General features: G+C 65.9%; 232 protein-coding genes and 1 pseudogene (2 of these 233 only partly in view). 108 read left to right on the top strand and 125 right to left on the bottom strand.

All coding sequences use genetic code 11. From position 1 onward, the window contains the following. Positions 1-245: the 3' portion of a GNAT family N-acetyltransferase gene (locus BHK69_RS27235; RefSeq protein WP_069692846.1), read on the top strand. It extends 370 nt beyond the left edge of the window; 245 of the gene's 615 nt are visible here — the last part of the coding sequence; its start codon lies beyond the left edge, outside the window; its stop codon occupies positions 243-245. Positions 246-428: 183 nt separating this feature from the next. Here BHK69_RS27235 and fliJ read toward each other — a convergent pair whose 3' ends face one another. Then, the gene (gene fliJ / locus BHK69_RS27230; protein WP_069692845.1) at positions 429-839 is read right to left on the bottom strand and encodes a flagellar export protein FliJ; all 411 of its coding nucleotides are present in this window, start codon (positions 837-839) and stop codon (positions 429-431) included. A 238-nt stretch (positions 840-1,077) separates the two neighbouring features. On the opposite strand from fliJ, the gene BHK69_RS27225 reads away from it, so the two are divergent. Next, positions 1,078-2,298 (top strand): MFS transporter, encoded by a 1,221-nt coding sequence (locus BHK69_RS27225; RefSeq protein WP_069692844.1) that lies wholly within the window; start codon positions 1,078-1,080, stop codon positions 2,296-2,298. Between the two features lie 16 nt (positions 2,299-2,314). Here BHK69_RS27225 and BHK69_RS27220 read toward each other — a convergent pair whose 3' ends face one another. Then, the gene (locus BHK69_RS27220; RefSeq protein ID WP_069692843.1) at positions 2,315-2,668 is read right to left on the bottom strand and encodes a DUF1304 domain-containing protein; all 354 of its coding nucleotides are present in this window, start codon (positions 2,666-2,668) and stop codon (positions 2,315-2,317) included. Positions 2,669-2,811: 143 nt separating this feature from the next. Next, complete coding sequence (gene fliI / locus BHK69_RS27215; protein WP_069692842.1) at positions 2,812-4,152, bottom strand: flagellar protein export ATPase FliI; 1,341 nt, start codon at positions 4,150-4,152, stop codon at positions 2,812-2,814. A gap of 342 nt (positions 4,153-4,494) precedes the next feature. Here fliI and ctrA point away from each other — a divergent pair, with 342 nt between their 5' ends. Then, positions 4,495-5,196: a response regulator transcription factor CtrA gene (gene ctrA, locus BHK69_RS27210; protein ID WP_069692841.1), complete on the top strand. Its 702-nt coding sequence runs from the start codon at positions 4,495-4,497 to the stop codon at positions 5,194-5,196. Positions 5,197-5,380: 184 nt separating this feature from the next. Here the strand turns inward: ctrA and BHK69_RS27205 are convergent, their stop codons facing one another. The 6 genes from BHK69_RS27205 to chpT form a co-directional block, all read right to left on the bottom strand. After that, positions 5,381-6,271 (bottom strand): CheR family methyltransferase, encoded by an 891-nt coding sequence (locus BHK69_RS27205; RefSeq protein WP_069692840.1) that lies wholly within the window; start codon positions 6,269-6,271, stop codon positions 5,381-5,383. Then, positions 6,268-7,380 carry a chemotaxis-specific protein-glutamate methyltransferase CheB gene (gene cheB / locus BHK69_RS27200; RefSeq protein WP_069692839.1) on the bottom strand — a complete coding sequence of 371 codons (1,113 nt, stop codon included), beginning with the start codon at positions 7,378-7,380 and terminating at the stop codon, positions 6,268-6,270. The genes BHK69_RS27205 and cheB overlap by 4 nt, the downstream gene beginning before the upstream one ends. Positions 7,381-7,456: 76 nt before the next feature. Beyond that, on the bottom strand, positions 7,457-7,822 hold the full coding sequence (locus tag BHK69_RS27195; protein WP_043237911.1) for a response regulator: 366 nt from the start codon (positions 7,820-7,822) through the stop codon (positions 7,457-7,459). Positions 7,823-7,853: 31 nt separating this feature from the next. Next, on the bottom strand, positions 7,854-8,369 hold the full coding sequence (locus tag BHK69_RS27190; protein WP_069692838.1) for a chemotaxis protein CheW: 516 nt from the start codon (positions 8,367-8,369) through the stop codon (positions 7,854-7,856). Then, entirely contained in the window at positions 8,366-10,987 is a 2,622-nt protein-coding gene (locus BHK69_RS27185) for a hybrid sensor histidine kinase/response regulator (RefSeq protein ID WP_069694001.1), read from the bottom strand. Before BHK69_RS27185 ends, BHK69_RS27190 begins: the two co-directional genes overlap by 4 nt. 98 nt (positions 10,988-11,085) lie before the next feature. Then, on the bottom strand, positions 11,086-11,727 hold the full coding sequence (chpT, locus tag BHK69_RS27180) for a histidine phosphotransferase ChpT (protein WP_069692837.1): 642 nt from the start codon (positions 11,725-11,727) through the stop codon (positions 11,086-11,088). Positions 11,728-11,857: 130 nt separating this feature from the next. Here chpT and BHK69_RS27175 point away from each other — a divergent pair, with 130 nt between their 5' ends. Further along, positions 11,858-12,709: a 3'(2'),5'-bisphosphate nucleotidase CysQ family protein gene (locus BHK69_RS27175; protein ID WP_069692836.1), complete on the top strand. Its 852-nt coding sequence runs from the start codon at positions 11,858-11,860 to the stop codon at positions 12,707-12,709. On the opposite strand, the gene BHK69_RS27170 is transcribed toward BHK69_RS27175, so the two are convergent. Next, complete coding sequence (locus BHK69_RS27170; protein ID WP_148663607.1) at positions 12,688-13,290, bottom strand: YHS domain-containing (seleno)protein; 603 nt, start codon at positions 13,288-13,290, stop codon at positions 12,688-12,690. The genes BHK69_RS27175 and BHK69_RS27170 overlap by 22 nt on opposite strands. Positions 13,291-13,568: 278 nt before the next feature. Between BHK69_RS27170 and BHK69_RS27165 the strand changes: the two genes are divergently transcribed. From BHK69_RS27165 to BHK69_RS27150, 4 genes are all read left to right on the top strand, one after another. Next, on the top strand, positions 13,569-14,159 hold the full coding sequence (locus BHK69_RS27165) for a DUF1134 domain-containing protein (protein ID WP_199578991.1): 591 nt from the start codon (positions 13,569-13,571) through the stop codon (positions 14,157-14,159). Positions 14,160-14,258: 99 nt separating this feature from the next. Then, positions 14,259-15,515, top strand: a complete 1,257-nt coding sequence (locus BHK69_RS27160; RefSeq protein ID WP_069692834.1) for a coiled-coil domain-containing protein — start codon at positions 14,259-14,261, stop codon at positions 15,513-15,515. Positions 15,516-15,660: 145 nt separating this feature from the next. Continuing rightward, positions 15,661-16,605 carry a sugar kinase gene (locus BHK69_RS27155; RefSeq protein WP_244548340.1) on the top strand — a complete coding sequence of 315 codons (945 nt, stop codon included), beginning with the start codon at positions 15,661-15,663 and terminating at the stop codon, positions 16,603-16,605. Beyond that, positions 16,605-17,465, top strand: a complete 861-nt coding sequence (locus tag BHK69_RS27150; protein ID WP_069692832.1) for a TIGR01459 family HAD-type hydrolase — start codon at positions 16,605-16,607, stop codon at positions 17,463-17,465. The genes BHK69_RS27155 and BHK69_RS27150 overlap by 1 nt, the downstream gene beginning before the upstream one ends. A 15-nt stretch (positions 17,466-17,480) precedes the next feature. On the opposite strand, the gene BHK69_RS27145 is transcribed toward BHK69_RS27150, so the two are convergent. After that, positions 17,481-19,016: an MFS transporter gene (locus tag BHK69_RS27145; RefSeq protein ID WP_069692831.1), complete on the bottom strand. Its 1,536-nt coding sequence runs from the start codon at positions 19,014-19,016 to the stop codon at positions 17,481-17,483. A gap of 140 nt (positions 19,017-19,156) precedes the next feature. After that, the gene (locus tag BHK69_RS27140; protein WP_244548338.1) at positions 19,157-20,149 is read right to left on the bottom strand and encodes an aminotransferase class IV family protein; all 993 of its coding nucleotides are present in this window, start codon (positions 20,147-20,149) and stop codon (positions 19,157-19,159) included. A 29-nt stretch (positions 20,150-20,178) separates the two neighbouring features. Here BHK69_RS27140 and BHK69_RS27135 point away from each other — a divergent pair, with 29 nt between their 5' ends. Continuing rightward, entirely contained in the window at positions 20,179-21,048 is an 870-nt protein-coding gene (locus BHK69_RS27135; RefSeq protein ID WP_342029739.1) for a LysR substrate-binding domain-containing protein, read from the top strand. Here the strand turns inward: BHK69_RS27135 and BHK69_RS27130 are convergent. Next, on the bottom strand, positions 21,037-23,403 hold the full coding sequence (locus BHK69_RS27130) for a glycosyltransferase family protein (RefSeq protein WP_069692828.1): 2,367 nt from the start codon (positions 23,401-23,403) through the stop codon (positions 21,037-21,039). The genes BHK69_RS27135 and BHK69_RS27130 overlap by 12 nt on opposite strands. Positions 23,404-23,434: 31 nt before the next feature. Beyond that, positions 23,435-24,562 carry a GTP cyclohydrolase II RibA gene (gene ribA, locus BHK69_RS27125; RefSeq protein WP_069692827.1) on the bottom strand — a complete coding sequence of 376 codons (1,128 nt, stop codon included), beginning with the start codon at positions 24,560-24,562 and terminating at the stop codon, positions 23,435-23,437. A gap of 269 nt (positions 24,563-24,831) precedes the next feature. On the opposite strand from ribA, the gene BHK69_RS27120 reads away from it, so the two are divergent. Then, a complete protein-coding gene (locus tag BHK69_RS27120) occupies positions 24,832-25,416 on the top strand; it encodes a cytochrome b (protein ID WP_069692826.1) in 585 nt (194 codons plus the stop codon). Positions 25,417-25,469: 53 nt separating this feature from the next. On the opposite strand, the gene BHK69_RS27115 is transcribed toward BHK69_RS27120, so the two are convergent. The 4 genes from BHK69_RS27115 to BHK69_RS27100 all read right to left on the bottom strand — a co-directional run bounded on the left by BHK69_RS27115 (position 25,470) and on the right by BHK69_RS27100 (position 28,838). After that, positions 25,470-26,312, bottom strand: a complete 843-nt coding sequence (locus BHK69_RS27115) for a class I SAM-dependent methyltransferase (protein WP_069692825.1) — start codon at positions 26,310-26,312, stop codon at positions 25,470-25,472. Then, a complete protein-coding gene (locus tag BHK69_RS27110; RefSeq protein ID WP_069692824.1) occupies positions 26,312-27,361 on the bottom strand; it encodes a glycosyltransferase family 4 protein in 1,050 nt (349 codons plus the stop codon). The genes BHK69_RS27115 and BHK69_RS27110 overlap by 1 nt, the downstream gene beginning before the upstream one ends. Beyond that, positions 27,358-27,759, bottom strand: a complete 402-nt coding sequence (locus tag BHK69_RS27105; protein WP_069692823.1) for a 6-pyruvoyl trahydropterin synthase family protein — start codon at positions 27,757-27,759, stop codon at positions 27,358-27,360. The genes BHK69_RS27110 and BHK69_RS27105 overlap by 4 nt, the downstream gene beginning before the upstream one ends. 71 nt (positions 27,760-27,830) lie before the next feature. Then, complete coding sequence (locus BHK69_RS27100; protein WP_069693999.1) at positions 27,831-28,838, bottom strand: zinc-dependent alcohol dehydrogenase; 1,008 nt, start codon at positions 28,836-28,838, stop codon at positions 27,831-27,833. An 89-nt stretch (positions 28,839-28,927) separates the two neighbouring features. On the opposite strand from BHK69_RS27100, the gene mdoH reads away from it, so the two are divergent. The 7 genes from mdoH (at position 28,928) to BHK69_RS27065 (ending at position 36,395) form a co-directional block, all read left to right on the top strand. Next, complete coding sequence (gene mdoH / locus BHK69_RS27095; protein ID WP_148663606.1) at positions 28,928-30,763, top strand: glucans biosynthesis glucosyltransferase MdoH; 1,836 nt, start codon at positions 28,928-28,930, stop codon at positions 30,761-30,763. Further along, positions 30,760-31,518: an FkbM family methyltransferase gene (locus BHK69_RS27090; RefSeq protein WP_069692821.1), complete on the top strand. Its 759-nt coding sequence runs from the start codon at positions 30,760-30,762 to the stop codon at positions 31,516-31,518. The genes mdoH and BHK69_RS27090 overlap by 4 nt, the downstream gene beginning before the upstream one ends. 8 nt (positions 31,519-31,526) lie before the next feature. Further along, positions 31,527-32,510: a hypothetical protein gene (locus BHK69_RS27085; RefSeq protein WP_244548337.1), complete on the top strand. Its 984-nt coding sequence runs from the start codon at positions 31,527-31,529 to the stop codon at positions 32,508-32,510. 174 nt (positions 32,511-32,684) lie between these two features. Beyond that, positions 32,685-33,437 carry a sulfite exporter TauE/SafE family protein gene (locus BHK69_RS27080; protein ID WP_069692819.1) on the top strand — a complete coding sequence of 251 codons (753 nt, stop codon included), beginning with the start codon at positions 32,685-32,687 and terminating at the stop codon, positions 33,435-33,437. Between the two features lie 97 nt (positions 33,438-33,534). Further along, positions 33,535-34,314 (top strand): 2-oxo-tetronate isomerase, encoded by a 780-nt coding sequence (gene otnI, locus BHK69_RS27075; protein WP_069692818.1) that lies wholly within the window; start codon positions 33,535-33,537, stop codon positions 34,312-34,314. Further along, positions 34,311-35,312 (top strand): glucokinase, encoded by a 1,002-nt coding sequence (locus BHK69_RS27070; protein WP_069692817.1) that lies wholly within the window; start codon positions 34,311-34,313, stop codon positions 35,310-35,312. The genes otnI and BHK69_RS27070 overlap by 4 nt, the downstream gene beginning before the upstream one ends. A gap of 36 nt (positions 35,313-35,348) precedes the next feature. Then, positions 35,349-36,395 (top strand): acyltransferase family protein, encoded by a 1,047-nt coding sequence (locus BHK69_RS27065; protein ID WP_244548336.1) that lies wholly within the window; start codon positions 35,349-35,351, stop codon positions 36,393-36,395. A 157-nt stretch (positions 36,396-36,552) separates the two neighbouring features. On the opposite strand, the gene BHK69_RS27060 is transcribed toward BHK69_RS27065, so the two are convergent. Continuing rightward, positions 36,553-36,912 carry a hypothetical protein gene (locus BHK69_RS27060; protein WP_244548335.1) on the bottom strand — a complete coding sequence of 120 codons (360 nt, stop codon included), beginning with the start codon at positions 36,910-36,912 and terminating at the stop codon, positions 36,553-36,555. Between the two features lie 141 nt (positions 36,913-37,053). Here BHK69_RS27060 and BHK69_RS27055 point away from each other — a divergent pair, with 141 nt between their 5' ends. Then, on the top strand, positions 37,054-38,865 hold the full coding sequence (locus BHK69_RS27055; RefSeq protein ID WP_069692815.1) for an ABC-F family ATP-binding cassette domain-containing protein: 1,812 nt from the start codon (positions 37,054-37,056) through the stop codon (positions 38,863-38,865). A gap of 98 nt (positions 38,866-38,963) precedes the next feature. Here BHK69_RS27055 and BHK69_RS27050 read toward each other — a convergent pair whose 3' ends face one another. Next, on the bottom strand, positions 38,964-39,917 hold the full coding sequence (locus BHK69_RS27050; protein WP_069690222.1) for an IS110 family RNA-guided transposase: 954 nt from the start codon (positions 39,915-39,917) through the stop codon (positions 38,964-38,966). 322 nt (positions 39,918-40,239) lie between these two features. Here BHK69_RS27050 and BHK69_RS27045 point away from each other — a divergent pair, with 322 nt between their 5' ends. After that, positions 40,240-41,370 carry an IS481 family transposase gene (locus BHK69_RS27045; protein ID WP_199578988.1) on the top strand — a complete coding sequence of 377 codons (1,131 nt, stop codon included), beginning with the start codon at positions 40,240-40,242 and terminating at the stop codon, positions 41,368-41,370. Positions 41,371-41,428: 58 nt separating this feature from the next. Here BHK69_RS27045 and BHK69_RS27040 read toward each other — a convergent pair whose 3' ends face one another. Further along, entirely contained in the window at positions 41,429-42,376 is a 948-nt protein-coding gene (locus BHK69_RS27040; RefSeq protein ID WP_069690130.1) for an IS110 family RNA-guided transposase, read from the bottom strand. 469 nt (positions 42,377-42,845) lie between these two features. On the opposite strand from BHK69_RS27040, the gene BHK69_RS27035 reads away from it, so the two are divergent. Beyond that, positions 42,846-43,592 carry an SDR family oxidoreductase gene (locus BHK69_RS27035; RefSeq protein WP_069692814.1) on the top strand — a complete coding sequence of 249 codons (747 nt, stop codon included), beginning with the start codon at positions 42,846-42,848 and terminating at the stop codon, positions 43,590-43,592. A gap of 217 nt (positions 43,593-43,809) precedes the next feature. Here the strand turns inward: BHK69_RS27035 and BHK69_RS27030 are convergent, their stop codons facing one another. After that, positions 43,810-44,703, bottom strand: coding sequence for a metallophosphoesterase family protein (locus tag BHK69_RS27030; protein ID WP_069692813.1), 894 nt, complete (start codon positions 44,701-44,703; stop codon positions 43,810-43,812). 338 nt (positions 44,704-45,041) lie between these two features. Here BHK69_RS27030 and BHK69_RS27025 point away from each other — a divergent pair, with 338 nt between their 5' ends. Continuing rightward, the gene (locus BHK69_RS27025; protein WP_069692812.1) at positions 45,042-45,554 is read left to right on the top strand and encodes an NUDIX domain-containing protein; all 513 of its coding nucleotides are present in this window, start codon (positions 45,042-45,044) and stop codon (positions 45,552-45,554) included. A 197-nt stretch (positions 45,555-45,751) separates the two neighbouring features. Further along, a complete protein-coding gene (locus BHK69_RS27020; RefSeq protein WP_069692811.1) occupies positions 45,752-46,261 on the top strand; it encodes a GNAT family N-acetyltransferase in 510 nt (169 codons plus the stop codon). Between the two features lie 114 nt (positions 46,262-46,375). Here BHK69_RS27020 and BHK69_RS27015 read toward each other — a convergent pair whose 3' ends face one another. The 4 genes from BHK69_RS27015 to BHK69_RS27000 are packed head-to-tail and all read right to left on the bottom strand — an operon-like array spanning position 46,376 to position 53,268. After that, positions 46,376-48,475 carry a hypothetical protein gene (locus BHK69_RS27015; RefSeq protein WP_069692810.1) on the bottom strand — a complete coding sequence of 700 codons (2,100 nt, stop codon included), beginning with the start codon at positions 48,473-48,475 and terminating at the stop codon, positions 46,376-46,378. 3 nt (positions 48,476-48,478) lie between these two features. Beyond that, positions 48,479-51,298 (bottom strand): DUF4159 domain-containing protein, encoded by a 2,820-nt coding sequence (locus BHK69_RS27010; RefSeq protein WP_069692809.1) that lies wholly within the window; start codon positions 51,296-51,298, stop codon positions 48,479-48,481. Positions 51,299-51,316: 18 nt separating this feature from the next. After that, positions 51,317-52,231, bottom strand: a complete 915-nt coding sequence (locus BHK69_RS27005; RefSeq protein WP_069692808.1) for a DUF58 domain-containing protein — start codon at positions 52,229-52,231, stop codon at positions 51,317-51,319. A 14-nt stretch (positions 52,232-52,245) separates the two neighbouring features. Beyond that, entirely contained in the window at positions 52,246-53,268 is a 1,023-nt protein-coding gene (locus BHK69_RS27000; protein ID WP_069692807.1) for an AAA family ATPase, read from the bottom strand. Positions 53,269-53,503: 235 nt separating this feature from the next. On the opposite strand from BHK69_RS27000, the gene BHK69_RS26995 reads away from it, so the two are divergent. From BHK69_RS26995 to BHK69_RS26980, 4 genes are read left to right on the top strand one after another with little or no spacing between them, the layout of a single operon-like run. Next, the gene (locus BHK69_RS26995) at positions 53,504-54,094 is read left to right on the top strand and encodes a DUF1285 domain-containing protein (protein WP_083269913.1); all 591 of its coding nucleotides are present in this window, start codon (positions 53,504-53,506) and stop codon (positions 54,092-54,094) included. Next, positions 54,091-54,735 carry a CoA pyrophosphatase gene (locus BHK69_RS26990; RefSeq protein WP_069692805.1) on the top strand — a complete coding sequence of 215 codons (645 nt, stop codon included), beginning with the start codon at positions 54,091-54,093 and terminating at the stop codon, positions 54,733-54,735. Before BHK69_RS26995 ends, BHK69_RS26990 begins: the two co-directional genes overlap by 4 nt. Before the next feature lie 21 nt (positions 54,736-54,756). Then, positions 54,757-55,014 (top strand): DUF6111 family protein, encoded by a 258-nt coding sequence (locus BHK69_RS26985; RefSeq protein ID WP_069692804.1) that lies wholly within the window; start codon positions 54,757-54,759, stop codon positions 55,012-55,014. Next, positions 55,011-56,264 (top strand): CCA tRNA nucleotidyltransferase, encoded by a 1,254-nt coding sequence (locus tag BHK69_RS26980; RefSeq protein ID WP_069692803.1) that lies wholly within the window; start codon positions 55,011-55,013, stop codon positions 56,262-56,264. Before BHK69_RS26985 ends, BHK69_RS26980 begins: the two co-directional genes overlap by 4 nt. Before the next feature lie 6 nt (positions 56,265-56,270). Here BHK69_RS26980 and hemF read toward each other — a convergent pair whose 3' ends face one another. After that, a complete protein-coding gene (hemF, locus tag BHK69_RS26975; protein WP_425285581.1) occupies positions 56,271-57,140 on the bottom strand; it encodes an oxygen-dependent coproporphyrinogen oxidase in 870 nt (289 codons plus the stop codon). A gap of 135 nt (positions 57,141-57,275) precedes the next feature. Further along, on the bottom strand, positions 57,276-57,806 hold the full coding sequence (locus BHK69_RS26970; RefSeq protein WP_083269709.1) for a tRNA (cytidine(34)-2'-O)-methyltransferase: 531 nt from the start codon (positions 57,804-57,806) through the stop codon (positions 57,276-57,278). 231 nt (positions 57,807-58,037) lie between these two features. Between BHK69_RS26970 and BHK69_RS26965 the strand changes: the two are divergent. The 9 genes and pseudogenes from BHK69_RS26965 to BHK69_RS26925 form a co-directional block, all read left to right on the top strand. Further along, positions 58,038-58,238: pseudogene (locus tag BHK69_RS26965) on the top strand (helix-turn-helix domain-containing protein); the annotation flags it as partial. A 290-nt stretch (positions 58,239-58,528) separates the two neighbouring features. Further along, positions 58,529-60,394, top strand: a complete 1,866-nt coding sequence (locus tag BHK69_RS26960) for an ABC transporter ATP-binding protein (RefSeq protein WP_069692800.1) — start codon at positions 58,529-58,531, stop codon at positions 60,392-60,394. Between the two features lie 188 nt (positions 60,395-60,582). Continuing rightward, on the top strand, positions 60,583-61,134 hold the full coding sequence (gene petA, locus BHK69_RS26955) for a ubiquinol-cytochrome c reductase iron-sulfur subunit (protein WP_069692799.1): 552 nt from the start codon (positions 60,583-60,585) through the stop codon (positions 61,132-61,134). A 56-nt stretch (positions 61,135-61,190) separates the two neighbouring features. Then, positions 61,191-62,474: a cytochrome b gene (locus tag BHK69_RS26950; RefSeq protein WP_069692798.1), complete on the top strand. Its 1,284-nt coding sequence runs from the start codon at positions 61,191-61,193 to the stop codon at positions 62,472-62,474. Between the two features lie 12 nt (positions 62,475-62,486). Continuing rightward, positions 62,487-63,362 carry a cytochrome c1 gene (locus tag BHK69_RS26945; protein WP_244548334.1) on the top strand — a complete coding sequence of 292 codons (876 nt, stop codon included), beginning with the start codon at positions 62,487-62,489 and terminating at the stop codon, positions 63,360-63,362. Positions 63,363-63,568: 206 nt separating this feature from the next. Beyond that, a complete protein-coding gene (locus BHK69_RS26940; RefSeq protein WP_069692796.1) occupies positions 63,569-64,447 on the top strand; it encodes an S-methyl-5'-thioadenosine phosphorylase in 879 nt (292 codons plus the stop codon). A gap of 74 nt (positions 64,448-64,521) precedes the next feature. Continuing rightward, entirely contained in the window at positions 64,522-65,049 is a 528-nt protein-coding gene (locus tag BHK69_RS26935) for an adenine phosphoribosyltransferase (RefSeq protein ID WP_069692795.1), read from the top strand. Positions 65,050-65,167: 118 nt separating this feature from the next. After that, on the top strand, positions 65,168-66,274 hold the full coding sequence (gene mtnA / locus BHK69_RS26930) for an S-methyl-5-thioribose-1-phosphate isomerase (RefSeq protein ID WP_069692794.1): 1,107 nt from the start codon (positions 65,168-65,170) through the stop codon (positions 66,272-66,274). Beyond that, a complete protein-coding gene (locus BHK69_RS26925; protein WP_069692793.1) occupies positions 66,271-66,915 on the top strand; it encodes a class II aldolase/adducin family protein in 645 nt (214 codons plus the stop codon). Before mtnA ends, BHK69_RS26925 begins: the two co-directional genes overlap by 4 nt. A gap of 6 nt (positions 66,916-66,921) precedes the next feature. Here BHK69_RS26925 and BHK69_RS26920 read toward each other — a convergent pair whose 3' ends face one another. The 5 genes from BHK69_RS26920 to BHK69_RS26905 form a co-directional block, all read right to left on the bottom strand. Continuing rightward, positions 66,922-67,935, bottom strand: a complete 1,014-nt coding sequence (locus BHK69_RS26920; protein WP_069692792.1) for a MaoC family dehydratase — start codon at positions 67,933-67,935, stop codon at positions 66,922-66,924. Between the two features lie 118 nt (positions 67,936-68,053). Further along, positions 68,054-68,227 carry a hypothetical protein gene (locus BHK69_RS32780; protein WP_158516289.1) on the bottom strand — a complete coding sequence of 58 codons (174 nt, stop codon included), beginning with the start codon at positions 68,225-68,227 and terminating at the stop codon, positions 68,054-68,056. 123 nt (positions 68,228-68,350) lie between these two features. Then, entirely contained in the window at positions 68,351-69,448 is a 1,098-nt protein-coding gene (gene ychF / locus BHK69_RS26915; RefSeq protein ID WP_069692791.1) for a redox-regulated ATPase YchF, read from the bottom strand. A 5-nt stretch (positions 69,449-69,453) separates the two neighbouring features. Beyond that, positions 69,454-69,903 (bottom strand): PIN domain-containing protein, encoded by a 450-nt coding sequence (locus BHK69_RS26910; RefSeq protein WP_069692790.1) that lies wholly within the window; start codon positions 69,901-69,903, stop codon positions 69,454-69,456. Then, complete coding sequence (locus BHK69_RS26905; protein ID WP_069692789.1) at positions 69,893-70,129, bottom strand: YlcI/YnfO family protein; 237 nt, start codon at positions 70,127-70,129, stop codon at positions 69,893-69,895. The genes BHK69_RS26910 and BHK69_RS26905 overlap by 11 nt, the downstream gene beginning before the upstream one ends. A gap of 146 nt (positions 70,130-70,275) precedes the next feature. Here BHK69_RS26905 and BHK69_RS26900 point away from each other — a divergent pair, with 146 nt between their 5' ends. After that, positions 70,276-70,872, top strand: coding sequence for a hypothetical protein (locus BHK69_RS26900; protein WP_148663605.1), 597 nt, complete (start codon positions 70,276-70,278; stop codon positions 70,870-70,872). Positions 70,873-70,897: 25 nt separating this feature from the next. Here BHK69_RS26900 and pth read toward each other — a convergent pair whose 3' ends face one another. The 7 genes from pth to BHK69_RS26865 all read right to left on the bottom strand — a co-directional run bounded on the left by pth (position 70,898) and on the right by BHK69_RS26865 (position 77,445). Next, positions 70,898-71,512: an aminoacyl-tRNA hydrolase gene (pth, locus tag BHK69_RS26895; protein ID WP_069692788.1), complete on the bottom strand. Its 615-nt coding sequence runs from the start codon at positions 71,510-71,512 to the stop codon at positions 70,898-70,900. Positions 71,513-71,592: 80 nt separating this feature from the next. Then, the gene (locus BHK69_RS26890; protein ID WP_069692787.1) at positions 71,593-72,225 is read right to left on the bottom strand and encodes a 50S ribosomal protein L25/general stress protein Ctc; all 633 of its coding nucleotides are present in this window, start codon (positions 72,223-72,225) and stop codon (positions 71,593-71,595) included. A 150-nt stretch (positions 72,226-72,375) separates the two neighbouring features. Then, a complete protein-coding gene (locus BHK69_RS26885) occupies positions 72,376-74,241 on the bottom strand; it encodes a putative bifunctional diguanylate cyclase/phosphodiesterase (RefSeq protein WP_244548333.1) in 1,866 nt (621 codons plus the stop codon). Between the two features lie 97 nt (positions 74,242-74,338). Then, positions 74,339-74,902: a VUT family protein gene (locus BHK69_RS26880; protein WP_069692786.1), complete on the bottom strand. Its 564-nt coding sequence runs from the start codon at positions 74,900-74,902 to the stop codon at positions 74,339-74,341. 7 nt (positions 74,903-74,909) lie between these two features. Then, positions 74,910-75,656, bottom strand: coding sequence for a 7-cyano-7-deazaguanine synthase QueC (gene queC, locus BHK69_RS26875; RefSeq protein ID WP_069692785.1), 747 nt, complete (start codon positions 75,654-75,656; stop codon positions 74,910-74,912). Positions 75,657-75,672: 16 nt separating this feature from the next. Further along, positions 75,673-76,617: a ribose-phosphate pyrophosphokinase gene (locus tag BHK69_RS26870; protein ID WP_069692784.1), complete on the bottom strand. Its 945-nt coding sequence runs from the start codon at positions 76,615-76,617 to the stop codon at positions 75,673-75,675. A 267-nt stretch (positions 76,618-76,884) separates the two neighbouring features. Continuing rightward, on the bottom strand, positions 76,885-77,445 hold the full coding sequence (locus tag BHK69_RS26865; protein ID WP_069692783.1) for a hypothetical protein: 561 nt from the start codon (positions 77,443-77,445) through the stop codon (positions 76,885-76,887). 337 nt (positions 77,446-77,782) lie between these two features. On the opposite strand from BHK69_RS26865, the gene BHK69_RS26860 reads away from it, so the two are divergent. The 7 genes from BHK69_RS26860 (at position 77,783) to BHK69_RS26830 (ending at position 83,811) form a co-directional block, all read left to right on the top strand. Beyond that, positions 77,783-78,052: an accessory factor UbiK family protein gene (locus BHK69_RS26860; protein WP_069692782.1), complete on the top strand. Its 270-nt coding sequence runs from the start codon at positions 77,783-77,785 to the stop codon at positions 78,050-78,052. 387 nt (positions 78,053-78,439) lie between these two features. Beyond that, positions 78,440-78,946 carry a type III secretion system chaperone family protein gene (locus BHK69_RS26855; RefSeq protein WP_069692781.1) on the top strand — a complete coding sequence of 169 codons (507 nt, stop codon included), beginning with the start codon at positions 78,440-78,442 and terminating at the stop codon, positions 78,944-78,946. A gap of 244 nt (positions 78,947-79,190) precedes the next feature. Further along, the gene (proC, locus tag BHK69_RS26850) at positions 79,191-80,012 is read left to right on the top strand and encodes a pyrroline-5-carboxylate reductase (RefSeq protein WP_069692780.1); all 822 of its coding nucleotides are present in this window, start codon (positions 79,191-79,193) and stop codon (positions 80,010-80,012) included. Between the two features lie 66 nt (positions 80,013-80,078). Continuing rightward, positions 80,079-80,822 carry a TetR family transcriptional regulator gene (locus tag BHK69_RS26845; RefSeq protein WP_069692779.1) on the top strand — a complete coding sequence of 248 codons (744 nt, stop codon included), beginning with the start codon at positions 80,079-80,081 and terminating at the stop codon, positions 80,820-80,822. A 104-nt stretch (positions 80,823-80,926) separates the two neighbouring features. Then, complete coding sequence (locus tag BHK69_RS26840) at positions 80,927-82,891, top strand: methyl-accepting chemotaxis protein (protein ID WP_158516288.1); 1,965 nt, start codon at positions 80,927-80,929, stop codon at positions 82,889-82,891. A 2-nt stretch (positions 82,892-82,893) separates the two neighbouring features. Continuing rightward, the gene (locus BHK69_RS26835; RefSeq protein ID WP_069693994.1) at positions 82,894-83,247 is read left to right on the top strand and encodes a tRNA-binding protein; all 354 of its coding nucleotides are present in this window, start codon (positions 82,894-82,896) and stop codon (positions 83,245-83,247) included. A gap of 30 nt (positions 83,248-83,277) precedes the next feature. Next, complete coding sequence (locus BHK69_RS26830; RefSeq protein WP_069692778.1) at positions 83,278-83,811, top strand: GNAT family N-acetyltransferase; 534 nt, start codon at positions 83,278-83,280, stop codon at positions 83,809-83,811. 213 nt (positions 83,812-84,024) lie between these two features. Here the strand turns inward: BHK69_RS26830 and BHK69_RS26825 are convergent, their stop codons facing one another. Both BHK69_RS26825 and BHK69_RS26820 read right to left on the bottom strand, forming a co-directional pair. Then, entirely contained in the window at positions 84,025-84,936 is a 912-nt protein-coding gene (locus BHK69_RS26825) for a pyridoxamine 5'-phosphate oxidase family protein (protein ID WP_069692777.1), read from the bottom strand. 5 nt (positions 84,937-84,941) lie between these two features. Beyond that, complete coding sequence (locus tag BHK69_RS26820; protein ID WP_069692776.1) at positions 84,942-85,565, bottom strand: glutathione S-transferase; 624 nt, start codon at positions 85,563-85,565, stop codon at positions 84,942-84,944. A gap of 117 nt (positions 85,566-85,682) precedes the next feature. Here BHK69_RS26820 and BHK69_RS26815 point away from each other — a divergent pair, with 117 nt between their 5' ends. Beyond that, positions 85,683-86,591 (top strand): LysR family transcriptional regulator, encoded by a 909-nt coding sequence (locus BHK69_RS26815; protein WP_069692775.1) that lies wholly within the window; start codon positions 85,683-85,685, stop codon positions 86,589-86,591. A 21-nt stretch (positions 86,592-86,612) separates the two neighbouring features. On the opposite strand, the gene BHK69_RS26810 is transcribed toward BHK69_RS26815, so the two are convergent. Together BHK69_RS26810 and BHK69_RS26805 are read right to left on the bottom strand one after the other, a co-directional pair. Continuing rightward, on the bottom strand, positions 86,613-87,287 hold the full coding sequence (locus BHK69_RS26810; RefSeq protein WP_158516287.1) for an alpha/beta hydrolase: 675 nt from the start codon (positions 87,285-87,287) through the stop codon (positions 86,613-86,615). Positions 87,288-87,432: 145 nt separating this feature from the next. Next, positions 87,433-88,356, bottom strand: a complete 924-nt coding sequence (locus BHK69_RS26805; RefSeq protein WP_069692773.1) for a transcriptional regulator GcvA — start codon at positions 88,354-88,356, stop codon at positions 87,433-87,435. A 104-nt stretch (positions 88,357-88,460) separates the two neighbouring features. On the opposite strand from BHK69_RS26805, the gene BHK69_RS26800 reads away from it, so the two are divergent. Beyond that, positions 88,461-88,685, top strand: a complete 225-nt coding sequence (locus BHK69_RS26800; RefSeq protein ID WP_069692772.1) for a DUF1127 domain-containing protein — start codon at positions 88,461-88,463, stop codon at positions 88,683-88,685. Between the two features lie 377 nt (positions 88,686-89,062). Next, positions 89,063-89,794, top strand: coding sequence for a hypothetical protein (locus tag BHK69_RS32395; protein WP_158516286.1), 732 nt, complete (start codon positions 89,063-89,065; stop codon positions 89,792-89,794). Positions 89,795-89,982: 188 nt separating this feature from the next. Here the strand turns inward: BHK69_RS32395 and BHK69_RS26795 are convergent, their stop codons facing one another. The 3 genes from BHK69_RS26795 to BHK69_RS26785 form a co-directional block, all read right to left on the bottom strand. Then, positions 89,983-91,317, bottom strand: coding sequence for an ATP-binding protein (locus BHK69_RS26795; RefSeq protein ID WP_083269912.1), 1,335 nt, complete (start codon positions 91,315-91,317; stop codon positions 89,983-89,985). A gap of 119 nt (positions 91,318-91,436) precedes the next feature. Next, positions 91,437-92,165 carry a response regulator gene (locus tag BHK69_RS26790; protein WP_069692771.1) on the bottom strand — a complete coding sequence of 243 codons (729 nt, stop codon included), beginning with the start codon at positions 92,163-92,165 and terminating at the stop codon, positions 91,437-91,439. Between the two features lie 120 nt (positions 92,166-92,285). After that, positions 92,286-92,804, bottom strand: a complete 519-nt coding sequence (locus BHK69_RS26785; RefSeq protein ID WP_069692770.1) for a MarR family winged helix-turn-helix transcriptional regulator — start codon at positions 92,802-92,804, stop codon at positions 92,286-92,288. Positions 92,805-92,994: 190 nt separating this feature from the next. On the opposite strand from BHK69_RS26785, the gene BHK69_RS26780 reads away from it, so the two are divergent. Next, positions 92,995-93,882: a branched-chain amino acid aminotransferase gene (locus BHK69_RS26780; protein WP_069692769.1), complete on the top strand. Its 888-nt coding sequence runs from the start codon at positions 92,995-92,997 to the stop codon at positions 93,880-93,882. Positions 93,883-94,074: 192 nt separating this feature from the next. Here the strand turns inward: BHK69_RS26780 and BHK69_RS26775 are convergent, their stop codons facing one another. The 6 genes from BHK69_RS26775 to uvrC form a co-directional block, all read right to left on the bottom strand. Continuing rightward, positions 94,075-95,169, bottom strand: coding sequence for a DUF1176 domain-containing protein (locus BHK69_RS26775; RefSeq protein WP_069692768.1), 1,095 nt, complete (start codon positions 95,167-95,169; stop codon positions 94,075-94,077). Continuing rightward, positions 95,166-96,236 (bottom strand): DUF1176 domain-containing protein, encoded by a 1,071-nt coding sequence (locus BHK69_RS26770; RefSeq protein WP_069692767.1) that lies wholly within the window; start codon positions 96,234-96,236, stop codon positions 95,166-95,168. The genes BHK69_RS26775 and BHK69_RS26770 overlap by 4 nt, the downstream gene beginning before the upstream one ends. 4 nt (positions 96,237-96,240) lie before the next feature. Then, positions 96,241-96,696 (bottom strand): molybdenum cofactor biosynthesis protein MoaE, encoded by a 456-nt coding sequence (locus tag BHK69_RS26765; protein WP_069692766.1) that lies wholly within the window; start codon positions 96,694-96,696, stop codon positions 96,241-96,243. Between the two features lie 119 nt (positions 96,697-96,815). After that, on the bottom strand, positions 96,816-97,067 hold the full coding sequence (gene moaD, locus BHK69_RS26760; protein WP_069693992.1) for a molybdopterin converting factor subunit 1: 252 nt from the start codon (positions 97,065-97,067) through the stop codon (positions 96,816-96,818). A gap of 26 nt (positions 97,068-97,093) precedes the next feature. Next, positions 97,094-97,711 carry a CDP-diacylglycerol--glycerol-3-phosphate 3-phosphatidyltransferase gene (gene pgsA / locus BHK69_RS26755; protein WP_069692765.1) on the bottom strand — a complete coding sequence of 206 codons (618 nt, stop codon included), beginning with the start codon at positions 97,709-97,711 and terminating at the stop codon, positions 97,094-97,096. 60 nt (positions 97,712-97,771) lie between these two features. Continuing rightward, positions 97,772-99,859 carry an excinuclease ABC subunit UvrC gene (gene uvrC, locus BHK69_RS26750; RefSeq protein WP_083269911.1) on the bottom strand — a complete coding sequence of 696 codons (2,088 nt, stop codon included), beginning with the start codon at positions 99,857-99,859 and terminating at the stop codon, positions 97,772-97,774. Positions 99,860-100,096: 237 nt separating this feature from the next. Here uvrC and BHK69_RS26745 point away from each other — a divergent pair, with 237 nt between their 5' ends. Continuing rightward, complete coding sequence (locus BHK69_RS26745; RefSeq protein ID WP_069692763.1) at positions 100,097-100,426, top strand: hypothetical protein; 330 nt, start codon at positions 100,097-100,099, stop codon at positions 100,424-100,426. Positions 100,427-100,514: 88 nt separating this feature from the next. On the opposite strand, the gene BHK69_RS26740 is transcribed toward BHK69_RS26745, so the two are convergent. Continuing rightward, positions 100,515-100,907, bottom strand: a complete 393-nt coding sequence (locus BHK69_RS26740) for a RidA family protein (protein WP_069692762.1) — start codon at positions 100,905-100,907, stop codon at positions 100,515-100,517. A gap of 143 nt (positions 100,908-101,050) precedes the next feature. Here BHK69_RS26740 and curA point away from each other — a divergent pair, with 143 nt between their 5' ends. Next, positions 101,051-102,073, top strand: a complete 1,023-nt coding sequence (gene curA / locus BHK69_RS26735; protein ID WP_069692761.1) for an NADPH-dependent curcumin/dihydrocurcumin reductase — start codon at positions 101,051-101,053, stop codon at positions 102,071-102,073. Positions 102,074-102,226: 153 nt separating this feature from the next. Here the strand turns inward: curA and BHK69_RS26730 are convergent, their stop codons facing one another. Then, positions 102,227-102,580, bottom strand: a complete 354-nt coding sequence (locus tag BHK69_RS26730; RefSeq protein WP_069692760.1) for a cupin domain-containing protein — start codon at positions 102,578-102,580, stop codon at positions 102,227-102,229. A 114-nt stretch (positions 102,581-102,694) separates the two neighbouring features. Here BHK69_RS26730 and BHK69_RS26725 point away from each other — a divergent pair, with 114 nt between their 5' ends. From BHK69_RS26725 to BHK69_RS26700, 6 genes are all read left to right on the top strand, one after another. Continuing rightward, positions 102,695-103,231, top strand: a complete 537-nt coding sequence (locus BHK69_RS26725) for a MarR family transcriptional regulator (RefSeq protein WP_148663603.1) — start codon at positions 102,695-102,697, stop codon at positions 103,229-103,231. A gap of 81 nt (positions 103,232-103,312) precedes the next feature. Beyond that, complete coding sequence (lgt, locus tag BHK69_RS26720; protein WP_148663602.1) at positions 103,313-104,176, top strand: prolipoprotein diacylglyceryl transferase; 864 nt, start codon at positions 103,313-103,315, stop codon at positions 104,174-104,176. After that, positions 104,173-105,264 (top strand): class I SAM-dependent methyltransferase, encoded by a 1,092-nt coding sequence (locus BHK69_RS26715; protein WP_069692757.1) that lies wholly within the window; start codon positions 104,173-104,175, stop codon positions 105,262-105,264. Before lgt ends, BHK69_RS26715 begins: the two co-directional genes overlap by 4 nt. 160 nt (positions 105,265-105,424) lie before the next feature. Then, positions 105,425-106,189 carry a peptidoglycan editing factor PgeF gene (gene pgeF, locus BHK69_RS26710; RefSeq protein WP_069692756.1) on the top strand — a complete coding sequence of 255 codons (765 nt, stop codon included), beginning with the start codon at positions 105,425-105,427 and terminating at the stop codon, positions 106,187-106,189. 102 nt (positions 106,190-106,291) lie between these two features. After that, complete coding sequence (locus tag BHK69_RS26705; RefSeq protein ID WP_069692755.1) at positions 106,292-106,576, top strand: hypothetical protein; 285 nt, start codon at positions 106,292-106,294, stop codon at positions 106,574-106,576. Positions 106,577-106,747: 171 nt separating this feature from the next. Continuing rightward, complete coding sequence (locus BHK69_RS26700) at positions 106,748-107,377, top strand: 2-hydroxychromene-2-carboxylate isomerase (RefSeq protein ID WP_069692754.1); 630 nt, start codon at positions 106,748-106,750, stop codon at positions 107,375-107,377. Positions 107,378-107,442: 65 nt separating this feature from the next. On the opposite strand, the gene BHK69_RS26695 is transcribed toward BHK69_RS26700, so the two are convergent. Together BHK69_RS26695 and BHK69_RS26690 are read right to left on the bottom strand one after the other, a co-directional pair. Next, a complete protein-coding gene (locus BHK69_RS26695; RefSeq protein ID WP_148663601.1) occupies positions 107,443-108,189 on the bottom strand; it encodes an SDR family oxidoreductase in 747 nt (248 codons plus the stop codon). Then, entirely contained in the window at positions 108,182-108,979 is a 798-nt protein-coding gene (locus BHK69_RS26690; RefSeq protein WP_069692752.1) for a glycosyltransferase family 2 protein, read from the bottom strand. Before BHK69_RS26690 ends, BHK69_RS26695 begins: the two co-directional genes overlap by 8 nt. Before the next feature lie 374 nt (positions 108,980-109,353). Between BHK69_RS26690 and BHK69_RS26685 the strand changes: the two genes are divergently transcribed. Then, positions 109,354-110,028, top strand: a complete 675-nt coding sequence (locus BHK69_RS26685) for an outer membrane protein (RefSeq protein ID WP_069692751.1) — start codon at positions 109,354-109,356, stop codon at positions 110,026-110,028. A gap of 209 nt (positions 110,029-110,237) precedes the next feature. On the opposite strand, the gene BHK69_RS26680 is transcribed toward BHK69_RS26685, so the two are convergent. From BHK69_RS26680 to BHK69_RS26665, 4 genes are read right to left on the bottom strand one after another with little or no spacing between them, the layout of a single operon-like run. Beyond that, on the bottom strand, positions 110,238-110,843 hold the full coding sequence (locus BHK69_RS26680; RefSeq protein WP_069692750.1) for a glutathione S-transferase: 606 nt from the start codon (positions 110,841-110,843) through the stop codon (positions 110,238-110,240). A 44-nt stretch (positions 110,844-110,887) separates the two neighbouring features. After that, on the bottom strand, positions 110,888-111,739 hold the full coding sequence (locus BHK69_RS26675; RefSeq protein WP_069692749.1) for a 23S rRNA (adenine(2030)-N(6))-methyltransferase RlmJ: 852 nt from the start codon (positions 111,737-111,739) through the stop codon (positions 110,888-110,890). A 31-nt stretch (positions 111,740-111,770) separates the two neighbouring features. Continuing rightward, positions 111,771-112,442, bottom strand: a complete 672-nt coding sequence (locus BHK69_RS26670; RefSeq protein WP_083269704.1) for a ribonuclease T2 family protein — start codon at positions 112,440-112,442, stop codon at positions 111,771-111,773. Positions 112,443-112,459: 17 nt separating this feature from the next. Then, entirely contained in the window at positions 112,460-112,921 is a 462-nt protein-coding gene (locus BHK69_RS26665; RefSeq protein WP_069692748.1) for a hypothetical protein, read from the bottom strand. A gap of 178 nt (positions 112,922-113,099) precedes the next feature. On the opposite strand from BHK69_RS26665, the gene BHK69_RS26660 reads away from it, so the two are divergent. Next, positions 113,100-113,735, top strand: a complete 636-nt coding sequence (locus BHK69_RS26660; RefSeq protein WP_069692747.1) for a pyridoxamine 5'-phosphate oxidase family protein — start codon at positions 113,100-113,102, stop codon at positions 113,733-113,735. A gap of 14 nt (positions 113,736-113,749) precedes the next feature. Here the strand turns inward: BHK69_RS26660 and gbd are convergent, their stop codons facing one another. Further along, positions 113,750-114,880: a 4-hydroxybutyrate dehydrogenase gene (gene gbd, locus BHK69_RS26655; RefSeq protein WP_069692746.1), complete on the bottom strand. Its 1,131-nt coding sequence runs from the start codon at positions 114,878-114,880 to the stop codon at positions 113,750-113,752. Positions 114,881-114,920: 40 nt separating this feature from the next. Further along, positions 114,921-115,808: a DMT family transporter gene (locus tag BHK69_RS26650; RefSeq protein WP_069692745.1), complete on the bottom strand. Its 888-nt coding sequence runs from the start codon at positions 115,806-115,808 to the stop codon at positions 114,921-114,923. 146 nt (positions 115,809-115,954) lie between these two features. On the opposite strand from BHK69_RS26650, the gene BHK69_RS26645 reads away from it, so the two are divergent. Both BHK69_RS26645 and BHK69_RS26640 read left to right on the top strand, forming a co-directional pair. Further along, on the top strand, positions 115,955-116,293 hold the full coding sequence (locus tag BHK69_RS26645; RefSeq protein ID WP_069693990.1) for an ArsR/SmtB family transcription factor: 339 nt from the start codon (positions 115,955-115,957) through the stop codon (positions 116,291-116,293). Beyond that, positions 116,274-116,828, top strand: coding sequence for an SRPBCC family protein (locus BHK69_RS26640; RefSeq protein WP_069692744.1), 555 nt, complete (start codon positions 116,274-116,276; stop codon positions 116,826-116,828). Before BHK69_RS26645 ends, BHK69_RS26640 begins: the two co-directional genes overlap by 20 nt. Before the next feature lie 452 nt (positions 116,829-117,280). Here BHK69_RS26640 and BHK69_RS26635 read toward each other — a convergent pair whose 3' ends face one another. The 4 genes from BHK69_RS26635 to BHK69_RS26620 form a co-directional block, all read right to left on the bottom strand. Further along, positions 117,281-117,811, bottom strand: a complete 531-nt coding sequence (locus BHK69_RS26635) for a winged helix DNA-binding protein (RefSeq protein WP_069693989.1) — start codon at positions 117,809-117,811, stop codon at positions 117,281-117,283. 97 nt (positions 117,812-117,908) lie between these two features. Then, positions 117,909-118,904 carry a TRAP transporter substrate-binding protein gene (locus tag BHK69_RS26630; RefSeq protein WP_069692743.1) on the bottom strand — a complete coding sequence of 332 codons (996 nt, stop codon included), beginning with the start codon at positions 118,902-118,904 and terminating at the stop codon, positions 117,909-117,911. A gap of 35 nt (positions 118,905-118,939) precedes the next feature. After that, positions 118,940-120,250, bottom strand: a complete 1,311-nt coding sequence (locus tag BHK69_RS26625) for a TRAP transporter large permease (RefSeq protein ID WP_069692742.1) — start codon at positions 120,248-120,250, stop codon at positions 118,940-118,942. Between the two features lie 4 nt (positions 120,251-120,254). Beyond that, positions 120,255-120,803, bottom strand: coding sequence for a TRAP transporter small permease (locus tag BHK69_RS26620; protein ID WP_069692741.1), 549 nt, complete (start codon positions 120,801-120,803; stop codon positions 120,255-120,257). A gap of 248 nt (positions 120,804-121,051) precedes the next feature. Here BHK69_RS26620 and BHK69_RS26615 point away from each other — a divergent pair, with 248 nt between their 5' ends. Next, positions 121,052-124,651: a hydantoinase B/oxoprolinase family protein gene (locus BHK69_RS26615; protein ID WP_069692740.1), complete on the top strand. Its 3,600-nt coding sequence runs from the start codon at positions 121,052-121,054 to the stop codon at positions 124,649-124,651. 13 nt (positions 124,652-124,664) lie between these two features. On the opposite strand, the gene BHK69_RS26610 is transcribed toward BHK69_RS26615, so the two are convergent. Then, on the bottom strand, positions 124,665-125,459 hold the full coding sequence (locus BHK69_RS26610; protein ID WP_069692739.1) for a class I SAM-dependent methyltransferase: 795 nt from the start codon (positions 125,457-125,459) through the stop codon (positions 124,665-124,667). A 114-nt stretch (positions 125,460-125,573) separates the two neighbouring features. On the opposite strand from BHK69_RS26610, the gene BHK69_RS26605 reads away from it, so the two are divergent. Further along, complete coding sequence (locus tag BHK69_RS26605; protein WP_069692738.1) at positions 125,574-126,269, top strand: SDR family oxidoreductase; 696 nt, start codon at positions 125,574-125,576, stop codon at positions 126,267-126,269. A 19-nt stretch (positions 126,270-126,288) separates the two neighbouring features. On the opposite strand, the gene BHK69_RS26600 is transcribed toward BHK69_RS26605, so the two are convergent. Beyond that, positions 126,289-126,906, bottom strand: coding sequence for a LysE family translocator (locus tag BHK69_RS26600; protein WP_069692737.1), 618 nt, complete (start codon positions 126,904-126,906; stop codon positions 126,289-126,291). A 91-nt stretch (positions 126,907-126,997) separates the two neighbouring features. On the opposite strand from BHK69_RS26600, the gene BHK69_RS26595 reads away from it, so the two are divergent. Continuing rightward, complete coding sequence (locus tag BHK69_RS26595; protein WP_069692736.1) at positions 126,998-127,582, top strand: GNAT family N-acetyltransferase; 585 nt, start codon at positions 126,998-127,000, stop codon at positions 127,580-127,582. Between the two features lie 7 nt (positions 127,583-127,589). Here the strand turns inward: BHK69_RS26595 and BHK69_RS26590 are convergent, their stop codons facing one another. Next, entirely contained in the window at positions 127,590-128,450 is an 861-nt protein-coding gene (locus tag BHK69_RS26590; RefSeq protein WP_069692735.1) for an alpha/beta fold hydrolase, read from the bottom strand. A gap of 214 nt (positions 128,451-128,664) precedes the next feature. Between BHK69_RS26590 and dapB the strand changes: the two genes are divergently transcribed. The 4 genes from dapB to BHK69_RS26570 all read left to right on the top strand — a co-directional run bounded on the left by dapB (position 128,665) and on the right by BHK69_RS26570 (position 132,697). Next, positions 128,665-129,468, top strand: coding sequence for a 4-hydroxy-tetrahydrodipicolinate reductase (gene dapB, locus BHK69_RS26585; protein WP_069692734.1), 804 nt, complete (start codon positions 128,665-128,667; stop codon positions 129,466-129,468). A gap of 161 nt (positions 129,469-129,629) precedes the next feature. Further along, positions 129,630-131,291, top strand: a complete 1,662-nt coding sequence (locus BHK69_RS32775) for a methyl-accepting chemotaxis protein (RefSeq protein WP_158516285.1) — start codon at positions 129,630-129,632, stop codon at positions 131,289-131,291. Positions 131,292-131,363: 72 nt separating this feature from the next. After that, on the top strand, positions 131,364-132,455 hold the full coding sequence (locus BHK69_RS26575; RefSeq protein ID WP_069692732.1) for an ATP-dependent DNA helicase: 1,092 nt from the start codon (positions 131,364-131,366) through the stop codon (positions 132,453-132,455). Between the two features lie 29 nt (positions 132,456-132,484). Then, positions 132,485-132,697 (top strand): hypothetical protein, encoded by a 213-nt coding sequence (locus BHK69_RS26570; protein ID WP_069692731.1) that lies wholly within the window; start codon positions 132,485-132,487, stop codon positions 132,695-132,697. A 102-nt stretch (positions 132,698-132,799) separates the two neighbouring features. Here the strand turns inward: BHK69_RS26570 and BHK69_RS26565 are convergent, their stop codons facing one another. After that, a complete protein-coding gene (locus tag BHK69_RS26565) occupies positions 132,800-133,567 on the bottom strand; it encodes an anti-sigma factor (protein WP_069692730.1) in 768 nt (255 codons plus the stop codon). Continuing rightward, a complete protein-coding gene (locus tag BHK69_RS26560; RefSeq protein WP_069692729.1) occupies positions 133,564-134,127 on the bottom strand; it encodes a sigma-70 family RNA polymerase sigma factor in 564 nt (187 codons plus the stop codon). The genes BHK69_RS26565 and BHK69_RS26560 overlap by 4 nt, the downstream gene beginning before the upstream one ends. A gap of 68 nt (positions 134,128-134,195) precedes the next feature. Here BHK69_RS26560 and BHK69_RS26555 point away from each other — a divergent pair, with 68 nt between their 5' ends. The 3 genes from BHK69_RS26555 (at position 134,196) to BHK69_RS26545 (ending at position 138,089) form a co-directional block, all read left to right on the top strand. After that, entirely contained in the window at positions 134,196-135,131 is a 936-nt protein-coding gene (locus BHK69_RS26555) for a DUF4394 domain-containing protein (protein ID WP_244548330.1), read from the top strand. Positions 135,132-135,339: 208 nt separating this feature from the next. Then, positions 135,340-136,836 carry a DUF1800 domain-containing protein gene (locus tag BHK69_RS26550; protein ID WP_069692727.1) on the top strand — a complete coding sequence of 499 codons (1,497 nt, stop codon included), beginning with the start codon at positions 135,340-135,342 and terminating at the stop codon, positions 136,834-136,836. Between the two features lie 5 nt (positions 136,837-136,841). Beyond that, positions 136,842-138,089 (top strand): DUF1501 domain-containing protein, encoded by a 1,248-nt coding sequence (locus tag BHK69_RS26545; protein WP_069692726.1) that lies wholly within the window; start codon positions 136,842-136,844, stop codon positions 138,087-138,089. 224 nt (positions 138,090-138,313) lie between these two features. On the opposite strand, the gene leuD is transcribed toward BHK69_RS26545, so the two are convergent. From leuD to BHK69_RS32770, 8 genes are all read right to left on the bottom strand, one after another. Then, positions 138,314-138,916 carry a 3-isopropylmalate dehydratase small subunit gene (gene leuD, locus BHK69_RS26540; protein WP_069692725.1) on the bottom strand — a complete coding sequence of 201 codons (603 nt, stop codon included), beginning with the start codon at positions 138,914-138,916 and terminating at the stop codon, positions 138,314-138,316. A 248-nt stretch (positions 138,917-139,164) separates the two neighbouring features. After that, positions 139,165-139,641, bottom strand: a complete 477-nt coding sequence (locus BHK69_RS26535; protein WP_069692724.1) for a DUF6644 family protein — start codon at positions 139,639-139,641, stop codon at positions 139,165-139,167. Positions 139,642-139,647: 6 nt separating this feature from the next. After that, on the bottom strand, positions 139,648-139,992 hold the full coding sequence (locus tag BHK69_RS26530) for a DUF6152 family protein (RefSeq protein WP_069692723.1): 345 nt from the start codon (positions 139,990-139,992) through the stop codon (positions 139,648-139,650). A 150-nt stretch (positions 139,993-140,142) separates the two neighbouring features. Beyond that, the gene (locus BHK69_RS26525) at positions 140,143-140,775 is read right to left on the bottom strand and encodes a LysE family translocator (protein WP_069692722.1); all 633 of its coding nucleotides are present in this window, start codon (positions 140,773-140,775) and stop codon (positions 140,143-140,145) included. A 3-nt stretch (positions 140,776-140,778) separates the two neighbouring features. Further along, entirely contained in the window at positions 140,779-141,252 is a 474-nt protein-coding gene (locus BHK69_RS26520) for a metallopeptidase family protein (protein ID WP_083269701.1), read from the bottom strand. Beyond that, a complete protein-coding gene (locus BHK69_RS26515) occupies positions 141,252-141,497 on the bottom strand; it encodes a hypothetical protein (protein WP_069692721.1) in 246 nt (81 codons plus the stop codon). The genes BHK69_RS26520 and BHK69_RS26515 overlap by 1 nt, the downstream gene beginning before the upstream one ends. A 22-nt stretch (positions 141,498-141,519) precedes the next feature. Next, the gene (leuC, locus tag BHK69_RS26510; RefSeq protein WP_069692720.1) at positions 141,520-142,938 is read right to left on the bottom strand and encodes a 3-isopropylmalate dehydratase large subunit; all 1,419 of its coding nucleotides are present in this window, start codon (positions 142,936-142,938) and stop codon (positions 141,520-141,522) included. 139 nt (positions 142,939-143,077) lie between these two features. Next, on the bottom strand, positions 143,078-143,254 hold the full coding sequence (locus BHK69_RS32770; RefSeq protein ID WP_158516284.1) for a hypothetical protein: 177 nt from the start codon (positions 143,252-143,254) through the stop codon (positions 143,078-143,080). A 173-nt stretch (positions 143,255-143,427) separates the two neighbouring features. On the opposite strand from BHK69_RS32770, the gene BHK69_RS26505 reads away from it, so the two are divergent. Beyond that, positions 143,428-143,826, top strand: coding sequence for a hypothetical protein (locus BHK69_RS26505; RefSeq protein WP_148663599.1), 399 nt, complete (start codon positions 143,428-143,430; stop codon positions 143,824-143,826). A gap of 215 nt (positions 143,827-144,041) precedes the next feature. Here the strand turns inward: BHK69_RS26505 and rplS are convergent, their stop codons facing one another. Then, a complete protein-coding gene (gene rplS / locus BHK69_RS26500) occupies positions 144,042-144,437 on the bottom strand; it encodes a 50S ribosomal protein L19 (RefSeq protein WP_069692718.1) in 396 nt (131 codons plus the stop codon). A gap of 234 nt (positions 144,438-144,671) precedes the next feature. Between rplS and BHK69_RS26495 the strand changes: the two genes are divergently transcribed. From BHK69_RS26495 to BHK69_RS26470, 6 genes are all read left to right on the top strand, one after another. Continuing rightward, a complete protein-coding gene (locus BHK69_RS26495; RefSeq protein ID WP_069692717.1) occupies positions 144,672-145,460 on the top strand; it encodes an SDR family NAD(P)-dependent oxidoreductase in 789 nt (262 codons plus the stop codon). Between the two features lie 498 nt (positions 145,461-145,958). Next, on the top strand, positions 145,959-148,037 hold the full coding sequence (locus tag BHK69_RS26490) for an elongation factor G (protein ID WP_069692716.1): 2,079 nt from the start codon (positions 145,959-145,961) through the stop codon (positions 148,035-148,037). A gap of 160 nt (positions 148,038-148,197) precedes the next feature. Then, positions 148,198-149,913, top strand: a complete 1,716-nt coding sequence (locus tag BHK69_RS26485) for an AMP-binding protein (RefSeq protein ID WP_425285535.1) — start codon at positions 148,198-148,200, stop codon at positions 149,911-149,913. Positions 149,914-150,022: 109 nt separating this feature from the next. Then, complete coding sequence (locus tag BHK69_RS26480; protein WP_069692714.1) at positions 150,023-151,129, top strand: sulfite oxidase; 1,107 nt, start codon at positions 150,023-150,025, stop codon at positions 151,127-151,129. 88 nt (positions 151,130-151,217) lie between these two features. Continuing rightward, entirely contained in the window at positions 151,218-151,454 is a 237-nt protein-coding gene (locus BHK69_RS26475; RefSeq protein WP_069692713.1) for a type II toxin-antitoxin system Phd/YefM family antitoxin, read from the top strand. Next, positions 151,454-151,840 (top strand): type II toxin-antitoxin system VapC family toxin, encoded by a 387-nt coding sequence (locus tag BHK69_RS26470; protein ID WP_069692712.1) that lies wholly within the window; start codon positions 151,454-151,456, stop codon positions 151,838-151,840. The genes BHK69_RS26475 and BHK69_RS26470 overlap by 1 nt, the downstream gene beginning before the upstream one ends. Positions 151,841-151,851: 11 nt before the next feature. On the opposite strand, the gene mtaB is transcribed toward BHK69_RS26470, so the two are convergent. Both mtaB and dapF read right to left on the bottom strand, forming a co-directional pair. Beyond that, complete coding sequence (gene mtaB, locus BHK69_RS26465) at positions 151,852-153,126, bottom strand: tRNA (N(6)-L-threonylcarbamoyladenosine(37)-C(2))-methylthiotransferase MtaB (RefSeq protein WP_069692711.1); 1,275 nt, start codon at positions 153,124-153,126, stop codon at positions 151,852-151,854. After that, a complete protein-coding gene (gene dapF, locus BHK69_RS26460; protein WP_069692710.1) occupies positions 153,126-154,010 on the bottom strand; it encodes a diaminopimelate epimerase in 885 nt (294 codons plus the stop codon). Before dapF ends, mtaB begins: the two co-directional genes overlap by 1 nt. 141 nt (positions 154,011-154,151) lie before the next feature. Between dapF and BHK69_RS26455 the strand changes: the two genes are divergently transcribed. Next, positions 154,152-155,015: a GyrI-like domain-containing protein gene (locus BHK69_RS26455; protein ID WP_148663598.1), complete on the top strand. Its 864-nt coding sequence runs from the start codon at positions 154,152-154,154 to the stop codon at positions 155,013-155,015. A 205-nt stretch (positions 155,016-155,220) separates the two neighbouring features. On the opposite strand, the gene BHK69_RS26450 is transcribed toward BHK69_RS26455, so the two are convergent. From BHK69_RS26450 to BHK69_RS26430, 5 genes are all read right to left on the bottom strand, one after another. Next, positions 155,221-156,279 (bottom strand): MBL fold metallo-hydrolase, encoded by a 1,059-nt coding sequence (locus BHK69_RS26450; RefSeq protein ID WP_069692709.1) that lies wholly within the window; start codon positions 156,277-156,279, stop codon positions 155,221-155,223. 90 nt (positions 156,280-156,369) lie between these two features. After that, positions 156,370-156,987, bottom strand: a complete 618-nt coding sequence (locus BHK69_RS26445; protein WP_425285534.1) for a class I SAM-dependent methyltransferase — start codon at positions 156,985-156,987, stop codon at positions 156,370-156,372. 10 nt (positions 156,988-156,997) lie between these two features. After that, entirely contained in the window at positions 156,998-157,624 is a 627-nt protein-coding gene (locus BHK69_RS26440; protein ID WP_069692708.1) for a LysE family translocator, read from the bottom strand. Positions 157,625-157,686: 62 nt separating this feature from the next. Further along, positions 157,687-158,253 (bottom strand): CAP domain-containing protein, encoded by a 567-nt coding sequence (locus BHK69_RS26435; RefSeq protein ID WP_069692707.1) that lies wholly within the window; start codon positions 158,251-158,253, stop codon positions 157,687-157,689. 69 nt (positions 158,254-158,322) lie between these two features. Then, positions 158,323-158,754 (bottom strand): hypothetical protein, encoded by a 432-nt coding sequence (locus tag BHK69_RS26430; RefSeq protein WP_069692706.1) that lies wholly within the window; start codon positions 158,752-158,754, stop codon positions 158,323-158,325. 424 nt (positions 158,755-159,178) lie between these two features. On the opposite strand from BHK69_RS26430, the gene ffh reads away from it, so the two are divergent. The 6 genes from ffh (at position 159,179) to trmD (ending at position 163,606) form a co-directional block, all read left to right on the top strand. After that, the gene (gene ffh, locus BHK69_RS26425; protein ID WP_069692705.1) at positions 159,179-160,780 is read left to right on the top strand and encodes a signal recognition particle protein; all 1,602 of its coding nucleotides are present in this window, start codon (positions 159,179-159,181) and stop codon (positions 160,778-160,780) included. Further along, the gene (locus tag BHK69_RS26420) at positions 160,777-161,040 is read left to right on the top strand and encodes a hypothetical protein (protein ID WP_069692704.1); all 264 of its coding nucleotides are present in this window, start codon (positions 160,777-160,779) and stop codon (positions 161,038-161,040) included. Before ffh ends, BHK69_RS26420 begins: the two co-directional genes overlap by 4 nt. Before the next feature lie 43 nt (positions 161,041-161,083). Continuing rightward, positions 161,084-161,443 (top strand): 30S ribosomal protein S16, encoded by a 360-nt coding sequence (rpsP, locus tag BHK69_RS26415; RefSeq protein ID WP_069692703.1) that lies wholly within the window; start codon positions 161,084-161,086, stop codon positions 161,441-161,443. A gap of 150 nt (positions 161,444-161,593) precedes the next feature. After that, on the top strand, positions 161,594-162,118 hold the full coding sequence (rimM, locus tag BHK69_RS26410; protein WP_069692702.1) for a ribosome maturation factor RimM: 525 nt from the start codon (positions 161,594-161,596) through the stop codon (positions 162,116-162,118). Continuing rightward, on the top strand, positions 162,108-162,779 hold the full coding sequence (locus BHK69_RS26405; protein ID WP_069692701.1) for an HAD family hydrolase: 672 nt from the start codon (positions 162,108-162,110) through the stop codon (positions 162,777-162,779). The genes rimM and BHK69_RS26405 overlap by 11 nt, the downstream gene beginning before the upstream one ends. A 140-nt stretch (positions 162,780-162,919) precedes the next feature. Beyond that, entirely contained in the window at positions 162,920-163,606 is a 687-nt protein-coding gene (gene trmD, locus BHK69_RS26400) for a tRNA (guanosine(37)-N1)-methyltransferase TrmD (protein WP_069692700.1), read from the top strand. A gap of 81 nt (positions 163,607-163,687) precedes the next feature. Here the strand turns inward: trmD and BHK69_RS32765 are convergent, their stop codons facing one another. Both BHK69_RS32765 and BHK69_RS32760 read right to left on the bottom strand, forming a co-directional pair. Continuing rightward, positions 163,688-163,864 carry a hypothetical protein gene (locus BHK69_RS32765; RefSeq protein WP_158516283.1) on the bottom strand — a complete coding sequence of 59 codons (177 nt, stop codon included), beginning with the start codon at positions 163,862-163,864 and terminating at the stop codon, positions 163,688-163,690. A gap of 13 nt (positions 163,865-163,877) precedes the next feature. Then, positions 163,878-164,042, bottom strand: coding sequence for a hypothetical protein (locus BHK69_RS32760; protein ID WP_158516282.1), 165 nt, complete (start codon positions 164,040-164,042; stop codon positions 163,878-163,880). Positions 164,043-164,171: 129 nt separating this feature from the next. On the opposite strand from BHK69_RS32760, the gene BHK69_RS26390 reads away from it, so the two are divergent. Next, on the top strand, positions 164,172-165,011 hold the full coding sequence (locus BHK69_RS26390; protein ID WP_069692698.1) for a DUF6502 family protein: 840 nt from the start codon (positions 164,172-164,174) through the stop codon (positions 165,009-165,011). Then, positions 165,008-166,177 (top strand): hypothetical protein, encoded by a 1,170-nt coding sequence (locus tag BHK69_RS32980; RefSeq protein WP_069692697.1) that lies wholly within the window; start codon positions 165,008-165,010, stop codon positions 166,175-166,177. Before BHK69_RS26390 ends, BHK69_RS32980 begins: the two co-directional genes overlap by 4 nt. 48 nt (positions 166,178-166,225) lie before the next feature. Here the strand turns inward: BHK69_RS32980 and BHK69_RS26380 are convergent, their stop codons facing one another. The 3 genes from BHK69_RS26380 to BHK69_RS26370 all read right to left on the bottom strand — a co-directional run bounded on the left by BHK69_RS26380 (position 166,226) and on the right by BHK69_RS26370 (position 169,110). Next, positions 166,226-167,353 carry a PQQ-dependent sugar dehydrogenase gene (locus BHK69_RS26380; RefSeq protein WP_069693985.1) on the bottom strand — a complete coding sequence of 376 codons (1,128 nt, stop codon included), beginning with the start codon at positions 167,351-167,353 and terminating at the stop codon, positions 166,226-166,228. A 99-nt stretch (positions 167,354-167,452) separates the two neighbouring features. Next, positions 167,453-168,442 (bottom strand): Bug family tripartite tricarboxylate transporter substrate binding protein, encoded by a 990-nt coding sequence (locus BHK69_RS26375; protein ID WP_083269698.1) that lies wholly within the window; start codon positions 168,440-168,442, stop codon positions 167,453-167,455. 164 nt (positions 168,443-168,606) lie between these two features. Then, positions 168,607-169,110, bottom strand: a complete 504-nt coding sequence (locus BHK69_RS26370) for a YaiI/YqxD family protein (RefSeq protein ID WP_425285533.1) — start codon at positions 169,108-169,110, stop codon at positions 168,607-168,609. Positions 169,111-169,257: 147 nt separating this feature from the next. Here BHK69_RS26370 and BHK69_RS26365 point away from each other — a divergent pair, with 147 nt between their 5' ends. Next, positions 169,258-169,617, top strand: a complete 360-nt coding sequence (locus BHK69_RS26365) for a DMT family protein (protein WP_069692696.1) — start codon at positions 169,258-169,260, stop codon at positions 169,615-169,617. Continuing rightward, entirely contained in the window at positions 169,614-170,375 is a 762-nt protein-coding gene (locus BHK69_RS26360; protein WP_069692695.1) for a class I SAM-dependent methyltransferase, read from the top strand. The genes BHK69_RS26365 and BHK69_RS26360 overlap by 4 nt, the downstream gene beginning before the upstream one ends. A gap of 137 nt (positions 170,376-170,512) precedes the next feature. Here the strand turns inward: BHK69_RS26360 and BHK69_RS26355 are convergent, their stop codons facing one another. Beyond that, positions 170,513-170,959, bottom strand: coding sequence for a rhodanese-like domain-containing protein (locus BHK69_RS26355; RefSeq protein WP_069692694.1), 447 nt, complete (start codon positions 170,957-170,959; stop codon positions 170,513-170,515). Positions 170,960-170,964: 5 nt separating this feature from the next. After that, positions 170,965-172,167, bottom strand: a complete 1,203-nt coding sequence (locus tag BHK69_RS26350) for a pyridoxal phosphate-dependent aminotransferase (protein ID WP_069692693.1) — start codon at positions 172,165-172,167, stop codon at positions 170,965-170,967. Between the two features lie 164 nt (positions 172,168-172,331). Between BHK69_RS26350 and BHK69_RS26345 the strand changes: the two genes are divergently transcribed. Continuing rightward, positions 172,332-173,282, top strand: coding sequence for a hypothetical protein (locus tag BHK69_RS26345; RefSeq protein ID WP_069692692.1), 951 nt, complete (start codon positions 172,332-172,334; stop codon positions 173,280-173,282). Positions 173,283-173,374: 92 nt separating this feature from the next. Then, positions 173,375-174,193, top strand: a complete 819-nt coding sequence (locus BHK69_RS26340) for a transglutaminase-like domain-containing protein (protein ID WP_069692691.1) — start codon at positions 173,375-173,377, stop codon at positions 174,191-174,193. Positions 174,194-174,208: 15 nt separating this feature from the next. Here BHK69_RS26340 and BHK69_RS26335 read toward each other — a convergent pair whose 3' ends face one another. The 4 genes from BHK69_RS26335 to BHK69_RS26325 form a co-directional block, all read right to left on the bottom strand. Then, complete coding sequence (locus BHK69_RS26335) at positions 174,209-174,421, bottom strand: hypothetical protein (RefSeq protein ID WP_069692690.1); 213 nt, start codon at positions 174,419-174,421, stop codon at positions 174,209-174,211. After that, positions 174,418-174,549, bottom strand: a complete 132-nt coding sequence (locus BHK69_RS33470; RefSeq protein WP_280142022.1) for a hypothetical protein — start codon at positions 174,547-174,549, stop codon at positions 174,418-174,420. The genes BHK69_RS26335 and BHK69_RS33470 overlap by 4 nt, the downstream gene beginning before the upstream one ends. A gap of 517 nt (positions 174,550-175,066) precedes the next feature. Then, positions 175,067-175,300 (bottom strand): hypothetical protein, encoded by a 234-nt coding sequence (locus BHK69_RS26330; protein WP_069692689.1) that lies wholly within the window; start codon positions 175,298-175,300, stop codon positions 175,067-175,069. Positions 175,301-175,310: 10 nt separating this feature from the next. Then, positions 175,311-175,496, bottom strand: a complete 186-nt coding sequence (locus BHK69_RS26325) for a hypothetical protein (protein ID WP_148663597.1) — start codon at positions 175,494-175,496, stop codon at positions 175,311-175,313. Positions 175,497-175,948: 452 nt separating this feature from the next. On the opposite strand from BHK69_RS26325, the gene BHK69_RS26320 reads away from it, so the two are divergent. The 3 genes from BHK69_RS26320 (at position 175,949) to BHK69_RS26310 (ending at position 179,413) form a co-directional block, all read left to right on the top strand. Continuing rightward, positions 175,949-177,127, top strand: coding sequence for a lytic murein transglycosylase (locus tag BHK69_RS26320; protein ID WP_069693982.1), 1,179 nt, complete (start codon positions 175,949-175,951; stop codon positions 177,125-177,127). A gap of 190 nt (positions 177,128-177,317) precedes the next feature. Then, the gene (locus tag BHK69_RS26315; protein WP_069693981.1) at positions 177,318-177,701 is read left to right on the top strand and encodes a RidA family protein; all 384 of its coding nucleotides are present in this window, start codon (positions 177,318-177,320) and stop codon (positions 177,699-177,701) included. A 122-nt stretch (positions 177,702-177,823) separates the two neighbouring features. Continuing rightward, a complete protein-coding gene (locus BHK69_RS26310) occupies positions 177,824-179,413 on the top strand; it encodes an ABC transporter substrate-binding protein (protein ID WP_069692687.1) in 1,590 nt (529 codons plus the stop codon). A 64-nt stretch (positions 179,414-179,477) separates the two neighbouring features. Here the strand turns inward: BHK69_RS26310 and BHK69_RS26305 are convergent, their stop codons facing one another. Then, the gene (locus BHK69_RS26305) at positions 179,478-180,269 is read right to left on the bottom strand and encodes an ADYC domain-containing protein (protein WP_069692686.1); all 792 of its coding nucleotides are present in this window, start codon (positions 180,267-180,269) and stop codon (positions 179,478-179,480) included. Positions 180,270-180,360: 91 nt separating this feature from the next. After that, entirely contained in the window at positions 180,361-180,624 is a 264-nt protein-coding gene (locus tag BHK69_RS26300) for a hypothetical protein (protein ID WP_069692685.1), read from the bottom strand. A gap of 158 nt (positions 180,625-180,782) precedes the next feature. On the opposite strand from BHK69_RS26300, the gene BHK69_RS26295 reads away from it, so the two are divergent. From BHK69_RS26295 to BHK69_RS26280, 4 genes are all read left to right on the top strand, one after another. After that, on the top strand, positions 180,783-182,357 hold the full coding sequence (locus BHK69_RS26295; RefSeq protein ID WP_069692684.1) for a winged helix-turn-helix domain-containing tetratricopeptide repeat protein: 1,575 nt from the start codon (positions 180,783-180,785) through the stop codon (positions 182,355-182,357). Between the two features lie 76 nt (positions 182,358-182,433). Then, on the top strand, positions 182,434-183,543 hold the full coding sequence (leuB, locus tag BHK69_RS26290; RefSeq protein ID WP_069692683.1) for a 3-isopropylmalate dehydrogenase: 1,110 nt from the start codon (positions 182,434-182,436) through the stop codon (positions 183,541-183,543). Between the two features lie 141 nt (positions 183,544-183,684). Further along, complete coding sequence (msrP, locus tag BHK69_RS26285; protein WP_069692682.1) at positions 183,685-184,641, top strand: protein-methionine-sulfoxide reductase catalytic subunit MsrP; 957 nt, start codon at positions 183,685-183,687, stop codon at positions 184,639-184,641. 320 nt (positions 184,642-184,961) lie between these two features. Beyond that, positions 184,962-185,525, top strand: coding sequence for a methylated-DNA--[protein]-cysteine S-methyltransferase (locus tag BHK69_RS26280; RefSeq protein ID WP_069692681.1), 564 nt, complete (start codon positions 184,962-184,964; stop codon positions 185,523-185,525). A 602-nt stretch (positions 185,526-186,127) separates the two neighbouring features. On the opposite strand, the gene BHK69_RS26275 is transcribed toward BHK69_RS26280, so the two are convergent. The 3 genes from BHK69_RS26275 to BHK69_RS26265 form a co-directional block, all read right to left on the bottom strand. Continuing rightward, positions 186,128-187,018 carry a LysR family transcriptional regulator gene (locus tag BHK69_RS26275; protein WP_069692680.1) on the bottom strand — a complete coding sequence of 297 codons (891 nt, stop codon included), beginning with the start codon at positions 187,016-187,018 and terminating at the stop codon, positions 186,128-186,130. A 142-nt stretch (positions 187,019-187,160) separates the two neighbouring features. Continuing rightward, on the bottom strand, positions 187,161-188,126 hold the full coding sequence (gene trxB, locus BHK69_RS26270) for a thioredoxin-disulfide reductase (protein WP_069693980.1): 966 nt from the start codon (positions 188,124-188,126) through the stop codon (positions 187,161-187,163). A gap of 87 nt (positions 188,127-188,213) precedes the next feature. Continuing rightward, positions 188,214-189,203 carry a mitochondrial fission ELM1 family protein gene (locus tag BHK69_RS26265; RefSeq protein WP_069692679.1) on the bottom strand — a complete coding sequence of 330 codons (990 nt, stop codon included), beginning with the start codon at positions 189,201-189,203 and terminating at the stop codon, positions 188,214-188,216. 141 nt (positions 189,204-189,344) lie between these two features. Between BHK69_RS26265 and BHK69_RS26260 the strand changes: the two genes are divergently transcribed. Continuing rightward, entirely contained in the window at positions 189,345-189,809 is a 465-nt protein-coding gene (locus BHK69_RS26260) for an Lrp/AsnC family transcriptional regulator (protein ID WP_069693979.1), read from the top strand. Between the two features lie 13 nt (positions 189,810-189,822). Further along, positions 189,823-190,272, top strand: a complete 450-nt coding sequence (locus tag BHK69_RS26255; protein ID WP_069692678.1) for a GNAT family N-acetyltransferase — start codon at positions 189,823-189,825, stop codon at positions 190,270-190,272. A gap of 98 nt (positions 190,273-190,370) precedes the next feature. Here BHK69_RS26255 and BHK69_RS26250 read toward each other — a convergent pair whose 3' ends face one another. The 5 genes from BHK69_RS26250 to BHK69_RS26230 all read right to left on the bottom strand — a co-directional run bounded on the left by BHK69_RS26250 (position 190,371) and on the right by BHK69_RS26230 (position 197,034). Beyond that, entirely contained in the window at positions 190,371-190,850 is a 480-nt protein-coding gene (locus tag BHK69_RS26250; protein WP_069692677.1) for a hypothetical protein, read from the bottom strand. A gap of 159 nt (positions 190,851-191,009) precedes the next feature. Then, positions 191,010-191,525 (bottom strand): hypothetical protein, encoded by a 516-nt coding sequence (locus BHK69_RS26245; protein WP_069692676.1) that lies wholly within the window; start codon positions 191,523-191,525, stop codon positions 191,010-191,012. A 193-nt stretch (positions 191,526-191,718) separates the two neighbouring features. After that, positions 191,719-192,195, bottom strand: coding sequence for a transcription elongation factor GreA (gene greA / locus BHK69_RS26240; protein WP_069692675.1), 477 nt, complete (start codon positions 192,193-192,195; stop codon positions 191,719-191,721). A gap of 115 nt (positions 192,196-192,310) precedes the next feature. After that, the gene (carB, locus tag BHK69_RS26235) at positions 192,311-195,673 is read right to left on the bottom strand and encodes a carbamoyl-phosphate synthase large subunit (protein ID WP_069692674.1); all 3,363 of its coding nucleotides are present in this window, start codon (positions 195,671-195,673) and stop codon (positions 192,311-192,313) included. Between the two features lie 143 nt (positions 195,674-195,816). After that, positions 195,817-197,034 carry an MFS transporter gene (locus BHK69_RS26230; RefSeq protein WP_069692673.1) on the bottom strand — a complete coding sequence of 406 codons (1,218 nt, stop codon included), beginning with the start codon at positions 197,032-197,034 and terminating at the stop codon, positions 195,817-195,819. 91 nt (positions 197,035-197,125) lie between these two features. Between BHK69_RS26230 and BHK69_RS26225 the strand changes: the two genes are divergently transcribed. The 3 genes from BHK69_RS26225 to BHK69_RS26215 all read left to right on the top strand — a co-directional run bounded on the left by BHK69_RS26225 (position 197,126) and on the right by BHK69_RS26215 (position 199,341). Next, positions 197,126-197,530 carry an ArsR/SmtB family transcription factor gene (locus BHK69_RS26225; protein WP_244548329.1) on the top strand — a complete coding sequence of 135 codons (405 nt, stop codon included), beginning with the start codon at positions 197,126-197,128 and terminating at the stop codon, positions 197,528-197,530. A gap of 157 nt (positions 197,531-197,687) precedes the next feature. Beyond that, positions 197,688-198,749: a class I SAM-dependent methyltransferase gene (locus BHK69_RS26220; protein ID WP_069692672.1), complete on the top strand. Its 1,062-nt coding sequence runs from the start codon at positions 197,688-197,690 to the stop codon at positions 198,747-198,749. A gap of 169 nt (positions 198,750-198,918) precedes the next feature. Next, on the top strand, positions 198,919-199,341 hold the full coding sequence (locus BHK69_RS26215) for a GtrA family protein (protein WP_069692671.1): 423 nt from the start codon (positions 198,919-198,921) through the stop codon (positions 199,339-199,341). 143 nt (positions 199,342-199,484) lie between these two features. Here the strand turns inward: BHK69_RS26215 and BHK69_RS26210 are convergent, their stop codons facing one another. From BHK69_RS26210 to BHK69_RS26195, 4 genes are all read right to left on the bottom strand, one after another. After that, positions 199,485-200,180 carry an aspartate/glutamate racemase family protein gene (locus tag BHK69_RS26210; RefSeq protein ID WP_069692670.1) on the bottom strand — a complete coding sequence of 232 codons (696 nt, stop codon included), beginning with the start codon at positions 200,178-200,180 and terminating at the stop codon, positions 199,485-199,487. Between the two features lie 160 nt (positions 200,181-200,340). Further along, entirely contained in the window at positions 200,341-200,997 is a 657-nt protein-coding gene (locus BHK69_RS26205) for a DsbA family protein (protein WP_069692669.1), read from the bottom strand. A gap of 101 nt (positions 200,998-201,098) precedes the next feature. Next, positions 201,099-201,791 (bottom strand): class I SAM-dependent methyltransferase, encoded by a 693-nt coding sequence (locus tag BHK69_RS26200; RefSeq protein WP_069692668.1) that lies wholly within the window; start codon positions 201,789-201,791, stop codon positions 201,099-201,101. 135 nt (positions 201,792-201,926) lie between these two features. Next, positions 201,927-202,289 carry a PilZ domain-containing protein gene (locus BHK69_RS26195; RefSeq protein ID WP_069692667.1) on the bottom strand — a complete coding sequence of 121 codons (363 nt, stop codon included), beginning with the start codon at positions 202,287-202,289 and terminating at the stop codon, positions 201,927-201,929. Between the two features lie 153 nt (positions 202,290-202,442). On the opposite strand from BHK69_RS26195, the gene BHK69_RS26190 reads away from it, so the two are divergent. Both BHK69_RS26190 and BHK69_RS26185 read left to right on the top strand, forming a co-directional pair. Continuing rightward, entirely contained in the window at positions 202,443-203,699 is a 1,257-nt protein-coding gene (locus BHK69_RS26190) for an SAM-dependent methyltransferase (RefSeq protein WP_069693977.1), read from the top strand. 8 nt (positions 203,700-203,707) lie between these two features. Beyond that, positions 203,708-203,968 (top strand): hypothetical protein, encoded by a 261-nt coding sequence (locus BHK69_RS26185; protein ID WP_069692666.1) that lies wholly within the window; start codon positions 203,708-203,710, stop codon positions 203,966-203,968. Positions 203,969-203,988: 20 nt separating this feature from the next. Here BHK69_RS26185 and BHK69_RS26180 read toward each other — a convergent pair whose 3' ends face one another. Then, entirely contained in the window at positions 203,989-204,222 is a 234-nt protein-coding gene (locus tag BHK69_RS26180) for a GNAT family N-acetyltransferase (protein WP_069692665.1), read from the bottom strand. A gap of 323 nt (positions 204,223-204,545) precedes the next feature. Here BHK69_RS26180 and BHK69_RS26175 point away from each other — a divergent pair, with 323 nt between their 5' ends. After that, positions 204,546-205,103, top strand: coding sequence for a hypothetical protein (locus tag BHK69_RS26175; RefSeq protein ID WP_069692664.1), 558 nt, complete (start codon positions 204,546-204,548; stop codon positions 205,101-205,103). A gap of 316 nt (positions 205,104-205,419) precedes the next feature. Then, positions 205,420-206,700, top strand: coding sequence for a PI-PLC domain-containing protein (locus BHK69_RS26170; protein ID WP_148663595.1), 1,281 nt, complete (start codon positions 205,420-205,422; stop codon positions 206,698-206,700). 371 nt (positions 206,701-207,071) lie between these two features. Here BHK69_RS26170 and BHK69_RS26165 read toward each other — a convergent pair whose 3' ends face one another. The 3 genes from BHK69_RS26165 to BHK69_RS26155 are packed head-to-tail and all read right to left on the bottom strand — an operon-like array spanning position 207,072 to position 209,106. Then, positions 207,072-207,611 carry a GNAT family N-acetyltransferase gene (locus BHK69_RS26165; RefSeq protein WP_069692662.1) on the bottom strand — a complete coding sequence of 180 codons (540 nt, stop codon included), beginning with the start codon at positions 207,609-207,611 and terminating at the stop codon, positions 207,072-207,074. Beyond that, positions 207,604-208,158 (bottom strand): DUF1697 domain-containing protein, encoded by a 555-nt coding sequence (locus tag BHK69_RS26160; RefSeq protein ID WP_069692661.1) that lies wholly within the window; start codon positions 208,156-208,158, stop codon positions 207,604-207,606. Before BHK69_RS26160 ends, BHK69_RS26165 begins: the two co-directional genes overlap by 8 nt. 45 nt (positions 208,159-208,203) lie before the next feature. Continuing rightward, complete coding sequence (locus BHK69_RS26155; protein ID WP_069692660.1) at positions 208,204-209,106, bottom strand: DMT family transporter; 903 nt, start codon at positions 209,104-209,106, stop codon at positions 208,204-208,206. Positions 209,107-209,196: 90 nt separating this feature from the next. On the opposite strand from BHK69_RS26155, the gene BHK69_RS26150 reads away from it, so the two are divergent. Beyond that, complete coding sequence (locus BHK69_RS26150) at positions 209,197-210,129, top strand: LysR substrate-binding domain-containing protein (protein WP_069692659.1); 933 nt, start codon at positions 209,197-209,199, stop codon at positions 210,127-210,129. A 187-nt stretch (positions 210,130-210,316) separates the two neighbouring features. Here BHK69_RS26150 and BHK69_RS26145 read toward each other — a convergent pair whose 3' ends face one another. From BHK69_RS26145 to BHK69_RS26120, 6 genes are all read right to left on the bottom strand, one after another. Further along, entirely contained in the window at positions 210,317-210,697 is a 381-nt protein-coding gene (locus BHK69_RS26145; RefSeq protein ID WP_069692658.1) for a response regulator, read from the bottom strand. 6 nt (positions 210,698-210,703) lie between these two features. After that, the gene (locus BHK69_RS26140; RefSeq protein WP_069692657.1) at positions 210,704-211,720 is read right to left on the bottom strand and encodes a sensor histidine kinase; all 1,017 of its coding nucleotides are present in this window, start codon (positions 211,718-211,720) and stop codon (positions 210,704-210,706) included. A 26-nt stretch (positions 211,721-211,746) separates the two neighbouring features. Next, positions 211,747-213,186, bottom strand: a complete 1,440-nt coding sequence (locus BHK69_RS26135; protein WP_069692656.1) for an ATPase domain-containing protein — start codon at positions 213,184-213,186, stop codon at positions 211,747-211,749. A 365-nt stretch (positions 213,187-213,551) separates the two neighbouring features. After that, positions 213,552-215,150, bottom strand: coding sequence for a methionine--tRNA ligase (locus tag BHK69_RS26130; RefSeq protein ID WP_069692655.1), 1,599 nt, complete (start codon positions 215,148-215,150; stop codon positions 213,552-213,554). Between the two features lie 186 nt (positions 215,151-215,336). Next, the gene (locus BHK69_RS26125; protein ID WP_069692654.1) at positions 215,337-216,170 is read right to left on the bottom strand and encodes a prephenate dehydrogenase; all 834 of its coding nucleotides are present in this window, start codon (positions 216,168-216,170) and stop codon (positions 215,337-215,339) included. A gap of 196 nt (positions 216,171-216,366) precedes the next feature. After that, positions 216,367-217,059, bottom strand: coding sequence for a GntR family transcriptional regulator (locus BHK69_RS26120; protein ID WP_083269694.1), 693 nt, complete (start codon positions 217,057-217,059; stop codon positions 216,367-216,369). 252 nt (positions 217,060-217,311) lie between these two features. Between BHK69_RS26120 and BHK69_RS26115 the strand changes: the two genes are divergently transcribed. Next, positions 217,312-218,145: a transporter substrate-binding domain-containing protein gene (locus BHK69_RS26115; protein ID WP_069692653.1), complete on the top strand. Its 834-nt coding sequence runs from the start codon at positions 217,312-217,314 to the stop codon at positions 218,143-218,145. Positions 218,146-218,332: 187 nt separating this feature from the next. Further along, positions 218,333-218,770, top strand: a complete 438-nt coding sequence (locus BHK69_RS26110) for a type II 3-dehydroquinate dehydratase (RefSeq protein ID WP_069692652.1) — start codon at positions 218,333-218,335, stop codon at positions 218,768-218,770. Between the two features lie 121 nt (positions 218,771-218,891). Here the strand turns inward: BHK69_RS26110 and BHK69_RS26105 are convergent, their stop codons facing one another. Together BHK69_RS26105 and carA are read right to left on the bottom strand one after the other, a co-directional pair. After that, positions 218,892-219,230, bottom strand: a complete 339-nt coding sequence (locus tag BHK69_RS26105; RefSeq protein ID WP_069693975.1) for an NIPSNAP family protein — start codon at positions 219,228-219,230, stop codon at positions 218,892-218,894. A 160-nt stretch (positions 219,231-219,390) separates the two neighbouring features. Continuing rightward, positions 219,391-219,624: the 3' end of a glutamine-hydrolyzing carbamoyl-phosphate synthase small subunit gene (carA, locus tag BHK69_RS26100; RefSeq protein ID WP_069692651.1), read on the bottom strand. 975 nt of this gene lie beyond the right edge of the window; only the last 234 of its 1,209 coding nucleotides appear in the window; its start codon lies beyond the right edge, outside the window — the gene reads right to left on this strand; it ends in the stop codon at positions 219,391-219,393.

Raw genomic sequence — 219,624 nt, 5'->3', positions numbered from 1 at the left:
ATGAGAGCGTGATCGGGCGCGGCGCGGGGCGCTGGCTGATGAACCGTGCCCTCGCCAAGGCCTGGGCAAAGCCGATCGGCCGTTTCTGGGTGCACACCTGCACGCTGGACCATCAGGGCGCGCCGGAGTTCTATCAGCGCTCCGGCTTCACCGTGTTCAAGCGCAGCGTCGAGGTCGATGACGATCCGCGGCTGCACGGCCATATGCGGCGCGATAGCGTGCCGCATCATCCGGTCATCGCCTGAAACGAACGAAGCCCTCATTCCGCCGAGAGCGAGCCATGCTCACCTCTCGCCGGAATGAGGGCTGATCGTTGCGGGCTTCGCTGAGAGCGTTTTCAAGCGAAGTGGATATCGGTTCGCGTGAAGAAAACGCCTTGAACAAAGATCTAGAGCCATTGAACGATCCAATCGGATCGGAAATTTGCTCTAGGCGCCGGCGCGGGCGCGCAGTCCAATCGAGTCCATCATCGCCTGGTCGCGGGCCGCTTCGGCGGCGCGCTCGGTGGCGCGTTCACGGTCATCGAGGATCTCGACCTTCTTCATGTCCTCGAAGGCTTCCTGCAATTCGGCCTTGGCCTCGTCGAGCTGGCCCTTCAGGTTGTCGGCCGACTGACGCAGGTTGTCGCGGCGGCCGAGAGCCGCTTTGGCATAGGTCGGGTAGGCGAAATGCGCCGGATCGGAAATTCCGGCCCGGGCTTCTTCGCTCTGGATCTCGCGATCCAGATCGGTCGCCATCCGATGAAACTCGGCGATCATCATCTCAATCTGGCTAACCCGGCGGCGCTTTTCGTCCACCTGGAAGCGTTTGAGACGCAAAAGGGTCTCTCGCGACTTCATGTTGTGTCCAACTCCTGATTACGCTTGGTCGCGCGCCGACCCCTCGACACGCAACCGGAACTCCATCCGCGAGACAAAAAGCACAATGGGGCAAGGAGGTTGACCGTTCCTTACCGAAATAGGTTGCTTTGCGTGCATGTTGAGACCGCGTCGCGGCCTCTGCCCCTCCTGACATGCTTCAGCTAAGGCTTCGGCAACAGAGTGGGGCGCTGCTCCCGCCATCGACGGAAACGCCTTCTTGCCCGCCCCTTTCCTACCTGCCGCCTCGCGCCTGTCCAGGCATGGACCGCTGCTCTGCGGCCTGGCGCTGACCCGCATCATCGGCTGGGGCTCGACCTATTACGCGCCGTCCGTGCTGGCGGGCTATCTCGATCGCGAAATGGGGCTCGGGCCCGAGCTCGTCTTCAGCGGCATCACCATCCTGCTGCTCACCGGAGCATTTGCGGCGCCGGCCTTGGGCAAGCATCTCGACGTACATGGCACGCGCCGCTCGATGTGCGTCGGCGCGGTGATCTGCGGGCTCGGCCTGGCGACGCTCGCCCTGGCGCAGGGGCCGATCAGTTATCTCGCGAGCTGGTTCGTCATCGGCATCGGCCATGCGATGACGCTGGCCAATGTCGGCAACGTCACCGTGGCCCAGATCATGGGCGAGCGCACGCGCCGGGCACTCGGTCTGATAATGCTGGTGACGGGGTTCTCCTCGAGCGTGTTCTGGCCGCTCGCCGCCTTCCTGTCGCAAGCCTATGGCTGGCGCGTCGCCTGGCTGATCTTCGCGGCAATGCAGATCGTCATCGTGCTGCCGATCCATTTCGCCATCCCGGCCTATCATCGCTCGCCGGCCGTGGAGGTGGCGGCTGAACCGGCGAAGTCGGCCGATGAGGGCAGCGCTCCCCATGCGCAGCGCCGGGGCATCTTCTGGTTGCTCGCCTTGATCTTTTCCGCCAGCGGGCTCGTCTCCTGGGGCTTGCCCCTGAATCTCATCGCCCTGCTGCAAAGCTCGGGCCTGAGCCAGGCGAGCGCGGTCGGCATCGCCTCCTTGGGTGGTCCGGCGACGCTTTTGGCGCGCTTGGTCGATGCGGTCGCGGGCGAGCGTTTTCCGGTCGAGCGCGTGGCGTTGGGCGGGCTCGCGCTGGGGCCGCTCGCCTGCCTGATCATGGTGTTCGCGCCGGGCTCAGTGATGACCGCCGTTAGCTTCGTCATCTGCTTCAGCGCCGCGATGGGGGTGATCTCCGTCGCACGCGCCACGCTGCCGCTGGCGCTGTTCGGCCGCCAGGGTTTCGGGGCGATGCTGGGCAAGCTCGCGGTGCCGCAGAACATCGCCTTCGCCGTGGCGCCCCTGCTGTTTGCGGTGATGATCGAGAGCATGGGTAACCGCGCCACGCTGGTCGCCTCGGCGGCAATCCAGCTCGTCGGCTTCCTGGCGATGCTGCGGCTGGTGCGCCTTTTGAGAGGCGCCTAGAACTGCTGAGTGTGCTTCAGATCCTGATCAGCAGCGCCAGCAGGGCCAAGGCGGCGGGGGCGGCCTGGATGTAGAGGATCTTGCGGCTCGCCGTCGCCGCGCCATAGAGGCCCGCGACGATCACGCAGGCGAGGAAGAAGGTTTTGATCGCGAAACCAGCTTCGCCGAGCCACAGACCCCAGACCAGCCCTGCGACCAGGAAACCATTGTAGAGGCCCTGATTCGCCGCGAGCGTCTTGCTCTGGGCCGAGAACTCTGCGGTCGTGCCGAACGCCTTGCGGCCGCGCGGGGTGTCCCACCACAGCATTTCGAGCATGACGATATAGGCATGGATCAGCGCGACGACGCAGATCAAGGTGGTCGCTATCATCGGGCTGGCTCCAGTCATGGCAGATAGGCAGCAGTGAACGTCCATTCGCGTGGATTCAGCAAGCGGCCGGCGGAATCCCTCCCCAGACGCCGCTGCCCCGAAAGCTGCGTGCGCTCGTCGCAGGCACGGTCGTCACGCGCGCCTCAGCCGTTCATGATCGCCGACAGCATGGCGTAGCATTCGGGCAGGGAGGTCGCTTCGTCCTTGGCCTGCTTGAGGAAGCCTTCCAGCGCCGGGTTGAGGCGGATCGCCTCGTCGACTTCGGCCGATGCGCCCTGGCGATAGGCGCCGAGCCGAATCAGCTCCTCCATGTCGGCATAGGTCGCGAGCGTCGCGCGCGCTTTCTGCACCACCGGATAGAAAGCCGGGTCGCAGGAGCGTGGCATGGTGCGCGAGACCGATTTCAGGATGTTGATCGCCGGATAGCGCCCGCGCTCGGCGATCGAGCGCTCCATCACGATATGGCCGTCGAGGATGCCGCGCACCGCGTCCGCCACCGGCTCGTCATGGTCGCCGCCATCGACGAGCACGGTGAACAGGCCGGTGATGGCGCCGTCCCCGATGCCCGGCCCGGCGCGCTCGAGCAGGCGCGGCAGTTCGGCGAAGACGGTCGGCGTATAGCCCTTGGTCGTGGGCGGTTCTCCCGCGGCGAGGCCGATCTCGCGCATCGCCATGGCGAAGCGCGTGACCGAATCCATCAGGCACATCACCTGCTTGCCCTGGTCGCGGAAATACTCGGCGAGCGTCAGCGTCGTCATGGCCGCCTGCTTGCGCATCAGGGCGGGCTCGTCCGAGGTCGCGACGACCACGACCGAGCGCGCGAGACCGGAGGGGCCGAGATCGTCCTGCAGGAACTCCTGCACTTCGCGGCCGCGCTCGCCGACGAGGCCGATGATGTTGACGTCGGCCCGAGCGTAGCGCGCCAGCATCGAGAGCAGCACCGACTTGCCGACGCCCGAGCCGGCGAAGATGCCCATGCGCTGGCCGAGGCAGCAGGTCAGGAAGGCGTTGAGCGCGCGCACGCCGAGATCGAGCGGCTTGCCGACGCGACGCCTGGAATGAGCGGGCGGCGGATCGTTGCGGAAGGTGCAGAGCGTTTCGCCCTCGGGCAAGGGCGGGCCGCCATCGACGGGGCGGCCGAGCGCGTCGACGACGCGACCGAGCCAGGCGGAGGTCGGTCTGATGCCGGGCTGGGCCTTGTCGACATAGGCGGGGCAGCCGCGGCGCACGCCGTCGAGCCCGCCATAGGGCATCACCAGTGCCTTTTCTCCGGAGAAGCCGATGACCTCGCAGGGCACGCGGATGCCCGGCGCTATCTCGATCTGGACGCGGCCGCCCAGGCTCATCGCGCCGATCGGCCCCGAAATTTCGACGAGCAGTCCCCGGACCGCTGTGACACGGCCGTAGACCGTGACGCTGTCGAGGCCGCCGATGGCGGCAGCGAGGTTGGAAAGTCGGTCGGGGCCGCGCGAAGCGTTGTTCATAACTGCTTCCGTCAACCTTTCATTTACCTGTGTGATTAACACTGTGTTTCGAGGCTGCGGCGTTTCGCAGGGCCTTTCAGCCCTGTTCCACGACGCTGGTCTCCGCGAAAGGCGATTTCGCGGGTGAAGGCTCCACGATCCGTGTCAAATTCGACTCACCTCGACAAGGATCGTTCACTTTCTCCCAAGAAGCGCTTGCGCTCGGGAATCACGGTTTGTTAACCATTTCTCCGTAGCGTGTCGCGTGGCGTTTCATCGGGCAAGCACGTCATCGTCCTGAGCCGCGGGGGCCCGGATGAGAAGAACGATCAGCTTGCCTGCGGGCGGAATTGGGGACGTGACATGCGGGTTCTGCTGATCGAGGACGATAGCGCAACCGCTCAAAGCATCGAGCTGATGCTCAAATCGGAGAGCTTCAACGTCTACACCACCGATCTGGGTGAGGAAGGCGTCGATCTCGGCAAGCTCTACGACTACGACATCATCCTGCTCGACCTGAACCTGCCCGACATGTCGGGATACGAGGTTCTACGCTCTCTGCGTGTCGCCAAGGTGAAGACGCCCATCCTGATTCTGTCCGGCCTCGCCGGCATCGAGGATAAGGTGAAGGGTCTCGGCTTCGGCGCCGACGACTATCTGACCAAGCCCTTCCACAAGGACGAGCTCGTCGCGCGGATTCACGCGATCGTGCGCCGCTCGAAGGGCCATGCCCAGTCGGTCATCACGACGGGCGACCTCGTGGTCAATCTCGACACCAAGACCGTGGAAGTCGACGCCGCGCGCGTCCACCTCACCGGCAAGGAATACCAGATGCTGGAGCTGCTCTCGCTCCGCAAGGGCACGACGCTGACCAAGGAGATGTTCCTGAACCATCTCTATGGCGGTATGGACGAGCCCGAACTCAAGATCATCGACGTGTTTATCTGCAAGCTGCGCAAGAAGCTCGCCAATGCGTCGGATGGCAAGAACTACATCGAGACCGTCTGGGGCCGCGGCTATGTGCTGCGCGAGCCGATGGACGTCGAGGAACGCATCCCGGCCTGAGATGCGATGGCCCGTTCCGCTCGTCATCGGGCGGTCATGAACGGATGCCAAAACGCCCTTGGCCTGATCGTCGGATGTACACGACAGGTCGACGGGGACCCCGCCGAGAGGCGGGGTTTTTGTTTGGGCGAACCCCTGGTTTTAGTTGGGGACTGCGCGGCCCGACTCTCCGACGAGAGAGGCCTCAACCGCGGACGCTGCGCAGCGTTGGCGTCCTCGCCCGGTCGAAGGGCAGGCCGAGGCCGGCGCTTTGCCCATTGCTCGAGCGGCTTTCGCGATAAAGACCGCGATGGCTCTTGTCGGGCACGATGGTCGTAGTGATGCCGATGACGGTTTCGGCGGCGCCGAGCACGAAGACGCCGTCCGCCGTCAGGCGCTGGGCAAGCGCTGCCATGACCTTGGCCTTGGTCGGTACGTCGAAATAGATCAGCACGTTGCGGCAGAAGATGATGTCGAACTGCCCGAAATGGCTGTTCGGCAGCAGCAGATTATGGGGTTTCAACTCGACCATGGCACGGATGCGCTCGGAGACCTGCCATTTGTCGCCATCCTGCCGGAAATGCCGCAGCAGCATCTGGATCGGCAGGCCGCGTTGCACTTCGAACTGGCTATAGATGCCGGCCCGCGCCTTCTCCAGCACCTCCGAGGAGATGTCGGTACCGAGAATCTCGACCTTCCAGCCAACGAGCCGGGTGGCCATCTCGTCGAGGATCATGGCGAGCGAATAGGCCTCCTGGCCGGTCGAGACCGCCGCGCACCAGATGCGCAGCGTTCGGCTGGCCGCGTTGGCGGTGAGCTTTTCCGGCAGGATCACGTCACGGAACAGGTCGAACGGTGTCCGGTCGCGAAAGAACAGCGTCTCGTTGGTCGTCATCGCTTCGATGACGGCGTTCTCGAGCAAGAGATCGGTACCCGGGCGCAGCGCCTGCACGAGCGTGCTCAACCCATCGATGCTGCGGCGGCGGCAGAGCATGCCGAGGCGGCTTTCGGCGAGATAGCGCTTGTCCTGACTCAATGAGAGGCCGGAACGCAGATGCAGCAGGGCGCGCAGGAAGTCGAAATCCGCCTCGGTCATGAGGGTTTGCCCCCACGCAGCAGGTCGCGGATCGCGCTGCCGATACCGTCGAGCGGGATCACGGCGCTGGCATGCCGCGCCCGCACCACGGAGCCTGGCATGCCCCAGATCGTGCTCGACAATTCGTCCTGGGCGATGACGGCAGCGCCGGCCCGTCGCAGCGCGCCGGCGCCTTCCGTTCCGTCGCTGCCCATGCCGGTGAGCACGAGGCCGAGCGCTGCGGAGCCGAGATGGCGGGCGCCCTCGGTGAAGAGAACATCCACGGCGGGCCGGCAGAAGCGCACCGGTGGCGCGTCGCTGATGCTGGCGACGAGATGGCCGAGCTTGCGGTCGATGCCGAGATGCCGGCCTCCGGGGGCGACATAGATCGTGCCACGCGAGAGGCGCTCGCCGTCATAGGGTTCGCGCGCCGGTATGCCGATCTGCGCGCTGACCTGCTCAGCGAAGGAGGCGGTGAAGAGCGGCGGCATGTGCTGGACGATCAGGGTCGTCAGGTCATTCAGCGCATCGCCGATATCGGCGAGCACCTTGGCGACGGCGCGGGGGCCTCCGGTGGAAGCGCCGATCATCAGATAGCGCGGCATCACCGAGACGAGATTGCGCAGGTTCACCGGCCCGGCCGGAGTGAAATCGAGGTCGATCTCCGGCGGCAGCGCTCCCGCGCGGGCCGGGGACTGCGCGATGTTGCTGAGTTTGAGCAGGAATTCACTACGGAAATCGAGCGACAGCGTCATGCCGCCACGGCTGTCCGGCTTGGAGAGCACATCCATCGCGCCTTTGGTCATGCATTCCAGCGCGATGCGGGCGTTGCGCTCGGTCAACGTGGTGGCGAGCAATACGCCGGTATGGGGACTCTCCTTCAGGATCTGGGGCAGGGCCTCTGCTCCCCCGAGGCCGGGCATATTGAGGTCGAGCACCATCACGTCCGGATGGAAGCGCCCGGCATGGGCCACCGCCGTTTCGCCGTCGCCAGCGACCGCGACGACATGGAACTGCCCGCTCTCGCCGAGCCAGCGCGCGAAGAGACCGCGCACGACGACGGAATCGTCGGCGATCACGACCGTCTTGGGTCGCTGCGCCGCTGCGCTTCCTGGTGAGAGGCTCGTCATGTGTCGCGCCTCCGGCGGACTTGTCACAGGTCGTAGCGGCACCAGGCAGCGGCGAGGGAACTCACCGCGCTATGGCTCACAGCAGGCCCACCTGATGGAATTTCGAAGCGACGATTTCCTTGTCGAAGGGCTTCATGATGTATTCGTCGGCGCCGGCATGCATGGCCCGCGCAATATGGGCGATGTCGTTCTCGGTGGTGCAGAACACGACCTTGGGCCGCTTGCCACCCGGCATCTGCCGTAGCGTGCGCAGAAAATCGTAGCCGTCCATGATCGGCATATTCCAGTCGAGCAGGACGGCGTCCGGCATCTCGCCCTTGCAGGCGTCGATGGCGCGCGCGCCATCCTCGGCCTCGGCGATGCGGAACTGCAGGCCTTCCAGAATGCGGCGGGCGACTTTGCGGATCACGGCGGAGTCATCGACGACAAGACAATACTTCATGGTTTTTCTCCAAAAATCGTAGGGCGACGCCTCAGGCGGCCACCGGCAAATCAAGCTTCAGGACGGCATCGACATCGAGGACGACGAGAAGGCGCTCGTCGAGACGATGCACGCCGGCCGCAAGTGCGGCCCAACTGGCATCGAGATGCACGGGAACAGGTTCGAAGGTCGAATGGTCCAAGCGCATCACCTCTCCGACCGCATCGACGATCAGCGCATAGGCCTCGCCGCCAAGGTCGATGCCGACCGCGACGAGTTCGCAGGCCTCGTCATGGCGGGGGGTGGCTGCGACCGGGTGGCCGAGACGCTGGCGCAGGCAAATGGCGGTGACGACACGCCCGCGCAGGTTCAGCAGACCGACGATCTCGGAGGGCGCGCGCGGGACGGTCGTGATCTGGTTGGCGATGAAGACGTCGTGGACGCGTCCGATCGGCAGCCCGAGCAGCTGCTCGCCGACGGTGACAGTGACATAGTCCAGCGATTCGCCGAAAGCCGCAGCCGCCGAGACGGCGCCGGGTGCGGGTGCATTGGCGTCGTGCTTGCTCATGCGGCCTGCCTCATGCCGGATTTGCGTTCCGCCAGCTCGCTCAGCAAGGCGCGGCGATCGAATTTGGCGATGACCTCGTCGAGCCGCACCTGCGCCGCGCGCATGTGCAATTCCGGGGTGGCGAGCGAGGTCAGGCCGAGAATCCGGAGGCGGCCGCCGCTTTCGGAGGCGCGCAGCGCCGCGGCGAAGGCGTAGGCGGCGTCCGGGGTGCGGTCGAGGTCGATCAGCACGCAGGTCATCGCCTCGTGCGCGGCCAGCCGCGTCGCAGTCTCGAAATCGGAGGCGAAGGCGATCTGCCGTCCCGAGGCTTTCAACACGGGGCTCAGCATCTCGCGCAGGAAGTCGGAGGGTTCGACCAGCAGGATCCGTGCGGCATCGATCGGCTGCGCGTCTGAGCGTCGGCCGCTCAGCCAGCCCGGGTCGTCCTTCGGCAGGTAGTGGGCGAGGTCGAGGATGTCGGTGGCGCGGCCGCGAATGATGGCCGAGCCGATCACGCCGCGGTCGATCATCGAGGCGATCTCGACATCGAGCACCTCATCGACGATGTCGACGATCGCATCGACCGCGAGCCCCAGGATCAGTTCTCCCTCGGAGATGATGACGAGCGGCTGCAGTCCCTCCGCGCGGATCGCGGCCTCGCCGACCGGAATGATCGGCATCAGCCGGTTGCGGTAATGCAGGAGGACACGGCCGCCGCTATGCTGGAATTCGCCGGCATCGACCTCCTCGAGCCGGGTCACCAGCGAGAGCGGCACCGCCTTGACGCCTTCGAGCCCGGCGCGGAACACCAGCATCGTCGTCTTCTCGGCGGTGGGCGACTGGGCTTGCGCCGGCGCCTCGACACGCAGCGCATCGACGGTCGCGGCCGCGCCGACGAGTCGGGCGATGCCGTTGGGATCGACGATCAGCACCACGGCGCCATCGCCAAGGATCGTGTTCCCGGAGAACAGCGGGATATGCCGCAGTTTCGTCGACATCGGTTTGACGACGATTTCCTCGGTGTGGAAGACACCGTCGACCAGGATCCCGAACTGGCGCTCGCCGATCTGCGTCACCACGATGAAGCCGTCATCGGTCTGCGCGCCGGCTGCCCCCATCAGGGCGGACAGGGCGATGATCGGCAGCAGGCGGTCGCGCAGGCGCAGCACCGGCGCGCCGTTGATCTGCTCGACGCGATGGTCCGCGCCCGCCTTCACCCGGACGAGCTCGCGCACCACGATCTGCGGAATGGCGAAGCGCTGCTTGCCGGCCACGACGATGAGGGCGGAGACGATCGCCAGCGTCAGCGGGATCTTGATGGTGATGGTGGTGCCGATGCCGGGCGTGCTGGCGACGTCGATGATGCCGCCGATGGCGTCGACATTGACCTTGACGACATCCATGCCGACGCCGCGGCCCGAGACCGCCGTCACGCTTTCCGCCGTCGAGAAGCCGGGGTGGAAGATGAAGCGGCTGATCTGCGCGTCGCTCATGCGCTCGATCTCGGCCTCCTGGGCGAGGCCTTGCTGCAGGGCCTTGCGCCGGATGCGCGCGATGTCGAGGCCGCGTCCGTCATCGGAGATCGCGATCGTCACCGAGCCGCCCTCGTGATAGGCGGCGAGACGGATGGTGCCGTGCTCGGGCTTGCCCGCCGCGAGCCGCTCTTCCCGCGCTTCGATGGCATGGTCGGCGCAGTTGCGGACCATATGGGTGAGCGGATCCTTGATCAGGTCGAGGATCTGGCGGTCGAGCTCGGTATCGGTGCCCTCCATCACCAGTTCGATGCGCTTGCCAAGTTCAGCGCCGAGATCGCGCACGATGCGCGGCAACTTCGACCAGGCGTTGCCGATCGGCTGCATGCGCGTCTTCATGACGCCGTCCTGCAGCTCCGCCGTGATCAGCGAGAGCCGCTGCAGCGGTGCCTTGAGGCCGACATCCTCCTGCTTGCGGGATATCTCCAGAAGCTGGTTGCGGGTCAAGACGAGCTCCGACACCATCGTCATCAGATGCTCGATGGTGTCGACATTGACGCGCAGCGTCGCGGAGCCGCCGGGGCGGCTCTCGCGCGGCGCGCGCTCGTCCGCCGTCTTCGCCGCAGCCGGCACTTCGATGCGTCCGTTCGGGCCGCGCTCCGGCCCTGGCGCACTACGGAAGACGAGATCGAGCTCGTCCTCGCTCATAGGCGAGCCATGGCGGGTGAGATAAGCGGCGACGGGGTCACTTGGTTCGCCGCTCTCCGGCGGCAGATGCGACAATTCGGCTTTCGCCTGGTCGGCCAGGGCCAATAATTCCGTGATCAGCACCTCGTCATTGCCGACGGGCTCCTGGCCCTTCTCGGCGAGCTCGGCGAGAATCTCCTTGATGCAGTCGATGGTTTCGAGAATGGCGGTGACGGCGATCGCGCTGACGGTGGCCCCATCCCGGAACTGGCCGATCACCGACTCGGCCGCATGGGTCAGCGCTTCCAGCCGGGGCAGGCCGATGAAGCCGCAAGTGCCTTTCACCGTATGCACCAGGCGGAAGATGTTCCGCAGGATCTCGCGGTTGTTCGGCTCCTGCTCGAAGCGTACGAGTTCCCGATCGACCGTGTCGATGTTCTCGCCGGTCTCGCTCAGGAACTCTTGCAGCAGATCATCCATGCCGAAGACCATCACCCACGCAACAATACCGGGCGATCTAAGCAGGAGAAGGGTTTATGATCTGTTTCGATCGAACCCGCAGCGCAATGATTCGGCGCTCAATCGGCCTTTTGTGCGGTGATGCTGACCGTGTCGCCTTCGATGGCGAAACTGATCGCCATGCCGGCGGCGCGGGCGACCATGCCGGTGTAGAGCGGCTGGACGGCATGGGCGTCGATCGTGCCGGTCTCGGAATGGCCCGCGATCAAATCCTCGACATGGTTGGGAATGCGCGCATGCGAGCCCGTGGCGGTGATGACGAAGCGGCCCTGCTCGCCCTCGATCGTGGCGCGGGAGACCAGTTTGCCGCCGCGCGGCACCGCATGGGTCGCCAGAATGAGCAGATTGAGGAGCAGCTTGACCTGGTTCTTCGGCAGCAAGGCGCGTGGCGCCTCCCAGTCGAGCGAGAGCTTGTCATCGTTGAGGAAGCCGTTGGCGACATTGCCGGCGTCGCCGAGGTCGATCATCGCGCCGGCGGAACCGGCCGCTCCGAAGGCGAGGCGGGCGAATTGCAAGCGCGCCGAGGCGCTGCGGGCACTCTTCTTGATCAGGTCCAGCGCGAAATCACGCATGGAGGGATCGTCCTCCTCCAGAACCTCCAGCGCGTTGACAATGGCGCCGACCGGGCTGATCACGTCATGGCAGACGCGGCTGCAGAGGAGCGCGGCTAGGTCTAGCGGCTCGAGCGAGATGGCGGTCATGGCTTGGGGTCCTGCGATCGACGGTGCGGAGCGCGCGGTGTAAAGCGGCGCCATTCATACAAAGATATGGTGCCATCTTGGTTTGCATGTGGTTAACCCTGATTTTCTTGTCGAAGGGGCGCTCGGGACGATGATCGGCCAGGACGACCCCCGTCTTTGCGACTGCAACGATCTGGCGCGCCGGCTCGCGGAAGCCGCGCGCCTGAGCGCGGCGGTACTGCTGACGATGCGCATGGCGCGCGACGTCAAGGTCAAGGCCGACGGGTCGCCGGTCTGTTCGGCCGATCTCGCGGCCGATCATACCGCCAAGGGCGCGCTTGCGCGCCTGCTGCCCGGCTTCCCGGTGATCAGCGAGGAAAGCGCCGACGCCGTCGCGCCCGCTCCGATCTTCATCCTGCTCGATCCGCTGGACGGCACGCGCGAGTTCCTGGCCAATGGCGACAGCTATTGCGTGGCGATCGCGATCATCCGCGACGGCCGGCCGATCGCTGGCGCGATCGCAGCCCCGCAGCTCGGGCGGCTCTGGTTCGCCGGCGAGGGCGCCTTCGCGCAGCGTCTGGCATCGGATGGGGCGGCGCTGGGTGAGCCCGAGCGCATCCATGTCCGGTCGCTTCCGCCCGATGGGCCGGTCACCCTGGTCAGCCGCTTCCATGGCGACGAGCTCAGCGACAAGGTCGCGGTGGCTATGGGATCGCGCGCCACGACGCCGATGTCGTCGGCGGTCAAGTTCGGGCTCATCGCCTCGGGCGAGGCCGATCTGCATGTGCGCGCCGGCCAGACGATGGAATGGGACATTGCGGCCGGAGACGCGATCCTGAAGGCCGCGGGCGGCAGCGTGCTGATGCTGGACGGGGACTTGCCGCGCTATGGCGCGAGCGAGCGCCAGTTTCGCAACCCGCCCTTCGTGGCGGCCAGCAGTGAAGCGCTCGCACGCCGCGCGGCCGCGGCGGCGGAGGACGCTCAGCGCGCGATGGTCCCGTAGACATCCTTCCACTGCGCTTCGGCGAGCTGGAACAGCGCGGCGTTGCTGATGAAGCGCCGGCGGTTCTCGGCCGTACGGAACAAGTAGAGCCGCGAATCGATCACGGCGAACAGGTGCGGATCGCTCTCGACCGCCCGGCCATCGGCGACGCCCGTGGCGTCAAACCCGGCAAAGGCTGGCTCATAGACGTCAGGCGCGTCGCGGAACGCCGCACGGTTGGCGGCGGAGGCAAAGCGCCAGACCGCGCCGCCATGGCTGAGTTCGTAGTCCTGACGACCCGGCGTCGCGCGTCCCAGCAGCTGATAGGCGACGGGGTCATAGCCGTGGAGCGCGAAGCCGGAGGGCGTGTCGCGCTGCATCATCTCGCCCAGGCGCGGCAGCTGGGGCAGGCCCGAGGGCAGGCCGGGCATGACCGAATCCGAGGAGGCCAGGTTTTGCGCGGAGGAAAGGTTTTGCGCGGAGGAAAGGCTTGGCGCGGAGGAGGCGAGCGGCTGCGTGGCCATGACCGGCTGGATCGCGATGGCGAGCGCTAGCACGCCGACCGCAATCGAGATCCAGCGCTGCCATGTTGCGGCCTTCATCGCGTCAAATCCTTTGGATGTCAGTTCTTCGGTGAGCCGTAGCGCGCCGGAATCTTCACGGGTTGGATACACTTGCAAGGTATCAAACCCGTTACCGAAATGGTGCGTATTTGCGCGGTGTCATGCTTCGCGTTCGAAAACCGCGCGTTTCCGCGTGGTTCAGAGCTCCCCTCCGACAGGGGGATCGGCACGGATCTGCAGTGGACTGCACTGCTGGCTCCACGGTCTTCCGGTCGGTTTGAATTCACGAACTGGCGCCCAGCCCGGAGATGAACTCGATGATAAAGACACGCCGCAGCTTCGTCGCTGGAGGGCTCGCGCTTGCGAGCGCCGGCTTGGCGATGCAGTCCGCCCCCGCCCTCGCTCAGCAGAACTACAGCCAGAGCCGGTCGTTCTCGCAAAACGAGCTCGTCGGCTCCGGCCATCAATTCTTCGGAAACGTCTCGCGCGGCCTTGCCTTGACGATCGAAGAGGCTGTGCGGCGCTGGGGCGAGCCCAATGGCTATGTGCTGGGCCAGGAGGCCTCCGGCGCCTTCGTCGGCGGGCTGCGTTATGGCGAGGGTACGCTGTTCACCCGCAATGCCGGCGACCGCAAGGTGTTCTGGCAAGGGCCGTCCGTCGGCTTCGATTTCGGCGGTGAGGGCGCCCGCACGATGATGCTGGTCTATAACCTGCCGGCGGTCGAGGCGCTCTACCAGCGTTTCGTCGGCGTCGACGGCTCGGCCTATTTCATCGGCGGCTTCGGCTTTACCGCCATGGCGGCCGAGAATGTGACGCTGGTGCCGATCCGCACCGGCATCGGTTGGCGCCTGGGCGTCAATCTCGGCTATCTGAAGTTCACGCCTCAGGCGACCTGGAACCCCTTCTGAGAGCGTCTGCTGAGAGGGCTCTGCCGAAGCGCTGGTCATGATGCGGCCGGCGTGGCAGTTTCACGTGTCTGATCATGTCCAGATGCGGAGCGGCAAGTCTTGATCGAAGCCGTCATGCTCGTGATGCTCGGCTTTCTGTCGGCGACGCTGTTGGCGTTGGCGGCGGTCCCGGCCTTGGCGCGCCGCGCCGACAGGCTGGCGCGCAAGCGGGCCGAGGCGGCGTTCCCCCTGTCGCTTGCCGAGATCGCCGCTGACCGCGACCATTTGCGGGCGGAACTCGCCTTGCGCGCGCGGGGGCTGGAGCAACAGGCCGAGCGTGGCTTTGCCGCCAAGGCGGCGGCAATGCAGGATATCGGCCGGCGCGACATGACGATCGGTCAGCTCGAACGTGATCTGCGCGCCGGTAGGGCGCGGATTGCCGATCTCGACGCGGACCTGACCGCGACGCGCGGCAAGCTCGCTGAGACGCAAGGCCGGCTCGCCGTCGAGACCGCGAGCCATGCGGAGACGGGCAAGCTGCTGGACAAGCGCATCGCGGACCTCGCCGCCCTCGAGCGCAGCCTCACTGAGGCGCGCATGGCGCTGACCGGCACGAGCGCCGATCTATCTGCGCGCGGCGCGGAGCTCGACCAGGAGCGCGCGACCTTGGGCCGGGTTCAGGCACTGCTGGGCGAGCGTGATGCGGAGCTCGCCGCGCTGCGGGGAGAGAGCGACGTGCTGCAAGCCTCGCAGCTCGAGCATCGGACGCAGATGCTGGTGCTGGAAGGCCGGTCTGCCGACCTGTCAGGCCGTCTTGCGGCTGCCGAGCAGGGGCTCGTTGTGGCCAAGATCGCGCTCTCGGCGATGACGATTGATCGCGACAGCGAAAGGCTGCGCGCCGACACTCTGTCTGCGCGCGCGGCTCAAGCTGAAGCCGGGCTGGCGGCGGCGGATGCTGCGAGCGCTGCGGCCACAGTCGAGACCCGCCGCATCCAGGGCTTGCTGAAGCAGGAGACCGAGGCGCTCGCTTTGCAGATGCAGGCGCGCCTGGCGGCCGAGCAGGTCGCCGAGGAGCTGAAAGCCACGAGGCTCGGAGCCGACCATAAGCTCAGGCAGGAAAACGAGGCCATGCGCGGGCATTTGCGCGAGCGTGAGCAGCGCTTGGAGACGCTGCATGCCGAAATACAGACCTTGCAGGGCGCGCTGATGCAGGCGCGGACCGAACGAGGCGTCCCGAAGCGCGAGGACGCGAAACCGGCGGTGCCGGCCTCATCCGTCGCTGTGCCCGCCGGCGGTACGACCACGCTCCGGCGCGACATCATGAAGGTCACTAGGCGCCTGAAGGCCAGGCGGGCGAAGCAGGAAGCCGCCGAATAGATCAGGCGACGGGCCCGGCGTCGCTTCGTAAGGCCTGGCTCGATAAGGCCTGCTTTCGAAAACCCGTTTCCACTTTTCCGCATCCTGCTCTAGGAAAGCGCGCTTGCGCATCCCTGCGAGACCCCTGTCCGAGATGGTTTCTGCCGTGACCGAACCCAAGATCGATCTGCTTTGTATCGGCGAACCGCTGGGCGAGTTCAACGCGACGCGCGGCGATGCCGGCTCCTTCCAGTTCGGCCATGGCGGTGACACCTCCAACTGCGCCGTCGCCGCGGCTCGCCAGGGCGCCTCGGTCGCCTATGCGGGCGCGCTGGGTGATGACAGCGCCGGCCGCTCCCTGCGTGGGCTGTGGCAGCGCGAGAGCGTCGATGATCGCCATGTTTCGACGCATCCAAGTGCGCCGACCGGGCTCTATTTTGTCGATCATGGGCCGAGCGGCCATGTCTTCTCCTATCTGCGGGCGGGCTCCGCCGCGAGCCTCTACGGGCCGCGCGATCTGCCGCGCGAGCTGATCCGCTCCGCGCGCATCATCCAGGCCTCGGGTATCAGTCAGGCGATTTCGGCGAGCGCCTGCGATGCGGTGTTCGAAGCCTTCGCGACCGCGCGCGAGGCCGGCGTGCTGACCGCCTACGACACCAATCTGCGCCTCAAGCTCTGGCCGCTGACGCGGGCGCGAGCGATCATCCACGCCGCCTGCGCGATGTCGGACATCGTGCTGCCGGGGCTGGACGATGCGACCCAGCTCACCGGCCTGAATTCTCCCGACGCCATCGTCGATTTCTATCTCGGCCTCGGTGCGCGGGTGGTGGCATTGACGCTCGGCCATGAGGGCTCGCTGGTGGCGACGCCTGTCCGGCGCGAGCGTCTGGTGCCGATCAAGGTCGAGGCCATCGATGCGACCGGAGCGGGCGACTGCTATGACGGTGCGTTCCTGTCGGAATATATCCGCACCGGCGACGCCTTCGCGGCCGGGGTTTACGCCAATGTCGCCGCCGCGCTCTCGACGCAGGGCTATGGTGCGGTCGCGCCGCTGCCCCGCCGCGCCGATGTCGAGGCGCGGATGGCGCTCGAGGCAAGGGCTGGGCGGTGATGAGCGTTCCGGTTCTGACCGAGGCGGGCGCGCTGCTTGCCCGCTACGATGTGCTGATCAGCGATGTCTGGGGCGTGGTTCATGACGGCGTCTGGGCGCTGCAACCGGCCTGCGACGCCTTGACCCGCTTCCGCGAGGCGGGCGGGGCGGTGGTGCTGCTCTCGAACGCGCCGGGCCCCTCGCAACAGGTCGCCGGCGTGCTCGACAAGAAGCGTGTGCCGCGCCAGGCTTGGGACCGGCTGGTGACCTCCGGCGACGTGACGAAGGCGCTGATCGCTGGGAGCCATCACCATAAGGTGTTTCATATCGGCTGGCATGACGACCGCTCGATTTTCGAAGGCGCCGACATCGTCCTGGTCGGGGAGGAGGAAGCCGATCTCGTCGTCGCCACCGAGCTCAATGATTACCGTACCGAGACGCCGGAGCAGTACCGCCCGCAGCTCGCGCGCTTTGCCGCGCGCGGCGTGCCCTTCATCTGCGGCAATCCCGATCTCGTCGTCCATGTCGGGGAGGATCTCCTGCCCTGCGCCGGGGCGCTGGCTGCGATCTATGAGGAGCTCGGCGGCCAGGTTGCCTGGGCCGGCAAGCCGCACCGGCCGGCCTATGACCTCGCGCTGGAGGCCGCCCGTGCAGCGCGCGGCGGTCGTACGGTTGACCCCGCCAAGGTGCTCGTCATCGGCGATGCGGTTCGCACCGACCTCGCCGGCGCGCGAATGATGGGCTTCGACAGCCTGTTCATCGCCGGCGGCATCCATCGCGAGGAGACGATGAGCGGTGGCGTCGTCAATCCGGCCGGGCTTGCCAAGGTGCTCGCCGGGTTGCCGATCCAGCCAAAGGCGGCGATGGGCGCGCTGGGGTGAACCTGCCCCCTGCCTCTAATGCGGCTCGCCCGGGCGGGCGTCTCGCAGCACCGTCAGCGTGACGGCGATGCAGAACAGCATGCCAGCGACCGACAGGATGGCCGATGCGTGGAAGCCCGCCATGAAGGCAGCGCTCGCCTGCGCCAGAATCGGCCCCGCTTGATCCGGGGTGAGTTTGGCCGCGAGCGCGAGCGCCCCGCCCAGCGTCGCCCGCGCCGGGGCGAGTGCGTCCGCGCTGATGCCGGGCACCACGATATCCGTCATGCGGCTGCGATAGAGTGCCGCGCCAAGGCTGCCGAGCACGGCGATGCCGAGCGCGCCGCCGAGTTCCGCGCTGGTCTCCGACATGGCGGAGGCGGCGCCCGTCCGTTCCGGGGGCGCCGACCCGACGACGATTCCGGTCGTCAGGGTGATCACCGGCGTGAAGCCGACCGAGAAGACCACCGAGGCCGCAACGATCTGGACGAGATCCGGCGCGAAGACGAGCCAGATGAAGCCGAGCGCGGAGACCGCCAGGCCGCTCGCCATCAACGTGGCGGGCTTGCTGCGGGCGGCGAGCGCGGGCGTCACGAAGGAGGCGAGCGTGAAGGCGATGGCCGAGGGCAGCGACCAGAAGCCGGCCTGCAGCGGCGTCAGGCCGGCGACGAGCTGGAAATACTGCGCCAGGAAGATAAAGCTGCCGAACATGAACAGGATGCTGGCGAGGTTGATCGCCAGCGCAGCCCTGAAGGCGGGGATGCGGAACATGGCGAGGTCGACCATCGGGTCGGCCAGTTTCGCCTGCCGCCGCAGGAAGACCAAGGCGAGGCTGAGCCCCGCCAGGATCGCCACCGCGGCCAGCGGCCCGAAGCCAGCTTCAGCCCAGTGCTTGATGCCGTAGATTAGCCCGAGCACCGCGGCCAGCGAGAGCAGAGCGCTGAGGAGATCGATGCGTCCAGCATTCGGCGCCCGGTATTCCGGCAGCAGGATGGGGCCGATGACCAGCAGCAGGAGCATCGGCGGCACGGCGATGAGGAACACCGAGCCCCACCAGAGATACTCGATCAGCAAACCGCCGACGACCGGGCCGATGATGGCCCCGGCGGAGAAGCTCGCGATCCACATCGATATCGCGAAGGTGCGCTCTTTCTCATCGTCGAACATCACGGCGATGAGCGAGAGCGTGGAGGGGGCGAGCGTCGCACCGGCGATGCCGAGAACGGCGCGCATCGTGATCAGCATCTCGACGCTGTTCGAGAACGCGGCGACGGTCGATGCCAGGCCGAAGAACGCCGCGCCGAGCGTCAGCAGCCGGCGCCGACCGATTCGGTCCCCGAGTGTGCCCATGGTCATCAGGAACCCCGCGACCATGAAGCCGTAAATATCGATGATCCGGAGGAGTTGGCTCGCGCTGGGCTTCAGCTCGCGTGTCAGCGTCGGCACGGCGAGGTTCAGCACCGTCAGATCCATCGAGTAGATCATGCAGGGCAGGGCGATCGCGAGCAGGCCAAGCCATTCGCGGCGCGTCGCCTTTCTGCCGCCTTGCGACGGGACGGGAGCCGAAGTCATCATTCTCTCGCAGCGGTTCTTTCCGGGGCGCGCCTCTTGCCACGAGAGTGCGGCCGAAGCTGGCAGGAGACGGTGTATCAGCTCGTCCCTGTGACGAGACAGCCAGCGCGTCTTCGAGCAGGCCTGAACGCGAAGCGCAATCGTCATAGTGAGGCGAGCGGTTCCGCCTGATAGGCCCGGTGCAGCAGATCCCGGAAGGACGGCGCCTCGGGCAAGGGCATGGAGTCGATCCGGCTGACCGCCACGCCTGGCGTCCATGAGTTCATGACCACGGCCCCGGCCAGCGCCGGCAGGTCGGCGAGCGTGATCGCCTGGACGCGCTGGGCAATGCCGAGGCGCTCCAATTGCCGGCGGAGGATACCCATGGTGACGCCGCCCAGCATTTTGGCCTTGGGCCAGACCACCGTGGCGCCGTCCCAGAAGGCCAGGTTCCAGATCGTTGCCTCGCTCAATCGACCCTGACCGTCAATGAAAGCGGCGTCGTCGAAACCCTGTCCGACGGCCTGGCGGAGGTAATAGGTCTTAGCGATCTCGCCGACATGCTTGATCTCAGGAAGAATCCGCTCGTGCTCGATGGTTGCCAGAGCCAGAGGTCCCATGGGGCCGGAGGCGGGCGGTCCCGTGCGGACGAGTATCTGGGGTTCGACATCGGCTCCGGACACCCTGAACTCACCCACAGGCGAGTAGATCGTGGCGGTCAAAGAGAGATCGTCCGGACCGCCCTCCAATGCCGCGCGCAGATAGGATCGCACTCGGTCCTCGGGCAAGGCCCGGCCGAACAGCTTCACTGAGGCAAAATGCAGCCGCTCCAGATGCAGGTCGAGGCCCCGGATCCGGCCCCCGCGTATCTGGGCGGCGGTGAAATGGGCGTAACCCGCAAAGGCGAGCGGGGCGAGCTCCTGGGCGGTCGCTGCCTGGCCGTTGCGTTGAACGACGAAAGAGGTTGCTCTGGTCGACATTGTTTCACTCCGATGATCCGGGCTGGGAGATGGCGGGAGCCCTGTCCCGGCAAGGCTGATCGTCAAGCTGCGCTTACATGGCTTGTTGAACGGAGCTTTAGAAACGAGTAATTCTAGAAAGATCATCAAATTTGGCTTGAAGATCGATGCCTCACGCACTGCCAGGAACACGAGCACTCAGGACCTTCGAGGCGGCGGGGCGGCATTTGAGTTTCACCCGCGCGGCCGAGGAGGTCGGGCTGACGCCGGCGGCGGTCAGCTATCAGATCAAGGAGATCGAGGATCAGTTCGGCCTCGTGCTGTTCAATCGCACCAGCCGCAGCATCCGCTTGACCCCGGCCGGCGCTGTGCTGTTCGAGGCGGCGACTGACGCGCTCGACATATTGCAGCGCGCCGCCGGCCGAGCCCGAAGACTGGCGCGAGGACCGGCGCATCTGCGCCTGTCGCTGGGCGCGCGCTTTGCCACGAACTGGCTATTGCCCCGACTTTCGCGCTTCAGGACCGCGAATCCGGGCCTCGAGCTGACCTTCGACATTACGGATGAGGTGCGGGACTTCGAGACTGACGATGTCGATGTTGCGATCCGTTTCGGCGCCGGGGCCTATCCGCGCCTGCGATCGGAGCGGCTGTTCGATACGCTCGTCGTGCCGATCTGCAGTCCAAGGCTGCTCGAAGCCGGCCCCAGACCGGAGACACCGCGAGATCTGCTCCAGCACACGCTCTTCCATGCGGATAGGACGAGCGAAGGCATCGCCTGGCCGAACTGGCGCCTATGGATGGCGGCCGCCGGCATCGAGGATTTCGACGACAGCCGCTGCGTCGCCTTCTCCGATACGAGCCATGTCGTCCAGGCGGTCATCGATGGCGGCGGTATCGGCCTTGCCGATCTGGCGATGATCGACAGCGACCTCGCCCAGGGCCGATTGGTGAGGCTGTTCGACATCGGCCTCGGCGTTACACAGGATTACACCTATCATCTGATCTATCCGGAGAGCCGCAGCGAGGACCCTCGTATTCTCGCTTTACGCGACTGGATGCTCGGCGAGGCCGGGCCGCCCATCTCTTCAGCCTTGTAGCTTTGTCCGCTCCGCGCGGAGCCGCTTGCCGATATCCTCGAACAGGCCTTCGAACGGCCTGAACACGAAGCGCAGGGTCGAACGGCCGGGCGGCACCGCGACGGCGCGGAACAGGACATTGGCGCGCAGCAATTCGGCTGGCTTACCGTCGATCTCGATCTGCCACCAATGATGCCAGACATCGTTGAGCACGACGAAGCCGCCGCGCGGCGCATCGACCCTCAGCGACACCTCGGTGGTGCCGTAATCGGTGATGATGACCGAGCCGGGCTGGGCCGGGCCGGTCGGGACCGGCGGCGGGGTGCGGTCGAGCAGCACGGTCGTCTTCGGGTCGAAGCCCTGCGGCCATTGCCCGCTTGCCAGGATCGCGTCGAAATCGACCTTCTGCGCCTGGGTGACGAGCAGCACGCGCGGCAGCGCGCGCGGGTTCTCATAGATATAGGCGTCCTTGGTGCGGGCGATCTGGGTGAGGTCGCCGGGCTTCAGGCGCTTGTCGATCTGCTCGACGGGCACGCCGGTCGCGATGAAGCGCAGGCCCAGCATGTCGGCAAGCAGCGAGCGATAGCCCGGCATCAGCGGGGAGAATTGGCGCTGCTCGGGCAGGGCGACGTGGTCCTCGGCCCCTGTCGCCTTGCTGTAGAGGCCAAGCCTGAGCGGATTGTAGCCCAGCGTGTTGTCGAGTTCGTGCACGAGGCTGGCATTGGGCCAGTGGAAGCCGATGCCGGCGAGTTCGATGCGGTCGCGCCGATCGGGCGCGGCGGTGCGGGCGGTCTCGCGCTTGAGCAGGGCGATCGTCTCGTTCTTGCTGTCGGCGCGCAGCACCTCATAGCTCTGCGAGGGCAGGGCGGTCGATTCGCTGGGGCCGTTATTGACGGAGAGGTCGACGGTCAGCGTCGCTGCGAGCACGATCGCCGCCGCCAGCCCCGAGCCACGCAGGCTCAAGCCGCGCGCCGCGACGAGCGCGCCCAGGCTGAGCACGGCGCAGAGCAGCGCGATCAGCAGCGGCATGGCCGCAATGGGCAGCCGGCCGACCGTCCAGGCAAGCCAGACCGCGAGGCCGAGCGCGCCAAGGAAGATCGCGGCCTCGATGGCATAGTGCCAGGGCCGGGCGCGCGGCGTAGTGTCGGTCATGACGAGATGAGTGAGGTAGCCGCCGAGCAGCGCGAGAAGCGCGCCGAGGATGAACAGAGCATCGGCCGGGCGCCTGTAGAAATCGACACCCGGCAGTTCGAACAGCAGGCGGAAGCCTGGCGTGTAACGGCCGAGCGCATAGATCAGCACGATCGCGGCGGCTGCACTCAGCGCGATGATTTCGCGCCGCAGCAGCGCCCCGCGCACGATCCCGACGGTGAGGATCAGCAGCATCGGCAGGAGGCCGAGATAGAGCTGGCTCATATTGCGTGCGAGATAGAGATCGAGCGGCCCGAAGCGCGCCTCGAAGGCCGGGCTCGGCGCGCCCCAGAAATTCTCCAGCGGGCCGGCCGCGCCGTAGAGATTGGCGAAAAGGGCGGTGAGCAGTGCGGCTGGATGCAGAGAGCCCTTGCCCGCTCCGACCAGGTCGATCTCGGGTCGGTTGGATTCCTGGGCGAAGAAGGCGGTGAGCAGGATCGGTACGGTCGCGACCAGGGCGGCGCCGAGGACGCCGGCCATGAGCGGCCACAGGCTCGCGCGCAGCGCCCGCCAGGGATGGCGCGCCATGGCGATCGCGGCGACGACGAGCCCGACCAGCACATAGACGCCGATCAGCGCGACCTGATCGCGCCCCAGCACCATGAAGCCGGCCATGACGCCCGCCGCGAAGCCGTAAAGCGCTGAGCCGCGTTCCAGTGCGCGCGCGACCAGCAGCAGCGTGATCGCGAAATAGCCGAGGCTCAGCACCTGCCCGACATGCTGGATGCGCCAGGCTGCCGAGGCGCCGAAGGCAAAGGCGAGCGCGGCGACGACCGCGCCCGCCGGATGCCAGTCGCGGTCCCGGAACAGCAGGATGATGGCGAAGGCGCCGGCCAGCAGCGTGCCGAGCACGGCGCCGTCGCTCCAGCGGAAATCGGGCGTCGGGTTCAGCGCCGCGATCAGGGCGAAGGAGGGCGAGAAGATCAGCGATTGCGGATCGGCGACCTGCGGCGAGCCGGAAAAGACATAGGGCGTCCAGAACGGCGAGAGCCCCTTGTGCCAGGCGCTCGCCAGGAACTGAAGCTGCGGATGGAAATGCGCCTTGGCGTCCCAGGGTATCGTGACGGCGCCGGAGAGCCATGGCCAGGACAAGGCGAACCAGGCCAGCGCCACGATGCAAAACACGCTGGCGAGCGGCCAGCGTGCGCGAGGAAGCGAGGCGTGGTCGAGCGCGGGCTCGGACATCGGTCGACTCTGCCCGGAGTTGCGCCCGCGATCAATCCTTCGGCGCGGCCCGCGCCATCAGCGCGTCCATGTCGATGATGTGGCCGGCACGATCGCGCTTGGAGGCGAGATAGCGAACATTGTGGATATTGGGGCGGCCGAGCACACGCTGGGTCGCTGCGACCACAAGCCCCGCCGCCTTGATGGCGCCGACCTTGAGCGGGTTGTTGGTCAGGGCGGTGACCCGGGTCACGCCGAGCTGCTTCAGCATCGTCGCCGCGAAATCGTAATGGCGCTGGTCGAGGTCGAAGCCGAGGACCTCGTCGGCGTCATAGGTGTCCCAGCCCTGGCTCTGCAGCTTGTAGGCGCGCATCTTGTTGGAGATGCCGTTCCCACGGCCCTCCTGGTCGAGATAGAGCAGGATGCCGCCATCGTTCTGCGCCATCCACTGGACGGTTTCGCGGAGCTGGTCGCCGCAATCGCATTTCAGCGAGCCGAACAAGTCGCCGGTCAGGCAGGCCGAATGCAGCCGCACAGGGACCGCTTCGGACAGGTCGGGCTTGCCGACGATGATCGCGACCTGGTCGCGCAGGCCTTCGCCACCGCGGAACACGACGAATTCGGTTTCGGGTGCGCCCTCCAGCGGCACGGGCGCGCGGCCGACGATGGTCAGCGAGGCAGCCTGCGCCGCGCGATAGGCGTTCACGGCCTCGATCGAAACCTCGATCAACGGCTCGCCCGAAACGGCCTCGGCGCTGACCGGCACGAGGATGACGGCCGGCAGCACAAGCGCCAGCCGGGCGAGCTCGAGCGCGACATTGTCGACATCGGACGCGGGAGCGACGGGCGCATCGACCTTGCCGTCGGTCTTGAGGGCGAGCGTCTCGATGCGGCTCAGATCGATCCGGGGTATCGCGAGCACGCCGGTTTCACTACGGCCTTTCGCCCCCAGGCGGCGTAGCCGCGCGGCGCTCAGGACGAGATGGGCATGGCCCTTCGCAAGCTCGTCGAGGCGCTGGACCAGCACGGCGTCGGCAAGTTCGGCGGAGAGGGCCAAGGCCAGGCGCTCGCCGGCGCGCAGCAGCACGGGGCGGCCGGCGCGGAATTCCGAGATCGCGCGGTCGACGGCCACCAGGCTCGTCTCATGCGGGCGTCCGAAGAGCGTACGCGACTTGGGCATCGGGATTGTATCCGTCAGATTGCGCCGGTGGTCGGCAGTGGAGTGTAGCTTCTACGGTCGAAAGGTCGATATGGATGCGACCGCATGGCCGTATCGCCAAACGTGCCGGCCGCGATGGGGTTCCCGCCGCCGGAATTGTCTCCTCGCCCGACCCCGCAGCCACCCAATCCCATGACGTTGGCCATGACGTCGCCAATGACGTTGCGTATAGGGTTGCGACGTTGAACATGAGATGAATGCGAAGGCATCGACCCGGCCTGGAGAGTTGCATGACGCAAGATCACGACCCGTTCGCGACCAGGGCTGCGCCACCGCCCACATATAGTGCAGCCGCGCGCCATTTCCATTGGGCTACGGCCGCGGCCGTGCTGGTCATGCTGCCGCTCGGTTTCGCCATGACCTATCGCGGCAATACGCTGGATATCTGGGACGGGCTGACCGATACCCTGTTCAGCGCGCATAAGCTGATCGGCTTCCTGCTGATCTGGCTCGTTGCCGGGCGGCTTGCCTACCGGCTGCTGCGTGGCGCTCCGCCTGACGAGCCCAGTCTGCTCTGGTGGCAGAAGGCGGCTTCGCATCTGGTGCACTGGCTGCTTTATGGGCTGCTGCTGATCGTACCGCTGCTCGGCTGGACCGGCGTCTCGCTCTATCCGTCGCTGACGCTCTTCGGCCTGTTCGACCTGCCGCGACTGGCGGCGCCCAACCAGCCGCTGGCGGAGCAGGTGCTGAGCATCCATGGCAAACTCGCCATCCTGACGGCGTTGCTCGTCGGTGCGCATATCGCGGCGGCGCTCTACCACCATCTGATCCGCAAGGACGGGGTCCTGCGCCGGATGCTGCCTGGGTTGCGGTAGAGCCATCGGCCCGAAAAGTGGAATCCGGTTTTCGGAAGAAGCCGTAGCAGGTTTCAGACGGGCCGCGCCCAGAGATCGTAGTGCCCGATCAGGCCGGAAGCCGCCTCCGTCGCGCGGGCGCCGAGCCAGTCCGCGACCGCGTCGGCCTCGACATGGCCGGTCTCCAGAACGGCATCGGCGATGCCTCGCGTCAGGGCCTTGGCAAGGTCGCGCTGCCCCACATCGATGGTCCAGGCGCTGTCGCCGGTTGAGACCGCGAAGCCCGATTTGCGAAAGGCTTCCGCCATGATCTCCGTGGCGTCAGGGCCGGCCGCCGGGCCGAAACCCTTGTCGGAGTGCTGGTGATGCGTGAAGGCGGCGAGCATCCTGGCGTCGGCCTCGTGGGGCGGCTGCCATTTCTCGCGCCCGTCATAGGTCAGCACGGTGTAGAGCGGCAGGCGCTGGCTCGCGAGCGCGGCGACGAAGCGCTCGATCCAGCGTTTCGAGGTCAAGTCGAACAGGGCGGCGGCGGTGACGAGATCGGGCTGCCAGCCGAGAACCCATTCCAGGTCCTTCATCAGGTCGGCCTGGCGGAAATCGACCGTGATCGACTTGCCGTCCTTGGCGAGGACGAGCTCCTCGCCTTGTTCGCGCGCCTCATCGGCCCAGAGGCGGAGCGTTTCACGCGCGGCGTCGAGCAGACGCTGGTCGAAATCCACCAGCGTCCAGTGTTGACGCCCGGGCAAGGCGGAGAAGGCGCCGCGCAGATTGGAGCCGGCGCCGCAGCCGAGATCGACGATCGAAATCGAGGTCTTGGGCGTAAAATACGCGCCGACGGCCGCGAGCAGCTCCGGATTGCGCGCCGCATGGTCGGCGGGCTCGCGCAACGCCAGCCATTCGGGGGAGAAACCGCCCATCACATCACCTTCCGGCAGGTTTGCGCGACGATCGTCGCGGTGTCGCGCCAGCGCGGCAAATCACCCGCCGCGGCCCAGGCCGCATTCGCCATGCCTTCGCGAAGCGCGCGGTCGTCGATGAGCTTGCCTAGCATCTCAGCGAAGGCAGCGATATCGCCGGGCGGAACCTTGAGCGCGGCAGCATTCGGCGCGGTCTCGGCGGCTGCCCCGCCTGTCGTGCACAGGATCGGCAGCGCGCGCGCCAGCGCCTCGGTCAGCACCATGCCGTAGCCCTCGAACAGGGACGGCATGACGAAAAGGTCAGCTTTATCATAGGCCTCGGCCAGGATATTTTCGCTCACGGCTCCGGCCAGCAAGATTTGCCCCTCAAGTCCGGCCGCTTCGATCTGGGCTTGGAGTGCGCGGGTCGTATCGGGGGCGCGGTCCGACGCGCCGATGATCGTCAGCCGCCAGTTCCGGTCCTTGAGGCTGGCCAGGGCGGAGATGAGCACGTCGTAGCCCTTGCGCGGGACGAGCGAGCCGACGGCGAGCAGGGCAAGCGGGCTGCCGCCGGAGCTGCCGCGCGCGCGGGACGCGCGATCGACGCCGGGGAGCGCGACAGTGATCCTGTCCTCGGCGAGGCCGAAATCCGCGACCAGGATGCGTTTCGTTGTCGGGCTGGTTGCTATGACGGCGCTGGCGTGACGCAAGGCGGCCGCTTCGCGCGCCAGCAGCGCGCGCGCCCGCTCCGGACTGAGCCCGGTCTCCAGCCCGAGCGGGTGATGGACGAGCGCGACGACGCGGCCGGCGAGGCCCGCCGCGATGCTTTCGGGGAAGGCGCCATAGGCCAGGCCGTCTATCAGCAGGGCAACATCGAAGGGCTGCGACAGGATCAACCGCCCGGTCTCGGCGAGGTCGCCAGGCGTCGGGTCCGGAAAGGAGGAGGGGAGAGCGAGGTGGCGCGCTGCGATGCCCATTTCGCGCCATTCGGCGAGCAGCCGGCGATCATAGCCATAGCCGCCGGTCGGCAGGTCGATGTCGCCGGGGACGGCGAGGACGATGCCGCTCACGCGAGCATGCCCTCATAGCTCGCTCGCGCCAGATCGGTCTCGTGCAGCGTCACCTTGATGCGGGAAAGACCGGCGCCGTCCTCGCCGAGCGCGCCGGATGCGGCTGCCTGCGCCATCGCGTCGAAGATGTGCTTGCAGAGGAATTCGGTCGTGGTCAGCACGCCTGCGAATTGCGGCAGCGCGTCGAGGTTCTGGTAGTTCAGCGGCTTCAGCGTCCTGTTCAGCACTTCGAGCGCGGCTCCGATGTCGACGACGACATTGTGCCGCGTCAGTCTCTCGCGGAAGAAGGCGACATCCACGATGAAGGTCGCGCCGTGCATGTTTCGGGCCGGGCCGAAGAACGGATCGGGCAGCGAATGGCCGATCATGATGCGGTCGCGGACTTCGACGGAAAACATGGGTGCGGCTCCTGCAGGCCGGCGACTAGACCGGATGACGGGCCTGTCTTGGCCAAAGCCGTAGCGTCAGGTCAATAGCGCAGTACGGCAGTCAGCCCCGGCCAATCCGAGGCAAGGACGCCTGGAAGCAGCGCCGGGGCATCCGCGAAAGCGATCTCCTGCGTGATCAGCGCATCCAAGCGATCGTCAGCGAGAAGCGCTATCGCAGCCTGGCTGCGGCGCGCATAACTCCAGCGGGGACGGCGCGAAGGCGCGACCTGTCCGACCTGCGACGAGATCAATTGCAGGCGTTTGGAATGAAATGCGCCGCCCAGCGAAACGGGGACGGCGCCCTCGCCATACCAGCTCAATTCGACGATGCGGGCCTCGAAGCCGGCGGCATTGATCGCAGTCGCCAGCCCCGCGCCCGAGCCGCTGGCATGAAAGACGAGATCGGCGTCGACAGGCGCATCCGCTGGAAGCGCAAAGCCGAAGCCGAGGGTGGCGGCAAGCGCGGCGCGGCCGGCATCGATATCGACCAGCGTCACCTGTGCGCCCGGCAGCCGGGCCGCCAGCCATGCGACGAGGAGGCCGAGTACGCCGCCGCCGACCACGACGATCCTGTCACCGGGGCCGGAGCCCGCATCCCAATGTGCGTTGAGCGCGGTTTCCATATTGGCCGTCAGCACGGCCCGGCGCGCCGGCACATTCTCGGGCACGATCGTCAGTCGGTCGCTGGGCGCGGTGAAATGGTCCTGATGCGGATGCAGGCAGAAGACGGTCTTGCCTTGCATGCGGGGCGGGCCTGCATCCACCTGGCCCACTGCGCAGTAGCCGTACTTCACCGGAAAGGGGAATTCCCCATCCTGGAAGGGGGCACGCATGCGCTCATATTCGCAGGCCGGCACACGGCCCTCGAGGACAAGACGCTCCGTGCCGCGACTGATGCCGCTCCAGAGCATACGGATGCGACAATCTTGCGGGCCGGCCTCGGGAAAAGCGCTGGCGTTCAGGGCGCATTCACGCGGCGAAATATACCAGAGAGCGGTCGCCTTCGCGCTTGCGCTCGCTACGGTTGCCGGCTTTAGCTCCTTCGCCATATCGAGCCGATCCCTGTTCCCGACCAAGCCTTTACCGCAAGCCTTTACCGACTGCAGGCCTTTCGACTGATATCATGACAGAGACCGCCATGAACCAGCGTCCCGCTCCGACCACGTTCCAGTCGGCGGCGCAAGAGGTCGAAAGCCTGCGGGGCCTGACGCCGGCGGGCGTGCAGGCGACAGCGACGCTGAGCGCACGGCGCTGGCTCGTGCTGGCGCTGAACCTCGTCACGCTCGGCGCATTGCTGCTGGGGCTCGGGCGTGTGCTCGGGGCCGGCGGCTGGACGGTGACGGATGTGGTCATCCTCATTGCCTTCCTGTTCGGCGCGCCCTGGACGGTGCTCGGTTTCTGGAACGCGCTGATCGGCCTCTGGCTGCTGCACGGCGCCGATGACGGGCTCGACCAGGTCGCGCCCTTCGCCGCTGACGGCGAGGCCGCGACGCCAATCGCGATCCGCACCGCCATCCTGATGACCTTGCGCAACGAGGATCCCGAACGCGCCTTCCGCCGGCTGCGCGTGGTCAAGGACAGCGTCGAGGCGACGGGCGAAGGCCCCTGGTTCGATTATTTCGTTCTGTCGGATACGAGCGATGCCGCTGTCGCGGCGGCGGAAGACCGGCTTGCGGCGCAATGGGCGAACGAGATCGGCGCGACCTCGCGCCTCACCTATCGCCGCCGCACCGACAATGCCGGCTTCAAGGCCGGCAATGTCAGGGATTTCTGCGAGCGCTGGGGTGATCGCTACGAGGTCATGCTGCCGCTCGACGCCGACAGCGTCATGTCCGGCGATGCGATCGTGAAGCTGGCGCGGATGATGCAGGCGCATCCGAAGCTCGGCATCCTGCAAAGCCTGGTCGTGGGCATGCCGAGCCGGTCTGCCTTCGCCCGCATCTTCCAGTTCGGCATGCGCCAGGGCATGCGGCCTTACACCATGGGCTCGGCCTGGTGGGTCGGCGATTGCGGTCCGTTCTGGGGCCATAACGCCATGGTGCGGATCGCTCCCTTCCGCGATGAATGCCATCTGCCGGTCCTGCCCGGCGAAGGGCCGCTCAGTGGGGCGGTGATGAGCCATGATCAGGTCGAGGCGACGCTGATGCGCCGCGCCGGCTACGAGGTTCGCGTCTTGCCGCAGGAGATGGGAAGCTGGGAGGAAAACCCGCCGACCATGCTCGAATTCGCCAAGCGCGACCTGCGCTGGTGCCTCGGCAATCTGCAATATCTCAAATTGCTCGACCTGCCCGGCTTGAAGCCGATGAGCCGCTTCCAGCTGGTCTGGGCGATCCTGATGTTCCTGGGGTTACCGGCCTGGACGCTGATGATCGCGCTCCTGCCGGTGAAGGCCATCGAGGATGCCGGCATTGCGGGCTATCCCTCGGGCCTGGCCGCCTCCCTCTATGTGCTGTTTTTCGCGATGTATCTCTCGCCGAAGCTCGCAGGCTTCATCGACATCCTGCTGACCAGGGGCGGCACCCGGCGCTATGGCGGCACCGGGCGCTTCATCGCCTCGGCGCTGATCGAGATCATCTTCGCCTTCCTGCAAGGCGCGGTCTCGACCTTCCGGACGACGCTGTTCATGGTCGGGCTCGCCTTCGGGCGCGCCAGGATCGGCTGGAACGGCCAATCGCGCGATGCGCATGCCTTGTCCTTCGCCACGGCCTTCGCCGGCCTGTGGCCGCATCTGCTGTTTGGCCTCTACATCTTCGGCGCGCTGATGCTGCTCTCGCCGACCGTGTTGCTCTGGTCGCTGCCGCTGACCGCGGGCTATGTGCTGGCGATCCCCTTCGCCATGCTGACGGCCTTGCCCGCACTAGGAAGATGGTTCGCGCAGAGCGGGCTTTGCGGGATCCCCGAGGATTTCGACCCGCCGGTTGAGCTCTTGGCGATCGCGAATCGTCCGGCGATCGCGAATGAGGCGTCGCGATGAGCGCAGCTGCCTATCCCAAGGGCATGGCCAAGGCGGTTTCGCGCTCCTTGCGGGTCTATCACGGTGATCCTGTGCGCAATGCCGCGATGGACGCGCTTTATGCGCGCTTCCTCAAACCAGGCGATCTCGCCTTCGATATCGGCGCGCATGTCGGGGACCGGGTCTCCTCGTTTCGCCGGCTGGGCGCGCGTGTCGTGGCGCTGGAGCCGCAGCCGGGACCGGCGCGCGCGATCCGCCTGATCCATGGCCGCGACCCGCTGGTGACGTTGATCGAGGCCGCCTGCGGCGATAATGAAGGGGTGGTGACGCTGCAGATCAACAGCGCCAATCCAACGGTCTCGACAGCCTCGCCGGCTTTCGTCGGCGCGGCGCAAGGGGCCGGTGGCTGGGAGGGGCAGGTCTGGGACCATGAGATCGTGGTCCCCTGCACGACGCTCGACAAGCTGATCTGGCGCCATGGCCTGCCGGCGCTGATCAAGATCGATGTCGAGGGCTTCGAGGCGCATGTGCTGGCAGGCCTGACCAAGGCCGTACCGGTGATCTCCTTCGAGTTCACGACGATCCAGCGCGACGTCGCGGAGGCTTGCCTCGCACTGCTGGATACGCTTGGACCTTATCGTTTCAATGTCGCGCTCGGCGAAAGCCAGAGCTTCGAACTCGCCGAGCCAGCGAGCGCGGAGGCGATTGGCGGCTTCCTGCGCGACCTGCCTCATTCCGCCAATTCCGGCGATGTCTACGCCATGCTGACGAGTTGATATCGATGATGACCTCTCTCTCCCGCCTGCGCTCCGTGATCCTGCCGCTCGCCTTGGCTTGCGCTGCTTGTCCGGCTCTTGCTGCCGGCGATGTCGCCGTCGAGGTCAAGAACGAGTCCGAGCCGGTGCTTTGCGCCGAGAAGGACAATGTCACCATCAAGGCGATCTCGCCCGAGGTGCGGCGCTTCCAGATCGAGGCGGCGCATCCCGCCTATAACGCAGGTCTCTTGCGGGATAACTGGGATGCGGACTGGACCGATTGCGAGATGAAGGGCGATCCCTCCTTCGCAGCCCCAGTGCCGCCCCAGCGTGTCACCTTCTACGAGAGCATCGACTATTGGCTCGTCGGCTATACCTTCCCGACCTTCTGGCGGCCGGCCGACACCACCTTCCGGGTCGGCGACAGGGTCGAAAAGGGCCTGCATCTCGTCCAGCTCTGGAAGCTCGGCAAGGATCGCTCGCATGAATTGCTCGTGGTCTATCCGCAGGATGGCTATTGGCGCGCCAGGCCGATGCCGCCGCAGCAGCTTGCGTCTTCAGCCTATGGCTCGTCCTTCCTGTTCGGGCCGATCGAGACCGATGGCCGCCCGGTCGTGAACATCAAGGAGATCGAGTTCGATCCCAAGACGACCACCTTCAAGCTGAGCTTCAAGGACGGCTCGTCGGGCAGCTTGAAGCTCGACAGCGTCGATGAGAACCGCATGGTGCTGGACGCGGTGCTCGACAAGCCGGTGACCGGCGGCAAGGGTTTCGTGGCGCTGCGCTCGATGTATGTCACCGAGTTCAACAATGATGTCGCCCGCATCGCGGTGCGCGAGCCCGGCGCCAAGGGCTGGCGCGAGGAGCCGCTGATGCCGTTCACGGGCGGCAAGGCGACCGATATCTGGATGGGCCGCACCACGCATTCGCGCCACAACACCTCCTCGCCCGACATGGTCTTCCGCAATTTCTCGAAGGACCCGAACCCGCCGGCAAAGCCGGAGAAGAAATAGCCATCTCGCAGCATAGAAGGCATCGGATGGCGGGCTAGAGCAGGATGCGAAAAAGTGGGAATCGGTTTTTCGCGATCGATCCTGCTCTAACTCTTGGGTGAGAGACGGATTCAGATTTCAAATCGGTTCACTTTGTGACCCGATTTGAAATCATCCGGCTCTAGGGGCTCATCCATGGACACGACCATCCTGAGCCTCGCGCTCGGCGCGGCGGTTGCCGGCTTCGTGCAGGGTCTCTCGGGCTTCGCCTTCGGGCTCGTCGCCATGTCCTTCTGGGCCTGGACGCTCGAGCCGAGGCTGGCGGCCGTGATGGCGGTGTTCGGCGCGCTGACGGGGCAGATCATCTCCGCTTTCTCCCTGCGGCGCGGCTTTGATCTGGCGCGGCTCTGGCCCTTTCTGCTCGGCGGCTTCGCCGGTATTCCGCTCGGCGTCGCGTTGTTGCCGCTCCTCGATGCGACGCTGTTCAAGGCCGCGCTCGGCTGCCTGCTGGCGATCTGGTGCCCGATCATGCTGTTCGCGCCGCGTCTCCCGGCGATCCGTGCCGGCGGGCGTCTGGCCGATGGCGTTGTCGGCCTCACCGGCGGCATCATGGGTGGGTTCGGCGGCTTTACAGGCGTGATCCCGACGCTGTGGTGCACCTTGCGCCGCATGGACAAGGACGCGCAGCGCTCGATCATCCAGAACTTCAATCTGGCGACGCTCGCCGTCACCATGCTGAGCTATGTCGTGGCCGGGAATGTCACGCGCGCGATGCTGCCTTTCTTCGCCGTCGTCGCGCCGGCCATGCTGATCCCCTCGCTGATCGGCGGCCGTCTCTATATCGGTATCAGCGAGGCCGCCTTTCGCCGGATCGTGCTCGCTTTGCTGACATTGTCGGGGGTGGCGCTGCTCGCCTCATCGTTGCCGCGTTTGCTGGGCAGCGGATGACATCGCAGCCGGAACGTCCTGCCCCTGCGAACGTTACCGATGACGTGGTCGCCCGATCGGGTTAGCCTACCGCTTCATTCCGACTGAAGAGACCGACATGCCGCGTTTTGCCGCCAATCTCTCGATGATGTTCACCGAATGGGATTTTCTCGACCGCTTCAAGGCTGCGGCCGATGCCGGTTTCGAGGCGGTTGAGTTCCTGTTTCCCTATGAGCACGCGGCCGAGAAGGTCGGACTCGCGCTCGCCGGCGCCGGGGTCGAGCAGGCGCTGTTCAACCTGCCGCCGGGCGATTGGGCCAAGGGAGAGCGCGGCATGGCGGCGATCCCCGGCCGCGAGGACGAGTTCAAGGCAGGGATCGAGACCGCCCTGGCTTATGTGCATGAGACCGGCGTCAAGCGCCTGCACATGATGGCGGGCCATGCCGACCCGCAGGATCCCGCTGCGCAGAAAGCCTATCGAGCATCGCTCGCCTACGCCGCCGACAGGCTGGCCGAGCACGACATCGACCTGCTGCTGGAGCCGATCAACGGCAAGGATATGCCCAGCTATTTCCTCAACGATTTTGATCAGGCAGCGGCTTACGTCCGCGAATCCGGCCGCCTGAATGTCAGGCTGCAGTTCGACATGTATCATTGCGAGCTGATCCATGGCGACGTCTCGGGCAAGTTGAAGGCGCTCTACCCGCTCGTCGGCCATGTCCAGATCGCGCGTGCCAATGGCCGCCACGAGCCCGACGCTTCGGGGCCGGACTATCCGCGCCTCTTCGCGGAGCTGGACGGGCTCGGCTATGAGGGCTTCGTCGGCTGCGAGTACCGGCCGGCGGCCGGCACGCTCGAAGGGCTCGGCTGGTTCTCCGATTTCAGGAAGCCGGCGTGACCTCGCCTTTCGTCCATCCGGTTCTGGTCGCCGATATCGGCGGCACGAATTGCCGGCTTTCGCTCGTATCTCGGGCAGGGGCGCCGCATGAGCCCCTGGCGCGGATCAGCACCGGCGGCCACCCGACGCCGGAGGCGGCGCTGGAGGCTGTGCTGTCGACGCTCACGCAGCGGCCGCGCAGCGCCATCCTTGCCGTGGCGGGTCCTTTGGACGGGCGCGAGGCGCAGCTCACCAATGCCAATTGGCATTTCGACGGACCGCAGCTCGCCAAGGCGCTCGGGCTCGAACAAGGCCTGCTGGTCAATGATTTCGAGGCGCTGGCGGCTTCGCTCTCCGTGTTGCGCGAGGCGGATTTGACGACGCTGGTTCCGGGCCAGCCGGAGCCCGAAGGGCTTCGCCTCGTGCTCGGGCCTGGCACTGGCTTCGGCGCCGCCGCGCTCCTGATGCGGGGCGAGCGCGGCGTCCTGGTGCCGACCGAGGCCGGTCATATCGGCATCGGCCCGGAAGACCCGACCGAGTACAAGATCTGGCCGGCGCTTGCCGCCGAGCAGCCGCGCGTCACGGTCGAGGGGCTGCTCAGCGGCGACGGGCTGGTGCGTTTCCACCGCGCGGTGGCGAAGCAATCGGGCATGCTGGAGGCCGATGTCAGCGCCGCCGACGTGACGACGCTGGCGCTCGACGGCGACCCCGCCGCGCTGATGGCGGTGATCTGCTTCTGGCGATTGCTGGCGCGGGTCGCAGGTGATCTCGCGCTCGCCTTCAAGGCGACGGGGGGCGTCTATATCGCGGGCGGCATCGTGCCGCGGCTCCTGCCGCTCGCCGACCCGGCGACGATCCAGGCCGTGTTCCATGGCAAGCCGCCGATGGAGGATCTGGCGAAGCGCTTCGCTTTGCATGTGATCACGACACATGATGCCGCCGAGCAGGGGCTGGCCGCCATTGCGGCTGCGCCGGCGCGGTTCGGGCTGGACGACCCTGCGCGGCTATGGTTTGCGTGAGCGCGTCGGTTTCGCACGTCTGAGGCTTTTTCCGGTTTGTTCCAGCTCTACGGCATCCAGGCCCTGCGCGCGGCTGCGGCCTTCATGGTCGCCGTGCACCATGTCCAGTATGACGCGATTGCGCTGGCCGCTCGGAGCGGGGCAAGCTTCTCACCTTCGCTGCTGCTGCCATGGATGGCGGGCGTCGACATCTTCTTCGTCGTTTCCGGCTTCATCATGGTGCATGCCTCCGCCGATCTCTTCGGCCGTGCGGATGGTGCGAGGCTCTTCCTGCAGCGCCGGCTCGCGCGCATCGTGCCGCTCTACTGGGCTGCGACGACGCTGTTCCTGCTCGTCGGACTGGTCCTGCCGGGCGCCCTGAATTCGGGCGCGCCAGATCTGGCGCAGATCGCCGGCTCCTATCTGTTCTGGCCCACGGTTTCGACGATAGGGCTTGTCCAACCGGTCTATTCGCTGGGCTGGACGCTGAACTACGAGATGCTGTTCTACGCGCTCTTCACCCTGGGGCTGCTGCTGCCGCGCGCCTGGACGCTTCCAGCCATCATCTTGGCCCTGGCGGGCTTGGTCGCGGGCGAGACCCTGGCCGGGCCGCTTGCGGTGCCGCTGCGCTTCTGGGGCCAGCCGATCGTGCTCGAATTCGTGGCCGGGATGGGGATCGCCCTGCTGTGGCGGCGGGGCTTTCGACTAGGGCTCGCCTCCCGTGTCGTGGTCGCGGCGCTTGGCGTGGCGCTGCTCCTGGTCGCGGCCCAGGTGCCGGGCAGCGATGCGCCCTGGGCGGCTCTCGCATGGCGAGGCTCGGCTGCCGCCCTGCTGGTGCTGGCGGCGGCATGCGGCAAGCGGCGGGAGGCGCCCTCAACGCCGGTTCGCTGGCTGGCGCTGGTCGGCGACGCTTCCTATGCGCTTTATCTGGTGCACCCCTTCGTCATTCGGGGCCTGCGTGAGCTGTTCCAGCGCCTAGGTATCGGATCGCCGCTCCTCTTCATCATCTTGGCTCTGTCTGGCGCAATCGTTGCGGCGCTGCTGGTCCACCGCGCCTTCGAGAAGCCGGCGACACGCTTCATGCGGCGAAAGCTCGGCGCCTAAAAACTTAGAGCATTGCTCCTGCGAAAAGCCGGTTCCCAGTTTTCGGGCCGATGCTCTGGAGTCTTTCCGCGTTTCTTCGAACCGCGGAAAGACTCCAGCTCCTTGATTTTTTGCATTTTCTTCACGCGAACCGGAGTCCACTTCGCTCGAAAATGCTCTATTTCAAGCGCATCCCCTTCAGCGACTGGCCGACGACGCCTCCGGAGCGGCGTCTCTCGGCGCGCTTGGCCTTGATGCCGGCCACATCCTCCGGCTGGGGATGGCGGCCGCGCTCCAGCAGTTCGAGCGTATATTCCTCATAGGTCAGGCCCAGGGCCTCGGCGCGCTCCTCGCGGCGCAGCGCGATCGCCGGGGGCTTGCGCCAGGCCCGGCGATGGGCCGTGCGCCATTCGAAATAGCGGTTGATCTCGCCCTTGCCCCATTCCGGCTCGTGTGGCGGCGGCTCATCGAGCGGTGGGCCGCCATTGTCGCCCATGCGGGCCGGGCGTTCATCTCGCAGTCGCTTCGGTTTGGCCAAGGGGCGCTCGTTCGACAGGGGGGCCTGCGCTCACGATAATAGCGGTTGTGCGCCGCACCAAGATCGAACTCATCGCAGCACGGCGCGTGACAGAGCCGCCGCGCCGGTCTATCCCGCCTGCATTCCCCTCACGGACACCCCATGGCCCCCTTGCTCCATCTGCGCGACGTCGCGCTCACCTTCGGCGGACAGCCGCTTCTCGAGGCGGCGGAGATTGCCGTTTCCGCCGGCGAGCGCGTTTGCCTGGTCGGCCGCAACGGCTCGGGCAAGTCGACCTTGCTGAAGATCGTGGCGGGTCTCGTCGAGGCCGACAGCGCCGACCGTTTCGTACAGCCGGGTTGCACGGTCCGCTATCTGCCCCAGGAGCCGGATTTTACCGGCTACAAGACCTCGCTGGCTTATGTCGAGGCCGGCCTCGGACCGGGCGACGACGCCTATCGCGCGCAATATCTGATCGATGAGCTCGGCCTGACCGGGCTGGAGGATCCCGCCACGATGTCGGGTGGCGAGTCGCGTCGCGCGGCGCTGGCGCGTGTGCTCGCGCCCGAGCCCGACATCTTGCTGCTCGACGAGCCGACCAACCATCTCGATCTGCCCGTGATCGAATGGCTGGAGCAGGAGCTGAAATCCTTGCGCTCGGCCATGGTTCTGATCAGCCATGACAGGCGCTTCCTGACCTCGCTGTCGCGCGCCACGATCTGGCTCGATCGCGGCCTGACGCGGCGCATGGACAAGGGTTTTGGGGAGTTCGAGGCCTGGCGCGACGAGGTGCTCGCCCAGGAAGAACTCGACCGCCACAAGCTCGACCGCAAGATCGCCCGCGAGGAAGACTGGCTGCGTTACGGCGTCAGCGCGCGCCGCACCCGCAACCAGCGCCGCCTCGGCGAACTGCATGGCCTGCGCGAGCAGCGCCGCACCGCTCGAAACGTCGTCGGCAATGTCCGGCTCGAGGCGAGCGAGGCGCAGACCTCGGGCAAGCTCGTGATCGAGGCGATCGACGTCGCGAAATCCTTCGGCGACAACGCGGTGGTGAAGTCGCTGTCGCTGCGCGTGGCGCGTGGCGACCGGATCGGTATCGTCGGCCCCAATGGCGCCGGCAAGACCACGCTGATCAACCTGCTGACCGGCGCGCTTGCGCCCGATTCCGGCAAGGTCAAGCTCGGCGTCTCCTTGAACATGGTCACGCTCGACCAGCGCCGCGAAAGTCTCGACCCTGCGACGCCGCTCGGCGATGCGCTGACCGGCGGCGGCTCCGACCAGGTCATGGTCGGCGACACGCCGCGCCATGTCATCGCTTATATGAAGGACTTCCTGTTCCAGCCGCTGCAGCGGCGCACGCCGGTGGGAGCGCTGTCGGGCGGAGAGCGCGGTCGATTGATGCTGGCGCGGGCGCTGGCAAAGCCTTCCAACCTCCTGGTGCTGGACGAGCCGACCAACGATCTCGACCTCGAGACGCTCGACCTGCTGCAGGAGCTTCTGGCCGACTATCAAGGCACGGTCCTGCTGGTCAGCCATGACCGCGACTTCATCGACCGCGTCGTCTCGGCGACGCTGATCTCGGATGGCGACGGCGTCTGGACGGAATTCGCCGGTGGCTATTCCGACATGCTGGCGCAGCGCGGGCGCGGCGTCGGCGCGAAGGTGAGGGTGATCCCCGGGAAATCGGCGCCTGCCGAGGACAAGTCCACGGTGGCGGCCGCGCCCGCGCCGGTCGCGAAGCGCAAGCTGTCCTTCAACGAGAAGCATGCGCTGGAGACCTTGCCCAAGCGCATCGAGGTTCTGCAAGCGGAAGCCGCCAAGCTCAGCCAGGCGCTCTCGGGCGATCTCTATACGCGCGACCCCAAACTCTTCGCCAAGGCGACGGCGCGGCTGGAAGAGGTGACACGCGAGATCGGGCAGGCGGAAGAACGGTGGCTGGCGCTGGAGATGCTGCAGGAAGAGTTGGGGGCGTGAGGTTCTCCGAATGAGGCGTGGGGAAGCCTCTCCAGACTCGGATAGCACGCAAACCGCAACGCCGGCTTCCCCTTCTCCCCTTGCGGGAGAAGCAACTATCATGCGGGGGTTTTCCAGGGCCTGTCTTTTGCGATGACGGCATTAGCGAAGATGACGAGCTTTCGGACGCATGCGACGATGGCAAGGGCGTGAGGCCTGCCGCGTTCGGCGAGGCGGCGATAGAGCGCGACGAGGGCTGGGTTCCAGCGCAGAGCTGCGGCCTGGGCTGCGGCGAAGAGGCTGGTTCGCAGCCGGGCGCGGCCGCCGCCGGTGCGGCGCTGGCCCTTGTAGCGGCCCGATTCATGGACGAAGGGGGCGACGCCGACGAGGGCTGCAGCTTGCGTGCGCGAGAGCCGGCCAAGCTCGGGCATGCGGATGACAAGGGCGAGCGCGGTTCTGTTCCCCAGCCCTGGAATGGAGAGCAGCAGCTTCATCCGGTGCGCCAGTTCGGCCCGGTCGGCGACGGCTTGGCCGAGCCGGGCAAGTTCGGCCGCCTTGAGCCGCTTCAACCGGGCGATCTCGTCGGCGAGCTGGGCGAGGAGACGTTCGTCGCGGAAGCGCTCGCGCCGGATCCGGGCTCGGGCGAGATCCTCTTCGATCTGCTCGATCCGGGTGAGATGTTCGGCCAGCGCGAGCAGATCTGGGGAGGGGGCGTCACGCAGCGTGTCTTGCGCCTGCGTGCATTGGGCGATGAGCCGCGCATCGATGCCATCGCTCTTGGCGCGTTGGAGCTTGAAGGCTCCATAGGCCTTCACCTGGCGCGGCTGGAACACGATCACCGGCAAGCCTTCCGCCCGTAAGGCCTCGGTCACCGCAAGCTCGTAGCCGCCCGTGGCTTCGAGGCCGACCTTCTCGACGCCGACGGCCTTCAGCTTTTGCGCCAACCTGGCGTGGCCTTCCGCCGTATTGGCTTCACGCCAAGCCTCCTGCCCAGGTGTCAGAGCAATGTCGAGCCAGGCCTTGCTGACATCGATGCCGGCGCAAATCGTCCCGCCTGTGCTATGCTGTTCCATCTTCGTCGACCCTGCCTTGCAAACGAACACGAGGTTCCGGCAACCAATCCGGGTTCGATGAAGAGCCGACGGCGATCCTGCTTCTCCACAGCCTCGCGGCTCGGGTGGCGTCGATCCGTCCGACGACCGCCCTGCTCCAGGCGGCCACCTGGAGCAGGGCATTCCTCACGGAACACCAGCAGTTCAGCACAGATCCTTGTTGCAAGGTGGCCCGGTGTCCTGCCTGGATAGATTGGTGACAGACGAGCCCGGATAGAAGGGTGACAGTTTTTCCCTGGATAGTTGGGAGGGCTGGACCATGCCGTGGCGAGAGAGCTGTGCCATGGACGAACGGGTGCGTTTCATAGCCGACTGGCTGGCGGGCGACGTGTCGATGACCGAGCTTTGCGAGGTTTACGGGATCAGTCGCAAAGCTGGGTACAAGTGGCGGGCGCGCTATGAGGCTGAGGGCGCGTCGGGGCTTGCGAACCGGTCATCGGCGCCGCTTGCGCACGGGCTGGCGACGCCTGCGCCGTTGGTGGAGAAGATCCTGGACCTGCGACGGGCGCGGCCGAGCTGGGGTCCGCGCAAGATCGTGGCTAAGCTTGAGCAGCTGCATCCGGACTTGTCCTGGCCATCGCATTCGACGGCGCACGAGATCCTCAAGCGCCAGGGCCTGATATCGGGCCGCCGCCTCCGACGCCGTCCCCCGCCCCGGCTGGGCGCGCTGACCACACCCGAGCGGCCGAACCACGTCTGGGCTGTGGACCACAAGGGTTGGGTCACCCTGGGCGACGGCGAGCGCTGCGAGCCGCTGACCCTGGCCGACAGCTACAGCCGCTTCGTCCTGGCGGTCTCGGCGGGCGACGGCGTCCACACCGCCCAGGCCAAGCCGGTCATGCAACGCGCCTTCCAGGTCTATGGCCTGCCCGAGGTCATCCGTTCCGACAACGGCCCGCCCTTCGCCTCCACCAGCGCCTCCGGGCTCAGCGCCCTGTCGGCCTGGTGGATCAAGCTGGGCATCCAGCCCGAGCGCACCCGGCCCGGTTCTCCTCAGGAAAATGGCCGCCTCGAACGCTTCCATCTCACCCTGCTGGAAGCCATGCGGCCCGCTTCACTCAACCGCGCCGCCCAGGCTCAGCGCCTGGAAGCCTTCCGACGCGACTACAACCACGAACGGCCCCATCAGGCCCTTGGCCAGAAGCCCCCCGCCAGCTTCTACAATCCTTCGCCCCGGTCCATGCCCGACAAACTTCCCCAACCCGACTACCCGTCCGATCGAACCATCCGCAGGGTGCGTAGCAACGGCGAGATCAAGATCGAGGGCCGCCTCGTACAGATCTGCTCCGCCCTCAAAGGTGAGCCCGTAGCCCTCGAAGCGACAGAGCACGGCTGGTGCGTCTGGTTCTACAAACAACCCATCGGCCTCATCGACCACCAAGGCCAGAAACTGTCACCAATCTACCCAGGCTAAATTGTAACCAACCTATCCGCTGGACACCGGAGGGCCGGATGAGCGGCTGTGTTGTTGGTCAAGGGTTTTGTGTTCGCCAGGGGGTGTTGTCTCTGACGATTGCGTTGAGGGTTGTGAGCAGCTTTCGGATGACGGCGACGATGGCGACCTTTTTGGGTCGTCCTCGCGTGGTGAGGCGATCGTAGAAGGTTTTGAAGACGCCGTTGTGCCGAATGGCGGCCAGCGCTGCCATGTACAAGGTGTTGCGGACGCAGGTTCTGCCTCCCACGATGGTTCTGTGGCCGCGCATCATGCCGGAATCGCGGTTCATCGGTGCGACGCCGACGAGGGCTGCGAGCTTCTGGCGGTCGATGGAGCCAAGCTCCGGAACTTCGGCGATGAGAGTGCGGGCGGTGACATCGCCAATCCCGGGCACGGACTTGAGCAATGTTTCGGTCTCGCGCCATGCCGGCGAGTTCTTGATGCCGTCACCGATAGTGCGGTCGATCTCGCTCAGCTCCTTCTCCAGGAAGGCGATGTGTCGGGCGAGCCCTTTGGCGAGGCGCTTGTCAGGCATGCGCCGCGCGCGATTGGCCTCCATCCCGATCATCTCGATGATCTGACGGCGCCTTGCGACGAGTTCGGCCAGCCTCGTCGCCTCCGGAGCAGGGACGGCTCTCGCCTGTGGCCTGATCCGCTCGGCAAAGAGCGCGATCACTTCGGCGTCGAGGGCGTCAGTCTTGGCCAGTCGTCCCATGGCGCGGGCGAAGTCGCGGATCTGACGCGGGTTGACGACACAGAGCGGCAAGCCTGCTCCGGCGAGCGCGGCCGTCACCGTGGTTTCAAACCCGCCGGTCGCCTCGATCACCACCAGGGCGACCGGACAGGCCGCCAGGCGTGCCGTTAGTTCGTCCAACCCTCGGCCGTCGCGAGAGACGAAGAAGGCCTCTCCCGATGGTCGCAGATGAACGTCGAGACGATCCTTGGATACGTCGATGCCAACGAAAACAGCGAGAGCTTCATCCATGACCCATCCTTGCAAATGCGGGCTCGAGCCCAAGCGGCTGTCCGGGTTCGGGACAAAAAGGCGGAAGCCGCACCTCGCTCATCCACGGGCTCAATTCACCCAAGGGGGGACCGGGCTGACTTCCGCCTCAAACCTCGCCGGTACAAAACCGACTGGCAAATCAAAGATACAAGGGGGCGCCGTGCCCTGCCCGGTTAGCGTCGTGTTCGGCCAGGCGGAAAACTCACAGCGCCCCCTCATCCGTCAGCGCTTCGCGCTGCCTCCTTGCTTCTCCCGCGAGGGGAGAAGGGAAAGCCTCGCCGGCCGCTGGATGATCGCCAAAACAAGGGCGACCATGATGGAAAGAAAGTACCCGCCATACAATTTCCGTCTCCGCCCAATCGCGAAAACGCATTTGTTGCCGGGGGCAAATCTCACCAATGTCGCGGACCCCGAGAAAAACGGACCCTGGGAAAGCTGAGGAAGCACGATGAGATTGAAGGGCAAGACGGCGCTGATCACCGGCGCGGCACAGGGGTTCGGGCTCGGCATTGCCGAGACTTTCGCGCGTGAGGGCGCGCGGGTGGCTGTGCTCGACATCAATGCCGACAAGGCCAAGGAGGCGGCCAAGGCGATCGGCCGTAAGGCCTTCGCCGTCGGCTGCGATGTCGGCAAGGGCAAGAGCGTCGACAAGGCGGTGGAGCGCGTGCTGGCGAAGTTCGGCCGGCTCGACATCGTCATCAACAATGCCGGCATCAGCCACCGCAATCAGCCGATGCTGGATGTCTCCGAGGAGGAGTTCGATCGCGTCTTCGCGGTGAATGTGAAGTCGATTTACCTCATGGCGCGCGCGACCGTGCCGCATTTCCGCGAGCATGGCGGCGGCGTGATCCTGAATATCGGCTCGACCGCCGGTATTCGGCCGCGCCCGGGCCTGACCTGGTACAACGGCTCAAAGGGGGCGGTGAACCTGCTCTCGAAATCGATGGCGGTGGAGCTTGCGCCCGACCGCATCCGCGTCAACGCGATCGCGCCCGTCGCCGGTGAGACGCCGTTGCTGGCGACCTTCATGGGCGAGGACACGCCGGAGAAGCGCGCACAGTTCAAGGCAACCATTCCCTGGGGCCGGCTCTCGACACCCCAGGACATGGCCAATGCGGCGCTCTATCTCTGCTCGGACGATGCCGAGATGGTGACGGGTACGGTTCTGGCCGTGGATGGCGGGCGCTGCATCTGAGAGGGCCTGCCAATCCGCCATCGCGGCCGCCTGACGCGACGTTCTGCGCTTCCGGTGCTCGCGGAGGTTGATGGCGGGCGTTGCATCTGATGCAGCGCTGGCGGAAAGCCGTCATTGCGAGCGCAGCGAAGCAATCCAGGGGACGTCGAGCGCTGCTGCTCTGGATTGCTTCGTCGCCGCGCTCCTCGCAATGACGACGAGGGTAATGCGGTACCGCTCACACCGGCTTGGCGTGCAGCGCGATTTCCTGGCGCAGCATGACCGTGCCGTCGGGCTCGAAGCCGCGCTGCTCGACGCTGATCTGGGGGGCGCTTGCGTCGCCCTCGATCTTGAACAGATGCCAGGTCGCCATTTCGCCATGGCCGAGCGGACCGATCGAGGCTGAGGGCACGCCGACGATGGGCACGTCGCGGCCCAGTCCCGGCCGCCAGGCCAGTGAGAATGTGTGGTTGTGGCCGTGCAGGATCAGATCGGCGCCGCTGCGCGCGAGCATCGCCTCGAAAGCCTCGGCATCGACGAGTTCGCGCGCGCGCCGCGCGCCGCCGACATAGGGCGGGTGGTGGATCAGGACGACGCGGATCAGCCCCTCATTGCGAGCGCGGTTCAGCAGGATCTCGGCCTTGGCGATCTGCGCCTGGCCGAGGCGCCCTGTCGCCATCAGCGGCAGGGTCGGAATGCCGCTGTTGAGGCCGATCAGCGCGACCGGGCCACGCCGACGATACCAGGGATAGCCGGCCGCGCCGACATCATCGGCGCACCATGGGCCGAGATGGCTGGCGAGCGGCTTCAGCGATGAGGGGGCATAGGCGTCGTGATTGCCCGGCACGAAGCTGACGGCATCGCGCGGGCCGAGCGTGTCGAGAAAGGTGACAGCCGTCTTGAATTCGTTGGGCAGGCCGATATGCGCGACATCGCCGGTGCAGGCGACATGGTCGGGCGCTTGCGCGCGGATATCGGCGACGATCAGCGCCAGGACGTTCATGTCATGGGCATGGCGCCGTTTGCGCCGCCAATTGACATAGCCCGTCGCGCGCTTGCCCAGGAGCTGGTGCAGCGAAAAACCGGCGAGAGGGCCGAGATGCGGGTCGGACAGATGCGCGAGCTTGAACACAGCCTAAGCGCTTGCCCTTGCCGCCCACCAGCCGTCAAGCGCGAAAGATGCGTCGATAGCGACGCAAGCCTCGCGCTGGTCGGCTCAGTTGGCGGTGCCAGTCAGTTCGGAGACGATGAACGAATCGGTCAGGGTGACGGCGGGCTTCCAGACATAGGCCGGCTTGGCGCGCAGACGAGCGATGATGAAAGAGAGTAGCATGACGAAAATCCCCAGCGGTGATGTCGTCTTCTCTACCTCATTTGCGGCGCGTTTGTGACGTAACGGAACCTGAATTGGGCCTCTGCCATGCGTTATTTGCATAGACAATTTAGATTTCGTTTGGATTTGACGAGTCCATGACCGTGGATGGCGACCATCCCGCTGCTTTGAAGTCGGATTCTGGTCCGAATCGCGCGCAACGCGCGTTGTTCCGGGTTGCGCATCTGTATTTCCGTCTTGTGCGCGGCATGACGCTGGGCGTGCGCGCGGCCGTACTGGACGGCGAGGGCCGCGTCTTTCTGGTGCGCCATACCTACACCCCCGGCTGGCACCTGCCGGGTGGGGGCGTCGAGGTTGGCGAGACGCTTGAAGAAGCACTGGCTAAGGAGCTGCGCGAGGAGGCCTCGATTCGTGTCACCGGGCCGGTCGTGCTCCATGGCGTCCTGTTCAACCGGCCCCTCTCGCGGCGCGATCATGTCGCGGTCTATGTGGTCCGGGAGTTTGCGGTCGATGGTGTCAAGCGGCCCGATCGCGAGATCGCCGAAGCCGGCTTCTTTCCGCTCGATGCGCTACCGGAGGGCACAACGCCGGCGACGCGGCGGCGGCTGGATGAGATCGCGGCTGGCGCAAGAGCCCCGGCCGTCTGGTAAGGCCGCGCTTATCCTGGGCAGCGTGATGGACGCCTGCCCGCCACTCTGCTACAGCCCGCCGCCATGACGAACGGGCAACGCCTTTCCACCCTGCGACGACCGGCGCGCTGAACGCGCCCTCGAGGCATGCCGCCGATGCGCGGCCATGTCCTCGCCGCCCTATTGCAGGTTTCTGCCCGCCCGCAGGTTTGCCCGTCATGACGTCCTTGCCTTTGACCATTCGCCATGAGCTTCCCGCCGATGCCGCCGCGATCGAGCGTTTGCATGAGCGCGCCTTCGGGCCGGGCCGTTTCGCGCGCACGGCCTTTCGGCTGCGCGAGGGCGTGCCGCCCGATGCAAACCTGACCTTCGCCGCCCATGTCGGCACGTTTCTGGTCGGCTCGATCAGGGTGACGCCGGTTTCTGCGGGCGGCAGCACCGCGCTGATGCTGGGGCCACTGACGGTCGATCCCGCTTTTGAGGGACGCGGCATCGGGGCGGCCTTGATGAACCGCTCGATCGAGGCGGCGCGGGCTGCAGGGTCCGACCTGATCATGCTGGTGGGGGACGCGCCCTATTATGCCCGCTTCGGCTTCAGGCCGATCCCGCCGGGCCAGCTCGTCCTGCCGGGGCCTGCGGACCCGGCGCGGTTCCTCGCGCTCGAACTGGTCGAGGGCGTGCTGGCGCAGCGCAAGGGCGCTGTCATGGCTTATCGCCAGAGCGTGTGACCCTCCTCGTCATGGCCGGCCTTGTGCCGGCCATCCATGTCTTCCTTCGTCGAAGGCGGTGTTCAAGACGTGGATGCTCGCCACAAGGGCGAGCATGACGGCGGTGGAGCGCGGTTAAGCCGTCGTATCCGGCCTCCGGTTGAACCGTCTGCCGCTTTCGCCCAGCCAACCGGCGACGAGCGCGCCAAACAGCAGCGCCAGACCGATCAGGCCGATGAAGAGCGGCGAGACCTGGACGCCGCGCACGATGCCGGAATCGCTGATGCGCAGGCCGATCCAGTCCGAGCCGGCGAATTGCGATCCGGACCGCACCGGCACGATGCGCGGAATGGTCACGTTCGAGCCGATCTCCTGGCCGATCCGCCGTGAGGAGCCGCCGGTGGCTTCGGCCAAGGCCTGGAGCTGGGCGGGGTTGCTGACCACCTCCATCAATTCGCGCGGATTCTCGGGGCCGACGCTGGCGAAGGCGGTGAGGTTGTCGGCCGCGACGCGGTGCAGGCCGAATTCGCTGGTCGGGATGCGCGCGGTGAAGAGGCCGGGCCGGCCGGCCTCGAGCGGCACGGAGCGCGATTGCCCGTCCGGTCCGGTGATGGTCACAGGGGAGGGCGTGTCGCCCAGCGTCTGCCGCTCGACCTCGATGACGCCGCCGCGGGCCGAGGCGCGCAGCGCTTCCTCTTCCAGCTCGGGCTCCTTCATGAGCCAGTGGCTGAGCCGGCGCAGCAGATCGAGATAGGGGCCGCCATCGCGAAAGCCGCGCGCCCAGAGCCAGGCATGGTCGGAGAGGAAGAGCGCGACGCGGCCCTTCTGCTCGCGCGCCAGCATCAGCAAGGGCCGCTCGCCCGGGCCGGTCATCACGGCCGAACCGGTGCGGGCGCGGGCGCCGACCATGCGCAGCCATTCGCCCCAGCGCGGCGGCTCGACCTCCGAACCCGGTAGCTCGCGGGTGACGGGGTGGCGCTTGCCGGGTTCGCTGACGCGGGCGCGATAGGCCTCGTCGATCACGGAACCATCCGGCACGGCAGGCAAGATCTGGCCCAAGGGCGTGCGCGACAGGCTTTGCGAGCCGGCATATTCCGGCCCGGCCGCGATCAGCAAGGCGCCACCTTCGCGGACATAGCGGACGATGTTGTCGAAATAGATCAGCGGCAGGATCGACTGGTTGGCGTAGCGGTCGAAGATGATCAGGTCGAATTCCTTGATCTTGACCTGGAACAGCTCGCGCGTCGGGAAGGCGATCAGCGAAAGCTCGTTGATCGGCGTGCCGTCCTGCTTCTCCGGCGGGCGCAGGATGGTGAAATGCACGAGGTCGATATTGGCGTCGGCCTTCAGCAGATTGCGCCAGGTGCGCTCGCCCGGATGCGGCTCGCCCGAGACCAGGAGCACGCGCAGCTTGTCGCGCACGCCTTCGATGGTGATCACGGCGCGGTTGTTGGCAAGCGTGAGCTCGTTTGCGAGCGGGTCGGCTTCGATCTCGACGACGTTGGGGCCGCCGCGATCGATCCGGATCGGCACCTGCACGATCTCGCCGGCGGTGACCTCTCGGCGCGCGATGATCTCGCCGTCACGGCGGATGGTCAGCCCGGCCCGGCCCGGTCCGCCTCTCTCGACAACGCGCAGGCGGACGTTCTGGTCCTTGCCGACGATGCCGAAGCGCGGCGAATCGACCAGCACGATGCGGCGGTCGATCTCGGCGTTGCGCCCCGTGGTCAGTACATGTAGCGGGGCGCGCAGGCCGAGCGCCTCGGCATTGGCCGGGGCGTCATGGGCGAGGCCGTCGGTGATCATGATCGCGCCGGCGACGCGCTCGGAGGGCACGTCGGCGAGGCTGGCCGCCAGCGCCTCGAACAGGCGGGTGCCGTCGCCCGAACCTTGCGCATCGCGAACCTCGACGATGCGGGGTTCAACATTGTTCAGCCCGCGCAGCTGGCGCTCAACCTCGGCCTGGGCGGCTTGCGTCTGCGCCGCACGGTCGGCCAGCCGGTTCGAGCCGGAGCGGTCGACCACCACCGAGACGACGTCCTTGACCGGCTCGCGATCCTCGAAGACGAGCGAGGGATCGGCGAGCGTCAGCATCAGCACGACGAGCGCAAAGGCGCGCAGGATGGCGCTGCGCCCCGCCAGCACGATCGCCGCGCCAGCCGCGAGCGCAGCCAGCAGGCTCAGGCCTATCAGCAGCGGCAGCGGCACCAGCGGCGCGAAGGAGAGGCTCCACATGACCTATTGTCCCAGACGCTCGAGCAGGGCCGGGACATGGACCTGGTCGGCCTTGTAGTTGCCGGTGAGCGCATACATCACGAGGTTGACGCCAGCCCTGAGCGCCATTTCGCGCTGGCGCGGATCGGAGCCCGACAGCGGCACCAAGGCCTCGCCGCGCCGGCCGACGGCCCAGGCGGAGGCGAGGTCGTTCGAGGTGATGACGATCGGCGAGACATTGTCGCCGGCGCGCGCAGGGCGGCGGCCGTCCTCGCCGGCGGGGGGAAGGATCTCGACCCAGGTCGTGCCGGTGTCGTAGCGGCCGACGAAGCCGTCGAGGATGTAGAAGGTCTTGGTCAGGACATGGTCGCGCGGCAGCGGCTCGAGCTCGGGGATGTCGAGCGTCTGCAGCATGCGGCGCAATTGCTCGCCCTCGGGCGTGGTGCCGCCGCCAGGGCGCGCGCTCATCGCGTCGCGGGTGTCGAAGATCACGAGCCCGCCGCCCTTCATATAGGCTTCGAGCTTGCGCAGGGTCTCGGGCGCGGGGATCGGGCGGCCGGCCACGATCGGCCAGTACAGTACCGGGAAGAAGGCGAGTTCGTCGCGGTCGGCATTGACTCCGACGGCCTCGCCGGGTTCGAGCGCGGTGCGTGCGCCGAGCACGATGTTGAGACCGGCAAGGCCGGCCTTCGACATGTCGTCGACGGTCTTGTCGCCGGTGACGACATAAGCCAGCCGCGTCACGGCGCCGGCTGCGAAAAGCTCGCGGGGAATCGGCGGGCGGTCATCCGCCGGGGCTGCCGGCACGGCTTGAGCGCGGGCCATCTCGGGCGTCGTGGCGCCGACGAGCACGAGCGCCAGCAGGATTGCGGCTGGCGCGGCGCGGTTGGCGCGACGAGCAATGTTCAGCCGGCCGCCGAGCCAGAGCGTCGCCAGCGTGTCGGCGATCAGGCACAGCAGCGCCAGCACCAGCAATTGCGGGCGGATGTCGAACGCGACCGGCTTGTCGACCGGCAGGATCGGCGCGCCGAGCGCCGCCAGATCGATCGCCCTCAGGCTGTCGGCCGGGTTCAGAGCGTTCACTGCGAGCGAGCCGTCGGCAGGGCCGTAGATGCCTGGCGGATGTGCCAGGGTCGCTCGCCCGGCGAAGGTCCGGGCCACCGGCTGGGCGGTTGCGGGCGGGCTGCGGAAGGCGCCGTGTCCATCGAGCACGCGGGTCGGCGATAGCGTGTCCACGCGCGCATCCTCTCCTTGAGCCTCGCTCGGCCCGGTTCCGGCAAGGCTGACGACCTTGCGCAGCATGTCGACGAACAGCCCCGAGAGCGGCAGGTTCGACCATGTCGTGTCGGCGGTGACATGCATCATCGCGATCATGCCATCGCCACGGCGTTCGCCGGTGACGACCGGCGTGCCGTCCTCCAGCGCAGCCCAGGTCTTCCTGGCGAGGTCGGCTTCGGGCTCGGCCAGGATCTGTCTGGAGACGCGGACATCGTCATTGATGGCGATGCCGAAGAAGGGGCTCTCGCGGGTGAAGGGGGCGAGCTTGCGCGGAGTCTCCCAGGAGAGGCCGCCGCCGAGCGTGCGGCCGCCGCGGCGCAGGCGCACGGGTGTGAGGTCATCGGCCGCCGCCGCCAGCCGCGCTCCGGCGAAGCGCAGCAATACGCCGCCGCGCTGGATGAAGCTGTTGATCTTGCCGACGGTGTCGCCGTCCAGTGCGCCGATATCGGCGAGCACCAGAACGGAGAGGTTCTGTGCCAACAACTCGCCGATCGGGTCGGTCGAGCCCGGGCGCGGCTCGCGGATCTCGGCGAAAGGCGAGAGTGCGCGCGAGACGTAATAGGTCGGTGAAAGCAGCGGCTGGGCCGTGTCGGTGGTGGTGCCGGAGACGATGCCGACGCGCCGGCGCTTGGCACGGTCGTCGAGCAGCGCCACGGCCGCCGCGCTGCGCTCGCCGACGATCTCGAGCCGGGATACGGCGTTGCGGACCTCGATCGGCAAGGTCAGGCGTGCCGTTGTCTGCAGCTCCGAGCCGTTGAAGATGAAGGGCGCATCGCCGAGCGGGAGTCCCTTGAGATCGAGCGCGCGGACATGGCCGGTGGCCGTGGCGGCGCTGGTGGGGCGCAGCACCTTCACGGCAAGCGCGCCAGCGAGGTTCTCGGGCGATGTCAGAGCGAGCTGGCCGGGCGAGCCGGCATGGATCGAGAGCCGGCGAGCATCGGCCTCCTGCTTCAGTCGCGCGAGGAAGGGGCCGTCATCGGCGATCGAAAGGCCGTCGCTGACCCAGACGGTCTCGGCCTCGGGCGCGCTGCGCAGGAAGGCCTCGATACGCTGGAGATGGGCGGAGCGGTCGGGCGCATGCGGCTGCAGCGCCAAGGCGCGCAACCGGTCGAGCGCGGCGCGCGGCTCAGACAGGGTGATTTCACTGGGCGCCTCGGCAAGGCCGACGATGGCGACGGGGCGGCCTTCGCGGGTGGCGGCGGCGAGGCGGGATTCAGAGATCGCCTGCCGCTCGGGCCAGTCGGTCGCTGCGCCGAAACCATTGTCGATCAGCAGCAGCATCGGGCCGCGCATTGGACCGGCCTCGCGCGGCGGGTTCCAGACCGGGCCGGCGACGGCGAGGATCGCGAGCGCGGCGACAGCCATGCGCAAGGCCAGCAGCCACCAAGGCGTATGGGCGGGCATTTCCCGCTTGGCGATGAGGTCCGCCATGATCTTGAGCGGCGGAAAGTCGATGCGTCTCGGGCGCGGCGGCGTCACGCGCAGGATCAGCCACAGCGCCGGCAGCAAAGCCAGTGCTGCCAGTGCCAGCGGGGCGGAGAAGGCGATCGGCAGGGAAGCGAGCATGGGTCTCGTCCGTCCTCCCTAGCGTCCGGGGCCGCGCGACGCGGCGATCAGGCTGGCGATGCGCAGCACGCCCTCGCTCGCCGGCCGGTCGGTGCGGTGCAGCGTCAGTGTCCAGCCCACCTTGCGACAGGCTTCCTTGATCGCGTCGCGATGCGCTTCCAGCCGCTGCCGGTATTCCTCGCCCCAGGAGCCGGCATCGCCAACCCTGAGCGACAAACCGTCCTCGAGGTCGAAGAGTTCCGCCTGGCCGGTGAAGGGGAAGGTCTCCTCGATCGGGTCGGCGATCAGCAGGACATGGCCGCGCGCGCCTGATGACGCCATCGTGGCGATGCGCTTGGCCAGCGAGGCGGCCGGAGAGAGACCGTCGGTGATGATGATCGCATCGGCCAGGCGCGGCAGCGGCGCGTCCGGCGGCAGGTCGGCCTCGGTGCCCTTGGCGTCGACCAGGATCGCTTGCGCCAGCGTCTCGACGATGCGGCGCGAGGCGAGGGCACGCGTCAGGCCGAGATGGCCGACGCGCTCGCCGCCCTCGACCAGCGTCTCCGCCAGGGCGAAGCCGGCGATGAGCGCGCGGTCGACCTTCGAGGCCAAAGCGAGAGAGGAGGCAAAACCCATCGAGGCCGAGCGATCGATCCAGAGCCAGATCGCATGCGAGGCTTCCCATTCGCGTTCGCGCACGAAGAGATGGCCGTCACGGGCCGAGCGGCGCCAGTCGATGCGCGAGGCGGCTTCGCCGGTGACCAGCGGGCGATACTGCCAGAAGGTCTCACCGGGGCCGGCGCGCCTGCGCCCATGGATGCCGTGCACGCTGGCCGAGACCCGTCGCGCCTCCAGGATCAGCCGGGGCAGACGCGCGGCGAGATCGAGCGAGGCGGTGAGAACCGGCCGGGCCGGTTGGCGTTCGGAGGTCCCGAGAACGCGCATGCGCAGCATTGTCGTGTCGCCTCCTATCCCAACCGTTCCACAAGCTTGGCGATGACGCCCTCGACGGTCTCGCCATCGGCACGCGCGGCGAAAGTGAGCGCGATGCGATGCTTCAGAACGGGAATGGCCAGCGCCGCGACATCGTCGACCGAGGGCGCGAGGCGGCCCTCGACCAGCGCCCTGGCCCGGCAGGCCAGCGTCAGCGACTGGCTGGCGCGAGGCCCCGGCCCCCAGGCGAGCTTGTCGGTGATGGCGGCGTCGCCGCCCTCGGGCCTGGCCGAGCGCACGAGGTCGAGGATCGCATCGACGACGGTCTCGCCGACTGGCAGGCGGCGCACCAGCCGCTGCGTCGACATCAGCGTCTCGGCGGTCATGGCCTGGACCGGCTTGTGCTCGGTGGCGCCGGTGGTTTCGAGCAGGATGCGGCGCTCCGCCTCGCGGTCGGGATAGGCGACGTCGATCTCGAGCAGGAAGCGGTCGAGCTGGGCCTCGGGCAGGGGATAGGTGCCCTCCTGCTCGATCGGGTTCTGGGTTGCGAGGACATGGAAGGGGGCCGGCAGGTCGTAACGCTCGCCGCCGATGGTGACATGGTGCTCCTGCATGGCCTGCAGCAGCGCCGATTGGGTACGGGGGCTGGCGCGGTTGATCTCGTCGGCCATCAGCAATTGCGCGAAGACCGGACCCTTGATGAAGCGGAAATGGCGCTTGCCCTCCGGGCTCTCGTCGAGCACCTCGGAGCCGAGGATGTCGGAGGGCATCAGGTCCGGCGTGAACTGAACGCGGCGGGCGTTCAGGCCGAGCACCGTGCCCATGGCCTCGACCAGCTTGGTCTTGGCGAGGCCCGGCACGCCGACGAGCAGGCCGTGGCCGCCGGCGAGCAGGGTGATGAGCGAGAGATCGACCACCTTCTGCTGGCCGAAGATGACCTGGCCGATTTCCTTGCGCGCTGCGCCGATGGCGCCGAGCGCGGCCTCGGCCGCCTCGACGATGCCGGTGTCGAGATTGATCGGCGGGTTGCTCTCCGCCGCACGGACTTGCGCCACCATGTCGATCTCCTTCACCCTTGTCGTCGCAGCTTGCGTCTTCTGGTCCCGGCGTCTTCGCTTCCGGCTCGTCCCGAACCCACAAGGCCTTGAGCCGTTGAGTGTGGACGGGTCGCCATGCCGGCTCAAGGGGCCCGATGGCGCGGTGCACATAAACTCCGCTTCACGATTATGTGGAGTTCAAGGCAAAGAACGCGATGCAACCAATATGCCGCATGCGGCGCAGTCGGGGTTTTCGATGACAGAATCCGTTTCCGCGATGGACCGGCTGCTGACCTCGCTGCGCGATGGCAAGGGCCGGGGGCTGCCGCCGGTCGAGCGCTGGAATCCGCCTTTCTGCGGCGATATCGACATGCGTATCGCTGCCGACGGCACCTGGTTCTATCTGGGAACGCCGATTGGGAGGCCGGCGCTGGTCAAGCTTTTCTCCTCCGTTCTGCGCAGGGATGATGGCGATTACGTTCTCGTGACCCCGGTCGAGAAGGTCGGGATCACGGTCGAGGACGCGCCTTTCCAGGCCGTCGAGATGGCGGTGGCCGGCGAGGGGGAGGGCCGCTCGCTGGCCTTCCGGACGCAAGTTGACGATGTCGTGAGCGCGGGGCCCGGCCATGCGATTCGCTTTGAGCGTGCGGCCAAGGGCGGGCTCAAACCCTATATCCACGTCAGGCGCGATCTCTGGGCGCGGGTGACGCGGGCCGTGACTTATGACCTGCTCGCCCTCGGCGAGGTGCGTGAGGTCGACGGCATGCCGATGTTCGGCGTGGCTGCGGGCGGTGCGTTCTACCCAGCGGTGCCGGCCAGCGAGATCGAGGACGGCGAGGCGGAATGACGGCGTTGAACCTGACAGCGGATGCGTTCGCGGCGCTGGCGCGCGAACGGCTGCGTCACGAGCCGCCTGCGCTGGGCGACCTGATCAGCCGCTTGCGCGGCGACCATGATATGCAGTCCGAGCCGTTTGGCATGCCCGACGAGGCGACCGCGATACAGGCGGCGGTGCTGATCGGTATCGTGGCTCGCCCGGAAGGGCCGACCGTGCTGCTGACACAGCGCGCGGCGGCGTTGCGCAGCCATTCCGCGCAAATCGCCTTTCCCGGTGGGCGGGTCGATGCCGTCGATGGCTCGCCGGTGGTCACGGCGCTGCGCGAGGCGGAAGAGGAGATCGGCCTGCCGCGCCAGCAGGTGCGGACGCTCGGCTTTCTCGACGCCTATCTGACTGGCACCGGCTATCGCATCGTGCCGGTGGTCGCGCTGATCGAGCCGCCCTTTTCACTGACGATCAACCGGTATGAGGTCGATGAAGCCTTCGAGACGCCGCTCGCTTTTCTGCTCGACCCGGCCAATCACCATCGTGAGGGACGCCTGTGGGAAGGTCGCTATCGCACCTACTATGCGATGCCGTTCGGCGATCACTATATCTGGGGTGCAACCGCTGGCATGATCCGCAACCTTTACGAACGGCTCGCCGGCTGACCTGACTGGGAAGAAACGCCGATGCTGCGTTCGCTGATCGAGGAGTTCCTGCTCTTCGTCCTGCCTTTTTGTGCCTTTGCGGCTTATCTCGTGATCAGGCGGCGCAATCCGCTCGATGTCGAGCATTGGAGCCCGCATCTGTTCCGGCTTTCCGTCCTGGGACTTGCTCTGGGCATCGCCTTCTTCTTCGTCGCCGGATGGATCGCGCCGCGCAACCGGGGCGCCTATGAGCCGCCGCATATGGAAAACGGCCAGCTTGTACCGGGACGGTTCAAATGAATGATGCGGCGACAAGGCGGATCGCGGCCTTCCTGGCGCGCCCCGCTGTTGCCGCCGTGCTCGCGGCGCTGAACCTGAAGGGTGAGGAGACCCGCATCATCGGCGGGGCCGTCAGGAATCTCCTGCTCGACGAGCCTGTCGGCGATGTCGATCTCGCCACCACGGCGCCGCCGCAAGAGACGATCCGGCTTGGGCGAGCGGCAGGATATAAGGCGGTTCCGACCGGCATCGAGCATGGCACGGTGACGCTCGTCCGCGACGGGGCGAGCTTCGAGGTGACGACGCTCAGGCGCGATGTCGAGACCGATGGACGCCGCGCCAAGGTCGCTTTCGGGCGCGACTTTGCCGAGGATGCGCTGCGGCGCGATTTCACCATCAACGCGCTGGGCCTCGATCGGCATGGCGGCCTTCACGACTACGGGGATGGGCTGATCGATCTCGCGGCGCGGCGCATCCGTTTCATCGGTGATCCGGCCGAGCGCATCCGCGAGGATTATCTGCGCATCCTGCGCTTCTTCCGCTTTCATGCCCGCTATGGACATGGGGGCCCCGATCCGTTGGGGCTCGCCGCCTGCATCTCGGGGCGGGCCGGGCTGCAGGGCCTGTCGCGGGAGCGCGTGCGGGCTGAGTTGTTGAAGCTGCTGGTCGCGCCCGGCGCGGTTGACGCCGTCACAGCGATGGCCGGAGCGGGGCTGCTGATGCCGCTCATCGGCGGCGTGTCATATCTGTCGCGTTTTGCGGCGACTGCGGGCGGGGATGCGGGGACGGGACGGGATGCGCAGCTCTACCCTGCCTTCCGGCTCGCCGCCCTGGCTGTCGCTGTCGGCGAGGACGCGCTTCGGCTACGCGAGCGGTTGCGCCTCTCGAATGAGGAGTTCGACAGGATCGAGCGCATCGCGGCTGCGCTTGAGGCGTTATCGGGGCGTGTCGTTTCGCCGACGATCGCAATCTTGCGTCAGTTGAGCCAGCGGATCGGGCCTGATGCAGTGGCAGCAGGGCTCGTCCTTCTCACGGCGAGTGCTGGCAAGCCACGGCAGATCGAAGCGCGGGCGCTGATCGCCGGTCTCGGTCGGACGCCGCCTTTCCTGCCGAGCGGCCGCGACGTGCTGGCGCGTGGCGTCCCGGCCGGGCCGAAGGTCGGGCGCGTTCTGGAGGCGGCGCGGAGCGCCTGGATCGATGCAGGCTGTCCGGCCGAGCAGATGGAGCAGGCGGCTTTCGTTCACCGCGCGATCTCGGCCCTGGTCGACTAGCTCACCTCACGGCCAGCGGACGGTGGGCGGCAGCGATGAGAGGATCGAGTCGACATTGCCGCCGGTCTTCAGGCCGAAGATCGTGCCGCGGTCATAGAGCAGGTTGAACTCGACATAGCGGCCGCGCCGGACCTGCTGCTCGTGGCGGTCCTCCTCCGTCCAGGGCGTGGTCATATTGGCGCGCAGGATGGCGGGATAGGCGCCGAGAAAAGCTTCGCCGACCGCTTGCGTGAAGGCGAAATCGCCCTCCGGTTCGCCCGACCAGACATAGTCGTAGAAGATGCCGCCGATGCCGCGCGGCTCGTTGCGATGCTTCAGGAAGAAATACTCGTCGCACCATTGCTTGAAGCGAGGATAGTCGGCGATGGGCGCGAAGCGCTCGCAAGGGTCGCGCATCGCGGCGTGGAAGGCGATCGCATCCGGGTCGTCCTGCGAGCGCCGCCGGACCAGGACCGGGGTGAGGTCCGCGCCGCCGCCGAACCAGGGTTTCGTCGTCACCACGAAGCGTGTGTTCATGTGCACGGTTGGCGCATGCGGATTCCAGGGGTGGGCGATCAGCGAGATGCCCGTCGCATGGAAGCGCGGATCCTCGGAGGCGCCCGGGATTTGGCCGGCGAATTCAGGTTGGAAGGTGCCATAGACGGTCGAGACATGGACGCCGACCTTCTCAAAGACCCTGCCCTGCATCACCGACATCACGCCGCCGCCGCCCTCGGCGCCGTCATGGTTCTTGCGCTGCCAGGGCGTGCGCACGAACCGCCCGGGGGCAGAAGCCTCGGCCGGGAAGGGGCCGGTCGCCTCGTCCTCTAGGGCTTCGAACGCGGTGCAGATGCGGTCGCGCAGGCTGGTGAACCAGGTGGCCGCGCGCGGCTTCATCGCCTCTGCCAGCGCGATCGATTCCGCCAGGGTTTCAGCCTCGTATTCGGTCATGCTCGTCACCGTCGTCGCAGGATTTCATCAAAGAGGCGCGGGGAGCCCTCTCCCTCCCAAGTCGGATGTTTCCGACTTGGGTCACTTTAGCGGCCAATCTCGGGCATGCCCGCGATTGGTGGGAGAGGGTTCCCCACGCTCTTCAAGTAAAACCTCGGGATACCCGCCGACTTGGCGCAAGGCTTCGCCCAGAACGATGGCGGCTGCAACCGCGACGTTGAGCGAGCGCAAGCCGGAGCGCATCGGCACATGCACGCTCGCCTCGGCCGCCGCATAGACCTCCGGCAGGACGCCGGCGGATTCCCGCCCGACCATGACGATGTCGCCCGGCTTGAAGGCGAAGATGGTGTGTGCGGTCGCGCCGTCGGTCTCGGCCAGGATCAGGCGGTGGCCGGCCGCGCGCCGCCAGGCGTCGAAGGCGGCGAAGGAATCATGGCGCGCGATCGCGGCTCGTTCGAGATAATCCATGCCCGAGCGCCGGAAATGCCGATCGGAGACGTCGAAGGCCGCGGGCTCGACGATGTCGACGGTGACGCCGAGACAGGCGCAAAGCCGGATCATCGTGCCGGCATTTTGCGGGATGTCGGGCTGGTAAAGGGCGAGGCGCAACATAGCTGCCGTCATGGGCTGGCCGCCTGATTGGCGTCAAGCAGGCGCAGGGCGATTCGCAAAGGAGATGCGCTTGGCGTGGGCCCCGGGCTCCTGGCGCAAAGCCCGGCCCAGGGCCGTGCGCCCCTTGGTTTAACCAAGCATTAACCGTTTTCTCGGCCTCCTCCGGCTTTCCGGAGTTGGAGCTGGGGGCTCTCGAAGGACAATGCGATGCACGATTTCAACCCCGATCCGCGCGCCACGGACCATCTCGTCGGGCGTCCGGTTGCCGATGTTGAACGTGAGCTGATTCTGGCCACGCTGCGGGAAACCGGCGGCAACCGCACGCATGCGGCCAACATGCTCTGCATATCGATACGAACCCTGCGCAACAGGCTCAGCGCCTATGCGTCCGAGGGGTATGACGTGCCCGAGGCCGGGCAGGCGTCACAATAGAGCGGGCTTTTTGCCGAACAACACATTGCGAATCGTGGCGCGCGGGCGTCGAGTGACGGCTCCTGACGTGATTGGCCGCTCGCTTCAGCCCATAATCGATCGTCTCGCCCCGGGATGCTCGGGGCGGGTGTTTTTCTACGGTATCAGACCGAATATCGTCGTCGGCCTGATGCTGTCGCGCTCTGATCTTGCATTGGCTTTTCCCGAAAACCGGTTCCCACTTTTCGGGCCGATGCTCTAGAACAGTTTATGCCTTAATTTCAAAGATATACGGGATTAATCAGACGATTATGTTTGCCGCTCTGTTCCGCTATCTCGAAACCCGTATCGATGTGTTCGCGCCTTTCGACGAGCGCGAGACGCCGCCGCGCGGCGTGTGGCCCTTCATGTGGCACCACATCAAGGGCGTGAAGGGCTGGATGGCCCTGATCATGCTGACGGGGCTCGCCTTCAGCGGCATCGAGGCGATGATGTATCTGATGGTCGGCTGGTTCGTCGATCTCCTGGCAACGCAGTCGCCGCAGACGATCTGGAGCGACCATGGCTGGCTTCTGACTGGTGCTGCCTTCCTGCTCGTCGTCGTCCGGCCAATCGTCTATTTCGCCAATCACGCCATCGTCGACCAGGTCGTGGTGCCGCAGATCACCAACCAGATCCGCTGGCGCAACCATGTCTATACGCTTGGTCACGCGCTCTCCTATTTCCAGAACGATTTCGCCGGGCGCCTTTCGGCGCGCGTCATCCAGGCCGGGCAGTCGATCCGCGGCGCGACGATCGAAGTCATCGACGACCTTTGGTACGCGTTGATCTTCGTCGCGGTGGCTCTCGGCTTCTTTGGCAAGACCAGCCTCTGGCTCGCCTTGCCGGTGGTCGCCTGGCTCGGAGCCTATGTTGCGCTGCTGATCTATTTCGTGCCGCGCGCGAAGAAGCGTTCGGAGGCCAATTCGCTTGGCCGCTCCTCGACGACGGGGCGCATCGTCGACGCCTACACCAATATCCTCACCGTCAAGCTGTTCGCGCGCGCCGATGCCGAGCGCTCGTCGGTGCGCGATTCGCTGACGCGCTGGAACGCCTCCTTCCTGCATCTCTCGCGCCTGATCACCGGCGTCAGCGTCATCCTGCAGACGATGAACAGCTTGCTCGTCGTGGTGACGGCCGGTCTGAGCCTCTGGCTCTGGAGCCATGGCGAGATGACGCCGGGCGCGGTTGCCGCTGCGATCGGCCTCGTGCTGCGGCTGGTGCAGATGTCGGGCTGGCTGATCCATCTCGTGCGCGGCGTCTTCGAGAATATCGGCTCCGTGCAGGAAAGCATGGAAACGATCGCCAAACCCCACGATTTGACCGACGCGCCCGACGCCGTGCCGCTCGTCGTCGACAAGGGCGGTATCCGCTTCGATCATGTGCGCTTCAATTATGGCCGTCAGGCCGGGCTCTTCGAAGATCTGACGCTCGACATCAAGCCGGGCGAACGCATCGGTCTCGTGGGTCCCTCCGGCGCCGGGAAATCGACGCTGGTGAACCTGCTGCTCAGGCTCTATCCGGTCGCCGGCGGACGCGTCCTGATCGACGGCCAGGATATCGCGCTGGTGACCCAGGACAGTCTGCGCGCGCAGATCGGCATGGTGACGCAGGACAATTCGCTGCTGCATCGCTCGATCGGCGACAACATCGCCTATGGCCGCATCGGGGCGACGGAAGGCGAGATCACTGCTGCGGCCGAGCGCGCCTCGGCCCATGACTTCGTGCAGGGCCTCAGCGATCAGGACGGCCGCCAGGGCTTTGAATCGCGCGTCGGCGAGCGCGGCGTCAAGCTTTCGGGCGGCCAGCGTCAGCGCATCGCGATCGCCCGCGTGCTGCTCAAGGATGCGCCGATCCTGATCCTGGACGAGGCGACCTCGGCGCTCGATTCGGAGGTCGAGGCGACGATCCAGGAGCAATTGACCAGCCTGATGCAGGGCAAGACGGTGATCGCGATCGCGCATCGGCTCTCCACCATCGCCGCGCTCGACCGTCTGATCGTGCTCGATCAGGGCCGGATCGTCGATTCCGGCAGCCATGCCGAGCTGGTGGCGCGGGGCGGGCTCTATGCCCGACTCTGGTCGCGGCAATCGGGTGGATTCCTGGCCGCCGCCGACCCCGAAACGACGCCGGCCTGAGGTCTCGCGGAAGGGACTGCGCGCATGCGCCGCACGCGCTTCGCGAACAGTAGACTTCGTCCAATCTGCATGCCAAAGAGCGCCGTAGTGACGTGTGGCCGCATTGCGGCAGCGGCGTCGCGCCCCTAAGACGGGCTTCAGGCTATTTTGAGCTGTTCCAGCTCGAACGAAGTGCAGAGGATTGGATCGTGGCGCACGCGACCGATACGACATCGACCGAAACCACTCGCCGCGACTTCCTCATTCTGGCGACCGGCGCGGCCGGCGTAGTCGGCTTGGGCGCCGTTGTTGTGCCGCTGGTGAGCCAGCTCGCCCCCGACGCGCAGACGATCGCTGCCGGCGCGCCGATCGACGTCGATCTGGCGCCCGTGGCCGAAGGGCAGGGCATCAAGGTGACGTGGCGCGGCCAGATCATCTTCATCCGCAACCGCACCAAGAAGGAAATCGACGAGGCGCTCGCCGTCGATATCGCTACGCTCCGCGACCCGCAGACCGACCAGGCGCGCACCAAGCCGGGCCACGAGAAATATCTCGTCGTCTACGGCAAGTGCACCCATCTGGGCTGCATTCCCTCGGGCACCGCCTCGGGCGAGCCGAAGGGCGACTATGACGGCTGGGTCTGCCCCTGCCACGGCTCGCACTACGATTCCTCGGGCCGCATCCGGCGCGGTCCCGCGCCGCTGAACCTGGGGCTGCCGCCCTATGCGTTCACGGCCGACACCAAGATCAAGATCGGCTGACGCATGCGCAGCCTGTCGCCTTACCTCGAATACGAGACAGCCCCGAGGCATTCGTCATGAGTGGACACAGCTCCTACGTTCCGAAGACCGGCATCGAACGCTGGCTCGACGTGCGCCTGCCGATCGTGCGGCTCATGCATGATTCGGCCGTCTCCTATCCGGTGCCGCGCAACCTGAACTATTTCTGGACCTTCGGCGGCATCCTCGTGTTCATGCTGGTGGCGCAGATCGTCACCGGCATCATCCTGGCGATGCACTACACGCCGCATTCCAGCATGGCCTTCAACTCCGTCGAGCACATCATGCGCGATGTGAACTTCGGCTGGCTGCTGCGCTACCTGCACGCCAACGGCGCCTCGATGTTCTTTGTCGCCGTCTATGTCCACATCTTCCGCGGGCTCTATTACGGCTCGTACAAGGCGCCGCGCGAGATCCTCTGGATCCTCGGCGTGGTCATCTTCCTGCTGATGATGGCGACCGCCTTCATGGGCTACGTCCTGCCCTGGGGCCAGATGTCGTTCTGGGGCGCGACCGTCATCACCAACCTGTTCTCGGCGCTGCCGGTGATCGGCGAGACGATCGTGACCTTCCTGTGGGGCGGCTATTCCGTCGACAATCCCACGCTGAACCGCTTCTTCTCGCTGCATTTCCTGCTGCCGTTCATGATCTTCGGCGTGGTGATCCTGCACATCTGGGCGCTGCACGAGGTCGGCCAGAACAACCCGACCGGCGTCGAGGTCAAGAACGTCGCCAAGGACACCGTGCCCTTCACGCCCTATGCGACGATCAAAGACATCTTCGGGATGGTCTGCTTCATCTTCGTGTTCTCCTACTTCGTGTTCTATACGCCCAACTTCATGGGCCATGCCGACAACTACATCCCGGCCAACCCCTCGGTGACGCCGCAGCACATCGTGCCGGAGTGGTACTTCCTGCCCTTCTACGCGATCCTGCGCGCCATTCCCGACAAGCTCGGCGGCGTGATGGCCATGGGCGGCGCCATCGTGGTCCTGGCCTTCCTGCCCTGGATCGATACCTCCAAGGTTCGCTCGATGTCCTATCGGCCGATCGCGCGCCAGCTCTTCTGGGCCTTCGTGGCTGTCTGCATCGGTCTGGGCTATCTCGGCGCGATGCCGGCCGAGGGCGGCTACGTCATCGCCTCGCAGATCTTCACGGTCCTCTATTTCGGCTTTTTCGTCGCCCTGTTCCTGATCGGCCTGTTCGAGCGGCCCCAAGCGCTGCCGAATTCGATCGCCGACTCCGTGCTGGGTTCGCTGAAGGGCGGATCGGGCGCGGCGCTGGCAGGCGCCACCGCTGCCGAACCGCATGCCAAGGGCTGACGGACAATGAGCATGAATTCGTTTCGCCTGTCGCTGAGCGGGCTTGCCGCAGGCCTCGCGCTTTCGCTTGCCGCGCCGTCCGGCCAGGCCGCCGAAGGCCGCGTCGAGCCGCCGGCGATGAAGTGGAGCTTTTCGGGTCCGGTCGGCACCTTCGACCGCGCCCAGCTCCAGCGCGGCTTCAAGATCTACAAGGAGGTCTGCGCGGCCTGTCACGGCGCCAGCCTGATCGCCTTCAGAAACCTGGCCGAGCCGGGCGGTCCCGAGTTCTCGAAGGGCCAGGTCGCTGCGCTTGCCGCGACCTACCAGATCAAGGACGGCCCCAACGAACAGGGCGAGATGTTCGATCGTCCCGGCCGCCCCGCCGACCGCTTCCCATCGCCGTTCCCCAACGAGCAGGCGGCGCGCGCGGCGAATGGCGGCGCCTATCCGCCCGACATGTCGGTGCTGGCCAAGGCGCGCACCTATGAGCGCGGCTTCCCACGTTTCGTCATCGACATCTTCTCCCAGTATCAGGAGCAGGGGCCCGACTACATCCATGCCCTGCTGACCGGCTACAAGGATGCACCGCAGGGCTTCCCGCCGCTGCAGCCTGGCCAATTCTACAACGAGTACATGCCCGGCCATCTGGTCGCGATGCCCAAGCCGCTGTCCGACGGGCAGGTTGAATATCCCAAGGGCCCGGACGGCAAGTCGCCGGTTCCGGAAACTGCGGAGCAGTATTCCAAGGATGTCGCGGCCTTCATGGTCTGGATGGCCGAGCCGCATATGGAGGCGCGCAAGCGCATCGGCTTGCAGGTGATGGTCTTCCTGCTGATCTTCGGCGGTCTGCTCTACTACACCAAGAAGAAGGTCTGGGCGCGCATGCCCGACGGTTCGCCGCTTCACTGAGCGGTCTGCGACAATCAGGAAAGGCCCCGGCGACGGGGCCTTTTGCATTCTGGAGCATCGGCCCGAAAAGTGGGGACCGGTTTTCGGGACAAGTCGATGCCGTTGAGGCTGATCGCGTCGGCTGCCCGGTTGTGGCCACAACCGTCATACAAAGCTGATCTGTCCTGCATATTGGGGCCGTCCTGTCTGACATCGAGGAATTACGCATGAACGAAGCCGTTCTGGGAATCATCGGCGGATCGGGCATCTACGATCTGCCGGGCCTGACCGATCTGCGCGAGGAGCGCATTGAAAGCCCCTGGGGCGAGCCTTCCGACGCCCTGCGGATCGGCCGCATCGGCAAAACCAAGATCGTCTTCCTGCCGCGCCATGGCCGCGGCCACGCGATCCCGCCCTCAGAGATCAACTACCGCGCCAATATCGACGTGCTGAAGCGCGCCGGCGTCACTGACCTCGTCTCGCTCTCGGCCTGCGGCTCCTACAAGTCGGAGCTTTATCCCGGCCTGTTCGTCCTGGTCGACCAGTTCGTCGACCGCACGTCGCGGCGCGACAGCTCCTTCTTCGGCAAGGGCTGCGTCGCCCATGTCTCCTTCGCGCATCCGGTCGGCCCGGCGCTGCAGGCGCGTATCGCCGAGGCCGCCACGGCTGAGGATCTCGCCTTCGTGCGCGGCGGCACGCTGGTGACGATGGAAGGTCCGCAATTCTCGACCTATGCCGAATCCCTGACCTATAAGGGCCTCGGCTATGATCTGATCGGCATGACCGCGATGCCCGAGGCCAAGCTCGCCCGCGAGGCCGAGATCACCTATGCGACCGTGGCGATGGTCACGGATTTCGATTGCTGGCATCCCGAGCATTCGATCGTCGACGTCGCCTCGGTGATTGCGGTGCTGCATGGCAATGCCGAGAAGGCGCGCCGGCTGGTGGCGCGGCTGGCGCTGGACTTTCCGGCTGAGCGCGAGCCCTGTCCGGCCGGCTCGCACAATGCGCTCGAACACGCCATCATCACCGCGCCGGACTATCGCGACCCGGCCTTGCTGGCGAAGCTCGATGCGGTTGCCGGGCGTGTACTGAAGGCTGGCTGAGCGGCGTGCTCTTGACGTCGGGCCTCCGAGGCCCGACCAAGACGGCGCTGCCATTCCGTTCGAGACGGTCTTTCATGAACCTCGCCGATACGATCCGCGCGATTCCGGACTATCCCAAGCCCGGCATCATCTTCCGCGACATCACCACCCTCCTGGGCGATGCGCGCGCCTTTCGCCGCGCCGTGGACGAGCTCGTGCAGCCTTTCGCCGGGCTGAAGATCGCCAAGATCGCGGGCATCGAGGCGCGGGGCTTCATTCTCGGCGGCGCGGTCGCGCACCAGCTTTCCGCCGGCTTCATCCCCGTGCGCAAGAAGGGCAAGCTGCCGCATGAGACGGTCAGCGTGACCTATCAGCTCGAATACGGCACCGACGAAATCGAGGTGCACAAGGACGCGGTCAAGCGCGGCGAACGCGTGCTGCTGGTCGACGATCTGATCGCGACCGGGGGCACGGCGGAGGGGGCGGTCAGCCTGCTCTCCAGCCTGGGCGCCGAGGTCGTGGCCGCCTGCTTCATCGTCGATCTCCCGGATCTGGGTGGCGCCGACAAGGTCAGGCGGCTCGGCGTGCCGGTGCGCACGCTGGTCTCCTTCTCCGGACATTGACGGTGATAACCATCATTCGTCATTGCGAGCGTAGCGAAGCAATCCAGGGGGACGTGGCGCTCTGCCGCTCTGGATTGCTTCGCTACGCTCGCAATGACGGGATAGGGCAGGTTGCGTCATGAAGATCCACGGTCAGCCCTACCGCACGATCTGGCTCGCGCAGGACGGCTGGCGTGTCTGCGTCATCGACCAGACCAGGCTGCCCTTCCGCTTCGAGACCGTGACGCTGGGCTCCGTCGAGCAGGCGGCCGACGCGATCGCGACGATGATCGTGCGCGGCGCGCCACTGATCGGTGCGACGGCAGCCTATGGCGTGGCGCTGGCGATGCGGAGCGATCCGTCCGATGCCGCATTGGACGCTGTGCTGGCGCTGCTGGGCGCGACGCGACCGACCGCCGTCAACCTGCACTGGGCCTTGAACCGCATGCGCGTCCGGCTCGTCGGCCTGAAGCCCAGGGTGCGTGCCCAGGCAGCGTACACCGAGGCTGCCCTGCTCTGCGACGAGGATGTCGCGCTCTGCCGGGCGATCGGCGACCATGGTCTGCCGCTGATCCGCGAGATCGCGTCGCGCAAGCCTGTCGGCGAACGGATCAACATCCTGACCCATTGCAATGCCGGCTGGCTCGCCACCGTCGATTGGGGCACGGCGCTGGCGCCGATCTACCGCGCTCATGATGCCGGCCTGCCCGTCCATGTCTGGGTCGACGAGACGCGTCCGCGCAACCAGGGCGCGGCGTTGACGGCCTATGAACTCGGCGCCCATGGTGTGCCTCACAGCGTGATCGTCGACAATGCCGGCGGGCATCTGATGCAGCGCGGACAGGTCGACATGGTCATCGTCGGCACCGACCGCACCACCGCGACCGGCGATGTCGCCAACAAGATCGGCACCTATCTCAAGGCGCTCGCCGCGCATGACAATAGCGTGCCCTTCTATGTCGCGCTGCCCTCGCCGACGATCGACTGGAGCCTGAGCGATGGCTTCAGCATTCCGATCGAGGAGCGCGCAGCGCGCGAGGTCACGCATCTTTCGGGCCTGAATGAAGATGGCGATGTCGCGTCGTTCCGCGTCGTTGCGCCCGGCAGTCCGGCGGTGAATCCCACCTTCGACGTCACGCCGGCCCGGCTCGTGACGGCGCTGATCACCGAGCGCGGCGTCGCGCCGGCTACAGCCGAAGGGCTGGCCGCTCTCTTTCCGGATCTCGCGCGCGGAGCCGCAGCATGAATGAGGCAGGTTTGCGCGCGGAGATCGTCGCGGTCGCTCAGGCGATCGACAAGGCCGGCTTCTGCCCGTCGAAATCCGGCAATGTCTCGGCGCGCTTCGGCGATGGCCTGCTGATCACGCCATCGGGCCTGCCCTATGCCCAGACGACGCCCGAAGACCTGATCCATCTTTCGCTCGAGGGGGCGGTGCTCGGCGGTGCGCGCAAGCCCTCCTCGGAGTGGCCATTCCATGTCGAGATCTACAAGGCGCGGCGCGATGCTCAGGCGATCGTGCACACGCATTCGCCGCGCGCCACCGCGCTCTCCTGCACGCGGCGCGGCATCCCGGCCTTTCACTACATGATCGCGCTCTGCGGCGGCGTCGATGTCCGCTGCGCGCCTTACGCCACCTTCGGTACACCGGAACTGGCGGAGAACGCGGTCAGGGCTCTGGAGGGTCGTAAGGCGGTCCTTCTCGCCAATCACGGCGTCATCGCGCTGGGCGGGTCGCTTGCGGGCGCGCATCAGATCGTGGCGGAGGTCGAGAACCTCGCCGGGCAGTATCTCGACATCCTGGCGGCGGGACTGGAGCCGGTGATCCTCGACGAAGCGGAGATGGCGCGGGTGAGCGCGAAGTTCGCGGGCTATGGCAAGGTGGGTTGAGCCCACTCAGTTCGACCTGCGCTCCACGAAGGCGCAGCCGTCGAAGCTGAAGACCTCTTCGCCATGCTGGTTGACCCCGGTGTTGTGGTGGAAGAACAGGCCCCATTGCGGGCGCGAGGCGCTGGCGCGCTTATCGGTCACCGCCGAGTGATAGGTGATGCGGTCGCCGACGAAGACCGGCTTCGACCAGCGCAGATTGTTGAAGCCGGGCGAGGGGCCCAGGCGCGGCGCTGTCTCGGGGAGGCTGGCCGCGACCTGGCGCTTGCGATGGGCGACCATTGCCGCCATCCAGACCGAGCCGGTGTGCCAGCCCGACGCGGCAAGGCGCCCGAAGGAGCTCTTGGCGGCTGCCTCCGCGTCCATGTGAAAGGGCTGCGGATCGAAGGAGCGGGCGAAGCCGACGATCTCCTCGGCGGTGAACAGGAAGCTGCCGAGTTCGTGGCTGCTGCCGATCTCCAGCTCCTCGAAGAAGCGCGCTGGCTCGATCTCCCCACGTGGCTCTTCGAGCGGGCTCTCGACGGCCGGGCGGACATAAAGCGGGGGATGCGCCAGCCAGTCGCCGGGATAGAAGGTGATGGCGGAGCCGCGGCGACCGAACATGATCCAGTTGGTTTGTTCGAGCACGGGCTCGTCGCGCTGGTTCAGGAGTTCGAAGCGGAAGCGCACCAGCCCCATCTCCGGCCGTGAGCGCGAAGCCTTGCTTTCGAGCACGGTGCGGCGCGCGCTCAATCTATCGCCCGGCTTGACCGGCCGCAGCCATTTGACCTCTTCGATCCCGGGCGCGCCCATCGCAGCGGAGTCGAGCAGGAAATTTTCCGCGATCAGCCGCATCAGGAGCGAGCAGCTGTGCCAGCCCGAGGCGATCAGGGTTCCGACGAAACTCTGCTTAGCGGCGCTCGGGTCGGTGTGGAAGTCCTGCGCGTCATAGCGTGAGGCATAGGCGATGATGTCGGATTGCGAGATGCCGATGCTGCCGGCCTGCGCCGTCTCGCCCGCGATGAAATCCTCGAAGCAGATCATGAAGCGCGACCCTCGGCTTGCAATGTGCCGAGGGTGTATCACGCCGAAACGGCGGTGGAAGGCCTCTCCGTGCAAAAGCCGCGTGCAGGCTGCGCCTGTCCGTTACAGATCCTGCCGGTCACAGATGCCGCGGCTGATGCTTCGTATCGGTTTCGTCGTCCCTGCGCCCGGTGACGAGCCAGACGATCAGGCCGAATGCCACGCCCAGGCCAAGAACCAGCTCGTTAGAGGCCATTGCCAAGATGCCGGCAAAGCCGCTCGCGGTTTCGAACACGGTCTCGAGAGTGTCCATTGGAACCTCCCTTGCTGCGTTCACAACATATCGGCCTGACGAAGAGGCAATTCAACTTACAGTTTCGTCATCTTCCATGAGCAGAGCGCATAGCTGCCCCGCCCGACGGTCCGGAAAGCCAGCTCAGTTGGCGAAGCGGAAATGCAGCACATCGCCGTCGGCGACGACATATTCCTTGCCTTCGAGCCGGAACTTGCCGGCCTCGCGCGCCCCGGCCTCGCCCTTGTTGGCGATGTAGTCGGGATAGGCGATCGTCTCGGCGCGAATGTAGCCCTTCTCGAAATCGCTATGGATCACGCCGGCGGCGGCAGGCCCCTTGGTGCCCTTTTCGATCGTCCAGGCGCGGGCTTCCTTGGGGCCTACGGTGAAATAGGTCACGAGGTGGAGCAGGGTGTAGCCGGCGCGGATGACGCGGTTGAGGCCAGGTTCCTCCAGGCCCACCGCCTCCAGGTAGTCCTTCTGGTCGGCTGCCGGCAGGACGGCGATCTCACTCTCGATCTTGGCGGAGACGACAACGGCGACCGCGCCTTCCTCGGCCGCGCGCAGCTTCACCGCTTCAGAGAAGGCGTTGCCCTTATCGGCGCTGGCTTCCTCGACATTGCAGACATAGAGCACGGGCTTGGAGGAGAGCAGGCCGAGCGTCTCGAACGTCTTGCGCTCGTCGGCGGCGACCTGCACCAATCGTGCAGGCTTGCCCTCGCGCAGCAGCACGAGGCAGCGATTCATCAGATCGGCCAGTTCCTTGGCCTCCTTGTCGCCGGTCTTGGCCTTCTTTTCCAGCGGCAGCACACGCTTCTCGAGGCTTTCGAGATCGGCGAGCATCAATTCGGTCTCGATGATCTCGATGTCGTTGATCGGTGCGACCTTGCCCTCGACATGGGTGATGTCGCTATCCTCGAAGCAGCGCACGACATGGGCGACGGCGTCGCATTCGCGGATATTGGCGAGGAACTGGTTGCCGAGCCCTTCGCCCTTCGAGGCGCCGCGCACGAGGCCGGCGATGTCGACGAAGGTCAGCCGTGTCGGGATGATCTCCTTCGAGCCGGCGATGGCCGCGAGCCGCTCAAGCCGGTCGTCGGGCACGGCGACGTCGCCGACATTGGGCTCGATCGTGCAGAAGGGATAGTTCGCGGCTTGCGCCGCCGCCGTCTGCGTCAGCGCGTTGAACAAGGTCGACTTGCCGACATTCGGCAGGCCGACGATACCGCATTTGAAACCCATGATGGTCAGTTCGCTTTAAAGAAGGCGTCGGGATCGACGCGGAAGGGGTTGATGATCGTCAGATCGCCATAGCGGGTCTCGTGGCCCATGTCTTCCGACAGGAAGTAGCGGCAGCCCTCGGCTGTGGCCCAGGCGAGCAGCAGGCAATCAAACCATTGGTAGCCAAGGCGCTGGCGAACGGACCAGGCGAGCGCGACATGCGAAGCTTGGAGACCGGATTCGCCGAAGCGCCGCAGTTCGTCGACCCGACTTCTGGCGGTGGCCAACGGCACGGATTCGTTACGAAGGACCCAACGGGTCAATTCGTTCAGAACTTGCAGATTAACGATGAGTCGACCACCAACGGCCAGTTCTCGAAGCCACCGCACGGCGATTGTGCGCTTCTCTGCCGCGTTCTCGTCGCGCGCATAGATCAGCACATTGGTGTCGACGAAAACCCGGCCTTCAGCGATCATAAATCTGGTCACGCGTCGGAGCGTTGCCGTTCTCGTCGGTGAGATTCCAGAGCGGGCCAGCCAGGAAACGTTCCAGCGCCGCTGCATCGGCGCGCGCCTCGTGGGGTCCGATCTGACGGTCGAGCAGCGCGCCGACGAATTTCGACATGCTTTTGCCCTCTCGCGCCGCCGCCATACGTAGGCGCGCGAATGTCTCTTCGGGCAGGGTCACGGTCAGGTTCTTCATTTCAAGGCTCCGCGACACGGATATCGTGTTTCCGTGTTTCCGTGTCAATGTTGCGCTTTGGTGTTGGTCACGCGAACGTGCATGGCTGCATGGTTTCTGTCGGTGCAGGAATGCTCGGCGACGTTTTCGATCCGATGGATAATCCCATGCGTTCTCTCGCTGCTGCCTGCGTTGTTCTCGGCCTGACCGTCGCTGCTCAAGCCCAATCGCCGACGACACGCATTCGTGGCGAGGTCGAGAAGGTGGAAGCCGATACGTTGACGATCAAGACCGTGGACAGCGCTTCGGCGAAGGTCGCGCTGGCACCGGGCTATGCGGTCGGCGGCGTGGTCAAGGCCTCCGTCGCCGACATCAAGAAAGGCGGCTTCATCGGCGTCGGCGCGCGGCCGCAGGCGGACGGCTCGCTGCTCGCCGTGCAGGTCTTCATCTTTCCCGAGGCGATGCGCGGCACCGGCGAGGGCCACAGACCCTGGAGCGTTCTGCCCGAATCGACCATGACCAATGCGACGGTGGCGGAGACTGTTACTCGCGTCGACGGTGCCAATATCGTGCTGAGCTATCCCGGCGGCGAGCAGAAGGTCACGATCACCGCCGATGCCAACATCATCATGGCGGCGCCGGCACAGGTCTCGGATCTGGCGGCGGGGGCTCAGGTGGCGCTGACGGCAAACCGGCAGCCGGATGGGAGCCTGGTCACCAGCCGGATCACGATCGCCAAGGCAGGCGCGCAATTGCCGCTGTGAGGGGCTGACGCCTCGGCCCCGCGATCTATTCGGGGATCTTCTCGCCTAGCCGCTTCACCGCGCCATGGCCGCGCGCATCCATGAAGAGATGTACCTTGTTCTGGAAGCCGGCATCGTCATGGGCGGCGAGCAAGGTCGCGTTGTCGGCGCAGGCGATGCAGAGATCCTCGACCCAGGGCTGCTCGGCCTTGCCGAAATCGTTCAGCACATAGGCGTGGACGAGTTCCTTGAGGCCGGGATGGCCGATACCCATCCGCACGCGGCGATACTCGTTGCCGATCGCAGCCGTGGTCGAGCGCAGGCCGTTATGGCCGGCATTGCCGCCGCCGAGTTTCATGCGCAGCTTGGCGGGGGCGAGGTCGAGCTCGTCATGGAAGACGATGACGTCCTCAGGCGCGACCTTGAAGAAGCGCGCCGCCTCGCCGATCGCGCGGCCGGATTCGTTCATATAGGTCTGCGGCTTGAGCAGGATGACCTTTTCGGAGCCGATAGTCGCCTCGCAGGCCTCGGCCTGGAAGCGCGCGCGCCAGGGCGATGCGCGATGCGCGCGCGCGATCGTCTCGACCGCCATGAAGCCGATATTGTGGCGGTTGCGGGCATAGCGCGCGCCTGGATTGCCGAGGCCGGCGAAGATCAGCATGGCAGGTCACACTCCCGGCCCATAGCAAGACGGCCGGGAAACCCGGCCGTCCATGTCGTATCATCGATGACGAAAGAGGATCAGGCCTTCGGCTTGGCTTCCGGAGCGGGAGCGGCTGCGGCGACCTCAGCGGCCGGCTCGACTTCCTCAGCCATCGGCGGAACGATGGTGACGATCGTGGCGTCGGTGCCGATGGTCAGCTTGGCGCCCTTGGGCAGTTTGATCGCGCTGGCTTCGAGCGTGTCGCCGATCTCCAGTCCTGCGACAGAGACCTCGAAGAATTCGGGGATGTGCTCAGGCTCGACGACGATCTCGAGCGCGTGCTCGACGAGTTGCACGGCGCCGCCATTCTTGACGCCGGGGCAGGCATCCTGGCCGACGACATGGATCGCGATATCGACGGTCACGGTCTGGCCGGCTGCAACGCGCAGGAAGTCGACATGGATCGGAAAATCCTTGACCGGGTCGAGCTGATAGTCGCGCGGGATGACGCGCGTCTTCTTGCCGCCGACGCTGACGTCGAACAGCGTGGTCAGGAAATGTCCGCCATAGATCAGGAGGCGGGTCTTGTTGGCGTCGAGAGCAATGGCTTCGGGAGCAGCGCCCCCGCCATAGATCACGGCAGGTGTAAGGCCTTGACGACGAACTGCACGGGCGGCCCCCTTGCCGACCTGTGCGCGCGCCGAAGCCTCGATTTGCTTCACGGCGGTCATGGTTTTAGTCCTTGCTTCAAATGACAAGGCCGCCAGTTGGCGGCCTTTTTCGGTTCGCGCCCGTGCCTCCAAGGGTGTCAGTCGGGCGCTGGCAGGCTCATAAGCGAATTGGCCGGTAATCTCAAGTCCGTTGGCGGGAGATCCGCGCACTCAGGCGGCGGAGGCCGTGACGGCGGCGGGCTGCTGTGCCTGCGCCCGGTGTCTCTCGCCGAGACGCTGCAGCAATTCGGTGACGATGCTAGCGGGAACCGCGCGCGAGTAGAGATAGCCTTGGCCAAGGTGGCAGCCGATCATCTGCAATCGCTCGGACTGCCCTTGCGTTTCGATTCCCTCGGCGATGACCTTCATGCCGAGGCGGTTGGCGATCCCGACCAGCGCCTCGACGATCACGCTGCTCCTGGCGCCGCTTTCGATGCCGCCGACGAAGGAGCGGTCGATCTTGATGATGTCGACCGGGAAATCCAGCAGATGCGTCAGCGACGCGAAGCCGGTGCCGAAATCGTCCAGCGCCACGAGAACGCCCCGTTCGCGCAGCGCTGCCATGGTGCGAGCGACGCTGTCCTTGCGATCTCCCATGAACACCTGCTCCGTGATCTCGACGACGAGATGTTCCAGCGGGAGATGGATGCGCTCGAAGGTCTTGCTGATGCGCTGGACGAGATCGCCCTTCTGGAAGTCTGCGGAGGTGACGTTCAGGCCGACATGCTGGACGTGGATGCCGGCCCGCTTCCAGGCGGCCATGTCGGCCGCGACGGCGGCCAGCATCTGCCCGGAGATTCGGTAGGCGATCTTGGGATCGAGCATGGCCTCGTGGAATTCGCTGGCCGCGACGATCCTGCCATCGTCGAGGCGCATCCGGGCCAGCGCCTCGACGCCGACGATCTCGCTGGTGTCGAGACGGATGATCGGCTGGTAGTAGGGGACGATGCGTCCTTCGGTCAGGGCGTCCGCAACGCTGCGGATCGTCTGGATGCGCCGCGTCATCGAGGTACGCAGGCCGTCCCTGAAGTGGACATAACCGCCACGCCGCGTCTCCTTGGCATGGTAGAGCGCGAAATCTGCATTTTGCCGAAGGGTCGTGCTGTCCGTGCCGTCCTCACCGGCGAGGACTCCACCGATGGTGACGCTCGGGATGATGCTGTGCCCGTCATGCTCGAATGGTGTGAGCATGGCGGCGAGAATGCCACAGGCCACCGAGCGAAGCTGTGTCGTCTGGGAGCAACCGGGCAGTAGCACGGCGAACTCGTCGCCTCCGATCCGGCAGGCCATGCCGTTGACGGCGACCCGCGCGAGCCGCGCGCCCACCGTCTCGATCAGCGCGTCGCCGACTGCATGGCCCATTGTGTCGTTGATCGTCTTGAGGTGATCGATGTCGATCAGCATCAGGCCGAAAGCCAGCGGCGACGCGGCGGTCATGCGGGCGATGGCGTCATTGAAATGGACGCGGTTCGGCAGGCCGGTCAGTGTGTCGTAATAGGCGAGCCTGTGATTGCGGGAGCTGACCTCCTCATGCTCGATCGCGATCGCGCAGAGATGAAGGCAGGTCGTTACGATCTGGCGCTCGAGATCGTCAGGGCCGCGTCGCTGCCTGTAATAGAAGGCGAAGCTGCCGATCACGCGGCCGTCCCGCGCCGTGATCGGGCTCGACCAGCAGGCGCGCAGCCCGAGCGGCAAGGCCAGTGTCTTGTAGTCGGCCCAGAGCGGGTCGTTCTCGATGTCCGTGACTTCGACCGCTTCACCGCGATGGATCGCCGTGCCACACGAGCCGACTGTCGGACCGATCGGTGTTCCGGTGATCGCGGTCGAGTAGTCCTGCGGCAGGCTCGGGGCGGCCAGCGTTTTGAGCCTGTATTCGGCGTCCGCCGCGATCACGGTGCAGATCACGCCGGGTGCGATCACTTCGACCTGCCGGCAGAGGCTATCCATGATCGCGGCGAGCGGTTCGCCGCGTGCAATCGCCTCGAGGGTCTCGTTCTGCAAGGACTGAAGGTGTTCGACCGAATCCATCACCCGCATCGCGGTACTCATTTCCCATGAGCAAGCGACTATGAGACCGGGGCGTGAAACCCGGGTTGCGGCGTTGTGTCGAATTGTCTGCTTCGAGCGAACGGCTTCAGGCCGGCATCAGCCCCAGCCGCTCATCGCGGCGACGCAACAGATGCATCAACGGTAGTGCGAACAGCACCATCCAGGCTTTGCCGATGATCTGGCCGGCGACGAAATCGAGGCTGCCGAAGGCGAGCCAGAGGAAGACGATGCTGTCGACGATAAGGCCGACAATGCTCGATGCGACGACGGCCGTGACGAAGCGGCGGCGCTGAAGCGGCGTATAGACCGCGAAATCCGCCAGCTCGGAGAGGAGGAAGGCGGCGACCGAGGCGAGGACGATGGCGGACGGGGCGAGGAAGGCCGAGATCGCGGCGCCAACGGCGATCGCACCAAGGCCGGCCACGGGGCCGAGCCGGCGCTGGACGATGTCGCGCAGCACGAGCGCGAGGCCGATCATCAGCACCCCGCTCGGCGCGGCGATGCCGGGCGCGACCGGCACGAGGCAGGGGCCATTGGGTACGCAGACCGTGCCGGCATTGCCGATCAGCCAATTCGCGGCGGGAATGGTGAGGGCGAAGAGGGCGAGGGCAACGAGACCCTCGGTGCGGCGCTGCTGGTCAAGTGTCATGGCTCGGTTAAGTATCATGGCTTGGTCCGGTGTCGTCTGGAGAAATCAGATAGGCGGCGTAGCCGTTGGCGCGCAATTCGCAGGCCGGGCAGTGGCCGCAGCCATGGCCCCAGGCGTGGCGCGTCGCCCGGTCGCCGAGATAGCAGCTATGGCTGTCCTCGACCACCAGATCGAGCAAGGGCTGTCCGCCGAGCGCCTTGGCCAGCGCGAAGGTCTGCGCCTTGTCGCGCCACATCAATGGCGTGTGCAGCACGAGCCTGCGGTCGAGCCCCAGGCCGAGGGCGACCTGCATCGCCTTGATCGTGTCGTCGCGGCAGTCGGGATAACCGGAATAGTCGGTCTCGCAGACGCCGAGCACGATGTGCCTGCAATCGCGGCGATAGGCCAGCGCCGCGGCGAAGGAGAGGAAGATCAGATTGCGGCCCGGCACGAAGGTGGTGGGAAGCCCGGTCTCTGCGAAGGCGATCTCGGTCTCTCGGGTCAGCGCCGTGTCGGAGATCGCGCCCAGCGCCTTGAGGTCGATGAGATGATCGGGACCGAGCCGATCCGAATGGAGCGTGGACAGGGCGGGCAGCTTGTCGCGAATGATCTGCCGGCATTCCAGCTCGATGCGATGGCGCTGGCCATAGTCGAAGCCGACGGTCTCGACGCTGGCGAAGCGCTCCAGCGCCCAGGCGAGAGCGACGGTCGAATCCTGGCCGCCGGAGAACAGCACGAGCGCCCGGCTTTCACTGGCTGAGGCTGCTGCCGCCATCAGACCACTCCTTGCCTCAGTCGAACAGGCTGGAGACGCTCGATTCACTCGCCGTGCGCTCGATCGCCTCGCCCATCAGCGAGGCGATCGAGATGACGCGGATATTGCGCGCCACCTTCACGGCCTCGGTCGGCAGGATGGAATCGGTGATCACCAGTTCCTTGAGCTTGGAGTTGGCGATGCGCGCCACTGCGCCGCCCGAGAGCACGCCATGGGTGATGTAGGCGTAGACTTCCTTCGCGCCCTGGTCGAGCAGCGCTTCGGCGGCGTTGCAGAGCGTGCCGCCGGAATCGACGATATCGTCGAGCAGGATGCAGGAGCGCCCCTCGACCGAGCCAATGATGTTCATCACCTCGGATTCACCGGGGCGGTCGCGGCGCTTGTCGACGATGGCGAGCGACGCGTCGATGCGCTTGGCGAGCGCACGCGCCCGGACCACGCCGCCGACATCGGGCGAGACCACCATGGCGTTCTTCCAGTCGAGCCGCTCCTTGATGTCGCGCGACATCAAGGGGGCGCCGAACAGGTTGTCGGTCGGGATGTCGAAGAAGCCCTGGATCTGACCGGCGTGGAGATCGAGCGTCAGGACGCGGTCGACACCGGCATGGGTGATCAGGTTGGAGACGAGCTTGGCCGAGATCGGCGTGCGGCCGGACGCGCGGCGGTCCTGCCGCGCATAGCCGAAATAGGGGATCACCGCCGTGATGCGCCTGGCCGAGGAGCGGCGCAGCGCGTCGGTGATGATCAGCAACTCCATCAGATGGTCGTTGGTCGGGAACGAGGTCGACTGGATGATGAAAACATCCTGGCCGCGCACATTCTCCTGGATCTCGACGAAGACCTCCATGTCGGCGAAGCGCCTGACGGAGGCCTTGGCGAGCGGAATGCCGAGATGCGCGCAGATCGCCTCCGCGAGCGGCCGGTTGGAATTGCCGGCGACGACTTTGATCGAAGAGGGCATGCCGGGGCGCACCGTTTGAGACTTGGCTGGGCTGGACCAGCACGAAGCTGGCTCATTTCGCAGGGCTCATAACAGCGAGATGACAGCGAGTCGACCGCTGCACTGCAACAGAAGCGTGTAAAACCGCCTATCCCTGGGGCGCTTCATCGCGATTGCGCCGTTCCAGGGTCGCTCGCGCCTCTGGCCGAGGCACGGTCGCAGCTCGGCCGCCAGCGCAATGTCAGGATCCTGCTGGCTGAGGCGGAAGGCGTCGAGCCCGCCCGAAGCCTAGAGCTTTTTATTGCCGGTTGCCGAAGCGGTCTTGGCTCCCGCCGCGGTCTTGCCCTTGGTCTTGTCGCTGGGATTCAGCGCTTCGACGGCGGGCGCCGTCACCAGGAAGCTCGCGATCGCATCCATCGATTCGGAGGCCGCCTTGGCGACGATGGTCTGGTCGAGGCCGGCCCAGGGATCGGTGCCGCTGCCGCGCCTGCCGAGGCTCTCGCCCTGGACGCGCTGGGCGCGCTTCTTGCCCGCATCATAAACGTCCCAGACGAAGGCGAGCGAGGTCTGGCCGTCCTCTGTCGGCTGCGCCGTGAGGTAGCCGCGCACCCGGAAGCGGGCGGGCTTGTCGCCGGGCACGATCTCCATGCTGCGCTCGGCCGCCGCTTCGCCGAGCAGGCCGGCAAAGCGCGTCGTCACCGAATCGGGCGCGCCGGTAATGCTCTGGACCGAGACGGGCACGCCGGGCGCATCGACCCGCTGCCGTGCCGCCGTCGTGGTTTCCTGGCAGCCCGCGAGTGCAAGCGCTGCCACCGGCCCCAGGACGAGGCCGCTCAAACGTTGGATCATGACGCCTCCGCTCGGTTGGTTCGAGCTTGGATTGCTGTACCCTGCGCCGCAGGTTGTAAGCTCAACGGATGGCGAGGTCCAGTTCGCGGAGATTCAGGGCGTCAGTGCGGTTTTCGCCGGTGAAACAGACCCGTCCCAGGCGTATCGCCGGCCCGGTGGTCGAATCGATCAGAGACCCACGAGGCGGTCCCGGGGCGGGCAGATCTCGTCGTTGAGCGCTCGGGCGGATGCGGCACGGCGGTCGGCATGGGGCGGTGCGCGAAAGATTGCGGGTTTTGCCCTTGTCGCCCATATGTGGGCCAGCGCGGGCTGACGAGGCCCCTTTTCGGAGAGCCCCATGGTCACCACCAGCAACCGCTTCCTCGACGACATCGCCCGTCTCGCCACGGATGCCGCCGGCGCGGCCCAGGGCGTGCGCCGCGAGGTCGAGACCGTCGTGAAGACGCAGATTGAGCGCCTGCTGCGCGACATGGATGTCGTCACCCGCGAGGAGTTCGAGGCGGTGCGCGAGATGGCGCTGCTGGCGCGCGAGGAAAACGACAAGCTGGCGCAGCGCCTCGCCGCGCTGGAGGGCAAGAAGGCCAAAAGTCCTGAAGCCAAGTCCTGAAGCGAAGTCCTGAAGCGAAGTCCTGACTGAAGCCAAGTTCTGAAGTCAGGCCCCGAGGTCTCGCCTTGAAGGTTTCGCGCCCTGCGTGCCGTCAGGTCTAGCCATCCACAACCATGTGCTGTGGACAGGGGCTGCCGGGTCTTGAGCCGCGCCCCCGAATCCGGGGAGCGTCACGCCGTGTTGGGAGCGTCACAGCGCCTGCGCTATCGTCGAGGAAGAGAGTTGATTCGACGGTCGGTCCCGCTTCGGGACCTGCCGCCGGAAACGGGGCGCAGACCAGCGCGCTCTGGCAGTCGGGTTGTGTCCGTTGCGCTTTCCAGTCGCCGTGTTCCCGTTCTCGAACGTGTCGGACCGCTTGTGCGGATGTCGACAGTTGGACCTTAGGGCATGATGGATCTTGACCTGGACGCTGAAATCGACCGGCCTTCCAACCCCCTCGACCTGATCGAACGCTTAGCCGCTCTCAACAACTGGACCTTCGACCGAGACAGCGACGACGAACTCTCCGTCGCGGTCACAGGCGGCTGGTCCGATTATCATGTCGCCATCACCTGGCTCGCCGAGGTCGAGGCGATCCATATCGCCTGCGCCTTCGACCTGAAGGTGCCCGATCGCCGCCGGGCCGAGGTGCTGCAGCTCGTCAGCCTCGTCAATGAGCAGCTCTGGCTCGGTCATTTCGACCTCTGGAGCTCGGAAAACGTGGTGATGTATCGCCACGCCCTCCTGCTCTCGGGCGGGGCGGAGCCGACCGACGAGCAGGCCGCTGCGCTGATCAAGGCGGCGATAGACGCCTGCGAGCGCTACTTCCAGGCCTTCCAGTTCGTGGTCTGGGCCGGAAAGACGGCCAAGGAAGGCCTCGAAGGCGCGATGCTGGAGACGGTCGGCGAGGCCTGAGCTTTCGGTTTTCGTCATGCCCGGGCTTGACCCGGGCATCTCATGACGAGAAGGCTTCAAGAGCAGTATGCGAAAAAGTGGGCACCGGTTTTTCGCATTGATCCTGCTCTCACTCTTAGTTGAGAGACGGATTCAGATATCAGATGGGATCACTTGGTGATTCCATCTGATATCATCCGGCTCTAGAGAGATGCTTGGGTCACGCCCGAGCATGACGCCCGTTGCCGCCTTGCGAGAGACCGCCATGTCCAACCCCTTGCCGCAAACCCTCGTCCTCATCGGTGCGGGCAAGATGGGGGGCGCGATGCTGGAGGGCTGGCTGCGCATCGGCATGAATCCGGCCGGCATCAGCCTGATCGATCCCAAACCCTCCGACGAGATGGTGGCGCTCGCGACCGAGAAGGGCATGGTGCTCAACCCCACGCCCGGCGCCATCGCCCCGGCCGAGGTCGTGGTGCTCGCGACCAAACCGCAGATGCTCGACACGGCGGCACCCGCCGTCCAGGCTTTCATCCATCCCAAGACGCTGCTGATCTCGATCCTCGCCGGCAAGACGCTGGGCGATCTCGCCGCGCGCCTGCCGAACGCGACCGCGCTGATCCGCGCCATGCCGAACCTGCCGGCCTCGGTGCAGCGCGGCGTCACGGCGGCGGCTCCCGGACCCGGCGTCAGCGCGGCGCAGCGGGCCACGGCCGACGCGCTGCTCGGCAGCATCGGCAAGGTCGAGTGGCTCGACAACGAGAACCTGATCGATGCGGTGACAGCCGTCTCCGGTTCCGGGCCGGCCTATGTCTTCCATCTCGTCGAATGTTTGGCGGCGGCGGGCGCGGCGGCGGGCTTGCCGCACGAGATCGCCGAGAGGCTGGCGCGCGCCACGATCGAGGGGGCGGGCGAGATGCTGTTCCAGTCGTCGCTTTCGCCTGCGACCCTGCGCCAGAACGTGACTTCGCCGGGCGGGACCACGGCGGCGGCCCTCGAGGTCCTGATGGCCGATGACGGGCTCAAGCCCCTGATGGGCCGGGCGGTGGCTGCCGCTAAACGTCGCGCCGAGGAGCTTTCGGGCTGATCGGCCTTTCAACGGTCGCGATCGGGGCCTAGTTTTATCCAATCGCGTCGCGAGAGGAGATCTCCTATGGCCCGCAAACCCGTTTCCCCGACATCCGAAACCGCCGCGCCGCCGAGCGATCCGCGCAAGCGGGCGATCGAGGCGCTGATGCGTCTTTCCGCCGATCGCGCCTGGAGCGAGATCGAGCTCGGCGACATCGCCACGGAGGCGGGCCTGCCGCTCTCCGGCCTGCGCAGCCTCTTCCCCTCGAAGCTCGCCATGCTCGGCGGGCTGACGCGCCTCGTCGATGACGCCGTGCTGGCGAGCTCTTCCGACGATCTCGCGGGCGAGCCCATCCGCGAGCGGCTCTTCGATCTCGTGATGCGCCGGCTCGACGCGCTCGCACCCTACAAGGCGGCTCTGCGCCGGATCATGCCTGTCATCCGGCGCGATCCGCTGACGCTTGCCGCCCTCAATCGCGGCGCGGTGAATTCCTGGCGCTACATGCTCGCCTCGGCCGGCATCCCGACCGAAGATGCGCTTGGCGGCCTGCGCGTGCAGGGCGCGGTACTGCTGATGGCGCGCGTCGGCGAGACCTGGCTCGGCGACGACGAGCCAGAACTCTCGCGCACGATGGCGCGGCTGGATCGCGAGTTGAAGACGGCGGGCGCGATCATGGCGCGCATCGAGGACGTTCACAGGCTCACCGCGCCGCTGCGCGGGCTGGCGCGGGCGCTGTGTTCGGGCAAGCGGCCGCATATCCGCCGCCGGGAACGCAGTGACGAGCGCCCGCGCGGCGGCGATGCCGAGGATTACGTGCCGGCGATCTGAGGCCTGCCAGAAACATGGCGAAAACGAGGCATCGTTAAGCGACCCTTAGCCATTTCACGCAAATGTGGCGAATCTCACTTTGCGCGGGGGGCGCGGTGTCGCCGATGAAGAAACTTGCCATGTTGTCGATCGGCCGCTCTTTCGGGCTGGTCGCGATCCTCGCATCCATCATCGCCATCGGCGGCGTGAGCTTCACGCTATTCGAGGCGCGCAAGGAGATGATCGAGCTCAAGCGCGCGGAAATGAAGAATGCGGTCGAAGCCGCGGCCTCTACGGTCAACAGCTATCTCGCGCGTGCCGAGAAAGGCGAGCTGAAGGAGGCCGATGCCAAGAAGATGGCGATCGACGCGATCTCCAACGCCCGCTTCGACAACGGCAACTACTATTTCGTGATCAACTTCGACAATATCAGCGTCTCGCATGCCAACAAGAAGATCGAGACGACGGATATGTCGCCGCTCAAGGATTCGAGCGGAAGGTTCTTCGTCAAGGACATGGTCGAGATGGCCAAGACGAAGGGGGCCGGCTTCATCGACTATGGCTGGACGAAGCCGGGCGACAAGGAGCCTTCGCTCAAGATCTCCTATGTCATCGCCGTGCCGAAATGGCAGTGGGCGATTGGCTCCGGCCTGCATGTGCACGATGTCGATGCCGCGTTTTATAGCGTGATCGGCGATGTCGCCAAGGTGCTGGTGCCGCTCGGCCTCGTCATGCTCGGTGTCGTGATCTTTCTCAGCCGCCGCGCCTCCGGCATGCTTGCCTCGATCGCCAACACGATGAACGGTCTTGCTGCCGGCGATCTGCAGACCACGATCGCGCATCAGGAGCGGTCCGACGAAGTTGGTTCGATGGCGCGCGCGCTCGTCGTGTTCCGTGACGCCGGCCTCGCCAAAGCCGAGATGGAGGCCGACAAGATCCGCGTCGAGGCGCAGGCGAATGCCGAGCGCGACACGGCCGACAGCGAGCGGCGGCACAATGAAGCCGAGCGCGCCGAGGCATCCAGGACGCAGGAGGGCGTCGTCCAGGCGCTCGGCGCCGGCCTCGAGCGGCTCGCCGAGGGTGACCTGACCTACCGGATCAACGAGGCCTTCGGCGCCGACTACGCCAAGCTGAAGGATGATTTCAACGCCGCCATCGCCAAGCTGCAGGAGACGATGCGGCAGATCGCGACCAATACCGAAAGCATGAAGGCGGGCTCGGTCGAGATCAGCCAGGCGGCCGACGATCTCGCCGGGCGCACCGAGCAGCAGGCCTCCTCCGTCGAAGAAACCGCGACGGCGCTGGACGAACTGACCGCGACCGTGCGCCAGACCGCCGAGAGCGCTCGCCTCGCCAGCCAGGCGACGAGCCAGGTCAAGACGGAGGCCGAGCAGTCGACCTCGATCGTGCGCGACGCGGTGGCGGCCATGGGCGGCATCGAGAAATCGGCCGATGAGATCTCGCAGATCGTCGGCGTCATCGACGAGATCGCCTTCCAGACCAATCTGCTCGCGCTGAACGCCAGCGTCGAGGCGGCTCGCGCCGGCGATGCCGGCAAGGGCTTCGCCGTCGTCGCCTCCGAGGTGCGTGCGCTCGCGCAGCGCTCGGCCGAGGCGGCCAAGGAGATCAAGGGCCTGATCTCGGCCTCGAATATCGAAGTCGAGAAGGGCGTCACGCTGGTCGGGCAGACCGGTGGCGCCCTGCAGCGCATGGCCGAGGAGATCACGCGCGTGAGCTCGCTGGTTGCCGAGATCGCCAGCGCGGCGCAGGAACAGGCGGCCGGCCTCCAGGAGGTCAACAGCGCCGTCAACGAGATGGACCAGGGCACGCAGCAGAACGCCGCCATGGCCGAGCAATCGACCGCTGCCGCGCATTCGCTCTCGCAGGAAGCCGACAGGCTCGGCGGACTCGTGGCGCGCTTCCAGCTCGGCGGCGATATCGGCGGGCTCAAGGCCATGGCCAAGACGATGCAGGCGGCGGTGGCTGCCCCACCGCGCGCGGCCGCGCCCAGACCTGCGCGGATCGCGAGCGCCGCTGCCGCGGCGAGCGGGTCGAAACGCGACCATGACAAGGCTTGGGAGGAATTTTGAGCATCTCTTCGGAACCCGCCGCCACGATCGGCTTCGACGATTTCCTCAAGGTCGACATCCGTGTCGGCACGATCGTTGAGGCCGCGCCCTATCCCGAGGCGCGCAAGCCCGCGCTCAAGCTCGTGATCGATTTCGGCGGCACGATCGGGCTGAAGAAGTCTTCGGCCCAGATCACCAAGCATTATCGGCCGGAGGAGCTGACCGGCCGGCAGGTCCTTGCGGTGGTGAACTTCCCGCCGCGTCAGATCGGCAAGTTCATGTCGGAGGTCCTGACGCTGGGCGTGCCGGACGCCGATGGCGAGGTCGTGCTGCTCGCGCCGACCCTGGCCGTGCCGGATGGCGGGCGGCTATTTTGAGCCTGCCGCGCGGTTCTGCCTGAACGGCCCATGTCGGAGCACTCGCAGCAGCATGAGGCGGTGGCCTCCCGCCGGTCCAGCCGCCTCGTGCTGCGTATCCCGCGGCCAGACGATCTCGATTTCTTGGTCGCGCTGTTCCAGCGGCCGGAGCTCGTTGCACATCGCCCGCACCCACGTCCAGATACGCCCGAGGCGAGCGCCGAGCGTCTGGCCCGCGACATCGCGCATTGGCGGCAGCATGGCTTCGGGCGTTGGGCGATCGAGCAATCGGGAGCGCTGATCGGTTTCGGTGGGCTGACGGTGAAGCCGGGCGTCGAGGGCCTCAACCTGTCCTATCATCTCGACCCCACCTCCTGGGGGCGAGGTTTTGCGTCCGAGTTCGTGGCGGAGGCTCTGGCGGTCGCGTTCGGTCCGCTGCGGGCAAGCCGCGTCATCGGGCTGGTGCGCCCAGCCAATCCGGCCTCGCGCCGCGTGCTCGAGAAATCCGGCTTCGTCTTCGAGCGCGAGATCATGCTCGACGGTGCATCGACGCAGCAATTGGCGCGGTATCCGCAGACGGATTGAGGCGGGCGATGGCGCCGAGTCCGATGATTCTCGCCTGAGTCATTCCGGGGCAGGCTGCAGGCCTGAGCCCGGAACCCAGAACCGCAGGTGGTTACGATATAAGTGCGGCCGATGACGCTGCTCGATTCCCAGCTCCGTCGGTTCTGGGTTCCGGGCTCGACCCTGCGGGTCGCCCCGGAATGACGGCGGCGGTTCCGGTCCAGCCATCGCGCTCTAAGCCCAAACACCGGTCGCAAGCGTGGTCGCGGCCGGCTCGGGCGACGACCATTGCAGCGGCAGCGCTGCGCGGCGCCGCCAGCCACTGGCGACATGCAGGCGCCAGATCCGCTCGGCGCCGCTCAACCGTGCGACCTCGGGGCCCGACCAGACGATCTCGACGCGGCCCTGAAGCTGCAGCACTGCGCCGTTCTCGAAATCGATGAAGAGCAGGGAGGCGCGGGGATCGCGCAGCAGATTGCCGAGCGTGTTGAAATAGTTGTTGCCGGCGAAATCCGGCACGCTCAGCACCTCGCCATCGATGCCGACGAAGCCCGGTCTGCCGCCGCGATGCGAGATGTCGAGGCCGCCAAGCTTGCGCGCCTCGCTCGTGCTGGCGACGAAGAAGGTGTCGGAACGGCCGATCAAGCCGCGCGCCGCGTCGTCGAGCCGCGCGATCGGCTCGAACGAGCCGCTGCCGACAGGCGCGACTGGCTGCGGCGTCCGGGCCTGGATGTATTTCGCGCAATTGCCGAAGCTCTGCGCTACCGCGACAGAGAAGCCGCCGGTGTCGCGCGCCGTGATCAGGCCATTGGCGCGGTTGCGCCGGCGCGTCGGGAATTCGAGGCCGAGCAGGCCGATCGGCTGGCCCGGCTTGAGATGAAGGGCGGCGGGATCATCCGAAGGGGGGAGGGCGCGGATCGAGAGCGTCGTCGGCGTCGGGCTGCGGACGAAACCGGGTTCGCCGCTCAGCACGGTTGCGATCGGATGCCCCGCCTCGTCGCTAAGCGCGGCGAAAAGCAGCGGCAGCTGTCCGAAGAAGATGCGGTGCTGTTCCGGCATGAGGTCGCGGATGCCGGCGCCGCGCGAGCCGGTTCCGGCAAGGGCTTGCGCCTCAAGCTCACCTGGATGGAAGGGCGTGCCGTCCATGGCGTTCAACTCGCCTGGGGCAAGGGCGAGGCGGGCATCGCCTTGAAGAAGGGCAGCGCCTCGATCCGGGCAATCCAGCCCCTCAAGGCGGGATAGGGCGCCAGCGATATGCCGCCTTCCGGCGCATGCGCGACATAGGAGAAGCAGGCGAGGTCGGCGAGGGTGGCGTGCTCGGCGGCGAGGAAGTCGCGCCCGGTCAGGTGCCCCTCCATGAAGCCGAGCAACTTGCTGGCGATACGGCCGGCGCGCGCGGGGTCATCGGCCACACCGAACTGCGCGATCAAGCGGGCGCTGCCCGGCCCGTGCATGACCTCGCCCGCGGCGATCGAGAGCCAGCGCTGCACTTGCGCCGCCGCGATCGGCTCCTCCGGCAGCCATTGGCTGCCCGCGCCATAGCGCTTGGCGAGATAGACCATGATCGCGTTGCTGTCGCAGAGCGTGAGCGTGCCATCCTGCAGCACCGGGATCTGCTGCAGCGGGTTCAGCTTGCGGAAGGCGTCGCTGCGGCGGATGTCGGCGGGCGCGGAGGCAAGCTCATGGGGCAGGCCGAGCGCCAGCAGCAGCAATTCGACGCGGTGGGCATGGCCGGAGAGCGGCGTGCCATGAAGAACGATCCGGGGCTGTGTCATAGGAATCTCGCTGAAGAACGGGAACCTCGCTGAAGAACGCCCGCAAGATGATCGTTCCAGCCATCGCGGGAAATCTGCTATCCATTGACTTCAGAATTTCATTAAGCGGAACAGTCCGTGGATCGTCTCGACGAACTCGCGATCTTCGTCGCCATCATCGATGCCGGCAGCCTTGCGGAGGCGGCGCGGCGCCTGCGTCGCTCGCGTCCCGCCGTGACACGCGCGCTCGCCGGGCTCGAGGAGCGCGTCGGCGCAAGGCTGATCGCCCGCACCACCCGCCAGCTCACGCCGACGGAGGCCGGGCAGGAACTGGCGGTCGCGGCGCGGCGCATGCTGGCGGATTACGAGGAGTCGCTGGGCGGGGTGGCGGCGGCGCCGGTTCGCGGCCTGCTGCGCGTGACCGCGCCGCTCGCCTTCGGGAGGAGGCATGTGACGCCGCTGGTCGCGGAGTTCCTCGATCTGCATCCCGAGCTGCAGGTCGAGCTCGTGCTGGCCGACCGCAATCTCGATCTCATCGAGGAGGATCTGCATGTCGCGCTCCGGGTCGGGGCACTGCCCAATTCGCGGCTGGTCGTGCGCAAGGTCGGCGAGGTCAGGCGCGTGCTGGTGGCGTCTCCGGCCTATCTGCAGCGCCGGCCGGCGCCCAAGCGCCTTGCCGACATCGCTGGGCACGATGTCATCGCCAATGTCGGCGCCGGCGGCGATCTGATCTGGCGTTTCGGGGGAGGGGGGCGGTCCTCGCGCATCGCGATCACGCCGCGCCTCATCATCAACGAGGTCGAGGCGGTGCTGATCGCGGCACGCGCCGGGCGCGGATTGGCACGGTTGCTGTCCTATCAGGCGGCCGACGATCTGGCTGCCGGTGTGCTCGTTCGCCTGCTGCCGGAATTCGAGCCGCCACCGTCACCGGTCCAGCTCGTGGTGCCCAGCGGCCAGCGCCTGGCGCCGAAGGTGCGCGCCTTCATCGATTTCGCGGCCTCGCGCCTGCTGCATCTGAGCGTCATCCGGCCCGAGCCCGGCCGCTGACGCAGTGACATCCGGAATGCTTCAGCGCAGCGATCCGGCAAAGCCGGTGATCGCGGAGACGACGGCGCCTTCGCGGCCGATGAAGCCGTGATAGGCTCGCGCCTGACAGGGATTGCCGGTCGAGGTGCCGCCATCGATCCAGACCGTCCTGGCGCGATTGCCGGCCCAAGCCTGGAAGGGCGCGACCGAGTCAGCCAGCGTCACGCGGCAGCTATCCTGGCGATGATGCACGACCAATGTCGGCGGCAGGCGCGCGGGATCGCCCAGCGTGGCGCGAACGTCGTCGAGCATCGACGAGACGAAGACCACGCCGTCGGGCCGCGACGCGAGCAGGCCTGGAATTTTGAGCGAACCCCGGCTCATCGCGACGACGATGACGCGCGGTGCGATGCTGCGCATGAGGTCGATGGCCTTGGTCGGGTCAGCGTCGCCATCGACGAGGATGCTGGCGATGCCGCTGCGGGCATAGGCGCCGCGCATGCGCACGATCCAGTTGCCTTGCCGGGCGACATCGCCGCCGCTGCCGATGCCGACATAGCCGTCGCCGCCCGTCAGCAGGACGAGCCCGGCCCTGGCCTTGCCCGCCGGCTTGTTGAGCAAGGCCCGGCCACCGCCGAACAGGCCGCCGCCGAGTTCGACGACCTCTTCGGCCGAAGCGGCGCAGGGCAGCGCCAGCAGCGCCGTGAGCAGGAGCATCCTCATCGCCACCGTCATCCGTTCCCGCCTGTCTCCGCTCGGGAAGCCGTGGCCCGTTCACTGGGCGCCATGATGCGACGGGGTGGGGGCGGACGCTACTGCCATTCGGGGCGGCGGCCGTGGTGCGCCCGGCCGCTCGCGGCGATCAGCGCAGATCGGCGTGTTGGGCCGCCTCTTCGCGGATCCAGCTGCGGAACGCCGCGATTGCGGGCCGCTCTGCGGAGGCCTCGGGGCAGACCACATAATACTGGAAGGAGCTCTGCAGCTGTTGCGGAAACGGGCGGACGAGGCGCCCGGCGTCGAGATAGTCGCCGATCAGGGCGCTCGTCGCCAGGGCGATGCCCTGGCCGGAGGCCGCCGCCTGCAAGGCGAGGAAAGTGTGCGAGAAGCGCGGGCCGTGCATCGCGTCGATGTCATGGACGCCGACGAAGGCGAGCCATTTCGGCCAAGTGACGTAGTCCGGGATACCCTCCACGTGCTCGTGCAGCAAGGTGTGGTGGCGCAAATCCGAGGGCTGGCGCAGCGGGCGCGCGGGATCGTTGAGCAATGCTGCGTTGCAGACGGGGAAGAAACTCTCCGCCATCAGCAGCTCCGAGTGCAGGCCCTGATAGCCACCGGGACCGTAGCGGACCGCGACATCGACGTCCTCGCGCGCGAAATCGGTCAGGTGCAGCGAAACCGAGATGCGAACCTCGAGCTCGGGGTGGCGCTGCTTGAGCGAGCCGAGCCGCGGGATCAGCCAGCTCAGGGCGAAGCTCGGCATGGTGCTGACAGTCAGGACGTTCGACACATCGGGCCGCAGCGCCCGCGCCGTGGCCTCGTCGAGCTGGTCGAGCAATTGCGAGATCGAGGCGGCATAGCGCTGTCCGATGCCCGTCAGCGCGATGCCCTTGCTTGGCAGCCTGACGAAGAGAGGCCGCCGGAGCCAGGTTTCGAGCGTCTTCACCTGCTGGCCAACCGCGCTGGCGGTGACGGCGAGCTCGTCACCCGCCCGCTCATAGTTGAGGTGCCGCGCCGCAGCCTCGAAGGCGCGCAAGGAGGTGAGGGGCGGGAGTTGGCGCCGGGTCATCGCATGGCCAAGTTCTGCTTGGGCTGAAGCAAAGAACTTCTCATTTGCTTAGAGGCCCCGCAACCCCCAAATTACAGGCAGGAAATCTATCACAGGAGGCCGCCATGCCGGCCATGATCGCCACAGAAAATCTTGCCTTCGCCACACATCGCAGCGCGCACGGGCTCCACGGCCTGTTCCTGCGCCTGGAGGATTGGCTCACGGCGCGGGCCAGCGCGCGAGCGCTCTACCGCATGGACGATTCCGCGCTCTCGGACATCGCGCTGTCGCGCAGCGATGTGGAGCGGGTGAACGAGACCGCCCGTTGGGCGTTCTGGCGCCGCCGGTAGCAGCGGGTCAGCTTCATTCGCTAGAAATAGCAGATCGTCCCGGCTGCCGCCGGGACGATCTGCGTTTGCCGACAGGCTTCCGGAGGTGATTTGCCGGGGCCCATAGTCCCTATTTGCCTCTGGTCAGACGGGCAGCCGCACCGTCGCCCGCAATCCGCCCAGGCTCGAATCCGCCAGGATGATGTCGCCGCCATGGGCGCGCGCGATGTCGCGGGGAAGCCGTTGTCGAAGCTGCCGCATTTCTTGTGAGAGCTGGGCCCAGCAGCGCTTGTAGTAGAGGTGCAGATGGGCTCGATTGCAGGAGTTTTTTTGAGCCGATGCGGACGTTCGCGACGCACCGCACCGGATTAACGGTCGAGTGTAAGACACGGGCTAATGTGACCGCCACGATTGTTTGCAGTGATGGGCTGTCTGTGGTGACGACACTTTCTAGGCGACACATCGCACTAATCGTAGCAGCGGCCTTCATCCTCGTGATTTTTGCCGCGCTGCTAATGCCGCAGCCGATATGGCGCTACCGGCTCACTGTGGATGTAGATACCCCGGAGGGGATGCGTTCGGGCTCAGGTGTTATCCAAGTGAAGGTCGATCGAGGGCGGCGGAGAACAACCGCTGCTGGAGAGGCCGTGATGGTTGATCTTGGCAAGCGCGGGAGCTTTTTTGTGCTTCTGCGGTCTGAGCAAAATGCCGATAACGCAGTGTATATCTATTCGGCTGCCTTTCCAGGTCCTGCGCCGGGAACACCGGAGGGAATTAGCTTTTACCACGCGCTGCGAGCCGAAGCGAACGTTCCCGAGTCCGTGATGCCGATGTTCGTCAGACTTTACGATTTAAGCAATCCGCGATCACTTGCACGCGTTGAGAAAAGCAACCTGTCCGCTTCCTTCGGCAAGGGCGTAAATTTGAAAGCTGTGCGTATCGAAATGGTCTCTTCGGGAATACCGATAGGGCCTCTGGATCGACTGACCGGTACGCCTGTCACCAGAACGTTAAGATCAAAAATACCTTGGCTATCTGACTACCCAGAACCTCGTCTTGTTCCAGTGACAAATCCGTATGACTACGCACCGATGTCCAATTTGGTCCATGGCGACTTCAGTAAGTGGTGATCTTTTTTACGAGCGCGAATTTCCCTTCCCCACCGAGGCTGTGTGGAACGGAAGTGATTTGGTAGGCTTTTTGTAGCGATCCGAGGCTTGCATGGCACGCTTCATCGAAGGCGAGAACCTTAGGCCCACGCGCATCAGTCGAAATTGATGCACAATCGCACTTTCACAGCCTCCACTCAAAGCCGCCCCTACACGGGCAGCCGCACCGTCGCCCGCAATCCGCCCAGGCTCGAATCCGCCAGGATGATGTCGCCGCCATGGGCGCGGGCGATGTCGCGGGCGATCGCGAGGCCGAGCCCCGTGCCGCCGCTGTCGACATTGCGGGCCTCGTCCAGCCGGAAGAAGGGGCGGAAGACCTCCTCGCGCTGCTCGGGCGGGATGCCAGGGCCGTCATCCTCGACCACCACGATCAGATAACGCGCGTCATGCGTCGCACGGATGGCGATGCGGTCGCCGAAGCGAGCGGCGTTGGAGACGAGGTTAGTCAGCAAGCGGCGAAAGGCGTCGGGCCTGATCACCACGAGCGGGTCGCCGACGACCTCGAGTTCGGTCTGGTGGCCCTGCCTTTCCGCGTCGAATTTCAATTCCTCAAGCAGAGCGCGGATGTCGGTTTCGACCGGCGCTTCGCCGGCGTCGCCGCGTGCGAAGGCGAGATAGTCCTCAAGCATGCGGCTCATCTCGTCGACGTCTTTCTCAAGTGCGTCGATCTCGGTGGAGCGCTCAAGAAGTGCCAGCGAGAGCTTGAAGCGGGTCAGGATGGTGCGCAGGTCGTGGCTGACGCCGTTCAGCATCGTCGTGCGCTCGCCGATGGAGCGTTCGACGCGGCGCTTCATCTCGATGAAGGCGTTGCCGGCACGACGGACCTCGCGCGCGCCGCGCGGGCGGAACTCGGCGTCGCGGCCCTTGCCGAAGGCCTCCGCCGCATCGGCCAGCTTGAGGATCGGCCGGATCTGGTTGCGCAGGAACAAGACCGCAATCGTCAGCAGGATCAGCGAGGTGCCGAGCATCCAGAGCAGGAAGATATGGCTGTTCGAGGCATAGGCCGAGTTGCGCCGCGTCAGCACGCGCATCACGTTCTTGCCGAGCTTGATCCTGATTTCGATCAGGCTGGAGCGACCGACCGTGTCGAGCCAGAACGGCCGCGCCACCTGCTGGCTCAGCTCGGTCGAGAGCGCGTTGTCGAGCAGTGAGAAGAAGGGCCGCGGGCCCGGTGCCGGCAGGTCGGAATCGGGCAGGATATCGACATCCATGCCGAGCCTGTCGGCTGCGATACGCGACAGGATCGTGGTGTCGGCGTCCTGCGGATAGCTCTCATAGACGTCGATCAACATGGCGATGTCGGCCGAGACGGCCGAGGACAGGCGCTGCGTCACGGTCTGCCAATGCCGTTCCATGAAGACATAGGCGATGACGGATTGCAGCAATACGACCGGCGCGATGACGATGACGAGGGCGCGCGGATAGAGCCCCTTGGGCATGTAGCGCGCGATGCCGTGCAGCGGCCGGCCGGCGGCCTTCAACATCGGTTTCAGCGTGCTGTGCAGGCTGGCGCGCCAGCGTGCGCTCGCCGCCAGCGCCCGGTTCACGCCCAGCCCTGCCGCCCGGGTCAGGCGCGACCGGCGATCGGCGGGCTGCACGGGTGTCACGCGCGATCCGTCACGAGGCGATAGCCGACGCCGCGCACGGTCTGCAGATAGAGCGGATCGGCGGGGTCGCGCTCGACCTTGCGGCGCAGACGGTTCATCTGCACGTCGACGGTGCGGTCATTGGCGGCGCTGCCTTGGGCTGCGAGCTGTTCGCGCGGCACGACCTCGCCGGCGCGTTCGGCCAGTGCGGTCAGGATTTCGCGCTCGCGCTCGGTCAGGCGGATCATCTCCTCGCCCTTGTGAAGGTCGCCGCGCGCCAACCCGTAGACGAAGGGGCCGAAGCGGACGAAATCCGGGCGTGTCGCGGATTGCGCGGTATCGACGACGATCGTGCGCTTGAGGATGTTGCCGAGCCGCAGCAGCAATTCGCGCGGCTCGAAGGGCTTGGCGAGATAATCGTCGACGCCGAGTTCGAGCCCGTTGATGCGATCCTTGCTGTCGGCGCGCGCGGTCAGCATCAGGATCGGGATGGCGGAATCGGAGCGGAAGCGCTTGGCGAAATCGAAGCCGTTCTCGCCCGGCATCATGATGTCGAGCACGATGGCGTCGAAGACGAAGCTGGTCAGCCGCGTATCGGCCTCCGCAGCGCTGGCTGCGGTGGTGATGCGGTAACCATTGTCGCCGAGGAAGCGTCCCAGCAGATCGCGCAGGCGGCGGTCGTCATCGACCACAAGGATATGGGGCGCTTCGTCGGGGAGCGGTTGTCGCGCGCTGGCGGCGGCCATCGGCTGTTCACATCCTTGTTTTCGGGCCGGAGCGGCGTCCGGCATGCCGGCCAAGTCATCCTTCTGACACGCCATGGTGACGTTGGCGTGTTGCTGGCCGCATAGATTCAGTCGCCTCGCTCATCGCGGCTTGGCAAGGAATCCCAGCACTTTGTGGCGTTCCGATGCGTCGATCAACCCCGCGAGATAGCGTGCGACGATTGGGGCCGCCTCGGCACCGACGCCGTCGAGGGCGGCGTTGATGCGCTTGGCCTGCAATTGCACCAGGCTGAGCGCGAGTTTCTCGCCGGCTGGCGTGCTGTGGAGATGGCGCTGGCGCTTGTCCTGGACGCCGGTGCGCTGCTCAACATAGCCGGTCTCGACCAGTTCCTTGAGGACACGGTTCAGGCTCTGCTTGGTGATCTGCAGGATGTCGAGCAGCTCGGCGATGGTGAGGCCCGGCCGGCGCAGAACGAAATGCAGGACGCGATGATGGGCCCGCCCGAAGCCGTATTCGGACAGGATACGGTCGGGATCGCCGACGAAATCGCGATAGGCGAAGAACAGCAATTCGATCAAATCGAAGGGCACCTCTTCGGTCATTGCCGGGGCTTTGGCCGGGTCGATCGGTCGAGCGTGCGTGTCCGTCACCAGCAGCATCCCCGCTATACGTCAGTGATGTTGACATATCTCAGACGTAAGATTACCGGTCAAGCGTGCATGGCGACGGAATATGTCGCAATAGGCCGCCGTCGCGCATTTTTCGGTCCGGACTTGCGCGTTTTACGCCGTTGTGGCGGTGTTTGGCCGAACCGTATGTTCAAAATCGGATGTGCAAGAGGAGCACCCCATGTCAGTCATTCCTTTCGACCAGCGCGATGGCGTCATCTGGTTCGACGGCAAGCTCGTGCCGTGGAAGGACGCCAAGGTGCACGTACTGACCCATGGGTTGCATTACGGCTCCTGCGTGTTCGAGGGCGAGCGCTCCTATGACGGCGTCATCTACAAGGGCACCGAGCATTCGCAGCGCTTCCACAAATCGGCTGAGATCATGGATTTCACGATCCCCTACTCGGTCGCCGAGCTCGACGCCGCCAAATATCTCTGCCTGAAGGAAAACGGACTGAAGGACGCCTATATCCGCCCGGTCGCCTGGCGCGGCTCGGAGATGATGGCGGTGTCCGGCATGAACAACACGATCCATACCGCGATCGCGGTCTGGGAGTGGCCGAGCATGTTCGACATGGCGCAGAAGCTGAAGGGCGTGCGCCTCGACGTCGCGACCTATCGTCGGCCCGATCCGGCCTGCGCCCCGGTCCATGCCAAGGCGGCGGGCCTCTACATGATCTGCTCGCTGTCGAAGCATAAGGCCGAGCGCGCCGGCTATGCCGACGCGATGATGCTGGATTGGGAAGGCAATGTCGCCGAATGCACCGGCGCCAACATCTTCTTCATCAAGGACGGCGTGGTCCATACCCCGCTCGCCGACCGCTTCCTCAACGGCCTGACCCGCCAGTCGGTGATCGAGCAGTGCAAGAAGCGTGGCTTCGAGGTGGTCGAGCGTCGCATCCGCCCCGAGGAGTTGGAGAGCTTCAACGAGTGCTTCATCACCGGCTCTGCCGCCGAAGTGACGCTGGTCTCCGAGATCGGGCCCTACTCCTTCATCACCGGCAATATGGGCAAGGTGATCATGGAGGATTACTCGGCCGCGGTACGGCCGCAGTCCAAGGCGGCGTGAGCGGCCGGTCGCGACCCTCTGTCGTGATGCTCGCCCTCGTGGCGAGCATCACGACTTGACCAAGACCTGCGACCAGCCAAGACCTGCGACCAGCCAAGACCTGCGACCAGCCAAGACCTGCGACCAGCGAAGACGTGGATGGTCGGGACAAGCCCGACCATGACGGAGAGGCTCAGCCGTGGGGGCGCCGCGCTACTTGGCGGCCTTCACCTCGCTGCGCCAGAGCACCAGCCAGTCGTCGGGCAGCAGGCCCTGGCAGCGCGGCATCTCGGCGTAGGTCGTAAGCACGAAGTTCTTCCCGGTCCAGGCGTAGCCGCCCAGGCGGCCGCAATCGCCGGGGCCGCGCCCCTTTTCGAGAAAGGCGATCTGGCCGGTCGCCGGATCGTACTCGGCGTTGATGAGGCGGTTTCCGGTGGGTTTGCCCGGCTGCTGGAAGGCGAGCTTGCGCGCCTTGGCGACATCGCTGCCAGGCACGATCCAGTAGCTCGTGGTGTAGTTGTAGGCGCCGCCGAGGCAGGAGAGCATGACGAGCCGGCTCCTGCGGTCGATCTGGACGGCGCTGTCCATCCCGCGGGCCGGCTCGTTATCCTCGCAGGCATCGGGGTCTGTGCGCTGGAGCTGTTCACGCATCGCTGCGGCGAGCGCCTTTGCCTGTGCCTTCGTTGGCCCCCGTAGGGTTTTGGTCGGCACCGGCGTTACGATCGGCAGCGGGGCGGGCTGCGGGATGCGCGTGGGCGAAGTGTCCCCTTTGCGGATCAAGGCCGTCGGCGTCGAGAGCCGCCCCTGTCGCTCGTCCAGCCAGAGCATTGCGGCGACAGCACCGGCGAGCGGAATCTCGTAGCTGTCACGCGCCATCGTCGCGGTCATGGCGGTTGCCTTGCGCATCGCGGCAACCAGCGCCTCGATCTGCTCGGGCGTGAAGCGCACGCGACCGGTTTCGAGATCGGCGCGCTCGACCGTCAGTTTTGCGCCCGGCGAGGGAAAGGGTGCGCCGTCCACGGCAAGGTTGGCGACCAGCGGCAGTTCCGGCAGCGTGTCGGCCTTCAGCGTCAGTGTCAGGACCGGCGGCGCGGCCGGTCGGGCCTCGCGCTGGAGCATCAGCATGGCCGGAAAGCTCGCGCCGTCGACCGGAAGCGACAGGGCCGTGCAGCGCCCGAGATTGTCGCAACCGGCGAGCCATTCGCGGAAGGCTCCGCTGGTGGGTTCGGCCGCGCCGGCGGGCAAAGCGAGCAGGCCGCAAAGCAGCGCGAAGCCGAGATGGGCGTTCGCCCACGCCAGTCTGCTCATTTCGCCACCTTCACCTCGCTGTGGAACAGCGAGAGCCAGTCGTCGGGCGGCAGGCCCCGGCAGACCTCCATCCGGGTCAGCGACGTCAGCACGAAGGCCGATCCGGTCCAGGCGTAGTTGGCGGCGCTGCCGCAGTCGCCGACGCCACGGCCCTTGCCGTAATAGCTGAGCTGTCCCTTGTCCGGGTCGTATTCGGCGTTGACGAGAATGTTGCTCTTCTCGCCCGGGAAGGTGACAGGTTTCGCATTCGCGCCTGAATTGCCGGTCACGATCCAGTAGCCGGTCGCGGAATTATAGGCGCCGGTGCCACAGTGCAGCGCGACGAGCCTGCGATTGGCGTCGAGCGGCCAGATGCGGTCGGGCTCGCGGACCGGGCCGCTATTGTCGCAATCAGTCGCGCCGCCGGCCTTGACCTGGTCGCGCACCGCGCCGGTGATCGCCTGCACCGTCTTCGCATCGGGCTTCGGCAGCTTTGCCGTCGCCCGGGCGGTGATCACCGGCAGGGTCCGCGCCGGCTGCACGCGCGTGGCCGGCGCGTCGCCCTTGCGGATCAGGGCGTCGACCGTCCCGAGCCTTCCCTGCTGCTCATCGATCCAGATCATCGCCGCGACCGCGCCGGCGAGCGAGACGGCGAAACTCTTGCCCTCGAAGCGCACTGCAAGCTTCGTTGCCTTGCGCGCGGCCGCGAGCAGCGCCGCGATCTCCGCCTCGGGCAGTCCGACCTCGCCGACCTCTCCGTCCATCGAGAAGCCTTTGAACATGTGCCCTGCAGTCGGGAAAGGTGCGTCGTCCAGCGTCAGCTCGGTGGGGAAGCTCTCCTTCAGCTTCGCTTCGCGCAGGTTGAGCGTGAGCGTCGGCGCAGCCAATGCGCCGCCGATTCGCTCCAGCTTGAGATAGGCGATGCCGGGTGAGGCATCTTCTCCCGGAAAAGACAGCGCCACGCATTGGTTGAGGTTGTCGCAGCCGGCGATCCAGTCGCGAAACACCTTGCTGCGAAGCTCGGCCGTGCTGGCGGAAGTGTTCGGCAGAAGCAGCACTCCGATCAGCAGGCCCGGCCAGCGGCTCATCGTTTCACTCCCAGCGTTGGGCTGCCCTGTCGTCGGCATCCTTGGCCTCGACCCAGCCGCCAATCGTGCCGTCGAGCAGATGCTCGCGTTTCCAGAACGGCGCGCGGGTCTTGAGATAGTCCATCAGGAATTCGGCCGCCTCAAAAGCGGCGCGGCGATGGGCGGAAGCTGCAATCACCAGCACGATCTGCTCGCCCGGCGCGACCAGCCCATGGCGATGGATGGCAACGAGGCCCAAGAGCGGCCAGCGCCGCGTTGCCTCCTCAGCGACGCGGGCGATCTCGGCCTCGGCCATGCCGGGATAATGCTCGAGCTCGAGTGCCTTCAATCGCCCGCCCTCGTCGCGGCAGAGCCCGGAAAAGCTGACGACGGCGCCGATATCGCTGCGGCCGGCCGTGAGCGCCGCGATCTCGGCCGAGAGATCGAAATCCTCGCGCTGGATGCGGATGATGGGTGTCATCAACCCAAACCGTCATTGCGAGGAGGCGAAGCCAACGAAGCAATCCAGGGGCGGCAGTGCGCTACGCCCCCCTGGATTGCTTCGCTGCGCTCGCAATGACGGGGGAACGCGGCGGCCATCTATCCCCCCGTCATCGGGGGGAAGAAGGCGATTTCGCGGGCCCCGGTGATCGCCGCATCCGGTTTGACGTGATGGTGGTCGATCGCGGCGCGCACGATCGCCTCGTTCTCGAAAGCGGCCTCGTAGCCCTCGTCGCGGGTCTTCAGCCAGCGCACCAGATCGGCGATCGTCTCCGTGCCGGGGGGAGGCGCGACGGTCTCCTCGGACAGGCCGATGCGCTCGCGAACCCAGGCGAAATAGACCAGCTTCACAGTGCGAGCCTGGGTCAGTGCTTCGGTCATGGCGTGCGCGTATCCTCCTCGACGAGGTGGCGGATGCCGGCGTTGAAGTAATCCCAGCCGGTATAGATCGTCAGCCCCGCCGCGACCCAGAGCATGACGATGCCGATCTGCGTATTGTGAGGCAGCACCGTGTCGCCCGCGGGGCCGGCGACGAGGAAGCCGAGCGCCAGCAATTGCGCCGTGGTCTTCCATTTCGCGATCTTGCTGACGGGGACGCTGACCTTCAGCTCGGCCAGGAATTCGCGCAGCCCTGAGACCAGGATCTCGCGGCAGAGAATGACGATCGCGGCCCAGATCGCCCAGCCCTTGATCGTCTCGGTATGGACCAGCATCAAGAGCAGCGCGCAGACCAGCAGCTTGTCGGCGATGGGATCGAGCATGCGGCCGATCGCCGATTGCTGGCTCCAGGCGCGCGCGATCCAGCCGTCGAGATAGTCGGTGACGGCCGCCAGCACATAGACGGCGAGCGCGATCCAGCGGACCCAGTCGTCCTTGGGCCAGAACAACAGGCCGACCAGCGCCGGAATCGCCAGGATCCGGCCGTAGGTCAGGAGATTTGGCAGCGACCAGGGGCCCCGCCGCCTTATGGCTTCTGGAAGAATCGTCACGGTCATCACCAAAGCAGCGCGTTTGCGACAGCGTCAACACGCAAGGACGCGAGGTCGCAAATACGGTCAAGCATCATGAAAGAATTCATGCACGGCCTTGGCGGTGGCGGCGTTGACGCCGGGCGTGCGCATCAGATCGTCGAGCTTGGCGCGTTGGATCGCCTTCACGGTGCCGAAATGCAGCAGCAGCGCGCGTTTGCGTGAGGGGCCGATGCCGGGAATCTCGTCGAGCGGGTTCGTCATCGTGTCGCGCTTGCGCTTGGCCCTGTGGGTGCCGATGGCGAAACGGTGCGCCTCGTCGCGGAGCCGCTGGATGAAATAGAGCGCTGGATCACGCGGCGGCAGCTTGAAGGGCTCGCGGCCGGTCATGAAGAAGGTCTCGCGCATGGCGTTGCGGTCGGCGCCCTTGGCGATGGCGACGAGGGGAACGTCGCTGCCGCCGAGCTCGGCCATGATCTTCCGCGCGGCCTCGAACTGCCCCTTGCCGCCGTCGACGATGACGAGGTCCGGGCGGGACGGAAAGGCTGAGTCATCGGCCTCATCCTCCCGCGCCGCTTGTAGGGGGATGGGGGGCGTACCGCCTGGCAAGCCCTCTCCAAGCGGTACGCCCCCCACCTCCAACTCCTCCCCACCAGGGGGAGGAGAGTCGGTTGAGGTCGTCGGATTTGGACCCGCTTCCTTCGCCAACCGCGCGAACCGTCGCTGCAGCACCTCCCGCATCATGCCGAAATCGTCGCCCGCGATGGTGTCCGTCGAGATGTTGAAGGTGCGGTAATGGCTCTTCATGAAGCCGTCCTTGCCGGCGACGATCATGCCGCCGACCGCATTGGTGCCCATGATGTGCGAGTTGTCGTAGACCTCGACGCGGCGCGGCGGCTTCTCCATGCCGAAGGCGGCGCCCAGCGCCGCCAGCAGCGATTGCTGGCCGGCATTGTCGGCGAGCTTGCGGGAGAGCGCCTCGCGAGCGTTCTTCTGGGCATGGGCGACGAGATCGTATTTCTCGCCGCGCTTGGGTGCCGTGACCTCGACCTTGCGGTTGGCGCGGGTCGAGAGCGCCTGCGCGATCAGCTCGATCTCTTCGACGGGATGGGAGAGCAGCACGAGGCGCGGCGGCGGCTTGTCGTCGTAGAACTGGCTGACCACCGAGGCCAGGACCTCTGCCGGGGTCAGGCTCTTGTCGGCGCGCGGAAACAGCGCCCGGTTGCCCCAGTTCTGGTGGTTGCGGAAGAAGAAGATCTCGACGCAGAACTGCCCAGCCTGCTCGTCGATGGCGAAGACATCCGCCTCCTCGACGCCTTGCGTGTTGATGTCCTGCCCGGCCTGCACGGCCGAGAGCGCCGCGAGCCTGTCGCGATAGCGCGCCGCCTTCTCGAATTCGAGCTCCTCGGCCGCCTCCTGCATGCGGGCGGACAAGGTCTGCTTCACGGTCGATGAGCGCCCTGACAGGAAATCGCGGGCCTGGCTGGCGAGGCCCTGATAGTCGGGGATCGAGATCTCCCTGGTGCAGGGGCCGGAACAGCGCTTGATCTGGAAAAGCAGGCAGGGCCGGGTGCGGTTCTCGTAGAATGAGTCGGTGCAGGAGCGCAGCAGGAAGGCCTTCTGCAACGCATCGATGGTGCGCGTCACCGCCCAGACCGAGGCGAAGGGGCCGAAATAATCGCCCTTGCGCTGGCGCGAGCCGCGATGCTTGGCGATCTGCGGTGCCTCGTGGTCGCCACTGAGCAGGATATAGGGGAACGACTTGTCGTCGCGCAGCAGCACGTTGTAGCGCGGCCGCAACTGCTTGATCAGGTTGGATTCGAGCAGCAGCGCCTCGGCTTCGGTGCCGGTGGTGACGAACTCCATATTCGCCGTCTCGGCGATCATGCGCGCGACGGCGTTGGTGTGGGCCATGCCGCGGGCATAGGCGGTGACCCGGTTCTTCAGGTTCTTGGCCTTGCCGACATAGAGCACCTCGCCCGCACGATCGAACATGCGGTAGACGCCGGGTTTGCCCGGCAGATGCCTGGCGAAGCCGGCGATCACCTCGATGCCGTGCTTCAGCGCGCCGGGAGTTGCCTCTGTGAGGTCAGCCGCGGGCGCGGGAAGCGGGAGGCTTTCCTCCTCATCCTCCATCTCGGCATCCGGCAGCTCGTCTGGACGTTCGCGATTCATCGCCTGCATGTAGGACGTGATGCGGGTTTCGTCATGTCAGGAGCGTGCGATTCTTAAGCTTCGGCAGCCGACTCTTCGAGAGATTGCATTGAGGCACCGGCTGCCCCAGAAGTCGATTCCGGGCTGCTCGCCTGGCTCGGATCGCCAATGAGCCATGGTAGGGCCCTTTCCGCCCTCACTGGCCGATATAAGGCCGATCGATTCCTCAGCGTCGAGAAAGAACGGAAAGCTCAATCCATGTGGCAGGATCTCAAGGCGCGGCTGGGTGGTCTGTTCCTCATCGCGCTCGGGCTCGGCCTGGCCTGGTATTTCGTGCTGGGGCCGCTTCAGGACGCTCGGCAGGGCGCGCCGGAGGTGCGGTATTTCCTCAAGATCTTCGCGATCGTACCGCTTTGCGTCATTTGCGGACTGGGTTTCGTCCTGTTCGGAGAGAGGCTCAAATATGCCGACGCCTCTCGTCAGAACCTGACGGCGACCGGCTGGTTCATGTTCGTCATCATCGCGGTGGCGACGGCGGCCGGCTTCTGGTGGTTCAAGGAGCAGTTCGCGGCGCTCGGCTATCGCTGAGCGTTAACAGGCGAATTGCCGGCTCGCCCAAGCGGGCGGCCAAATCCAGGTAGCGGTCTTCAGCGGGCGAACAAATCTGACGACGCGCTCACACAGCGGCGATGCAGTCGATCTCGATGTCGAACGGCCCGAACCAGGCCGGCACGCAGAGAAAGATGCGAGCCGGCGGGTCCTTGGGGAAGTAGCGCGCATAGACCGCGTTCACGGCCGCGAACTGTTCGACGGAGGTGCAATAGACATTGCATTTCAGCACGTTCTCCAGCGACGAACCGGCGGTTTCGAGACAGAGTTTCATCTGATCCAACACGATCTCGGTCTGGCGTTCGATCGAGGCCTGGACGATCTCGCCGGTCGCTGGATCGAAGGGCGGGATGCCCGAGAGATAGAGCGTGTCGCCATGGCGGACCAGCGTCGAGACCGGCACCTTCAAGCGCTCGCCCCAGCTCGAGAACGGTTCGACGCGGATGATGTCTCGTTTCATGGGGCGGCTCCGAGTCTTGCGTTCGGGGAGTTTTGCGCTCCGGGATGTCTTGCGTTCCGGCGCTGTTGTGCCGAGCTTAGAGGAAACCGGCATCGTTGCGACGCCGAACGCTACGGCCCGCGCCGAAGGATGGGAGATCGATCATGACTGCAGAGGACAACCGGCGCATCGTTCTCGCCTCCCGCCCAACCGGCCGGCCGACGCCCGGTAATTTCAGGCTTGAGACCGTCACTTGCCCGAGCCCGGCCGAGGGGCAGGTGCTGCTGCGTATCCTCTATCTCTCGCTCGACCCCTATATGCGCGGGCGGATGAGCGCCGCGAAATCCTATGCCGCGGCAGTCGAGATCGGCCAGGTGATGGAAGGCGGCACGGTCGCGGAGGTGCTGGAGAGCCGCCATCCCGGCTTCAAGCCCGGCGATATCGTGCTCTCCCATTCCGGCTGGCAGTCCCACGCGGTGGCGAACGGGGCGCAACTGCGCAAGCTCGATCCCACCGTGGCGCCCGTCACGACGGCGCTGGGCGTGCTCGGCATGCCGGGTTTCACCGCCTATGCCGGCCTGTTGACGATCGGCCAGCCCAAGCCGGGCGAGACTGTCGTCGTGGCGGCGGCGAGCGGACCGGTCGGTTCGGCCGTCGGCCAGATCGCCCGGATCAAGGGCGCGCGCGCCGTGGGCATCGCCGGCGGCGAGAGGAAATGCGCTTTCGTCCGCGAGACCTTCGGTTTCGATGCCGTGATCGACCACCGGGCTCCCGACCTTGCGAAGCAGTTGGCGGCGGCCTGCCCAGATGGCATCGACGTCTATTTCGAGAATGTCGGCGGCAAGGTCTGGGACGCTGTCTTCCCGCTATTGAATACCTTTGCGCGGATCCCGGTCTGCGGCCTGGTCGCCCAGTACAACAGCGAGGGCGATTTCGAGGGACCCGATCGGCTGCCGGTCGTCATGCGCCAGGTGCTATCCAAGAGCCTGACGATCCGCGGCTTCATCCAGCGCGAATTCGTCGCACAGCGCTCGGCCTTCGAGCAGGAGATGCCGCGTTGGATCGCGGAGGGGGCGCTGAAATACAAGGAAGACATCGTCGAGGGGCTGGCCAATGCGCCCGACGCCTTCATCGGCCTGCTCGAGGGCAAGAATTTCGGCAAGCTGATCGTGAAGATTTCAGATTGATGCCGGCCAAGAATTAGTCACCGGCAGGTCCTCGGAAAGCTGTCGAACGGTCACTGACGGCATGGCAGGCCTCCTGATCAGATCTGAAGCGATGCTATCAAATCGATCATGTCGGGGCGCGAGATCCCTGGGCCCCGACACCTGCAACGCCCATCACGCTGACGCGCTTTCATCGACCAGATCCTGCAGGATGCGGTCGCTGGCGTGAATGCCGACGAGTTCCAGCCGCCCCGTGCCGACATTGACAAATTTGTGCGGGACGCCGGCAGGCCCCACGACGATGTCGCCGCCTCTCGCTCTCAGCTTCTCCTGGCCGACGGTGAACTCGACCTCACCCGAGCGGACGATCCATGTCTCGATATAGGGATGGACATGCAGCGCCGAGCCCTGGCCCGGCTCGTTTTCGACCAGGAAGAACGACACTGGGGAGCCATGGGCGACCCCGTCGAAACGGGCCGTGCGGCTCGGCGTGGAACGAAGTGTATCGCTGGCGATGATGGCGGGCATCTCAATTCTCCTCGGGCTCAATATATCTTTGCATGAAGATACTTTGCATCCAGGTATCTTCTTGTCAAGATAGATTCTCGGCTGTAGGTCTCGCGGCGCAGGCGGAGGGAATGGATGGCTATGGCGGATCTGGATCATGTCGAGCGGTTGCGGGGGCATTGGGCGCGCGAATTGCCCGATCTCGACACGACCCCGATGGCGGTGCTCGGGCGCGCCTACCGGCTGTCGAATCTGATCCGGCCGGGCATCGAGCGCTGCTTTGCCAGGTTCGGACTCGATCGCGGCGAGTTCGACGTGTTGTGCACTTTGCGTCGCAGCGGCGCGCCCTATCGGCTGACGCCGACCGATCTCTACCGCTCGCTGATGATCAGCTCAGGCGGGTTGACGCATCGGCTTGTGCGGCTCGAGAAGGCTGGGTTGATCCGGCGCGAGAAAGCGCTGGAGGACGGCCGCAGCCTGCTCGTCATGTTGACGGAGGAGGGCGTGCGGCAGGTCGAGGATGCCTTCCGGGCCGATATGGCAAACGAGATGCGCTTTCTGGAGGGCATCGCCCCCGACAGGCGCGCCGCTCTGGCCGAGTTGCTGAAGGAGCTGCTGCTGTCGATCGAGGCGCATGCGCCCCCCGAAGACGCTGGGCCGGGCGCGGACTGATCGGAGAACGGCGAAACGGGCCTTGACCCGGGGTGCTTCCGGCGGTCATCACCTTGCGCCCGTCCACCGGACCCTTTGCCCATGCCCGTATTCGCCATTCCCTTCCCGGTGATCGACCCGGTTGCGCTGTCGATCGGCCCGCTTTCGGTGAAATGGTACGGGCTTGCCTATGTCGCGGGCCTGCTCGGCGGCTGGTGGTATTCGCGCCGGCTGGTCTCGACCGATCCACTCTGGGCCGGGCGGTCGCGGCCGAAGCCGGAAGAGCTTGACGACATGATATTGTTCGTGGCGCTGGGCGTCGTGCTCGGCGGGCGGCTCGCCTTCGTGCTGTTCTACGATCTGCAGCGCTACCTCGCTCGCCCGCAGGACATCATCGCGATCTGGCAGGGCGGCATGTCCTTCCATGGCGGGCTGCTCGGGGCGGCGACCGGCCTGTGGTTGTTCGCGAAACGGCGCGGCTATCCGGTGCTGGCGATGTTCGATCTTGCCGCCGCCGTCGCGCCGATCGGTTTGTTCCTCGGCCGCATCGCCAATTTCATCAAACCCGAACTCTGGGGTCGGCCGGCGCCCGGGCTGCCCTGGGGCATGGTTTTCCCCGATGCCGGGCCGTTGCCGCGTCATCCGAGCCAGCTCTACGAGGCTTTTGGCGAGGGGCTGCTATTGTTTGCCCTGCTCGCGCTCGTCGTGCGCCTTGGCGGCCTCAAGCGGCCGGGGCTGGTCGCGGGCATCTTCGGCATGGGCTATGCCGTTGCGCGCATCGTCTGCGAGTTCTTCCGCGAGCCCGATCCGCAGCTCGGCTTCCTGTTCGGCGGCAATGTCGACGCGCTGAGTGGCGGCGTCACCATGGGCATGCTGCTTTCGCTGCCGCTCTTCCTCGCCGGGCTCGTGCTGGTGCTGCGGGCAAGGCGCCCCCAGCAGATGTCCGAATCCGGCTCCAGCGCGTGAGTGCGCTCAAGGCCGAGCTTGCCGGCCTGATCCGTGAGGAGGGGCCGATCAGCGTCTCGCGCTACATGGCGCTCTGCCTCGGCCATCCGCGTCATGGCTACTATATGAAGCGCGATCCCTTCGGCGCGCAGGGGGATTTTACCACTGCGCCCGAGATCAGCCAGATGTTCGGCGAATTGATCGGGCTCTGGGCCGCGCATGCCTGGCAGGCGATGGGTGCGCCGGCCTCGCTGCGATTGATCGAGCTCGGGCCGGGGCGCGGCACGCTGATGGCCGATGTCCTGCGTGCGACGAAAATCGTTCCCGGCTTCCGCGAGGCTGTTTCTGTCCATCTCGTCGAGACCAGCCCGGCGCTGCGCGCGGTGCAGGCGCGGACACTGGCAGGATTGGCCGCGCCGGTCTGGCATGACGGCATCGCGACTGCGCTGGACGGTCCTGTGCTCGTCCTCGCCAATGAATTCCTCGACGCGCTGCCGCTCGACCAGTTCGTGATGACGCTGCAGGGCTGGCGCGAGCGCTTGGTCGGGCTCGATGCCGCGGGTGAGCTGAGCTTTGGCCTGGCCGCAATCGATGCCGGGCTGTCGCTGGCTGCACCACAGGGGGCGCTTCTCGAACAGCCGCTGATCGCGCTCGACATCGTCGTGACCCTCGCCCGTCACTTTGCCGAGGCCGGCGGAGTGGCGCTGCTGATCGATTATGGCTCAGCCCGGTCCGGCTTTGGCGACACGCTCCAGGCGATGAAGCGCCACGCCTTCACGTTGCCGCTCAGCGAGCCGGGCGAGGCCGATCTCACCGTTCATGTCGATTTCGCGCGTGTGGCGCAGGCCGGCCTGTCGTCCGGTGCGGCGGCGCATGGTCCTGCGACCCAGCGAGATTTCCTGCTGGCGCTGGGCCTGGCGGCGCGTGCGCAGGCGCTGTCGCACAAGGCCAGTCGCGACCAGGGCGCTGCGATCTCTACCGCCTTCGACCGCCTGACCGAACAGGGCGCGAGCGGCATGGGCGAATTGTTCAAGGTTTTGGCGCTATCGCATCGGAACCTGCCGCCGCTGCCCGGATTTGACCTTCATCGGCTGCCAGAGCAGGTCTGAAGCCCGCTGCACCAGAGCAGGATGCGAAAAGGTGGGAACCGGTTTTTCGCATTGATCCTGCTCTCACTCTTAGATGAGAGACGGATTCAGATTTCAGCTGGGATCACTGTGCGATTCCATCTGACATCATCCGGCTCTACCAGATGAAACCGGACAAGCGATGTTCATCACCTCCCCCGATCTCGCCAATGAAACCGGCATCCGCCACGCCTTCTTCACCCGCGAGGGCGGCGTTTCGACCGGGATCTTCGCGTCGCTCAATGGCGGCATGGGCTCATCCGACGAGCCCACGGCCATCGTCGAGAACCGGGCGCGCATGGCGGCCCATCTCAAGGTCGCGCCCGATCATCTGATCAGCCTTTACCAGGTGCATTCGGCCGATGTGGAGGTCGTGACCGGTCCCTGGCCGGGCGAAAGGCCCAAGGCGGATGCGATGGTGAGCACGGCCCATGGCGTTGCACTCGGAGTGTCGAGCGCCGATTGCGGGCCGATCCTCTTCGCCGACAGCGAGGCTGGTGTCATCGGCGCGGCCCATTCCGGCTGGAAGGGCGCCTTCACCGGCGTCGTCGCCGCGACGGTGACGGCGATGGAAAAGCTCGGGGCAAGGCGCGAACGCATCCTGGCCGTGCTTGGCCCGACGATCAGCGCCAAGGCCTATGAGGTCGGCCCCGAATTCGTCGAGCGCTTCAAGGCCGCGAATCCGACCTATGCGCGCTTCTTCGCGGCTTCCGAGCGGCCAGCCCATGCCATGTTCGATCTGCCCGCCTTCATCGGGCTTCGGGCGCAGGAGGCCGGCATCGGCCGATTCGTTGATCTGGGGCTTTGCACCTACGGCGATGAGCAGCGCTTCTTCAGCTATCGCCGCACGACTCACCGCTCGGAGGCGGATTATGGCCGGTTGATTTCGGCGATCACGCTGGGTTGAGCGGTAAAGGCGAGCGTTTTCTCGTGTTTCGATCGGGAGTTGCATAGCCTCGCGGACGGAGTCATCGTTCCCGCGCCACATGGGGTGGCTCTTGGGGGGAATATGGAACAGATCTTGATGAACCTCGTCGCCGGCGCCATCGGCGGAAACGCGGCGGGCAAGGCCACTCCGACCTTCGATCTCGGCACATTGGGCAACACCATCTCCGGCCTTGTCGGCGGCGGTGTTCTCGGTCAGCTCATCCCGCTCGTCCTGCCAGCCCTCGCCACGGCAGCGCAAGGCGGCGGCTTCAGCGTGGGCAGCATCGCCACCAACCTGATCGCCGGCGGCGCCGGTGGCGCCATCCTGACCGCCATTATCGGCGCGGTGAAGAACAAGGCGGCCTGAGATTAAGCTTGGGCCTGCGGCGGCCGGTCTGATCGGCTGTCGCTGGAAAGATCTGGGTCTGATTTTATCGGGCAACAATGAAACAAGGGCGCGTCTCTAAAACGGCGGCGCCCTTGTTTCGTCGTGCCGAAGGATCGTAGCTTCGGTTGCCTCCAACGAGTTGAAACAAGCATGCCCCGCTCCATCGACTATTATTTCACGCTGCTCTCGCCCTGGACCTATCTCGGTCATTCCGCTTTCGTCGCGATGGCGCGGCAGCATGGCTGCGCGGTCGTGTACAGGCCGACGCCGCTGCGCATGGTCTTCGACGAGACCGGCGGCCTGCCTTTGCCGAAGCGTCATCCGGTGCGCCAGCGCTATCGCATCCTCGAGCTCCAGCGCTGGCGCGAGAAGCGCGGCCTGCCGCTGGTGCTCTACCCGCAGCATTTCCCATTCGACGTCTCGCTGGCGGACCGGGTCGTGATCGCGATTCGGGAGGCAGGGGGCGATCCTTCCGCTTTCGTGGGAGAGGTGCTCGCCGGCGTCTGGGCGCGGGACGAGGATCTGTCGCGGCGCGATCTGATCGCCGATATCGCCGATGCTGCGGGCTTCAACGGTGCTGTCCTGCTTGAGACCGCCGACAGCGAGGCCGTGCTTCAGCTCTATGCAGCGACGATCAACAGCGCCATCACGGCCGGCGTGTTCGGCGCGCCGAGCTATGTGCTGGATGGCGAGGTGTTTTGGGGGCAGGACCGGCTCGAATTGCTGGACGATGCCTTGACCAGCCGGCGCGCGGCCTATCGCGACGACACGCAGATCTGACGGACGCGCAGATCTGACGGACGCGCAAGCCTGACGCCAGACCGAGGCCTGGCATCGATTCCTGATCAGCCGACGATATCGGGCGTGCGCCAGCCAAGGTGCTGGCCGGCGTCGACCGCGATCATCTGTCCGGTCACCGAGCGCGCCCGGGCGAGGTAGAGCACGGCCTCGGCGATCTCTGTCGCGTCGACCTTGTGCCTGAGCAGGGTTCCGGCGATCTCCGCCTCCATCAGCGCGGCGCCATCATGCGAGTTGGGCAGAGTCGGACCGGGGCCGACGGCGTTGACGCGGATATGCGGCGCCAGCGCCTGCGCCATGGTCTGCGTCGCCGTCAGCAGGGCGGCTTTGCTCAGGGTGTAGGAGTAATATTGCGGCGTCAGTTTCCAGACACGCTGGTCGATGATGTTGATGATCGCGCCATCGGTCCCGGCGGGCAGGCGGTTGGCCATTGCGCCGGCGAGCACCGAAGGCGCGCGCAGATTGATCGAGAACTGCCGGTTCCAAGTCGGCACGTCGATCGTGCGGACATCGTCGAGCAGGAAGCTCGACGCGTTGTTGACGAGCAGGGTGACCGGGCCGAGCACCGCCTCTACCGCCGGCAGGATCGCTTCGACGGCGACGGGATCGGCGAGATCGGCGGGAATCACGCAGGCCTGGACACCTTGCGCCACCAAGCTGGCGGCAAGCGCGTCCGCCTCCTCGCGTGCGCTGCTGCAATGGATCGCGACGACATAGCCAGCCTCCGCCAAGCGCTCGACGATGGCGCGGCCGATCCGCTTCGCGCCCCCGGTGACCAGTGCGACCTCAGCCATCGCGGCCATCCGCAGGTTTCGCCGAGGCGCGACGTTGCAGCCGCCGCTCCCAATGCTTGGCGACGCGGAGATAGCGATAGAACGCGTAGTTCATCGCCGTCATGAAGCCGTAGACGCCGCGCAGCGCATGGCGACGGCCGATATAGGCCTTGATGAAGTTGGCGGGGAATTCGGCGACGAGCCGGAAGACGGACAAGGTCGCGTTGCGCCGGTCGAGATCGTCGGCCTGCGCGTCGCTATAGCCATTGAGCTTGTCCATCTGCTCGCCGAGCGACCGGACGGAATAGTGATGCACCGTGCCTTTCAGCCGCGCGACGCGGGCATCCGGCGCAAGATCGACGCGGTCATGGACCGGGGAGGGCGAATAGCGGCCTTTCGCCTTGCGGTAGAGCCGCACCGGCGCGAGCGCGTAAGCGAAGCGATGTGGCGCGGGCTCGCCGGGGAAGATCTCCGCGATGCGCAGCTTATAGGCGTCGGCGGCCGGCCGGCCCTGGCTGAAGAGCTCGGCGATCTCGGTCGCGAGATCGGCCGGCACGACTTCGTCGGCATCGAGATTGAGCAGCCAATCATGGCGGCAGAGATCCTCGGCGAAGCGCTTCTGCGGGCCGTAACCCGGCCAGGGATTGAAGACGACCCGCGCGCCAAGGCTCTCAGCAATGGCCTGGGTCCCGTCCGTCGAGCCGGAATCGACCACGAGGATGTCATCGCTCAGCGCGCAGACCGCCTCAATTGTCCGTGCGATGCGATCGGCCTCGTCGCGCGTGATGATGAAAATCGAAAGAGGCGGCACCCGCGGTATCTCATTCTGTGATTGGTCGTTTCCGGCTTAAGCACGCGTCGCCGATACGGCAAGCGGGGAGGTGAGAGCCCTGCGCCGGAAGCAGTGGAACCTTACGACAAGACCTGCGTTATGCGTTTGGGAGGGCGGGGCGTTTCAAAACTGTATTAGTATTCAATTTACTATTCAGCGTGCCTTAACAGTGATTAATCTGGATTAATGCTTTTGCCGTAGTCATCCCCATTCGTGCCGCATTTCTGCCGCGCTCTGCAAGCCTGATGTGCTTCTAACGCAACAGACAAAGGCGCGGCATCGTCTTATATAGGGTTCATCGAATTCACCCGCCGCGCCTCAAGCCGGCACTAGCGACGACTAAGGAGTATACCATGAAGAAATATCTGCTTTCGAGCGTCGCGGCTCTGGGCCTCGTCGCCGCCGGCGCCGCCTCCGCCGCTGACCTGCCGTCCCGCAAGGGCCCGGTCGTCGCTCCGGTCTATGCCCCGATCTTCACCTGGACCGGCTTCTACGTCGGTGTGAACGCCGGCTACGGCTTCGGCAACTATGACGTCAAGGGCGCCGTCACCAACACGATCGGCGATCCCGATGGCTTCATCGGTGGTGCTCAGGTCGGCTACAACTACCAGTTCGGTCAGTTCGTTGCCGGTCTCGAGACCGACCTGCAGTACTCGGACATGAAGTCCAGCCGCGCTAACCTGATCGGCGGCACCAACAAGGGCGAGCTCGAGTACTTCGGCACGGTCCGCGCCCGCTTCGGCGTCGCCTATGACCGCTTCCTGCCGTACATCACCGGCGGTTTCGCCTATGGCCAGAACAAGGTCACGGTCAGCGGTCTCGGCATCTCCACCTCCGACGACAACACGCATTTCGGCTACACCGTCGGTGCTGGTCTGGAATACGCCTTCACCAACAACCTGACCGCCAAGCTCGAGTATCTCTACACGGACCTCGGCGAGAAGCGCTACTTCAGCGCCGCTGGCGTCGGCACGAAGATCGGCAACGACTTCTCGGTCGTCCGCGCCGGCCTGAACTACAAGTTCTAGTCTCAATCCCCTCACGGGGCTTGATGAACCCGGTGGCTTCGGCCACCGGGTTTTTTGTTGTCTGGAGCGCTGTCATGTTCGGGCTTGCGTCATTCCGACAGGCAGCATCGGAATACGAGGGTTTAAGACGGAAAACGCGCCATCATCCCGGATGACGGCGCGTTTCCAGCAGAAGACAGGCCGCGTTCGCGGCCCCGAGTTGCGGTTGTTCAGCCCTTGAAACGAGTTGCCTCGAAGGCCGGCACCTTTGCCGCGAAGGCGTCGAGCCAGGTGACGAGCGTCGGGTAGTCCGGGCGCCAGGACCCGGCGAAGCGCAGATCGAGATAGCCGAGCGCGCAGGCGAGCGCGATCTCGCCGATGCGCGGCCGGTCGGGATAGGCGGGAGGCGCGACCTCCAAGGCGATGAGCGCCCGCGAGACCTTGCCCGCCTGATTGGCGACCCAGGCCGCATTGCGGCCTTCCTCGGGACGGAAGCGGGTCTCATAGACCTGCAGCAGCGCAGCGTCACAGATGCCGTCGGCCAGCGCCTGCAGGCGCAGTTGCGGGAATCGCGCCTCACCAGCCGGGATGATTTTGCCGCCGCCGGCGAGATGGTCGAGATAGTCGACGATGACGCGCGAATCGAACAGCGTGGTGCCATCCTCCAGCACCAGCGTCGGAATCTTGCCGAGCGGGTTCTGCTGGCGCAGCGGGTCGGCCGGGTCGTTGGTGTCGGCGGCGATGATCTCGATTGTGTCCATCAGGCCGAGTTCGAGCGCGGCGATCTTGACCTTGCGGCCGAAGGGTGAGGCGGGCGAGGAGCGCAAGGTCAGCATCGGTCGTATCCTGGTCGTGGGAGAAAGGCAGGCGAAGGCAATGGTCAGCCGTCCGGGCGGATCGGCTCGCAAAGGTAGCGCGGGCTCGGCCCCTGCGCGAGACGTTCGGTCAGGGCAGGCAGCAAAATCGCGGCCTCCTCCGCCAGCTTCCAGGGCGGATTGACGATGAGCAGGCCCGTCGCGCTCAGGCCCCCGGCGGCTTCGGGGCGATCGACATCGATCTCGAGGCGCAGCAGCCGCCCGATCCCCGCAGCCAGGATGGCGCTGGTGAGATTGGCGACGGCGACGCGGTCCTTGACCGGATACCAGAGCGCATAGACCCCATTGGGCCATTTGCGGTGAGCGGCGATGAATTCGGCCTCCAGCGTCGCGAATTCGTCCTTCTCCTCGAAGGGTGGGTCGATCAGCACGAGGCCGCGCCTTTCCTTCGGCGGTACATTGGCGCGCAGGACGTTCCAGCCGTCGATCGCCAGCGCCTTGCAGCGCGAATCGCGCCCGAGCACGGCGGCAAGCTTCTTATGCGTGTGCTCGTGCAGCTCGGCTGCGATCAGCCGATCGTCGGCGCGCATGGCGTGGCGGCAAAGCCAGGGCGAACCGGGATAGGCGTCCGCGCCATAAAGCGCGCGCGCGCCGGCAAGCGCATCGCGCCAGGGCTTCAGCAGCGCTTCGACGGCGGGCGACAGCGGCGACCGGTCGATCCTGGCGACGCCGTCCTTCCATTCATGGGTGCGCAATGCCTCGTCCGAGCCGAGATCGTAGCGGCCGGCGCCGGCATGGGTGTCGACGACGCGATAGGGCGTGTCCTTGGCGTTCAGATGCGCCAGGATGCGGGTCAGCATCACATGTTTCAGGACGTCGGCGAAATTTCCGGCGTGGAAGCCGTGACGATAGTTCATCGCGCGCTCTTACGCGGCTTTTGCGTGCGTGTCAGCGTGGTGCGACGACAGTGATGTCGCGGGTGCGGCAGCCGGAGCGGTCGACCTCCTGGCAGGTCTGGAAATTGCGCAGATCCTTGCTGAAGCAGATGCGCACCTCCTGCAGCACGCCGCGCTTGCAGCCGACCGACATCATATCGGTGCGCAGGCCCGGATTGGCGGCCACAAAAGCGCGCTCGATGTCGATCGCCGTCCAGCTCTGGTCGCTGTCGGCTTTTGCCAGGGAGGGCGGGATCGCGACCTTGTCGCGGGCGCGGCGGATGTCGGCGAAATAATCGTTCGGGCTTGAGCCCGAGCAGGTGCCGTGCTTGCGCCATTCATAGCGGGCGAGGCTTTCGCTCGGGAACAGGCCTTGCGCCTGGTCGAGTGCGATTCGCGACGGGGTGCGGCCGGATGGGCCGCAATCGCTGGGGTAACCGCGCTCATATTGCGGCCACAGGCCATGCACGACGAAGCGCAGATTGGCGCCGCTGGCGCATTGCTCGCGATTGCGGTCGCTGCCGCCGTCGAGTTCGCAGAAACCCGGCGACCAGGACAGCGCCAGCACATAGAAATCGAAATCGCCGGGCTCGGCACCGCGATTGTTGCGGCCCTGCGCCAGTGCCGGCAGGCCTAAGAGAATCAGGCCGGCGAGGAGCATGGCGATGAGGCGCAGCATGGTCATGGCCCGCGGTCGGCCGTTCAGGGCCGCGCCATCTTGCAGTCCGGCGCATAGGAGCGGTGCCGGTCGAGCCCGCTGACGCACCAGTTGACGTTCCAGGTGTAGCCGAACAGGCCGAGGCTCTCGCGCACGGAATAGTCGACGCGGTGCAGGCTGCCGTCGTTCAGCGCGACGCGGCCGGTACAGAAGCGGCGCGGGATGAAGTCGTCGCCCCAGGGCCTGAAGGCGACAGGCCTGACGCGGTCATAGGTCACGACCTGGAGCGGCTCCCAGAACTTGGCCTCGCGCGAGTTGAACCAGCTGCTGAGCTGGCCCAGCACGGCAGGGTCCTCGCAAGCCGGCAGGTTGCCGTACATCGGGATGACACGGTTCTCGGCGATGTCGGGCGGCGCGACATGGCGGCGGCTCGATGCCGCGGCAGGCAGTACTGCCGTCAGGCAAGCGAGAGAGAGCAGGGCGGTTCGCAGCATAGTGCGGCGCATGGCAACAAAGCCTCGTGCAGGTGGGCGAGATTATGGCGCACGATGGCTGGCAGCGGAGTCGGGGTCAAGGCGCTCGCATGCGCGCGAGTGCTGCTGGGCATGCGCTGTTGCATTTCGATCCGGTCTGGCGCGGCCGGCCGGTTCGTGGAAACGTCGTCAAGTGCCGCAGGAGGATGGAATGACCGCGACCTTCGATGATCCCACGACCCGGATCGAGGATCCGGCGCAATTGCGGAGCCATATGGGGGCGGTCGCTCCGCTTGCCGAACGCAAGGTCCTCGACCACCTCGACCAGTTCTGCCGCGACTTCATCGCGCTCTCACCCTTTCTCGTGCTGGCGAGCGCGGACGAGGCCGGACGCGCCGATGCCAGCCCGCGCGGCGATGCGCCTGGTTTCGTCCGCGTGCTGGACGACAAGACCCTGCTCATCCCGGACCGGCGCGGCAACAACCGGGTCGACAGCTTCGCAAACATCCTCTCCGCGGCCGGCGTCGGCCTGATCTTCATGGTTCCGGGCATCAGCGAGACCCTGCGCGTGAACGGACCGGCGCGGGTGACGCGCGACCCGGCGCTGCTGGAGCCTTCGACGGTTCAGGAGCGGACGCCGACGATCGGCCTGCTGGTCGCGGTCGAGGAGGCGTTCTTCCATTGCGGGAAGGCGCTGATCCGGTCGAAGCTCTGGGATCCGGCATCGCAGGTCGAGCGCGGCAGCTTCCCAACGCTTGGCCGCATCGTCGCGGAGCAGACGAAAGTGATCAGCGTCGCGGAACTGGAGGCGACCCTGGAAGAGGGTTATCGGACCCGGTTGTACTGACCGGGCAGGGACCGTCAGAACGACGCTTCCAGCATCGCGGCATAGTCGCCGGCCGATGCGGCGCGCGGATTGGTGGCGCTGGAATGGTCCTTCACCGCGGCCTCGGCGATGGCGGGGATCACCGCATGCGGCAGGCCCATCTGCGACAGGCTGGCGGGCATGCCGAGCCGGTTGACCAGGCCCGCGATCCAGGCAGCGAGGTCGGTCTCGGGGGCAAGGCCGAGCGTGCGGCGGATCTCGGCGTATTTCGTCTTGGCCTCGGGCTCGTTGAAGCGCAGCACTGCCGGCAGCAGCACGGCGTTCAGCGTGCCGTGATGCAGCGAGACCTCCTTCAGCCCGCCGAGCGGGTGGGAGAGCGCATGCACGGCCCCTAACCCCTTCTGGAAGGTCATGCCGCCCTGCAGGGCCGCCATCATCATCTCCTTGCGGGCCTCGCGGTCGGAGCCGTCTTTCACGGCGTGCTCGATGAAGGCGATCGCGCGCTTCAGCCCGTCGAGCGCGATTGCCTCGGCGGGCGGATTCTCGCGCGGGCTGAGATAGGTCTCGATGCAGTGCGTCACGGCATCCATGCCGGTCGCGGCGGTGAGCCAGGCCGGCAGGCCCAGCGTCAGTTCCGGGTCGCAGATCGCCAGTCTGGGGATGAGATGGGGCGAGATGAAGCCGAGCTTGCGGCCGTCCTTCAGGGTGATCAGCGCGGCGCGGCCGACTTCGCTGCCGGTGCCCGAGGTCGTCGGCACGGCGATGACGGGTACCACGCTTGCCGTGATTTTCGGGATGCCGCCGAGGATCGCGGCATAGCTTTCGAGCGGCCCGTCATGGCTCGCGAGCAGGGCGACGCCCTTGGCGAGATCGATCGGCGAGCCGCCGCCGATGGCGACGAGCCCGTCGCAGCCATGCTGGCGGTAGAGCGCAAGCGCGGCCTCGACCGCCTCCTCGGTCGGGTTTGTCGGCGTCGCATCGAAAACCGGGGCGGCCTGCAAGGTCGCCGACTGCCCCTGCACGCCGGCGATCAGGCCGGCGGCGACGACGCCCTTATCGGCGATGATCAGCGGCTTTCTGACCCCGAGCCCGGCGAGATCGGCCTCGATGCCGGCGATTTCGCCGAAGCCGAACTTGATCGTGGTGAGATAGGTGATCAGGGCCATGTCGTGTCCTCCTCGGGCGGTGGGAGCTTCGCGCGGGGTGTCAGGGAAGATCAACCGCCGCGGCCGCCGGGGCCGTACGGCGTTCGAGCAGGAGCAGGGCAAGCCCGGCCGCGACGATCAGGGCCGAGCCGAACAGCATTGCCGGCGTCGGCCAGTCGCCGAAGATGAGCCAGCCGAAGACCAGCGCCCAGACGATCAGCGTGTACTGATAGGGCACGACGACCGAGGCTTCGGCCAGCTTGAGCGAGCGCGTGACGCAAAGATGCGCCACCATCGCCACGATGCCGAGCAGGCCGAGAAGTGCGGCATCGGTCAGCGTCGGTGTGACCCAGCCGAAGGGCAGCAGGACAAGCCCCATCATCAGCGCGCCCAGCGTCTGCCAGGCGACGAGGGTGACGTCTGGCGTGCCCCGCAACTGCCGCCCGGCGATCATCATCGCCGCGAACAGGACGCTGCCGGCGAGCGCGATCAGCGCCGGCATCGAGAGGCTCGCGCTGCTCGGATTGAGCGCGATCACAACGCCGATGAAGCCGACCGCGGCGGCAAGCCAGCGCGCGGCGTCGACGCGCTCGCCGAGCAGGAGCGCCGCCAGCACCACGACCCAGACCGGGGCCGCGAGCCAGATCGTCATCGTGTCCGCCAGCGGCAGATAGGAGACGGCAAGATAAAACAGCGCGACCTCGCCGGAGCCGAAGATCACGCGCAGGACCTGAAGGCCCGGCCGTTCAGGCCTGAGCGTGCGCATCACGCCCTGCTTAAAGACGAAAGGCAGCAACAGCGCGAGGCCCGCAGCGCTGCGCAGGAGCAGCACCTGGCCGACCGAATAGGTGGCGACCAGCCATTTCCCCATCGCGTCGTTGAGCGAGAACATCAGGATGCCGATGAGCATCATGACGATGCCGTTCAGGGTCGCGTTTCGTGAAGGCATGGCGGACGACAGGCAGCTCCGGAGCGGGCCGTTGCTTTGGCGCAGAGACGGGCTCAGTGCAATCCTGCGGTGCAGCATGGCGCATGCGCGTTCGAGGCCGATATTTTGCTATTGACTTAATTAAGTGAATGACGAATTATTGGGGCATGGATCGTTTTGCCGCCCTCTCCGAGCCGACACGCCGCAGCATCGTCGAGATGCTGGGGCAAGGTGCGCTGTCTGCCGGCGAGATCGGGGCACGGTTCAAGGTCAGCGCGCCGGCGATCTCGCAGCATCTCAAGGTGCTGAAGGAGGCCGGGCTGGTCCGGGTCGAGGTCAGCGGCCAGCGCCGCATCTACCGGCTCGATCCCGCGGGGCTCGACGAATTCGACGCCTGGGTGCGCAAGGTCCGCGGCTTCTGGGGACCAAAGCTCGACGATCTGGAGCAAGAACTGGCGAAAGCCGAGACAACCAAGGGAGAGAGCGATGCAAATAGCGGCACATGAATATGGCGTGGTTCTGGAAAGCGGCGCGGTGCGCTTCGAGCGGCTGCTGCCGGGCCCGATCGAGCGGGTCTGGGCCTATCTGGTCGAGAGCGATAAGCGCGCGACCTGGTTCTGCGGCGGCGAGGCCGAGCCGCGCGATGGCGGCCATGTCGCGCTGTTCTTCAAGCATTCGCAGATCACCAAGGAGACGCCGCCCGAAGGCGCCCGCAAGATGAACGACGAAGGCTCGCTGATGGGTGGCACGATCACAGCCTGGGAGCCGCCGCACCGCTTCGCCTTCAACTGGGTCGGCATGGGCGATCCCGACTCCGACGTCGAGTTCGTGCTGTCTCAGGCCGGCGACAAGGTCCGCCTCGTCCTGACCCACCGCAGACTCGCCACCAAGAGCCGGATGGCGATGGTCTCCAGCGGCTGGCACCTGCATCTCGGCCTGCTCGAGGACCAGCTCACGGGGCGGCCGCCAGGCGGATTCTGGTCGGTGCATCAGGCGCTGGAGACGGAGTATGCGGAGCGGCAGAAGGAGGCGGAGGCGTAGAGCGGTTGCCGGCTTAAGGCATCTCAGGAGCGGCCCGGTGGCATGCCGGGCCGCTTCGCATTACGCGGGGGGCGGGTTGGGCTGGTTTCGAGCCGATGCGGACTCAACTTTGCAGCAGCCGCAGCGGTTGGGATTGGCCCATCCCAGAGATTCGTACTGGTCGGGAGATCCGAAACCCTCGCGGCGAAAGCCGGTCGAGGTTTTCGTTACGCGCGCCTTATCGAGAGGCGCGGGGAACCCTTCTCCCGGACGTGAGAAGGGCAGGGATGAGGGTGTGCCGCCGATTGTTGGGCGAGACAGTGCCGCAGTGCTGGTTTTACCCGATAGCGCCGGAGACGATGCGGAACCGTTTGCGTGATCTGGTTGTCTGGCCTGCACTCACCCCTGCGCGCTTGTCTAGGCAAGGGAGGCTTCTCCCATCTGGGAGAAGGGAAGGAGGCTGCCGAGCCGCCCTACAGGCTTGCCGCTGCCCGCGCCGCCTGGTCGTAATGACCGGAGAGCGAGCGCATCGCGGCGGCGATCTCGGAGAGGCGCGCCGGGTCCAGACCGGTGCCGAGCACCGATTTGACCAGGAGCTGCTCGCGGATCTGGGCGTAGCGCTTGCAGGCGTCCTCGCCGGCCTGGGTGACCTGGACGGTCTTTTCCTTGCCCTTGCGGCCGCTCTTCAGGAGCTTGAGGCGCTCGAGCTTCTTGAGCGAGTAGTTCACCAGATGCGTGTCCTCGATATTGAGGACCAGGCAGATATCGGCGAGGCGCTTGGGCTTGGCGCGATGGTTGACGTTGTGCAGCACCAGCACGTCGAGCGGCGACAGATCAGCCAGGCCGGTCGCCGCCATGGCGCGCACCATCCAGCGCTGGAAGGCGTGCGCCGTCATGTTCATGGCGAATTCGAACTCCGACAGCGCCGGCATTGCGCCCGAGGCGAGGTGGCCGGAGGAGACGATGGGTCCGAGGTCGTCGGGGGAAGGATTGGACTCTGGCATTTTGCGACCGCTCGTCATTCTCGGGCGGCGCGGTCGCGCCGACCCGAGAATCTCCTGCAAGAGATGGTCGGCTCAAGGCCGACCATGACGGTGTTCCTCACATCTTCTTGTAAGCGTCGACGATTGCCTGGCCATCGGTGCCGGCTTTCTTCAGCCAGTCGGCGGTCAGGGTCTCGCCGGCCTTCTTGAAGCCGGCGGCGAGTTCCGGCGAGGGCTGCTGTACCTTCATGCCCTTGGCCTTGAGCTGGTCGAGATACCAGCCGGCCTTCTCTTCCCACATCTTCCAGCCGCGGGCTTCGGCGTCGGCGGAGGCCTTGAGGATCGCATCCTGGGTCGGCTTGTCCAAGGCGGCGAAGGCAGCCTTGTTGACGAAGGTCGCGTTCTTCGGGATCCAGGCCTTGGTGTCATAGAAATGCGTCAGCGATTCCCAGACCTTGGAATCGTAGCCGGTGCCGCCCGAGGACATGAACGAGTTCACCACGCCGGTCGCCAGCGCCTGCGGCAGTTCCGCCGCCTGGATCGTCACCGACTGCATGCCGAGCAGTTCGCCCAGCCGCGTCGTGCCGACATTATAGGAGCGCCATTTCAGCCCCTTCATGTCCTCGACCGTGTTGACGTCCTTCTTGGTGTAGACGCCCTGCGGCGCCCAGGGGACCATGAACAGCAGCTTGATGCCCTGGCTGTCGAGCTTCTTCTCGACCGCGGGTTTCGAGGCGGCATAGAGCTTCTTCGATTCGGCGAAGGAGGCGGCGAGGAACGGCACGACGTCGATGCCGTAGATCGGGTCCTCGTTCTCGTGGATCGACATCAGCACCTCGCCCATCTGGGCCTGGCCGGTCTGGACGGCGCGCTTGATCTCGGGGGCCTTGAACAGCGAGGCGCCCGCATGGACGGTGATCGAGAGCTTGCCTGAGGTGGCGGCCTCGACGTCCTTGGCGAAGATGGCGAGGTTCTCGCTATGGGGATTATCGGCCGGGTAGGCCGCCGGCAGGTTCCATTTGGCCTGCGCCAGCGCACCGGTCGTGGCGAGCGCCAGCGCACCAGTGGCGACGCCGGCCGCGAGCAGGCCCTTGATGAGGTCGTTGCGTGTCATTGCGGTGTCTCCGTTCCCTTGTTGTTGACGCGATGTCATTGCGGCGGAAAGGCCATTTCCGGCAGGATCATCACGATCTGGGGGAAGATCGTAATGATCGCGACGGCGGCGACCAGTAGAAAAAAGAAGGGCAGGGCGGCGAGCGCGACCGTATTGGAGTCCTTGCCCGACATCGTCTGAAGCACGAACAGGTTGAATCCGACCGGCGGCGAGACCTCGGCCATCTCGACGATGAGCACCAGGAAGATGCCGAACCAGACCAGATCGAACCCGGCGCTCTTGATCATCGGAATGACGATCGCGGTCGTCAGCACGATCATCGAGATGCCGTCGAGTGCCGTGCCGAGCACGATGTACATCACCGTCAACGCCGCGATCAGCGCATAGGGCGAGAGGTGCAAGGAATCGACCCAGGCGGCGAGCGCCAGCGGGATGCCGGTATAGGCCATCGAGGTCGACATGAAGGAGGCGCCGGCCAGGATCAGCATGATCATGCAGGTGATCCGCGTCGTGCCCATCACGCTTTGCCAGAACGCCTCTTTCGTCAGCGTGCCGGACCACCAGGCGATGCCGAAGGAGCCGAGCACGCCCCAGGCGGCGCATTCGGTCGCCGTCGCCCAGCCCAGCAGCAGCGAGAGGAAGACCAGCGCGATCAGCAGCATGCAGGGGATGAGCTGGGCTGATTCTTTCAGCTTCTGGCGGAACGGCATCGCCGGCTCCGGCGGCGGCGACTTGTCCGGGTTGAGCATGTGCCAGACGATGATGTAGCCGGAATAGAGTACCATCACGAGCAGGCCGGGCAGGAAGCCGGCGAGGAAGATCTGGATGATCGAGACATTGGCCGCGACCGCATAGACCACCATGGTGATCGAGGGTGGGATCAGGATGCCGAGCGTGCCGGCGCCGGCGAGCGAGCCGAGCGCGAGCTTTTCGTCATAGCCGCGCTTCTTGAGTTCCGGCAGGGCGATCTTGGCAACGGTGGCGCAGGTCGCGGCCGATGAGCCGGAGACCGAGCCGAAGATGCCGCAGGCGAGCACGTTGACATGCATCAATCGGCCCGGAAGCCAGTTGAGCCAGGGGGCGAGCCCCCGGAACATCTCCTCCGACAGCTTGGTGCGGTAGAGAATCTCGCCCATCCAGATAAAGAGCGGCAGGGCGGCCAATGTCCAGGAGGCGCTGTTGCCCCAGATCGTGGTCGCGAGCACCGCGCCGGCCGGGATGCCGCCGGCGACGAACTGCATCGCCACCCAGCCGCAGGCCATCAGAGAGATGGCGATCCAGACGCCGCCGGCCAGGAAGATCGTCAGCAGGAGCAGGAGCAGGCCGGAGATTTCGATCATCGCCATGACGTCACACTCCGCTTGCCATGGCGCGTTCGACGATTTCCTCGTCCGATTGCGCCGGAGGCTTCTCGTAGCGGGGCGCTTGTCCGCGCAGTACGACATGGACGAACTCGTCGAGCATGGCGATGAACAGGATGATGAGGCCGCCGGAATAGCCGAGCTGAGGAATCCACATCGGCATCGGCACGACGCCGCCGGCGATGTCGGTGAACTCGTAGGACTGCCAGGTCATCACCGCCGCGTGCCAGGCGAAGAAGCCGGCGAAGCCGAGGCCGAGCACGAGCGAGAAGGTCTCGAAGCACCAGCGCGTGCGGCCTTCGAACCGGTCGATCAGCAGGCCGACCCGGATCATGTCGCCGGATTTGAAGGTGTGGGCGAGCCCGAGGAACGCCATCGCCGCCATGCACCAGGAGGCAAAGTCGTCGCCAGCGGGAATGTTGAACCCGATCTCGCGGCCGAGCGAGAGGGACATCATCAGAACGAAGATCAGGATGAGGAAGCCGCCGGCGGCATAGCCGGACCAGAGATAGAGGGCGTCGAGCGAGCGGCGCATCATCGGGCGCTCGCTCCCTGATAGGCGCGCCATGCGTCGCCGATTGCCAGGGCTGATCCTGTCATCGCATCCTCCTGCTTCATGAGAGCCAGAGATCGTCGGGCTCCAGATCGGTCTGGCCCCTCAGCCATGTCCCGGTCACAATTGGGATCGTAGCCGCCGAATCCTGCTTGTCAACGTTTCATCGACAATTTATCGATGAAACGTCATCGGGCCTCTCGCCCGCTTGTTCGCGCCGAGGGAGGCTTCACATGACGACGGGTCGCTGGGACTTCTGGATCGACCGTGGCGGCACCTTCACCGATGTGATCGGCCGCGATCCCTCAGGCAAGCTTCACGCCAGGAAGCTGCTTTCGGAGAATCCGGGTGCCTATCGCGATGCGGCGGTGCAGGGCATCCGCGACCATCTCGGGCTGAAGACGGGGGAGCCGATCCCCGCCGGGCTGATCGACGAGGTGCGGATGGGCACTACGGTCGCCACCAACGCGCTGCTCGAGCGCAAGGGCGACCGCACGCTGCTGGTCATCACCAAGGGTTTCCGCGATGCGCTGCGCATCGGCTACCAGGCGCGGCCCGACATCTTCGCCAAGGAGATCATCAAGCCCGAACAGCTCTATGACGCCGTGGCCGAGATCGACGAGCGCGTGCTGGCCGATGGCGAGGTCGAGCGCGCGCCCGACGAGGCCGCGATCCGTGCTGCGCTTCAGGCGCAGTTCGCTGCCGGCTTCCGCGCCGTCGCGATCGTCTTCATGCACGCCTATCGCTATCCCGCCCATGAGCAGGTTGCGGCCCGCATCGCCCGCGAGATCGGCTTCCCGCAGGTTTCGGTGAGCCATGAGGTCTCGCCGCTGATCAAGCTGGTCGGGCGCGGCGATACGGCGGTGGTCGATGCCTATCTCTCGCCGATCCTGGGCCGCTATGTCGCGCAGGTCTCGGAGGAACTCGATATCGCCCGCACCGGCGCGCGCTTGATGTTCATGATGTCCTCGGGCGGCCTCACTGCCGCGGAACTGTTCCAGGGCAAGGACGCGATCCTGTCCGGCCCGGCCGGCGGCGTCGTCGGCCTCGCCGAGACCGGCCGCTCGGCCGGCTTCGACAAGGTCATCGGCTTCGACATGGGCGGCACTTCGACCGATGTCGCCCATTTCGACGGCGAGTATGAGCGTGCCTTCGAGACCGAGGTCGCCGGCGTGCGGATGCGCGCGCCGATGATGCTGATCCATACGGTTGCGGCCGGCGGCGGCTCGATCCTGCATTATGACGGTGCACGCTTCCGCGTCGGGCCCGATTCCGCCGGCGCCAATCCCGGCCCGGCCGCCTATCGCCGTGGCGGGCCGCTCGCGGTGACCGACGCGAACGTCATGGTCGGCAAGCTGATCCCGGCCTATTTCCCGCCGATCTTCGGCGAGAAGCGCGATCAGCCGCTCGATGTCGAGACCGTCAAGGCGAAGTTCGCGGCGCTCGCGGCCGAGGTCGGCGATGGCCGCTCGCCTGAGGAGGTCGCCGACGGCTTCATCCAGATCGCGGTCGCCAACATGGCCGAGGCGATCAAGAAGATCTCCGTCCAGCGCGGCTACGACATCACCCGCTATGCGCTGAATTCCTTCGGCGGTGCCGGCGGGCAGCATGCCTGCCTCGTGGCCGATGCGCTCGGCATCAAGACCGTGCTGCTGCATCCATTCTCCGGCCTGCTCTCGGCCTATGGCATGGGGCTCGCCGAAATCCGCTCGACGCGAACGGCTGCGCTCGATGTGCCGCTCGACGATGGGGCGAAGGCTGCCATCGCAAGCGTTGCAGACAAGCTCGCGGCCGAGACCCGCTCCGAATTGACGGGGCAGGGCGTGCCCACTGAGGCAATCGCCATCCATATCAGAGCCCATATCCGCTATGCCGGCACCGATACGGCGATCGCCGTTGCGGCCGGCACCCGCGCCGGGATGAGGCAAGCTTTCCAGCTCGCGCATAAGGCGCGCTTCGGCTTCATGGACGAGAGCAAGGCGCTGGTCGTCGAGGCGGTCGAGGTCGAGGCCGTCGGCGGCGGGGCGAAGTTCGAGGAGGCGTCGTCGGCGGAGAGCGCCGGCGAGCCGGCAGCAGCCGAGCGCACCCGCCTCTTTTCGAAGGGGCAGTGGCATGACGCGGCGATCGTGCGCCGCGAGGCGATGTCGCCCGGTCAGCAGATTGCGGGGCCGGCCATCATCATCGAGCCGAACCAGACCGTGGTGGTCGAGGAGGGCTGGTCGGCCAAGCTTACGGCCAAGGACCATCTCGTGCTGGTGCGCTCGAAGGCGCTGGTTCAGAACGCCGCGATCGGCACCAGGGCCGATCCGGTGATGCTGGAGATCTTCAACAACCTGTTCATGTCGATCGCCGAGCAGATGGGCGTGACGCTGCAGAACACTGCCTATTCCGTGAACATCAAGGAACGGCTCGACTTCTCCTGCGCTGTCTTCGACACCACCGCCTCTCTCGTCGCCAACGCGCCTCACATGCCGGTGCATCTGGGCTCGATGGACAAGTCGGTCGAGACCGTCATCAAGAACAACCCGGTGATCATGCCGGGCGATGTCTACTGCCTGAATGCGCCCTATAATGGCGGGACGCATCTGCCCGACATCACCGTCTGCACGCCGGTCTTCGACGAAGCGGACAAGGCGATCCTGTTCTGGGTGGCGAGCCGCGGCCATCATGCCGATGTCGGCGGCGTGGCGCCTGGTTCGATGTCGCCGCTGGCGACGCATATCGAGGAGGAGGGCGTCTATATCGACAATTTCAAGATCGTCGATCAGGGCCGCTTCTGCGAGGATGATCTCGTCAAGCTCCTGACCGGCGCGCGCTATCCGGTCCGCAACGTCGTCCAGAACGTCAACGATCTGAAGGCCCAGATCGCCGCTAATGAGAAGGGCGTGGCGGAGCTCAGGAAGATGATCGCCTCCTTCGGTCTCGACGTGGTCCAGGCCTATATGGGCCATGTCCAGGACAATGCGGCCGAGAGCGTGGCGCGGCTTTTGACCAAGCTCCACGACGCCGAGTTCACCTATCCGATGGACCAGGGCTGCGCGATCAAGGTCAAGGTCACGATCGATCGCGAAAAGCGCGAGGCGACGGTCGACTTCACCGGCACTTCGGAGCAGCGCGGCGACAATTTCAACGCGCCGGCGCCGGTGACGCGCGCCGCCGTGCTCTATGTCTTCCGCGTCATGGTCGATGATGCGATCCCGATGAATGCCGGCTGCCTCAGGCCGATCAGGATCATCATCCCGGAGGGGTCGATGCTCTCGCCGCGTTATCCGGCTGCCGTGGTGGCGGGCAATGTCGAGGTCAGCCAGGCGGTGACGAACACGTTGTTCGGGGCGCTGGAGGCGATGTCGGCCTCGCAGGGCACGATGAACAACCTCACCTTCGGCAATGACGAGTACCAGTATTACGAGACGATCTGCTCGGGCTCGCCTGCGGGCCCAGGTTTCAACGGCACCTCGGGTGTGCATGTCCATATGACGAACTCGCGCCTGACCGACCCGGAAATCCTGGAGACGCGTTTCCCGGTCGTGCTGGAGGATTTCCACATCCGGGCCGGCTCCGGCGGCAAGGGGCAGTGGAGCGCCGGCGACGGCACCAGCCGTACCATCCGTTTCCGCAAGACCATGGACTGCGCCATCCTCGCCTCGCATCGCAAGGTCCGCCCCTTCGGCATGAAAGGCGGCGAGGCCGGGCAATTGGGCAAGACGACGGTGCGCAGGCTGTCCGGCGTGGTCGAGGAGCTGAAGCCCTCCGATCAAACGCTGCTGCAGGCCGGTGAGGCGGTGACGGTGATCACGCCGACGGCCGGGGGATATGGCAAGCCGAAGGGGTGAGGTCTTCCCGTCGTCAGATTCGCGCCGGCGTCGTGCCTTTCACGGCGTTGGCCCGCGCGACATAGGAGACCTGGCCGTCGCGCCCGGCGGTCAGGCGCGCTTTGACCCTCTCCTTCAGGAGCGCGACATCGTCGGGCACCATTGCGGCGACCGCGCCACTGATCGCCGAGCTGAGCAGGCAAATCCGCCAGAACTCGTCGAAATCGGCAAAGTCGCGTTGCACCACGATCTCGCGTGTCTCGACATTGATCAGTCCGGCTTCCGTCCAGAGCTGCGCCAGGGCATCGATCCGCGCGATGTCGGCCTGTGGCGGACGCAGCGGCTCGATCCCGAAGGCCCTCATCTCTGCCTGGATAGGCTCGAGCGGGAAGCCGCCGCCGAGAATGTCCCAGGCATAAGCTGCGGCCAGCCCGCCGGGGCGCAGGACCCGGACCATTTCCGCGAGGCCTTTGGCAGGGTCGGGAACGAAGAAGATCACCAGTGCCATGATGGCGGCATCGAAATCTCCGGCCGGAAACGGCAGCGCCATGGCGTCGCCAAGCGTAAACTCTGCCAGCGCGGCGACGGGCCGCGTCTGCGCGAAAGCCAGCTGCCCGGGCGAGGGATCGATGCCTTTCAGCATGGCGGGCGCGCATCGATCGAAGATCAGCTGGGTCGAAGCGCCGTTGCCGCAACCGACATCGACCCAGCGCAGGCCCTGGGCCGGGGCGAGCCAATCGAGGAAGACGTCGCCAGCGAGCCGGCTCCATTTGCCCATCATCTGCTCGTAGGCCGCTCCGTCATCGAAGCGAATCTGCTGTTGGGTCATCGGGACATCCTCTCACCTGCGATGGGCGGCGCACCATCAGATTGGAAAGAAGCGACAGCAAGACCTACAGTCCCTAACAGCCTCTAACTGCAGAGACCACCACGGAGACACCCCATGCCGCAGACCTGGATGATCACTGGCGCCAATCGCGGCATCGGCCTTGCCATCACGATGGAATTGCTGCGCCGTGGCGACCATGTCGTGGCGGCGGCGCGCAATCCCTGGGGCGGGGCGCTGGCGGAACTCGCGGCCGAGCACACATCGGCGCTGATCCCGCTCGAACTCGACGTCACCTCCAACGAGAGCGTCGCAGCGGCGAAGGCCGCGCTCGGCGACCAGCCGCTCGATGTGCTGGTGAACAATGCCGGCCTCTATGGCCCGCGTGACAAGCAGACCGGGCTGAGCGTCGATTTCGACGCCTGGCGCGAGGTCTTCGAGGTCAATGTCTATGCGCCCTTGCGGGTGGCGCAGGCCTTCCTGCCCAATGTCGAGGCCGGTGCCGGCCGCAAGATCGCGACCATCTCCAGCCGCATGGGCTCGCTCGGCAGCAATCCGTCGGGCTCGCTGATCTATCGCTCCTCAAAGACGGCGGTGAACATGGCCATGGTCGTGTTCGGCAACGCCATCCGCGAGCGCGATGTCAGCGTGCTTTTGTTCCATCCGGGCTGGGTCCAGACCGATATGGGCGGCGGTGCGGCCGACATCACGCCGGCTGAGAGCGCCTCCAGCCTGATCCGCACGATCGATGCGTCGGGCATGGCCGAGACCAACAGCTTCCGGAACTGGACGGGCGAGGCGATTCCCTGGTGAGGGCTCCGCTCGCCGCCGCTCAGCTTGCGCGCGCCGAGGCGAGCCAGAGGCCGCCGCCGATCAGGAAACCGCCGCTGACCTTGGACAGCAGCCGGACGCGCTTCTGCGAGAGCAGGCGTCCGGCCCGGCTGGAAAGCAGGGCGTAGGCGCTGTCGCTGATCGCAGCGAAGAGCATCGCGGTTGCGCCCATGATCGCGATCTGGGTGAGATGGTCGCGGCCTGCGTCGAGGAACTGCGGAAAGAAGGCTCCGAAGAAGAGCAGCGTCTTCGGGTTGCTGAGCGCAACCAGCACGCCCTGCAGGAAAAAGCCGCCGCGCGGGGCCTTGGCTGGTGCCGCGTTGTCCTCACGGCCGCCGGCCGCGCGGAACATCTTCCAACCCAACCAGATCAGATAGGCCGCGCCGGCAAGACGCAACCAATCGAACCAATGGCCCATCGCCGCGATGACCGAACTCAGGCCGATGCCGACGATGCCGATCATGATCGCGAGGCCAGCTTGTGTTCCCGCCACATTCTGGAGCCCGGCGCGGCTACCGTGCTTCAGGCTGTTGGCGATGATCAGCGTGACGGTCGGGCCGGGCACGATGATGATGACGAGACAGGCAACGAGATAGGCGGCGTAGAGTTCGAGCGACATGGCGGGCGGCCTCCGATGGGACCGGCTCTTGCTCTGCCGCCCCGTCATGCGAGTCTAGCTTTGCGATGTGCAGGAGGGAAGGGAGGTTGGAATGGGTGAACCCGGTTTCAAAGTCGTTCCGTTGACACCGGAGCGCTGGCCCGATCTCGAAGATCTCTTCGGCCCCAAGGGGCCCTGCTATGGCTGCTGGTGCAATCATTTCCGCATGCCGCAGAAGCGGCGCATGCCCTTGCTGGGCGAGGGCGCACGCCTGCTGTTCGAGGAGCGGGTGCGAAAGGGGCCGCCGCCCGGCGTCGTCGCTTTCGAGGGCGACATGCCTGTCGGCTGGCTGCAGGTCGGTCCCCGCGCCCATATACCCGAATGGAACAACCCGCGCCGCGCCTCGACGCCGCTGCCGGACGCGCCAGCCGAGGATGAGCGCAACTGGGCGGCCTCCTGCTTTTTCGTGCGCAAGGGCTTTCGCGGCAAGGGCGTAACCGCCGATCTGCTCGATGGAGCGATCAGCTTCGCGCGCGACAGCGGCGCGCGGCTGCTCGAGGCCGCGCCGATGGATCACGAATTCAAGCGCAGCAGCGAAGGGCTCTATGTCGGAGCCGAACGTGTCTTCCTGCGGGCGGGCTTCAGCGAGATCGCGCGGCAGAAGGAAGGCCGGCCGCTGATGCGCCTGGTCCTGTGACGCCTTCTCAGGCGCTGGCGAGAATGAAGCTCCGCAGCACGGCGAGGGCCCGTTCGGGATCGTCGGGGACAATGCCGTGGCCGCAGCCCGCAAAACGCTCGAAACGGACCTGTTCGGGCGGAAGGCTATCCGCGATTACCTCGCTGAAGGCGATCGGCGTGATCGGATCCTCCTCGCCTCCCATCACCAGGACCGGGCAGGTCAGATCGGCCAGTGCGGCACGAAAATCAAAGCGCCCCTGTTCGTTGTTCGGGCCGTTGAACCGGATGCCCGTCTCGTTGCGCGTGATGAGCCTTCGGATCCAATCCGTCGAGTCCGACTGCGGCCGCGCGCTGTAGAGCGGAAAGCAAATCTCCAGATAGGGCGCTCGCGTCTCGGGCGAGGGCGCCGACCAGTAGCTCCGGGCGATCTGACCGGCTGGTAGTCCTCCGATCCGCTCAAAGGCCGCGTAGGTCGCCGTGAAGTCGAATTTCGCGGCTGTCGAGATCAGGATCAGCTTGGCCGCATGCTCCGGATGCCGCGTGGCATAGGACTGGGCCACGAAGCCGCCAAACGAGGTGCCGAGCACAATGGGCTTTTCGATGCCGAGCGCATCGCAGAGGCCTTTCACGTCATCGCCCCATTGCGCGAGCGTCCAGCTCTCGCGCGGACCGTCCTCGCTGCGCCCGCAGCCGCGATGGTCGTAATAGACGATCTGCGTGATGTCGCTCAGCGCGGAGAAGGCGGGTTTGTATATGCTGTGATCCGCGCCGGGGCCGCCATGCAGCAGGATCAGCGTCGGCTTTTGCCGCATGCGCGGGCCGTCAGGCACCAGGCCGGCACCCTCGACGTCGACGTAGAGTCTGATGCCATTGACCTTGACGAACATGGCCGCGCTCCCTTGCCTCAGGCGCATTCCCTTGCCTCAGGCGATGGAGCGACGATAGTCACGCCCCGGATTCGCTCAAGTCTGCGGTTCCGCCGTCACTGGGGCAATTTCCGATCCGATTGGATCGTTCAATTGCCCAGATCTTTGTTTTAACGCATTTTCTTCACGCGAACCGGTATCCACTTCGCTCGAAAATGCTCTGAGGAGCCCATCCATGATCCGCATCACGCTCGCCGGCTGCACCGGCTGGGTCGGCAAGGCGCTCGTCGCGGCGATCATGGCCGCGCCCGATCTCGAACTGGTCGCCGGCGTCTCGCGCAAGGCTGCGGGGCGCGATCTCGGCGAGGCGGCGGGGCTCCCCGCCAATGGGCTGCCGGTGTTCGCCGGCATGACCGAGGCGCTGTTTGTGCCCAGTGATGTGGTGATCGACTACACCAAGCCCGACAGCGTGAAGGGCAATGTGCTCGCGGCGGTCGCGGCTGGGCGCCATGTCGTCGTCGGTGCATCCGGTATGACGGCTGAGGACTATGCCGAGATCGATGCGGCCGCGAAGGCTAAAAGCGTCGGCGTGCTTGCCGCCGGCAATTTCTCGATCACGGCGACATTGCTGCGCCGCTTCGCCCGCGAGGCGGTCAAATACGTTCCCGATGTCGAGATCATCGACTACGCCTCGCCCTCCAAGCCTGACACGCCGTCCGGCACCGGGCGCGAGCTGGCCGAGACGCTCGGGGCCGAGCGCATGGCCGCGACCTCGAAGCCGGTATCCGAGCTCGGCGGCGTCCGCGAGACGCGCGGCGGCGCGATCGGCGCGCCCCATCCGGTGCAGGTCCATTCGCTGCGGATGCCGGGCTTCGTGCTCTCCTGCGAGGCTGTGTTCGGGCTGCCCGACGAGCGCCTGGTGATCCGCCACGATGCCGGCACCTCGGCCGCGCCTTATGTCGGGGGCACCTTGCTGGCAGCGCGGCGCGTCTCCGACCAAACCGGCCTGAGGCGCGGTCTCGACAGCCTGATGGGCTGACGAAGCTGCAGCGCGGAGACCGCTCCGCGCAAAGGTCGATAACTGGCTAAATAATTGATATTATTTGATTTAGCCGCGCTCTGTTAACCGCTCATTCGTCCGCCTCTGCGAAACCTCGCGCCAATCTGGCGAAAGTGGCTTTGGCGATGCGGCGAGTGGGTTTGACGGCGAAGATCACGCTGCTGTTTGCGCTGCTCGGCGTCGCGGCGGGGCTTGGCCTGTTCAGCGCGGTGAAGGGCCTCGACGAGGTGCGCGAGATCGACCGGCAGGCTTTCACCAGCCTGGCGCTGGCGAACAAGGCCGCCTTGCTCTCGAACCGGGTGGCGAATGCGTCCTTGCTCAGCCAGTTCGACGAGACGGCGAGCCCCCGTTCCGTCGAGGCGGTGCTCGATACGCTGGACGGCGCCGTCGAACTTGTCGATGCGGCGCGCGCGAGCCTGCTCTCGGCCTTGCCGGACGCGATCCGCCAGGCCAACCCCACGCTGGATCCGAACATCCAAACCTTCATCGCCTTCAAGAAGGACATTGTCGATATCGGCCGGCGTATCTCGCCCAAGGCCGCCTTGCTCGAAGCGAGCGCCGATGCGGCCCGCGAAAACGTCCGCCAGATCATCTCCGTCACCTCAAAGCTTACCGACGATCTCGACAAGCGCGCGCAGATCAGCGCCGCGCAAGCGGGCGCATTGGCCCAGGCGCTGCGCCTGCGCACGATCGTGATCGCGCTGTGCCTGCCGCTCGGCGGGGCCTTACTGGCGGTCTATCTGCTGCGCACCCATCTGACGCGGCCCTTGCGCGAACTGATGGCGGCGATCGGCGTCGCGACCTCCTCATCGCGGGTCATCGAGGTGCCGCATGTGCAGCGGCGCGACGAGATTGGCCAGCTTGCCCGCACGGTGCGGACATTGAGCGAGGTCCGCACCACGCTGGTGACGCGCGAGGCGGAGGCCGATCTCGCGCATTCGCATGCCGGCGCGCGGACGCAGGAACTCGGCCGGATCGCCGAGGCTTTCGAGGACAGGATCGGCGTCCTGCTGGCCGATATCGCGGGGCTCAGCGATGTGCTGCACGGCGCGCTGCAGGAAGCGGCCGTGCGCGCCCAGCAGGTCTCGGCGGCCTCGGGCACGGCGGCGACCGCGGTCGAGGGGGCGGGCGCCGATGCGCGCGGTATCACCGAGGCGGCCTTGCGGCTCGAACATGTCGTTGGGGAGATCAACAGCGAGGTCGGCCGGGTTTCGCAGACGGCCTCAGCGGCGAACCGGGACGCGGCCGGCGCTGTCCATCTGGTCGGCCGCCTGACCGAGAATGCGGCCCAGATCCGCGATGTCGTCGGCCTCATCGAGGCGATCGCGCGGCAGACCAATCTACTGGCGCTGAACGCGACGATCGAGGCGGCGCGCGCCGGCGTGCATGGGCGCGGCTTTGCCGTGGTCGCCAGCGAGGTCAAGGCGCTCGCCGGCCAGACAGCCGACGCGACGGCACGGATCGTGCGCCGCATCGGCTTGGTCAACAGCGCCTTGTCGGACGCGGCCCAGGCGGTCTCGGGCATCGTCGCCAGCGTCGGTGCGGTCGAGCAGACCAGCACCGAGATTTCGAGCATGGTCGGTTCGCATGCCGAACTTCTCGGCTCACTCGGCGATACGGTCGCGCGGATCTCCTCCGTCACCGGTGCGGCCGCCGGCGCCATGGCCGAGATCGCCATGGCCAATGCGCAATCGGTCGCCCGGGCCGATATGGGCGCGGCCGGCGCCCGCGACCTCGACGCCCGCATCGCGGCGCTGCAGGGCGAGGCCGAGGAATTCGTCCGCCGCCTGCGCGCGGCTTGAGGTCGCGCTTGCCATTCCGGCGCGACTCGCGGCGTTGTGCGGCATGATCCGGACCCATCCATTTTCCCGCCGATGAACTGGTCGCCGCAGCAGGATGCCGCGCTCACCGCGGTCGCACGCTGGCTTCAGGCCGGCGAGCCGCAGCTTTTCCGGATGTTCGGCTATGCCGGCACGGGCAAGACCACCTTGGCGCGCCATATCGCCGAGGCCGTCGACGGCGATGTCGTCTTCGCCGCCTTCACGGGCAAGGCCGCGCTCGTCCTGCGCAACAAGGGTTGCGCAGGCGCGCAGACGATCCATTCGCTGATCTATCGCTCGCGCGGCGTCGAGGAGGAGAGCCCGACCTTCGTGCTCAACCGCGAGAGCGTTGCAGCCAAGGCCAAGCTGATCATCATCGACGAATGCTCGATGGTGGACGAGGATCTCGGCAAGGACCTGCTCTCCTTCGGCACGCCGGTGCTGGTGCTGGGCGATCCGGCGCAGCTCCCCCCGGTCAAGGGCGGCGGCTTCTTCACCGAGGTCGAGCCCGACGTGATGCTGACCGAGGTGCACCGGCAGGCGGCCGATAATCCGATCGTGCGGATGTCGATGATCATCCGCGAGGGGGGGCGGCTCGATGTCGGCGATTACGGCCAGAGCCGCGTCATCCGGCGCGATGAGGTGACGCCCGAAATCGTGCTCGGCGCCGACCAGGTGTTGGTCGGCATGAACAAGACGCGGCGCAACTACAATGCCCGCATGCGCCAGCTCATGGGCCGCACCGAGACCGTTCCCGTCGCGGGCGAGAAGCTCGTCTGCCTGCGCAACGACAAGAGCAAGGGCCTGCTCAATGGCGGCTCATGGATCGTGCAGGAGCTGAAGACCTCGAAGAAGGGGCTCGTCACCATGCGGGTGACGCCGGAGGACGACACCGCGGCTAAGCCCGTCAAGGTTTCGGTTTTGCCGAATTTCTTCGATGGCACCGAGGACGAGGTGCCCTGGGAATTGCGCAAGCACACCGACGAATTCACCTTCGGCTACGCGCTGACCGTCCATAAGGCGCAAGGCTCGCAATGGGACGATATCGTGCTGTTCGACGAAAGCTTCGCCTTCCGCGAGCACCGCGCGCGGTGGCTCTATACCGGGCTGACGCGAGCGGCGGAGACGATCACGGTGGTGGTGTGATAGGGTGTGCGCGTCACGCCGGAGGTGCAATGTCGGAGCCTGACGAAAGCCCATCGACCGATGAATCGATCGAGCATGACCTCGGCGAAATCACCGAGAGTATGTATCTGCAGCTTTTGAATTCGTCGGTCTGCGAATGGCTCAGTGCTGCCGATGCGGACGCGTATGATGGCCTCCTGGATCTCGCTGACTTTGCTCGGCCCCGCGCCGTCGTCCCGGGCTTGACCCTGAATCCATCATAGGGCTCGACGGCGCTCTGCGATGGATCCCGGGTCAAGCCCGGGATGACGTGGTGTTTCCGAATTCAATCAGTTTTGCTTTTACCGAACTGTCGGCAAACTCACTCACAACGTCTGCGCCGTCGTCCCCTTTGCCACGATTGGCCCGGTCGGGCGGCCGGTCGGCGAGCCTGTCGCCGGCTCCAGCGTGATCTCGAAGAGCTGATCCTTGCCGAGCGGGAGCTGGTCGAGCCTCAGGCTCGTCGAGCGGGCGCGCTCGATCAGCCCGACCGAACGCGGGCCGACCGCGCGGTCCCAGAGCGTCCAGATTTCGAGCGCCTTGCCCTCGGGCACATGGATCGCCTGCAGCGGCACCATCTCGACGCGGCCATCGGCGAAGGTGTTGACCACGGCCGCCGCGACGCTGGCCTCGGTCAGCAGCACGGCCACCATGACCGGTTGGCGCCTGGCCCGGTCGAGCGCCCCGTTGAGGCCGATGGCGAGCAAGATGGCCGCGAGTGCACCGGCCAAGGCCGCGCCGCGCCAGACGAAGAGGCTGTTCCACCAGGCCGACAGGCGGCTGCCGGCGGAGGGGGCGGCTTTGCGCACGGCCGTCTTCGCCGCTTGCGCCGGGGCAGCGTTCTCAGTCAGCGTCGCCAGTTCGGCTTCGATCCGGCTCCATAGGGCAGGCGAGGGCGCAAGCGGGGTTGCTGTTGCGTCGATGCCGGCGAAATGGCGGCGCCAGCTCTCGACGGTGGCAGTGAGTTCGGCATCGCTTTCGAGCTGCTGCTCGAAGGCGACGCGATCGGCCCCTTCGAGCAAGCCGAGGACATATTCGCCGGCCTGGGCCGCGCGCTCGCCTTGCGTCAGGTTGATGTCGGTGGAGGGGCTCATCCGAGACACTCCTTCAGCGTCATCAGCGAGCGCCTGATCCAGGATTTCACCGTGCCGATCGGCATGTTCAGCCTGCCGGCGATCTCGCCATGGGTCAGGCCCTGGACGAAGGCGAGCAGCACGATGCCGCGCCGCTGCGGCGGCAGCGTCTCGAGGCAGGCGCGCAGCGCTTTGGCATCCGACAGCTTCGACATGACGGTCTCGGGATTGTCCTCTTCGCTCGCCATCTCCTCGGCGACAGGTTCTTCACGCGTTTCCGTGCGCTTCTCGTCGCGCAGGATCGAGAGCGAGCGGTTGCGCAGGATCGCGTAGATCCAGGTCAGGCCGCCGCCGCGCTCGGGGTCGAACCGCGCCGCGTGCCGCCAGATCAGGACGAAGGCATCCTGCACCGCCTCCTCGGCCAAGGCGCGACGCTTCAGCAAACGCAGCGCCACACCCAGCATACGCGCGGACTCGGCGTCGTAGATGCGCCGGAGCGCCGATTTATCGCCGGAAGCGCAGGCGCGCAGCGCGGATTCGATCGCTGCAGCCTTTGCCGTCAGCGTGGCGTCGCTCGCCATCCCGCTCTCCCCTGCTGACGCAACGCCCTGCCGGCCAGCCTGTAGTTACACGTCTCGGGCGACTGCGGATGCAGCAGGATTCTTTATTTTTCCCGCCGCATCCGCAAGCGGGAACGCAGCGTTGCCGCTTGCGAGTGCTGCGGCTGGACAGAGGCCGGCGGCACCGGAACAGACAACCGGAGGATAACGGCATGGACCGCAACACCCGTCTTGCGCTGATTGCTTCGACGATTCTTGTTGCTTCGACGATTCTTGGCGCATCCCTTGTCGCGCCGCTGGCTGCCCAGGCCGGCATGCTGGCCGCGCTCAGCGGCGACGACACCCTGACGATGATCGACACTGCGACCCTGAAGGCCGGCAAATCGATGAAGGTCAGCGGCATCACCGGCAAGATCGCCGGCATCGATGTCCGCCCCGCCGACGGCATGCTCTATGCGCTGACGGCAGACGGCACGATCTATACGGTCGATGCTGCCGGCAAGGCGACGATGAAATCCAAGATGGACACCGTGCTTTCGGCTGGTGCCATGGCCACCGTCGATTTCAACCCGGTCGCAGACCGCATGCGCGTGATCGGCTCGGACGGCACCAATCTTCGCGTCAATGTCGATGACGGCAAGACCACGGTCGATGGCAAGCTGAAATTCGCCGAGACCGACATGCACAAGGGCGAGGCGCCGATGATCGTCGCCGGCGCCTACATCAACGCGGTGAAGGGCGCCAAGGAGACGGTGCTCTACGACATCGACGCCAAGATCGGCGGCCTGATCAAGCAGGCGCCCCCCAATGATGGCGTGCTCGGAGCGGTCGGAAAGCTCGGAATCAGCCCCAAAGCCATCGCCTTCGACATCGAGACAGCGGCCGATGGAATCAATACCGGCTGGTTGCTGGCGGATGGCGCCCTGCACAAGGTCGATCTCGCCACCGGCAAGGCCGCGATGGTCGGCCAGATTACTGGGCTGACCGCGCCTGTGCGTGACGTGGCGGCGCTCCCGGCGTCGTAAGTTCGGGGAGACCTGACCTGGCCATTCCAGAGGGCCGCTGCCTCGCAAGGGGATGGCGGCCCTTTTCATGTTTCGTCCGCCGGCTCGGAAGTGAGATAGGGGCGTCGCTCTCGCCATCAAATGGCGCGATGTCTCTCGGTTTTTCGCCATGATTTGCATCGACCCTGTATCGTGATGTTTCGGTCGAATCCCGATCGGAGATGCATAGATGGCGACCCCGGACGACAGCCGCACCAGTGGCATCGGGCTCCAGCGTTTCGGCCTCGGCGCAAGGCCGGGGCAGCCGCGCGATCAACGTGACGCGGCGCGCGAGAGCATGCTGGCCGAGGTTGCGCGCGGCGTCGTCGCCCAGCCGTTGAACCCACCTTTCTCGGGCGCAGCCGAGATTGGCGGCGCGCTCTTCGCCTTCGAGGACAAGGAGCGCATGGAGCGCGAAGCGCGGCGTGTCGCCGGGCAGGCGCAGGCCATGCAAGTCGCGGCCGCGCCACCCAATCCGCAAGCTGCGCAAAATCCGCAAGCCCCAGTTGCCCCGCAGGCACCGGCCGCTCCGCAAAACCAGATGGCGCAGCCGGCCAAGCCTCCCAACGAGCCGCCGCTGCCGTTCAAGACCTATCGCGACGAGGTTGTCGCCCGGGTCCAGCTCGCGCTCGAGGCCGAGAGCGGCTTTGCCGAGCGCTTGGTGCAGTTCTGGTCGAACCATTTCTGCATCGCCGCGACCAAGAGCAATATCGGGCGCAGCATGGCGGGGGCCTATGAGCGCGAAGCCATTCGGCCTCACGTCTTCGGCCGTTTCGAGGAGATGCTGGTCGCGGCCGAGAGCCATCCGGCCATGCTCGATTTCCTGGACAACCGGCTCTCGGTGGGACCGGGCTCGCCGGCCGGCAAACGGCGCGGGCGAGGCTTGAACGAGAACCAGGCACGCGAAATCCTCGAATTGCACACGCTCGGCGTCCATGGCGGCTATTCCCAGGCCGACGTCACCAATCTCGCCCGCATCATCACGGGCTGGACGATGGTCGGGCGCGAGGCGGTGCTGGGTTTTCCCGGTTCCTTCGCCTTCAATATCGGGTTGCACGAGCCTGGGACGCAGCCCCTGCTGGGCAAGGACTATGCCCAACCCGGCAAGGCACAGGGGCTGGCGGCCTTGACCGACCTCGCGCATCATCCCGCCACTGCCGATTTTATCGCTTTGAAGCTGGCTCGGCACTTCGTGGCCGACGAGCCGCCGCCAACTCTGGTCGCTTCGCTGTCGGAGGTGTTCCGCCGGACGCAAGGCGATCTCGCCGCCGTCTCGCGGGCGCTGCTCGAATCGAACGCGGCCTGGAATGCCGAGCCGAGCAAGATCCGCTCTCCGCAGGAGTTTTTGATCGCGAGCTATCGCGCGCTTAGCCGCAAGGCCGATCCCGGCCAGATTCTCGGACCTCTCGGCGTGATGGGGCAGCCCTTCTGGCAGCCGTCGGGACCCAATGGCTATCCCGACACCAACGCCGCCTGGGCCTCGGCCGAAGGCATCAAGACCCGCATCGACGTCGCTGCTGGCTGGGGCCGGCAGGCGGCCGGCAGCGTGCCCGATCCGCGCGCGCTGACCGAGGATATTCTTGGCCCGCTTGCCTCGCCCGAGACCCGTCAGACCGTGGCGCGGGCGGAAAGCAAGCCGCAGGCGCTGGCGCTGATGCTGATGTCGCCCGAATTCCAGCGGAGGTGAACCCGATGGCGGATCTCGACGACGATTGCGAAGCGATGACGCCCTCGCGGCGGGCCGTGCTGGGCGCGGCGGGGGCGCTCTTCGCCTGGTCCTTCGTGCCGAAATTCGCCTATGCGGCGGCGGGCAGCCGTGATCCGCGCTTCCTGCTCGTGGTGCTGCGCGGCGCGCTTGACGGCCTCTCGGCCGTGCCGCCGATCGGCGATCCCGACTATGCCGGTTTGCGCGAGGGCATTGCCCTGACCAAGGACGGTCCCGACGCCGCCTTGCCGCTCGACGGCTTCTTCTACCTGCATCCTGCCATGCCGAACCTGGCGCGGCTCTACGCTTCGGGCCAGGCTTCGATCGTGCATGCGGCGGCGACGGGCTATCGCGAGCGCTCTCATTTCGACGGGCAGGACGTGCTCGAAAGCGGGCAGGTCGGTCCCGGCCGCACCGATAGCGGCTGGCTCAATCGCCTGATCGCGAGCCTGCCGCCCGGCGAGACGGTGTCGCGCCATGGCGTGCTCGGCGTCGGCGTGGTGCCACCTTTGGTGGTGCGCGGCCCGGCGCCGATCCTGGGATGGTCGCCGCCGCGCATGGCGCGCGCCGGGCCCGATCTGATGCAGCGCCTGTCCGATCTCTACGGCCAGCGCGATCCCGGGCTGGCGCGCGCGCTCACCCAGGCGATCGAGACCGAGGCCATCGCCCTGCGCAGCAGCATGAATGGCGACACGCGGGGCGGGGGCGGCCCCGACAGCACTGAGGGCATGAAGCGCATCGCCGAGGGCGCGGCGGGGCTTGTCGGCGCCGATGACGGGCCGCGCATCGCCGCGCTCGCCTTCGAGGGCTGGGATACGCATGCCAATGAGGGCGGGGCCAAGGGGCGTCTCGCGCAATTGCTGGGCGGGCTCGACGGCGCGCTGGCTGCCTTCGAGCAGGGTCTCAAGCCGGTCTGGAAGGATACGGTGGTGATGGTCGTTACCGAGTTCGGCCGCACCGCGAAGGTCAACGGCACGGTCGGCACCGACCACGGCACCGGCACGATCGCCTTCCTCGTCGGCGGCGCGGTCAAGGGCGGGCGCATGGTCGTGGACTGGCCCGGCCTGAAGCCCGAGCAACTTTACGAGAAGCGCGATCTCAAGCCGACGACGGATATCCGTGGCGTCGCCAAGGGCGTGGTGTCGGAGCTGTTCGGGCTCTCGGGGCCGGTGCTGGCGGAGAGAGTGTTCCCGGGCACCGGCGCGCTTGCGCCGATGCGGGGGCTGGTGGGGTAGGGCTGCTTTCCTTCTCCCACCCATCTCGGGCTTGCCCGAGATGGGCAGCTCAAAGTGTCAAAGTCGGCAACAGCCGACTTTGATGGGGGGAGAAGGTGGCAGCGCGTAGCGCTGACGGGTGAGGGAAGTTCTTGTCTTGAAGGAGAAAAGGGCCGCTTGCGCGACCCTTCCCTCATCCGCCTCGCTTCGTTCGGCACCTTCTCCCCCGAGGGGAGAAGGGAAGCCTATGCCCATTCGCGCTTGGCGAGCTTTTCCTCGAAAGCCTGGATCTTCGTGGCCTTCTCCATGGTCAGGCCGATATCGTCGAGGCCGTTGATCAGGCAGTGCTTGCGGAACGGGTCGAGGTCGAACTTCACCGTGCCGCCGTCGGGGCCCTTGATCTCCTGCTTTTCGAGATCGACCGTCAGCGTCGCGTTCGAGCCGCGATCGGCGTCGTCGAACAGCTTCTCCAGATCCTCCGGGCTGACCACGATCGGCAGAATGCCGTTCTTGAAGCAGTTATTGTAGAAAATGTCGGCGAAGGACGTCGAAATCACGCAGCGGATGCCAAAATCGAGCAGGGCCCAAGGTGCGTGCTCGCGTGACGAGCCACAGCCGAAATTGTCGCCGGCGACCAGGATCTCCGACTTGCGATAGGCCGGCTGGTTCAGCACGAAATCGGGGTTCTCCGAGCCGTCCTCCTTGTAGCGCATCTCGGCGAACAGGGCAGTGCCGAGCCCGGTGCGCTTGATCGTCTTGAGGTACTGCTTGGGGATGATCATGTCGGTGTCGACATTGATCACCTTCAGCGGGGCGGGCGTGGAGGTCAGCGTGGTGAAGGGCTGCATGGCGGGAACTCCTGATCGACAGTCCTTTAGCCGAACTGCGCGGCGCGGAGAACCCTCAAATCCGCGTGTCCGATAACCCCAGACCCGCATTCAAGACATCTCGATTGACACCCAGCCCTCATCCTGAGGAGAAGCCGTAGGCTTCGTCTCGAAGGATGCTCCAGATGTCTCCGGAGCCTGCTGGAGCATCATCCTTCGAGACGCCGCTTCGCGGCTCCTCAGGATGAGGGCTGTTGGGGGCAAGGCCGTCAGATATAGGCGATGTAACGCCCTGCCGCCGCCACGCCGAGCCAGATCACCAGCGAGAGCGCGGCCGGCACCCTTGCGGCGCGCGCGGTCATGCTGGGATAGCCGCGCTTCAGCGCCCGCTCCATCCACAGCACGTTCAGCAAGCCGATCGCAATCAGCGCCAGCTTGATCTGGAAGGAGGGGTTCCTGATGATAGCGCTCGCCTCCGGCGTGAACAGGACGATGCCGCTGGCGAGAAGCATGCAGAACGCGCCGATCGCGACCGGGCGAAAGCGGCGGATGACGCTCTCCGTCGCGTCGTCGCGCAGCGCGCCGAGGACGCGCAGATCCATGATCGCGACGCTGGCGAAGAAGACCAGCACCGCGAGCACATGCACGACATTGGCGATCGGATAGATCAGCACGGCGTCACGGATGCCCAGCCCGAAGGTCGAGCGTTCCAGCGTCTGCAGGATGGCGATGCCGGCATGCTCCACGCCGGCTCACCTCAGCTCGAAGCGCTTGCCGGCGACCTCGATCCATTCCGCCCGCATCTCACCCTGCTTGACGCGGCTGGGATAGCCATAGGCCGTAATCGTGGTGCCGACCTTGATCAGCTCCTGCAGGGCGCCGCGCGCCTGCATGCGCGAGGGCGGCGCGAAGGTCAGCTCCCAATCCTTGCCGTCGGCGGCGATGTCGGCATGGACATGGGGGTTGATGTATTCGAGCGTCTTGATCGGCCCGGTCAGCGTCACCGGGTTCTGGGCATCGTAGGAGCCCCACCCGTGATGGGCGAAGGCGGCCGCGGGCAAGGCTACGGCTAGGGTGGCGAAGGCGAGGCGGCGCATGGTCGGTCTCCGCGTTCGTGTTTCCAGGCGAAGGTTAGAGCCGTGCGAGGCGGCGTCAATGAGGCGACAGCGACGCGGTCGCATTCACGGATGCGTCAGCGGTCCGATCGCATGGCCGGGCCGCGCTCGCTGCCAGGCCCGCAGCATTCCTCAGAGCTGCGAGGTCAGCAGCTTGAAGCTGGCGAAGGTGAAGAAGGCGGCGAGACAGGCCTCCGCGCGGCGGCGGATCCGGCGATAGCCGGAGATCATCGAGGCGGTCGAAAACAGCACCGCGTAGAACTGGTTGATCCCCAGCGAGATCAGCATGCAGCCGATAATGATGGCGTAGAGCACGACCGGCGGCGTATCCGGGCGCAATCCCAGCGCGATGATCGCCGTCCAGCTCAGGATCGCCTTGGGATTTGTCAGGTGCATCAGGTAGCCGCGCAGGAAGCTGCGGCGTCCTGAGATGGCGGCTTTCGGCGGCGGCATCTCGACCCGCATGGCCGAGCGTGCCGAACGCCAGGCCAGGAACAGCAGATAGACCCCGCCGACGATCTTGATGGTGTAGAGCGCTCCGGGATGGGCCACGACCAGGCCGGTGACGCCGATCGCGGCCAGGATTCCCCAGGTCAGCGAGCCGGCGGTGACGCCGAGCGCCAGTATGGCGCCAGCGTCCCGGCCACGTTCCATCGAGGTAGCCATGACGACGAGGTTGCTGGGGCCGGGGCTGGCGACGGCCAGGAAGAAGGCCGAGTAGACCAGCGCCAGATCAGGCAAGTGACGGATCAGATCGTTGAGCATCGCCTAGCGCTCCGCCTCGGCTTCGATGGCTTCCATGTCTTCGTCGGAAAAGCCGAAATGATGGCCGATCTCGTGGACCAGCACATGGGTGACGATCGCGCCCAGGCTCTCGTCGTTCTCGGCCCAGTAGTCGAGGATCGGACGGCGGTAGAGATGGATGGTGTTGGGCATCTGGCCGGTCTGCGGGGCATAGCCCTGCTGCGGCAGGCCGATGCCGCTGAACAGGCCGAGGATGTCGAAGGGGCTCTCGGCCTCGAGCTCCTTCAGCACCTCGTCCTCGGGGAATTCGGTGACATTGAAGATGACATCGCTGCAGAGCGCGCGGAATGCATCCGGCAAGTGGTCGAACGCCGCCTGCGCCAGTAACTCGAACTCGGCGATGGAAGGCGCTTTTGCGCCATCCCAACCGATGTCGGAGCTAGCTTGCGCGTGAGCGCTCGCACTGGCCGTGGCCGAGACTGAAGGCACGCTTCCCATCACCAGATCTTCAATTGATGGCCGAGCCAATAGGCCAGCGCGATCACGCCAAGCAGCGACAGGGACCGGCCGATGCGCCGGCCCCAGAGCTCGATCCTGTCGCCATCGGGCGCATCGCCGCCGGAAAAATGCTCGGCGGCGCGGCCCATGGAGGAACTGAGCAGGCTCTCGCTGTCGCGCTTGACGCGGTCGAGGGCGGCCTGGGCCTCGGCGGCGCGCGCGGTTTCGCGGGGGTCGTTCGACATGCTCGTTACCCCCGCTTACCCCTCACCCCAACAGCCTGACATCGACGAAGTGGCCGGCAAGCGCCGCGGCTGCCGCCATCTGCGGCGAGACCAGATGCGTCCTGCCCTTGTAGCCCTGGCGCCCTTCGAAATTGCGGTTCGAGGTCGAGGCGGCGCGCTGGCCCGGCTTGAGCTGGTCGGGGTTCATCGCCAGGCACATCGAGCAGCCCGGCTCGCGCCATTCGAAGCCGGCCGCGAGGAAGATCTTGTCCAGCCCTTCCTGCTCCGCCTGCTGCTTCACGAGACCCGAGCCCGGCACGATCATGGCGTAGTCGAGCGAGCCCGCGATCTTCTTGCCCTCGACGATCTTGGCGACGGCGCGCAGGTCCTCGATGCGGCCATTGGTGCAGGAGCCGATCCAGATCACGTCGAGCGGGATGTCGATGATCTTGGTGCCGGCGGCCAGGCCCATATAGTCGAGCGCGCGCTGCTTGGAGGTGCGCTTGGTCTCGTCCTCGATCAGGGCGGGATCGGGCACAGCGCCCGCGACCGAGATGACGTCCTCCGGGCTCGTGCCCCAGGAGACGATCGGCGGCAGGTTGTTGGCATCGAGCCGGACGATGCGGTCGAAATGCGCGCCCTCGTCGCTGTAGAGCGTCTCCCAATAGCGCAGCGCTGCCTCCCAGGCCGCGCCCTTGGGCGCCTTGGGACGGCCGTTCAGATAGGCGAAGGCCTTCTCGTCGGGCGCGACCATGCCGGCGCGCGCGCCGCCCTCGATCGACATGTTGCACAGCGTCATGCGGCCCTCCATCGAGAGCGCGCGGATGGCATCGCCGGCATATTCGATGACCGAGCCGGTGCCGCCGGCCGTGCCGGTCTCACCGATGATGGCGAGCGTGATGTCCTTGGCGGTGACGCCCTTGGCGAGCGTGCCGTCCACCTGGACGAGCATGTTCTTGGCCTTCTTCTGGATCAGCGTCTGGGTGGCGAGCACATGCTCGACCTCCGAGGTGCCGATGCCATGCGCCAGCGCCCCGAAAGCGCCATGCGTCGAGGTGTGGCTGTCGCCGCAGACGATGGTGGTGCCGGGCAGGGTGAAGCCCTGCTCGGGGCCGACGATGTGGACGATGCCCTGGCGGATATCGAGCTCGTTGAAATACTCGACGCCGAAATCCTTGGCGTTCCTGGCCAGCGCCTCGACCTGGATGCGGCTTTCCTCTTCGGTGATGCCCTTGCTGCGGTCGGTCGTCGGGATGTTGTGGTCGACGACGGCCAGCGTCTTGTGCGGGGCATGGACCTTGCGGCCGGTCAGGCGCAGCCCCTCGAAGGCCTGCGGGCTCGTGACCTCATGGACGAGGTGGCGGTCGATATAGAGCAGGCAGGTTCCGTCCTCCTGCCGGTCGACGATGTGGTCGTCGAAGATCTTGTCGTACAGCGTGCGTGGGGTGGCGTTGGACGTCATGACGTGGTGGCCTCTGTCGGATACCGAGAATGTCTTACGGGTATCGGGATGTCTTGCGGATATTGGGATGTCTCGAACGGCCCGGCTCATGCCGGAGGGCGCAGCGCAACGGCCTGTCGCCGGCCGAAAATGGCCGGTCTCAGGCGCGCGTAAGGCCTGCGGCGATCGACGCCGTGAAACGTCCGAAGAAGCGCCAGGGCAGGCGGGCGTGATCGTCGAGCGCGACAAAGTCCTGCGTCGTCGGCAGGGCAGGCAGATGGCCTTCACCCTGGACGGCGCAGACGCGCAGCATCGATCGATCGGAACGCAGTGACATGAGGGAGTGTCTAGCAGTTCTAAGGTGGCGCGACAATCGAGATGCGAGCCCGCGAGATACAGCCGCGCGTGGCGTGCATGCCGCAATGGGATAGATGCCTCGCGACCGCCATGCTGATAAGCAGGGATCGGTGCGCCCGAGCCGGGGCTCAGGCGACGAAGCGAGGTGTGGTGATGCTCAGGTTCTTTCCCTTCATGGTGCTGGCGGTGCTGGTCTACGCCGTCGTCATCGCCGTCATGGGGCAGCCGCTGGGGCGCGAAGTCCTCGGCTTCGGCCTGCCGTCGGGCGTGCGCTTTTCGCTGACGGTGAGCGAGCTCCTGCTCTTCGTCGCGACGATCGTGTTGTTCTTCGAGGTCATGAACGCGGCCAGCGCGAAGACGAACTCGATCCTCAATCACGGCCTCTCGATGCTGGTCTTCCTCGCCTGCTTCATTGCCTTCCTGCTGCTGCCGGCCTTCGGCACGGGTACGTTCCTGATCATCACGCTGATGTGTCTGGTCGATGTCATTGCCGGCTATTCGATCAGCATCCTGACGGCCCGGCGCGACATGACCTTCGGGGCGCAGGAGTAGGCGTTCTCGCCAGGGAGTCTCCGCGTCATTGCGAGCGTAAGCGAAGCAATCCAGAGCGGCAGCGTGCTACGCCCCCCTGGATTGCTTCGCTTACGCTCGCAATGACGGAGGCGCCATCGCGTCGTCGGTCGGCGGATTGCCAAAACAAAAACGCGGCCCCGAAGGACCGCGTTTTTCAAATCTCTTGCGCAAATCTCTTGCGATGAAGCCGAAGCTTACTTCGCGGCGACCTTGTCGCCCTTCGGCGCGCGGGGCTCGACGCGCTCGGCGATACGGGCCGACTTGCCGCGGCGATCGCGCAGGTAATACAGCTTGGCGCGGCGCACCTTGCCCTTGCGGACGACCTTGATGGAATCGATGTTCGGCGAGAAGAGCGGGAACACGCGCTCGACGCCCTCGCCATAGGAAATCTTGCGGACAGTGAAGGCCTGGTTCAGGCCGCCGCCATTGCGCGCGATGCAGACGCCTTCATAAGCCTGGACACGGCTACGCTCGCCTTCCTTGACCTTGACGTTGACCTGCACGGTGTCGCCGGGCTGGAAATGCGGGATCTCGCGACCTTCGCTGAGCTTGGCGATTTGCTCTTTGTCGAGCTGTTCGATGATGTTCACGGGTCTCTCCAATAGCCGTTGTCGCGCTTGAGCTGCGCGGGCGTTCGGCACGCTGTTTTCAGTTGTGAGCGGGGCCATACAGCAGAGTCGGGCGCTTGTCGAGCGCGGGCCTTCGCAAAGGCTTGGCCGGCCAGGGAAAGCGAGGCTTGGCGAGGCTTGGCGAGGCTTGGCGAGGCCCTTGCCGAGGTGCATAGCGGTACGCAACAACAATGACAGTATCCAGGGTCGAAAACCATGCCTGAAAGCCTCCACAAGATCGCCCTCGTCACAGGCGCCGCGCGCGGCATCGGGCTTGCCACCGCGAGGCGTTTTCTCTCCGAGGGCTGGCGGGTCGCGCTGCTCGATATCGAGGGCGAAGTGCTGGCGCAGGCCGTGGCCGAGATCGCGCGGCCCGAAGCGACGCTGGCGCTGACCTGCGACCTTGGCGACCCCGAGCAGATTACCGCTGCCTTCGCCGCGCTGACGGCCCGCTTCGGACGGCTCGATGCATTGGTGAACAATGCCGGCACGGCAGTGTTCAAGCCGCTGCTGGAAACCACTCATGAAGAATGGAACCGCGTGCTCGCCGTCAACCTGACCGGTCCGTTCCTGACCGTGCAGGCGGCCGCACCGCTGATGGCCGATACCGGCGGCGGCGCGATCGTCAACATCACCTCGATCTCGGGCCTGCGCGCCTCGACGCTGCGGGTCGCCTACGGCACCAGCAAGGCCGGGCTCGCCCATCTCACCAAGCAGCAGGCGGCGGAGCTCGCCAGCTTGGGTATCCGCGTCAACGCGGTCGCGCCCGGCCCGGTCGATACCGCCATGGCCAAGGCGGTGCACTCGGCCGAAATCCGCGCCGACTACCGCGACGCCATCCCGCTCGCTCGCTACGGGCTGGAGGAGGAACTGGCCGAGGCAATTTTCTTTCTGTGCAGCGACAGGGCGAGCTACATCACCGGGCAGGTTCTGGCGGTCGATGGCGGGTTCGACGCGGTCGGCATCGGGCTGGCGACGCTGCGTGGGGAAAGGCGGAATCGCTGAGACCGGGAAACAGAACAGAGAACCCTCTCCACCCCAGGTCGGATGTTTCCGACTTGGGCCACTATCTCTGCCAATCTCGGGCAGGCCGCCGCTCTCGACAAGACGGGCCAGAAGATAGGCCCCCCTTTTTCAAGGCGGCGGTCCCCAAACCGCCCCAGCGACACATCCATCTCTCATCTCCCGCCCAACAACCCCGACGGAATCAGACTCCCATGCAATCTTCAACCACGATGTGTGAATGCCGTAGCCTGTAAGGAGAGGGGTTCCCCGCGCCTCCTTGTGCGAGCCAACTTTCCGCTTGCGCTGCCTCCCGAACGGCGCGAACCTGCCCTTCGAAATCCCTCTTCGACGGCCGCCCGACCCCTGTCGGGCCTGAGCGACCGCCGCCTTTCTGGCGTGGGCGCTTCACTTGTCTTCCCTCGCCGGTTCCTGCCGCGTCGGAGCCCTGAGCCCAACGGCTTCTCGCCCCTTCGCGGCCAATGACCGAAGGAGGAAGCCATGGCTGCGACATCCCGGAACGAAGGAAACGCAAACGGAGTCAGAGGCGGGGGCCCGCGATGCATCGCCATCGTCGGCCCCTTTCAGAGCGGCAAGACGACCCTGCTCGAAAGCATCCTGGAGCGCTGCGGCGGCGTCTCCCGCGCGGGCTCGGTCAAGACCGGCAACAGCGTCGGCGATGCGAGTGCGGAGGCCCGCTCGCATCAGATGAGTACGGAGCTCAACGTTGCCTCCGTCGAATTTCTCGGCGAGCGCTTCCAGTTCGTCGATTGTCCCGGCTCCGTCGAGTTCCTGCACGAGATGCGCCATGTCCTGCCGGTGATCGACGCCGCGGTGGTGGTCTGCGAGGCGGATGACCGCAAGGCGCCGGCGCTCGAACTCGTGCTGCGCGAGCTCGAGGAAGCGGATATTCCGCGCTTCCTGTTCCTGAACAAGATCGACACCGCCTCGCGCCGGGTGCGCGAGACGCTCGGCATCCTGCAGCGCGCCTCGCGCACGCCCCTGCTGCTGCGCCAGATCCCGATCTGGCAGAAGGGCATCGCGGTCGGCTTCATCGATCTCGCGCTGGAGCGCGCCTTCATCTACCGCGAGCATGCGCCCAGCGAGATCGTGCCGCTCGTCTCCGAGGAGACGGGGCGCGAGAAGGAAGCGCGCTTCTCGATGCTGGAGAAACTCGCCGATTACGACGACGCGCTGATGGAGGATCTGCTCGGCGACATGGAGCCGCCGCGCGACCGCATCTTCGACGATCTCGCGCGGGAATTGCAGCATCGCCATGTCGTGCCCGTGCTGATCGGCTCGGCCGAGCGCGGCAATGGCGTGACGCGCCTGCTCAAGGCGCTGCGGCACGAGGCTCCCGGCCTTGGCGAGACGCGTGGACGCATCGGCGTCGTGGCCGAGGGCGCGCCGCTCGCGCAGGTGATGAAGACCTGGCATTCCGGCCAGGGCGGCAAGGTCTCGCTTGCCCGCATGCTGCGCGGCAGGCTGGCGGAGGGCGATGTCGTGACCTCGTCGGGCGGCGTCGAGGCGCGGATCGCAGGCGTGCTTGCGGTCAAGGGCATGGAGCAGACGCGCAAGCCGGCGGCGGAGGAGGGCGAGATCGCCGCCTTCGCGCGGCTCGAAGGCGTGGTGACCGGGGATGCCCTGACGCTGGGCAAGCTGCGCGCGAGCGTGGTGAGCTCGGTCGCGCCGCCCGAAGCTGTGCATGCGCTGGCTGTCTCGGTGAAGGACCGCAAGGACGATGTCAGGCTGGCGGCGGCGCTGGCGCGATTGGCGGAGGAGGATACCGCGCTGACGCTCACGCATCTGCCGGAGTTCGGCGAGATGCGCCTGTCCGGCCAGGGTGAGATGCATCTGCGCGTCACGCTGGAGCGGCTCGCCGGGCGCTATGGCGTGTCCGTCGAGAGCAGTCCGCCGCAGATCGGTCATCGCGAGACCATCCGGGGCAAGGCCGGCGCGCGCGGCCGGCACCGCAAGCAGAGCGGCGGGCATGGGCAATATGGCGATGTGGTGCTGGAGGTCTCAGCCCTCCCGCGCGGCGAGGGTATTCGCTTCGTCGATCGCATCACCGGCGGCGTGGTACCCCGGCAATATATCGCCTCCGTCGAGGCCGGCATGCGCGATTTCTGCCAGAACGGGCCGCTCGGCTTTCCGCTGGTCGATATCGAGGTGACGCTGACCGACGGCTCCTATCACACGGTCGATTCCTCCGACATGGCGTTCAGGCAGGCGGCGCGTATCGCCATGGGCGAGGCCGTGCCGCAGGCGAAGCCCGTGCTGCTGGAGCCGATCCTGGCTGTCGAGGTGGTGATCCCCTCCGAGGCGATGTCGCGGGCCTCGGCCATCGTCTCGAGCCGGCGCGGACAGATCCTCGGCTATGATTCGCGGCCGGGCTGGCGCGGCTGGGACCAGATCAATGCGCTGATCCCCGAGGCGGAGATGCCGGGGCTGATCGTCGAGCTGCGCTCGGCGACAGCCGGGGTCGGTTCGTTCAGCGCCCGCTTCAACCATCTTGCCGAACTCGCCGGCAAGCCGGCCGAGGCGATCGTTGCCTCGCATGCCCTGGCGCAGGCGCGATGAAGGGTCTGGGATCTGAAAGGTTCATATCTAAACCTTTTTGTGTATTCTTGGGGGCGGGCGCTTGCGCCCGCCCGTTCAGTTCCGCACTGTATGGTCATGAAAAAACACTGGCACGGCCGTTCCTGCGGTCGCAAAGCCGGCGATATGGGAGGATATGACCATGAATGCGATAAGCGCCGCCGCGGCGAAGCCTGACCCGCGTCCCTGGTTGGCGCAATATCCCGCTGCCGTGCCGCCGGAACTCGATGCGACCAAGGTCGGCACATTGGCCGATCTTGTCCACGCCGCCTGCACGACCTATGCCGCGCGCCCGGCCTTCGAGAGCTTCGGCAAGACGATCAGCTTCGCCGAGACCGGCCGCGCCGCACAGGCCTTCGCCGCCTGGCTGCAGGCGCAGGGCTTCAAGAAGGGCGATCGCATCGCGCTGATGATGCCCAACATCCTGGCCTATCCGGCGACGATCTTCGGGGCGCTCATCGGCGGCTTCACCGTCGTCAACATCAACCCGCTCTACACGGCGCGCGAGTTGACGCACCAGATCAACGATTCCGGCGCTCGCGTGCTGGTGGTGATCGAGAACTTCGCCCATGTCGTCGAGGAGGCGAAGCCCAACCTCAAGCTCGACGCCATCGTCATCGCCACTGCCGGCGACTTGATGGGCTTCAAGGGCACGATCGTCAATTTCGTCGCCCGCAAGATCAAGAAGGTGGTCAAATCCTTCAACCTGCCGGGCTCGATCTCGCTCAAGGGCATCCTGGCGGGGCCGAGCGTGATGGCGCCGGTCACGGTTAGCCCGGACGACGTCGCCTTCCTGCAATATACCGGCGGCACGACCGGCGTCGCGAAGGGTGCGACGCTGACGCATCGCAACGTCGCCTCCAATGTCGAGCAATGCGCCTTGTGGCTGGGCTGGGCGCTGGAGCCGCCGCTGGGCCGCAGCGACTACCAGCACGTCATGGTCACGGCCCTGCCGCTCTACCACATCTTCGCGCTGACATGCTGCTGCATGTTCATGCTGCGCATTGGCGCCAAGGGGCTGCTGATCGCCAATCCGCGCGACATAGCCGGCTTCGTCAAACTGCTGAAGACGAGCCGGATCACGCTCTTTTCCGGCGTCAACACGCTCTACAACGCATTGGCGAACCACCCGGAGATCCGCCAGGTGAATTTCGAGGAGCTGCGCTTTGCGGTTGCCGGTGGCATGGCGACGCAAGCCGCCGTCGCCCGGCACTGGAAGGAAGTCACCGGCCGGCCGATCGTCGAGGGCTATGGCCTGTCGGAGACCTCGCCGGTGGCTTCGGCGAACCGGCCCGACATTTCCGAGTTCACCGGCACGATCGGCTATCCGCTGCCCTCGACCGATTTCGCCATCCGCGATGCCGAGGGCCACGACATGGCGCCTGGCGAGCCTGGCGAGATCTGCATCCGCGGGCCGCAGGTCATGGTCGGCTACTGGAATCGCCCCGACGAGACGCAGAAGGTGATGACCGCCGACGGCTATTTCCGCTCGGGCGATGTCGGCGTGCTGTTGCCCGACGGACAGATCAAGATCGTCGACCGGATGAAGGACATGGTCCTGGTCTCGGGCTTCAACGTCTATCCCAACGAGGTCGAGGAGGTGCTCGCCAGCCATCCCGGCGTGCTGGAGGCAGCCGTGATCGGCCTGCCCGACGAGCATTCCGGCGAGGCCGTCACCGCCTTCGTGGTCAAGAAGGACGAAGCGCTGACCGCCGAGGCCCTGCGCGCCTTCTGCAAGGACAGCCTGACCGGCTATAAGGTGCCCAAGCAGATCGTCTTCCGCGACAGCCTGCCCAAGACCAATGTCGGCAAGGTGCTGCGCCGCGCGCTGCGCGAGGAGGTCGCCTCCCACAAATGAGGTGGCGGCAGCTTGATCGCGCGGAGGGCGATGGCTAGTTTGCCTCGCCAAGGCCGAAGGCCTGCGCCATCCGCCGCGCGCATCCGCGCGCCGACGAAAAGGTTGCTGATTGCCCCGTCGCCTTCTCGAACTCCCGCTGCTGCGCCGGCTGAAGCCTGGGCTCTATGTCCATGACGAGGAGGCGCTGAACGCGGAGCCGGCGCTCGATTTGCTGGCTGAGCCGATCACGCCGATCGACGCCTTCTTCATCCGCAACAATGGCGATCTGCCCGAGACCGGGCCGGCCGAGGCCTGGCGGCTGACGATCGATGGCGAGGTCGAGCGGCCGCTGGTCTGGTCGATCGCCGAACTGCGGGCGCGCTTCGAGACCGTCACCGTCACCGCCGTACTCGAATGCGCCGGCAATGGCCGCTCGCAATTCTCACCCACGACCGACGGCTTGCCCTGGCGGCTCGGCGCTGTCGGCTGCGCGCGCTGGACCGGTGTCAGGCTGAAGGATGTGCTGGAGGCGTCCGGCGTGAAGGCGGGCGCCGTCTATACCGCGCATTACGCGCCCGACCGGAACCTGTCGGATCCATTGCGGCCGGCCTTGTCGCGCGGCTTGCCGATCGCCAAGGCGCTGGCGACGGAGACGCTGATCGCCTTCGCGATGAACGACGAGCCTCTGCCGCCGCTGCATGGCGGGCCGCTGCGCATCGTCGCGCCCGGTTTTCCCGGCTCGGCCTGGCAGAAGTGGCTCGACCGGATTTCGGTGCGCGATGTCGAACATGACGGCGAGAAAATGCGCGGCACGGATTATCGGATGCCCCAGACACCGGTGAAGCCGGGCGAGGCGATCGATCCGGCCCGGTTTTCCGTCATCACCGACATGCCGGTGAAATCGCTGATCACGGCGCCGGCGCATGGGTTCAGCGTCGCGGTGGGATCGATCCTTGTCGTCGAAGGCTTTGCCTGGAGCGGAGCGATCCCGCTGGCGGGTCTGCGTGCCTCCTGCGATGGCGGGGCAAGCTGGCTCGAGGCGGAGCTCGGGGATAGCGAGGGGCCGTTCGCCTGGCGACGCTTCCGCTTGGGTTTCACCATCGAGCGGGCGGGACCGCTTTCGATCGTGACGCAGGCGCGCGATGTCGAGGGGAATGTCCAGCCTTTCGAGACGCCATGGAATCCGCGCGGCTACTGCAACAATCAGATGCAGCGGGTGTGCGGCGCGGCGCGGTAAGGAGGCGAACCTGGGCTGGGAGATCGTGGCGACGGCTTGGTATCCGACCTGAAATGAACTAAGTTAGTTCGATCCGGCGGAGCACGCGATGAAGACGGTCAATATCCATGCCGCAAAGACACATCTGTCTCGCCTTGTCGAAGAGGCGGCGGCGGGGGATGAGATCATCCTTGCCAAACACGGCAAGCCGATCGCACGGCTCGTGCCGCTTGCAGCAGAGCCGAAGAAGCGGGAGTTGGGCCGCCTCGCAGGAAAGATAAAAGTACCCGATAACTTCGACGACCCGCTGCCCGATGAGGCTTTGAAGCTCTTTTTGGGCGGCTGATGCGTCTTCTGCTCGATACGCATGTCCTGATCTGGGCCATATCGGCGCCGCAGCGGCTGGGCGATCAGGCGCGTCGCGATATTTCCAGCCAGAAGAATGCGGTATTCTTCAGTGCGGCCAGCATCTGGGAGATTGCGATCAAGGCGGCCCTGCGTCGCTCCGATTTCGAGATCGACCCGTATGAGGTGATTGCGGAAGCGGTGGCGCTTGGTTTTGGAGAGCTTGCGATAGGCTCGCAGGTTGCCGCTGGCGTCAAAGACCTACCGGCTATTCATCTCGATCCGTTCGATCGCTTGCTGGTGGTGCAGGCGATGGCCGAGCCTTGCATCTTGCTGACGGCCGATCACAAATTGGCAGCTTACTCGGATTTGGTGCGGTTGGTCTGAAACGCTTCGCGTTACGCTGCGATCAACGCCTTTTCATCCGCCTCTAGCGTCAGGACGGCCACGATCTCGCCCGGTGCGACATCGCGCTGGAAGCGCACGAGCGTGAAATCCTCGGCGCGGCCGGTGTTGCCGCGTTCGGTCAGCACCGAGAGCGGCCGGCCGAGGCGGGCGTCGAGGTGCTGCCGGTGGGCGTCGCGAGCGGCTTCGCGCAAGCGGCTCGCCCGTTCCGAGACGATGCCACCCGGCAATTGCGGCATGCGCGCGGCCGGCGTGCCCGGGCGCGGCGAATAGGGGAAGACGTGGACGAAGCTCAGGCCGCATTCCTCGACCAAGGAGAGCGAGCGCGAGAACATGGCCTCGTCCTCGGTCGGGAAGCCGGCGATCAAATCGGCGCCGAAGACGATATCAGGCCGTAAGCCCCGCATCTCCGCGCAGAAGCGGATAGCATCCTCGCGACCGTGCCGGCGCTTCATCCGCTTCAGGATCAGATCGTCTCCGGCCTGCAGCGAGAGATGCAGATGCGGCATCAGGCGCGGTTCGGTCGCGATCGCCCCGAGGAGTTCGTCATCGACCTCGACCGCATCGATCGAGGAGAGGCGCAGGCGCGGCAATTCGGGCACGGCGCGCAGGATCGCCTGGACCAGCCGGCCCAATGTCGGCGCATCCCGCAGGTCGCGGCCATAGCTCGTCAGGTCGACACCCGTCAGCACGATCTCTCTCGCGCCGGCCTCGCTCAGCCTGCGGCATTGCGCGACCGCCTCGCTCAGCGCAAGCGAACGCGAATTGCCCCGGCCGAACGGGATGACGCAGAAGGTGCAGCGATGGTCGCAGCCGTTCTGGACCTGGATGAAGCCGCGTGTATGGGCGGCAAAGCGGCCGGTCCGGGCATCGGATAGGGTCGTCTGCGCCATGATGTCGGAGACGGCGATCTTGTCGTCGGCTGCGGCCTCTGCGTCGCCGCGCAGGCTGTTGGAGCAGGCGAGCGCTGCCCAGGTCTCGGGCTTCATCTTCTCGGCATTGCCGAGAACGCGCGCGGTTTCCGGCATGGCGGCGAAGCGGGCGGGCTCGATCTGCGCGGCGCAGCCCGTGACTACCACTGGCCGGCCGGGCTGCTCGCGCTTCAATCGGCGGATCGCCTGCCTGGCCTGGCGCGTCGCCTCACTGGTGACGGCGCAGCTGTTGACGATGGCGAGGTCGTCGAGGCCTGCGGCCTGCGCCCGCTCGCGGATCGCCTCGCTCTCGACGATGTTAAGGCGGCAGCCGAAGGTGACGACCTCCAGCGCCATCAGGCCGCCCTCTCGAACCAGTCCGGCTCGAGCACGCCCTCCCATTCGAAGGCGACCGGGCCGGTCATTAGCACATGGCCGTCGCGCTCGCGCCATTCGATGGTGAGATCGCCGCCGGGCAGGCTGACGACCGCCTTGCGGGCCGATAATTCGCGCCGCACCGCCGCGACCAGGGCCGCGCAGGCGCCCGAGCCGCAGGCCTGGGTGATGCCGGCGCCGCGCTCCCAGACGCGCAGCACGATATGATCGGGCGCCGTCACCGCCGCGAGCTCGATATTGGCGCGGTCGGGGAAGATCGGGTGGTTCTCCAGCAGCGGCCCGATCTGCTCCAGATTGAAGCGATAGGGATCGTCGACGAAGAAGACCGCATGCGGGTTGCCCATGTTGACCGCGCAGGGCGTGTGCAGGATCGGATCGTCGATCGGGCCGATCTGCAGTTCGAAATGGGCGGTGTCGTGGAACGGTTCGGCGAGCGGGATTTCGTCCCAGGCGAGGCGGGGGGCGCCCATGTCGACGGTGAAGACGAGCTCGCTCTCGCGCACCGCCGGCAGGAGGCCGGCCTTGGTCTGGAGCGTCAGCCTGGTCCTGGACGGATCGCCCATCGCGGGGTCGGCCATCATCGCCCAGGCGACGCAGCGCGTGCCGTTGCCGCAGGCGCCGGCTTCGGAGCCGTCGGTGTTGTAGATTCGGACATAGGCGTCGGTGCCGGGCGTCAGGGCGTCGTGCAGCACCATGAGCTGGTCGAAGCGGGCGCCGGGTTGCGCCGCAATGGCGCGGGCGTCGGATTCGCTGACGCGCAGCTGCGAACCACGCAGGTCGAGCACTGTGATCTGGTTGCCCAGACCGTTCATTTTCAGGAACCGGCGGGTTGCCAGAGCGTTCATTCGGTCACAGGTCCACAAACTACGGCGTCTATGAGGGAACCGACGCGAAAAAGCCACCCTTCGCCCGTTCTTGCGTGAAGGTGGACATTCTATGTTGCGCTGCAAGGGCGCGAATCGTTCTTTTTGGTCAGGACCATGATGATGCGGCATTCCCGGATTGGTGTTCTGGCGCTTTCTGCGCTGCTTGGTGCCTCCATGCCGGCCTTCGCGCAGACGCGCGTCGCGCCTCCGACGGCTGTCGAGTCCGCGCCGCTCGCGCCGCCCGCGGGTGCGGCCGCTCCTGCGCAGGCGCAGGCCGCCCCGCCAGTGGCCGAGCCGCAGCCGGTTCAGCCGCCCCCGGTGCTGCAGGGACCGGCCGCGCCGCAGCCCGTCCAGCCTCCGCCGGCGTCGCCGCTTCCGCCCGAGCCGCAGCCGGTGCAGCCGCCTCCGACCCTGCCGGCTCCCGGTCCGGCGCTGCCGGTGCCGCCCGTGCCGCTGCAGCAGACGGGTGTGCCTGATCCGAACGCGACGCTCGCCGGCAAGCGGGGCGATACGAGCGATGTCGACGCCATCCTGCTCGTCTCCAAGCCGGTGCTGTCGCTTGCCGGCCAGTCGAGCTGGGATCAGGGCTTTCAGCGCCTGAGCGAGAGTTTCAAGATCCTGCGCGAGGAGGCAGCCAAGGCCGGGCTGCCGATCGCCGGTCGGCCGCTGACGCTGTTCGTCGAAACCGACGATAACGGTTTCCGCTTCGAGGCGATGCTGCCGGTCGGGCAGGCGCCGGAGGGGGCGCGGACCTCGGAATTCGCGCGCGGCGTCAAGGTCGGCCTGTCGCCGGCGGGCCCCTCGCTGCGCTTCGTCCATGTCGCGCCCTATGACGACATCGACTCGACCTATGAGACGATCACGGCCTATCTCGAGGCCAAGAGCATCGTGGTGAAGGATGCCTTCCTCGAGGAGTATGTCAGCGACCTCAACGATCCCGGCGACCCGAACCTCGAGATCAACGTCTACGTCCAGCCGAAGTGAGTGCGGGGCGTATTCGGGCCTAGAGCGTCATTCTCGGGCTCGCGCGCCCCAAGAATCTCACGACCAGAGCGCTCTGGTCTACGAGATGGTCGGGTCAAGCCCGACCATGACGCGCGCCGTCATCCCGGGTCTCCGCGGAGTTTATCCTTGGGCCGATCGAAGGTCGGACCCGAGGGCTGCGCCGGGGATGACCTAGTGGATAAGCTCAGGCCGTCCAGCTCAGCCCCGGCCGCATCGGCCTGAAGCGCTCCTCCGGCAGGCCGGCCTGCGCCAGGGCCGCCTTCAGCGCCTCGGGCGGGCGCTCGATGCCCTCGTCGGTGAGCTGGAACGTGCCCCAGTGATGGCCGATAGCCTGGCGCGCCCTGAGCGAGGTCATCACCTTCACGGCCTCTTCCGGGTTCATGTGGTTGTCCGACATGAACCAGCGCGGCTCATAGGCGCCGATCGGCAGTACGGCGAGATCGAATGGACCATGCTCCCGGCCGAGCTGCTCATAGAGCGAGCCGTCATGATAGCCGGTGTCGCCGATATGGAAGACCTTCGTTCCGCCGGTCTCGATGACGAAGGAGCACCACAGCGCCATGCGCCGGTCGAGCGCGCCGCGCGCCGACCAGTGATAAGTCGGAACGAGGGTCGCCGAGATTTTATCCGACAGAGCGACGCGGTCGCCCCAGTCATGGGCCTGCGTCAGCGCGTCGGGAATGCGCGCCTTGACGATGGTGTCGTTGCCGAGCGGCATGATCATGCGCGGCATGTCGCGGGCATGGATGCGGGCGAGCGTCGCAAGATCGAGATGGTCGTAATGGTTATGCGTGATCAACACGATGTCGATCTTCGGCAAATCGTCGAAGGCGACGCCGGGTTCGTTCACGCGCTTGGGGCCGGCAAAGGAAAATGGGCTGGCGCGCTGCGCATAGACCGGGTCGATCAGCAGGTTCAGCCCCGCGACCTGGTACAGGAACGAGGCGTGGCCGAGATGGACGATGCGAACGCCCTCGACGCGAGCCGGTGGCTTGTCCTGCGGCGGGGCCGGGTAACGCACGGGAAACGCCTCGCGCTCGCGCTTGGAGGTCTGCCATCTCCAGACGTCGAGCAGCCCCTTGGTGACGGGGCGCCCGTCGCTGAAACTCAGGCCATCGAAATGAGCGGTGGCGGGACCCTGGTAATAGGGATTGCGCGAGCGCGAAAGCATCGCCCAGGCGGTGCCGGTCGAGCCGAGCAGGGCGGCGAGGCCGAAGAAGGAAAGGAGCTTGCGACGATTCATGGTGTCAGAAGTGGGGCGTGAGTGCGCTGGATCAAGTCCGACGATCCTGATGCATGCCGATGCCGCCGCCCAGAGGGAGATCGTCCGTCGTCACGGCATCTTGAATGCGAGCACATGCAGCCATCGGGTCGGCTCGCCATCATAGCCTCCGCCCATGTCTTCGTCGATGTCGAGCTTGCGCCAGCGGTCAGCATCGTATGCGCCGCGCAGCCAGTCCGGTGACGGGTAGTTGTAATAGCGTCCGAAGCGGTCACGGCCATCGACGGTGCCGGCCTTGAAGCTGGCATAGAATACGCCGCCCGGTTTCAGAGCAGCCTGCACCTTGTCGATAACAGCCGGAAGGGCCTGGCGTGGCACATGCAGCAAGCAGGCATTGGCCCAGACGCCGTCGAAGGCATTGCTCTCCTCCAGGTCCTCGAACAGCAGCACCTTGACCGGCCGCCTGAGCCTCCGCGCGGCTTGGCTCGCCAGTTCCGGCGAGCCGTCGGTGGGCGTCACCGCGAAGCCACGCGCCAGCAGGCCCTCGCTGTCCTGCCCGCCGCCGCAGCCGAGTTCGAGAACGCTGCCGCCAACCGGAAGCGCAGCGGCGAATGCATCGAGGCGGTCATGTATGACCTTGCGCGTCCGCCCGGCATAGGTCCCGGCTTCGGCCCCGTAGAAGTCGAGGGTGGCGGCGTCCCTGCCGGGCATCGCTTCCTTGCCGGGCATAGGTTGCGCCTCAGTTGCTGCCCGAGCGTACCGCGACCGTCGCGATGCCCGCCCCGACCAGCAGCGTGCCGCCGGCCTTGTTGAAGAGCCCGATCGCGCGCGGATTGCCGATCACCGAGCGCGCGCGCGAGGCGACCAGCGCGTAGCCCATGGCATTGGCGAAGGCGAGGGTGATGAAGGTCGCCTCGAAGATCAGCATCTGCGCCCAGAAATCACCCTTCGCATCCAAGAACTGCGGCAGGAAGGCGACGAAGAAGGTGATGCTCTTGGGGTTCAGAGCCGTCACCAGCCAGGCATGGGCGAGCATCTTCCAGGGCGATACGGCGTCCTGGCGCGGCTTGGCGTCGAGCGTGCCGCCGGCGCGGAACAGCTTGATCCCGAGATAGATGAGATAGGCCGCGCCGACCCATTTCAGCGCGGTGAAGATGGTGGCCGAGGCTGCCAGCAACGCGCCGACGCCGAGCATGGAGAGCGTCATCGCCGTGAAATCGCCGAGCGCGACGCCCACCGCCATGGGGAAGGCCGTGCGCCAGCCCTGGCCGAGCGCGTAGGAGATCACCAGCAGAATCGTCGGGCCGGGAATCACCAGCAGGACGGCGGTGGCCGCGGCAAAGGCGGCCCAGGCTTCGAAGGTCATGGCGACAGGCTCCGGTGGTCGAGGGGCGGAGCAATCCCCAGATGCGGCCGGTTGTAAAGGGGTTAGCGGATCGCCGGCGCGCCTGCGCCAAACGGTCCTGTGGTGATCTCCCGCCGCCTTTCCGGTTCGCCGGCGATCACCAGCGCCCACCAGGCCCCGTATTGAGTCTGGGGGGCCTTGGCTAGCGCGATGCCGAAGCGCGTCGCCTCCGGCATGCGCAGATTGACGTCGTGTCCGGAGGACGCCTTCCAGCCCGCGAAGGCCTCTTCGGTCGAATAATAGCCGCCGCCGACGTTCTCGGCCGTACGCCCCGCTTTCAGCCCGGCGCCATGGACGCGGGAGACGAAGCCGCCGCCGGCGTCATGGGAGAGCGTGTTCGCTGCGGCCATCGCATTGGCCTGGCGCTGGGCCATGGCGGTCAGCGTCGGGTCGAGCTTGACCGGGCCGAGGCCGTGGCTGGCGCGATAGGCGTTGAGGATGCGGCTGGCGGCGGCCGTGTCGAGCTTGACAGCGGCCAGGCGCTGGGTGGCCGAGGCGCCGAGAGGCGCAGCGCTGCGCGGATCGCCGGCGCAGCCGGCGGCGAGCAGGGTCATGGCGAGGGTCGCCACGCGGAAGAGATGCTGATCCATCGTCGGCTTTCGGTTTGTCGGGTGTACCACCTCGTACCGTAACGTAATCCCAGCGGTTATGCGACGATCTCAGCCGCGGCCGCCGGCGATGACGCGGCAGAGCGCGTCGCGGACATAGCCTTCCGGCGCGATCTGGCCCTGCTGGACGACGAAAGCGGCGTCGACGCGCGTGGCCGGCCCGCTCTTGCGGGCGGTGACGCGCAGGGTCTGCGGCCGGCCCGAACCGGTGGTTTCCTGGATCGCAAGGACCGAACTCGTGGCATTATCGACGCGGATACCGGCGAAGCCCTCCGCGGCGACGGCGGCCGCCAGGCTCTTCAGCACGGCCGCAGGTGTGCGATTCGTAACGAGATCCCAGCTGCGATAGGTCAAGCCGGTCACCATCGGAACGCCATCGGTCTTGAAATTGTTGTGGCAGGCCTGCTGAGCCTGGGCTTGCGACAGGCTGAGGAACAAGGCGGTGAAGGCAAGGGCTGAAAGGGTCGTCGTGCGCGCGGCCATGGCAATTCCCTGATGAAAATCTAGGCGCGTCTTTAAACCTCAGGGTTGTGGCTCAGGCAAGTGCTCGCGCCGTGGCTCGTGCTCCATCAGATAACGAGAGACGGATTCATCGATCAGGTCGATCCGATCCGTTTGGATCGTTCAACCGCCCTAGCTTTTTGTTTTAACGCGTTTTCTTCGCGCGAACCGATGGCCACTTCGCTCGAAAACGTTCTGATCTCATGTGCCAACCTTGACTTTCGCCACATTCTCCCGCTTTAACCCGCGCATTCGTTTCGCCGACATCGACGAGACCGCATCAGCCGACCGGGCCGCTCCCTGAGCATTTCGAGCCCGGAGGTCAACGCCCGACAGCGCGTCTGCGCCCTCGGGCGCGAAACCGTTTGGCGATAGGGCTTTTCGTTTCGGCTCGTTGAGGCACAGCATGTTCGGCACTTTGAGCGACAGGCTATCGGGCATCCTCTCGGGGCTCACCCGCAGGGGTTCGCTGACCGAGGAGGACGTCAACGCCGCGCTGCGCGAGGTGCGCAAGGCGTTGCTCGAGGCCGACGTCGCGCTCGAGGTCGTGCGCTCCTTCACCGAGAAGGTGCGCGAACGGGCCGTCGGCGCGGAAGTACTGAAATCCGTCACGCCCGGCCAGCAGGTCATCAAGATCGTCAATGACGCGCTGATCGACATGCTCGGTGGCGAGGGCGAGGGCATTACGCTCGATGCCGTGCCGCCGGTGCCGATCCTGATGGTCGGTCTTCAGGGCTCGGGCAAGACGACCTCGACGGCCAAGATCGCCAAGCGCCTGACCGACCGCAACAAGAAGCGCGTCCTGATGGCCTCGCTCGATACGCGGCGACCTGCCGCGATGGAGCAGCTCGCCATCCTGGGCAAGCAGGTCGGCGTCGAGACCTTGCCGATCGTGGCCGGCCAGAGCGCCGTGCAGATCGCGCGCCGCGCGATCGAGGCCGGCAGGCTCGGCGGCTACGACGTCGTCATGCTCGACACCGCCGGCCGCGTCACGCTCGACGATACGCTGATGGCGGAAGTCGCCGAGGTGAAGGCTGCGACGAACCCGCATGAGGTTCTGCTCGTCGCCGACGCGCTGACCGGCCAGGATGCCGTCAACACGGCGCGCGCCTTCGATGCGCGCGTCGGCCTCACCGGCATCGTCCTGACCCGCATGGATGGCGACGGCCGCGGCGGCGCCGCGCTCTCGATGCGCGCCGTCACCGGCAAGCCGATCAAGCTCGTCGGCACCGGCGAAAAGGTCGATGCGCTCGAGGATTTCCATCCCTCGCGCGTCGCCAACCGCATTCTCGGCATGGGCGACATCGTCGGCCTGGTCGAGCGCGCGGCCGAGACGGTCGATGCCGACAAGGCCCAGGCGCTGGCGCAGCGTCTCGCCAAGGGCAATTTCGACCTCTCCGACATGCGCATGCAATTGCAGCAGATGGAGAAGATGGGTGGGCTTGGCGGCGTGATGGGCATGCTGCCCGGCATGAAGCAGATGCAGGGCCAGCTCGCCAATTCCGGCGTGAACGACAAGATGATGAAGCGCCAGATCGCCATCATCGATTCCATGACGGCGGCCGAGCGCAAGAACCCCGATCTGCTCAAGAACAGCCGCAAGAAGCGCATCGCGGCGGGCTCTGGCACCTCGCCGGAGGCGATCAACAAGCTGCTCAAGATGCATCGCGGCATGGCCGACATGATGAAGGCGATGAGCAAGCAGAAGGGCGGCATGCTCGGCAAGCTCGGCCAGATGTTCGGGATTGGCGGCGGCGGCATGGGCGGCCTGCCCGGCGGGCTCGATCCGTCGAAGATGGATCCGGCGCAACTCGCCGAACTGCAGAAGCAGATGGGGGCAGGCGGCGGCATGCCGGGCCTTCCGCCTGGCGGTTTCCCGGGGCTGCCCAAGGGCGTCACCCCGCCTGCCGGCATGATGCCGAAGCTGCCGGGACTGGGCAGTGGTCTCCCGGGCAGGTCTTTGCCGGGGCTTGGGGGCAACAATCCCTTCGGAGGGAAGAAGAAATGACCAAACCGACCGATATGCGCGTCGGCATGTTCGACGTGTTCAAGCAGGTGAAGGCGCGTCTCGACGACGCCAACCTCTCCTACGAAACCTCATCCTACCGAGACGACGCCTTCTCCTTCTTCGTGCATGCGCCCGGAGAATATTGGGAGATCGACGTTCTCGAGGACGGCTCCATCGATCTCGAAGTCTTCACGTCGACCGGCATGAAGGACGATCCCTGGGCCATGATCGATCAACTGGTCGACGACAACAAAGCCTGAGCTCAACCCAACCCAAAACGATACCCAACCAAGGAAGACGAGAATGTCCCTCAAGATCCGCCTGACCCGTGGCGGCGCCAAGAAGCGCCCGTATTACCGCATCGTCGTCGCCGACGCCCGCTCGCCGCGCGATGGCCGTTTCATCGAGAAGATCGGCTCCTATGACCCGATGAAGGCCAAGGATTCGGCCGAGCGCGTCGTGCTCGATCTCGAGAAGGCCAAGGATTGGCTCGCCAAGGGCGCCCAGCCGACGGACCGCGTGCTGCGCTTCCTCGACGCCGCCGGCCTCGCCAAGCGTCCGGCTCGCAACAACCCGAACAAGGCTCTTCCTGGCGAGAAGGCCAAGGAGCGCGCCGAGAAGAACGCCGCCAAGAGCGCTGCCCCGGCTGAAGCCGAGGCGTGATGCAGCCCAAGGCTCGCGACGCGATTCGTCATGGTCGGGCTTGTCCCGACCATCCACGTCTTCGCTCGTCGCGTGCCGTGGGCAAGACGTGGATGCTCGCCACAAGGGCGAGCATGACGGAGGAGCCCGTTGTCGTGCGGTGTTTCCACTATGACGGCTGACAACCTCGTCCTGCTCGGCGTCATCGGCGCAGCCCATGGCATCAAGGGCGAGGTCCGGATCAAGGCCTTCACCGGTGATCCGTTGGCGATCGCCGGATACGGCCCACTCAGTGACGAGGCGGGCCGGCGTTTCGAGATCGCCGATATCCGTCCGGCCAAGGAAGTGGTCGTCGCCCGGCTCAAGGGCGTGACCAGCCGCGAGGCGGCCGAGAGCCTGGCCGGGGTGAAACTCTTTGTTTCCCGCGACAAGCTCCCGCCGGCGGAGGATGAGGACGAGTTCCTGCAGGCCGATCTGATCGGCTGCGCCGTCGTCGGGCCCGATGGCGCGGTGCTCGGCTCGGTCACGGCCGTCGCCAATTACGGCGCCGGCGATCTGCTCGACATCGCGACGCCCGACGGCCGCTCGGTGCTGATGCCCTTCACCAAGGCTTTCGCGCCGCGCATCGACGTCACGGCCCGCCGTATCGAAGCCGAGCCGCCCGAGGGCTTGTTCGAGGTCGGCGATGACAAGTAACGGTCCCGTCCGCGCCCTGATCTTCGACATGGACGGCACCATCGTCGACAATATGCGCTTCCATGAGGATGCCTGGGAGCATCTTCATGTGACGCATGGATTGCCCTTCGACCGCGACAGCTTCTTTTCGCACACCGCCGGCATGGCGGTCGGCGAGATCATCAGCCCACTCTTTCCCAATGCCGCTCCCGCCGAGATCGAGGCGATGGGCAAGGAGAAGGAACTCTTCTACCGTCGGAACTACGGCCCGCATGTCGCGCCGATGCCCGGCCTTCTCGACCTGATGACGCGGGCCGATGCGGCTGGCGTGCCGATGGCCGTCGCCACGGCGGCTCCGCCCGGGAATATCGACATCGTGCTCGACACGCTGGGCCTGCGCTCGCGCTTCGCCACCATCATCGCGCCGTCCCAGGGCTTTCGCGGCAAGCCGAATCCGGACCTGTTCCTGGGGGCTGCCGAACGCATGAAAATCGCGCCCGAAGCTTGCGTCGTCTTCGAGGACGCGCCCAACGGCGTCGAGGCAGCACGCCGCGCCGGCATGCGCGCGGTTGCGATCCTGAGCATGCTCGGCGCGAATGATTTCGCCGGCTTCGACAACGTCATCGCCAGCGCCAAGGATTTCGCGGCGCTGGACGGGCTGCCCGCGCTGCGCTTTGCTTGAATGGAGATCGACGGAACCACTGCGTCATTGCGAGGAGCGTGAGCGACGAAGCAATCCAGGGGGACGTGGAGCGAGACCTCCTGGATTGCTTCGCTACGCTCGCAATGACGCTCAGCCGCCCCGTATCTTCGAGAGCATTCATGCCGTTCCGCGCCTCCGTCCTGACGCTCTATCCCGAGATGTTTCCCGGCCCGCTTGGCGTCTCGCTGGCGGGCGAGGGATTGCGCAAGGGCCTGTGGTCGCTGGACACCCACCAGATCCGCGACCATGGCATCGGCCGCCATCGCAATGTCGACGACAACCCGGCCGGCGGCGGGGCCGGCATGGTGCTGCGCTGCGACGTGCTGGCGGCGGCGATCGATGCGGCTGTTCCTGCTGACGACATGCGTCCGCGCCTGCTGATGTCGCCGCGCGGCCGCAGGCTCGATCAGGGGCTGGTGCGGGAATGGGTGGCGGGCGAGGGCGTCGTCATCGTCTGCGGCCGGTTTGAAGGCGTCGACGAACGTGTCATCGAAGGGCGCGATCTGACCGAGATCTCTGTCGGCGACTACATCCTGTCGGGCGGCGAAATGGCGGCGCTGCTGCTGCTCGACGCTTGCGTGCGCTTGATCCCCGGCGTGATGGGCAAGGAATTGTCGGGCCAGGACGAAAGCTTCGAGAACGGCCTGCTCGAATACCCGCACTATACCCGCCCGCGCGAATGGGAGGGCAGGGGCCTGCCCGAGGCGCTGCTTTCGGGCGATCATGCCCGCATCGCCAGATGGCGGCGCGAACAGGCGGAGACAATCACGCGCAAGCGGCGGCCGGATCTGATCGGCAAGGTCTGATCGGCAAAGGCTTGGTCGGCAAAGGCTTGGTCGGAAAGTAAGCCCTGCTGGCGTCCTCGCGACCTGATTCTGCCCGGGCCGCTATTCCAGCCCAAGCATGAAGACCGCATAGGGCACGGCGAAGACGAAGCCGATGATCAGCCCGAGCATGAAGATGATCAGCCCGGTGTTGAGGTCGAACGTCGCTGTCTCCTGCGTGCCCGCAGTCAGCTGGCGTGCAGGCTGAGGCTTGCGATTGGCCGGTTCGAACGCGTTCATCGAGAAGACCCGTTCAGCGCGCATGGCTCTGCCACAAGAAGATGAGATAGGGCGTCGCGAAGGCGCAGCCGAGCCACAGGCAGCGGGCAAGCCGGGCAAGTCCGGCTGCGTGGCTGCGTTGCGAGGCTGGGCGGTCAATCGTGAGGGGAGGCTCTGCGGTGAAGCTGGCGGCGATCATGTTTGTCTCGAGATGTTTCGTGTGGGTATATTTCCCACATATAAATCGAGGCGAGCTGCTTGCGTCAAGAGTGCGGTGCAAAAATTTTGTGGGATTGTGTCCCACGTCGTGATTGAGTAAGGGAGAGCGATGACATTCGTGCCGCCGCGTTCCGCCCCGGAAGCCGCCGCGCTGCAGGGGCCACTGGCTCGCCTGCTGCGGCCATTGGTGCGATTGTGCATCCGCAGCGGCACGACCTTTCCGGCGCTGGCTCAGCTCCTGCGCGAGCTTTACGTCAATGTGGCCGAGCATGATTTCGGTCTGCCGGGCAAAGAACAGACCGATAGCCGCGTCAGCCTGCTGACGGGCATTCACCGCAAGGAGGTCAGCCGGTTGCGCGGTGCCGGGGCTCCGGTCGCGACGGTGCCGGCCTCGGTCTCGCGGACCTCGTCGATTGTCTCGCGCTGGCTGGCCGATCCTGCTTTCAGCGCGCCCGACGGCAAGCCATTGCCGCTGGCGCGCCTGGCGGGCGATGCCGAGCCCTCCTTCGAGGCGCTCGTCGCTTCGGTGACGCGCGATGTCCGGCCGCGCGCGGTGCTCGACGAGTGGCTCGATAGCGGCCTCGTCAGTCTCGACGGCGAGGGGCGGGTCGTGCTTGCCGAGGCGGCCTTCGTTCCGCGCGGGGACGATGAGCGAAAGCTTTATTATTTCGGCCGGAACCTGCACGATCATGTCGCTGCGGCGGTCTCCAACGTGCTTGCCGCCGAACCGCCCTTCCTGGAGCGCGCGGTGCATTATGACGGCCTTTCGCCGGAGCTTGCCCGCAAGCTCGAGCAGCGCGCCCGGGTGCTCGCCCTGGAGGCTCTGCAGACGGCCAATCGCGAGGCGCATGCTGGCTGCCTGACGGATCCGGGCGGCTCGGCGCGCTGGAATTTCGGCGTCTATGTCTATGGCGAGGCGACCGGCCCAGATGCCGGCGGGCCGAGGTGAGGCGCGTTTCCCTGCTCTCGCGCCGCCATTTGCTGGCCCTGCTCGCCGGCGGACTTGTCTTGCCGGAAACGGTGCAGCGCCTGCAGGCGCAGACGGCCGGAGACCGGGGCATCGGCGGCACGGGGGCTGCACCCTCCACCGAGGCCAGCGGGGATCGCGGCATTGGCGGCACGGGCTTCGTCGGCACTATTCGCCGTTTCGGCAGCATCATCGTCAACGATGTCCGCATCGCCTATCCGCCACGCGTTCCGGTGACGATCGACGGCAGGTCTGCATCGTCGCGGGATCTGCGCCTCGGCCAGGTCGTGCGTGTGGCGACCAGGCCGGGAAGGACCGGGCCGATCACCTCCCGGATCGCGGTGGTGCAGGAGGTCGTCGGCCGGATCCGCGAGATCGCGGATGGAACGATGAATGTGCTCAACCAGCGCGTCGATGTGTCCGGGCTGGAGCCCGCGCCTTGGTGGCGGCCGGGCGCCTATGTTGCGGTCAGTGGCCTGCGCCGGCCGGATGCGGTCATTGTGGCGAGCCTGGTCGAGCCAGCCAAGGCGAGGCGCGATCGTGTCACCGGGACGGTCGAAGCCGATGATGAGGGGCTCTGGATCGATGGGCTGAAGCTCGCCGGAGCCGACCCCGTCTGGGCCGGGCAACGCCTCGTCGTGACCGGTCGTCCGACCGCTGCGGGCTTCGTCGTCGCGCATGCGGCGCCCGAGACGCTGCCGCTCGAACCGGGCGTGACACGCCTGTCGCTCGAGGCTTTCCTGCGCCGCGAGGGCGCGAATCTGCGCTTCGGCAGCGGCCTCGCCTTTGCGGACACCACTGGCGCGGTGGCGATCTCCGATCAGGCCACGGCCCGCGCTGTGGTCGAATTCATGGTCGATCCGCAGGGCGGGCTGAGCCTGAGCGCGATCCGGGTTGAGGGCAGCGTCAACGGCTCGGAAGGCGGTGGCGGCGGTGCAGCCGGACCGGGCGGTACGGGGCCTGGTGGTCCGGGAGCAGGCGGTCCTGGAGCAGGCGGTCCTGGAGCAGGCGGTCCTGGAGGCGGGCCGGGCGGAGGCCCGGGAGGCGCCGGCCCTGGTGGCGATGGCGGCGGTGGCGGCCCTGGAGGCGGTGCTGGTGGAGGTGGAGGCGGCTCCGGCGGAGGTGGTGGAGGCGGCGGACCGCGCTGAGCTTTCAGGTCAGGACTGCCGCAGGCAACCTCCGAATGGGCGTGCCGATCACCGTGTCGGGCGTACTCTCAGCACTTTCCCTTTGGCATCGTCGCCGAGCAGATAGAGATAGCCGTCGGGCCCCTGGCGGACATCGCGAATGCGCTCGCCCAGTGTGGTCAGCAGCCGCTCCTCGCCGCTCACCGTCTCGCCGCTGGTTGAAAGCCGGATCAGCATCTGGCCGGCAAGCGCGCCGACGAAGAGCGAATTCCTCCAGGCCGGCCAGGCGCTGCCGGTATAGAAGGCTGCTCCCGAGGGGGCGATCGACGGGTCCCAATAGAACAGCGGCTGCTCCATGCCGGGCTTGGCCGTGCCCTCGCCGATCTTGGCGCCGGAATAGTCGACGCCATAGGTGATGACCGGCCAGCCATAGTTCAGCCCGGCTTTGGGCGTGTTGACCTCGTCGCCGCCACGCGCGCCGTGCTCGGCGGTCCAGAGCTGGCCGGTGTCGGGGTGAAGCGCCGCGCCTTGTACATTGCGGTGGCCGATCGACCAGATCTCCGGCTGCCAGCCCGGCTTCTTCGGATTATCGGTGGGCGCGCCGCCTTCGGGACGGATGCGTATAATCTTGCCGAGATGGTTCCCTGGATTCTGGGCCTGGTCGCGCTCGCTGTAGCGATCCCCGACCGTGACGAAGAGCGCGCCCGTGCGGTCGAAGATCAGCCGCGATCCGAAATGCATGGTGCTGTTGATCGCCGGCATCTGCCGGAAGATGACAGCGACGTTCTCCAGCCCCGTGCCGTTGGCATTGAGCTGGCCGCGCGCCACGCTCGTGCCGTTGCCGCCGACGCGGGGCTCGGAGAAGGAGAGATAGATCAGCCGGTTCTCGGCGAATTTCGGATCGAGCGTCACGTCGAGCAGGCCACCCTGGCCTCGGCCCGCGACATTGGGCATGCCGGTCAATGGCCGCGAGAGCGCGCCGTCGCCGGAAACGATCCGCAATCGGCCCGGGCGCTCCGTCACCAGCATGCGGCCATCGGGCAGGAAGGCGAGGCCCCAGGGATGCTCCAGCCCGCTCGCCACGGTCTCGACTACAAGTTCGCCCGCGCTCGAAGGAAAGCGCTGCTGGGCCTGAACTGACGCGAGAGGCAAGGACAGGGCGGCCGCGAGCGCCAGAGCGAGAACGGGTCGATGCATCATGGTGCTCCTGATCCGACGTCAGACAGTCAGATAGGGACAACCGCGCTGATCACCACTCGGTTGCTTCCAACTCACGCTGACGTGAGGTGGTGCGTGTCATTCCGGCTTCACGCCGGCATCGGCGATGATCTGCTTCCAGGTCGCGATCTCCTGGAGGTGATAGGGCTTGAAGGCGTCGGGGTCGCGGACCTTCAGCGTGAAGCCGAGCTTCAGGATCGACTCGGTGATTGCGGGCTTGGCGATTGCCGCCATCACCGCCTTGGAGAGCTGGCCGAGAATGGGGGCGGGCGTCGCCGCGGGGGCGAAGAACGCCGCCCAGCTATCGGCGTCGGCATTGCTCACGCCCTGTTCGCGCAAGGTCGGGATGTCCTTGGCGCGCGGGTTGCGCTCGGGGCTTGCCAAGGCAAGCGCGCGCATCGAGCCGGCGTTGATCTGTTCAAGCACGCTCGGCAGCGTCGAATTGGCGATGTCGATGCGCCCGCCGACGATCTCCTGCACCAGGGGAGCCGCGCCCCGGAAGGGCACATGCGTCATCTTGATGCCGGTGCGCTGCATGAACAGCTCCATCGCAAGATGCGAGCCCGAGCCGACGCCGGTCGAGCCGTAGTTCAGTTTGCCCGGGTCGGCCTTGGCCAGCGCGACCAGTTCCGCGATGGTCTTCGCGGGCAGGTCGTTGCGCACGACGAAGGCATGCTCGAAGGCGCCGACGCCGCAGAGCGGGGCAAAATCCTTGACCGCGTCATAGCCCGGCTCCTTCAGCAGGAACATGTTGTTGCCATGCGTCTGGTTGTTGCCGAAGATGATGGTGTAGCCATCGGCGGCGCCATGGGCGACGGCGCGTGTCCCGACCGCGCCCGAAGCGCCGGCACGGTTGTCGACCAGCACATTCTGGCCGATCGAACTCGACATCTCCTGCGCCACGAAGCGGGCGATGGCGTCGGTCGGGCCACCCGCCGGATAGGGCACGACGAGGCTGATCGGCCTGGCCGGGAAGCTCTGCGCCCGGACGATCGAGGGCGCCAGGAGCGACGGCGCGGAGGCGGCCCCGGCCATCAGGCCGAGCGCGGAACGGCGGGTCAACGACATGATTTTCCTCCCCAGCGCCCGTTTTGGAGACGGGCCTTGTTGCTTGGTGATTTACGGACAAAGGCGGCATGCGTCCAGCGGCAGGTGAGTGTCTGCCCAAGGCCATTTGCCTGCGCGGAATGGCGGGCGACTTGTTTCGTCGCTGCACGCCTCGCGATGACGGGTCAGCCGAAACCCGCCCGCTTCAAGCGCTGGATCGCCAGGTCGAGCGCCTGCAGGAAGGCCGAGCGGTCCTTCGGCGAGAAGGGCTTCGGTCCGCCGCTTGCCGCACCCATCGCCCGCAGGTCCTCCATCATGTCGCGCGTTGCCAGCGCCATGCCGATCGAGGCCTCGGTGAAGGGTTTGCCGGTCGAGCCGATGACGTCGGCGCCGGCCTTGATGCAGCGATCGGCGAGCGGGATGTCGGAGGTGACGACGATCGACCCGCGCGAGACGCGCTCGGCGATCCAGTTGTCGGCGGCGTCGAAACCGTCCGAGACGATCACGCGCTCGATCCAGGGCTCGCGCGGCACAGCCATGAAGCTGTTGGCGACGACGAAGACCTTCAGGCGATGGCGCTCGGCGACACGGTAGATCTCCGGCTTCACCGGGCAGGCGTCGGCATCGACATAGATGGCGATCGGTTTGGGATGATCCGTCATCGGCCCGCTATAGCAGGCCTTGTCCATGGGTGAAGAGCGATTGCATTTGGCTCGCATTGGCGCCATTGCGCCACGCATGATTATCCCAGCCTTGGGTTGAAGCCCGGCCCTGTCGGGAACAGCGCAGCAGTCCTTAGAGTTGTCCAGCGTCCTGCCAACGGAAGCGTCTCCTCCATGCCCGCAATCTCCACCGCGCATATCCTGCCTATCGTCATGCTGATCGGCTCCAATGTCTTCATGACCTTCGCCTGGTACGGGCATCTCAGCTACAAGAGCACGGCGATCTGGCTTGCGATCCTGGCGAGCTGGATGATCGCGCTGCCGGAATACATGCTGGCCGTGCCGGCCAACCGCATCGGCTCGGCTGTTTATTCCGCCGCCCAGCTCAAGACGATGCAGGAGGTCATCACGCTCAGCGTCTTCGCGCTGTTCTCGATCTTCTGGCTGAAGGAGGATCTGAGCTGGAACCACGCCATCGGCTTCGCGTTAATTGCGGCCGGAGCCTTCTTCATCTTCCAGGGCAGGACCGCGTGACGAATATTCCCTCGCCCGGGCATCCCGCTGTCGCTGCCTATCTCGCGCAGGGCTATGACAGCGTCGTCGGCATGTCCTCGCGCTTTGCCGCCGCGATCTGCGCACGGCTGCTGCGGCTCCAGACCGAAGACGGCGTGGGCGGGCCGCTTGCCGAGATCGGTGCTTTTGAGGGCCGTTTCTTCATCGCGCTGGCGCATGCATTGGAGCCGGGCGAGCTTGCAGTCGCGCTCGATATCTTCTCCTGGCCCGATGATGGGGTGAAGGGCCGCTTCGAGGCCAATTGCCTGAAGCATGGCGTCGGGCCCGAGCGGCGCGTCACCGTGAAGGGTGACAGCGGCGTGATGACGCCGGCCGAGTTGATGGGCCATGCCGGCGGCTCGCGCTTCCGCCTGATCCATATCGACGGCGAGCATTCGCGCGCGGCGCTGGCCAAGGACCTCGTGCTCGCCACAGCCTGCCTCAGCGAGGGCGGGCTGATCGTGCTCGACGACATGCTGCATCCGGGCTACCCGACATTGATGGTGACGGTGCAGGCCTATCTTGAGGCCAATCCGGAGATCGTGCCGCTCTGCGTGATCGACCGCGAGACCATCGTCGGCGCGACCAAATTCGTGCTCTGCGACAGGGCCTGGTTCGAGCGCTACCAGGCGCGGTTGCTTGCGATCTTCGAGGCCTACATCTGGCCGCTGGGCGCCGATTTCGAGCCGCATTGGTGCCTGGTGCTGTCGCAGGACACAAGGCTGGCGGAGATCACCTGATCTGCGGGGCGGTCAGAGCCGGATGATCTCAGATGGGGTCACATAGTAGCCCCATCTGAGATCTGAATCCGTCTCTCATCTCAGAGTGAGAGCAGGATCAATGCGAAAAACCGGTCCCCACTTTTTCGTATCCTGCTCTACGGTACGACCGGCAGCTTCTCCGACAGCCAGCCGCCTGGCCCCAGCATGCCGCCACGGACCGTGACGAGATCGCGCCAGCCGCGGCCGGCCAGCTTCGCCTGAAGACTGGCTGCCATCCCGCCGCTGCGGTCGATCAAGGCGATGCGTTTGCCGGGATGGTCGAGGCGTATGCCTGCGAGCCGGACCTCGAAGCCGGCTGACTCGGCGTCGAGCCGGAGCGCGCCCTGCGGGACGCCGGTGTCGGTCCATTCGTCGGGCGTGCGGATGTCGATGACGAGCAGGGCGCCGGCCGTGACGCCGTCATGGGCCTCGCGGGCCGACAGCGTGCCCGAGCCTTGGGCGCGGGCGGTTTCCGCCAGCACTATCGAGGCCAGCGTCGCCAGCAGATGGCGGCGGGACAGGGGGCGAGCGGCAGCCTGCGGCCGGCTCTCGCCCCCTGTCATGCGTCTCAGCGCAGTTCGGCGCAGAAGCGCTGGATGCGGCGGCAGGCCTCTTCCAGCTTTTCGTCCGAAGTCGCGTAGGAGATGCGAAAGTTAGGGCCGAGCCCGAAGGACGAACCGTGCACGGCGGCGACGGCTTGATCTTCCAACAGGCCCATCACCAGATCCTCGTCGGTCTCGATCGTCTTGCCGTTGGGCAGCTTCTTGCCGATCAATGCCGAGCAGTCGGGATAGACGTAGAAGGCGCCTTCGGGCTTGGGGCAGACCAGCCCGCGCGTCTGGTTCAGCATGGAGACGACGAGGTCGCGCCGGCGCTCGAAGGCCTTGCGGAACACCGGGATGTGCTCCTGCGTGCCGTCCAGCGCCTCGACCGCGGCCCATTGCGAGATCGCCGAGGTGCCCGAGGTCTGCTGGCCCTGGACGAGGTCCATGGCGTTCATCAGATGCTGCGGGCCCGCCGCGTAGCCGATACGCCAGCCGGTCATGGCATAGGACTTCGAGACGCCGTTCATGGTCAGCGTGCGCTCGTAGAGGCCGGGCTCGACCTGGGCGGGCGTGACGAATTTGAAGTCGCCATAGACCAGGTGCTCATACATGTCGTCCGTCAGCACCCAGACATGGGGGTGGCGCATCAGCACGTCGGTCAGCTTCTTCATCTCGGCATGGCTGTAGGCCGCGCCGGAGGGGTTCGAAGGCGAGTTGAGGATGACCCATTTGGTCTTGGGCGTGATCGCGCGCTCGAGCTCCTCCGGCTGGAGCTTGAACTCGTTCTCGATCTTGGTCTCGGCGAAGGTCGCCGTTCCCCCGCAGAGCGCCACCATCTCGGGATAGCTGACCCAATAGGGCGAGACGCAGATCACCTCGTCGCCCGGGTTCAGCGTGGCGAGCAGGGCGTTGTAGATGACGTGCTTGCCGCCGGTGGAGACGATGGTCTGGCTCGGCTTGTAGTCGAGGCCGTTCTCGCGCTTGAGCTTGCGGGTGATCGCTTCGCGCAATTGCGGGATGCCGGAGACCGGCGTGTACTTCGTCTCGCCGCGGCGGATGGCGGCGATGGCGGCTTCCTTGATATTGTCCGGCGTATCGAAATCAGGCTCGCCGACGGAAAGCGAGATCACGTCCTTGCCCTGCGCTTTCAGGTCGCGGGCCTTCTGCGTGATGGTGATGGTCGCAGACGGCTTCACGCGCTTCAGGGCGTCGGCAAGAAAGGCCATGGGACTGATCTCCGGAGGGGCGGACAAGGTAGCGCCGATGCTGGCGCGCGCGTGGTTTAGGACTCAAGCGCCGGCACCGCAAGCAAGAGTGCTTGATCATTGCCAGCAACGAAGCGAATTTGACGCCATCGACCGGTCGACATGCGGGCAGGAGCGCGAGTGCGATGTCGGAAGACTGGATCCGCAAACACGCCTTCCAGCTCTGCGTCGCCGGCTTCATCGGGCTGTGCTTCCTCTATGGTCTCGGCCGGGCCGGCTGGTATCGCTTCGTGACAGTGAAATCCGTCCAGCCGGCGCAAACCGACATCTGCGCGATGGGTTCGCTCGACGCCGCGGGGTTCCGCAATCTGGTCTCGCGCATCGAGCGCGATGGCGAGAGCGGTGGTGGCGGCTGCGGCGAGGCAAGCTCGCCGGTCTCCTGCCTGCAAGGGCTGCTGAAGACGCGCGTCGACAGCTATATGCGCGTCGCCGGGCCTGACATGATTGGCCGGATGATGGCGATGCATGCGGTGATGCGCGCCAACAAGGCGGTTTTGATCTCGCAGGCCACAGTGCCGCCGCGCCAGCCGCAGAGCTGGCAGATGTTCGAATCCTATCGGAAGGCGTTTCCCGATCGCGTCGAGAAGCCGCTGGTGCGACGCGCCGAGACCTTCACCTATGCGCTCGACCAGCGCATTGTGGGCATGTCGGGTCCGGCCTTGTTCGGCGGCGGCTCGGGACGCAGCGGCGGGTTCTCCTACGATACCGGCCGCACGAGTTTTCCAACCGGGCTCTACGGTATTGCAGAGGTGGTGATCACGCTGTCGGATCCGGCGCTGCGCTACCCTGACGACGCGGACACTGGGGCTGTGGCTGAAGCGATCGATTACACCGAGGCGGCCTGGAGCTCGCGAAAACCCTATGACGGGCTGGCGCCGCGCTATCGTGCGCCGCTGCCGGCCGACTCTGTCTACGAGATCGCTTCGCTCTGTCCGCGCCGCCCGGCCTGGCTCGATACGCCTGCGGTCCCGTCCCGTCTGCCCGGTGCGCCGAGCCAGGCCGAGCGGCAGCGCGAGCTGTTCCAATGGGCTGACCGTATGCGCAATCAGCCGGGCCGGCCGGCGACTTCGCCATGAAGCGCGCCAGCTTGGCCGGAAACGTGCATGATGGTTGCTCCGGCTGAGGGGCCACCCATCACCAGCGCGCAAAGTCGCGCGGAAGGCATCGCGTGAAACTCAGGATCGGCTACGAGCTCGACTACGACTTTCCGCAACCGACTCCGGTCATCCTGATGCTGCATGTGCATTTCAGCCGGGTTTCGGATCTCGCTGCACCCGACCATATGCGCATCAGCCCCTCCGTCCCCGTCAGCGCCTATCGCGACGTGTTCGGCAATTGGTGCAGCCGCCTGCTCGCGCCGCAGGGCCATATGCGGATCACGGCCGATGCCGTGATCTCGGATACGGGCTTGCCGGAATCCTTCAATCGCAATGCGGGGCAGATTCCAGTCGAGCAATTGCCGGAGGAGTGCATCACCTTCCTGATCGCCAGTCGCTTCTGCGACTCCGACCGCCTGCTCGATCTTGCCTGGCAACTCTTCGGCCACACCCAGCCGGGAGCGCCGCGCGTTCAGGCGATCTGCGATTTCGTCAATCAGCGCATCGCCTTCAACTACAACGACGCCAGCGTGACCCGCACCGCGTCGGATGCCTATCGCGAGGGGCGCGGCGTCTGCCGCGACTACGCCCATCTCGCCATCGCCTTCTGCCGGGCGATGAACATCCCGGCGCGCTACTGCACCTGCTATCTCGGCGATGTCGGCACGCCGAAGCCCTGGCCGCCGGGCGATTTCGCGGCGTCCTTCGAGGCTTATCTCGAAGGCGGCTGGCAGATGTTCGATCCGCGCAACAATGTCGCGCGCATCGGCCGGGTACTGATTGCGCGCGGCCGCGATGCGGCCGACGTCGCCATCGCCACCACCTTCGGCCCCAATGTGCTGACGAGCTTCAAGGTCTGGACCGACGAGGTGACGGAGGCGGCGGCGTAAGGCCAGCTGCCGCCGCTACTTGTCGAAAAGCGGCGCCGCTTCCTGCTTCTTCTCCCGAAGCTGTGTCTTGGCCCGTAGCGGCGCCTTGCGGGTCATGCCCTTGGCCTTGGCCGCCGGCTCTTCGTCGTCGGTTTCCGGCTCCGGTGCTATGACCGCTGGTGCCGGCGCGACAGGCTTGTCCGCCGGCTTTTCGGCCTTATCGGGCTCGATCGTCTTGAAGCGGATCATTTCTTCTTCGGTCCGCCTGCCGCCTTGGCGACGACGGCCGCGAAGGTCGATGGCGCTGCGGCCGCGACCTTCGGCTTGTCCTTCTTGGGCTTCTTGGCTTCGCGATTACCGCGTTGTTCCTTGGACATCGTCAGGCTCCTGGGCTTGGGGTTGTTAGGGGCTATGGGGTTTGCGGGCTGCGAACCTTGGGATGCGCGCCAAGGCGCAACCGGGTCGAGACGACTCGGCCGGGGCACTGGGCGGAGAGGGGGATCGCTGTATCCTGGGATCGCCACGTCATGGCTGGCCGGCTTTCGCCTGCCGCGGCCGAGCCTGGCGGAACGCCAAGCCTCGTCATGTCGAAGCAGATGGCGAGTCTAGGACAGCGGCGCGGACAGCGCACGCTGTTTCTTCAGGCCGCCAGTCTTCACGCAGCCTCATCGCAGCGCAGCCTGCGCCGCAGCACGGACTTCACCGCGCCGGCGGTCCAGCGGGCGCGGCCATGGCAGGGGAAGCCGCGCCGGTTGAGCCGGCGCGCGATATCGGCCGGATCGGTGATGCCGACCGCAACGAGTTGCTCGATGATCTCGCCGGCCGCGCGGAGCAGGATGGCGGCAAGGTCGCGGTCCAGGCGGCGCGCCTGCCTGGCCGCCTGTCCGGCGTCGCTCAGCGGACACCCATGCCGAAGCTCGGCTCGACCGCGTTGGGCGAGAGCATCACGGCGTTGGCATGGCCGCCCTCGAACAAGGCGAAGCGGACGGCGTCCTTCTTGTCGCGAAAAATCCCTTCCGAACGGCCTTCGAGATCACGTGCGACCCAGAAACCGGCTGTCGAGCGGCCGACCAGGAAGAGATGGCTGGTGGTGTCGAGTTCGGGTTGGAACGGCTTGGCTTGGCCCATCGCGATGCCCTCAGTTCGCCACTGTGAGCCAGGCGCGCAGGCCGATGAAGCCGGCGGCAGCAAGCGCGATCAGGCCCAGCAGGCAGAGCTCCGCAGCGAACAGGCGGACCATCGGCCGCTTGCTGGGCAGCGTGCCGTAGACGGCTTTCGCGCGGCGTTGCTGACTGGGGTTGGGGTAGTGCGAATGCGTGGTCATCTCGATCTCCATCGATGCCGGAGATGTAGGTCCATGCCGGTAAGCTTGCGATGTGGAAGACGCCGGCGCGCATAAAGCCGGCATAAAGACGGAACGACCAGCCTCCGCCAGGGTTAACCCCCGTTAACCGGCCGACTCTAGAGGTTGTTAGGGACTATGGGGGCGATTTGACGCTGGCGATTTTGCGCGAATGTCAGGAGTTCGAGGACGCAAACCTTCCGGTTTGCTACGAAGAACGACGCCGCAGTCGCGCAAAAGCGCCGCGCCCTGCGGGTGAGGTGAAAACGACGGAGCTGCAGCGTCGCATCGCTTGCCGATACCGATGGTATCGCCGGCGCAATGCTCCTCCCGTCTCCGTCGTTTTGACCTCATCAAATCGTCCCCATAGCCCCTAACAACCTCTAGATTCGCGCCAAGCTTGTGATTCGGTGGACCCAGTTTTCGGTGAGATGATGCGCGCATTGACCTTGGCCCTGCCTCTGATCCTCATCGCCTCGGCAGCGCAGGCGGATTTCCAATCCTGCCTTGCGGGCCTGCGTTCGGAGGCGACCTCCAAGGGCGTCTCCGGCGCCACCTTCGACCGCGCCATGGCGGGCGTTCAGCCCGACATGAAGGTGATCGAGGCGATGAACAACCAGCCGGAGTTCAAGACGCCGATCTGGGACTATCTCGGCACGCTGGTCGATGACGAGAAGGTCGCGGAAGGCCGCGCCATGCTGCGCCAGCATGCCGCGACGCTCGCCGCCGCCGAAAGCCGCTTCGGCGTCGACCGTCACACCATTGTCGCGGTCTGGGGCGTCGAGAGCGATTTCGGCAAGGCGCGGGGCAAGATGCCGCTCGTCCAGGCGCTCTCGACCGGGGCCTGCCTCGCGCCGCGCCGCAACGCCTTCTTCAAGGGGGAGCTGATCGCGACGCTGCAGATCATCCAGCGCGGCGACGTCTCGGCCGATCGGTTGTTCGGCTCCTGGGCCGGCGCCTTCGGCCATACCCAGTTCATCCCCTCGACCTATCTGCGCCTGGCTGTCGATGGCGATGGCGACGGCCGGCGCGATCTGGTCGATTCGATTCCCGACGCGCTGCATTCGACCGCGAACTTCATGGCCAAGGCGGGTTGGGTCACCGGCGCGCCCTGGGGCTATGAGGTCAAGGTGCCATCAGGCTATTCCGGCTCGACCGGGCGCAACCCCAAGCAGCCGGTCTCGTCCTGGGCGGCGCGCGGCATCGTCAAATTCGACGGCTCGGCGCTGACCGGCTCCGGCAATGCCGGGCTTTTGATGCCGGCGGGGCGCGAGGGGCCGGCCTTCCTCGTCTTCAAGAACTATGACGCGGCCTACAGCTACAACGGCGCGGACTCCTATGCTCTGGCCATCTCGCTCCTGTCCGACCGTATTCGCGGTCGGCCCGGCGTGCAGGGCCAGTGGCCGACCGACGATCTGCCGCTCTCGCGCGAACAGCGTCGCGAGCTCCAGCGCCTGCTGATCGCGCGCGGCCATGATGTCGGCGAGCCGGACGGCGCCGTCGGTGCGCTGACGCGGGCGGCGATCAAGCAGATCGAGGCCAAGATCGGCATGACGCAGACCGGCCGGCCGGGCGAAAAGGTGCTGCGCGCGCTGAAGAGCGGGCGGGTGTAGCGAACTTCGCAGAAATCGGGTGGTGCTGGACGCCACTTGCAACGAAAGGCCGTGTCATCCCGGACAAGCGGCGAAGCCGCGCCGATCCGGGATCCATGCCGGAGCATTTCCGATTGAGGTTCAGGCATGGATCCCGGGTCTTCGCTTCGCTGCGCCCGGGATGACCTTTCCTGCTCAGGAGATCAATTTCATGCGCCGCCTCATCTCCACCGGTTCGCCCTTCGAGACCGCCTTCGGCTATTCCCGCGCCGTGATCGACGGCGATCTCATCTTCGTCTCCGGCACGACCGGCTATGACTACGCCAGCATGACCTTGCCGGAGGATGCAGCCGAGCAGGCGCGCAATATTTTCCGCACGCTCGATGCCGTGCTGGCGGAGGCCGGTTCGTCGCTCGCCCAGGTGGTGCGGGCGCAGTATTTCGTCATCGACCGTGCCTATTGCGAGCCGGTGCTGAGCGTGTGCGGCGAAGTCTTCGGGCAGATCCGCCCGGCTGCGGGCATCTATGTCGTCGCCGGGCTGCTCAAGCCCGAGATGAAGATCGAGATCGAGGTCACGGCGCGGCTGGTGTCGTGATCTCGCCTGCCGCTGCGGCAGAGACCGTGCGGTGATGGCCGATCAATGGATTGACGTCTGGTATATCTCTTGCTTGAGTTGGGCGGAACATAGAGCCGCCCCGGACAGCAGGAGGAGACGCCATGCCGATCGATCGCCGCAATGCCTTGAAGGGAGCGGCCGCGCTCGCCGCTTCCGGTTTCATGCCGAACCGGGCTTTTTCGCAAAGCCGGGCCAATATCCTGCGCTTTATCCCGTCGACGCCCCTGCCGTCGCTCGATCCGATCACGGCGACGAGCTATGTCATCCGCAATCACGGCTATCTGATATATGATACCCTGTTCGCGACGGATGCCCAGTTCGGCATCAAGCCACAGATGGTCGAGGCCTGGGAGACCAGCCCAGACGGCCTGAAGTGGAGCTTCCGTCTGCGCGACGGCCTGACCTTTCATGACGACGAGCCGGTGCGCGCGCAAGATTGCATTGCCTCGATCGCGCGCTGGTCGAAGCGCGACGCCTTCGGCCAGACCTTCGCAACCTTCGTCGAGGGCTACGACGTCGTCGATCAGCGGACCTTCGCCATTCGGCTGAAGAAGCCCTTCCCGATGATGACCGCGGCGCTCGGCAAGCTGTCCTCCAACGTGCCGTTCATCATGCCCGAGCGGGTGGCGATGACGGACCATTTGAAGAACATCACCGAGGCGGTTGGCTCCGGTCCCTGGCGCTTCATGGACAAGCAATGGGTGCCGGGCCAGAACGCGATCTATGAGCGCTTCGGCAAGTACAAGCCGCGCGAGGAAGCGCCGTCCTGGGCCGCTGGCGGCAAGGTCGCCAAGATCGACCGCATCGAGTGGGTGGCGCTGACGGAAGCCTCCGCGGCGGTCGGCGCGCTGATGCAGGGTGAGGTCGACTGGTACGAGCAGCCGCCGGTCGATCTCTTGCCCGTGCTCAAGGGCAACAAGGACATCGCGATCGAGAACGTGCCGCTCGGCCTGTTCCTGCTGATGCGCTTCAACCAGATGCAGCCACCCTTCAACAATCCCGGCATTCGCCGCGCCGTGATGATGGCGGTCAACCAGACCGACTACATGGAGGCCGTCGTCGGCAACAAGGACTACTACAAGGAGGCCAAGACCTTCCTCACGCCCGGCTCGCCGATGTCGACCGGGGCGGGCGGCGCGGAAGCGATGCAGGCCAATCTCGAGAAGGCCAAGGCCATGCTCAAGGAGGCCGGTTACAAGGGCGAGAAGGTCGTGCTGCTCGCGCCGGCCGACCAGCCGATCGCCTATCAGCAATGCCTCGTCACCGAGGATCTGTTCAAGAAGCTCGGCATCAATGCGGAGCTCGTCGCCACCGATTGGGCAAGCTTCATCGGCCGGCGCGCCAATCGCGGCGCGCCCGAGCAGGGTGGCTGGTCGGCTTTCCACACGCTCTGGTCCTGCGCCGATACGCTCAACCCAGCGCTGCATCCGCTGATGCGCGCCAATGGCGGCGCCGCCTGGTTCGGCTGGCCGGACGACCCGACGATGGAAGGCCTGCGCGATCAGTGGATCGCGGAGCCGGATGCGGGAAAGCAGAAGGAGATCGCGGCCTCGCTGGAGCGGCGCGCCTTCGAGGTCGTGCCCTATGTCCCGGCCGGGCTGGTGCAGCAGCCGATGGCCTTCCGCAAGAGCCTGACCGGCATGGTGCTCTCGCCGGTGCAGTTCTTCTGGAACATGGAGAAGAAGGTCTGAGGGGCGTTTGGGAGCGGTTTCCTCGCCAAGCGCGGACGAGGGCGTGGGCTGCGTCTAAGCCCACTCACGGCGTGGAGCGATTGAACAGCTTCGCGCCGGCGGCCCGCGCACTTGCCTCCGTACAGCCCTCGCCGAGCTTGCCGGCGAGGCGCGGGCAGGTTGCGGCCAGGCGCTCCAGCGAGGTGTTTTCCTTGACCCGGACATGGCGCACGCAGACTGCCCCGTGCGGGCCCCAGCCGGCCTCGAACGCCTGGCTCGGGCTGTTCTCCGGCTTCTGGATGGCGTGGATGTCGTAGAGGTCGATAGACATGCCGTCGCGCGTCGTGCCCTCGCCCAGGCCGCAATAGTCGCCGCGCACCATGTGGATGCAGGCATTGTAGATCTCGGCCATGCTCGCACCATCGGGCTGGCTTTGCCACGGGCCGTATCCGAAGCGGACGCATTTGCCCTGCGCGCCCGAGGTGCAGACGATCTCGAAGGCGCCCGGTTCGGCCATACTGATCGCGCCGGTCGCATCGGCGCGGCCGGCGATCGGAAAGCCCTCGCGCGTGCCGTCCGGCGCGGGCTGGCAGAGCGGTTCGGCAGTCGCGGCGTCGCGAAAGTCGTGCAGCAGGCGGCGGCCGGTCGTGTCGGTCGGGTCCTGCCTGATGCCGGCGATGCGGATGCGGATGCGGATGCGCTGGTCGCCCTGCTGGTAGACCAGCACCATCCCGGCCAGCGCCTCGCGCTCGCGCATTGTCCCGTCGCTTAAGCTGACGCGAAACGCGCCCTCATGCGCCTCGACGCCGGTGACCTGGCGGGTTTGGGCGATGGCGGGGGTGGCGAGCAGAGCGAGGAGGAGGATGAGGACACGCAAGGCTGGCTCCTGTCGGGATGCGGCTAGCGTAAACGCGGAACTCCTCTCCACAAGGGAGAGGAGGGCTTGCGGCTGTTACGGAGCGTGCGGTTCAATCGGCCAGTTCGACGCCGACGAGGGTGAGCCCGGTCTGGCCGTCGAGCGAGGCGCCCTGCAGGTTCCGGCCGTTGAGGAAGGTGCCATTCAAGAAGGTACCGTTGATGAAGGTGCCGTTGAGGTTCATACCGTTGAGGGTGAAGCCGTTGGTGAAGAGGCCGTTGAGGGTGAAGCCATTGGGCTCGATGGTGGCGCTGGCGGGAGCGGCGGTGCCGAGGATGGCGGCGGCGAGGGCGGCGGCGGCGAAGATCTTGGTCATGGTCGTTCTCCCTGAGATGCGGGCCGGCGTCAGTGCCGTCCCCGATGGAGAGACAATGCCGGACAACCCGATCGCCTGCTTGAAGAGCGGCTTGCCTTTTGCTTGAGAAACGCTTGATTGTTTCTTGAGATGTGTGGCCGGGCGGGTTCGAAGCGGGAATGCGGTTTGTCTTCGGCGATCACGTGCTCGATGCTGGCCGGCGCGAGTTGAGCCGCGGCGGCTTCGCGATCGCGCTTGAGCCGCAGGTCTTCGACCTTTTGCTCTACCTCCTGCGCAACCGCGAACGCATGGTCAGCAAGGACGACGTGCTCGACAGCGTCTGGCACGGCCGCATCGTCTCCGAATCCTCGCTGACCAGCCGCATCAACGCCGCCCGCAAGGCGGTCGGCGATAGCGGCGAGGCCCAGAGCGTCATCCGCACCGTGCCGCGCAAAGGGTTCCGCTTCGTTGCCGAGGTGCGCGAGGAGGCGGTCGGGCCGCTGCCTGTGCCTGAACTGCCGCCGATCCCGGCATCGCCTTTCGCGGCGCCGGTCGACAAGCCGCTCCTGCTTCCCGAGATGCCTTCGATCGCGGTGTTGCCTTTCAACAATCTGAGCGGCAACCCCGAGCAGGACTATTTCGGCGACGGCCTGGTCGAGGACATCACCACGGCCTTGTCGCGATTGCGCTGGCTGTTCGTGATCGCCCGCAATTCGGCCTTCACCTATAAGGGCAGGGCGGTCGATATACGGCAGGTCGGGCGCGAACTCGGCGTGCGCTATGTGCTCGAGGGCAGCGTGCGGACCGCCGGCGGGCGGATTCGCGTCACCGGCCAGCTGATCGAGGCCGAGAGCGGCAAGCATATCTGGGCCGAGCGCTACGACCGTGCGATGGACGATATCTTCGCGCTTCAGGACGAGATCACCCAGCGGGTCGTCGCGACGATCGAGCCGAGCATCTATGCCGAGGAGGGTTACCGGGCGCAGCTCCACATCGAGCGCCCCGCCGCCTGGGGCCTGGTGATGCGGGCTCTGTCCCTGATCAACCGCCTGCATCGCACCGAAGCCCATGCTGCGATGAAGCTCCTGATGCAGGCGGTCGAGATCGATCCGGCCAATGCGCGCGCCCATGCCTTGATCGCCTGGGCCTATCTGATCGGCGGGCAATGCGGCTGGTATGTCGACGCCGAGCTCACCGAACCATCAGCGCGGCACGCCCAGGCGGCGATGCGGCTCGATCCCGACGAGGCCTGGTCGCGCATGGCCTATGCCTTCTGGCTCAGCAGCGTCTTTCGCCATTCCGAGGCGCTGGCGCTGGCGCGGCAGATGGTCGAGGCCGCGCCGAGCTTCGCGCTCGGGCGCGGCATGTTCGCCTGGATGCTGACGCGCGCCGGCTTTTTCGACGAGGCGGTCCTCCAGGCGGAGCATACGCAACGGCTCAGCCCGGTCGGCACTTATGCCGGGTTCTACAGCTGGATCCATGGTTTCACCCTGATGGGCGCAAAGCGCTTCGAGGAATCCTCGGAAGCCTATTGGCGCTCGCTCGCCGAGTTCCCGGACTGGTCGGGGGCGCTCAACGGGCTGATCTCGGTGAACGGCCATCTCGGCCAGGTCGAGCGGATCCAGCCGCTGATCGCCAGGCTGCGCATCGTCGCCCCGCATTACTCGATCGCGATGCTACGCAAGCGCCTGACCGGGCATGCGCATACCGAGATCATGATCGAAGGTCTGATCAAGTGTGGATTGCCGGAGTAGCGCTTCGCGCGCTTGCGCGCCGCGCCCCATCCCCTTAATCAGCGCGCACCAATAGCGACCACGCGCGAGGCGACCCATGGCGACCCATAAGCTCCTGCTCCTGCCCGGCGACGGCATCGGCCCCGAGGTGATGGCCCAGGTCGAGACCGTGGTCTCCTGGTTCGAGAAGCGGGGCCTTGCCGGCTTCGCGATCGAGAAGGGGCTCGTCGGCGGCTGCGCCTATGACGCGCATAAGCAGGCGATCTCCGAAGGCGACATGAAGCTCGCCCAGGATGCGGATGCCGTGCTGTTCGGCGCGGTAGGCGGGCCGAAATGGGCCGATGTGCCCTATCAGCACCGCCCCGAAGCCGGCCTGCTGCGCTTGCGCAAGGATCTGGGGCTCTTCGCCAATCTGCGCCCCGCCATCTGCTATCCGGCGTTGGCTTCGGCCTCCTCGCTCAAGCCCGAGGTCGTGGAAGGCCTCGACATCCTGATCGTGCGCGAGCTCACCGGCGGCGTCTATTTCGGCGAGCCCAAGGAGATCGTCACGCTGGAGGACGGCTCCAAGCGTGGTGTCGATACGCAGGTCTACACCACGCCCGAGATCGACCGGATCTGCCGCGTCGCCTTCGAGCTGGCGCGCACGCGCCGCAACAAGGTCTCCTCGGCCGAGAAGCACAATGTCATGAAGACCGGCGTGCTCTGGAAGCAGACGGTCACGGCCCTGCACGCCAAGGACTATTCGGACGTCGAGCTCGAGCATGTGCTCGCCGACAACTGCGCCATGCAGCTCGTACGCTGGCCCAAGCAGTACGACGTCATCGTCACCGACAACCTCTTCGGCGATATCCTGTCGGATGTGGCGGCGATGCTGACCGGCTCGCTTGGCATGCTGCCCTCGGCCTCGCTCGGGGCGGAAGATGCCGCCACGGGCAAGCGCAAGGCGCTTTACGAGCCCGTCCACGGCTCGGCTCCGGACATCGCCGGCAAGGGCCTGGCCAACCCGATCGCGATGATCGGCTCCTTTGCCATGGCGCTGCGCTATTCCTTCGGGGCGATCGAGGCCGCTGACCGGCTGGAGGGCGCGATCGCCGACGTGCTCGGCTCCGGCACGCGCACCAAGGACATCGCCGCCCCGGGCACGAACGCCGTCTCGACCAGCGAGATGGGTGCCGCGATCGTCAAGGCGTTGGAGGCGAGGGGCTAACAGGCGAATAGCGAGTGGCAGTCGGCGCTATTCGCCACTCGCCACTCACCATTCGCGCTGCGCCTCTCCCCCTCGTGAATTGCGCGGGACGCTGCGACGTGCGCTAGACTGATCGCATCTGAAACGGAGCATGTCCGTCCGATGTTGATCAAACGCCGCGCTGGCTGGGAGATGCCCGAAAGCCAGGCCACGCCCGAGGCCCTCTTCATGAACCGCCGCGGCCTGCTCGGCGCGGGCGCGGGGCTGATCGCGAGCGCGGCGCTGCCGAAGCTCGCCGCCGCGCAAGGCGCCGACCCGACGCTCGATCTCTACCCCGCAAAGAAGAACACCGCCTACACGCTCGACCGGCCGGTGACGGATGAGGATCTGGCGGCGAACTACAATAATTTCTACGAGTTCGGCACGTCCAAGGATGTCGTTAGCGCGTCCAAGCGGCTGGCGACGCGGCCCTGGATGATCGCGATCGACGGCATGGTCGAGAAGCCGATGGAGATCGGCATCGACGATCTGATCCGCAAAATGACGCTGGAAGAGCGGCTCTATCGCTTCCGCTGCGTCGAGACCTGGTCGATGGCGGTGCCTTGGACCGGCTTCACGGTGAAATCGCTGGTCGAATTCGCCAAGCCGCTCTCATCGGCGAAATATGTGAAGTTCGAGACCTTCATGAACCCGAAGGTCGCGCCCGGCCAGTCGCAGCGCTGGTATCCCTGGCCCTATACCGAGGGGCTGACCATCGCTGAGGCGACCAGCGATCTGCCATTGATGGTGACGGGTATCTACGGCAAGCCGACCCCGCCCCAGCATGGCGCGCCGCTGCGCCTGATCACGCCGTGGAAATACGGCTTCAAATCGGTGAAGTCGATCAGCAAGATCTCCTTCGTCGCCGAGCGTCCCAAGACCTTCTGGGAGGGGCTGCAGGCTTCCGAATACGGCTTCTGGGCCAATGTGAACCCGGAGGTTCCGCACCCCCGCTGGAGCCAGGCGAGCGAGCAGGTGTTGGGCACGCGCGAGCGCCGCCCGACGCTGCTGTTCAACGGCTATGCCGAGCAGGTTGCAGGGCTCTACAAGGGGCTGGAGGGCGAACGGCTGTTCGTGTGATTTATCACGTTGCGGCTAAGGGGGCTCTGTCATCCTGGCGAAGCCCTCGGGTCCGATCTTCGATCGGCCCAAGGATAAACTCCGCGGAGCGCCGGGATACGAAGCGCGTCATGGTCGGGCTTGACCCGACCATCTCGTAAATCAGAGCGCTCTGTTCATGAGATTCTCAGGGCACAAGCCCGAGAATGACGCACTACGATGGATCCCGGAGCTGCGCGGCGGAGCCTGTCCTTGGCCGGCCAAAGGCCGGACCCGAGGGTCGCTTGTCCAGGATGACGGGCGCGGTTCCGCGCCAACTCAAATTGCGCTAGGCAAATGCCATGCAGCACTTCGTTCTCTTCGACACGGCGATCGGCCCCTGCGCGCTGGCCTGGCAGGGCGAGCGCATCATTGGCGCGCAATTGCCCGAGAGGGACGAGGAGACGGCGCGCCGGCGCCTGGCGCGGCGCTTTCCGGAGGCGAGCGAGGCGGCGCCTGTCGCCTTCATTACGAGCGCCATGGACGAGATCCGGGCGCTTCTCCAGGGTGAGCCGCGCGATCTTGCGCATCTGCCGATCGATCTCGACAGCGCACCGGCCTTCAACCGCAGGGTCTATGACGTTGCCCTGACAATCCCGCCGGGCGAGACGCTGACCTATGGCGAGGTCGCTGCCCGTATTGGCGAGCCGGGTGCGGCGCGCGCTGTCGGCGTGGCGCTGGGTTCAAATCCGTGGCCGATCATCGTGCCCTGCCATCGCGTGCTGGCGGCCGGCGGCAAGACCGGCGGCTTCTCCGCCGATGGTGGCGTCGAGACCAAATTGCGCATGCTGACGATCGAGAAAGCGCGCACCAGCGCCGAGCCCAGCCTGTTCGGAGCCTTGCCACTGGAAGCGCGGCGGCGGTAGCAAGCGGGCTCTCGGCGCCCTTCGATCATCCTCCACCGTCATGCTCGGCCTTGTGCCGAGCGTCCACGCCTTGCGGCACCGCTGCTGCGGCTGGCGTGGAAAAGACGTGGGTGCTCGGGACAAGTCCGACCATGACGGCAGTGGTTCGCGCGATATTCCTGATGGTGGACGCGAAAAAAAGGCCGACCCCCGAGGGAGCCGGCCTTTGAAGTTTGAAACATCCAGCGCAAGCGCCAAACATCTCAGAGGGGAACGGCTGCAACGAACTCAACGCCGGGAGGAGGTAGCGGAGCCCGTTGCGAACAACCGTGTCTGCTATATCGGGCAGCAGCTGCCTTTTTGCAATGCAGCATAGATTGTATCAGCTATGCGCCTCGCGCATGATGGGTGCTAAATACTTGTAAATTGTCACGAATTTGTTGGAGTCTTATGCGCCTGACGCAGAAAAGCCGCCTTGCGTGATGCGCAAGGCGGCTTTTGCCTGAAAACCGGGCTCGGATCACATCGCCTTCGGACGGAGACGTCCGAAGGCGATGTGATCGGTTCTAAAGTTTAGAGCATTGCTCTTGCGAAAAACCGGTACCCACTTTTTCGCGCAAGGCTCAGTAAGTCCAGCGCTGCGCCTTCTGAATCAGGAAGTCGCGGAACACCTGCACGCGGGCGACTGACTTCATTTCTTCCGGATAGACCAGATAGCTCTCGAGCTGCGGCATTTCGGTCTCCCGCAGCAACTGCATCAGGGGCGAGCCGGTCTCGATCAGATAATCCGGCAGCACGGCGATGCCGGCCCCCGAATCGACTGCGCGCTTCATCGCGGTGATGTTGTTCACGGTCAGGTGGATCGGGCGCGGGTTGCGCTGGTCGCGGCCCAAAGTACCGAGCCAGTGCACCGCCGTGAGGTAGGATGGCGAGGTGCCGCCGAAGGAGAGGATGCGGTGGTTGTCCAGCTCCTCATAGGTCTTTGGCTCGCCGAAGCGCTTCACATAGGCCGGCGATCCGTAGACGTGGAAATGCACGGTGAAGAGCTTGCGCTGGATCAGGTCGGGCTGTTGCGGCTGGCGCAGCCGGATCGCGATGTCGGCCTCGCGCATCGAGAGATCGAGTTCCTCGTCGGTGAGGATGAGCTCGACCTTGATGTCGGGGTAGAGGTCCAGGAACTCGGCGAGGCGGGGCGTCAGCCAGTGCCCGCCGAGGCCGCGCGTCGCGGTGACCTTGAGCTCGCCGGAGGGGTGCTCGCGCGTCTCCGAAAGCTGGGCGCGGGTTCGCTCCAGGCGCTGCGTCATCTCGCGCGCAGCGCGCCAGAGCAGTTCGCCCTGCTCGGTCAAGATCAGCCCGCGCGTATGCCGATGGAACAAGGGCGCACGCAATTCGCGCTCCAGCGCGCCGATCTGGCGGCTAACCGCAGATTGGCTCAGGCCCAGAACGTCTCCCGCCTTGGTAAAACTGCCGGATTCAGCGACGGTATAAAAAATCCTGATGCGGTCCCAATCCACCGCGGTCCCCCCGTTATGCGTTTCGTGCATGTTGGGGGGCAAAACCATTGCAGGTCAATGTCTGCGTGACATTGATGTTCTTTTTTCGCACTGAATCTGGTGACGAAATCCATCACAATTGGTGATCTATCGCGATGCGATCTCACTCGGCCGCCTGGCGCTGCTCCAATTCGCTCGCCTGCAACCAGCGTTCGGCATCGAGCGCGGCCATGCAGCCGAGGCCCGCTGCCGTCACGGCCTGGCGGTAATGTTCGTCGGTGACGTCGCCGGCGGCGAAAACGCCTGGGATATTGGTCTGGGCGGTGCCGGGGGCGACGTCGAGATAGCCCGAATCACGCATGGCGAGCTGGCCGACGAAAAGCTCGGTTGCGGGCTTGTGGCCGATCGCGATGAAGACGCCGTCGGTCTTGAGTTCGCTTTCCGCGCCGGTCTTGAGGTTGCGCAGGCGCAGATGCGTGACGTTGGGCGGCTGCGTGCCGCCGCAGATCTCGGCGATCTCGCTGTCCCAGACCACCGCGACCTTGGGGTGCTTGAATAGCCGGTCTTGCATCACCTTCTCGGCGCGTAGCGAATCGCGGCGGTGGACCAGCGTGACCTTGCTGGCAAGGTTGGCGAGGTAGAGCGCCTCCTCGACTGCCGTATTGCCGCCGCCGACGACAACGACCTCCTTATTGCGGAAGAAGAAGCCGTCGCAGGTGGCGCAAGCCGAGACGCCGAAGCCCTGGAAGCTCTGCTCGGAGGGCAGGCCGAGCCATTTCGCCTGCGCGCCGGTAGCGACGATCAGCGCATCGCAGGAATAGGTCTCGCCGCCATCGCCCCAGAGCCGGAAGGGCCGCTGGGAGAGGTCGACCTTCGAGATGTGGTCGGAGACCATCTTGGTGCCCATATGCTCGGCCTGGACACGCATCTGCTCCATCAGCCAGGGGCCCTGAATCACATCGGCGAAGCCGGGATAGTTCTCGACATCGGTGGTGATCATCAGCTGGCCGCCGGCCTGTATGCCGGAGATCAGCACCGGCTCGAGCATGGCGCGGGCGGCATAGATCGCGGCGGTGTAGCCGGCGGGGCCGGAGCCGACGATCATGACGCGGGCATGGGTATGGGCCATCGTCTCAAATTCCTGTTCGCGCGGCCGATGCCACGACTTCATTCAGTCAGATACGGTCTCGATCGGTCGGTGCAAGGCCGCACCGGCTCAGGATTCGGCAAGTCCAAGGTCTGCCCGATGCCTGAGCCAGCCCTGGCGGACCGCCTCTGCAATCTCGGCCGTCGAGTCTAGCGGCTCATAGCGCGCTCCAGCAAGATGCCCCTCGAAGTGATGCACAGCGCCTTGCCGCTTCAGCGCCTCCAGGAACTTCGCCAGCTTGCCGTGACCGCCATGCGGTTCGAAGACCAGGATCGGCACGCCGGTCGCGGTCGCCTCGCCGATCATGTTGGTCGAATCCGCCGTCGTGACGATCGCGTCGGCATTGGCGAGCAATGCGACGTAAGGGTTCTCGCCCGTGCCGTCCCACCACCAGCCCTTATGGCGGGCGAAGACCTCTGCGACCGCCGCGTCGAGCGCTGCCGATGTGCGCCGTGAGCGCGAGCCCATCAGCGCCACGCCGGATTGCGCGAGCAGGTCGAGCAGGCCGACGAAGCGCGCGATATCTTCGGGCCGGAAGCGATGGTGCCGGCTGTCGCCGCCGACGATGACTGCCGCGCGTGGCGAGGGCAGCGCCGCGATCGCGGCGGGCGGGTGCGCGCGGGCCTGCGTTAGTTGCTCCGGCGCGAGCCGGTGCGGCGAGGTCGTGGTGACGAGCACGTTCCGTCCGCGCAAACGATCATGCTCGGCGACCCAGATGAAGTCTGCTGCGCTGGTCCCTGTGCGCGGGTCCTTCAGGATGGCGGTGAAGCTGCGGCCGTTCGAGGCCTTCTTGACTGCACGCAGATAGGCGACCGCACGCCGGCCCGAGGCGATGACGATATCGGGGAAGGGCGGGCGAATCGGGCTGCCTTCCCGGTCCGGCCCTTCGCGGGGGTCGATCGGCCCGCGCGGCATCAACCAGACGAAAGGCGCGCGCGGCGCGACGCGTCTGATCTCGGGCACGACGCCGAGTCGTTCGGCCACGCCGAGGCACTGCACCTCGTCGCCGGCCTTGCCATCGGTCAGGATCCAGATTGTCGGGAGCGGGTGGACAGGCAAGGCGGGCGCGCTCCTAGGGCAGGATGCTAAAAAATGGGAACCGGTTTTTCGCATTGATCCGGCTCTCGGCTGGCACGGTCGATGCCTTGTATCGCGTCTGTGCTGCGTCTACACCAGCGCGACCTTCTTTCGGGGCCTTTCGTGCGTTCAAAACTCGACGACATCGACCTGCGCATCCTGCGCGAGCTCCAGGCCGATGGGCGCATGACCAATGTCGAGCTGGCGAGCCGCGTCGGCATCTCGCCGCCGCCTTGCCTGCGCCGCGTCCGGGCGCTGGAGGAGGCGGGGCTGATCACCGGCTATCGCGCCCTGCTCGACGAGCGCAAGCTTGGGCTGGATGTGGTCTGTTTCGCCTTCGTGCATCTCGCCAGCCAGGCGGAGCCCGATCTCGAAGCCTTCCAGGTTCGCATCCGGGCCTGGGATGCGGTGCGCGAATGCTGGAAGCTCTCGGGCGACATCGATTTCATGCTGAAATGCGTCGCGCCCGACCTCAAGGCCTTCCAGGATTTCGTCGGCGATCTGACGGCGCTGCCCAATGTCCGCAATGTCCGCACCGCGCTCGCCTTCGACCGGGTCAAGGACGAGCCAATCGTGCCCTTCGGCTGAAGCCAGAGGTGTGATGCAGCTCATCCTCCGCAAGGCCGTTCCGGACGATCTTCCGACGCTCCTGGCGCTCTATGCCGAGCTCAGCGCCGATGACGAGCTGCCGCGGCCGGAGGACGCCGCGGAGACCTGGGCTGCGATTCTTGCCAACGAGATGGTCACCGTCCATGTCGCCGAAGTCGATGGGCGCGCGGTCGCGACTTGCGTCCTGGTGATCGTGCCCAATCTGACGCGCAACCAGAGCCCCTTCGCCATGATCGAGAACGTGGTGACACTGGCTACGATGCGCGGACATGGTCTGGGCAAGCGCGTCATCCAGGCGGCTTTTGCCCAAGCCTGGGCCGCCGGCTGCTACAAGGTCATGCTGATGACCGGGCGCTCGGACCCCGCCGTCCTGGCCTTCTACGAATCCTGCGGCTTCGTGCGCGGCAAGACCGCCTTCCAGATCAGGCGGCCTCTCGATTAGAGCGTTTTCGAGCGAAGTGGTTACCGGTTCGCGTGAAGAAAACGCGTTAAAACAAAGAGCAGGAGCCGTTGAACGATCCAATCGGATCGGAAACTGCTCTAGCCGCCGACATAGCGCCTGATCCAGCCCGCATTGGTGCGCACCATGCTGTCGATGCGCGCCGTGTCGATGCCAGGCGTGTACCAGTTCCCGGCCATGCCGGCCGAGGAAGAGGACAGCACCGGATAGGTCGCGATGACGCGTCCGTCGGGGCCGATCACTGTCGCTTCCGATTCCATGCCGTCATCGGCTCCTGCCCCGCCAAAGCCGGTCGCTCCGCCGGAATAGCTCGGCATGCTGATGCCCAGCACCCTGACCACGAGCGAAGCGCCGCGGCCTTGCAGGCTGGGCCCGAGCGCGCCTGCGAGCTCACGCTCCATCGCGAGCTTGATGCGCGCCGCATTGGGGCCGAGCCCTTGCGTGGTGAGGCGCGAGACATCGACCTGGACGGCGCTGGCGGCAAGGGCGGAGCGTCCGGTCATGGCCAGGACAATCGGCGCGGCAAGGGCGGCAGAGAGAAGGGCGCGACGGTTCAGCATGATCTGCTCCTGTCATCCCGGCATTCCCGTCGCGACGCGACAGCGATGCCGGCTGCGAAGACCTTAGATCAGGCGCAAGTGCCTCGCCATGGCGCTAGCGCGGTCGTGATCGGGCTTGGTTGTGAGCGGACTTGGGTCGTGATCGAGCTTGGAACGGCTTCAGCCGGAGACGTAGCGCTTGATCCAGGCGGCGTTGGTCTGGATCAGCCCGGTCAGGCGGCGCTGGTCGATATCGGGCAGATACCAGGGGCCGGCCGCGCTCGCGGGCACGGTGGTGAGCACCGGATAGGTTGCGATGATCCGGTTTCCGCGCCCGACCAGCGTGGCCTCGCTGTCAAAGGAATCGGAGCTCTGGCTCGCGCCGCTGCCGACATGTCCGCCGCCACCGCCGCCGCCGGCATAGCTGTTCAGGAAGACGCCGCGCACGGCGACGTTCAGGGTCGGGCCGGCGCCGCGTCGCAAGGTCGGTCCGAGCGCTGCGGTCAGCTCCTGCTCCAGCCCGATCTTGATCGCGAGCGCGTTGGAGCCCCAGCCCTGCGCCGCCAGCCTGGAGACATCGACATGAATCGCGCCGATCGACGGAACCTGTGCCTGGGCCTCGGCGCCGCGCAGGGACGCCAGAACCAGGGCAGGCGCCGCCAAAGAGGCGGCAAGGACGGTGCGGCGGGTGGTCATGAGCCTGTCTCCAGCTACTGGGCGGGAGGATAGCGTGCCGATCCGCCGATTCCCATCCCCGGATGGTGTCTGCGTCACTTTTCACAGAAACATTGGCACGCCCCCGGTATGAACGCGGGGCGCGCGCACAAGTTCAAATCGAAGGGGCGCACCGGCCGCGGCACACCGCGCCGTATGAGGTTGGGGTGCCCCTCTAGCGGTACTGGATGCTGACGACTTCGTAGGACTTGCCGCCGCCGGGCGTGTTGACCTGCACGGAATCGCCGACCTTCTTGCCGATCAGCGCGCGCGCGATCGGCGAGCCGATCGAGACCTTGCCGGACTTCACATCCGATTCCGGCTCGCCGACGATCTGGTAGACCTTCTTTTCCTCGGTATCGTCGTCGATCAATTGCACGGTCGCGCCGAATTTGATCGTGTCGCCGCCGGCGAGCTTGGCGACGTCGATGATGTCGGCGCGGCCGATCAGCGATTCGAGCTCCTGGACGCGGCCTTCATTGAGAGCCTGCGATTCCTTGGCCGCATGATATTCGGCGTTCTCCGAGAGATCGCCATGGGCGCGGGCCTCCGAGATCGCCTGGATGATGCGCTGACGCTGCACCTGCTGGCGATCCTTCAACTCCGCCTCGAGGGCAGCGAAGCCGCCCGCGGTCATAGGAACCTTTTCCATAGTCTCATCCCGAATTGCGAAAGCCAGAAGCCGCCGGCCGCCTGTTTTGCGGCCTGCGTCCGTGGCATTCGTTCATTTTTTAAAACTGCCGAACTCTATGTCCCGCGCGCTGCCGTCAGGCTGCGCGCACGAAATAGGATTGCAGCGATCTAACCTCGAGATCGCCGCTGCAATAGGCCTTGATGCCTTCCGCCGCCGCGATCGCTCCGGCCAAGGTGGTATAATAGGGCACCTTGTGCAAGAGGGCCGTTCGGCGAAGAGAGCGCGAATCCGCCAGCGCCTGCGGGCCGTCGGTGGTGTTGAAGACGAGCTGGATTTCGCCGTTCTTGATGGCGTCGACCACATGCGGGCGGCCTTCCAGCACCTTGTTGATCTTGGCGGCAGCGATGCCTTCCTCCTGCAGCAGGCGCAGCGTGCCGCCTGTCGCGAGGATGCGGAAGCCAAGATCGGCGAGGATGCGCACGCTGGGCACGATGCGCGGCTTGTCCTCGTCGCGCACGGAGACGAAGACAGTGCCCTTGACCGGCACCTTGGAGCCAGCGCCGAGCTGGCTCTTGGCGAAGGCGATGTCGAAGGAGCGGTCGAGCCCGATGACCTCGCCGGTCGAGCGCATTTCCGGCCCGAGCAGCACGTCGACGCCCGGGAAGCGCGCGAAGGGGAAGACCGCCTCCTTGACGCCGACATGGTCGAGCTTCTCCGCCTTCAGCGCGAAGCTCGCCAGGCTCTCTCCGGCCATGATGCGGGCTGCGATCTTGGCGACGGGGATGCCGATGACCTTGGCGACGAAGGGCACGGTGCGCGAGGCGCGCGGGTTCACTTCGAGCACGTAGATGACGCCGTTCTGGATGGCGTACTGCACGTTCATCAGCCCGCCGACATCGAGCGCCAATGCCATCGCCTTGGTCTGGCGCTCCAGCTCGGCGATGGTTTCGGGCGAAAGCGAACGCGGCGGCAGGGAGCAGGCCGAATCGCCGGAATGGATGCCGGCCTCCTCGATATGCTCCATGATGCCGGCGATGAACGCGTCCTTGCCGTCGCTGAGGCAGTCGACATCGACCTCGATGGCATCCGACAGATAGCGGTCGAACAGCAGCGGGTTCTTGCCGAGCACGGTGTTGATCTGCCCGGTCTTGTCGTTGGGGTATTTCGCCTTGACCTCGGAGGGGATCAGGCTGGGCAGCGTGCCGAGCAGGTAGTTCTCGAACTGGGTCTCGTCATGGATGATCGCCATGGCGCGGCCGCCAAGCACATAGGACGGGCGCACGACGAAGGGCAGGCCGAGCTCGGCGACGATCATGCGGGCCTGTTCGACCGAATAGGCGATGCCGTTCTTGGGCTGCTTGAGATGCAGCTTGTCGAGCAGGCGCTTGAAGCGGTCGCGGTCCTCGGCGAGGTCGATCATGTCGGGCGAGGTGCCCAGGATCGGGATGCCGGCCTCTTCCAGGGCGTTCGCCAGCTTCAGCGGGGTCTGCCCGCCGAACTGGACGATGACGCCATGCAGCGTGCCGTTCTGCTTCTCCGTGTCGAGGATCTCGAGCACGTCCTCAGCAGTCAGCGGCTCGAAATAGAGCCGGTCCGAGGTGTCGTAATCGGTCGAGACGGTCTCGGGATTGCAGTTGACCATGATGGTCTCGTAGCCGGCGTCGCGCAGCGCGTAGCAGGCATGGCAGCAGCAATAGTCGAACTCGATGCCCTGGCCGATGCGGTTGGGGCCGCCGCCGAGGATGACGACCTTCTTGCGGTCGGACGGACGCGCCTCGTCATCGGCCTTGCCGGCGAAGGGCATGGCATAGGTCGAGTACATATAGGCCGTCGGCGAGGCGAATTCGGCGGCACAGGTGTCGATGCGCTTGTAGACGGGCCTGACGTCGAGCGAGCGGCGCAGTGCCTTGACCTCGGCCTCGGTCTTTCCGGCGACCGCAGCGAGGCGCTTGTCGGAGAAGCCCATCGCCTTGACCTGGCGGAAGGCGCCCGGCGTCTGCGGCAGGCCGTGGGCGCGCACCTTCTCCTCGATGTCGACGATCTCGCGCATCTGGGCGAGGAACCAGGGGTCGATCTTGCAGCTCTCATGGATCTGCTCGTCGGTGAAACCGAAGCGCATGGCCTGGGCGACATGCAGGATGCGGTCGGGCGTCGGCGTCGAGAGCGCGGCCTTGATCGCGTTCTTGTCGTCGCCATGGCCCATGCCGTCGACCTCGATCTCGTCGAGGCCGTCGAGGCCGGTCTCCAGCGAGCGCAAAGCTTTCTGGAGCGATTCCTGGAAGGTCCGGCCGATCGCCATCGCCTCGCCGACCGACTTCATCGCGGTCGTCAGCGTCGGCTCGGCGCCGGGGAATTTCTCGAAGGCGAAGCGCGGAATCTTGGTGACGACATAGTCGATCGTCGGCTCGAAGGAGGCAGGCGTCGCGCCGCCGGTGATGTCGTTCTCGATCTCGTCGAGCGTGTAGCCCACTGCCAGGCGCGCCGCGACCTTTGCGATCGGGAAGCCGGTCGCCTTGGAGGCGAGCGCCGAGGAGCGCGAGACGCGCGGATTCATCTCGATGACGATCATGCGGCCGGTCTCGGGATCGACCGCGAACTGTACGTTCGAGCCGCCGGTCTCGACGCCGATCTCGCGCAGCACCGCCAGCGAGGCGTCGCGCATGATCTGGTATTCCTTGTCGGTCAGCGTCAGCGCCGGCGCCACCGTGATCGAATCGCCGGTATGGACGCCCATCGGGTCGATGTTCTCGATCGAGCAGACGATGATGCAGTTGTCCTTCTTATCGCGGACGACCTCCATCTCGTACTCTTTCCAGCCGAGCACGCTCTCCTCGATCAGGACCTCGCTGGTCGGCGAGGCGTCGATGCCGCGCTCGACGATGTCGATGAACTCGCTCTTGTTGTAGGCGATGCCGCCGCCGGTGCCGCCCATGGTGAAGGACGGTCGGATGATCGCGGGAAGGCCGATGTCGTCGAGGGCGTCGAGCGCCTGGCCGAGCGTCTTGATCTGGTGCGAGCGCGGCGTGTCGAGGCCGATCTTGGTCATCGCGTCGCGGAAGAGCTCGCGGTCCTCGGCCTTGTCGATGGCTTCGGCGGTCGCGCCGATCATCTCGACGTCGAACTTCTCCAGCACGCTGATCAAGCGGCCCGAGGCATCCGTCAACGACTTCTTGTTGAGCGAGAGCGCGCAGTTCAGCGCGGTCTGGCCGCCCATGGTCGGCAGCAGGGCGAAGCCGCCGGGCAGGACGTGCCGCTCCTTCTCGATGATCTTGGCGACGACTTCGGGCGTGATCGGCTCGACATAGGTCGCATCCGCCAGGTCCGGGTCGGTCATGATCGTGGCCGGGTTCGAATTGACCAGGACGATGCGGTAGCCCTCGGCCTTCAGCGTCTTGCAGGCTTGGGTGCCGGAATAGTCGAACTCGCAGGCCTGGCCGATAATGATGGGGCCGGCGCCGATGATCAGGATCGTCTTGATGTCTGTGCGCTTGGGCATGGTCTCTGGCCAATGTTCGCGGGCGCGCGCAGCCCCGGTCCGATCGAGCGAGCGGAGACCAAGCGAGCGCCTGAATGAATGCTAGGCGCTCGCTATAGAGGTGAGGAGCCGTTGGGGGAAGCGGAAAGCGCTTCCCAAGGCTGCTAGCGCACAGATGGTGCGGTGATCACGATCTCGGTGATGTCGCTGTCGCTGCGCTTGGCGGCGCGCTTGCGGCGCAGCGCGAGCCAGAGCACGGCGAGTGCTGCGACCTCGCAGGCCGCGCCAACAAAACCGAGCCAACTCGTATTGCCCAGGCGAATGCTCTGCTGTCCCAGCACCGAGCCCGCTGCGATGCCGATATACATAGCGGATGCGTTGAGCGAGAGCGCGATTACCACGCTGTCGGGCGCCATCGCGGCGAGCCGTGACATCTGAGAGGGATGCCCAGCCCAGCCCGCCGCGCTCCAGACCACCAAAATGACCGGGAGTATGAAGATCGCAGTGGTCGGCGGCAGCGTCACCGCGACGAGCGAGAAGGCGGCAAGCGCTCCAGCCAGGACGGTCAACACGATGGTGAGAGTGCGTTCGGGTCCGAAGCGGTCGCTGGCGATGCCGCCGAACTGGTTGCCCAGCGCGGATCCGATGCCCGACACGACGAGGGCCGCTCCGAGCCAGAGCCCGGTAATCCCGCCATGGTTGGCCAGGAACGGCGCGATATAGCCGTAGAGCGTGAAGGCCCCGGTGGTCCACAGCATGGTCGTCGCCAGCGCCAGCAGGATGTCGCCGCGACGCGCCACGGCGAGCCGTGCGGCCATGGTGCTGGCACCGCGCGGCAGGCCGATGGGCAATTTCCAGAGGATACCGATCAGCGCCAGCGTACCGAACAGTGCGACCAGCAGGAAGGCGAGGTGCCAGCCGCCAGCTGCCGCGGCTGCCGTACCCAACGGGACGCCGAGGATGAGCGCGACCGTCATGCCGCCCGTGACGAGCGCGATCGCCCGCGCCCGCCGCTCCGGCGGCACCAGCGTCACCGCCACCGCATTGGCGGCAGGCATGTAGACGCCGGCGGCCAGCGCCATGACGATTCGCGCCAGTATCAGATGCGAAAAGTCCGTGGCAAAGGCCCCGGCCAGGTTGGCGGCTGCGAAAACAACGAGCGAGCCGGCGAGGACGAATTTGCGCTCGATATTGCCGAGAAGCGTCGAGAGCACAGGCGACCCGATCGCATAGGCGATGGCGAAAGCAGTCAGCAACAGGCCGGCGGAGTCGACTGAGATTCCGAAGCCGGCCGCCAGGTTGGGCAGGATTCCGGTGACGATGAGGCTGCCGGTGCCGATGGCGAAAGCGCCGCCGGCCAGCCAGAGAAGACGTGCGTCCATCGGGCAGTCCTTCCATATCCGGTTTCCCGGAAATTCAATGATCATTGAACTTACGTTCGCAGATGCGAGATCGCAAGGGTAATTTCAATGAATGTTGAATATTGTCAGGAGCGCTGCGATCTCCTATCTCGGCAGGGTCATGAAACCGGTGTTCCATCCCGATATCGACGATATCGCCGCGGCCGATGTCTTCGCGGCCCTGGCCGATCCGATCAGGCTCGGCATCCTGGTCGCGCTTGCCGACGTGCCCGAGGTCGACAAGGCGCGCTGCAACAGCTTCACCGAATTCGCCTCGCCGTCGCTCTTGTCCTATCACTTCGCCAAGCTGCGCGAGGCCGGCATCACGCGGTTCCGCGTCGAAGGCACCTCGCGCTATCTTTCGATCAGGCGCGAGGACCTCGACCGCCGCTTCCCGGGCCTGCTCGACAGTGTGCTGGAGACGGCGCGGCGCGACCCCAACCTGCCGCGCTTGTCCGGCCCGCTGACGGTTTCCTGAGCAGACGCGGTCCGGGCTCAGCCGGAGCGCTGCGCTTTCCGGTACCCATTCCGGTTCATTGACTCGGTCTATGGGGGGTATAGCGTCGCTGCTTCCGCGATGGCGTCGAGCCGGTTCGCGTCAGAGCCGGCTACGCCCTATCCAGAGGAGCATGGCCATGCGTGAAGCCGACCCTCAGAAACTCGATGCGCTTGTCGGACGTCTGGTTGGTGATGTCGGAGCGTCGGTAACCGGCGCGCTCGTCGTCCTCGGCGACCAGCTCGGCCTCTACAAGGCGATGGCGGACGGCAAGCCGATGACCGCCGAGGACCTCGCCGCCAAGACCGGCTTCAAGGAGCGCTATGTCCGGGAGTGGCTCTCGGCGCAGGCGGCTGCCGAATATATCGACTACGACGCCGACACCGACAGTTTCAGCCTCTCCGCCGAACAGGCGATGGCGTTTGCGGAGGAGGGCAGCCCCGCCTTCTTCGCCGGCGCCTTCGAGATCGTTCGGGCGATGTGGCTCGACGAGCCAAAAATCGCCGATGCCTTTCGGACCGGCGCCGGCGTGGGCTGGCACGAGCACAGCAAATGCCTGTTCCGCGGCACGGAGCGCTTTTTCCGGCCCGGCTACAACAGCAACCTCAACAACAGCTGGATCCCGGCGCTCGACGGGGTCAAAGCCAAGCTCGAAAAGGGTGCCCGCGTCGCCGATGTCGGCTGCGGCCATGGCGCTTCGACCGTGCTGATGGCGCAGGCCTACCCGAATTCGTATTTCTTCGGCTTCGATTACCACGGTCCGTCGATCGACCGGGCACGGGAGGCTGCGACCAAGGCGGGGGTCGAGGACCGGGTCGTCTTCGAGCAGGCCTCGGCCAAGACCTATCCGGCGCGGGGCTACGATCTCGTCGCGATGTTCGATTGCCTGCACGACATGGGTGACCCCGCTGGGGCTGGCCGTCACGTCAAGGAAACGCTTGCCGATGATGGCACCTGGATGATCGTCGAGCCTTTCGCCCATGACCAGCTCAAGGACAACCTCAATCCGGTCGGGCGGATCTTCTACGGGGCATCGACGATGATCTGCACGCCGGCTTCGCTGTCGCAGGAGGTCGGCCTCGGGCTCGGCGCCCAGGCCGGCGAGATGCGGCTGCGGAGGGTGGCGCTCGACGCCGGCTTCACCCGCTTCCGCCGCGCGACCGAGACGCCGTTCAACATGGTCTTCGAGGTCCGCGCCTGAGCGCGTGAGGCCAAACACGCGGCGGGCTCGTAAACTCGTCTTCGGCATGCCGGGTAACCGCATCGGATCAGATAGACCATCTGGCCCGATGCGGTTGCTCCTCGATGATGCGGCGGCTTTTTTCGAAAACCGCATCCCACTTTTCGGGCCGATGCTTTAAAGGCCCGGCATGTCTTTCAAGCAGTACCCGCCTTTCAAGCAGTACCCGCGCCGGTCCCGCCAGCTCATCGCTTATGTCTTCGCCGGCGGTATCACGGCCGTGGCGCATTACGCGCTATTGATCGGCCTGGTCGAGCTCGGCCATGTCGATCCGGTGCCGGCGACGCTGGCGGGCTTCGTGCTCGGCGCCATCGTCTCCTACACGCTGAATCGTTGGCTGACCTTTGACGCGACCCACAGCCACGCCCAGGCGACCTGGCGTTTCGCATTGATCGCAGCCGGAGGCTTCGTCCTGACCGGCGTGCTGATGCAGCTCTTCGTCGGCAAGCTCGGCTTGCCCTATCTGCCGATGCAGCTTGTCACCACGGGGATCGTGATGGTGTTCTCGTTCCTCGGGCACAAGTTCTTCAGCTTCGCCGACCGGGCGGAGTAGGGGGCGAAAGGCGCGTCAACGCATCTTGGCCTACGAACCGCCAAGCCTGTCACGGCTGGCAAGTCCTGCACGGCTGGCAAGTCCTGCACGGCTGGCAAGTCCGTCACGGTTGGTTGTGTTCGAAAGCGCGAATGCCCTCGGCACTATGATGGGATATCGCTCAAGGACTGACGTCCCGAAGCCAGATTCGCGAGCAGCGCGACGTGGATATTCAGCGCGTCGATGACCGTATACCCCGGGTTCTGCCCATCGAAAGCCAGATTGAGGTCGGTTCCGGCGAGAACGATCGCGTCAGCTCCGGCCGCGGTCATGCGCCTGCCTGCGTCGAGGAACAGCTCGCGCTGCGAGGTTGAGCATGTGCCGGCGACCGCAACGTCCTGGTAGGTTTGCCCGAGACGCTCGATCTCGTCGTCCAATGCCATGGCGTCCGTGCGAGCGAGCTGGCCGTAAAGGCGTGTGCGCATGACGACCCGCGTTCCGAGAAGGCCGATCCGCTTGATGCCCTGTTCAACGAAATAGGCGTCGAGCGGAGCGACGGCGGAGACGATCGGCAAGGGCGACAAGGCTGCCAGCTCATCCAGACAGAAATGCGCCCCCAGCGATGACAGAGCGACGCAATCGCAGCCTGCGTCCTTCAAGCGTGTGACAAGCGGAAGGAACGCCTGTGCCTGCTCGGCCCTGCGGTCGGCGAGATTGTTGCGGATCAGTTCCTGAATCTCGCCATGGGCGATCGTAAGCTCAAGCTTTGCGACGCCGAGCGCCGCGGCGGCAGCCGTCAGGCGCTGGTAGTAGACCACCGTCGCCGCAACGCCGATGCCCCCGATCAAACCGATATGCATGGGATATGTCCTTAATGTCCAAATCCTGGGGCGCGTTTCCTGCGGCGGCGAGCCAGAGCGTTTTCGAGCGAAGTGGATACCGGTTCGCGCGAAGAAAACGCGTTAAAACAAGGATCTAGAGCAGTGAACGATCCAATGGGATCGGAAACTGCTCCAGTGCTCAGGAGGTCGCTTTATCCGGCTGGGCCAGGCCGAGCTGGCCGAGGAAGGCGGTGAAGTCTCCAAAGAGTGCGTCCAGGCGCAGCAGCTTCGTTTCATCGCCATCGTGCCGAATGAGCGCCGGGACGCCGCTGGCGTGATGCGCGGCCATCAGGGTGCGGCCCTCCGTCATGCGCGCCTCGTCGGCCGCGAGCAGTTCGTCGCTGGGGTCGGCGAGTTCGGCCGCAGCAGCGGGCAGGTCGAGCCGCTCCAGGATGCCGAGGAGAACCGGCAGGGCTGTGATGTCCTGCCCCTCGACATAGCGTGCCTCCTGGATCGCCCGGAGCGTCTCCCGCTCGCGCTCGGGTGCATGCCGCGCAACCGTTGTCAGCGCCAGCGAGGCCGGGCCTGAATCGAGGAGATGGTCCGCTACAGTGAGCACTTGCCTGCGATAGGCCTCGGTGAAGCTCTGCCCGGTCATTTGCGCGATGCGCTGGTCGCTCGACCAGGCATAGGCCGCGAAGGCCTCGTCCATGCGTCGCACGCCCGAACCGGCGAACAGCCCGGTCGGCACCAGTCGCAGGGCGATCTCGCCATGGTCCGCCAGCGTCGCGATCATCGGCGTGGCCCCGTAGCACCAGCCGCAGAGCGGATCGAATAGGTAGTCGAGCTGGATCATCGCAGGTTCGCCTCTGTCGGAACCGCCATGCCGTTCAGATGGCATGTCGGCTGCATTCGTTTAACGCGGCCGAAAACGACGGATCGTTTTGTACGAACCTATCAGCCGGGACGCCTCGCCTCGAAGGTCATACGGTGTGGATTGTGGCCGAAATTCCTGGCCGGCGCGATGGCCTCGAAACCGGCCTGCGCGATCAGCGCCGTGATCTGCTCCGCCGCATAGGTCGAGAGCCCGTATTGCGCCCTGAGCTTGCGGTAGTCGGAAAAGGCGGTGCGCACGAGGCCGGCCAGCGCTGCCGCCAGAAACCCGCCGCGCCAGGCGAAGGCCAGGAGTTGCGAGGCGTCGGTGAGCGGGCTGACATCGGGCGGGATCACATCGGCGATGACGAGCTTGCCGCCCGGCTTGAGCTTGGCGAGCCAGGTGCGCAGCAGGGCAACGAGCTCCTCGCGGCTGAGATACTGGATCAGCGAATTCGCCACGACGAGGTCGAGCGTTGCCTCCGGCAGCGCCTCGACCTCCTCCGGCGAGACCACGGCGAGATGACCGATGCGTCCAAACATCGCGCGCAGCCGTTCGCGGACGTTCGGCGCCGCCTCGCAGAGATAGAGCTTGCCGCAGGCGGCGGCGACAAGGTCGGCGCTCAAGGCCTCGCCACAGCCATGGTCGAGCACGACGGCGTCGGAGGCCGGGATCTGCCCGACCAGATCCCTGGCGATCTGCCGGTAATGCAGCGCCTTGTGGCGCGGCGAAACGTAGATGGAATGCTCGCCGTTCCAGAAATCGCGCCAGGACATGGTCTCGCCGTTCGCCGCTTGCCGGCAGCCTCCTGCGGCCGGTCCCGCCACGACTAGAGCAGGATGCGGAAAAGTGGAAACCGGTTTTTCGCATTGATCCCGCTCTCACTCCGGGATGAGAGACGGATTCAGATGTCAGATGGGATCACTTCGTGTTCCATCTGACATCATCCGGCTCTCGGCCGATGGCGAAGCGTTTCGCAACTCCGCTTCGGGAGTCTCGGGGGCCTCCGCCTTGTCCTCGGCTGTGACCTCGTCGAGAAAGCGGATGCCGATCTCGCGCTTCTTGATCCAGATGAGGGCGGCCGGCGCGAAGATTTTGTCGTCGTCGTGATAGAAAAGCTCAAGCGGCAACGGCCGGTCGCTCTCCGGCTTCAACCGGGCACCGCTCGGCGACAGGTCGATGATGCGACACTCGACGAGGAAACGCTGCGAGGCGTCGAACAGCTTCGCCGAGCGCAGGCGCGAGCGCGAGCGCTTCGAGCTTCGTTTTTCCATGCGCGTTGCCTTCTTGCCGTTGCGCTTCGGCCCGAGAACCTGATCCAGTGGGGTTGCGCGAGGCTGGAGGCAGCGCCTCCGCGAGGCGGCGAGGGCGCGCGGCTTGCCAAGCGCGGCGCCGGCTCTAAGCTTCGAGCGAATCCGAGGGCGATGATGTTTTTGCTACCCAAGCTGTTGAAGCGCTTCGTCCGGCACGGCCGGCTGACCGTGATAACCCCTGACAACCAGCGCCATGTCTTCGGCTCCGGGCCGGCCGAGATCCTGTTCGCGGGCCAGATGAAGACGGCGCCGGCCGTCACCGTTCGCTTCCATGACGACAAGATCGAACGCGAGATCTTCCTCAATCCGGAGATGGCGCTGGCCGAAGGCTATATGGACGGCCGGATTGATTTCGAGGACGGCTCGTCGATCCACGATCTGCTGTCGCTGTTCTGGATGCAGCGCAAGGAGTTGCGCAAGCACCCGATCCAGAAGGTCGTCCGCAATATCCGCTTCCGCATCCGGCGCTTGCGCATGCACAATCCGCTCGGGCTCGCCGGCAAGAAGGTCAAGCACCACTACGACATCCCGACCGAGTTCTATAAGCTCTGGCTCGACGAGACGATGACCTATTCCTGTGCCTATTGGCACAGCCCCGAGGTCGGGCTGGAAGCTGCACAGAAGGCCAAGCTGCGCCACCTCGCGGCCAAGCTGAAGATCGAGCCGGGCATGACCGTGCTCGATATCGGCTCGGGCTGGGGCGAGCTCGCGATCTATCTCGCCAAGGCCTGCGGCGCGAAGGTGACGGGGCTCAACGTCTCGCCCGACCAGATGGCCGCCGCGCAGAAGCGTGCCGAGGCGGCGGGCGTCGGTGATGCCGTGACTTTCATCAACAAGGACTATCGCGAACTCAAGGGCAGTTTCGACCGTGTCGTCTCGGTCGGCATGATGGAGCATGTCGGCGTCGCGCATTACCTTGAATATTTCGAGGCCATTCGTGACCTGCTGACGCCGGACGGCATTGCGCTGGTGCACTGCATCGGCCGCGTCGGGCCGCCGGGCTTCACCGGGCCGTTCTTCGACAAATACATCTTCCCGGGCGGCTACGCGCCGGCGATGTCGGAGGTCTTCGCTGCGGTCGAGCAGACAGGCCTGTGGTCGTCGGATTGCGAGTTCTGGCGGCGGCACTACCACTGGACGCTCCATGCCTGGCGCGAGCGCTTCATGGCCCATCGGCCGGAGGTCGTGACGATGATGGGCGAGCGCTTCGCGCGGATGTGGGAGTTCTATCTCTCGGCCTGCGAGATCTCCTTCGACATTGGCGGCGACATGGTCTTCCAGCTCCTGCTCGGCCCGCATAAGAGCGCGGTGCCGGTGGTGCGCGACTACATCACGGATGCCGAGAAGGCGCTAGAAGCGCGGGGATTCTGAAGAAGGATATGTCTGGGCGCATCGACCCGTCCTGGCTCGTCTTCGACAGCGTCGAGAACGCCGAGCATGATCGTTGCGTCGATTGCTTCTCGCGTCCGGATGGCAGCCTCGGCTTCGAGGAATTCCGGCGCGACGTCGAGGATGGCGGCGCCTGGACGCCGGTGCAGCACTATTCCGGCCTGAGCTACAAGACCAAGGACGAGGCCCTGCTCGCGGCGCGCAAGGCCGTGGTCTGGCTTGCCGAAGCGCTGGAGCGTCGAACGCGCTGATCGATACGGCGACGCGGCGCTCAGTCGGGCGCCGCCTCCGAAAAATCCAGCGCCAGCAGCGCCTCGTCGAAAAACGTGCCATCGATGCGCAGCGCCTTCGATTCGATGCCATAGGGCTTGAAGCCGAGGCGTTCATAGAGGCGCAGCGCGACGCCGTCAGTATTTGCAGCGTCGCTTAGGCCGATTTGCCTCAGACGACGTAGTGACTCTGCTACCCGCTTTGCGTCGTCCGTCGAAAGAACGGCCTCGATCATAGAGGATCTCTCGAAGCCCTGTCGGGGGCCATGGAGGAACCTGTTTTGCTCCTACTGCCAGTGGAGCGGCTGCAGGCCGTCGGGACTGCTGCGTCCGCCCTAGGGGAGGAAACTCGGCATAGAGGGATCTTCCTGAGCCGGACAAATGTTCAAAACACAATTGCCCGCAAACAAGGCCAAAAGCCCATGTTCTATGCTTGATTTGTGCTTTGCGACCTGTTGTATTCTGGCGTTCCCGATTTCTTTGCTATCGCTCTGAGGAACCGCAACCAAGGCTGTTGTGTGCGCCGCAGCATGCCTCTTTCAAGTCGTGGGAGGGCTCGATGACCGATGTCGACCATCGTCAGGGCGGAGATGCGAGCGTGCCGGACGCGTTGCCCGACAATATTGTGCTGCTCTCCTCAGAAGCGATACAGAACATCGTCTACATCAAGGGGTCGCTCGTCTTTTCCGACGGCATGCCACACGATCTGGAACCTGAGATTCCAAAGCCCACGGAAGGCGGCACGTGGAAGCTCAACATGCCCGGCGCCCGGGTGAAGACCAGGCCGGTCGCGCAGTCCTTCAAGAATATCTGCGGCGGCGAGGATCATCTCTACAAGCTGGAGAAAATCGGCGATCGATCGCCGGAGGAGCTCAATTTCTATTTCGGCGTGGTCGTCACCTTCCTGATTGGCGACGAGACGTTCAACACCAACATCTATCTCGGCCAGGGTAGCTGGCTTCTCGCCAACAACTGGTGGATCGGCGGCGGCGCGATCGCCGCGCCGGACGGGAAAAGCGCGGTGCTCCCGCTCATCTCGCCGAGCGGACTGACAGCCCAGGTGTTCGAGCTCGGATGGCACACCGACAGCGGGTTCGCACTGAACGCTTGGTTCTGACCTTCGACTATTCCCTTCGAGTGAAGGAGACACCCCCATGCCTGAACAGGTCTTGAGCGCATCGCATCCGGAAGCGGTCGGAGGCGTCGAGCCCCATGACAACATGGTGTCGCTGACGAGCCCAAAGATCCTCAATGTCCAATATGTCAACAACAGCTTCCAGATCAGCGCCGGCCAGCCCGGCCCCGACCCCGACGGCCAGCCGCTCAAGATCAACCAGAACGGCTACACATGGGAGATCACGGTCGTCTGCGGGCGCCACAAGACCAGCCCGATCGCCCAGGCGTTCATCGCGGAATGCGAAGGCGAGGACCATATGTACAACCCCTCGGCTGGCGACCGGGTGCCGCGGGAGCTCAATTTCTTCTTCGGTCTCTATGTGACCATCGATATCGGCGCTGCGGCGACGCCCGACTTCGATGACAGGACGCCCTATACGATCCTCCTGTATACGGGCCAGGGCAGCAACTCGGACGGCAATAACTGGTGGGTCGGAAGCCCGGCGATCGCATATCGCGGTTCGGGCGCGCCGATCATTCCGGTGACGACCGAAGCGGCAACGATTCGCGAGATGTTCAATATCACCCACTCCAACAAGAATGCCTTCGGGCTGCAGCCATGGTTCGGCACGACCTATCGCATACCGGATCAGCCGGACTGGCTGAGTGGGCTGGCCCCGAGCATCCTCATCTCGGACATCAACCTTCCCGGCACGCATGACAGCGCCGCCGTCGGCGCGGGCGGGTTCTGGGATCCATGGTCATGTCATGAGCGCACGATCTACCAGCAGCTCATGAGCGGCATTCGCCTGCTCGACATCCGCCTATCCGTGTTCCAGGACGCTGGCGGCTTCTATTTCGGCACGGCACACGGGAAGGGGCCCGTCAGGGGAGACTTCGATCTCTTCGCCAGCGTGCTCGGCGAAATCATGCGGTTCCTCGATGAACATCCGGACGAATTTGTTGCCGCCATGCTCAAGATCGAGGATTGGGGCGGCTTCGAAAAGCAAAAAGGGCTGGTTTATGACGCTCTCGCCGCGCAGATCGACGACGTTCCCAAACTGATCAGCAGCGGATTGCCGACGCTGAAGGAGGTCCGCGGAAAGATCTATTTCCTGAATCGCCTCGAAGAGACGGAGCTGGACGACGAGCGCTTTGGCCCAACCATTCCGGCGCCTAAGCTGGATCCCAGCGGCCAGCATTTCGATGAGCGGCCGCCAACGCGGCTGTTTCCGCTCTACATCCAGGACCAGTATCAGTGGGTTCTTCCGTACCCGAGCCACGATGCGGAAAAGTTTCGCATCTGGCTCGCGGCGATGGGCCATGCGGAATCCGGTGAGCTTCTCGTGAACTTCGCCACCGCCGCGCAGGCGGCTGTTTTCAAGGTCCAGACCATCGGTTTCATCCTCAGCTATTTCGGGCAGCAGTCCGGCGAAAAGCGCCCGCGTAGCCTCGGCTGGTCGTTGTTCGATTTCGAGGACACGGCTTATCTGACGAGCACCTATGGGCCGATGACCATCACGCAGCTCATGATCGCGTCCAATTTCCGCTATTTCGAGTTTCCCGACGAGTTCAGCGTATCCGACAACGAAGGATGAGCATTCGCGCGCCTGGGACACGCATGATCGGCGCAACGGCGCGCGGTCTTCCCGAAGCCCACCTGGGATCCGGGACTTCCTCCCGACCATCGTCTCGCCGTCAGCGAACAGGCGCTGCAACTCGCGGCACTGCAGGCTGGGTGAGAGCGCAGGTGCAGGCGGGTCAATTTGTTCCGAGAGCGCACTCAATTCGTAGCAGCTCTGGCTGAGCAATCCCGACCAGCTCCGCTGGAACAGCCACTCTCGTCGAGGCTCGCCTTCCGCTTGAAGTTGACGATGTCGTGAGTATGAACCTTACGGATTAGATCTTCCGTAAACATCAAAAGTCGGTACCGTTTTTGCCAAGCGGCAGGATGGGGCTGAGCGTTCGATCAGCCATCCACCTGCTCGGCCTCCGAAAAATCCAGCGCCAGCAGCGCCTCGTCGAAAAGCGCGCCGTCGATGCGTAGCGCCTTCGATTCGATGCCGTAGGGTTTGAAGCCAAGCTGTTCATAGAGGCGCAGTGCGACGCTGTTGGTCGTCACGGCGCGCGCCTGCAGCACCAGCACATGCTGCGCCGCATGGGCTCTCACCGCCTCGACCAGAGCACGGGCGATACCGCGGCCGCGCCAGTCCGGTGCGAGATAGACGCCCCAGAGCGTGCCGCGATGCCGGTTCTTCTCGGAGTTCCCAGCGAGGAAACCCGCCATGCCGACCAGCTCCGCCTTCGCGAATGCCCCGAAGACGAGGCTCGGCGGGGCAGGCGTGATGCGCGCGATGAAGGCTGCGAGCGGGCGCGCCGCCTCGTCGGCATGGCTCGCGCCAAAGGCCTCGGGCGCCTGAAGCAACGCCTGGAGGCGCAAGGCCCGATAGGCTTCCGCGTCAGTGGCACTGACCTGCCTGATCGTGACGTCGCCTTCAGTCTCAGCCATGGCCGGCGACCTCCTGGGCCAGCGCCGCGAGCTTCGTCAGTGTCGTCCAGTTTCGCGCCGCGCCCTGCACGCCGAGATGCCCTTCGATCACGGCATTGGTCAGTTTCGAGCGGCCGATGCCCTCGCTGTAGTGCAGATAGAGGTCACGGCCGCGCAGGCCGATCTCCTCGGGCCCCTTATGCCAGGCGCGCAGGTGGTCGATTGCGCCTTTGGCCGGGGCCGCGTCGAGCGGCATCACCAGAAGCCAGTTCGGTTGGCGCTCTGCGGCCCGCAGCGGAGAATGCGTCAGGATGTCCTGCAGCTCGGCCTCGCTGCGGGCAATCACGCGCGGGCGCATCGGATGCGTGGCAGCGATCGCCTCTTCCAGCTTCAGGGCGATTGTGTCGCGCGCCTCGCCGTCATGGGAGGCGACGAGGTTGCCGCTCTGCAGCAGGGTCGCGGCATGGCGAAGGCCCAGCGGCGGGCAGAGCGCGCGCAGGGCCGCCATCTTGATGGTGCTGGCGCCGCCGAGATTGACGGCGCGCAGGAGGAATATCGTCACAGGCATGGCGGGGCAGTATCGCAGCCCCGCCGCCGGGTTGGAAGCGCGGCGTCAGCGCTTCAGATTGACGATGACGACGCCGCCCAGCGCCATCGCACCGCCGAGAATGCCGAGCAGGCTGGGCACTTCGCCGAGCCAGAGATAGCTGATCAGGAGCGAGACCGGCGGGGCGGCATAGAGCAGGTTCGAGGCGCGGCCCGCCGGCAGGCGCGAGAGCAGCGTCGTCCAGGTCGCGTAGGTGATCAGGCTCGGCACGATGGCGAGATAGAACATGGCGTAGAGGCTGGCTGTCGAGGCCGTCTGCGCCTGGGCGATGCCGCTGGGCAGGAAGGGCGAGAGCAGGAGGCCGCCGACCACCATGTTCCAGGCCGTCACCGTCAGCGGCTTGTGCTGAGCGAAGAGCGGCTTCTGCACGATGGTGGTGAGCGAGTTGCACAAAGCCGCGCCGAGCACGAGCAGCACGCCGATGCCGAGATCGAGCGCCGCGCCGTTCTGTCCGAAGGCAATCACCCCGACGCCGGCGAGCGAGATCGCGCTGCCGAGCCATTGGCTGCCGGTGAAACGCTCACCCAGCACCAGCATGGCGAGCGCTGCCGTGATGATCGGGTTGATGTTGATGATGAAGCTTGCTGCGCCTGCCGAGACAGTCTGCTGGCCGAGATTGAGCAGCACGGTATAGCCCGCGACGAAGACGAGCCCGCCGAAGCCGAAGCGCCAGGCGTCGCGCCATTCCGGCAGCTTTGGCCTGGTGACGGCAAGGAACAGCGCGGCCGGCACGGCGGCGATGGCGAAGCGCACGGCGCCGAGTTCGAGCGCCCCGAAGCCGCCAAGCGCGGCGCGGATCGCGGGGAAGGCCGAGGCCCAGGCGATGATCGTGAAGATCGCCAGCCCCAGCGTCGTCGAGTCGAAGGCGGACTTGGCGGGGATCGGCGCTGCGGCGCAGGCAACGGTCATGGCGAACCTCATCGAGGAGAGAGCATGACCCGCCATAGATACCTGCCCCAGCTGATTGACAAACGATGAATTCGAGGGCGAGCTGTGAGAATGGATCACAGCTCGAACCTTCCTCCGCTCGATACGCTGCGCGCTTTCGAGACCGCGGCGCGCACCGGCAGCTTCTCGGCTGCAGCGGAGGCGCTGAACCTGACCCATGGTGCGGTCAGCCGGCAGGTGGCCAAGCTGGAGCATTGGCTGGGCCTGCGCGTCTTCGAGCGGCAGGCGCGCGGCGTGGCGCTGACGCCGGAGGGCCAGCGCCTGCTCCAGCGCACGCAGGAGGCCTTCTCGCTGATCGCCGACACCTCGGATCGCTGGACCGAAGCGCGTGGCGCGGCCGTGGTGCGCTTCAGCGCGACGCCCTCCGTCTGCAGCCTCTGGCTGATGCCGCGCATGCGCCAGCTCGAGAGCGGCAATCCGGCCCTGCGCATCGTGCTGCAGGTCGACCACCGTCGTGTCGATCTCGACGATGAGGGCATCGACCTCGCCATTCGCTGCGGGCGCGGCGGCGCGCCCGGCCGCATCTCGGTGCAGCTTTTCGAGGAATGGTGCTATCCGATCGCCTCGCCGGAGCTCGCCCGGGCGATCGGGCAGGGCCGGCCGGAGCGCCTGCTGGCACATCCGCTGATCCATGATTCGGATGCAGCCGGCTGGCGTGCCTGGTTTGCGAGCCATGGGCTGGATTATCGCCCCCGCCCGCAGGATCGAAGGTTCGAGGACTATAATCTCGTGCTCGACGCTGCCGCCTGCGGGCTTGGGCTGGCTCTTGCCCGCCCGCCTCTGGCGCATGCCCAGGTCGAGGCGGGGCGGGTCGCGATGGTCGACCCCCGCACCGCACTGAACCCGGTCTCCTACTGGCTCGACCGCCCGCTCGGCCAGCCGCGCCCGGCCGCACTGGCGCTGGCGCTGCGGATCGCGAATGAGGCGGGGCTGTCTGCCGGCAAGCTCGCAGGGTTCCTGAAGATGGAGGCGAAGGCGGCGTGAGGGGCGACGCCTTGCTGCGGCTCTGACTGCCGCTTTCGCCCCATAGCGGACCTTGCGAAGGCTTGTTTTCGGGTTGCTCGTTGGCCAACGGCGCGCCGCGCCGATCTGCCGGAAATCCTGCGACGTCAGATGTAAGGCCAAGACCGTATGTCAGCTGAGAAGCCATCCAAGGCCAGATTCGTGAACCTCAGCCTTTCGAACCGATAGCTGACCTGAACAGTTCCAATTTGGCGGCCATGTCTTCAATCGCAACGGGTTTTGCGATCATACCCAACGATATACTCGCGTGTTTGGCGGCAACCTCGGTTTGGCCGGTGACAAAAATCGACGGGACTCCCTTGTTCAACAGCCATTTTGCCGCCTCAGGACCTGTGGCACCGTCGGCGAGATCGATATCGATCAATGCGCCGTCCATTACAATTTTGCTGAACGAAGCTTTGAGTTCCGCAAAGCTGCTCAACGAGCCGGCGAAGACATGACCGAGGTCTTCGATCATGGCTTCGACATGAAAAGCGATGAGGGGATTATCCTCCAGATAAAACAGCCGAAGGGGCACAATTGCAGTCATGGTCCCTCATGGTTTCTGCGCCAGGCGTGAAAGTGGCCCGCGCACGACGAAGCGAAAACCTTCGGGAGCGAACATGAATTCGGGGCGCTCTCCGAACACGCTCGTCAACGCCGAGCGCATATAGCGAGTTCCGTAGCCCACGCGTGATGGCTCGACGACGGGTGGCCCCCCGTGTTCGCTCCAGGTGATCGTCAGGACGGGATCGGGGTCGGAGGAGAGATCCCAGGTCAACGCAATCTGGCCCTCGGGATTGGACAAGGCTCCGTATTTTATCGCGTTTGTGGCAAGCTCATGCAGGCAAAGAGCTAATGTTGTGCCCACTCCGCGGGGCACCAAAATGTCGGGACCGCTCGTGTGAATTCCGGAGTGCCCTTCAGCCCGGTAAGGCGCGACCGTCGCGCCTATGATGTCCTTCAATTGTGCCTCTTCTCCACCTGCGTTGAAAACAACGGAATGGACGTTCGATAGCGCCGTCAGACGACCGGCAAAATCTCCCGCCAAGCCATCGACCGAACTCGCGCCACGACGCGTCATCTGGAAAATCGAAATCACGCTCGCGAGAATGTTCTTTACGCGATGATTGAGCTCGAGCCGCAGTTCCGTTTCTCGCTCGAGATAGTCCCGAACCTCACGCTGCCGGAACCGGGTCAGGAGCGCAGACTGGATACCGCTCACCAGTTCAAGCGCGGCTACGGGGCGTTGGTAAAACGTCTGGCGCGAACGAGGCCAGGCGCTGGCGAGCGCTGATTGGATACGGGATTGAGGCGCCGCGCGGTCGAGCAGGATGACAATCGGAATTTCCGACCAGTTCGGCTGGTCCTGCAGGAATTGTGCGATCACCTTGATCGCGACCGGATTGAGCGCCTCGTGCGTGACGACGAGGACGCCTGGAAACTCCGCGAGGCGATCTGGCAGTTCGGTCGCGGTCACTGCCTGGGCACGGATCCCATGCTCAAGCAGTAGCGACGCCATGTACGAGGCGTCTTTGCGATAGGGCGCCAAGATTAGCACCCAGTCGAGCATTCCAATACTATTTTGCGCAAAGACGCTCACGCGTCGGGTAGGGGATTATAGGAAACAACCGAGATGCCGCTGCTTGCGATAAGGAGCTCCCGGACATCGAGATCGTGCGGGCCGTGTCGCTTTTTGACAACCGTGATGCTCCGCCTGAGCCGGCCTTCATGCTCACTGATACGAAGCAGAAGCACCGTATCGCCGAGAAAGCTGACGTCGACATCGATTCCGATATTTTGCCCCAGCAGCCCGTGCTGTGCGACGATGAGCATCGTCAAGACATTCGCGCGCGCGAGATGTTTCAGAAGTGACTGGATATCTCGCACGGCCTTGTCGCGATGCGGCAACGAGTTGAGATACCCGGTGAAGCTATCGATTACGACGACACGCGTCTTGTTTTCAGCGACAACCCGCTGAACAATTTGACCGAACTCGCCCGGCGAAATTTCGTTGGGACTAAAATCGCAAATGACGAGTTGGCCATCCTTGTGAAACTGGCGAAGGTCCATGCCGAGACCTTCCGAGCGCCGAAAGAAGGTTTCGAGCCGCTCCTCAAACAAGAAGAGAGCGACGCTTTCGCCTCGCTGTAGGGCGGCTGTCGCGTAAAGCGATGACATCGTGGATTTGCCAGTGCCGGACTGACCGATGACGAGCGTGATCGTTCCCGATTCCTGCCCGCCGCCGAACATTTCATCAAGCGCTTCGACCCCCGATTTGATGAGCTGCGGCTTGACGACCTCGACCGCCGAACCCGGAACAATCCTGGGAAACACCACGACGCCCTCGCCCTCGCGAATGGCCATGTCATGGTAGCCGTCCGCGAAAGCCACGCCCCGCATCTTGCTGACCTCGATGCGCCGCCGCACCGCTCCGTACTCTTCGAGCGACTTGTCAAAACGGATCACGCCGTGCGCAATGCCCTCGATTTCTTCGCCGCTCCGCTCCCCGCCATTGGTCTGGGTATCCAGCAGCAGGGCGACGATGCCCTTCTTGGCCAAAAACGCCTTGAAGCCGATGAGTTCACGCCGAAAACGCGGGGTGTCCCCGGTAATCAGCCGGATTTCGAGCAGGGAATCGTACACGAGCCGCTCGGGTTTATGTTCCTCGATTGCGCGCTCGATCGCCATTCGCGTTTCGTCCAGCCGAAGTTCAGCCGTCTGGAAAATAGTTTGGTCCGCGGTGCCGTTGACCGCTTCGGAGGCTGAGAGTTCCTCAACGCGGATGCCATCGAGCGTCCAGCCATGCGAAAGGGCGATCGATTGGAGTTCCGAGGCAGTCTGCGAAAGGCTGACATAGATGCAGCGCTCTCCCGCATCGACGCCGGCGCGCAAAAACTGCAGGGCCGCGGTTGTCTTGCCCGCTCCTGGAGCGCCTTGCATGATATAAAGATTAGAAGCGGGGAGACCGCCGCGAAGGATTTCGTCAAGACCGACAATACCGGAACTTACGACGAGCTGCTTTTTCCGTTTTGCCATGACCGCCTTTTCGCGTTTTGGAGAGAGCCGACGCCGCGCGATGCCGAAGCAAGAATAATCTCGGGGTGCGTATGGTCATTCCGGGGTCGCTTGCAGCCTCACAGCATCAAACACGATTCTCGCCTATGTCTTTTGACATGTTCGCGGGAACGGCGTCCGTTTTTTGTTCCTACGACGCGCAGCGAGGAGCCTGGAACCCGCCCGTAGCCGAGACAACGCGACAGCGACATGAATTGGTCATCGGCGATGAGCATTCTGTCGTGCATGCGAACCGGCGGATTTCGGCCTATTTCGCGCAATAGCGGCTGCGCTTGGCAGGTGTGGCGCATGATGCACGCCATCTGGTGCGAGGCTGGCTGTGCCCGTCAGCGCATCGGGAAAAGCGGCGCGCCGGCTGCAACCCTGGTTCCGATCAAGGCGTCGGGGGAGGCCGGCGCTGAATAGCCCCCATCTTTGCCGAGTTTCTTGCTCAGCCTTCGGCTGGCTGCCGGGAGCAGCGGGACGATGCATTCCGCTATCGTCTGGAGCGCGCCGGCAAGGCTGAACAGGCAGCGATGGAGCTTGGCGAGGTTAGCAGTGGCATCGCCGGAATTCTGGCCGGAATCCTGCCCTGAAGTCGCTTTCCTTGCCAGGACCCAGGGCTCTTCCTCGGATACATAGCGATTGGCCTCGGCGATGAAGAGCCAGAGTGCGTCGAGCGCATGGTCGAAGGCGAAGGCCTGCAGATGCCCGGTGACCGTGGCGTTCAGGCCCTGGCCTGCCTTCAAGAGCCTGTCGGTTGCCGCGAACCCGTCCGGCGGCGCTGGCAGGATCCCGCCGCAATAGCGTTCGATCATGCTGAGGACGCGATGCGCCAGGTTGCCGAGCTGTCCCGCGAGTTCGGATTCATAGGCTTGCCGGAAGCGTTCGTGCGAGAAGTCGCCGTCGCCGGTCGAGCGGATATGGCGCAGCAGGTAGTAGCGCAGCGCATCCGTGCCGAGCTCCGCCGCGAGCGGAACCGGATCGATCGCGTTGCCGGCGGATTTGCCGATCTTGCGACCTTCGAGCGTGACATAGCCATGGACGAGAATGCGCGTCGGAACGGGTAGGCCGGCGGAGAGCAGCATGGCCGGCCAATAGACGGCGTGGAAGCGGGTGATGCCCTTTCCAATGACATGCTCGCGGGAGGCAGAACCTGTCCAGTAGCGGGAGAGAAGAGCCTCATCGCTTCCGTAGCCCAGCCCCGTGACATAGCTGCCGAGCGCGTCGAACCAGACATAGATCACCTGTTCGGGGTCGCCGGGCACGGAAATGCCCCATCCACCGGCTCGCGCTGCGCTGCGTGAGATGCTGAAATCCGTGAGCCCCTGCTCGATCCAGGCGAGAACCTCGTTGCGGCGGCTTTCCGGGACGATCTCGATTTCGCCGCGTGCATAGAGGCTGCGGAGGCGATCTCGGTAGCGCGACAGCCGGAAGAACCAATTCTCTTCCTCGACCGTTTCGGGGATCGTGCCGTGCTCGGGGCAGCGTCCGTCGTGAAGGTCGTCCACCCCGTAGAACTGCTCGCACCCCGTGCAATAGAGGCCGCGATAGGCGCTCTTGTAGATGTCGCCATTGTCGCAGCAGGCTTTCCATAGATGTTCGGTGCCCGCCTTGTGTCGAGCGTCGGCGCTGGTGCGGACGAAATCGTCGAAGGAAAGGTCGAGGCTGTCCTTCAGGGCGAGGAAACGCAGGGCGTTGCGTTGGACGAGTTCCGCGACCGGGATGCCCGCGAGGTTGGCGGCCTGGACGTTCTTGATGCTGTTCTCGTCGGTCCCCGCCTGGAAGCGCACCTCATCGCCCGATTGCCGATAGAAGCGGGCCAAGGCATCTGCCTGCACCATCTCCAGCGCGAAACCGACATGAGGCGCGGCGTTCACATAAGGGATGGCGGTGGTGATGTAGCGGTGAGGGCTTGCGTCTGGATCAGGAGTTTCGATCGGCATTTCTGGAATCCTCGCTCGAGATGAGGCGGCGATTCCGGAAATAAAAAAGCCGCTTCGGGTGGAAGCGGCTCAGGCGTGTCGGACGTTTTGATCAAGTCACATGCCGAAGGGGACCGCTCCCGGTTTGCAGGGCGGCATCATCATAGCGGACGCGATGAACGGCGCGGAATTGATCATGGAGCGAGCTTAGTCGATGCGAAGACATTCGCCAATGGCGGAATCCGACACGATTGGCGCGTTTAGCGCGCTTGTTGGCGAGATTCGATGCCCGAGCTCCAATGTCTCGGTCAGCTCCTCCGCATAGCTGAAAAACCGCTCGCGCACGGCCCGCGCATGCGGGTTGGCGCGTTCGATCGCGAGGAAGACGCCGGGCGCGTCATGGCGCACCATTTCGGTCGCCTGCATCAACAGCTCGAAGCTCCTGGTCGTCATGCGGCGCGGCATCGGCTCCATGCGCACGAGGATCTTTGCCACGAGATGGGTCAGTCCCTGCACCATGGCCATGTCGCGGTCATGCGCGTCCGGCGTGGTCAGGATGACGTCGAGCTTCAGGACATGGCGCAGGAAGGCGGCGATCCGGCGAAAGCTGTCGCCGCGGATCGGGCAGAGCGCGATCTTCAGTCCCGCTATGCCGTGGCGCGCGCTTTGCGGGCCGAAGAGCGGGTGGGTGCCGATGATCTCGACAGTGTCGGGCAGGCCCGCGAGCAGCAGGCGCGCCGGTTCGATCTTCACCGAGCCGACATCGAGCACGATCGCACCGGTGCGCAGATGCGGGCGCAGGCTCGCTATGGCCTCGGGCAGCTGGTCGACCGGGACGGCGAGAATGACGATGTCGCAGGCGGCAACCTGCGCGATGCCGCCGGGAGCCAGGCCCTTGCCCGATCCGTCGGCTTCAGGCGCCCGCGCCGGATCGAAGACGACAAGCGGCAGATGCGGCTGGAGGTGCCGCGCCATCAATCGGCCGAAGGCGCCAAAGCCCATCAGGCCGATGGAGGAGAATGTATGTCGCTGGGTAGGCATCGTCTGGTCCTCTCGGAGGCCGCGATGCCGGGTGACTGCCTTTAGTTCATCCGCCAAGCGCAGCGGTTGAACATGAAAATGCGCCCGCTCTTATGAAAAGAGCGCGTAATACTGTTGGGTGCGGAGCAGGGCGAGGCTGGTCATACGCCGCTTAAATCCCGCGCCGGCGGGACTGTCAACCGGCAAAGGGCTGGCCTCAGCTCGACAGGCCCCGGCCGAGCGCGAAGTCGACGCAGCCCCAGATATGGGCGGACAGGATCTCCTGCGCCCTGGCGGCTTCGCGCTTCAAGGCGGCGTCGAGCAAGGCCCGGTGCTCGTCGGCGGCGATCTCGCCGCGGAAGATGACGAAGACCATCTGGTAGCGCAGATAGCGGTCATAGACGCCCGAATGCAGGGCCAGCAGCGCGCGCGAGCCGCAGGCCGAGACCAGCGCCTGATGAAACTCCCAGTCATAGCGTTTCCAGGGCTCGGCATTGGAGCGGTCGCCGGCGAGCAGCTGGGTCTCCATCCGGGCGAGCTTGTGATGGGCGGCGACGACGCGGCCTTCCCATTCCATGTCGCCGGCCTGGAAGGATTGCTCCATCGCATGGCACTCAAGCAGGAGGCGCAGCGCGGCGATCTCCTTGAGGTCGGCTGCCGAACAGGGCGCGACCTGGAAACCGCGCTGCCCCTCGGCGACGACCAGGCCTTCCGGCACCAGGCGATTGAGAATTTCGCGCAAGGTGCTGATGCCGACGCCGTAATCCAGGCGCAGCCTTTCCAGCTTGAGCCGTTGCCCGGGCTGCAGGCGGCCGAAGACGATGTCGGCGCGCAGCCGCTCATAGGCTTGCTCGCCGGCTGTTCCGGCTTCCGATTCGTCGCGCAGGATCTGGACTGGAAGCTCGTTCATTCACAGTGCTCGCATTCGCAGGCTCGTCTCCGGACCCCGCATTCCCGCATAGACCGGGGCTGGAAAGGAGGCCAGCCGGGGCATGACGGTCAATGCCAGCTCCTATTATATCTGATGTTTCATGATTCATCAGTTGAAATTAATTTCAGCAGATGAAAGATTGGCGATCGAGCTACCCGTGGCCAAACGGGAGCGAGGGCCGATCATGCCCGTAAAGCACCGTGCGACCTGTACCCTGGGGAGGGAACAACGATGTCTGGACCGAAATTTTTGCGACGCGACATCCTGCTGGGAGGCGCTGCGCTTCTCGCCGCGCCGGCGATTGCGACGCGGCCCGCGCTGGCGATCACGCCGGCCGAGATCAAGAGCCGGGGCAAGCTGGTGGTCGGGATTCAGGGCGACAACCCGCCCTGGGGCTTCGTCAACAGCGCCGGCAAGCAGGAGGGGCTGGACGCCGATATCGCCGAGCTCTTCGGCAAGGAGCTCGGCGTCACGATCGAATTCGTGGCGCTGGAGGTCAACAACCGCATTCCCGCGCTGACGACCGGTCGCGTCGACCTGCTCTTCGCCACGATGGCGATGCTGCCGGAGCGGGCCAAGGCGGTGCAGTTCAGCAAGCCCTATGTCGCCAACACCATCGTCCTGATCGGCCCGAAGGCGGAAAGCATCAAGACCAATGCGGATATGGGCCGCTACACCATCGGCGTGGCGAAGGGCGCGGCCCAGGACACGCAGGTGACCAAGAACGCGCCGGCCAACACCACGATCCGCCGCTATGACGGCGATGCGCCCAGCATCCAGGCGCTGGTCTCGGGCCAGGTCCAGGCGCTGGGCGGCAACATCTTCTACCTCCAGCGGATCGAGCAGGCGCGGCCCGGCATCTTCGAGAACAAGCTCGAATTCCAAAACCTCTACAACGGCGCCTGCACGCGTTTGGGAGAGAAGGAGATCAATGCCGCGCTCAACGGCTTCATCGACAAGATCAAGGCCAATGGCGAGCTTCAGAAGGTCTACGACAAGTGGATGAAAGTGCCGGTGCATAAATTCCCGGACAGCCTCGAGAATATCCCCTTCACCGTCAGCTGATCGTGGCTTGCCGCCGCGCCGTCATTCCGGCGGCGCGGTGGATTCGATCCTAGAGCAATTTCCGATCCGATTGGATCGTTCAACTACTCTAGATTCTTGTTTTAACGCGTTTTCTTCACGCGAGCCGGTATCCACTTCGCGCGAAAACGCTTGAGCCAGCCAGCGGCGGTCGCTGCGGAGCCTGTCCATGAAGAAGCCGATCTATGTCCTGAACGGACCCAATCTGAACCGCCTCGGCCGCCGCCAGCCCGAGATCTACGGCCATACCACGCTGGCCGAGGTCGAGGGGCTCTGCCGGGCTGCGGTCCCTGAGCGCGAGATCGTCTTCCACCAGTCCAACCGGGAATACGAGCTGATCGAATGGATCCATGAGGCGATCGACGAGGGGGCCGGCATCGTCATCAACCCGGCCGGCTTCACCTTCACTTCCGTCGCGATCATGGACGCTCTCAAGATGTTCGAGGGGCCGATCATCGAGTTCCACATCTCGAACGTCCACAAGCGCGAGGCGATCTACCACAAATCCCTGATCTCGCCGGTCGCAACGGCGGTGATGGCCGGCCTCGGCGCGCGCGGCTACGCTACCGCGCTGATCGCGATGCGGGACCTGCTGAGCCAGAGCTGACGGCTTTGGACCAGACAAGAATCGTCATCCCGGGGCGCCCTTCGGACGCTCGGTCAGCCGGACCGAGGCCTCCATGTCGCAGCTCCGTCGGCGTCGCCCAATGCGGGCTCGGCACCTGCGCTCAAGCGGAAATAGCGCCGGTCGGCGAATAATCCGTCAGCGTCATGATCCGGTCCTCGACTATGCCGACGAGATTGCCATATTCGATCGAGGTGACGCGCTTGATCTCGATCCATTCCGGGTCGGCGAGGAACGTCGTCCAGTGCGCCGTCCGGGTCTCGTTGTCGGGCCAGGCGAGGATATAGGCGAATTCGGTGCGGCCGGCGCTTGCGGTCTCCCACATCGCCACGATCTGGAAGCCGTGCCGAGCCATGATCCGCATCGCATGGTCGCGGAAGCGGGCGTGGAAGGCGCCCTTGTTGCGCTCGAAGATCTCGTAGATGCGCAGTTGGTGGATCATGCCCGGCTCCTTTGTCGACATCCGCAGCCCTCATCCTGAGGCGCCGCGAAAGCGGCGTCTCAAGGGATGGTTGAGAGCCTGCTGGAGCATCCTTCGAGACGTGGACTTCGTCCACTCCCCAGGATGAGGGCTGAATGCCGCGCTCAGGCCGCCGTCTTGCTCAGGCGGCAGTTTTGGCCTTCTTCGCCGCCATCATCTCAACGAAGCGGGTGAACAGATAGTGGCTGTCCTGCGGGCCCGGCGAGGCCTCGGGGTGATGCTGCACGCTGAAGGCCGGGCGGTCGGTCAGCGCGATGCCGCTGTTGGAACCGTCGAAGAGCGAGACATGGGTCTCGACCGCATGCGCCGGCAAAGAGGCCGGATCGACCGCGAAGCCGTGATTCATCGAGACGAT

It is taken from the genome of Bosea vaviloviae (assembly GCF_001741865.1).
Lineage (GTDB): Bacteria > Pseudomonadota > Alphaproteobacteria > Rhizobiales > Beijerinckiaceae > Allobosea > Allobosea vaviloviae.
This window is presented reverse-complemented; position numbering and strand designations above follow the sequence as displayed.

Coding starts and splice junctions, on each gene's coding strand:
- BHK69_RS27150 (WP_069692832.1), top strand. CDS start 16,605: ATGAGCGTTCCGGTTCTGACCGAGGCGGGCGCGCTGCTTGCCCGCTAC.
- BHK69_RS26525 (WP_069692722.1), bottom strand. CDS start 140,775: ATGCTCAACGATCTGATCCGTCACTTGCCTGATCTGGCGCTGGTCTAC.
- dapF (WP_069692710.1), bottom strand. CDS start 154,010: ATGAACGCTCTGGCAACCCGCCGGTTCCTGAAAATGAACGGTCTGGGC.
- BHK69_RS26405 (WP_069692701.1), top strand. CDS start 162,108: ATGACAAGTAACGGTCCCGTCCGCGCCCTGATCTTCGACATGGACGGC.
- BHK69_RS26205 (WP_069692669.1), bottom strand. CDS start 200,997: ATGATCCAGCTCGACTACCTATTCGATCCGCTCTGCGGCTGGTGCTAC.
- BHK69_RS27100 (WP_069693999.1), bottom strand. CDS start 28,838: ATGGCGAAGGAGCTAAAGCCGGCAACCGTAGCGAGCGCAAGCGCGAAG.
- BHK69_RS26980 (WP_069692803.1), top strand. CDS start 55,011: ATGAATGATGCGGCGACAAGGCGGATCGCGGCCTTCCTGGCGCGCCCC.
- BHK69_RS26190 (WP_069693977.1), top strand. CDS start 202,443: ATGTTTTTGCTACCCAAGCTGTTGAAGCGCTTCGTCCGGCACGGCCGG.
- uvrC (WP_083269911.1), bottom strand. CDS start 99,859: ATGAATCGCGAACGTCCAGACGAGCTGCCGGATGCCGAGATGGAGGAT.
- BHK69_RS26150 (WP_069692659.1), top strand. CDS start 209,197: ATGGATCACAGCTCGAACCTTCCTCCGCTCGATACGCTGCGCGCTTTC.
- BHK69_RS26940 (WP_069692796.1), top strand. CDS start 63,569: ATGAACGAAGCCGTTCTGGGAATCATCGGCGGATCGGGCATCTACGAT.
- BHK69_RS26925 (WP_069692793.1), top strand. CDS start 66,271: ATGAATGAGGCAGGTTTGCGCGCGGAGATCGTCGCGGTCGCTCAGGCG.
- BHK69_RS26830 (WP_069692778.1), top strand. CDS start 83,278: ATGTCGGAGCACTCGCAGCAGCATGAGGCGGTGGCCTCCCGCCGGTCC.
- BHK69_RS26145 (WP_069692658.1), bottom strand. CDS start 210,697: ATGACTGCAATTGTGCCCCTTCGGCTGTTTTATCTGGAGGATAATCCC.
- queC (WP_069692785.1), bottom strand. CDS start 75,656: ATGGCGGCAGCAGCCTCAGCCAGTGAAAGCCGGGCGCTCGTGCTGTTC.
- mdoH (WP_148663606.1), top strand. CDS start 28,928: ATGAACCAGCGTCCCGCTCCGACCACGTTCCAGTCGGCGGCGCAAGAG.
- BHK69_RS26530 (WP_069692723.1), bottom strand. CDS start 139,992: ATGCGCCGCCTCGCCTTCGCCACCCTAGCCGTAGCCTTGCCCGCGGCC.
- BHK69_RS26820 (WP_069692776.1), bottom strand. CDS start 85,565: ATGACACAGCCCCGGATCGTTCTTCATGGCACGCCGCTCTCCGGCCAT.
- BHK69_RS26920 (WP_069692792.1), bottom strand. CDS start 67,935: ATGATCTGCTTCGAGGATTTCATCGCGGGCGAGACGGCGCAGGCCGGC.
- BHK69_RS26175 (WP_069692664.1), top strand. CDS start 204,546: ATGACCGATGTCGACCATCGTCAGGGCGGAGATGCGAGCGTGCCGGAC.
- BHK69_RS26950 (WP_069692798.1), top strand. CDS start 61,191: ATGAGTGGACACAGCTCCTACGTTCCGAAGACCGGCATCGAACGCTGG.
- BHK69_RS26320 (WP_069693982.1), top strand. CDS start 175,949: ATGCGCGCATTGACCTTGGCCCTGCCTCTGATCCTCATCGCCTCGGCA.
- BHK69_RS26125 (WP_069692654.1), bottom strand. CDS start 216,170: ATGCCTACCCAGCGACATACATTCTCCTCCATCGGCCTGATGGGCTTT.
- BHK69_RS26245 (WP_069692676.1), bottom strand. CDS start 191,525: ATGACCACCCGCCGCACCGTCCTTGCCGCCTCTTTGGCGGCGCCTGCC.
- BHK69_RS26210 (WP_069692670.1), bottom strand. CDS start 200,180: ATGCATATCGGTTTGATCGGGGGCATCGGCGTTGCGGCGACGGTGGTC.
- BHK69_RS26505 (WP_148663599.1), top strand. CDS start 143,428: ATGCTCAGGTTCTTTCCCTTCATGGTGCTGGCGGTGCTGGTCTACGCC.
- BHK69_RS26430 (WP_069692706.1), bottom strand. CDS start 158,754: ATGGCCGCGCGCACGACGACCCTTTCAGCCCTTGCCTTCACCGCCTTG.
- BHK69_RS26380 (WP_069693985.1), bottom strand. CDS start 167,353: ATGCATCGACCCGTTCTCGCTCTGGCGCTCGCGGCCGCCCTGTCCTTG.
- BHK69_RS27130 (WP_069692828.1), bottom strand. CDS start 23,403: ATGTCCGAGCCCGCGCTCGACCACGCCTCGCTTCCTCGCGCACGCTGG.
- BHK69_RS26155 (WP_069692660.1), bottom strand. CDS start 209,106: ATGACCGTTGCCTGCGCCGCAGCGCCGATCCCCGCCAAGTCCGCCTTC.
- BHK69_RS32765 (WP_158516283.1), bottom strand. CDS start 163,864: ATGAACGCGTTCGAACCGGCCAATCGCAAGCCTCAGCCTGCACGCCAG.
- BHK69_RS27035 (WP_069692814.1), top strand. CDS start 42,846: ATGAGATTGAAGGGCAAGACGGCGCTGATCACCGGCGCGGCACAGGGG.
- gbd (WP_069692746.1), bottom strand. CDS start 114,880: ATGGCCCTGATCACCTATCTCACCACGATCAAGTTCGGCTTCGGCGAA.
- BHK69_RS26625 (WP_069692742.1), bottom strand. CDS start 120,250: ATGGCGATGATCGAAATCTCCGGCCTGCTCCTGCTCCTGCTGACGATC.
- ychF (WP_069692791.1), bottom strand. CDS start 69,448: ATGGGTTTCAAATGCGGTATCGTCGGCCTGCCGAATGTCGGCAAGTCG.
- BHK69_RS26605 (WP_069692738.1), top strand. CDS start 125,574: ATGCCGCAGACCTGGATGATCACTGGCGCCAATCGCGGCATCGGCCTT.
- BHK69_RS26550 (WP_069692727.1), top strand. CDS start 135,340: ATGGCGACCCCGGACGACAGCCGCACCAGTGGCATCGGGCTCCAGCGT.
- trmD (WP_069692700.1), top strand. CDS start 162,920: ATGCCGTTCCGCGCCTCCGTCCTGACGCTCTATCCCGAGATGTTTCCC.
- BHK69_RS26355 (WP_069692694.1), bottom strand. CDS start 170,959: ATGACAGGGGGCGAGAGCCGGCCGCAGGCTGCCGCTCGCCCCCTGTCC.
- BHK69_RS26745 (WP_069692763.1), top strand. CDS start 100,097: ATGTGGCAGGATCTCAAGGCGCGGCTGGGTGGTCTGTTCCTCATCGCG.
- BHK69_RS26165 (WP_069692662.1), bottom strand. CDS start 207,611: ATGGCTGAGACTGAAGGCGACGTCACGATCAGGCAGGTCAGTGCCACT.
- BHK69_RS26140 (WP_069692657.1), bottom strand. CDS start 211,720: ATGCTCGACTGGGTGCTAATCTTGGCGCCCTATCGCAAAGACGCCTCG.
- trxB (WP_069693980.1), bottom strand. CDS start 188,126: ATGGCCCATACCCATGCCCGCGTCATGATCGTCGGCTCCGGCCCCGCC.
- carB (WP_069692674.1), bottom strand. CDS start 195,673: ATGCCCAAGCGCACAGACATCAAGACGATCCTGATCATCGGCGCCGGC.
- BHK69_RS26865 (WP_069692783.1), bottom strand. CDS start 77,445: ATGATCCAACGTTTGAGCGGCCTCGTCCTGGGGCCGGTGGCAGCGCTT.
- BHK69_RS26600 (WP_069692737.1), bottom strand. CDS start 126,906: ATGTCGCTCGAACTCTACGCCGCCTATCTCGTTGCCTGTCTCGTCATC.
- BHK69_RS27190 (WP_069692838.1), bottom strand. CDS start 8,369: ATGAGCAAGCACGACGCCAATGCACCCGCACCCGGCGCCGTCTCGGCG.
- BHK69_RS26575 (WP_069692732.1), top strand. CDS start 131,364: ATGAACTGGTCGCCGCAGCAGGATGCCGCGCTCACCGCGGTCGCACGC.
- BHK69_RS27090 (WP_069692821.1), top strand. CDS start 30,760: ATGAGCGCAGCTGCCTATCCCAAGGGCATGGCCAAGGCGGTTTCGCGC.
- BHK69_RS26225 (WP_244548329.1), top strand. CDS start 197,126: ATGTTGAATATTGTCAGGAGCGCTGCGATCTCCTATCTCGGCAGGGTC.
- BHK69_RS26200 (WP_069692668.1), bottom strand. CDS start 201,791: ATGTCCTGGCGCGATTTCTGGAACGGCGAGCATTCCATCTACGTTTCG.
- BHK69_RS26325 (WP_148663597.1), bottom strand. CDS start 175,496: ATGACCACGCATTCGCACTACCCCAACCCCAGTCAGCAACGCCGCGCG.
- BHK69_RS26810 (WP_158516287.1), bottom strand. CDS start 87,287: ATGCTCCTGCTCACGGCGCTGCTGGCGCTGCCCTGCGCCGCTTCGGCC.
- BHK69_RS27115 (WP_069692825.1), bottom strand. CDS start 26,312: ATGGGCGGTTTCTCCCCCGAATGGCTGGCGTTGCGCGAGCCCGCCGAC.
- BHK69_RS26990 (WP_069692805.1), top strand. CDS start 54,091: ATGACGGCGTTGAACCTGACAGCGGATGCGTTCGCGGCGCTGGCGCGC.
- BHK69_RS26880 (WP_069692786.1), bottom strand. CDS start 74,902: ATGACACTTGACCAGCAGCGCCGCACCGAGGGTCTCGTTGCCCTCGCC.
- BHK69_RS27000 (WP_069692807.1), bottom strand. CDS start 53,268: ATGGTGGCGCAAGTCCGTGCGGCGGAGAGCAACCCGCCGATCAATCTC.
- BHK69_RS26470 (WP_069692712.1), top strand. CDS start 151,454: ATGCGTCTTCTGCTCGATACGCATGTCCTGATCTGGGCCATATCGGCG.
- BHK69_RS26970 (WP_083269709.1), bottom strand. CDS start 57,806: ATGTTGCGCCTCGCCCTTTACCAGCCCGACATCCCGCAAAATGCCGGC.
- BHK69_RS26330 (WP_069692689.1), bottom strand. CDS start 175,300: ATGGGCCAAGCCAAGCCGTTCCAACCCGAACTCGACACCACCAGCCAT.
- BHK69_RS27185 (WP_069694001.1), bottom strand. CDS start 10,987: ATGGATGATCTGCTGCAAGAGTTCCTGAGCGAGACCGGCGAGAACATC.
- mtnA (WP_069692794.1), top strand. CDS start 65,168: ATGAAGATCCACGGTCAGCCCTACCGCACGATCTGGCTCGCGCAGGAC.
- BHK69_RS26370 (WP_425285533.1), bottom strand. CDS start 169,110: ATGGACAAGGCCTGCTATAGCGGGCCGATGACGGATCATCCCAAACCG.
- BHK69_RS32760 (WP_158516282.1), bottom strand. CDS start 164,042: ATGATCGCCGCCAGCTTCACCGCAGAGCCTCCCCTCACGATTGACCGC.
- BHK69_RS26610 (WP_069692739.1), bottom strand. CDS start 125,459: ATGACCCAACAGCAGATTCGCTTCGATGACGGAGCGGCCTACGAGCAG.
- BHK69_RS26545 (WP_069692726.1), top strand. CDS start 136,842: ATGGCGGATCTCGACGACGATTGCGAAGCGATGACGCCCTCGCGGCGG.
- BHK69_RS27015 (WP_069692810.1), bottom strand. CDS start 48,475: ATGTGGAGCCTCTCCTTCGCGCCGCTGGTGCCGCTGCCGCTGCTGATA.
- BHK69_RS26740 (WP_069692762.1), bottom strand. CDS start 100,907: ATGAAACGAGACATCATCCGCGTCGAACCGTTCTCGAGCTGGGGCGAG.
- BHK69_RS26860 (WP_069692782.1), top strand. CDS start 77,783: ATGGTCACCACCAGCAACCGCTTCCTCGACGACATCGCCCGTCTCGCC.
- mtaB (WP_069692711.1), bottom strand. CDS start 153,126: ATGGCGCTGGAGGTCGTCACCTTCGGCTGCCGCCTTAACATCGTCGAG.
- BHK69_RS26780 (WP_069692769.1), top strand. CDS start 92,995: ATGTCAGTCATTCCTTTCGACCAGCGCGATGGCGTCATCTGGTTCGAC.
- BHK69_RS26945 (WP_244548334.1), top strand. CDS start 62,487: ATGAATTCGTTTCGCCTGTCGCTGAGCGGGCTTGCCGCAGGCCTCGCG.
- BHK69_RS26215 (WP_069692671.1), top strand. CDS start 198,919: ATGTCTTTCAAGCAGTACCCGCCTTTCAAGCAGTACCCGCGCCGGTCC.
- leuD (WP_069692725.1), bottom strand. CDS start 138,916: ATGCAGCCCTTCACCACGCTGACCTCCACGCCCGCCCCGCTGAAGGTG.
- BHK69_RS26485 (WP_425285535.1), top strand. CDS start 148,198: ATGAATGCGATAAGCGCCGCCGCGGCGAAGCCTGACCCGCGTCCCTGG.
- BHK69_RS26520 (WP_083269701.1), bottom strand. CDS start 141,252: ATGGGAAGCGTGCCTTCAGTCTCGGCCACGGCCAGTGCGAGCGCTCAC.
- BHK69_RS27165 (WP_199578991.1), top strand. CDS start 13,569: ATGATAAAGACACGCCGCAGCTTCGTCGCTGGAGGGCTCGCGCTTGCG.
- BHK69_RS27205 (WP_069692840.1), bottom strand. CDS start 6,271: ATGACCGAGGCGGATTTCGACTTCCTGCGCGCCCTGCTGCATCTGCGT.
- rimM (WP_069692702.1), top strand. CDS start 161,594: ATGACGGCTGACAACCTCGTCCTGCTCGGCGTCATCGGCGCAGCCCAT.
- BHK69_RS26620 (WP_069692741.1), bottom strand. CDS start 120,803: ATGATGCGCCGCTCGCTCGACGCCCTCTATCTCTGGTCCGGCTATGCC.
- BHK69_RS27170 (WP_148663607.1), bottom strand. CDS start 13,290: ATGAAGGCCGCAACATGGCAGCGCTGGATCTCGATTGCGGTCGGCGTG.
- rpsP (WP_069692703.1), top strand. CDS start 161,084: ATGTCCCTCAAGATCCGCCTGACCCGTGGCGGCGCCAAGAAGCGCCCG.
- BHK69_RS26775 (WP_069692768.1), bottom strand. CDS start 95,169: ATGAGCAGACTGGCGTGGGCGAACGCCCATCTCGGCTTCGCGCTGCTT.
- BHK69_RS26195 (WP_069692667.1), bottom strand. CDS start 202,289: ATGGAAAAACGAAGCTCGAAGCGCTCGCGCTCGCGCCTGCGCTCGGCG.
- BHK69_RS26840 (WP_158516288.1), top strand. CDS start 80,927: ATGAAGAAACTTGCCATGTTGTCGATCGGCCGCTCTTTCGGGCTGGTC.
- fliI (WP_069692842.1), bottom strand. CDS start 4,152: ATGAACAACGCTTCGCGCGGCCCCGACCGACTTTCCAACCTCGCTGCC.
- BHK69_RS26315 (WP_069693981.1), top strand. CDS start 177,318: ATGCGCCGCCTCATCTCCACCGGTTCGCCCTTCGAGACCGCCTTCGGC.
- BHK69_RS27105 (WP_069692823.1), bottom strand. CDS start 27,759: ATGTTTTCCGTCGAAGTCCGCGACCGCATCATGATCGGCCATTCGCTG.
- BHK69_RS26570 (WP_069692731.1), top strand. CDS start 132,485: ATGTCGGAGCCTGACGAAAGCCCATCGACCGATGAATCGATCGAGCAT.
- BHK69_RS26870 (WP_069692784.1), bottom strand. CDS start 76,617: ATGCCCTCTTCGATCAAAGTCGTCGCCGGCAATTCCAACCGGCCGCTC.
- BHK69_RS26680 (WP_069692750.1), bottom strand. CDS start 110,843: ATGCTGACCTTGCGCTCCTCGCCCGCCTCACCCTTCGGCCGCAAGGTC.
- msrP (WP_069692682.1), top strand. CDS start 183,685: ATGTTGATCAAACGCCGCGCTGGCTGGGAGATGCCCGAAAGCCAGGCC.
- pgeF (WP_069692756.1), top strand. CDS start 105,425: ATGTTCATCACCTCCCCCGATCTCGCCAATGAAACCGGCATCCGCCAC.
- chpT (WP_069692837.1), bottom strand. CDS start 11,727: ATGACCGCCATCTCGCTCGAGCCGCTAGACCTAGCCGCGCTCCTCTGC.
- BHK69_RS27085 (WP_244548337.1), top strand. CDS start 31,527: ATGACCTCTCTCTCCCGCCTGCGCTCCGTGATCCTGCCGCTCGCCTTG.
- proC (WP_069692780.1), top strand. CDS start 79,191: ATGTCCAACCCCTTGCCGCAAACCCTCGTCCTCATCGGTGCGGGCAAG.
- dapB (WP_069692734.1), top strand. CDS start 128,665: ATGATCCGCATCACGCTCGCCGGCTGCACCGGCTGGGTCGGCAAGGCG.
- BHK69_RS26730 (WP_069692760.1), bottom strand. CDS start 102,580: ATGCCCGCCATCATCGCCAGCGATACACTTCGTTCCACGCCGAGCCGC.
- BHK69_RS26960 (WP_069692800.1), top strand. CDS start 58,529: ATGTTTGCCGCTCTGTTCCGCTATCTCGAAACCCGTATCGATGTGTTC.
- BHK69_RS26160 (WP_069692661.1), bottom strand. CDS start 208,158: ATGCCTGTGACGATATTCCTCCTGCGCGCCGTCAATCTCGGCGGCGCC.
- BHK69_RS26670 (WP_083269704.1), bottom strand. CDS start 112,442: ATGACCATGCTGCGCCTCATCGCCATGCTCCTCGCCGGCCTGATTCTC.
- BHK69_RS26635 (WP_069693989.1), bottom strand. CDS start 117,811: ATGCCAGAGTCCAATCCTTCCCCCGACGACCTCGGACCCATCGTCTCC.
- BHK69_RS26350 (WP_069692693.1), bottom strand. CDS start 172,167: ATGGCCTTTCTTGCCGACGCCCTGAAGCGCGTGAAGCCGTCTGCGACC.
- BHK69_RS26105 (WP_069693975.1), bottom strand. CDS start 219,230: ATGATCCACCAACTGCGCATCTACGAGATCTTCGAGCGCAACAAGGGC.
- BHK69_RS26220 (WP_069692672.1), top strand. CDS start 197,688: ATGCGTGAAGCCGACCCTCAGAAACTCGATGCGCTTGTCGGACGTCTG.
- BHK69_RS26695 (WP_148663601.1), bottom strand. CDS start 108,189: ATGGCTGAGGTCGCACTGGTCACCGGGGGCGCGAAGCGGATCGGCCGC.
- BHK69_RS26700 (WP_069692754.1), top strand. CDS start 106,748: ATGCCCCGCTCCATCGACTATTATTTCACGCTGCTCTCGCCCTGGACC.
- BHK69_RS26250 (WP_069692677.1), bottom strand. CDS start 190,850: ATGCTGAACCGTCGCGCCCTTCTCTCTGCCGCCCTTGCCGCGCCGATT.
- BHK69_RS26800 (WP_069692772.1), top strand. CDS start 88,461: ATGCCGGCCATGATCGCCACAGAAAATCTTGCCTTCGCCACACATCGC.
- BHK69_RS26335 (WP_069692690.1), bottom strand. CDS start 174,421: ATGATCCGCTTCAAGACGATCGAGCCCGATAAGGCCGAAAAGCCGGCG.
- BHK69_RS27045 (WP_199578988.1), top strand. CDS start 40,240: ATGGACGAACGGGTGCGTTTCATAGCCGACTGGCTGGCGGGCGACGTG.
- BHK69_RS26440 (WP_069692708.1), bottom strand. CDS start 157,624: ATGACCTTCGAAGCCTGGGCCGCCTTTGCCGCGGCCACCGCCGTCCTG.
- BHK69_RS27120 (WP_069692826.1), top strand. CDS start 24,832: ATGACGCAAGATCACGACCCGTTCGCGACCAGGGCTGCGCCACCGCCC.
- BHK69_RS26590 (WP_069692735.1), bottom strand. CDS start 128,450: ATGTTCGTCAAGGTCAATGGCATCAGACTCTACGTCGACGTCGAGGGT.
- cheB (WP_069692839.1), bottom strand. CDS start 7,380: ATGACGAGCCTCTCACCAGGAAGCGCAGCGGCGCAGCGACCCAAGACG.
- BHK69_RS27055 (WP_069692815.1), top strand. CDS start 37,054: ATGGCCCCCTTGCTCCATCTGCGCGACGTCGCGCTCACCTTCGGCGGA.
- BHK69_RS26765 (WP_069692766.1), bottom strand. CDS start 96,696: ATGACACCCATCATCCGCATCCAGCGCGAGGATTTCGATCTCTCGGCC.
- BHK69_RS26185 (WP_069692666.1), top strand. CDS start 203,708: ATGTCTGGGCGCATCGACCCGTCCTGGCTCGTCTTCGACAGCGTCGAG.
- BHK69_RS26795 (WP_083269912.1), bottom strand. CDS start 91,317: ATGTTGAAGGCCGCCGGCCGGCCGCTGCACGGCATCGCGCGCTACATG.
- BHK69_RS26825 (WP_069692777.1), bottom strand. CDS start 84,936: ATGGACGGCACGCCCTTCCATCCAGGTGAGCTTGAGGCGCAAGCCCTT.
- BHK69_RS26845 (WP_069692779.1), top strand. CDS start 80,079: ATGGCCCGCAAACCCGTTTCCCCGACATCCGAAACCGCCGCGCCGCCG.
- BHK69_RS26985 (WP_069692804.1), top strand. CDS start 54,757: ATGCTGCGTTCGCTGATCGAGGAGTTCCTGCTCTTCGTCCTGCCTTTT.
- BHK69_RS26560 (WP_069692729.1), bottom strand. CDS start 134,127: ATGGCGAGCGACGCCACGCTGACGGCAAAGGCTGCAGCGATCGAATCC.
- BHK69_RS26675 (WP_069692749.1), bottom strand. CDS start 111,739: ATGAACTATCGTCACGGCTTCCACGCCGGAAATTTCGCCGACGTCCTG.
- BHK69_RS26230 (WP_069692673.1), bottom strand. CDS start 197,034: ATGGACGCACGTCTTCTCTGGCTGGCCGGCGGCGCTTTCGCCATCGGC.
- curA (WP_069692761.1), top strand. CDS start 101,051: ATGACTGCAGAGGACAACCGGCGCATCGTTCTCGCCTCCCGCCCAACC.
- BHK69_RS26435 (WP_069692707.1), bottom strand. CDS start 158,253: ATGGATCAGCATCTCTTCCGCGTGGCGACCCTCGCCATGACCCTGCTC.
- BHK69_RS26935 (WP_069692795.1), top strand. CDS start 64,522: ATGAACCTCGCCGATACGATCCGCGCGATTCCGGACTATCCCAAGCCC.
- BHK69_RS32770 (WP_158516284.1), bottom strand. CDS start 143,254: ATGTCACTGCGTTCCGATCGATCGATGCTGCGCGTCTGCGCCGTCCAG.
- BHK69_RS27220 (WP_069692843.1), bottom strand. CDS start 2,668: ATGATAGCGACCACCTTGATCTGCGTCGTCGCGCTGATCCATGCCTAT.
- BHK69_RS26615 (WP_069692740.1), top strand. CDS start 121,052: ATGACGACGGGTCGCTGGGACTTCTGGATCGACCGTGGCGGCACCTTC.
- BHK69_RS27040 (WP_069690130.1), bottom strand. CDS start 42,376: ATGGATGAAGCTCTCGCTGTTTTCGTTGGCATCGACGTATCCAAGGAT.
- lgt (WP_148663602.1), top strand. CDS start 103,313: ATGCCCGTATTCGCCATTCCCTTCCCGGTGATCGACCCGGTTGCGCTG.
- BHK69_RS26345 (WP_069692692.1), top strand. CDS start 172,332: ATGTCGGAAGACTGGATCCGCAAACACGCCTTCCAGCTCTGCGTCGCC.
- BHK69_RS26280 (WP_069692681.1), top strand. CDS start 184,962: ATGCAGCACTTCGTTCTCTTCGACACGGCGATCGGCCCCTGCGCGCTG.
- BHK69_RS27080 (WP_069692819.1), top strand. CDS start 32,685: ATGGACACGACCATCCTGAGCCTCGCGCTCGGCGCGGCGGTTGCCGGC.
- BHK69_RS26805 (WP_069692773.1), bottom strand. CDS start 88,356: ATGACCCGGCGCCAACTCCCGCCCCTCACCTCCTTGCGCGCCTTCGAG.
- BHK69_RS26595 (WP_069692736.1), top strand. CDS start 126,998: ATGGGTGAACCCGGTTTCAAAGTCGTTCCGTTGACACCGGAGCGCTGG.
- BHK69_RS26705 (WP_069692755.1), top strand. CDS start 106,292: ATGGAACAGATCTTGATGAACCTCGTCGCCGGCGCCATCGGCGGAAAC.
- leuC (WP_069692720.1), bottom strand. CDS start 142,938: ATGACGTCCAACGCCACCCCACGCACGCTGTACGACAAGATCTTCGAC.
- BHK69_RS26295 (WP_069692684.1), top strand. CDS start 180,783: ATGCGGTTTGTCTTCGGCGATCACGTGCTCGATGCTGGCCGGCGCGAG.
- fliJ (WP_069692845.1), bottom strand. CDS start 839: ATGAAGTCGCGAGAGACCCTTTTGCGTCTCAAACGCTTCCAGGTGGAC.
- BHK69_RS26885 (WP_244548333.1), bottom strand. CDS start 74,241: ATGCGGGTGATGGATTCGGTCGAACACCTTCAGTCCTTGCAGAACGAG.
- BHK69_RS26180 (WP_069692665.1), bottom strand. CDS start 204,222: ATGATCGAGGCCGTTCTTTCGACGGACGACGCAAAGCGGGTAGCAGAG.
- BHK69_RS26450 (WP_069692709.1), bottom strand. CDS start 156,279: ATGAATCGTCGCAAGCTCCTTTCCTTCTTCGGCCTCGCCGCCCTGCTC.
- BHK69_RS27005 (WP_069692808.1), bottom strand. CDS start 52,231: ATGCTGCGCATGCGCGTTCTCGGGACCTCCGAACGCCAACCGGCCCGG.
- BHK69_RS26490 (WP_069692716.1), top strand. CDS start 145,959: ATGGCTGCGACATCCCGGAACGAAGGAAACGCAAACGGAGTCAGAGGC.
- hemF (WP_425285581.1), bottom strand. CDS start 57,140: ATGAAGCCGCGCGCGGCCACCTGGTTCACCAGCCTGCGCGACCGCATC.
- BHK69_RS26685 (WP_069692751.1), top strand. CDS start 109,354: ATGAAGAAATATCTGCTTTCGAGCGTCGCGGCTCTGGGCCTCGTCGCC.
- BHK69_RS26855 (WP_069692781.1), top strand. CDS start 78,440: ATGATGGATCTTGACCTGGACGCTGAAATCGACCGGCCTTCCAACCCC.
- BHK69_RS26255 (WP_069692678.1), top strand. CDS start 189,823: ATGCAGCTCATCCTCCGCAAGGCCGTTCCGGACGATCTTCCGACGCTC.
- BHK69_RS26555 (WP_244548330.1), top strand. CDS start 134,196: ATGCAGCAGGATTCTTTATTTTTCCCGCCGCATCCGCAAGCGGGAACG.
- BHK69_RS26390 (WP_069692698.1), top strand. CDS start 164,172: ATGACATTCGTGCCGCCGCGTTCCGCCCCGGAAGCCGCCGCGCTGCAG.
- BHK69_RS26135 (WP_069692656.1), bottom strand. CDS start 213,186: ATGGCAAAACGGAAAAAGCAGCTCGTCGTAAGTTCCGGTATTGTCGGT.
- BHK69_RS26995 (WP_083269913.1), top strand. CDS start 53,504: ATGACAGAATCCGTTTCCGCGATGGACCGGCTGCTGACCTCGCTGCGC.
- BHK69_RS27025 (WP_069692812.1), top strand. CDS start 45,042: ATGACCGTGGATGGCGACCATCCCGCTGCTTTGAAGTCGGATTCTGGT.
- BHK69_RS26890 (WP_069692787.1), bottom strand. CDS start 72,225: ATGACCGCCGTGAAGCAAATCGAGGCTTCGGCGCGCGCACAGGTCGGC.
- BHK69_RS26310 (WP_069692687.1), top strand. CDS start 177,824: ATGCCGATCGATCGCCGCAATGCCTTGAAGGGAGCGGCCGCGCTCGCC.
- BHK69_RS26900 (WP_148663605.1), top strand. CDS start 70,276: ATGCGTTCTCTCGCTGCTGCCTGCGTTGTTCTCGGCCTGACCGTCGCT.
- ffh (WP_069692705.1), top strand. CDS start 159,179: ATGTTCGGCACTTTGAGCGACAGGCTATCGGGCATCCTCTCGGGGCTC.
- BHK69_RS26515 (WP_069692721.1), bottom strand. CDS start 141,497: ATGTCGAACGACCCCCGCGAAACCGCGCGCGCCGCCGAGGCCCAGGCC.
- BHK69_RS27175 (WP_069692836.1), top strand. CDS start 11,858: ATGATCGGCCAGGACGACCCCCGTCTTTGCGACTGCAACGATCTGGCG.
- BHK69_RS26420 (WP_069692704.1), top strand. CDS start 160,777: ATGACCAAACCGACCGATATGCGCGTCGGCATGTTCGACGTGTTCAAG.
- BHK69_RS26455 (WP_148663598.1), top strand. CDS start 154,152: ATGCGGCATTCCCGGATTGGTGTTCTGGCGCTTTCTGCGCTGCTTGGT.
- BHK69_RS26910 (WP_069692790.1), bottom strand. CDS start 69,903: ATGATCGCTGAAGGCCGGGTTTTCGTCGACACCAATGTGCTGATCTAT.
- BHK69_RS33470 (WP_280142022.1), bottom strand. CDS start 174,549: ATGTCCAAGGAACAACGCGGTAATCGCGAAGCCAAGAAGCCCAAGAAG.
- BHK69_RS26665 (WP_069692748.1), bottom strand. CDS start 112,921: ATGCGCCGCACTATGCTGCGAACCGCCCTGCTCTCTCTCGCTTGCCTG.
- BHK69_RS26475 (WP_069692713.1), top strand. CDS start 151,218: ATGAAGACGGTCAATATCCATGCCGCAAAGACACATCTGTCTCGCCTT.
- BHK69_RS27145 (WP_069692831.1), bottom strand. CDS start 19,016: ATGATGACTTCGGCTCCCGTCCCGTCGCAAGGCGGCAGAAAGGCGACG.
- BHK69_RS26785 (WP_069692770.1), bottom strand. CDS start 92,804: ATGCTGCTGGTGACGGACACGCACGCTCGACCGATCGACCCGGCCAAA.
- pgsA (WP_069692765.1), bottom strand. CDS start 97,711: ATGACCGTGACGATTCTTCCAGAAGCCATAAGGCGGCGGGGCCCCTGG.
- BHK69_RS26905 (WP_069692789.1), bottom strand. CDS start 70,129: ATGAAGAACCTGACCGTGACCCTGCCCGAAGAGACATTCGCGCGCCTA.
- BHK69_RS26660 (WP_069692747.1), top strand. CDS start 113,100: ATGACCGCGACCTTCGATGATCCCACGACCCGGATCGAGGATCCGGCG.
- greA (WP_069692675.1), bottom strand. CDS start 192,195: ATGGAAAAGGTTCCTATGACCGCGGGCGGCTTCGCTGCCCTCGAGGCG.
- BHK69_RS26120 (WP_083269694.1), bottom strand. CDS start 217,059: ATGAACGAGCTTCCAGTCCAGATCCTGCGCGACGAATCGGAAGCCGGA.
- otnI (WP_069692818.1), top strand. CDS start 33,535: ATGCCGCGTTTTGCCGCCAATCTCTCGATGATGTTCACCGAATGGGAT.
- pth (WP_069692788.1), bottom strand. CDS start 71,512: ATGCTGATCTTCGCCGGCCTCGGCAATCCAGGCGCGCGCTATGCCCGC.
- BHK69_RS26300 (WP_069692685.1), bottom strand. CDS start 180,624: ATGACCAAGATCTTCGCCGCCGCCGCCCTCGCCGCCGCCATCCTCGGC.
- BHK69_RS26770 (WP_069692767.1), bottom strand. CDS start 96,236: ATGAGCCGCTGGCCGGGCCTGCTGATCGGAGTGCTGCTTCTGCCGAAC.
- BHK69_RS26365 (WP_069692696.1), top strand. CDS start 169,258: ATGCCCGCAATCTCCACCGCGCATATCCTGCCTATCGTCATGCTGATC.
- BHK69_RS26645 (WP_069693990.1), top strand. CDS start 115,955: ATGGATCGTTTTGCCGCCCTCTCCGAGCCGACACGCCGCAGCATCGTC.
- BHK69_RS32780 (WP_158516289.1), bottom strand. CDS start 68,227: ATGGACACTCTCGAGACCGTGTTCGAAACCGCGAGCGGCTTTGCCGGC.
- BHK69_RS26170 (WP_148663595.1), top strand. CDS start 205,420: ATGTACAACCCCTCGGCTGGCGACCGGGTGCCGCGGGAGCTCAATTTC.
- BHK69_RS26375 (WP_083269698.1), bottom strand. CDS start 168,442: ATGTCGTTGACCCGCCGTTCCGCGCTCGGCCTGATGGCCGGGGCCGCC.
- ctrA (WP_069692841.1), top strand. CDS start 4,495: ATGCGGGTTCTGCTGATCGAGGACGATAGCGCAACCGCTCAAAGCATC.
- BHK69_RS26630 (WP_069692743.1), bottom strand. CDS start 118,904: ATGACACGCAACGACCTCATCAAGGGCCTGCTCGCGGCCGGCGTCGCC.
- BHK69_RS26640 (WP_069692744.1), top strand. CDS start 116,274: ATGCAAATAGCGGCACATGAATATGGCGTGGTTCTGGAAAGCGGCGCG.
- BHK69_RS27010 (WP_069692809.1), bottom strand. CDS start 51,298: ATGCTCGCTTCCCTGCCGATCGCCTTCTCCGCCCCGCTGGCACTGGCA.
- BHK69_RS26495 (WP_069692717.1), top strand. CDS start 144,672: ATGCCTGAAAGCCTCCACAAGATCGCCCTCGTCACAGGCGCCGCGCGC.
- ribA (WP_069692827.1), bottom strand. CDS start 24,562: ATGCCCAAGTCGCGTACGCTCTTCGGACGCCCGCATGAGACGAGCCTG.
- BHK69_RS27195 (WP_043237911.1), bottom strand. CDS start 7,822: ATGAAGTATTGTCTTGTCGTCGATGACTCCGCCGTGATCCGCAAAGTC.
- BHK69_RS26115 (WP_069692653.1), top strand. CDS start 217,312: ATGTCTGGACCGAAATTTTTGCGACGCGACATCCTGCTGGGAGGCGCT.
- BHK69_RS26445 (WP_425285534.1), bottom strand. CDS start 156,987: ATGCCCGGCAAGGAAGCGATGCCCGGCAGGGACGCCGCCACCCTCGAC.
- leuB (WP_069692683.1), top strand. CDS start 182,434: ATGGCGACCCATAAGCTCCTGCTCCTGCCCGGCGACGGCATCGGCCCC.
- BHK69_RS26130 (WP_069692655.1), bottom strand. CDS start 215,150: ATGCCGATCGAAACTCCTGATCCAGACGCAAGCCCTCACCGCTACATC.
- BHK69_RS26565 (WP_069692730.1), bottom strand. CDS start 133,567: ATGAGCCCCTCCACCGACATCAACCTGACGCAAGGCGAGCGCGCGGCC.
- BHK69_RS27020 (WP_069692811.1), top strand. CDS start 45,752: ATGACGTCCTTGCCTTTGACCATTCGCCATGAGCTTCCCGCCGATGCC.
- BHK69_RS26790 (WP_069692771.1), bottom strand. CDS start 92,165: ATGGCCGCCGCCAGCGCGCGACAACCGCTCCCCGACGAAGCGCCCCAT.
- BHK69_RS26110 (WP_069692652.1), top strand. CDS start 218,333: ATGAAGAAGCCGATCTATGTCCTGAACGGACCCAATCTGAACCGCCTC.
- BHK69_RS27050 (WP_069690222.1), bottom strand. CDS start 39,917: ATGGAACAGCATAGCACAGGCGGGACGATTTGCGCCGGCATCGATGTC.
- BHK69_RS26725 (WP_148663603.1), top strand. CDS start 102,695: ATGGCTATGGCGGATCTGGATCATGTCGAGCGGTTGCGGGGGCATTGG.
- BHK69_RS26650 (WP_069692745.1), bottom strand. CDS start 115,808: ATGCCTTCACGAAACGCGACCCTGAACGGCATCGTCATGATGCTCATC.